Below are 225688 nucleotides of genomic sequence, written 5' to 3' on the forward strand. Positions count from 1 at the left end.
AGGAACTCTCCCATGACGGAGATCTGCTCGGACACGGGCTCCAGCGCGCGTGCCCAACCCGCTTCGACGACTTCGTTCAACGGACGACCGGCCATGGCCGTTGAGCTTAGTCAGGTCTGGTACGGCTTGCGGCCCAAACCCAGGGACAAGCCGTACCAGAATGATCACAACGACGGCTTGCCGGGCTTGAAGAGCCACGCGTCGAACAGGGCCCCGAGGTCCTGGCCCGACACCCGCTCCGACAGCGCGACGAAGGCGGCGGTGTCGGCGTTGCCGTACCTGTGCTCGCCCGCCCAGGCCCGCAGGATCGCGAAGAACGCGGCGTCGCCGACCGCGCCCCGCAGCACGTGCAGCGTCATCGCGCCGCGGTCGTAGACGGGGGCGTGGAAGAGGTTCTCCGGGCCGCCGGGGTCGGCGGTCGGGACCTGCCAGAAGTCGTCCTCGGCCGGCCGCGCGTACGCCTCGTCGAAGGCTGCCTGCACGCTCTGCGTCCCGAGCTTGTCGGCCCACAGCCACTCGCCGTACGTGGCGAAGCCCTCGTTCAGCCAGATGTCGCGCCACAGCGTGGGCGTCACCGAGTTGCCGAACCACTGGTGCGCCAGCTCGTGCGCGAGCAGCGACTGGCTGGGCACGCGCGGGTAGATCGGCCTGGTCTGCGTCTCCAGCGCGTAGCCGACCTCGGGCGCGTGGTCCACGATCCCGCCCGTCGAGGAGTACGGGTACGGCCCGAACAGCCCGCTGAAGAAGTCCAGCACCGGCGGATGCCGCTCGGCGAAGCCCGTGGCGTCACCGGCCGCCTGGGGATCAACGGACGTGGTCACCCGGTAGCCGCCGATCCGGCGGTCGGTGAGCTGGGCGATCCCGATCGACACCGTGGCCAGATAGCCGGCCATCGGCTCGCGGGAGTTCCACACGTACGTGGTGCGCCCGCCCTTCGACGCCTTGCGCACCAGGTCGCCGTTGGCCACCGCCACCCGGGAGCTGGGCACGGTGACGGTGAAGCGGTAGGTCGCCTTGTCCGTCATGTGGTGGTTGCCGGGGTACCAGGTGATCGCGCCCTGGGGTTCGTTGGCGTTGTAGACGCCGTCGCCGGTCTTGATCCAGCCGTCCATGGCGCCGTCGGGGTCGATGACGTGGGTGGGCTGGCCGTCGTACCGGACCACGACCGAGAAGCCGCGCCGGTCGCGCACCGGCCTGGCCGGCGTGACCACCAGCTCGGAGCCGCTCTGCGCGTGCGAGGCGGGCCTGCCGTCCACGGTCACGGACCGTACGGACAGCGTGTCGACGAGGTCGAGGTTGAAGCGGCTCAGCGCCTGCGTGGCACGCGCCGCGATGACGGCGCGGCCGGACAGGCGGCCGGAGTCGGGGTCGTAGCCGAGGGTGAGGTCGTAGTGCAGGGCGTCGTAGCCGCCGTTGCCCTGGCCGGGGAAGTACGGGTCGCCCGCGCCCGGTGCGCCGGGCGTGCCCGCCGGGTCGGCGGCGGCGGGGGTGAGGGGAAGCGTGAGGAAGGCTGCCGCGGTGAGGGCGAGAAGACGCTTCATGAAAAAGCATCGAAAATGCCCGAATGGGCGTTACTTGGGATTCCCCACAGACATGCGAGGGCGCCCGCCCCCGAGAGCGGGCGCCCGTTCAGGCCGCCGTCACTTGACGGAGCCGGCCATCATGCCCTGCACGAAGTACCGCTGGAACGCGAAGAACAGGACCAGCGGAATGATCAGCGACATGAACGCACCGGACGAGAGAATGTCGGTGTTCGACCCGAACTGCCGCATCTGAGACTGCAGGTACTTGGTCATCGGCTGGTTCCCGGTGTCGGCGAAGACCAGCGCGATGAGCATGTCGTTCCACACCCACAGGAACTGGAAGATGCCCAGCGAGGCGATGGCGGGCTTGCCCAGCGGGAAGACCACCGAGACGAAGATCTTCCACTCCGACGCCCCGTCCATGCGCGCGGCCTCCAGGAGCGAGCCCGGGATGCCGACGAAGAAGTTGCGCAGCAGGAAGATCGCGAACGGCAGGCCGAACGCCACGTGGAACAGCACCACGCCGGGGATGCTGCCGAAGATCCCGGTGCTGCCGTAGAACGAGGCGATGGGGATCAGCGCGATCTGGATGGGCACGATCAGCAGCCCGACGACCACGAGGAACGCCGCGTCCCTGCCGGGGAAGTCCATCCACGCGAACGCGTACCCGGCCATGGCCGCGATGCCGATCACCAGCACCGTGGTCGGCACCGTGATCGCGACCGTGTTCCAGAAGGACGCGGAGAAGCCGCTGCCCAGCAGGTTGGCGTAGTTCTGGATGGTCAGCTCGGCCGGCTTGGTGAAGATCGTCCACCAGCCCTCCGCGCTGTTGACCTGGTTGGTGCGCAGCGAGACGACCAGCAGGCCGAGCGTCGGCACCAGCCAGAACAGGCCGAGCAGGATCATCACGACCTGGACGGCACCGCTGCCCAGCTTGTCGACGATCTTGCTGGCGATGCCCCTGCGCGGCGCTCCCGACTCCAGCCCGGACGAGCCCGCGGGTGGCGCTGTGGCTGTCGCGGTCGTCATGACTCTCCCCTCCTGAACCGCCGGATGTTCATGACCATGAAGGGAAGGACCAGAATGAGCAGGAAGATCGCCAGCGCGCTGCCCAGCCCCTGGTTGTTCCCGCCGCCGAACGACACGCGCCACATCTCCAGCGCGACCACGTTCGCCTGCGGCTGCACCGAGGCCGGCGCGATGATGAACACCAGGTCGAACACCTTCAGCGTATTGATGATCATCGTCACGAAGACGACGAGCAGGACCGGCGACAGCAGCGGCACGGTGATCTTGCGGAACACCTGCCACTCCGTCGCGCCGTCGATGCGGGCCGCCTCCAGGGCGTCGCGCGGGATCGCCGCGAGCCCGGCCGCGAGCAGCACCATGGCGAAGCCGGCCCACACCCAGACGAACGCGCCGATGATCGCGGGGGTGATGAGTGTCGGGCCCAGCCACTGCAGGCCGCCGTACGAGGCCTGGAAGTTCGACTGCGGCAGCCGTACGGTGTAGGCGCCTGGCGCCAGGCCCTCGAAGCGGAACGTGCCGTCCTCGGCCGTCGTGGCGGTGCCCGCGACCTGGCCGTTCTGCACCGCCTCGACGGTCATGCCGGGCAGGCCCCTCTCGGTGCCGTCCACGACGCCGCTCTGGCCGCCGCCGCCCTGCGTGAAGTCGAACCAGACGGTCCCCGACAGGGCGTCGCCCGCGGGGGCGGGCTTGGCGGGCTGCGCGTTGGACGGCATGATCTCCGGCTTGACGCCGACGATCGGGATCAGCACCGGCGTGCCCGCCTGGGCGGGCTGCTTGGTGACGACCGCGCCGTCCTGCGCGGCGACCTGCGACTGGTCGCCCTCGCGCGGCCGGGCGTCCGGATAGCCCTGCGAGGAGGAGAACGTGTCGGCCACGGTGGTGAGGATGGCGTTGGCCAGGCCCTTGTCCGGGCTCTGCTCGTAGACGAGGCGGAAGATGACCCCCGCCGCCATGAGCGAGACGGCCATCGGCATGAACACGATCAGCTTGAACGCCGTGGACCACTTGATGCGCTCGGTCAGCACGGCGAAGATCAGGCCCAGCACGGTGACGATGATCGGGGCGACGATCACCCAGATCAGGTTGTTGCGGATCGTCGTCAGCGTGCCCGCATCGGTGAAGATCGAGATGTAGTTGCCAAGCCCGACGAACTCGGTGAACCCGTTGGCGCCGTAGAGGCTGCGGATGATCGAGTAGACGATCGGATAGACCACCCAGATCCCCAGCAGCACCGCTGCCGGGAGGAGGAAGGCGATGGCGACCGCCGGCGAGGGGCCGAGGCGTTTTCTGGTACGGGGGGTTTCAGCCGGTCCGGTGGAGGTGCCGCCCGCGGTCTGCGCCGCGGGCGGGTCCTGCCGGCCGTCCAACCGTTCGGTCACGGCCTTACCTCTTTACTTCCAGGCCTTCTTGGCCTCTGCTTCGAGCGCCTCCTGGGTGCCCTTGACGTCGCTCGGGTCGCGCAGGAAGTCCTGCAGGACCTTCCACTCGCCCTTGCCGTCGGTGCCGCCGAACGCGCTGGGCGCCAGGTCGGACATGTCGTAGCGGACGGCGTCGCCGGCGGAGACGATCGTCTGGCCGAGCTGCTTGGTCAGCTCGTCCGGGTAGTTGTCGGGCGAGACGTTCTTGTTGGGCGACAGGTAGCCGGGCAGCTTGGCCCAGACCTCGCCACCCTCCTTGGAGGCCAGGAACTGCACCAGCGCCATCGCGCCGGGGGTGTCCTTCATGGCCACGGCCACGTCGCCGCCGAGCACGACCGGGGTGGTGTCACCGGCCTTCGGGAACGGGAAGTACTTGGCCTCCTCGCCGACCTTGGCGCCCGCGTTCACGGCCTCGACGGCCACGAAGTCGGCCTCGATGACCATGGCGGCCTTGTCGGTGCCGTACACCTTGGTCACGCAGGTCGGGAAGTCGGTCTGCATGGTGCCGGAGGTGCCGTCGACCAGGTAGTCGTTCTTGGAGGCGATCTGCGCGATCTTCTCCAGCGCCACGCCCACGGTCGGGTCGGTCCACGGGATCTCGTGGTCGGAGAGCTTGTCGTAGTTCTCCGGGCCCGCGGTGGACAGGTAGACGTTCTCGAAGAGGTCGGTCAGCGTCCAGCCGGAGGCGCCGCACAGCGAGAACGGCGGGGTGCCGGAGTCGGCCACGGTCTGTGCGGCCTTGACCAGCTCGTCCCAGTTGGTCGGCGGCTGCACGCCCGCGTCCTCGAACGCCTGCGACCGGTACCACACCAGCGACTTGTGCGCCGCCTTGACGAGCACGCCGTACACCTTGCCGTCGACGGAGCCGAGCTCCTTCCAGTACGGCGTGTAGTTGGCGTCGATCTCCTTGGTGACCTCGGGGGTCAGCGGCTTGAGCGCGTTCTGCTCGACGTACTGCTCCACCAGGCCGGGCTGCGGCAGGATCGCGACGTCCGGCGGGTTGTTGCCCTGGATGCGCGGGCCGAGGTAGGCGCCGGTGTCCTCACCGGTGGAGGCGTAGGTGACCTCGGCGCCGGTCTTGGCGGTGAAGGCCGCCAGCACCTGCTCGAAGTTCTTCTGCTCGGCGCCGGTCCACTTGGCGGCCACTTCGATCTTGACGCCCTGGAGCGGCTTGGCGCCGCCGCTGGTCGCCGACGCCGATCCGGCGGCCGTGGGCTCGGTCGTCGTCGGTGCGTTGCCGCAGGCGGCGACGGCTACCGCGAGCCCGGCCAGGATCGCTGCTGCACTGCCTTTTCGCATGGCTGCCTCACTGGGTTCTGATGATCTCTTCGAGTTCGGACTTCATGGAGGCCGCGACATCGTCGGCGGACTCGGGGGAGGGGTTGCCGAGCGCCTTGGCGACCGAGCTTGCGATCACCAGGCTCAGCTGGTTGTAGTTCGCGCTCACCGGCCGTGGCCGGGCGGCGAGGATGCTCTCCTTGAGCACGGGCAGGTAGGGGAAGCGCTCGATGAGCTCGGCGTCGTCGTAGAGCTCGGTCCACACGGGCGGGAACGAGCCGTCGGTCAGGACCCGGCGCTCGTTCTCCAGGCTCGTGAAGTAGCGGATGAACTCCTGCGCGGTGTGCTGGTGCTTGGAGTAGGCGCTGATGGCCAGGTTGGCGCCGCCCAGCGTGCTGGAGCCGGGCCCGTCGAGGCCGGGCAGCCGGGTCACGCCCAGCTTGTCGCCCAGCTCGGCCCTGGCCGGTCCGTACGCGTGCGGCCAGTTACGGGCGAAGGCCAGCCGGCCCTCCTGGAAGGCCAGGCGTGACTCCTCCTCCTTGTAACTCAGCGACTCCTTGGGGATCCAGCCCTCGCGCAGACCCTGGAGCAGGAACTCGAGTGCGATCCCGCCCTTGGCCGGATCGAGGGTCACCTCGGTGCCGTCACGGCTGACCAGCTCCCCGCCGGCCGACTGGACGGCCTCGGAGAAGTTGACCGTGAGCCCCTCGTAGGCCAGGAACTGTCCCGCGTACCCCCCAATGTTGTGCTTTTTCGTGATTGCGCGTGCTTGGTCGCGAAGCTCGGCCCACGTCCGGGGCGGCTTCTTGACCAGGTCCTTCCGGTAGTAGAGCAGCCCAGCGTTGCTCGTGTACGGAACGGCCCAGAGCTTGTCCTTGTAGACGGCCGTCTCCACGACGGGCGGCAGGAACCTGTCGAGCGGGAACAACCCGCGCTCCAGGGGGATGATCCAGCCGTTCTCCGCGAATTCGGCAGTCCACACCACGTCGAGCCCCAGCACGTCGTACCGGCTGCTCTGGGCCTGCAGGTTGGCCGCGATCTGAGCGCGTTGCTCGTCGGCGGCCTCGGGCAGCTCCAGCAGCGTCACCTTCTCGGCCGGGTGGGCCTGGTTCCAGCGATCCAGCAGGGGTTGCAGGTACGCCGTGGTGTCGCGTCCGGTGGCGAAGGTGATCGGGCCTGTTCCGCCCGTCCCCGTCTCGCCGCCGCCCTCGTCGCCCGCCGCAGCACAGCCGGCCGCCAGGGACACGGCCAGCAACGCCACCAGCGAGCGAAACACCCTGTTTCCTCCGCATTCAGGTCGAATTACATACGTGTTAGGTAGATGCATTCATGTTATGCACAGCGGTAATCTGTAGGTCAACGGATTGCTCTGTAACGCGTACGTAACAGAGCGAGGAGGGGAGAGCGGTGCGGCCTCACCTGCTGGCGCTCCTGGCGAAAGAGCCTGCCCATGGCTACGAGCTCAAACAAGCGCTTGAGCAGACCTTCGGCAGCGCCTATCCGTCCCCGAACATCGGGCAGATCTACGTCACCCTCGGCAGGCTGGAGAAGGACGGCCTCATCAGGGCCGTGGACGTGGAGCAGTCCAACCGGCCCAACAAGAAGGTCTACTATCTGACGGCGAAGGGCCGTGAGTCGCTCGAAGCCTGGGTGGACGAGCCGACCGAGGGCCCCAGGGTGCGTGACGAGTTCTTCATGAAGCTCGTGCTCGCCCCGCTCACCGGCATCGCCGACAGGATGGCGCTGATCAGCCGTCAGCGCCGGCACTACCTGTCGCTGATGAGCGACCTGAACGACCTGCTGTCCCGCACCGCGCCGACCGATCGGGTGGCGATGCTGCTCATCGAAGGGGCCATGTTGCATCTACAGGCAGATCTTGACTGGCTCGAACGCTGCCAGGAGGATCTGGCATGAGCCCGGTTGTGAAAACGGTCAATCTGGTCAAAATCTACCAGGATGGCGCAGTGCCCGTCCCCGCCGTGCGCGGCGTGGATCTGCAGGTCGAGCCGGGGGAGTTCGTCGCGATCATGGGTCCGTCGGGCTCGGGGAAGTCCACGCTCGTGCACATGCTGGGCGGCCTCGACGCGCGCACCAGCGGCGAGATCTGGCTCGACGGCAAGCGCGTGGACACGCTCTCCGAGAGCGCCTGGGCGCTGCTGCGGCGCAAGAAGATCGGCTTCGTCTTCCAGTTCTTCAACCTGGTCGCCAACATGACGGTCGGCGACAACGTGGAGCTGCCCGCGCTGCTGGCCGGCGCCTCGCCCAAGGTGGCCCGCGAGCGCCGCGAGAGCCTGCTGGCCGCGCTCAACCTGACCGACAGGGCCGACGCCGCGCCCGCCCAGCTCTCCGGCGGCGAGCAGCAGCGGGTCGCGCTGGCCAGGGCGCTGGCCAACGAGCCCAGCCTGCTGCTGGCCGACGAGCCGACGGGCAACCTCGACAGCCGCAACACCCGTGACGTGCTGCGCCTGCTGGGCGAGGTGCACAAGCAGGGGCAGAGCATCGTCATGGTCACCCACGACGCCCGGGTGGCCAGCCTGGCCGACCGGCTGGTGTCGCTGTTCGACGGGGAGATCGTCGACGACGGCCGCATCGCGCGCCGCCGTACACGGACGGCCGGCGAGGTGATCGACCTCCGATGAGCACGCTGCGGGCCGGTAGCCGGTGGATCAGGGCCGACCTGCGGGCCCGGACAGGGCAGGCGGTGCTCACCGTGCTGGCCGTGGCCGGCATCGTGGCCGCGCTCATCACCGCCGCGACCCTGCTGGAGGACAGCACGAACCCCTGGCGCAGCCTGTCGGCCCAGACCGACGGCGCGCACGTGTGGATCTACACCAAGGACAGCCCCCAGGTCGCGCTGGGCGGCATCGACGGCGTGGCGCAGACCGCGGGCCCGTACCGCTCCGCGCCCGTCACGGTGGCGCAGAACGGCAAGAAGGAGCCGGCCTCGCTGCGCGCGATGCCGGCCACCCCGGCCGCGGCGGCGCACCCTCTGGTGGCGGAGGGCCGCTGGCTGGACCCGTCGCAGCCCGACGGGGTGGTGGTCGAGCGTTCGTTCGCCCGCTCGCTGGGGCTGCGGCTCGGCGCGCCGTTCACGATCATCACGATCAACGGCGAGCGCCACACCCTGTACGTGCGCGGCATCGCCGACTCCGCCGACCAGGGCTTCTACCCTGAGTGGACGCCCGGCCTGGCCTACGTGCTGCCCGTGATGCTCGACCGCGTCGAGCCCATGCTGGGCCGCAGCGAGTGGGTCACCGGCCTGCGCCTGACCGACCCCGAGGCCGCACAGGTCGTCTCGCAGCGCGTGGTCGTGCTGCTGGAGGACCGGCTCCAGCGCGTCTACACCTGGCGCGAGGTCAGGTCCGCGATGGAGCTGGACAACCGGCTGCTGGGCACGCTGCTCGCGCTGTTCGGCGTGGTCGGGCTGGTGGCCGCCGCGCTCGCGCTGGCCAACGCCGCCGGCGGCCGGGTGCTGGGCCAGCTCCGCGACCTGGCCACGCTCAAGTCCATGGGCTTCACCAGGGGCCAGGTCGCGCTGCTGCTCCTGGTCGAGCACGGCGCGCTCGGCCTGTCCGGCGTCGCGATCGGCGCCGTGGCGGGCTGGGGCGTGATGGCGGCGATGCTCGGCGCGGGCTCCGTCGCGCCCATCCCCGTGCTGGCCATCGTGGCCGGCACGGCCCTGGTGGTGCTGGCCGCCGTCGGCGTGCCCGCCTGGCGGGGCGGCCGCACGCCGCCGATCCCCGACGTGCCCGCCGCGCCGCCCCGGGGCCACCTGTCCCGGCTGGCGCGCCTGGCCCTGCTCGTACGCCTGCCGCCCGCCCTCGTCCTGGGCACCAGAGACGCGTTCACCCGGCGGGTCCCGGCGTTCCTGACGGCGTTCGGCCTGGCCGTGCCGATGATGATGACCACGATCGGGCTCGGCGTGTGGGCCACCCTCGACAACTTCTCCGCCCATCCCGAGCAGGTGGGCCAGCACGCCGCCCTGTACGTCAAGCCGGGCAAGGAGGAGCCGGCCGTCGCCGAGCGCCTGGCCGGCCAGGACAAGGACGTGACCGAGGTCTACCCGGGCACCGACGTGAACGCGCTGGCCCCGGGCGAGGCCCGGTCCGTGCGGGTGCGGGCCATCGGCAGCTCGACGGCCCCGTACCCGTTCCCGGTGGTGGAGGGCCGCATGTACGCCCGCCAGGGCGAGGCGGTCGCCGGGCAGGGCCTGCTGGACCTGCTCGGCCTCAAGATCGGCGACCGGGTGCGGCTCACGGTGGGCGGCACGCCGCTGATCGTCAGGATCGTCGGCAGGACCGTCGAGCCCGAGCAGGACGGCGAGGTGCTGTCGGTGGGGCTCGACAGCCTGGCGGCCAAGGACGCGGTGCCGCCCGAGTACTACGCGCTGGCGCTCAAGCCGGGCGCCGACCCGCTGGAGGTGCGCGGCCGGCTGCTGGCCAGCTCGCGGGAGGGCCTGGACGTGCAGGCCGCGGTCAACCCGGCCGACCGGCTGTCGATCATCAGGGTGGTGATCGTGGCGCTGATCGCGGTGCTGACCCTGATCGGCCTGGCCAACCTGCTCACCGCCAGCGCGCTGGGGCTGCGTGACCACGCCTTCGACCTGGCCGTGCTCAAGGCCATGGGGCTGACCCCGCGCCAGGTCATGGCCACGCTGGTGACCGGCACGGGGCTGCTCGTGGTGCTGGGCGTGGGCGTGGGCGCGGCGGCGGGGGTCTCCGTCGTCACCGGGCTGATCGACTGGCAGGGCCACACCAGCGGCGTCGGCGCGGGCATCGGCCGCGCGCCGTCGCCCCTGACGCTGGGTGTGGCGGTGCTGGTCGCCGTGGGCACGGCCCTCGCGGTGGCGCTCATCCCGGCGCGCCGCGCGGCCCGTGCCCAGGTGCCGGTCACCTCTCGATGAGGCTGTCCTCGGGCTTCTTCAGCGCGAACCAGTAGAAGCCGTGCCCCGGCAGGGTGAGCAGGTAGGGCAGCTCTCCGATCGCGGGGAACGGCACCCCGCCCCTGGCCTCGACGGGCGTCATGCCCTCGAAGCGCCGCAGGTCCAGCTCGACGGGCTGCGGGAACTTGGACAGGTTGTTGACGCAGAGCATGACGTCGTCGCCGTCCTCGCGCACGTACGTGAGCACGCACGGGTTCGACGACCACATCTCGGTGTAGGCCCCCACGCCGAACACGGGGTGCCTGCGGCGGATCTCCAGCATCTTGCGGGTGAAGTGCAGCAGCGACCCCTCGTGCCGCTGCTGGGCCTCCACGTTGACCGCCTGGTAGCCGTAGATCGGGTCCATGACGGCGGGCAGGTAGAGCCGGCCCGGGTCGGCCGAGGAGAACCCGGCGTTGCGGTCGGGGCTCCACTGCATCGGGGTGCGGACCGAGTCGCGGTCCTCCAGCCAGATGTTGTCGCCCATGCCGATCTCGTCGCCGTAGTAGATGACCGGCGAGCCGGGCAGCGACAGCAGCAGCGCGGTGAACAGCTCGATCCGGTCCCGGTCGTTGTCGAGCAGCGGGGCCAGGCGGCGGCGGATGCCCAGGTAGGCCCGCATGCGCGGGTCCTTGGCGTACTCCTTGTGCATGTAGTCGCGCTCTTCCTCGGTCACCGTCTCGAGCGTGAGCTCGTCGTGGTTGCGCAGGAAGATGCCCCATTGCGCCTTCTCCGGCAGCTTGGGCGTGCGGGACATGATCTCGGAGATCGGCTCGCGGGTCTCCTTCTTGACCGCCATGTAGATGCGCGGCATGAGCGGGAAGTGGAAGGCCATGTGGCACTCGTCACCGCCCGTGGTGGGGTCGCCGAAGTACTCCACCACGTCCTCGGGCCAGCCGTTGGCCTCGGCCAGCAGCACCCGGTCCGGGTAGAGGCGGTCGACCTCCGCGCGGATCTTCTTCAGGTACGCGTGCGTCTCCGGCAGCCCGGAGCACGCCGTGCCCTCGCGCTCGAACAGGTACGGCACCGCGTCCAGCCGGAAGCCGTCGATGCCGAGGTCCAGCCAGAAGCGCAGCACCTCCAGCATGGCCTCCTGCACCGCCGGGTTGTCATAGTTCAGGTCCGGCTGGTGGTGGAAGAAGCGGTGCCAGTAGTACTGCTTGCGCACCGGGTCGTAGGTCCAGTTGGACTCCTCGGCGCCGATGAAGATGATCGGCGCGTCGGGGTAGCCGCCGGGGTTGTCGGACCAGACGTAGAAGTCGCCGTACGGCCCCTCAGGGTCGTGCCGGGACGCCTGGAACCACGGGTGCCGATCACTGGTGTGGTTCATCACGAGATCGGTGATGATCCGCAGGCCCTTCTCATGGGCCTTCTCGATCAGCGCCACGAAGTCCCCCAGGTCCCCGAAGTCAGGGAGGATCTTCATGTAGTCCGAGATGTCGTATCCGCCGTCACGCAGCGGCGACTCGTACAGGGGCAGCAGCCACAGGCAGTCCACGCCGAGCCACTCGAGATAGCCCAGCTTCTCGATGAGGCCGCGCAGGTCGCCGGTGCCGTCGCCGTTGGAGTCCTTGAACCCCCGGACGAGAACCTCGTAGAACACCGCCCGCTTGTACCAGGCTGGGTCCTCCGAGACGAAGGCCTCGGAGATCGGCTCCGGCGTTGGGGATGCGTTGATCATGATGTCGCTCACAGGAAGAGATGTGGGCAGGACGAAGTCACCGGTTGCCCCGGCGTTGTTATCTGGTGACCGCGCCGCGTGGAGTCGTCATCCCTGCGAACTCCACTGCCCTAAACCGGGACCTGATTTGTGATCTGGTGCCCGTTTGTGCGGCGCTTACGGGCCGAACACTACCAGCCCGTTGGCTTTCCGGAACCCGCTTCTGCTGTGCGACGTGTAATACCCGCGAGATCAGGATGTAATCGCCCTGTTACCGAGAGTTCACTAAAAAGGAGTGGCCAGGTCGGAGAGGTCGGTTTCGAAGTCGTTCAGCCAGAGGCCGAACAGCACCAGACCGCGCACCCAGAATCGATCGTTCCAGCCGTTGAACCTGGTCAGCGCGTCGGGCCCGCCGGCGACCACCTCGTGCAGCTCATCCGACAGCAGGCTCGGTACCCGGGTGGCCAGAACCTCCAGCATGCGGTGCGAATAGGCGCGGGCCGGAGCCGCCGTGGAGCGCAACGGCACCCGCTGCAGCGGCTGCTTGATCACGTTCGTCGAGGGCAGAGCGGCGACCCGCGGGTTGGCCGCGTACAGCACCTCGCGGTAGAAGCGGCCCTTGTCCTTGCGCGCCACGCCCACCGACAGCGCGGCGTCGAAGAACTCCGGGTGGATGAACGGCGCGGCGAACGACGCCTCCGGGCCCACCAGGTTCACCGCCGAGCGCGCGATGCCCCGCACGGTCCTGGTGTGCAGCACCGACAGCGGCAGCTCGGCCCGGTGCCCGTGCAGCATCGAGGTGGTGGCCAGGAACTGCTCGCGCACCGTCTCGTCCATCCACTGCAGCGCGGCCTTCGACAGGAACGGCTGTGTCGGCTGGCCCAGCGAGAGCGAGGCCAGCACGGCCGCCGACCGGTCGGCCTGGGTCCTGGCCTCCAGCGCGGCCCCGCTGACCATGAAGTTCTTCAGCAGCGGGCCGCCGGCCAGCCCGTCCACGAGGATCCGGCCCGCGCCGTGCACCTCCTTGGCGAAGGGCGCGTACCAGGCGTGGTGCGGCGTCAGATACTCCAGCCTGCGCGCCACCTCCATCGCGTCGGCCGGGTAGTCGGCGGGGTCCTGCGTGACCACCCGGTGCGGGATGCCCAGCTCCCTGGTGATCGACCTGGCGAACGCGATGTCGGTGTCGGTGCCGTCGTCGGGGCTGGTCGTCCACGACTCCACGTCGAACCCGCGCGCCGAGGCCACGCTCGCCAGCAGCCGCGAGTCGTAGCCGCCGCTGACCGGGACCAGCAGCCTGCGCCCCGCGTAGTCCTCGTAGACGCCGTGCAGCAGCTCGACGATCTCCCGCGGGCTGATCCACTTCTCGTACGGCTCCGTCCGCAGCCACCGCGGCAACCGCCGCTCGGTGGCCGGCCGGCCGTGCTCGAACACCAGCGCGCTGGCCCCCGGCAGCCGCTTGACCTCGGTGTACGGCGTCGCCTCGCCCAGCGGGAACGTCACCTGGAGGATCGAGGCCCACGCCGACCAGTCGATCCGGACGGGCACCAGGCTGAGCAGCGGCTGGATCAGGGACGAGAAGTAGACCGCCTCGCCCAGCCGCACGTAGTAGACGTCCACCAGGCCCAGCGCACCCGTGTGCAGCGTCACCTTCCGCCCGTCACCGATCAGCCCGGGCGTCTCGTACGTCTCCGCGACCGTGATCCACTCGTCCTCGGCGGTCTTCGGCCTGCGCTCGCCCCAGGCGAAGGCGTACGCGTCGCCGGCCCGGTGGTAGGGCGGCAACGGCGAGGAGCTGAACAGCGCGGCATCGGCCGACTGCAGCGCGGGCCAGACCTTGGGCCCCGCCGCCATCAGCTTGCCGAGCACGGCGGTGTCGATCCGGCCTAGAGCGCCGCAGACGTAGGGCCGCACGTTGAACTGCACCGGATCTCAATCCCTTCGAGACGCTTCTCGGCAAAGAGTATCCTTTGGCGGGCTACGAGAGCGGAGGTCCGGTTCGCGAACGTAGTGAGTGAACGATGAGACGCAGTGTCTTGACACCGGACCGACGGAGGAGGGCTGGTGTCCACAGAGCTGGAGAGCACGCGACGGGCGTTGCGCGATGCGATCGCGCAGGCCGAGCGGGCGGCTGAGCTGGCCAGGCTGCTGGACGCCGCCCAGGCCGAGCTGGCCGCGGCGCAGGAGAGCGCCGAGGCGGCCAAGGTGCTGGCCGAGCAGCTCGGCGAGGCCGAGGAGCGGCTGTCGGCCGAGCAGGCCACCTCCGACAAGCTGCGCAGGGAGCTGGCGGAGCAGCGCTTCCAGGCCGAGGTGGCGCAGTGGAAGCTCTCCTCGATGAAGGTCGCCCGCTGGAGCAGGCTCGGCGACGCCATCAAGAGCGGCAAGAGCAATCCGGTCCGCCTGGCCAGGGGCCTCAAGGGCGCCGCCAAGCCCGTCAAGCGCCCCAGCGCGCCCAAGCGCAAGCCGGTCGCCGGCACCGCCAAGCCCAAGGACGAGCGCCCCGGAGCCGCCTTCCAGGCCACCACCACGACCAGGACGCTCGGCGGCGCCTCCTTCAAGCTCAAGCCCTTCCGCGTGCCGACCGGTCCGAACACGCGCCCGCACCTGACGGCCGCGGTGATCGCCGACCCGCACGCCGAGGCGCTGCTGCGTTACGAGTGGCGCCAGACGACCGGCTTCACGCCCCGCGACTTCGCCAGGGTGCTGCCCCTGGAGGTGCCGCACCTGCTCGTCGTCGAGTCCGTCACCCAGGGCCCGTGGGCCGAGGAGATCACCGGCGAGCCCGGCGAGGGGCTCAAGGCGCTGCTGGCCTGGTGCGCCGAGCGCGGCATCCGCACGGTGTTCTGGCACACCAAGGGCGACGTGTCGGCGTACGCGGCGGCGGCCGACCTGTTCGAGCACCGCTTCACCGCCGACCTGACCGTGGCCTGGCCGCGGCTGCAGTACGGCGTGCAGCCCCGGGTGCACAACCCGCTGCCGCTGTCCGGGGGCCGCATCGACCGCGTGCTCACGCTGGACCAGCTGCTGCCCGAGCACCTGGCCTACCCCGACGTGCTGACCTCCTACCGCTGGCCCGCCGCCGCCGACTGCCCGCCGGGCACCCCGCAGTGGCGGCTGGCCGAGATCGCCGCCTGCGGCACGCCGATCGGCACCGAGGCCGACTCCCGGCGCGCGCACGTGGCGCTGCGCAGGGCGTACGCGATGGGCACGATGAGCGAGCGCGTCGACGAGCTGCTCGACGCCATCGGCCTGCCCAGTGCCCGCGCCACGCTCAACACCTCCGTCCTGCTGCCCGTGCTCGACCCGTACCTGCTGGAGCACGCCCTGGCCCAGGTCGCCAAGCAGTCCGGCGTCGACCAGGTCGTCATCATCGGCCCGCCCGAGGCCGAGCTGCGGGCCCGCGACGTGCTGCCGGACGTGGAGGTCATCCACCGCCGCCCGCAGGCGGCGATGACCGAGGGCGCGATGCTGAACGCCGGCATCGACCTGTGCGAGGCCGACCTCGTGGCGGTCATGGACCCGCGGGACGTCTACGGCCCGCACTATCTGTCGGACCTGCGGCGCGCCTTCCTGTTCAGCACCGCCGACATCGTCGGCAAGGCCGCCTTCTACGCCCACCTGCGCAAGCCGCAGGCCACGCTGCTCAAGCAGCCGGAGGCCGAGTACGCCTACCTGCCCGAGATCACCGGCGGCACCCTGCTGGCCCGCCGCAACACGCTGCGCGAGCTGGGCTTCGCCGACCTCACCGAGGGCTGGGACGAGGTCCTCATGCGGCAGTGCCGTACGGACGGGATCAAGGTCTTCTCGGCCGACCGGTTCGGCTACGTGCGGGTGCGTGACGAGGACCGCTGGCTCCTCGGGGCCGCGCACCTGGTCGAGTACGGGTCGGCCGAGCCGCACGCGCTCATCTGAGTGCTCGCCCGGGGCGCGTAGGGTCGCTCCCATGACGCTGCCCGACGAGCTGGCCGAGGTGCTGGGGGAGCCGCCCGTGCCCGAGGGCACGTGGGAGCGGGCGGCCGGGTACGTCTCGGCCGCCGCCCTGCGCCGCCGCGTGCCCGCCGAGGAGCTGGCCGCCCGGGTGCGGGGGCTCGACGGGGTGGCCGGCGTGGCGGTCGAGGGGCGGGGCTTCCTGCGGATCGTCCTGACGGAACCTCCGCTGGACGCCGAGCCTGCGGCCATCCCCTTTCAGCCGGTCTGGCCGGACTTCCCGCGTACCTGGGACAACCCCGGCTTCGTGGTGCGGTACGGGCACGCGCGGGCCTGCGCCGTGCTCAGGTGGGCCGGGCAACTGGGGGTGCCGGGTGGCTTCGAGGCGCGGGAGCTGTCCGATCGTCACCACCGGGCGGTGCTGCGGGTGCTGGCCGAGCTGCCCGGACGGCTGGTCAGCAGGGAGCCGGGGTGGGAGGGTTATCTCCTGCGGCTCGCGCTCGCCTACCACGACGCGCACGAGCGGGCGCCCGCCGTTCCGAAGGGTGACGAGGAGCCGGGGGCCGTGCACGCGGCTCGCGTGCGGGTCGCGGACGTGGTGCGCAAGGTGCTTCCGGGACCGGATCGCATCTAACGCGTCACAAAATATCCGGCTAAACGGCGAAAAATCGTAAAAATATCCCTTCTCGGGCTTGATCGCGTCTCGATACGTGGGCAGAGGGTCATGGCGTACTTGCGCTTCCGATAGCCTCGATCGGGTGAGTCGATTCGCCCATCCCGCCGGGGACCGGCACGCCGAGATGCTGCCCCAGGAGCGCCCCCCGCTGGCGCCCGCCGACCTCAACCGGATCAACCCCGCGATCTGGCCCCGAACGTCGACCCGGACCGATGGCGCGCTCACGGTCGGCGGCGTGGACGTCCGCGACCTGGCCCGCGAGTACGGCACGCCGCTCTACGTCCTCGACGAGGACGACGTGCGCTCGCGCATGCGTGACTACGCCACCGCGTTCGCCGGCTCCGAGGTCCACTACGCCGGCAAGGCATTCCTGTGCAAGGAGATCGTGCGCTGGCTGGAGGCGGAGGGCCTCGGGCTCGACGTGGCCAGCAACGGCGAGCTGGCGGTCGCGCTGAGCGTCGGCTTCCCCGCCGAGCGCATCACCATGCACGGCAACAACAAGTCCGTGGCCGAGCTGACCAGGGCCCTGGAGGCCGGGGTCGGGCACATCGTGGTCGACTCCTACGACGAGATCGCCCGCCTCGGCTACCTCGCCGAGCAGCACGGCAAGCGTCCCAAGGTGATGATCAGGGTCACCACCGGGGTCGAGGCGCACACGCACGAGTTCATCGCGACCGCGCACGACGACCAGAAGTTCGGCCTCTCGCTGAACACCGGGGCGGCGGCCGAGGCCGTCCGCCGGATCCTGGCCCTGCCCCAGCTGGAGCTGGTCGGGCTGCACTCGCACATCGGCTCCCAGATCGTCGACACAGCCGGGTTCGAGGTGGCCGCGCGCCGCCTGACCGCGCTGCTCGTGCAGATCAAGGACGAGCACGGCGTGGTGCTGCCCGAGCTGGATCTCGGCGGCGGCTACGGCATCGCCTACGTCGAAGGCGACGAGGCGCCCGACATCAAGCAGCTGGCCGACAGTCTGCGTGAGATCGTCGCCAAGGTGTGCGTGGACGCGGGCCTGCCCGTGCCCCGCCTGACCGTCGAGCCGGGCCGCACCGTCGTCGGCCCAGGCGGCATCACCCTCTACGAGGTCGGCACCATCAAGGACGTCGAGGGGCTGCGCACGTACGTGAGCATCGACGGCGGCATGAGCGACAACGTGCGCACGGCCCTGTACGGCGCCGAGTACACCGCCGCGCTGGTCAGCCGGGCCAGCGACGCCGAGCCCATGCTCAGCCGCCTGGTCGGCAAGCACTGCGAGAGCGGCGACATCATCGTGCGCGACTTCCACCTGCCGGCGGACCTCGCCCCCGGCGACCTGATCGCCGTGGCCGCGACCGGCGCCTACTGCCGCTCGCTGGCCAGCAACTACAACTACCTGCCCAGACCCGCCGTGGTCGCCGTCTCCAACGGCGCCTCCCGGGTGATCATGCAGGGCGAGACCGAGGACGACCTGTTGAGGGGGCAGCTGTGAAACCGCTGAAAGTGGCTCTGCTGGGCTGCGGAGTCGTCGGCTCGCAGGTCATCAGGCTCATGCACGAGCAGGCCGACGACCTGGCCGCCCGCGTCGGCGCGCCGCTGGAGCTGGCCGGGGTCGCCGTGCGCCGCCTGGGCCGCAAGCGCGACATCGACGTCGATCCCGCGCTGCTGACCACCGACGCCGAGTCGCTGGTCACCCGCGACGACGTGGACATCGTGATCGAGGTCATCGGCGGCATCGAGCCGGCCCGCTCGCTCATCGTCGCCGCCCTGTCCAGGGGCAAGTCGGTGGTCACCGCCAACAAGGCGCTGCTGGCCGAGGACGGCTCGACCCTGCACGAGGCCGCCAGGGCGGGCAAGGGCGACCTGTACTTCGAGGCCAGCGTGGCCGGCGCCATCCCGCTGCTGCGGCCCCTGCGCGAGTCACTGGCGGGCGACCACGTCAAGCGGGTGCTCGGCATCGTCAACGGCACCACCAACTACATCCTCGACAAGATGGACTCCACGGGCGCCTCCTTCACCGACGCCCTGGAGGAGGCCCAGACGCTCGGCTACGCCGAGGCCGACCCGACGGCCGACGTCGAGGGCTTCGACGCCGCCGCCAAGGCCGCCATCCTGGCGGGGCTCGCCTTCCACAGCCGCGTGCGTGCCGACGAGGTGCACCGCGAGGGCATCACCGAGATCACCGCCACCGACGTGGCCTCCGCCAAGGCCATGGGCTACGTCATCAAGCTGCTGGCCATCTGCGCCCGCTCCGACGACGGCCGCTCCTTCGGCGTGCGGGTGCACCCGGCCATGATCCCGCGCTCCCACCCGCTGGCGGGGGTGCGCGAGGCGTACAACGCGGTCTTCGTCGAGGCGGAGTCGGCGGGCCAGCTCATGTTCTACGGCAAGGGCGCGGGCGGCGCCCCCACCGCCTCCGCCGTCCTCGGCGACCTGGTCGCCGTCGGCCGCAACCGCCTGGCGGGCACCCGCGGCCCCGAGGAGTCCACCTACGCCGACCTGGCCGTCCATCCCATGGGCGAGACCGTCACCCGCTGCCACGTGGCCCTGGACGTCGCCGACAAGCCGGGCGTGCTGGCGCAGGTGGCGGAGCTGTTCGCCAAGCACGACGTGTCGATTCAGACCGTCCGGCAGGAGGGGCACGGTGACGACGCCCAGCTCGTCATCGTCACCCACCGGGCCACGGATGCCGCGTTGTCGGCGACGATGGCGGGGTTGCGGGAGCTGGACATCGTTCGGGCTGTGGCGAGTGTGATGCGGGTGGAGGGCGACGAGTAGCGCAATTGACTTCGGAATAAGTTCCGAAGTACTGTCGTCGCATGGATACGCCGACGGTTCCTTTCAGCGATCTCTCCAAACATTCCAAGGAAGTCGCCGAGACCGTCAGCCGTGCGCATCGCGTGCACATCAGGCGGCGTGACGGTGAGGACCTCTACCTCACGACCGCCCGGCACGACCGGGAGCGGGAGGAGACCGCGAGTGTCGTGGCTCACCTGCTCTCGGCGCTCGTCCTGAGTGAGGTAGGCGTCCGGGCGGTCGAGCACGCGCTCCCCGCCGTCTTCTCGTGGGCCCGGCATCTGTCGGCCGACGAGCAGCGAGAGTTCGTGCGGGACCTGGTCGACGCCACCAAGGACGCCGTTGAGCTGGATGTCCACGCCACTCTGCACCGGGTGATCGCCGAGTGGCGGGCGACCGCTCGCATCCTGGCCGACCCGGCTCTGACCGCCAGCCTCACCCGCCCTTTGCCGGACGAGGACCATGGTGAGGTGCTCGCGCCGTGAGCCCGAAGCGCGGGGACGACGTGGCGCCGCCTCCGATCGGCGACGAATGGCGCGTACGGTTCGCCACGAACGAAGCGGCCAAAGGATGGGCGGCGTTGTGCGCGCAAGCTCCGTCGAATGCCCGTCGCTGTTACGAGAGGCTGAGAAACGACCCGCTCTTCACGGAGAACCCTGATCGGCAGCACCGGCTGCGCGGCCGTCTGGCCACCGCGAGCTTCGGTGGCCGGGACCTGCCCCAATGGGAGTTCGAGGTGACTGCTGCTGGACGCGTGAGATACCTCATCGACGCGGACCGGCGCACCGTCCACTTGGTGTACGCCTCTGACCGGCACCCGAAGGACACCGACGCGTAGGGCTCAGTCGCCAGGGAACGCCAGGTCGCGGACGCGGCGGACCGCGCGTCTGATGACGGTCCTGTTGCGCTCCCCGGCGAGCCGCACCGCCTCCCGCCGCCACGCCTCGGCCTTCTCACGCCACCGTGCCGCGTCCCGCCCGTGCTTGCCCGCCTCCCTGCGCGCCTGGGCGAGCTCGGCCCGCAGCGCCGCCACGCGCTTGCGGTAGCGGGCGACCTCCTTCTCGTGCTCGGCCTTGAGGACGGCCACCTCGGACGGCGGGCGCCGGCGCGGCGGGTAGACGGCGGGCCGGCGCCTGAAGCCCCAGGTCTCCCCGTCCACCCACTCCAGCCCGAACAGCTCGTCCACGAGGTCGTCGAGGCGATCGCCCGGCGCGCGCACCAGATCGGCGCGCGCCAGGGCGGCCGTGCGGTCCAGGCGGGCGATCGTGACGCCCTGCGCGGTCTCCTCCAGGGCGACGCAGAGCGAGCCGGAGTCGTGCTCCTCCAGGTGCGCCACCAGGCGTTCCACGGTGTCCTCGGCCACCACCCACCCGGGCGGGACCGACAGGCGGAACGGGGCCCTGCCGGGACCGGCGTGCGGGTCGTGGGCGGGCGGGGCGAGGTGGACGCGGGGGTCGTGGTCGAAGGAGGCGTGAATGAGGCGCAGGTCCAGGTGGGGGTCCGCGAGCGGGGCGCGCCGGTCGGGGGTGAGCAGCTCCCAGGGGCCGGTGACGGTGACCCGGACGTCGGGGAGCGAGCCGGCCAGCAGGGAGTCCACCGTGGCGCGCACGTCCTCGTAGGAGCTCGCCGGCACCGTCGCGTCCTCGCAGGAGGTCGCCGGCACCGTCGCCTCCACGTACGGCACCAGCCACTGCCGCCCCGCGTCCATCCGCAGGTAGCGCCGGTACGGCACCCGATCGGCCACGTACGGATCGTTGTACCGCTTCAACGCCCGATGATCACGCATCGCCGTCGGCAGCCCGACATGCCACGCCCTGGACTCGGGGTCGGGCACGAACACCGCGCCCCCCTGCGTGAGCCGATACCCCAGCTCGGTGTCCTCGGCCAGCACCAGCGAGGTGTCCATCCCGCCCACCGACCGCAGCAGCGCCGCCGGGTACGACACGGTGGCCCCCACATGGATCCTGGTGGCCAGGGAGGAGGGCGCGGCACGCAGGCCGTCGTGGTCACCGATGATCTGCTCGGCCCAGTCATGGCGGTGCGCCGCCAACGGGAAGAGCCGCTCCTCAGAGCCCGCCGCCAGTGCGCCCACGACCTCCTCGGGCGAGGGGAGCGGGCCGGGCCCGGTGAAGTCGATCCAGCCCAGCGCCACCACGTACGGGGCCAGGTGGTGCCAGCGGAGCTGGGCCTCGACGTGCCGGCGGTGCGGCACCATGTCGGCGTCCAGCACGAACACGACCTCGCCCGTCGCCACGTCGATCCCCGCCTGCACAGCCCAGGCGCGTCCCCAGCCGCCCGGCGGGCTGGAGACGAGCTTCGTCCTGGCCGGGACGATCTCCGGCAGGCTCAGCGGCGTGGCGCTGCCGTCGTCCACCACGACCACGTCCATGAGGTGCCCGGGATAGCTCTGCGCCGACAGGGCCGCGAGCGTGAGGTCCAGCGTCTCCTGGCGGTCGTGCGCCGGGATGACGACGGTGACGGTGAGGGCAGGCTCCCAGTCGCCCAGCGTCGGCGGGGTCAGCACGCCGAAGTCGTTGTGGGGGATGCGCGGGATCACGGGAGCGGGCTCCCGTCGAGCGCCATCAGCGCGTTCGGGCGGAAGCCGCGCCACTGCCGCCGGTTGCGCTGCAGGAACGTGCCGATCGGCTCCTGCCAGGTGTGGTTGGCCGCGGGGCCCCTGCGCAGGATGTAGCCGAGCCCGTGCGTACGGTAGATCTGCCCGCCCGCGGCCTGCAGCGCCTCCTGGAACTGCGTGTCCACCGAGCGCGGCAGCGGCCTGAACCCGCCCACCGCCTGGAACGCCGACCGCTCCACCAGGATGGTCCCGCCCGCCACGAAGCTGGTGATCTGCTCGGTGATCTGATGGCGGTGCACGGTCACGTCGATGGACGACAGGTAGACGAACTCCGGCACCGTGCCGACCACCTGCGCCCCCGAGTACGAGTGCGCCAGCAGCAGGTCGGCCAGGAAGTCGGGCCCGTACCAGTCGTCGTCGTCCATCTTCAGCAGGAACGAGCCGGCGGCCCTGGCGGCGGCCAGGTTCAGCACCTCGCCGAAGACGGCCCGGCGGTCGGCCTCGTACACGGTCAGCGGCCCCTCGAACGCGGCGATCGCCGCCGCCACGTCCGGATGGCCCTTCGGCACGCCGTGCAGGGCGAGGATGACCTCCAGCTCCGCGCCGCGCTGGCGGGCGATCTGGCCGAGCGCGAAGGACACCATGTCGGTGCGGCGGGTGGCCAGCAGCACGGACGTGAGCGGGGGAGCGGGCGCGGGCGCGCCGAGCTGCTCCCACCGCGCGGCCACCCCGTGGGTGCGCAGCGCGGCGCGGCGCAGCAGGATGCTGTGCTCCTCCCGCCGCAGGTCGTCGGCGAGGTCAGGGGTACGGGTGAGCAGCTCGACGAGCTCGCCGCCGAGCGCGCCCGCCCAGCGCGGCACCGGGCCGGACACCAGCGGCACCCCGGCGGCGCTCAGCCCGGCGAGCACCCGCACGGCCGCCAGCGGGCCGCTGTGCGCGTGCCGCCAGTCCACCTCCACGCCCCTGATCTGGCGCAGCCTGGCCACGTCTGCGTCGGTCACGCCGCCCGACTCGGCGAACGACGTCACGACCTTCCCGTCCAGCACCACCGACCAGCGCCCGTCACGCTCGGCCAGGGACGCCAGGCCACGGGACGGGGTGGTGACGAAGCCCTGGGGGTTGACCAGGCGCTCGTCCACGGGCGGGATCATGGACGGCTCGGCCAGCACGTCGGGGTCGGCCAGCGGCGAGGCGGCCATGCCGGGGCGGCCGAGCTGTTCCCAGCTCACGGCCTCCAGAGCGGGCCGCTCGATCGGCGTCCCGGCCCCCGCCCACGCGGTCTCGGGCGCGGTGAGAGCCCATCCGGCCTCGGAGGGCTTGGGTGCCCGTCCGGGCTCGGAGGCCGTGAGGGACGCGCCGGCGGCCGAGGGCGCGTCCTGGCCGGGCGCCGGATCCAGCGCGTCCGCCGTCAGCGTGCGCAGCACCACGTCACCGCCCGGCGCGCCCACCCGCTCGGGCACGGGCCCGCCGACCTCGGCGGGCGTCGCGTTCGGGTCGCCCGGCCGCCAGTCGGCCGCGCCGACGCCGGCGATCGCCGCCGCCGGTGCCGCGATCACGTCGAGGCGGTGCCCGGCGAACGCGCGGGCCGTGGCCGTCACCGTACGGCCGGCGGGCGTGGCGGCGGAGAACCGGGCGTCCACCACCCAGACCCGGTTCTTCGGCTGGTGGACCCGCAGGTCGGTGAGCGCCCGCCACCGGTGCGCCGGGGTGGGCGTGGGGACGGGCGCCGGGTGCGAGGCGGGCGTGTCGAGCACGGCGACGACCACCCGCTCGGCGTGCGGCAGCAGCTTGTGCAGGGTGGCGATCCTGCGCAGGTCGGCGGGGGTCATGGCGAGCACGAGCACGTCGCGGCAGCGCTCCGGCTCGGTGTGCGGCTCCAGCAGGTCGCGGTCGAGGTCCACCGCGCCGTCCCTGGCGTGCAGGTGGGGCACGTCGTCCATCCCGGCGAAGAACACCCGCGCCTCGCGCAGCTCCGCCAGCAGCCGCTCGATCATCCGGCGCTCCGGAGGTGGCGCATGAGCGAGTTCAGCGGCCCGCGCGGCTCCTGCTCGGCGGGTGGCTCGCTGAGCCGCTCGACCTCGGCGGACAGCCGTTCGACCGTGGCCTTCAGCTCCTTGATCTCGGCCAGCCGCTGCCCGGCCAGCGCCCGCCACTTGGCGGGCTCCCCGGTCAGGGGCTCCGCCTCGTCGGCGGGGGCGAAGCCGTACTCGGAGCCGCTGACCCACTGCGACCCGAACATCTCGTCCACCAGGTCGTCGGCGGCGCCGGTGAACAGCGCGGCGCGGGCGAAGGCGGCGGTGCGCTCCAGGCGCGCGGCCACGACCCCGTCCGGGCACTCGGCGAGCGCCACGCAGATCAGCCCGAGCAGGTCGCGGTCGGCGTGCCGGACGAGCCCGGCGAGCGTGTCGGCGCCCAGCACCCACCCGGCGGGCAGCGTGACCAGGAACGGGGCGGGCGCGGCCGACTCCGGTACGCTCTGCGCGAACTCGACCCGCGGCTCGTGCGCGTAGAGGTTGTGCAGGAGGCGCAGCTCCAGCAGGGGGTCGTCGAGGTTCGAGCGCCGCTCGCCGGTCAGCTTGCTCCAGGGCCCGACGAGGGTGACCGCCGCGTCGGTGAGCGTGCCGGCCAGCGCCGAGTCCACGGTGGCGCGCGTCTCCTCGTACGTCGTGGCGGTCACCGCGACCCGCACGTACGGCACCAGCCAGTGGCGGCGCGGATGCTTGCGCAGCCAGCGCAGATCGGGGATCAGGTCACCGAGGTAGGACCAGTTGTGCCGGTGCACCTCCCGCTCCCGCGACATCACGGTGGAGGGCCCGACGTGCCAGGCCCTGGCCTCGGCGTCGGGGATGAACACCGCGCCCGCCTGGGCCAGCCGGTAGCCCAGCTCGGTGTCCTCGGCCATGTTCAGCGTGGCGTCCACGCCGCCCGCCGCGCGCAGCAGGTCCGCGCGGACGGAGGTGGAGGCGCCGGTGTGCAGCAGGTACGGGTTCGCCCCCGCGTCCTTGAGCCGCCTGGTCGATTCGAGGATCTTCTTCGTGTACGCGCTCTGCGTGCCCTCCTCGCCCGGCGCGTCCACGAACCTCGTCTCACCGATCACCACCGCGTAGTCGATCAGGTGGTGCCAGCGCAGGTGCGCCTCCAGGTGGTCGTCGGCCAGGAGCATGTCGGAGTCCAGCCAGTGGATCACGTCGCCGGTGGCCGCGAGCTGCCCGGCCTGCCTGGCGGCGCCGCGTCCCCACCCGTCGCGCACCTGTACGACCCGCGCCCCCGGCACCCGCAGCGGCGGCTCGCTGCCGTCGTCGGCCACGATGATCTCGACCAGCTCGGCCGGGTACGTCTGCCGCGCCAGCGCGGGCACCGTGCGCTCCAGCGCCTCCTGGCAGTCGTAGGCCGGGATGACCACCGACACCCGCAGCGACGGCCGCCACGTGCCCGGCTCCGGCGGGCGCAGCACGCCGTAGTCGTTGTGCCTGATCCGCGTCATACGGCGTCCTTGGCCAGGCCCCTGATCTCCTCGCGCAGCTCCGCCACCTCGCGGGCCCGCGCCATGGCGTTGACCCGGTCCTCACCGAGGGAGGCGAGGATGGCGCCGATGTCGTCGGCCCGCCGCGCGGCGGAGTCCTCGACGGCCTGCACCAGCACGTCCAGCCTGGTCTCGATGGTCTTCAGCGCGGCGGTGGTCCTGGCCAGCTCCGCCTCGTGCTTCTTGACGCGCAGGTCGATGCGGTGCGCCTTGCCGTCGAGGCGGCGCACGGTGAGCAGGAGCAGGGCGAGCGCTGCCAGGCAGACCAGGAACGCCACGGTGGCCGCGGCGGCGCCGAGCGTGATCAGGTCGGCCAGGACGAGGAGGGCGAGCACGCCGAGGGCCAGTGCTGCGAGGGGTGCGGCGGTCGCCGCCAGCCGGCGGGGCGAGAGCATCCGCGCATACCTTTCGTAGTTCACGACTGGGAGGACATCGGAGGCTTCACGGACATCAGGGGAGTATTGACACCTTATTCAACATTGGCAACCACCGTGCCATATCTTCCAGCAGGTTCCCAGCGAATCATCAGGCTCACGGCCTGCGCCGAACGTCTCCTGCCGAATCTGGCATGCGCGTCTACTCGCCAGTAAAACGGGCGTAAGGTAGGCGCCGATCACATCCCGTACGGCCGAGGAGCACACCACCCATGTCCGTCACCCCCTGCGGCTTCACGCGTACGCCGGAGAAGGGGCTGGCCCGCCTGCACTGGGGCGACACCGGCTGGGCGGCGGAGGGCGAGCCGCTCGACGTGCCCGCGCTGCGCCCGCTGCGCGGCCTGGAGGTCGAGTGGCCGGACAGGCGGGTGCCGCTCGACGGCTTGCTCGAACTGGCCGCCGCCGGGGTGCCGCTGACGGCCGGGCACGCGCCGCCGTGGGTGCCGGACGACCTGGCGGCGCTGCTCACCGACCGCGACTGGCTCGGCCACGCCGCCGACGGCACCGCGCGGTCGCTGGCCGACCTGCGCCGCGAGGAGCACAGCGTACGCCTGCGCCGCCTGGCCCACCCCGTCGCCGTCCCGCAGGTCAGCATCCTGATGGCGACCAGGCGACCGGCCCTCGTCGGTCAGGCTCTGGCCCAGATGGAGAGCCAGCGCGACGTCCGCGCCGAGGTGCTGCTGGGGCTGCACGGGGTGCGCCACGACCAGGTACGCGACGCGGTCGCGGCCTGCTCGCTGCCCGTGCGGTGGGTGGAGGCCGACGCGTCGGTGCCGTTCGGCGAGGTGCTCAACCGGGCCGCGGCGCTCGCGAGCGGCGACCACCTGGCCAAGTGGGACGACGACGACTGGTACGGCCCCCGCCACCTGGCCGACCTGTTCATGGCGGCGTCGTACGCCGGGGCCGACGTGGTGGGCACCACGGCCGAGTTCTTCTACCTGGAGCCGTTGAAGGCGACGGTGCGGCGCACGACGTTCGCGAGCGGGGCGAGCTATCCGAGCGAGGTCTGGGCCGATCACGTGGCCGGTGGCACGATCATGGTGTCTCGCACGAAATTCCATGAAATAGGCGGATTTCCGGGATTGCCGCGTGCCGTCGATCTCGAATTCCTGAAAGCGGCGCAGAAGGCGGGCGCCCGCGTCTATCGCACGCACGGGCTCGGTTACGTGCTGCGCCGCGGCCTCAGCGCCGACCACACCTGGCAGCTCCCGCTGTCCCACTTCCTCAAGGTGGCCGTCAACCAGTGGCGCGGCTTCCGCCCCAGCCTGCTGATGGAAGCCGCATGACCGGACGCGGCAGAGTGCGCGGCAACGACTACCGGGTGCTCGCCCCCGAGGAACACTTCACGCCGCGGCTCACGGTCAGCGTCGTCATCCCGGCCTACGGCGGGCAGGACAAGCTCGACCTGGTGCTCGCCGCGCTGGCCAGACAGACCTACCCGGCCGGGCTCACCGAGATCATCGTCGTCGACAACGGCAGCTCGCCGCCGCTGCGGCTGCCCGCCGGCACGGCCGCCCGGCTGGTGGTGTGCGAGCGTCCCGGCCGGGCCAGCGCGCGCAACGCCGGGCTGGCGCTGGCCACGGGCGACGTCGTCCACTGGCTCGACTCCGACGTGGTGCTCACCCCCGGGGCCGTCGAGGCGCACATGCGCTGGCACCACGCCGCCCCTTACCTGGTCGTCACCGGCTACCTCCGCTTCACCGGCGCGCCGCTGCCCGCCGTCCTGCCGGACGACCTGGAGGCGGCGTTCGAGCCGGCCGAGCCGCACGCCTGGATCGTCGACCTGGTGGAGCGCACGGACGGGCTCACCGACAACCCGCAGCGCCCCTTCAGCCTGCACGTCGGCGGCGCCACCTCGGTCAGCGCCCGGCTCATCGAGGCGGCGGGGCCGATGGACGAGGACCTGATCCTCGGCCAGGACACGGAGCTGGGCTACCGGCTGGCGCAGGCGGGCGCCGTCTTCGTGCCCGAGCCCGCCGCCCGCGCCTACCATCTCGGCCCGACGATGCGCATGCGCGACAAGCAGCCCATCGACCGGGTCAGCCACGCCTTCGTCGCCGACCGCATCCCGGCCTACCGCTGGCTCAGGGGGCACCCGGGGCGGCAGTGGAAGGTGCCGTACGTGACGGTGGTCGTGGACGGCACGCGCGGCTACGACGACGTGCGCGCCAGCGTGGACGCGGTGCTCGCCGGCACCGTGCCCGACGTGTCGGTGCTGCTCACCGGCCCCTGGTCGGCGCTCGACCGCGACCGCCGCGCCCCGCTCCAGGACCCCGACCTGGAGCCGGTGCTCGTCCACGGGCACTACCTGCACGAGGGCCGCGTCCGCCTGGCCGAGAAGGCGGAGGTGGACCCGGCGGTGCCCTTCGTCCTGCACCTGCCGGCCGGCTGGGCCCCCGCCGAGGACACCCTCGCCCGCCTGCTCGACCTGGCCCGCGACGACGGCCTCGGGCTGGTCAACGTCCTGCTGCACGAGTCCGCCGACGGCGTCGTCGCGGCCCGTCTGGAGCGTACGTCCGCCTTCGCCCGGGCCCGCATCGTCGCCGCTCCCGGCGAGGACCTGGACGACGTGGTGGACGAGGTGTCGGGCGTGGCCTGGGTCGAGGGCGAGACGTACGGCTTCACCACCGAGCCCGCCGCCCCGCAGGGCCGCCGAGGGGCGTACCGGGCGCGCGAGGAGGCGCAGGCCGAGGCCGCCCGGCTGGCCAAGGAGGTCGAGCGGCTGCGCGGGCAGGTCACCAAGTGGCGGGAGGAGGCGGGGCGGTGGCGCAAGTCCACCGTGGAGCTGCGGCGCGAGGTGGGCACCCTGCGCCGCCAGCTCACCGCCGTCACCCGGGCGCAGCAGGGGCTGCGCACGCTGGTCTCCACCACCATGCGACGCGCCCTGCGCAAGCGGCTGCGCGGCTGACGGCGCCCCGCCGGGACCCCCGTCAGTTGCGCCAGACCCTCGTCAGTTGGGGCGCAGGGCGGACTTCAGCCGCCGCAGCAGCGAGTTCTCCGCCGGATCCCCCGGCAGCGCCACGGGTGCGGACGCCGCAGGCGGCGCCGGGATGGTGACCGGCTCGGGCTGCGCGGGCGCGGGCCAGAACCGGTCCGGCGGCTCGTGCCGCACCCCGTGCGTGACCGAGATCACCTCGTCCACGTCGTCGCCCGGCGAGGTGAGCAGGCAGGCCCGCCCCAGCGCGGAGGTCCGTTCGAGCCGCGCCGTGCGCCCGTCGGGCAGGTCCACGACCAGCACGCCGGTGAGGTCCTTCTGCACCGACTCGACCATGCGCTCCAGCGTCGCCCGATGCAGCGGCACGTCCACCGGCCCCCGGTAGCGGAACGGGATCGGCGCCGGGGTGGGCGCGGCCTCGTCGATGAGCCTGATGCGCTGGTCGTCGGCGAACAGGTCACGCATGAGCCGCAGCTCGAAGCACGGGTCCGACAGGCCGAAGCGCTCCCCGGACGACAGCCGCGACCACGGCCCCACCAGCGTCACCACGACGTCCTGCAGCTTGCCGTCCAGCGCCGCCGCGACCGCCTGCCGCACCACCGACTCGCTGGTGCCGGTGACGTCGAGCACCACCTCCACGTACGGCACCAGCCACCGCCGCCCCCGGTCCTTGCGCAGGTCACGGCGCAGGGGGATCCGGTGCGCCAGGTACGGCTCCACGGCCCGCACGGCGCGCTCCCTGTCACGGTGCTGCGAGGGCAGCCCCAGGTGCACGGCCTGCGCGTCCATGTCGGGCACGAAGACGACGCCGTGCATGGCCAGCCGGTAGGAGAACTCGGTGTCCTCGCCCCGGATGACGGTCGGGTCCAGACCGCCCACGGCGTGGAAGACCTCCCTGGGAAGGGCGAAGGTCGGGCCCGTGCACACGTGGTAGGGGTTGCGGCTCTTGCGCAGCCCGTCGGTCTTGGCGATCGTCGCCTCGGTCGAGCTGGCCACGGCGCTTCCGAGGTCGAACAGCTCTCCCAGACGTCCCGCCCGGAAGACCTGGCGCGGCGTGACGGGTGGCGCCTCGACGAACTTCTTCATGCCGATCGTGACCAGGTAGTCGGTCACGTGGTGCCATCGGGCCAGGGCCTCGATGTGCTCGCGGCAGGCGACCATGTCGGAGTCGAGCCGCTGGATGATCTCCCCGTCGGCGGCTTTCGCGCCGGTGTTGACGGCGTTGGAGATGCCCCAGCCGTCCTCCACGCGTACCAGCCGGGTGCCGACCGGGCGGATCTCCGGCAGGCGGATGGGCGGCCGGCTGCCGTCGTCGACGACCAGGACCTCCATGAGGTGCGCCGGGTACGTCTGCGCGGCGAGCGCCGCCAGCGTCAGGTCGAGCTTGTCCTGCCCGCCGTGCGCGGGTATCACCACGCTCACGGATAGGGCGGGTGACCAGGCGCCGAGCTGCGGTGCCGCCAGTGGTGAATAGTCGTTCTGCCTCAGAGCAGGACGCGCGTTCATGGTCGTGACCCCCTGCCGAGACCTTATCGGGAGATGCTGAGAATTTCCTGAATAGTGCTCCTGTCCAACGCGGATCCCGCGGCGGAGTCCGACCCGTGGACGCGGCTCCGCGCCACGCGCATACACCCCGTACACTCGGTGCCCAACACCGCAGGTAGGGAGTCATCATGAGCAGGTCGTGGCGTGGCCTCATCGAGGAGTACCGCGAGCGTCTTCCGGTCACCGCGAAGACGCCGGTCATCACGCTGCTCGAGGGCGGTACGCCGCTGGTGCCCGCGCACCGCGTCTCGGCTCTCACGGGGTGTGACGTCTACCTGAAGGTGGAGGGGGCCAACCCGACGGGCAGCTTCAAGGACCGCGGGATGACGATGGCCATCAGCAAGGCGGTCGAGGAGGGAGCCAAGGCGGTCATCTGCGCCTCCACCGGCAACACCTCGGCCTCCGCCGCCGCCTACGCGGTGCGCGCGGGGCTGACCTGCGCCGTGCTGGTGCCACGGGGGAAGATCGCCATGGGCAAGCTGGCCCAGGCACTCGTTCACGGGGCCACGCTGCTGCAGGTCGAGGGGTCGTTCGACGACTGCCTGGAGATGACCCGCAAGCTGTCGTCCAGCTATCCGATCGCGCTGGTCAACTCCGTCAACCCGTTCAGGCTGCAGGGGCAGAAGACGGCGGCGTTCGAGATCGTCGACGCGCTCGGCGACGCGCCCGACATCCACTGCATCCCGGTGGGCAACGCCGGCAACATCTCCGCGTACTGGATGGGCTACCAGGAGTACGCGGACGACGGCGTCTCGACCAGGCGGCCGCGCATGTTCGGCTTCCAGGCCAGCGGCGCGGCGCCCATCGTCGACGGCGCGCCGGTCGCCCACCCGCACACCATCGCCACCGCCATCCGCATCGGCAACCCCGCCTCCTGGTCCCTGGCCACCGCGGCGCGCGACGAGTCGGGCGGCACCATCCAGGCGGTGACCGACCGGCAGATCGCGGCCGCGTACAAGCTGCTGGCGCAGGAAGAGGGCGTGTTCGTGGAGCTGGCGTCGGCCGCCAGCGTCGCGGGGTTGCTGCAGGCGCACGCGCAGGGCATGGTGGAGTCGGGGCAGCGGATCGTGTGCACGGTCACGGGCAACGGGCTGAAGGACCCTGACTGGGCCATTTCGGGGGCTCCCGCGCCGGTGGTCATCCCCATCGACGTCCACGCCGCCGCGGCGGCGCTCAACCTCGCCTGACGGGGAGTGACGAGGATAAGTGAACGAATGAGGACCGTTGACATTCGCGTGCCCGCGACGTCGGCGAACCTGGGGCCGGGTTTCGACGCGCTCGGGCTCGCGCTGAGCCTGCACGACGACGTGCGCGCCACGCTCACCGGGGAGCGCGGCGTCCACGTCACCGTGGAGGGCGAGGGTGCGGGGGAGGTGGATTCCGGCGAGGGGCATCTGGTCGTCAAGGCCATGCGCAAGGCGTTCGACCGCATGGGCGTGCCTCAGCCGGAGGGCATACGCCTGCACTGCCGCAACCGGATCCCGCACGCACGGGGGCTGGGATCGTCGTCCGCGGCCGTGTGCGCGGGCATTCTCGCCGCGCGCGCTTTGGCTGATAGCGAACTTTCCGACGACGACGTCTACGCCCTGGCCACGGAGATGGAAGGGCATCCCGACAACGTCGCCCCCTGCCTGGCGGGCGGGCTGACCGTCTCATGGTCCGACCACGACGGGCTGCCGCATATGGTGAGACTGGCTCCCGACCAGCGCATCCGTCCCGTCGCCGTCATTCCTTCGACGCGGCTGTCCACGGAGGCCGCACGGGGGCTGCTGCCGAAGGACGTGCCCCACAAGGACGCCTCCTTCAACGCCGGCCGGGCCGCGTTGCTGATCGCCGCGCTGACCCAACGGCCCGAGCGAGAGCTGCTGCTCGCCGCCACGGAGGATCGGCTCCACCAGCATTACCGCGCGCCTGCGATGAGGGCGAGCGCGGATCTGGTAGAACGTCTCCGTGCAGTGGGCGTGCCCGCGGTCGTTTCGGGAGCGGGTCCCACGGTTCTTGCGTTTTCGACATCGGATACGCAGGATTTGATCGCGCCAGAAGTGGGTAATGACTGGCACATCCAGCTAATGGACGTCGACCCGGTTGGTGCGGACGTTCAGTTCCCCGAGACACGCTGATGCCTCTTTAGACCTTCAGGGAATAGCCGTGTGCGCTGGTGATGTTAGGCTGATAGCCGCACCAGATGCCCCCTTGGTGGGTGCGTGCTTGTCAGCCACACATCGCTGCATCATGCTTCACGTCGCGAGGCGGAAGCAGCGCGGCTGTCTCCCCGGAATCCGTTGCCTCCGGTTGGCCCACACCCGGTTGGCTCAACGTGAGGTGGCGACGACGGGGATCTGCGCGTTCGAATCACATCGACATCTGGTTGGCGACAGCAATCTGGGGGGTGTCAGCCACGCGCCAAGGGCCATCGGCGGCGTGGAAGAACCCCTCCCCAAGAGTGGCGGCCGTCTGCATCGACAGCCGAAGATCGCAAAGTGCACCCCGACCCGGTCTGTCCCGCCGGATCGCAAGCACCTCCGGGACGCCCGGAAGAACAAATCCGGCGCCCGACCCCTGGGAAGGACCTTTTAGTTGAGCGACACCACCGAACTCCTCTCCGACGCGTCAGGCGCTGAGCCGGCGTCCGGCGACACCCCCACCCGCGCCGCGGCCAAGCCGCGTGCGCGTCGCTCCGGCACCGGCCTGTCCGCCAAGGTGCTGCCCGAGCTGCAGAAGATGGCAGCGGAGCTGGGCATCAGCGGGACCGGGCGCATGCGGAAGAGCCAGCTCATCGCGGCCATCCAGGAGAAGCAGGGTGGCGGATCCGGAGACGGCGCACCGACGGCCGCGGCTGTGGCCGAGTCGCCCGCCCCGAGCACGGAGGCGGCGCCCGCGGCCGAGCGGCCCACCCGTACGCGCAGGGAACGTTCCCGTACCAAGCCCGCCGACAAGCCCGCCGAGGAGACCGCCGCGCAGCCCGCCGTGGCGCAGGCCGCCGAGGCGGCTGCCGCGCCCGCGGTCAGCGCGCCGGAGCCGGTCGCGGCAGCCCCGGCGGAGCCCGTCGTGGAGCAGCAGTCCCAGCCCGTGGAGACGCAGCAGGGCGAGTCGCGCTCCGAGCGCGGCGAGAGCCGGCGCGAGCGCCGCAGCCGTGGCGAGCGCCGCGAGCGCGGCGACCGCGGCAGCGACCGCGGTGAGGGCGGCCGCGCCGAGAGCAGCCGTGACGGCCGTGACCGTGACGGCGCCCGTGACGGTGCCCGTGATGGCGCCCGCGACGGCGGTCGTGACGGTCGTGACCGTGACGGTCGCGACGGCGGCCGTGGCGAGCAGCGTGACCGCGTCGCCGCCGACTCCGGCAGCCGGGGCGACCAGCGCGGCGCCCGCGACGGTGGCCGTGACGGCGCCCGTGACGGTGGCCGCGACGGTGGCCGCGACAGCGCGCGTGACGGCGACGACGACGAGCGCGGCGGGCGCGGCCGCAGGGGCCGCTTCAGGGAGCGCAACCGCGGCCGTGGCCGCGAGCGTTTCGAGACGGGCGAGCCCGTCATCGGTGACGACGACGTGCTCATCCCGATCGCCGGCATCCTCGACATCCTCGACAACTACGCCTTCGTCAGGACCAGCGGTTACCTGCCCGGCAGCAACGACGTCTACGTCTCGCTGGCCCAGATCCGCCGCAACGGCCTGCGCAAGGGCGACGTCATCACCGGCGCCGTCAGGCAGCCGCGCGAGGGCGAGCGCCGCGAGAAGTTCAACGCCCTGGTCCGCCTCGACACCGTCAACGGCATGGACCCGGAGCAGGCCCGCAACCGGCCCGACTTCAACAAGCTGACGCCGCTCTACCCGCAGGAGCGCCTGCGCCTCGAGACCGAGCCGAACATCCTCACCACGCGGATCATCGACCTCGTCTCGCCGATCGGCAAGGGCCAGCGCGGCCTCATCGTCTCCCCGCCCAAGGCCGGCAAGACGATGGTGCTGCAGTCCATCGCCAACGCGCTCACCCGCAACAACCCCGAGTGCCACCTCATGGTCGTGCTTGTGGACGAGCGGCCCGAAGAGGTCACCGACATGCAGCGGTCGGTCAAGGGCGAGGTCATCCACTCGACCTTCGACCGTCCCGCCGAGGACCACACCACGGTCGCCGAGCTGGCCATCGAGCGCGCCAAGCGCCTGGTGGAGCTGGGCCACGACGTGGTCGTGCTGCTCGACTCGATCACCCGTCTCGGCCGCGCCTACAACCTGGCCGCGCCGGCGTCCGGGCGCATCCTGTCGGGTGGTGTCGACTCCACGGCGCTCTACCCGCCGAAGCGGTTCTTCGGCGCCGCCCGCAACATCGAGAACGGCGGCTCGCTGACGATCCTCGCCACGGCCCTGGTCGAGACCGGGTCCAAGATGGACGAGGTCATCTTCGAGGAGTTCAAGGGCACCGGCAACATGGAGCTCAAGCTCAACCGCTCCCTGGCCGACAAGCGCATCTTCCCCGCGGTGGACGTCGACGCGTCCAGCACCCGTAAGGAAGAGATCCTCATGGCCAAGGAGGAGCTGCAGATCGTCTGGAAGCTGCGGCGCGTCCTGCACGCGCTCGACATGCAGCAGGCGCTGGAGCTGCTTCTGGAGAAGATGAAGGAGACGAAGTCCAACGCGGAGTTCCTCCTCCAGGTCCAGAAGACCACGGTGAGCAACGACCGCGACTAGCGAGTCCGTGGCTGAGGGGGCGGCAGGCTGGTTCTGCCGCCCCCTTCGCTTGCGCCCGGGGGGTGGGGCTAGCCCCACCCCCCGACGGTTGCCTGCCGTATTCCCGCCGCGGCGCCGCCGGTGCAGGCTTGCAGCATGCGGACGGTGGCGTTGAAGAACCGCGTGCCGTTGGGGCCGATGGGGCCGCTCGGCGTGCTGGTGGATCCGATGACGTGGCGCGCGGCGCCGTACCTGCTGGTCAGCGGGGCGCTCGGGCTGATGTGGTATTTCGTGCTGGCCATCACGATCTCCGTCTCCCTCGCTCTGGCGGTGGTCTGGGTCGGGGTGCCGCTCGCGATCGCCACCGTGCTGCTGTGGCGCGGCAGGGCCCGGCTGGAGCGGCGGCTGCTGCGGCTGGCGTTCGGGATCGACATCGCCGACCCGTACCGGCCGCGTCCGGCGCGCGGGCTCGGCGCGCACGTGCAGTGGCTGCTGAAGGACCCGGCGACCTGGCGGGATCTGGGCTACCTGCTCATGCTGCTGCCGCTGGGGGCGATCGAGGGCGTGGTGTCGTTCGCCATGTGGATGGCGACGGGCGGGCTGCTGCTGGCGCCCCTCGTGTATCCGCTGGAGGAGGGGGCGGGCGGCAGCGGCTACTTCGTCGAGGACTGGACGGGGGCCTGGGGCGCCGGCTTCTTCGGCGCGCTGCTGCTGGTGCTCAGCGCGTACCTGGCCAAAGGGATGGCCTGGCTGCACGGGACGCTGGCGACGGTGCTGCTCGGCGGCGGCGAGGAGGAGCGGCTGCGGGCCAGCAGGGCCCGCGGCATCGACGCTGCCGAGGCCGAGCGGCGCAGGATCGAGCGCGACCTGCACGACGGCGCCCAGCAGCGGCTGCTGTCGGTGGCGGTGGACCTCGGGCGGGCGCAGTCGAAGTTCGACAGCGACCCCGAGACGGTCAGGGAGCTCATCGCGCAGGCCCACGCCGGCACCAAGGCGGCCATCGCCGAGCTGCGGAACCTGGCCAGAGGCATCCACCCGGCCATCCTGAGCGACCGGGGTCTCGACGCGGCCCTGTCGGGGCTGGCCGCGCGGGCGCCGATCAGGGTGGACGTGTCGGCCGACCTGGACGAGCGGCCGCCGCCCGCCGTGGAGAGCATCGCCTACTTCACCGTGGCCGAGGCGCTGGCGAACATGGCCAAGCACGCCGGTGCCACCGAGGCGTCGGTCACCGTGTTCAGGGACCGGCGCGGCGTGATCGTGGACGTGTGGGACAACGGCATCGGGGGCGCCGTCGCCATCCCCGGCGGCGGCCTGTCGGGGCTGGCCGACCGGGCGGCCACCATCGACGGTGTGCTGGTCGTGCACAGCCCCGTGGGCGGGCCCACGATCATCCGCGCGGAGCTGCCCTGCGAGTGGTAAGCCTGGGTCATGCGCGTGGTCATCGCCGAGGACTCCGTACTGCTGCGGGAGGGGCTGGCGCGGCTGCTGGCCGACGGCGGCATCGACACGGTCGCGGCCGTCTCCGACGGGCCCGCGCTGGTGGCCGCCGTCGCCGAGCACGCACCCGACCTGGCGATCGTGGACGTGCGGATGCCGCCCACGCACACCGACGAGGGCCTGCGGGCCGCGCTGCAGGTGCGCGCGGCCCGGCCCGACTTCCCGATCCTGGTGCTGTCGCAGTACGTCGAGGAGCGCTACGCCGGCGACCTCATCGGCCGGGCCGTCGGATACCTGCTCAAGGAGCGGGTGGCGGACGTGGCGGAGTTCCTGGCGGCGGTGCGGCAGGTGGCGGGCGGCGGCACGGTCATCGACCCCGAGGTGGTGGTGCAGTTGCTGAGCCGCCAGCGCCGCGGCGCGCCGCTGGACTCGCTGTCGCCCCGCGAGCGCGAGGTGCTCGCGCTGATGGCCGAGGGCCGCTCCAACACCGCCATCGCCGCCCGCCTGGTCGTCACCGAGGGCGCCGTGGAGAAGCACATCTCCGGGATCTTCGCCAAGCTCATGCTGGGCCCCGCGCCGGAGGACCACCGGCGGGTGCTGGCCGTCCTGACGTACCTGGGGCGCTGATCCCGAAGGGGAATGTCCGATGGCCTGGGATGGTTACACGATCTGGCACACTGGTAGCTGACCATTTTGCGGTTCCGGTTCACGCCATGCGTGAAGGCGACCCGGCGGCCGCACCCCGAAAGGACAGCGATGAAGCGCGACATCCACCCCGAGTACCACGTGACGCAGGTCTCCTGCTCCTGCGGCAACACGTTCACCACCCGCAGCACCGCCAAGAACGGCGTCATCCACGCCGACGTGTGCTCGGCCTGCCACCCGTTCTACACGGGCAAGCAGAAGATCCTCGACACCGGCGGCCGGGTGGCCCGCTTCGAGAAGCGCTTCGGCAAGAAGGCCACGGGCAAGTAGCTCCACCCACGCCGGCCCGGACGCACCCCGGTGCGCCCTGGGTCGGCGTTGTTGGTGAACGGCCATACTTTTACGAAAAAAGGACCCACGGTGAACCTCGACGAGTTGCTCAAGGAGTATTCCGAGCTGGAGCTGCAGCTCGCCGACCCCGCCGTGCACGCAGACCAGAACAAGGCCCGCACGCTCGGTCGCCGCTACTCCCAGCTCACGCCGATCGTCGGCACCTACCGCGAGCTCGACTCCGTCCGCGAGGACCTGGTGGCCGCCAAGGAGCTGGCCGGCGAGGACGAGACGTTCGCCGCCGAGGCCGCCGAGCTGGAGGAGCGCATCCCGCAGCTGGAGGAGAAGCTCAGGCACCTGCTCATCCCGCGCGATCCCAACGATGACAAGGACATCATCATGGAGATCAAGGCGGGCGAGGGCGGCGAGGAGTCCGCGCTGTTCGCGGGCGACCTGCTGCGGATGTACCTCCGCTACGCCGAGCGGCTCGGCTGGAAGACCGAGATCATCGACAGCCAGCCCTCCGACCTGGGCGGATACAAGGACGTCACGGTCGGCATCCGGGCCAAGGGCGACGAGGGCGTCTGGTCGCGGCTGAAGTACGAGGGCGGGGTGCACCGCGTGCAGCGGGTGCCCGTCACCGAGTCGCAGGGCCGCATCCACACCAGCGCCGCGGGCGTGCTCGTCTACCCGGAGGCGGAGGAGGTCGACGTCCAGATCGACCCCAACGACCTGCGCATCGACGTCTACCGCTCCAGCGGCCCCGGCGGCCAGAGCGTCAACACCACCGACTCCGCGGTCCGCATCACCCACCTGCCCACCGGCGTCGTCGTCTCGTGCCAGAACGAGAAGAGCCAGCTGCAGAACAAGGAGTCGGCCCTGCGCATCCTGCGCGCCCGGCTGCTGGCCATCGCGCAGGAGGAGGCCGAGGCCGCGGCCCAGGCCGAGCGCAAGTCGCAGGTGCGCACCGTCGACCGCTCCGAGCGGGTCCGCACCTACAACTTCCCGGAAAACCGGATCTCCGACCACCGCGTCGGCTTCAAGGCGTATAACCTCGACCAGGTTCTCGACGGCGAGCTGACCGCCGTCACCCAGGCCCTCATCGACGCCGAAATGGCGGAGAAGCTCGCACAACACTCATGACATTTCTGCTGGACGAGATCGCGCTCGCCACCGCCCGGCTCGCCGAGGCAGGCGTTCCTTCGCCGCGCACCGACGCGGAGGAGATCGCGGCGTTCGTCCACGGTGTGCGCAGGAGCGAGCTCCACACGGTCAAGGACTCCGAGTTCGACGCGCTCTTCTGGGAGGGTGTCGCCCGGCGTGAGGCCCGCGAGCCGCTGCAGCACATCACCGGACACGCCTACTTCCGCTACCTGGAGCTGGCGGTCGGGCCCGGCGTGTTCGTGCCGCGCCCCGAGACCGAGGTGATGGCCGGCTGGGCCATCGAGACGCTGCGCGAGATGGACGTCAACGCGCCCCTCGTGGTCGACCTCGGCACCGGCTCAGGTGCGATCGCCCTGTCCATCGCCCAGGAGGTGGCGCTGGCCGAGGTGCACGCCGTGGAGGTCGATCCGGCGGCGTACACGTGGGCCAAGCGCAACATCTCCGAGCTCGGCCAGGGCCGCACCCACCTGCACCCGGAAGACCTCGCCGAGGCGCTGCCGGAGCTCAACGGCAAGGTCGACCTGGTCATCTCCAACCCGCCGTACATCCCGCCCGGCGCCATCCCGCGCGACCCCGAGGTGCGCGACTACGACCCGTCCCGGGCGTTGTTCGGCTCGGGCGACGACGGGCTCGGCGAGGTGCGCGCGGTGGAGCGCACGGCCCGCCGCCTGCTGCGCCCCGGCGGCTGGGTGGCCGTCGAACACGCCGACGAACAGGGCAGGGCCGTCTACCTGACCTTCCCCGAGGACAACGGCTGGCGCGACGTGCGCCTGCGCCAGGACCTCACCAGAAGAGACCGCTTCGTCACGGCCCGGCTGGGCCAGGACTAGGATGCACGCCGTGGGACGACGTTTTGACTGCTCCGACCCCGACCAGCGGACCATCGCGCTGATGGAGGCCGCCGCGGCCGTCCGCCGCGGGGACCTCGTGGTGCTGCCGACCGACACCGTTTACGGCATCGGCGCCGACGCCTTCACCCCGGCGGCCGTCCAGTCGCTGCTCGACGCCAAGGGCCGGGGCCGCGACATGCCGCCGCCCGTGCTCGTGGGCACCGTCAGAGCCGCCACAGCGCTCGTGGACGACCTCGGAGCGTACGGGCAGGACTTGATAGACGCCTTCTGGCCCGGGCCGCTCACGCTCGTCTGCAAGGCCAACAGGGCCCTTTCCTGGGACCTGGGCGACACCAAGGGCACGGTGGCGGTCCGCATGCCGCTGCACCCGGTCGCGCTCGACCTGCTCAAGGAGACCGGCCCCATGGCCGTCTCCAGCGCCAACCGCTCCGGCGCGCCCGCCGCCACCACCGCGGAGGAGGCCGAGGAGCAGCTCGGCGACTCCGTCGAGGTCTACCTCGACGGCGGCAAGACCACCGACCACACCCCCTCCACCATCCTCGACCTCACCACGGCCGTGCCCCGGCTGCTGCGGCGCGGGGCCATCCCGGTGGAGAAGCTGCGCGGCATCATCGGGTACGTCGCCACCGACGACTGACGTATACCGGCTGCTTATTCCGGCTGCTATCGCGCTCGGGCCGTGATTACGGTGAGGCCCGGAGCGGCGATACGTCCGGGAGTGGCCCATGGGCAAGTACGACGGCATGGATCCCCAGCTGGTCCGTGACCTGCTGGCCGAGGTGAAACACGCGGCCACGGAGATGCGCACGGTCGAGGACCGGGTCAGGGCCACCATGCAGCGTGCGGGGGTGCCCATCGAGGCCGGGCATCGGCCTGCTCAGGTGGCTGATGCCGTGGGGGAGATGGTCAAGGACGTCGGTGGGCGGCTGGCCGTGCTGGAGAAGCGGGTCGATGAGTCCAAGGAGGTGCGGGGGGATCGGGAGCAGTACGGGAATCCGCGGGCGGGGGATGGGGACGGGGAGAAGACGACTGGGGGCGACAAGGGCACGGAGTCCGAGGGGAAGACGGGCTCTGATGGGGTGACCGGCTCGGATGGGAAGACGGGCTCCGACGAGAAGACGGGCTCCGACGGGAAAACGGGCTCCGACGGGGTGACCGGCTCCGATGGGAAGACGGGCTCCGACGCAGCGACGGGCTCGGACGGCAAGACCGGCTCTGACGGTAAGGCGTGCGATGACGCCGAGGACGCGGGGACCGGCGGCGAGAGCAAGACCGGGGACCAGCCCGCTGAGACGCCCAAGGACGACGATCGGGGCAGCAGGCGCGATCAGGGGACGGAACCGGATCGGGGCGTGACCGAACCGCCCGCCAAGGACACCGACACCCCGGCCCAGGACACCAATCCGCCGGCCCAGGAGGCCACTCCTCCGGCCCAGGGCTCGGACACCCCGGATCAGGGCACGGAAGCTCCTGCCGCCGACGCACAGGGCGCCGGCCAGCCCCGGGTGGTGGTGGTCGATGGCGTCAAGGTCCTGCAGGTGCCGCTCGACGCGCCCCAGGCGGCGGTGATCGAGGACATGCTGGAGAACCCGGACAAGGTGCAACCGGCCGAGATGCCGAAGCTCCCCGCCGCCGACGGCGACGTCATCTCCGCCGAGGCCAACCCGCCCGACCTGGACGCCCTCAAGACGGTCATCGAGGACCATCGCCAGATCGCGCCCCAGGACATGCCGGGCGTGCAAGTCCCGGCGGGCGAGTACGGCAAGGGCGAATGGGTCGAACGCGACATCCGCCCGGACGGCCCCGCGGGCTCGGTCGACGCCGGCAACCCGAGCACGGGCGGAGGCACGCCGACCACGCCGCCACCGGCCGACACGACGAGCGTCGGCGGCACGGCCTCGGACGGTGGCACGGCCTCGGACGGTGGCACGGTCTCGGACGGTGGCACAGTCTCGGACGACGGTGCGGGTGCGTACGGTGGCTCGACAGTCGGCGTGGTGCCGGACGGCGGCTCGGCGGCGGAGGCGTCGGGCGGCGGCGCCGCCACCACGGGCGATGACGCCTGCGACCAGGGCAAGGACGCGGACACCCCGCCGAACGGCGACGGCACAGGCGGGCAAACCACCGTCCCACCGACGGACCAGGACACGAAACCGGACCAACCGGCTGGCGACGGACGTACAGGCGACCAACCGGCTGGCGACGGACGTACAGAGGACCAGCCGGACGGCGATGCGCGCACGGACGACCAGCCGGAGCAGGGCGGCGGCGGCCCGGGAGAACCCGTCGCCATCCCGCCGACCGACCCCGCCGAGACGTCCACCGGCACCGCCGACACATCAGGCCGGTCCTCGGAGGCTCAGGGAGCGGCGGGCGCAGGGACGACGGCAGGCGGCACCGGTGCGGACGCCTACGGCCCGCCGCAGCAGGCGCAGCCCGGAAACAGGACGCAACCGGAGTACGAGATCCTGATCGCCTACGACGTGGAGCCCGGCTACGACACGACCACGGATGCGACCGTAACCGTGACAGCGGACGCCGCAATCGACGCGGCGGCGGGCGGGGCAGCGAATGTGACGCTGGACGCAGCGGCGGGCGGGTCGGGGGATGTGACGCTGGACGTGGCGACGGGCGTGAGCGCCGACGTACCCGCCGGCGCGGAAGCAGCCGCCTGGGCGACCGACGGCGGCGACGTCGTCAGCCACCACACCACCCCACCCACCCTCGACGCCCTCAAAACGGTCATCGACCACCACCGCGACATCCAGCCCCAAGACCTACCCTCCGTCCAAATCCCCCCAGGCGAGTACGGCAAGGGCGAATGGACCCCCGAGGACGTCGGCCCGGACGGCCCCCCGGGCTCGATCGCCCCCGGCCACCCGGAGAGGAGCGAGTAGATGTACGCCGACCCGCCGCCCCCCAGGGCCAAGGGCAGGAACGAGTCCCCGCCCCCCTCCCCGGACGGACTGGACGGCGTCCAGCATCCCTGGAAGTTCAACCCGGACTACCAGAAGCTGGTCGAGGCCTGGGACGAGGTGCTGCCGCGCCTGGAGACGCTCAGGACCACCCTCGACAAGGCGTACTCGCTGGCCAGGAGCCCGCAGACGTGGGACGCGCCGGTGGGGGAGCGGTACGTGGAGGACATCAGGGAGTGGCGGCGCAGGCTGGCGCTCTACCGGCACTCGGTGCTGACGTCGATCAGCGACGCGGCGGAGGACACGCCGCGGTGGGTGCGGACCACGGATGTGCCACAACCGTTCTGGTGAAATTTCGGGGAATATCCGGCATATGGGCAAAACGGACATTGCGCCGTACAGTGGAGAAATGGGTGCGGAGCCCTACTACGGGCCGGATTTCGGGATGTTGCGCAGCCGGGATCCCGAGATCGCGCAGATCCTGCTCGACGAGCTCGACCGGGTGCGCGGCGGGATCCAGCTCATCGCGAGCGAGAACTTCACCTCGCCCGCCGTCCTGGCCGCCCTGGGTTCCACCCTCACCAACAAGTACGCCGAGGGCTACCCGGGCAGGCGCTACTACGGCGGCTGCGAGGTCGTGGACCGGGCCGAGCGGCTGGCGGTGGAGCGGGCGTGCGGCCTGTTCGGGGCCGAGCACGCCAACGTCCAGCCGCACTCCGGCGCCTCGGCGAACCTGGCCGCCTACGCCGCCCTGCTGCAGCCCGGCGACACCATGCTGGCCATGGCGCTGCCGCACGGCGGCCATCTCACCCATGGCTCCAAGGTGAACTTCTCGGGAAGATGGTTCGACGTCGTGCCGTACGGAGTGCGTCGCGACACCGAGCTGATCGACTACGACGAGGTGCGGGACCTGGCGTTGCGGCACCAGCCGAAGCTGATCGTGTGCGGCGCGACGGCGTACCCGAGGCTGATCGACTACGCGGTGTTCCGCGGCATCGCGGACGAGGTGGGGGCGTGGCTGCTGGCCGACGCGGCGCATCCGATCGGGCTGATGGCGGGTGGTGCGATCCCGTCGGCGGTGCCGTACGCGGACGTCGTGACGTTCACCACGCACAAGGCGCTGCGCGGGCCGCGCGGCGGCGCGATCCTGTGCACGCGGGAGCTGGCCGGGAAGATCGACCGGGCGGTGTTCCCGTTCGTGCAGGGCGGGCCGCTGATGCACGTGGTGGCGGCCAAGGCGGTGGCGTTCGCGGAGGCGGCGCGGCCGGAGTTCGCCGACTACGCCAGGCGGGTGGTCGCCAACGCGCGGGCGCTGGCCGAGGCGCTGGGGGTGGAGGGGATGCGGGCCGTCTCCGGCGGCACGGACACCCATCTGGCGCTGATCGACCTGCGCGGGGCGGGCGTGTCAGGGGCGGAGGCGGAGCGCAGGTGCGCGGACGCGGGGATCACGCTGAACCGCAACGCGGTGCCGTACGATCCCGAGCCGCCCGCGATCACCTCGGGCATCCGCGTGGGCACGCCGTGCGTGACCACTCAGGGGATGGGGCCCCAGGAACTCAAGGAGATCGGCACGCTCGTGACCCGAGCGGTGCTGCATCCTGGCAGCTCGGCGGAGGTCAGGGAAAGAGTTGCGGCGCTGCTCGCCATCCATCGTCCATATCTCAGCGAATATTAAGCGGTTCTGTGTCGATTTCCGGTCACAGCTGGCCGGAGCATCCGGGAAACTAGGTTCGTGCGCGAATACCTGTTCATGGCGCTCATCTCGGCGGCGGTCACATATCTGCTGGTGCCGCTGGTGCGCCGCTTCGCCATCCGTATCGGCGCCATGCCCGAGGTTCGCGAGCGCGACGTGCACACCACGCCGACGCCCAGGCTGGGCGGCCTGGCGATGTACGGCGGTCTCGTCATCGGCCTGCTGACCGCCAGCCGGCTCCCGCACACCGGCGAGACCCTGGCCAGCCACAACGCCGACGTCGTCACGGCGCTGATCGTGGCGGGCGGGCTGATCACGGTGACCGGGTTCCTCGACGACTGGTGGGGCATGGACGCCTTCATCAAGCTCGGCGGGCAGATCGCGGCCGCCGGCGTGCTGGTCGCCTTCAACATGCGGCTGCTCTACATCCCGCTGCCGAAGGACTGGGGCGGCTCCACCAGCCTCGACTACACCCTCAGCACGATCATCACCATCCTGGTCGTGGTCGTGACGATCAACGCGGTCAACTTCGTCGACGGTCTCGACGGGCTCGCGGCGGGCATCGTCTGCATCGCCGCCATGGCCACCTGGGCCTACTCGATCTTCCTGGCGCAGAGCATGAGCGCCGGCAACATCACCACGACCGCCGCCATCGCGGCCGTGCTCATCGGCACCTGCCTGGGGTTCCTGCCGCACAACTTCCACCCGGCCAAGATCTTCATGGGCGACACCGGGGCGATGCTGATCGGCCTCGTGCTCGCCTCCTCCATCGTGACGGTGACGCCGCTCGACCCCGCCGCCATCGAGAGCGTGAACAAGGTCGGTGTGCTGCTGCCGCTGATGCTGCCCGCCGCGGTGCTGGTCCTGCCGCTCATCGACCTCATCACCGCCGTGGTGCGCCGCACCTCGCAGGGCCTGTCCCCGTTCGCGCCCGACCGCGGCCACCTGCACCACCGGCTGCTCGACATCGGCCACTCGATGCGCCGGTCCGTGCTGATCATGTACGCGTGGGCGTTCCTGTTCGCCTTCGGCGTGGTGCTGCTGGCACGCGTGGGTGTGCCGGTGCTGTGGTTCCTCGTGGTGATCGTCCTGGCGCTGGCCGTGCTGGTGCTGATGGCCGCTCCGCGCTGGCGGGGCAGGGGCGGGGCGCACTCCGCTCCGCGCAACAAGCAGCCCGATGACGACGACGGCCCGCCGACCGGTCCGATGCCGCCGATCCTGCCGGACACGCAGGTCAGAAGACCGCAGATGCCGCCGGCCGACGGCTCTTCCCGCGAGCGCGCGACGGCCGAGGGAAATCCGGTCATTCCCGCCTTTCCGAGCCGTCCTTGATCGGGAACTAGAAACGGCAGGTAAAAGCGGTCTTCCGTGAGCTTGTGATATCTTTCACGAGCAGGGACTCCAGACTGACCGGTTCTGGAGGTAGCAAACGCTCGCTTGATAACTCGCTGATGGAGCACCGATGCAGGCCAACGACGTGCGCGTACTCAAGAGCGCCGCGATTCCGACCGCACTGGTTGGGGTGGTCGCCGTCGTCGTGGCTTTCCTGACGGCAGGAGGCAAGGGCGCGCTGGGCGCGGCCCTGGGCACCTTGCTCGTCGGAGTTTTCTTCTCCATCAGCGTGGTAGCGGTGTCGTATGCGGCCCGAGTCTCCCCGCAGCTGATGGCGATCGCGGCCATGGTGAGTTACCTGGTGAAGGTGGTCGTCATCATGATCGTGCTGTCCGCCTTCCGCGATACGACGCTCTGGAACACGCTGGCTTTCGCGTGGGCCGTGGTGGTCTGCACGCTGGTCTGGACGGGTTTCGAAGTCCGCGCCTTCATGAAGGCCAAGATGTTTTACGTCGACCCCGACGCCAAGGTCCCCGGTAAGGGCGACTCATGAGGCTGTCACGCGGACGGGGTCCGATATGACTAGTCCTCTACTCGCCTGCTATCGTCGGGGCCGCGATGAGCGCACAGGAACGCCGACCGGAAGAAGACGGTCGCGACTTCGCCGATGCCATGTGGTCGATCCCCAGCCTTCTGCTTGCAGGGATGGCCATCTACGGCGGCATCGGGTGGTTGCTGGACCGGTGGCTGGACATGTCCGCGTTCTTCCCCATAGGCATCGTCCTTGGGCTGGTGCTCGCTGGCTACCTGGCCTACCGGAAGTTCTCTCGCTGACTCGCGGAGACTCCGCCGAGGGAAACCCTTGTGATCCACACTACGACGTTGATGAAGGGAACGCCGCGTGAGTGCGCTGACGGCCCCAGCTCCCGCCCCACAGTTCCAGGCACCTACGCCTGAAGAACTGTTCAACCTGCCACCGATCATCCCCGGGGTCGAATGGTTCACCAAGCCGGTTCTGCTGGCGCTGCTGAGCGCGCTCCTGGTGATCGGTGTCACCTGGGCGGCGTTCGGTAATCCGAAGGTCGTGCCGCGGGGTATGCAGAACGTGGTCGAGTACGGCTACATGTTCGTCCGCGACCAGGTCGCCCGCCCCTTCCTGGGCAAGGACGCCGACCGGTGGATGGGCCTGCTGGTCTCGCTGTTCTTCCTGGTGCTGGTCTGGAACATCATGGGCGTCATCCCGCTCGCGCAGTTCCCCGTCGCCTCGCACATCGCCTTCCCGGCGGTGCTGGCGATCTCGATCTACGTGCTCAAGGTCTACCTCGGCGTCAAGCACCAGGGCGGGGTCGGCTACTTCAAGAACATGATGTTCCCCCCGGGGCTGCCGAAGGGCATCTACGTTCTGCTGGCGCCGATCGAGTTCCTCTCCAACATGATCATCGCCCCGTTCACGCACGCGGTCCGACTGTTCGCGAACATGTTCGCCGGCCACATGCTGCTGGCCTTCTTCAGCATGGTGGGCTTCTGGTTCCTGTTCGAGCAGCTGACCCCGCTGGGGGCCCCAGTCGGCATCATCGGCGTGGTGATGACCATCATCTTCACCGCGTTCGAGATGTTCATCCAGTTCCTGCAGGCGTTCCTGTTCGCGATGCTGGCATCGATGTACATCGGCGGCGCGCTGCACCCGGATCACTGAGAACCACCTACCGGAATATCCATGACCGGTGGACAACCCGCTTCACCGGCCGTCCAGTAAAGGAAATACAGCAATGAGCGTTCTCGCTGAGGTCTCCGGCAACGTCACCGCCATCGGTTACGGTCTCGCCGCCATCGGCCCCGGCATCGGCGTCGGCATCATCTTCGGTCAGGGCGTGCAGGCCATCGCGCGCCAGCCCGAGGCTTACGGCCTGATCCGCCAGAACATGCTCCTGGGCTTCGTGCTCACCGAGGCCCTCGCCCTGCTCGGTCTGGTCGCGCCCTTCATCTTCGCGGGCATCTAAGACCAGAAGAATTCTGACGAAAGGCTGCATCCATGATTAAGGCAGCTACGCTCCTCGCGGCGGAGGAGGGTGCCAACCCGCTCATTCCGCACACCTACGAGCTCGTCGTCGGTATCTTCTCGTTCGCCGTCGTCGTCTTCGTCGTCGGCCGGATGCTCGTACCGCGCATCCAGAAGACGCTGGCCGAGCGGACCGACGCGATCGAGGGCGGCATCAGGAGGGCGGAGGAGGCGCAGGCAGAGGCTCAGGCCCTGCAGAAGCGCTACTCCGAGCAGCTCGAAGAGGCTCGTCGCGACGCCGCCAGGCTGCGCGAGGAGGCCCGCGAGCAGGCCGCGCAGATCAAGGCCGAGCTTCGTGAGGAGGCGCAGGCCGAGGCCCGCCGCCTCGTCGAGGCCGCACACGCCCAGATCGAGGCAGACCGCCAGGCGGCCTTCGCCCAGCTCCGCACGGAGATCGGTCGCCTGTCGACCGACCTGGCCGGCCGCATCGTCGGCGAGTCGCTGGAGGACGAGGTCCGCCAGAGCCGCATCGTCGACAGGTTCCTTGACGAGCTCGAGAGCTCGAACGTGCAGGCGGTGCGCTGATGCGCGGTTTGAGCAGGACCTCGCTGGCCGACGTCGAAGAGCGCTTCAACGCGGTCGCCGGTAGTGCCGACCTCGGTGCGCTCTCCGACGAGCTGTTCGCGGTCGCGGATCTGCTCGACCGCGAGCACGGCCTGCGCCGCGCCCTGTCCGACCCGGCCAGGCCGGCCGAGCAGAAGGCGGGCGTCCTGCGCTCGCTGCTCGACGGCAAGGTGGGTGCCGCTGCCCTGGCCACCGCCGAGGCCGCGGTCTCGGCCAGGTGGTCGCGGGCCGGTGACCTGGCCGACGTGCTCGAACGGCTCGGCGTCGTCGCCGCGGCGGCGGAGGCGGAGAGCCAGCGCAGGCTCGACGACGTGGAGGACGAGCTCTTCCGCTTCGGCCGCATCATCGCCGCCAACCCCGGCCTGCGCCGTGCGCTCGCCGACGCGGCCGCTCCCGAGGAGGGCAAGCGCGAGCTGCTGCGCACCCTGCTCGAGGGCAAGGTCGCCCCCTCCAGCCTGCGGCTCATCACGCAGCTGGTGGTGCACCCGCGGGGGCGTAGCCTGGAGGTGGGCCTGGATGAGGTCGGTCACCTCGTGGCCCAGCAGCGCCAGCGCCTCGTGGCGGTGGTGCGCAGCGCGGTCGAGCTGACCGAGGCGCAGAAGGAGCGCCTGGCGGCGTATCTGCGCACCTCCTATGGCCGTGACGTGCACCTGAATGTCGAGGTGGACAAGCGAGTGCTCGGTGGGTTCTCGGTCCGCGTCGGCGACGAGATCATCGACACCACAATCGTGGGACGAATCGAAGAAGTCCGCCGCCGGTTGGCCGGCTAGGCGAAGAGGGAGACAGAGTAGAGATGGCGGAGCTTACGATCCGGCCGGACGAGATCCGGGACGCGCTTGAGCGCTTCGTCCAGGCGTACGAACCGGAAGGCGCCGCGCGCGAGGAGATCGGGACCGTCGTCGACGCCGGCGACGGTATCGCCCATGTCTCCGGCCTTCCCTCGGCGATGGCGAACGAGCTGCTCGAGTTCGAGAACGGTACGCGCGGCCTGGCACTGAACCTCGACACCCGCGAGATCGGTGTCGTCATCCTGGGCGAGTTCAGCGGCATCGAGGAGGGCCAGACGGTCCGCCGGACGGGCGAGGTCCTGTCCGTGCCCGTCGGCGACAACTTCCTCGGCCGCGTGGTCGACCCCCTGGGCAACCCGCTCGACGGCAAGGGCGCCATCGAGGCCGAGGGCGTGCGCGCCCTCGAGCTGCAGGCCCCCACGGTCGTCCAGCGCCAGCCCGTGAAGGAGTCGCTGGCCACGGGCATCAAGGCGATCGACGCCATGACGGCGATCGGCCGCGGCCAGCGCCAGCTGATCATCGGTGACCGCGGTACCGGCAAGACCGCGATCGCCGTCGACACCATCCTCAACCAGCGCGAGAACTGGGCCTCCGGCGACCCCACCAAGCAGGTGCGCTGCGTCTACGTCGCGGTCGGCCAGAAGGGCTCGACCGTCGCGCAGGTGCGCGCCCGCCTGGAGGAGGCCGGTGCGATGGAGTACACCACCATCGTCGCCGCCCCTGCCTCCGAGGCCGCCGGCTTCAAGTACATCGCGCCCTACGCCGGCTCGGCGATCGGTCAGCACTGGATGTACCAGGGCAAGCACGTCCTGATCGTCTTCGACGACCTGACCAAGCAGGCGGACGCCTACCGCGCCGTCTCGCTGCTGCTGCGCCGCCCGCCGGGTCGTGAGGCGTTCCCCGGTGACGTCTTCTACCTCCACTCCCGGCTGCTGGAGCGCTGTGCCAAGCTCTCCGACGACCTGGGCGGCGGCTCGATGACGGGTCTGCCGGTCATCGAGACCAAGGGCAACGACGTCTCGGCGTTCATCCCGACCAACGTCATCTCCATCACCGACGGGCAGGTCTTCCTCGAGACCGACCTGTTCAACGCCGGTGTGCGCCCGGCCATCAACGTCGGTGTGTCGGTGTCCCGAGTCGGCGGCTCCGCTCAGGCCAAGGCCATGCGGAAGGTCGCGGGCACGCTGCGGCTGTCGCTGTCGCAGTACCGTGACCTCGAAGCGTTCGCGGCCTTCGCCTCCGACCTCGACGCCGCCTCCAAGGCCCAGCTCGAGCGCGGTCAGCGACTGGTCGAGCTGCTCAAGCAGGCCCAGTACAGCCCCTTCTCGCTGGAGCGCGAGGTGGCCTCCATCTGGGCGGGCACGACGGGCGAGCTCGACGAGGTGCCGATCGAGGACGTGCGCCGCTTCGAGGGCGAGTTCCTCGACTACATCCAGTCGTCGCACAAGGGCATCTTCGACACCATCCGCGAGACCCGCGAGCTGTCCGACGACACGGTGACCGCTCTGAAGGACGCCATCACGGAGTTCAAGAAGGGCTTCACCACCTCCTCGGGTGAGCTGCTGGTCAAGGACGAGCCGGTGGCGCCGCTCGGGGCCGACGAGGTCGGCCAGGAGAAGATCAAGAAGGTCGTGCGTCCGGCGGCGGAGAAGTAGGACATGGGTGCCCAGCTAAGGCTGCTGCGGCGGCGGATCAGCTCGGTCAAGTCGACCGCGAAGATCACGCGCGCCCAGGAGCTCATCGCCTCTTCACGGATCGTGAAGGCGCAGCAGCGGATGCAGGAGGCGCTGCCGTACGAGCGCGAGATCACTCGCGCCGTCACGGGCGTCGTCAGCAACGCTGCCAGCGTCGACCATCCGCTGACCGTGGCGAAGGAGAACCCCGCCAAGGCGGGCGTCCTCGTCGTCACCAGCGACAGCGGCTTCTGCGGTGGCTTCAACGCCAACGTGCTGCGCGAGGCCGAGGCCCTGCGCGGGCTGCTGGAGGGCCGCGGGATGACCGTGGTGCCGTTCGTCACCGGGCGCAAGGGTGTCACCTGGCACACCTTCCGCAACAGGGAGATGGGCGGCAGCTGGGTCGGGTTCTCGCGGAAGCCGGCCTACGCCGACGCCAAGGAGATCGCGAACACGCTGATCGACTCGTTCAAGGACGAGAACGGGATCGACGAGATCCACATCGTCTCGACCGAGTTCGTCTCGATGCTCACGCAGAACGTCGTGGTCAAGCGGGTCCTGCCGCTGGAGGTCGAGGAGACCGAGGCGACGGACTCGACGGTGATCCCGCCGTACTTCGAGTTCGAGCCGACCGCCGGCGACGTGCTGGAGTCGCTGCTGCCGCGGTACGTGGAGTCGCGCATCTTCACCGCGCTGCTCCAGTCGGCGGCCTCCGAGGAGGCCGCGCGGCGGCGCGCGATGAAGTCCGCGACCGACAACGCCAACGAGCTGATGCGGGTGCTCACCCAGCAGATGAACCAGGCTCGCCAGGCCGAGATCACCCAGGAAATCAGCGAGATCGTCGGTGGCGCCAACGCGCTCGCTGACGCCGCAGCGGGGAAAGAGTGAAATGACTGCAGAGGCTGTTGAAACTGTAGAAGCCCCCGCGGCCGGCACTGGCCGCGTGGCACGTGTCACCGGCGCCGTCGTCGACGTGGAGTTCCCCGTCGAGGCGATGCCCGAGATCTACAACGCGCTCAAGGTCGAGGTGACCCTCGGCGGCGAGACCAAGACCCTGACGCTCGAGGTCGCCCAGCACCTGGGCGACAACCTCGTCCGCGCCATCTCCATGCAGCCCACCGACGGCCTGGTCCGCGGCCAGGCGGTCGCCGACACCGGCGCGCCGATCTCGGTGCCCGTCGGCGACGTCGTCAAGGGTCACGTGTGGAACGCGCTCGGCGAGACGCTCGACGTCCCGACCTCCTCGCTGAAGATCGAGGAGCGGTGGGGCATCCACCGTCCGTCGCCGGCCTTCGACCAGCTCGAGTCCCGCACCGAGCTGCTCGTCACCGGTATCAAGGTCATCGACCTGCTCACCCCGTACGTTCAGGGTGGGAAGATCGGCCTGTTCGGCGGCGCCGGCGTGGGCAAGACGGTGCTCATCCAGGAGATGATCCGCCGAGTCGCCCGTAACTTCGGTGGCACCTCCTGCTTCGCCGGTGTGGGCGAGCGCACCCGTGAGGGCAACGACCTCTGGCTGGAGATGGAGGAGGCGGACGTCCTCAAGGACACCGCGCTCGTCTTCGGCCAGATGGACGAGCCGCCGGGCACCCGTCTGCGGGTCGCCCTGTCGGCGCTGACGATGGCGGAGTACTTCCGCGATGTGCAGAAGCAGGACGTGCTGCTGTTCATCGACAACATCTTCCGCTTCACGCAGGCCGGTTCCGAGGTCTCCACGCTGCTCGGCCGCATGCCGTCCGCCGTGGGTTACCAGCCCACGCTGGCCGACGAGATGGGCGTGCTCCAGGAGCGCATCACCTCGACGCGCGGTCACTCGATCACCTCCATGCAGGCGATCTACGTGCCCGCCGACGACATCACCGACCCGGCCCCGCACAACGCGTTCGCGCACCTCGACGCGCAGACCGTGCTCTCGCGGCCGATCTCGGAGAAGGGCATCTACCCGGCGGTGGACCCGCTCGACTCCTCCTCCCGGATCCTCGACCCGCAGATCGTGGGCGAGGAGCACTACCGGGTGGCCCAGGAGACCAAGCGGATCCTGCAGAAGTACCGCGAGCTCCAGGACATCATCGCGATCCTCGGTATCGACGAGCTGTCCGAAGAGGACAAGGTCACCGTCCAGCGGGCCCGCCGCATCGAGCGCTTCCTGTCGCACCCGATGTACGCGGCCGAGGCCTTCACCGGCCAGCCGGGCGAGACCGTGCCGCTCGACGAGACCATCGCCTCCTTCAAGGGCCTCTGCGCGGGTGAGTACGACCACCTGCCCGAGCAGGCGTTCTTCATGGTCGGTGGCATCGACCAGGCCATCGCGAAGGCCAAGGAACTCGAGCGTCGCTAATCGCCCCACGGTGGTGGTACGGCATGATCGTCGTACCACCACCTGATCGGAAAGGAACCTACACAAGTGGCGAAGCTACGCGTAGGGGTTGTCTCACCCGAGCGTGAGATCTGGTCGGGCGAGGCCGACATGGTGATTGCCAAGACCGTGGACGGCGAGATCGGTATTATGCCGCAACACGCACCTGTGCTCGGCGTCCTCGTCGAGGGCGGGGTGCTGCGCGTGAAGCGGGAAGGTGAGCCGGAGCTGGTGGCGGCGGTGCACGGGGGTTTCATCTCCGTGGCCGACGACGAGGTCTCCGTGCTCGCCGAGGTCGCCGAGCTCGGCTCCGAGGTCGACGTCGCGGCTGCTCGTGACGCTCTCGACCGGGCGCAGGCCTCGATCGAGGCCAACCAGGAGGACGCCGACGCGGCCATCGAGGCCAAGCGTGCCAGGGCCCGGCTGCGTGCGGCGGGCGAAGAGGTTTAATACATAGCAAGCGGCGATCAGGGGGCGGCATGGTGGCGACGATGGTGATTCTCGTAGTGCTGCTGGCCGCCCTCATCGTGTTGCGCGGGGTGACGCTCGCCCGTTCGCGCGGCAGTGTGCCCTGTCGCCTGCGGGTGGGAGAGGGCGGATGGCAGAGCGGGGTAGCCCGCTATGCCGACGGGGAGCTCCATTGGATTCCGCTGCTCGGCGTCCGACTCCGGCCGCGTCACGCAATCGCGAGGCGCGGCCTTGTTGTTTCCGCGAGGCGGGAGATCGACGGGGGCCTGTACGCGGTCGACTGTTCGGGCAGCACCCGGGGGATCTCGCTGGCGATGAGCGCCGACGCCATGACCGGGTTCCTGGCCTGGCTGGAGTCCGCGCCCCCCAGCGCCTATCTGGACGTCGCCTAGCCCGCGATCAGCGGGTGCCGCCGGGCTTCCAGAGCAGCTCATTGCCGGCGTGAGCCACGCGGCAGGCGACGAACAGCAGGTCCGACAGCCGGTTGAGGTACTTGGCCGTCAGCGGGTTCATGTCGTCGTGGGTCTCCAGGGCCGCCCAGGCGGTGCGTTCGGCCCTGCGTACCGTGACCCGGGCGACGTGCAGGGCCGCCGTGGCGGGGTCGCCGCCCGGCAGGATGAAGCTGCGCAGCGGCTGGAGCCCGGCGTTGAAGCGGTCGATCTGCTCCTCCAGCCGGTCGATGTACGACTGCTCCACCCGCAGCGGCGGGAACTCAGGAGCGGGGACGACCGGCGTGGCCAGGTCGGCCCCCACGTCGAAGAGCTCGTTCTGCACCCGGACCAGGCACTGGGCCAGGTCGTCGGGGAACGTGCCGTGCGACAGCGCCAGGCCCAGGTGGGCGTTGGCCTCCTCCACGTCGGCGTAGGCCGCCAGCCGGGTGTCGGTCTTCGGGGTGCGGCTCATGTCGACCAGCGCCGTCGTGCCGTCGTCTCCGCCCCGGGTGTAGATATGTGAGAGAACGACAGGCTTGTCCTTGTCAGCGCGCGTCATGGTTTCAGCGTAGTGACAAATGTCATCCGAATCCTCCGCGAGATCCATATCGGGCCGGTGATTTCCACGACTACCTGGGCGAACCCGACTGAAGCCACTATTGACCCATGATGAAGGAGATGACCTGATGCTCGAGATCAGCGAGCTGCGCAAGCGTTTCGCGGGCGGCCCCGACACCCCCGGCGGCAAGGTCGCCCTCGACGGGATCAGCTTCACGGTGCGGCCGGGCGAGATGTTCGGGTTCGTCGGTGCGAACGGCGCGGGCAAGACCACGACGATGCGCATCGTGATGGGCGTGCTCCAGGCCGACTCCGGCTCGGTGAGCTGGCAGGGCAGGCCGCTCGGCTACGACGACCGGCAGCGGTTCGGGTACATGCCCGAGGAGCGCGGCCTGTACCAGAAGATGCGCGTCGCCGAGCAGATCGAGTACTTCGGCCGCCTGCACGGGCTGAGCACGCAGGCGGCGAAGCAGGCCACCGACGACCTGCTTGAGCGGCTCGGGCTGACCGAGCGCAGGGGCGACATGGTGCAGGCGCTCTCGCTGGGCAACCAGCAGCGCGTGCAGCTCGCCGTGGCGCTGGTGCACGACCCCGAGGTGCTGATCCTGGACGAGCCGTTCTCGGGCCTCGACCCGATCGCGGTGGACGCGCTGGCCACGGCGCTGCAGGAGCGGTGCAGGGGCGGCGTGCCGGTGATCTTCTCCAGCCATCAGCTGGAGCTGGTGGAGCGGTTGTGCGACTCCGTCGGCATCGTCTCCGCGGGCCGGATGGTGGCCTCCGGCACGGTGGCCGACCTGCGGGCCGCCGAGAGCGACACGCTGCGCGTGGTCGTCCGCGAGCCCGCCCCCGGCTGGGCCGACGGCCTGCCCGGCACGGTCACCGTACGCGGTGACAGGCAGATCCTGCTCACCAGCGAGGGCGACGACCAGGAGATCCTGCGCCGCGCCATGAAGGCCGGCCACGTCGAGCACTTCGGCGTCGAGCAGCCGACCCTCACCGAGATCTTCAAGGAGGCCGTGGCGTGAACGGACTGATGCTGGTCGCCCGGCGCGAGATCAGCACCCAGGTCAGGACCAGGGCGTTCGTGATCGGCCTGCTCGTCACGGCCGTGCTGGTGGCCGCGGTGTCGTTCCTGCCCAGGATCATGGGCGGCGGCGACACCTACACCCTCGGCCTGGTCAACTCCCAGCAGCTCCCGCTGCACACCGCCGCCCCCGACATCGAGTTCGAGTGGCGCAAGTTCGCCGACGAGGCGGCGGCCAAGCAGGCCGTGCTCGACGGCGACGTGGACGCGGCCCTGGTCGACGACAGCCGGGTGCTCACCGACGGTCAGCTCGGCACCGAGCTGGAGGTGCTGCTGCAGAGCGTCAACCGCGAGTTCAAGCTGGGCGCCGCGGGCGTGGCCATCCCGCCGCTGGAGATGCAGTCGGTGGGCGCCGACACCCGGTACGAGGACGCCCGCCAGGGCATCGCCACCGTGCTCGTGCTGCTGCTGTTCATGCTGCTCATGGGGCAGATCGTGATGGTGGCCATGGGGGTGGTCGAGGAGAAGGGCAGCCGGATCGTGGAGATCCTGCTGGCCGCGGTCCGGCCGTGGCAGCTGCTCGGCGGCAAGATCCTCGGGCTGGGCGTGCTCGGCCTGATCAACCTGGTCACGATCCTGGTGATCGGCCTGGCCGCCTCCACGGTCTCGGGGCTGGCCGCCGACTTCCCGCCGGGCATGGTGGGGCTGGTGGTCGCGGTGCTGCTGTGGTTCGTGCTCGGGTACGCCTTCTTCGCCACGCTGTCGGCGGCCTTCGCCTCGCTGGTCTCTCGGCAGGAGGAGGTGAACAGCGTCCTGACCCCGCTCACCATGATGATCATGGCGACCTACTTCGTGTCGTTCTACGTCACCAACGAGCCGTCGAGCACGCTGGCCGTGGTGCTGTCGTACGTGCCGCCGTTCTCCTCCATGGTCATGCCGGTGCGCATGGCCGCGACCGAGGTCCCGATGTGGCAGACCGGGGTGTCCATGGTGGCCATGGTGCTGGCCGTGCTCGTGGTGCTGAAGCTCGGCTCCACGGTGTACGAGCGCGCCGTGCTGCGGACGGGGGCCCGGCTGAAGTTCGGCGAAGTGCTGCGTTCCCGCTAGATGAACGAGATCGACCGGGCGCGACGGTACACGTGGCACGTCCTGATCTCGGGCATCGCCGCCACGTGGGTGGTCATCGCCATCAGCATCGCCGTCAGGCTCGACGCGGGGCGGCTCGACTGGGGGCGCACCGCGCTCGCGCTGATCGCCGCGATCGGTTTCACCTCTCTGTGCCCGCGCGTCATCCGCGCGGTCCTGGACCGCCGTTACCCCACCGGGCTGGTGGTGGTGGCGGCGGTCCTCGCGTTGGCCGCCGCCGTCCTGGGCGGGCCGGACCCGACGGCGTGGGGCTTCGTGGTCGTGGCCTGGCTGTCCATCGCCACCCTGCACATCTCCCGCCGGGCCTCGTTGCTGGTCGCGCTGGGCACGTGGCTGGTCAGCGTGGGAGTGTCGGCCCTGACCTGGCAGGACAACCTGTTCGCCGTCGGGCTGGAGCTGACGTTCGAGGAGATGCTGTTCCTCAACACGCTGGTCTACGGGGTCTTCTGCGCCGTGGTGCCGCCGTCCAACCGGCTGTGGGTGTGGATCTGGATGCTGGCGGAGGAGGCGCACAAGGGCCGCGAGGCGCACACGAAGCTGGCGCTGGCCGAGGAGCGGCTGCGGTTCGCCAGGGACCTGCACGACCTCGTGGGGCACCAGCTCTCCGCCATCGCGGTCAAGACCGAGCTGGCCGTACGCCTGTCGGACGTGGACGGCGACGCCGCCAGGGCGGAGATGGCCGAGGTGAACACGCTGACCAGGAAGGCGCTCAAGGAGCTGCGGCAGGCCGTGCGCGGCTACCGCGAGCTTGACTTGGCCGCTGAGCTGAATAGCGTGAAAGGAGTGCTCGAAGCGGCAGGGGTCCGCTGCACGGTCCGCCTGCCGTACCGCGAGCTGCCGAGCGGGGTGGCGCCGGTGTTCGCCTACGCCGTGCGCGAGGCGGTGACGAACGTGCTCAAGCACAGCACGGCGACGTTCTGCGAGATCACCATCCGCTTCACCGAGCAGGAGGCGGAGCTGAGCGTCCGCAACGACGGCGTGGCCCGCCGGCAGGCGGTGGACCTGGGGAGCGGTCTGGCGGGCATGAGCGAGCGGCTGGGCGCCGTGGGCGGCGCGGTGACGGCCGCGCCGACGGGCCAAGGACAGTTCCTGCTCACCGCGGTCGTGTCATTGCCGCTGAATGGGTAGGGGAGTAGTACGCGTACGTGCGTGACTGAGGAGGTGGCATGCGCGTCCGGGGCAATCCGGGTGCCCAGGTGGTGCGGATCGGTGCCCGGCTCGACGCCGGGACGTCGGCCGGGGTACGCGAGCGCCTGCACAAGGCCCTCGACTCCGGTGAAGGCGACCTGATCCTGGATCTCTCCAAGCTGGAGATGATCGACGCCACCGGGCTCGGGGTGCTCGTGGGCGCGCACAGGCGCGCGCTGAGCGTCGAGCGCCGACTCGTTCTTCGGGGGGTGCCACCGAGGATCATGCGGATACTCGCGGTGACCCGGCTGAATCGGGTGCTGCACGTGGAGGCTCCGGCGGCCGCGGTGGCCTGAGGTCGCATATCGGAGCGGGTGACGATCAGCCGTTACCCGCTCTTTCCATACTTAGACAGAATGTAGATTTCGGTTGACCGAGTCCGCTAAACGCCCGATGAATGACCGGTGGATTACGCGTTCACCCCGGTGCCGAGGCTGCGGTTGAAGATGTGCACGGCGACCGCGACGAGTTCGTCGATGTCCGGCTGGTCTTCGGAGAGCAGCCATTCGATGAGCAACTCTTGTAACGCCCCAATTACTCCCAGTGCCACCAGGCGCCGATTCAGCTCCGAGCCGAGCGGGAAATCGGCGGAGGCCTCCTCCACGAGCTGGGCGAAGGCGGCCACCGCACGCTGACGGGAGAGTGTCAGGACGTCCCCGGACCTGCGTACCTCGACGTGCATGATCCGGGCCCGCCGCCAGTCGGCCGTTGTGAATTCGATATAGGCGCGAATCCCGGCCTTGACTCTTCCGTCAAGCGTGTTCGGCGCCTCCTCTAACGCCTTGGCGACGACCGACAGGCTTTCCTCCACGCAGCGCTCGTGCAACGCCTGCAGGAGCTCCTCGCGCCCGCCGAAACATTCGTAGAAGGCCCGGTTGGAGATCCTGGCCTCCGAGCACAGCCTTTCGATGGTCGTCGCCGTGAAACCCGGCTTCGCGTATAGCGTGTACGCGGCCGTCATCAGCCGCTCGCGTCTGTCTGCCAGCCTTTGCTCAGCCGACATTCCCCGGTAAGACCGGTTCACATTCCACCCGTCCAACATGATCGTGGCCCCCAGAGCACACAATTATGGACGGATGATCCGTTTAGGGAAAGGGTAAGAAGATTATCTTTTACGTCGGCCGTGCAAGAACGTGACGAGTCTGACCAGTCGCTCAAGCTCCGCGGGGCCCCGATTGAACGATGTCAGGTTCATCCCGGGCATCGCGAAGCGCTGCCGGGCGATGGCCTTCGGCCGGGCGAACTCGCGCAGGCCGTCGGCTCCGTGGATCCTGCCGAACCCGGAGTCGCCGGTGCCGCCGAAGGGCAGCGCGGGCACCCCGGCGAAGGAGATGACGGAGTTGATCGCGGTCATCCCGCTGCGCATGAGCCGTGCCAGCTCCGTCGCGCGGCGCGCGTTCCGGCTGAAAATCGTCCCGCCCAGCCCGTACGTCGAGGCGTTGGCCAGCGACAACGCCTCCTGCGCGTCGCGGGTGCGGCGCACCGTGATCGTCGGGCCGAACGTCTCCTCGCGCACGGCGGGCGAGTCCTCGGGCACGTCCTCGACGATCACCGGGTCCACGTACGGCGCCCGCACCGCGTCGGGCCCGCCCGTGACCACCTTGCCCGCCTTCGTGGCGTCGTCGATGTGCCGCTTGATGATCTCCACCTGACCGGGCATGGTGATCGGCCCGTAGTGCTCGCCGGCCTTCACCTTCGTCACCCGCTCGGACAGCTCGCGCATGAAACTTTCATAGACGGCGTCCACGACGTAGACGCGCTCGACGCCGACGCAGGTCTGGCCGGCGTTGGCCATCGCGCCCCACAGGCAGGCGTCGGCGGCGGCACCGAGGTCGGCGTCGGCGTCCACGATGAAGGCGTCCTTGCCGCCGCACTCGGCCACGATCGGCGTGAGGTTCTCGGCGCAGGCCGCCATGACCCGCTTGGCCGTGGCGGTGGAGCCGGTGAAGGCGACCTTCTTCACCCGGGGGTCGGCGGCCAGCGCGGCGCCGGTCTCGCCCAGCCCCGTCACGGTCTGGAACACGGGGTGCTCGGGCACCGACTCGGCGAACAGCTCGGCCAGCCGCACGCCGACGCCGGGGGTCAGCTCGCTGGGCTTGAACACGATCGCGTTGCCGGCCGCGAGCGCGTACGCGATCGAGCCCATGGGGGTGAAGACCGGATAGTTCCACGGGCCGATCACGGCGACGACGCCGAGGGGCAGGTACTCCAGGGTGGCGGCCAGGTTGAGGCCGATCATGCCGGTGGCCACCCGGCGGCGGCCGAGCACCTTCTGGGCGTTGCGCGCGGCCCAGTCGAGGTGCGTCAGGGTGAGCACGAGCTCCAGCGTGGCGTCACCCGCCGGCTTGCCGGTCTCCTGGTGGATCAGCTCGGCCAGCTCCTTGAGATGCTGGGCGAGGACCGCCTTGTAGTCGAGCAGCCGCCGCCTGCGCTCGGCCGGGCCGAGCGCGGCCCACCAGACGGCGGCCTCCTCGGCCAGGCCGACCGCCGCGTGCACGGCGTCGGGCGTCTGCTTGGGGTGACTGCCGACGATCTCGCCGGTCGCCGGGTTGAGTGAGTCGAACGTCAGCGTCGTCATGGCGTCACGATAAACCGGTAAGGCGTCACTTACCACAATCAGGGGGCAGGTCGCCACATCCCCCACACCGGCGGGCCGTCGGGCAGCGTGAACCGCTCGGTCACCGCGAAGCCGTGCCGCTCGTAGAACGGGATGTTCGACTCCTTGCTGCTCTCCAGGTAGACGGGCCCGTCGCAGCGGGCCAGCCCCGCCCGCATGAGCGCGCTGCCCACGCCCGTGCCCTGCAGCTCCGGCACCGTGCCGAGCTGGGCCAGGTACCAGTGCGGCTCCTCCGGCCGGTACCGGGCCATCGTCTCGTCGAGCGTGATCCCGTACGACACCCGATCGCCCATCGCGGCGATCAGGCCGGGGACGGCGCTCTCCTCGTCGGGCCGGTGCCCGGGCGGGTCCCAGATGGCGACGCCGGCCATCTCCCCCGCAACGTCGGTGATGGCGTGCACGTGCCGGGCGAGCGCGACGAACATGGCGGCGACGCCCTTCCCGTCGGGCAGCAGCCAGCAGATGACCGGATCGTCATGGAAGGCCCTGGCGAGCGCGTCGCCGATCGCCTCCGCCTCGTGCTCCCAGCGTGCTGCTCTGATCGGCATGTCGCTCACTTCTCCTCCAGCCATGATCCGTGGAAACCGGCGGGCACGCGGCGCGGCAGCCGCACCGAGGCCACGTCGGACAGGTCGCGCGCGTCCAGGACCAGCAGATGTGCCGAGTCGTCCCCGGTGACCACGGACAACAGCCAGCCCTCGTCCTCCTCGGCCGCTCCCTCGGCCGGCACGAACACCGCCTCGCCCGTGTCGCCCCCGGTCTTCCTGACCTGCGAGCCGCCGTCGCGCTGGTCGTACTTGACCACGCCGTCGTCGCCGACCGTGTAGAGGTAGCGGCTCGGCCGCCCGAGCAGGTCCTCGTTGTAGGTGGGGAACTCCACGCTGCGATCGTCCAGCGGCTCCTCCTTCACCGCGCCCGTCGCCGGATCCAGCGTCCACCGGTGCAGCACGGCCGCGCCGGACGCGGCGGCCGCCACAGCAGGGTCCTGCTCGCCGCCGATCTGGCCCCAGAGCGCCGTGAAGCGGTCGCGGGTGTACCGGGCCGCGTGAAGGACGATGCGCCCGTGAGCGTCCTCCCAGGCGTTGCCCACGTGGAAGACGTAGCAGGGGTCCACCTCGAACCAGCGCGTCGGCCCGCCCGCCCTGGGCGTCACGCCGATCCTGGCGCCGTAGCCGTCCTCCCAGGCGTACGGCATGCCGCCGCGCTCCAGGTCGAAGACCAGGGGCAGGTCGAGCCAGAGGAGGTGGTGCTCGGTGACGGCGAAGTCGTGCATCATCGTCGGCCCCGGCACCTCGATCTCCCTGCTCTCCACCAGCTCGCCGGCCGCCGAGAGCCGGTGGTAGGTGAGGTAGGGCGGGAAGAAGCCGTAGCCGAAGAAGTGCAGCTCGCCGGTGAGCGGGTCCTGCTTGGGGTGCGCGGTCATCGCCGTGGTCAGCCGGCCGCCGAAGTCCACCGGGCCGACGGTGTCGAGCTCGGGCGTCACCTCGTACGGCAGGCCGCTCTCCACCAGGGCCAGGATGCGCCCCGAGTGCCGGATGACGTGCGTGTTGGCGGTGACGGCCGCCAGGTCGACCCCGGTCTCGCCGACGAACGGCGCGCCCTCGGTGAACGCCTTCGTGCGCACCCACCGGTTGCGGTACCACTCGGCGCGGCCGTCGCGCAGCCGCACGCCGTGCAGCATGCCGTGGCCGGCGAACCAGTGGCCGGGGTCCTCGCCGGGGCGGGGGTTGGGGCCGTTGCGGAAGTAGCGGCCGGTCAGCTCCTCCGGCAGCGCGCCGGTGACGGGCAGGTCATGGGCGTCGATCTCGTCGGGGACGGGAGCCAGACTGCCGCTGAGATACGGGGGCGTCATCAATCCTCCAATGTTGATATGTCGAAGGTAAAACGTCCACCAGCGACATGTCAACAGTGGAATGTGAGGGCGTGGGAAAGCCGCCCACCCCTGACGGGAGGACGGCTAGAAGAGGGTCGGGTTCTCCGGCTCGATGCCGCGCAGCGTGTCGTAGTCGAGCGTCACGCAGTCGATGCCCCGGTCGGTCGCCAGCACCCGGGCCTGGGGCTTGATCTCCTGGGCGGCGAAGACGCCGCGCACCGGCGACAGCAGCGGGTCGCGGTTGAGCAGCTCCAGGTAGCGCGTGAGCTGCTCGACGCCGTCGATCTCACCGCGCCGCTTGATCTCCACCGCCACCGTCGCGCCCAGGGCATCCCTGCACAGGATGTCCACGGGGCCGATCGCCGTCATGTACTCGCGCCGGATCAGCGAATACCCCTCGCCCAGCGTCGTGATGTGCTCGGCGAGCAGCTCCTGGAGGTGGGCCTCCACGCCGTCCTTGATCAGCCCGGGGTCGACGCCCAGCTCGTGGCTGGAGTCGTGGAGGATCTCCGCCATGGTCAGGACCAGCTTCTCGCCGGTCTTGCCGTGGGTGACCGTCCAGGTCTCGCCGTCCTCCTTGAGCTTGCACGGCGGATTCATCCAGTTGAGCGGCTTGAAGGCGCGGTCGTCGGCGTGAATGCTCACGCTGCCGTCCGCCTTGATGAGGACGAGCCTCGGCGCCATCGGCAGGTGAGCCGTGAGCCGTCCGATGTAATCCACGCTGCATCGCGCGATGACCAGCCGCATGACCGTCCACCTTAGTGCCTCTGGAAAACTGGACGCATGGCGTTCGAACGGGTGGGTGTGGTCGGTCTCGGCACGATGGGTGCCGGGATCGCCGAGGTGTTCGCGCGGGCGGGGCTGCGCGTGATCGGGGTCGAGGCCGACGCCGAGGCGCTGGCCAGGGGGCGCGGGCACCTGGAGAGGTCCACCGCGCGCGCCGTCGACAAGGGCAGGCTCACCGCCGAGGGGCGCGCGGAGATCCTCGGCCGGGTGACGCTGACCACCGCCCGCGAGGACCTGCGCGACGCCGACCTGGTGGTCGAGGCCATCCCCGAGATCCTTGACCACAAGGTCGCGCTGTTCCGTGAGCTCGACGGCATCTGCAAGCCGCAGACCGTGCTGGCCACCAACACCTCCTCCCTGTCCGTGACCGCCCTCGCCGCCGCCACCGGGCGGCCCGGCCGGGTCGTCGGCATGCACTTCTTCAACCCCGCGCCGGTGATGAGGCTGGTCGAGGTCGTGCGGACGGTGGTGAGCGAGCCGGAGGTGGTGCATCAGGTCGGTGAGCTGGCAGGCCGCCTGGGCAAGACCGTCGTGAGCGTGGGCGACCGCGCCGGGTTCGTGGTCAACCGCCTGCTGCTGCCCTATCTCAACCACGCCGTCGTGCTGATGGAGCAGGGCGTGGCCGGGCGCGACGGCATCGACCTGGCCGTCAAGCACGGGGTGGGGCTGCCGATGGGCCCGTTCACGCTGCTCGACCTGATCGGGCTCGACACCGCGTACGAGGTGATGGGGGTGCTCTTCGAGGAGACCCGCGACCGCAGGCACGCGCCGGCGCCGCTGCTGCGCGAGCTGGTCACGGCCGGGCTGCTGGGGCGCAAGTCGGGGCGCGGATTCTACGCCGAGGAGCAGGCGCGGGCCTGCGCTCCCGGGCGGTCGGGGGTGATCTCGTTCGACGTGGCGGGGCCGGGCGGCGACGAGCTGGCGCGGCGCCTGGCGACCGCCGGGTTCAAGCGGACGGGCGAGGGTGCCGACGTCGTGCTGCGGCTGACCGAGCGGCCGGTGGTCGAGCACGCCGTGGGCCTGGCCGACCCCGCCAGGCTGGTCGGCGTGCACCTCGTCGGCGACCAGGTGGCCGAGCTGGCCGCCACCGCCCTGACCGCCGACGACGCCGTGGGAGCGGCCACGGACCTGATGAAGGTGGCCGGGCTGACGCCGGTGCCGTGCAAGGACCGGGCCGGGTTCGTGGTGGACGCGCTGCTGTTCCCCTACCTCAACGACGCCGTGCGCATGTACGACGCGGGTTACGCCTCGATCGGCGACATCGACGCGGCCATGCGGCTGGGCTGCGGCTATCCGGCCGGTCCCTTCGAGATGCTGGAGTCGCTGGGCCTGGCCAGGGTCCGCGACGGCCTGCGGGCGCTGTACGCCGAGTACCGCGAGCCCGCCTTCGCCCCCGCGCCCCTGCTCGATCAGCTCGTCACCGCCGGCGCGAGCGAGTTCCCCCGCCGATGAGCCCCCGCCGTGCCCGCCGGAGGGAGTCCTCCCGTCCCTTCGGCTTCCCGACCGGCCTGGACAAGGTGGAGGAGTGGCCCGACGGCGAGTGGAAGGTGCGCATGCTCACCGGCGCCTCCTCGACCAAGAACTACCGGTGCCCCGGCTGCGACCAGGAGATCCGCAGCGGCCAGCCGCACCTCGTGGCCTGGCCCAACTGGCCGGGCGGCGACGAGGAGCGCCGCCACTGGCACCAGACCTGCTGGCGTAAGAGACTCGACCGCGGCCCAGGCCGCACCCGTTACTGAAGGGACCATCCGGTGGAGATTCGCGCGGCGACGGTGCTGCCCGCCCGGCGGGAGCCGATCGAGCTGCACACGGCCGACGGCCTGACCCTGGTCGGCGAGCTGGCCCAGCCCCTCGACCGGCCGCCGGTGGCGACGCTGGTCACCCTGCACCCGCTGCCCACCCACGGCGGGTTCATGGACAGCCACGTCTACAAGAAGGCCGCCAACCGGCTGCCGGCGCTGGCCGACCTGGCCGTGCTGCGTTTCAACACCCGCGGCACCTCCTCCGAGCGCGGCACCTCCCAGGGCACGTTCGACGGGGGCGAGGGCGAGCGGTTCGACGTGGCGGCGGCGCTGGAGTACGCCGAGTACCACGACCTGCCGCACGTGTGGGTGGTCGGCTGGTCGTTCGGCACCGAGCTGGCCCTGAAGTGGGCGCACGACCCGTTGGTGGAGGGCGCGATCCTGCTCTCGCCGCCGCTGCACAGGGCCACCGACGCCGACCTCGACGCGTGGGCCGGGTTCGGCCGGCCGCTGACGGCGCTGGTGCCGGAGTTCGACGACTACCTGCGGCCGGAGGAGGCCCGCGCGCGGTTCGCCAGGGTGCCGCAGGCCGAGGTGATCGGGGTCGACGGGGCCAAGCACCTGTGGGTGGGGGAGCCGTACGTGCGCATCGTGCTGGACGAGATCGTCAAGCGGGTCAATCCGGCCGCCTGGCCGCTGCCGACGGAGGCTTGACGGTAATCTCCGCGCATAGTGCGGTCATGAAGAAATCTTTGAGCAGAATGACCAGAACTATGGACCGCGTGTACGGACCGGAGTGAGAATCCGATCGTCAACTGAAGATCGTGGAGACGCCGGGCGGCCTCCGTCCCGGACGTAATCCCTGCTCGGCATGGGCGAGGCACGTATGCGGGTAGTGCATGGACTGGTCGCGGCGGCGTTATCTATCACGGCATTGACGGCACCTCAACCGGTGGCCGCACAGGACGAACCGGAGCGGCCCGCAGCCGCTCCACCAGCGCAGGAACGGGTCGCGGTGGCGGCGGCGCGCTCCGCGGGCAAGCCGGTCGAGATCGAGTCGATGCGCAGCGAGACGCGCACGGTCTTCGCCCAGCCCGACGGCACGTTGTCCATGGAGCTGAACGTCCGGCCCATCAGGGTGCGCAAGGAGGGCCGCTGGGTCCCCGTGGACACCACGCTGCGCGTGCGCCCCGACGGCGCGGTGGAGCCGGTGGCCGCCGCGGTCGGGCTGACGTTCTCCGGCGGCGGTGACGCCTCGCTCGCCCGATTGTCGCGCGGCGGCAAGTCGATGGCGCTGGGCTGGACAGGCACGCTGCCCAAGCCCACGCTGAGCGGCGACACCGCCACCTACGCCGAGGTCATGCCGGGCGTGGACCTCCAGGTCACCGCCGACGTGGACGGCTTCTCGCACCTGCTGGTGGTCAAGTCACGGGCCGCCGCGGCGGGGCTGACCGAGCTGACCTACCCGCTGTCGGCCGACGGGCTGAAGCTGAAGGCCGACAAGGCGGGCAACCTGGAGGCCACCGACGGGAGCGAGGGCACGCTCTTCATCGCGCCCACTCCGAAGATGTGGGACTCCGAGGGCATCACCAGCCCGAAGGCGCTCAAGGAGGGCCGCTCGCCCGAGGCCCGCGAGGCCACCATGGGCGTGGAGCTGTCGGGCAGGAGCCTGCGGCTCAAGCCCGACAGGAAGATGCTGACGGACGCCGGCACCGAGTTCCCCGTCTACCTGGACCCGTACTTCTCGGCCGCCCGCAACGCCTGGACCGCCGTCTGGAGCAACTGGCCCAACTCCAACTACCTCAACTCCAGCGACGTCGCCCGGGTGGGCCACGTCGAGTCGCAGAAGAACCGCTCGTTCTTCCAGATGAACACCGGCTCCACCATCCACGGCAAGCAGATCATCAAGGCGACGCTGCGCACGTACGAGACGTGGTCGTACTCGTGCAGCGCCCGCAAGGTCGAGGCGTGGGCCACCAACGCCATCAGCACGGCCACCACCTGGAACAAGCAGCCCACCTGGGTGACGCTGCTGGACACCAAGAACGTGGCCAAGGGCTGGGGCGCGAGCTGCCTGCCCGGCGGCGTCGAGTTCGACGTCACGCCGCAGGTGGTCAACGCCGCAGCGAAGAGCTGGCCGAACGTCACGATCGGCCTGCGGGCCACCAGCGAGACCGACGTCTACGCGTGGAAGAAGTTCAAGAACAACCCGAGCCTGGTCATCGAGTACAACTCGATCCCGGCCAACCCGGTGGCCGCCGACGTGTGGTCGGACCCGGGCGGCCCGTGCGTCTCCGGTGACGGGCGCCCGGTCATCAGCACCGTCGCGCCCAAGCTGTGGGCCAAGCTCAAGGACACCGACAACTCGGTCAGGGGCCGCTTCGAGTGGTACAACGCCGCCGGCGTGAAGACCGGTGAGTACCTCAGCCCGGTCGGCTCCACCGGCACCGCCTTCTCCGCCACCATCCCGCAGACCCTGTACGCCGACGGCGCGCTGATCCGCTGGCGGGTGCGGGCCGAGGACGGCAAGGCCACCAGCGCGTGGAGCCCCTGGTGCGAGGCCACCGTGGACGCCACCGCCCCCGGCAGGGAGCCGGCGGTCTCCTCGCCGCAGTACACCGAGGACTCCTGGAGTGACGGGGTCGGCCTGCCCGGCACGTTCTCCTTCGGCCCGAACGGCGTCGCCGACGTGGCCACCTACGTCTGGGGCCTGGACAGCACGCCCAGCACGGAGGTCGCCGCGGCGGCCGACGGCACGGCCACGATCGCGCTGACCCCGCGCCACGACGGCCCGAACGTGCTGGCCGTGCGCAGCAAGGACCGCGCGGGCCAGCTCGGCCCCATCCGCACCTACGTCTTCAACGTCAACGCGGGCACCGGCCCCAGCGGCCACTGGACGCTGGACGACGGCCAGGGCGGCACGGCCGCCGACGCCACGGGAGCGCACCCGGCCACGCTCAACGGGGCCACCTGGACCACCGGCAAGACCGGCACCGCGCTCAAGCTGGCCAACTCCTACGCCCAGACCGCCGCTCCGGTCATCGACACCAGCCGCAACTTCACCGTCACCGCCTGGGCCCGCCTGACCGGCAACGCCGCCTCCGCCACCGCCGTCACGCAGGAAGGCGGCAGGACGGGCGCGTTCGCCCTGCAGTACGCCAAGGCCAACGACCGCTGGGCGCTGACCATGGCGGGCTCGGACACCGACACCGCGCCCACCGTGCGCGCCCTGTCGGCCGCCGCGCCGCGCCTGAACGAATGGACCCACCTGACAGGCGTCTACGACTCGGCCGCCCGCCAGATCTCCCTCTACGTCAACGGCCGGCTGGAGGGCACGGCCGCCGTCACGACACCATGGAACGCCACGGGCCCCCTGACGATCGGCCGAGGGAAGGTCGCCGGGGCGGCTTCGGACCACTGGTCCGGGGACGTCGACGAGGTGCGCGCCTACGGCCGCGCGATGTTCGCCGACGAGATCGCCGATCTGGTCAACAGCGCTGCCACGCTGGTGGGCCACTGGAGCCTGGACGAGGAGTCCGGCTCGTCGGCGGCCGACTCCTCGGGCCGGGCGACCGCCGCGACGCTGTCCGGAGCCGCCTCGTGGACGTCGGGCTGGCTGGACGGGGCGCTCGCGCTCGACGGCGTGAACGGACACGCCCAGGCGAGCGCCCCGGCCGTCAACACCAGGACCGGCTTCACCGTCACCGCCTGGACGCAGCTCGACTACCTGCCCACCAAGGACACCTCGGCCGTGGCGCAGCCGGGGAGCCGGGCCGCCGGGTTCCAGCTCGGCTTCGACAAGGAACAGGGCCGGTGGACGCTCGGCATGGCCGCCGCCGACACCGACACCGCCGCACTCGTACGGACCCGCTCCGACGCCATCCCCAACCCCCTGGAATGGACCCACATCGCCGGCGTGTACGACCCGCTCGCCGGTCAGCTCCGCATCTATGTCAACGGCCGCCTGTCCACCACCACCGTCACCGATCACCTGAGTACGTGGAACGCCACCGGCCCGCTGCAACTGGGCCGGACCAAGGCGGCGGGCGTCTTCACCGGCTACTGGCCGGGGATCGTCGATGACGTCCGCACGTACGACGGCGTCCTGAGCGCCGAGCAGATCGCCCAGCTAGCCGCCCAGTAAGTCCCGTTTCCGCACCCCTCACTGGGAGAGGTACATGGACCCGCAGGATGAGTTAGACCTGCCCGAATCCCGCTGGAATCGTTTTCCGGAAACCGACGAACCCCACCTTCCCGACACGTCCTGGAACAACTACCGGGACGAGGCCAAGCCCGTGTCCCCCTGGCCGCGCAGGCTCGCGGCCAGCCTCGCGATCGCCGTCACCGTCCCCATGGTCTACGCGCTGCCCGCGCAGGCCGAGCCCAGGTCGGCCCCGTCCGTGCAGAAGGAGGAGCCGGTCACGGGCACCAGCGTGCCGGTGCAGCCGCCGCTGGCCGACCCCGTACAGAAACAGGCGTGGAAGGCGCCACCGGGCATCACCTGGCCCAAGCCGCAGAAGGCGGAGCTGAGCAAGAGCGCCAAGTCGGTGGCGGGGTTCCCCGTGCAGGTGGCCGCAGAGAAGGGCGCGGACCTGAGCGCCGACCCGGTGAGCGTGGAGCTGCTCGACACCGACCGGCTCGGCCTGGCGATGCGGGTGTCGCCAGGGCAGGGTGTCGTGGCGGCCAGGGCCGCGAACAGGAAGACGCCCCTCAAGATCGACTACTCCGGCTTCCGTTACGCCTACGGCGGCGACTACGGCGCCCGCCTCGGCATGGTCAAGCTGCAGGAGTGCGCGCTCAAGTCGGCCACCGCGACCGCGAGCTGCCCGCAGCCGGAGCCCGTGAAGAGCACCAACGACCCCAAGACGGGCACGCTGAGCGCCGAGGTCGAGTCCGGCGCGGTGTACGCGCTGGCCGCAGCCCCGTCCGGCCAGTCCGGCGACCACTCCGCGACCTCGCTGTCGCCCTCGGCGGACTGGAGCGTCGGCACCCAGTCCGGCGACTTCTCCTGGAGCTACGACCTGCGCATGCCGCCGGCGCTGGGCGGCGACGAACCCGAGCTGTCGCTGGCCTACTCCGCGCAGAGCGTGGACGGCCGCACCGCCTCCACCAACAACCAGGCGTCCTGGGCCGGTGAGGGCTTCGAGTTCAGCCCCGGCGGCTTCATCGAGCGCCGCTACAAGTCCTGCATGATCGACGGCAAGAAGACCGGCGACCTGTGCTGGGACCAGGAGAACGCCGTCGTGTCGCTGGGCGGCACGTCCGTCGAGCTGATCAAGGACGCCACGACCAAGCAGTGGCGGCCCAAGCGCGACGACGGCACCCGCGTCGAGGTCCTGACGGGCGCGACCAACGGGGACAACAACGGCGAGTACTGGCGGGTCACCACGCCCGACGGCACCCAGTACACCTTCGGCCTGAACCGCCTGCCCGGCTGGGCGACCGGCAAGGCCGAGACCAAGTCGGTCCAGACGGTGCCGGTGTTCGGCAACAACAGCGGCGAGCCCTGCTACAACAGCACCCCGGCCAACGCCTGGTGCCAGCAGGCCTACCGGTGGAACCTCGACTACGTGGTGGACACCCACGGCAACGCCACCACGTACTGGTACACCCAGGAGAAGAACTACTACGGCCGTAACGGCAAGCCCGAGCTGGGCACCGTCTACGACCGCGGCGCGTACCTGACCAGGATCGACTACGGCTACCTCAAGGGCGAGCTGTTCACCAAGGTGCCGGCGACCCGCGTGCTGTTCGAGGTGGCCGAGCGCTGCCTGCCCAGCGGCACCATCACCTGCGCCCCCGCCGAGCTGAAGAAGGAGACCGCCAGCCACTGGCCGGACGTCCCGTTCGACCAGATCTGCGACTCCGGGGTGAAGTGCGTCGACCGCACGACCCCGACGTTCTTCAGCCGCAAGCGGCTGACCAAGGTCACCACCCAGGTGCTCAACGCGTCGGGCCAGTACTACCCGGTGGACTCCTGGACGCTGAAGCACCAGTTCCCCGCCTCGGGCGACGGCCTCAGCCCCGCGCTGTGGCTGGCCTCCATCCAGCAGACCGGGCACGTGGGCGGCACGCTGTCGCTCCCGCCGATCACCTTCATCGGGGTCCAGCTGCCCAACAGGGTGGACACCACCGAGGGCCGGGCGCCCCTGGTCAAGTGGCGCGTCCAGGCCATCAACAACGAGTCGGGCGGTGAGCTGCGGATCAACTACGCGCCCGCCGAGTGTCAGCCCGGTGCGCTGCCGGCCGCCGACAAGAACACCAAGCGGTGCTTCCCGCAGCGCTGGGCGCCGCCGAACGAGGGCGAGGTCACCGACTGGTTCCACAAGTACGTGGTCGCGCAGACCGTCGAGGTGGACCGGGTCGCGGGCTCGCCGAGCGTCGTCACCAGCTACGAGTACCTGGACGGCGCCGCCTGGCGCTACGCCGACAACATCCTGGTCAAGCCCGAGCACCGCACGTGGTCGGACTTCCGCGGGTTCGGCCGGGTCAAGGTGCGCGAGGGCGACGGGCAGGACACCAAGCGCACGCTCACCGAGTTCCGCTACTTCCGCGGCATGCACGGCGACAAGCAGGCCGACGGCTCCAAGCGCAGCGTCCAGGTGGAGGACACCGAGGGCGTCAAGCTGGACGACCTCGACCAGTACGCCGGGCTGGAGCGGGAGGAGGTGCTCTACGACGGTGACGGCGGCGCGATCGAGACGGCCACGGTCGAGGAGCCGTGGTCGGCCAAGACGGCCGAGTCCACGCAGGGCGGCGTGACCAAGACCGCCTACGTCGTGCAGCCCAAGGCCATGGTCACCCGGACCGCGATGCCCGGGGACACGTGGCGGCGTACGGGCGAGGAGCGCGCGTACGACACCAAGGGCGTGCTGCTCCAGGTGGATGAGAAGGGCGACCTGGCCAGCGCGGACGACGACGCGTGCACCCGCTACAGCTACGCCCGCAACGACACCTCCTGGATGATCGAGTACCCCAGCAGGGTCCAGAAGGTCGCCGCCGGCTGCGGCACCGGGGTCTCCACGCTGGCCGCCGGTGAGGTGCTGTCCGACGAGAAGATCCACTACGACGGCCAGGCGAACGGCCAGGCCCCGACCAAGGGCGACGTGACCGCGGTGCAGGAGCTCGTCTCGGCCGAGGGCCAGACGATCACCGGCAGCAGCCACACCTACGACGTCTACGGCCGGGAGACCAGCGAGACCGACCCGGTCGGCACCAAGTCCGTCACCGCCTACAGCCCGGCAACGGGCGGCCCGGTGCGCGAGACCATCGAGACGAACCAGCTCGGGCACGTCGAGCGCACGCAGGTCGAGCCGGCCTGGGGCGAGCCCGTCTCCGAGGTGGACGCCAACAACCGCCGCGTCGACATGGAGTACGACGCGCTCGGCCGCCTGACCAAGGTCTGGCAGGCCGACCGCAGCAAGGCCGCGGGGCAGTCGCCCAGCACCGAATACAGCTACACGGTGCGCAACGACGGCCCGAGCATCGTCACCACCAAGACGCTGCGCGCGGACGGCGGCTACACCGTCAGCCACGAGCTGTACGACGGCCTGATGCGCGAGCGCCAGACCCAGGAGCCCGCGCCCACCGACGACCAGACGTCGGACCCGGCGCTGCGTGACGGGCGCACGATAACCGACAAGTTCTACAACTCGCAGGGCGAGGAGTACAAGACCAACACCGGCTACTTCGCCACCGGCACCCCCTCCACCGAGCTGCTGGCGGTGTCCGACACCGCGGTGCCCAACCAGGTCGTGTCGCTGTTCGACGGCACGGGCGAGGTCAACGCCGAGGTGCTCAAGGTGAAGGGCGCGGAGAAGTACCGCGTGACCGCCAAGGAGGAGGGTGACCGGCTGCACGTCACCCCGCCACCGGGCGGCACGGCGACGACCCGGATCGGTGACGCCGAGGACCGGCTGATCGAGCTGCGCCAGTACAAGGGCGCGACCCCGACGGGCGAGTACGAGTCCACCAAGTACACCTACGACCAGGCCGGCCGTCTGGCCTCGGTGACCGACCCGGCGGGCAACGTCTGGCGGCACTTCTACGACCTGCGCGGTCGCGAGATCAGGACGGAGGACCCCGACAAGGGCGTCACGACCACCACCTACAACGACGCCGACGAGGTCGTCACCACGACCGACTCGCGGGGCAAGACCCTCTGGTACGGCTACGACGACCTGGGCCGCAAGACCCAGCTGCGCGAGGGCTCGGCGAGTGGCACGCTGCTGGCCGAGTGGAAGTACGACGCGCTGGCCAAGGGCGAGCTGCACGCCAGCATCCGTTACGTGGGCGGGCAGGCGTACACGGCCGAGATCAACGCCATCGACGCCGACTACCGCACCCTGCGCCAGACCATCACCATCCCGCAGCGGGAGGGCAAGCTGGCAGGCTCCTACCAGCTCAACACCCGCTACACGCTCGACGACCAGGTCCAGTCGATCAGCTTCCCGGCGGGCGGCGGATTGGCGGAGGAGTCGGTCGTCTACAGCTACGACGGGCTCAGCCAGCCGACCAAGGTCACCGGCCTGTCGGCGTACGTCAGCGCCACCCGCTACTCCAAGATGGGCGAGACGCTGCAGCACGAGCTGGGCGAGGGCACCAAGAAGACCTGGCTCACCTACACCCACGACGAGGGCACCCGCAGGCTGACCGGCATGCGGCTGGACCGGTCGGGTGCCGCGGCCAGCGACCTGGACCTGCACTACAGCTACGACACGGCGGGCAACATCACCAAGATCGCCGATGCCGTCAACCAGGACACGCAGTGCTTCAAGTACGACCATCTGCGCCGGCTGACCTCGGCGTGGACGGCCACCGACGGCTGCGCCAGTGGCAACCCCACCGCCGCGACCATCGGCGGCGTGGCCCCGTACGCGTTCAGCTACGCCTACGACGCCACCGGCAACCGCACCAAGGAGACCAAGCACGGCTGGGGCGGCCTGGCCGACAGCGAGCGCACGTTCAGCTACCCGGCGGCGGGCGGCAAGCAGCCGCACGCGCTGAAGAGCGTGGGTGCCGACCTGTTCGAGTACGACGCGGCGGGCAACACCACCCGGCGCAAGGTCGGCACCTCCGACCAGAGCCTGGTGTGGGACGCGGAAGGCAACCTGGAGTCGGTGACCGAGGCCGGCAAGACGACCTCGTTCGTCTACGACGCCGACGGTGACCGCCTGCTCCGCAAGACCGCCACGGACGCCACCCTCTACATCGACGACATGGAGCTGCGCCTCGACTACGCCAAGGACGTCGTCGAGCAGACCCGGTACTACACCATCGGCGGCGAGGCCATCGCGGTGCGCATGCCGGACAACCAGGTCTACTTCATGGCCAACGACCACCAGGGCACCGCGCAGGCCATGGTGAACGCCGGCACCGGGGACATCGCCGTCCGCAGGCAGACCCCGTTCGGCGAGGATCGCGGGACGGCGCCACCGTGGTGGCCGGGACAGCGCGGGTTCGTCGGCGGCACCAAGGACGCGACCACCGGCCTCGTCCACCTCGGCGCCCGCGAGTACGACCCGAAGAACGGCCGCTTCCTCTCGGTGGACCCGATCATCGACGAGAGCGACCCGCAGCAGCTCAACGCCTACGCCTACGCCAACAACAGCCCGATCACGATGACCGACCCCGACGGCCAGTGGGTGTGGTTCGCAGTGGCCATCGGCGTCAGGATCGCGGCGCGGATCGCGGCCAGGCGGGCGGCGCAGGCCGCTGCCAGGCGGGCGGCGCTCGCCGCGGCCAGGAGAAGGGCCGCCGAGGCGGCCAGGAAGCGTGCCCTTGAGGCGGCCAGGAAGCGGGCCGCGGAGGCGGCCAGGAGAAGGGCCGCGGAGGCGGCCAGGAAGAGAGCGGCGGAAGCAGCGAGGAAGAGAGCCGCGGAGGCGGCCAGGAAGCGGGCCGCGATGCAGGCCAGGAAGAAGGCGGCACTGGCCAGGCAGCGGGCGGCAGCCGCGGCTGCCAGGCGCAGGGCGGCGGCGGCACAGCGCAGGGCCGCGGCGGCCAGGCGCCGGGCCGAGGCCGCGCGCAGGGCCGTGACCAGGCGTGCGAGCAGGCCCAAGACCACGGTCAGGCATCGGCCGGCCGTCCGTCCGAGCAGCCGCAGGGCGACCCAGCGGCAGGCTCCGCCCAAGGCGCAGCGGACGTCACCGAACACCACGCAGTCGCAGTCGCGCGGACTGACCGAGGCACAGAGGCGCTCGATCGACGAGCAGCTCGGCAGGGTGCAGCCGACCGGGGCCCACACGAGAAGCAGCAGGACCCAGACGGAAGGCATCGCTGACCAGGGCACCGGCTGGGGCCCGGCGTCCAAGCCGTGGACGTCGGACTACCCGGCCTCGGGGTCGAAGGGTAAGACGATCATCTGGCGCATCTGGCAGCTCTTCAGGCCGATCGACAAGGCGACCTGACCCGTTTGATCTCCGGTGGCCGGTCCGACGACCGGCCGCCGGAGCCCTTCTCACGCGCGGGGCACGTTCTCCTGGAACGTGCCCTCGACGTTGCCCGGGGGCTCGAAGACGAAGACGATGTACGTCTCGTGCTGCGACGGGCCCTGGCCGGCCACGCGGGCGGCGCCCATCGCCTTACTGGCCTTCCAGATGAGCTGGCTGAAGCCGCAGGGGCGCGGGTCGTCGTGGTCGTAGGCCGCGGACTGGGCGTACCAGGAGGCGACGGCCTCGGCGGCCTGGCTCATGTCGTCGCCCTCGCTGCGGTAGGCGATCTCGCCGGTGCCCGCTCGCACCGCGCCTGACCCCGTCCGGCTGGAGAGCTCCGCCGCCCTGGTCTTCGCGTACTCGACCAGCAGGGGGTCCATGGCGAGGGGCGGGACGCCGTGGCGGTCGCGGCGGGCGTTCGCCTCGCGCAGCGCCTCCAGGAGGAAGGCGGCGTTGGTGGCGTCGGGGAGCGCGGGTCGGGTGCCTGCCATGCCTGTCGGACCTGTCATGCCTGTCACCTCGGGATGCACGTCGCTGTGCCTGGATTGTGCGCGTGAATTATTCGTCGGGCAATGTCAGTTTTATGGCGGACATTGGCGAAGTGCGGCTTTTGTCAGTACACAAAGGACCGATCGGCATGGGCCATTGAGTGATTGTCGCCGTGAACCGGGCTACCGTGTGATCCGTGCAGCTCTACACGAGATCTGCCGGGACCGGGATCCCGGTTGTGCTGCTTCACGCGTTCCCGCTGTCGTCGGCCATGTGGCTGGCGCAGCGGGAGGGGCTGGCCAAGGTCTGCCGGGTCATCACCCCGGACCTGCGCGGCTTCGGCGGGTCGCGGCTGGGCGAGGACGAGCCCTCGCTCGACCTGATGGCCGACGACGTCGCCAGGCTGCTCGACGAGGAGGGCATCGACAGGGCGGTCGTCGGCGGGCTGTCGATGGGCGGCTACGTGACCATGGCGTTCTGCCGCCGGCACCCCGACCGGGTGCTCGGGGTGATCCTGGCCGACACCAAGGCCACCGCGGACCCGCCCGAGGCCAGGGCCAACAGGGAGCGCATCGCGCAGGCCGCGCTGTCCGGCGGCAGCGAGGTGCTGGTCACCGAGGTGCTGCCCGCGCTCATCGGGCGGACCACCAGAGAACGGCGGGCCATGGTGTTCGGCCGCGTCAAGGGGCTCGTGCAGTCGGCGCCGCCCGGCGCCGTGGCCTGGGCGCAACGCGCCATGGCCGCCAGGCCCGACTCCTTCGACACGCTGAGCGCGCTCAAGGTGCCGCTGCTGATCATCGTGGGGGAGGAGGACGAGCTGTCGCCGCCCGCCGACGCCGACGCCATGGCGCAGTGCGTGCCGGAAGGCAAGGTGGAGATCATCCCCAGGGCCGGGCACCTCAGCGCGGTCGAGCAGCCGGAGGCGTTCAACACCGCCGTGATCGGGTTCCTCAAGGCGGAGCTGGGCGGGACACGGAGGTAGGTCAGGCCCGGTCCTGGCGCGGCAGCACCAGCTCGCGGATGATCAGTGAGATCGCGGCGGCCACCGGGATGGCCAGCAGGGCGCCGACGATGCCCAGCAGCGCGCCGCCGAACAACGCGGCGATCACGGTCACCGCCGGCGTCACGTTCACCGAGTGCTTCATCACCCTGGGGTAGATGAAGTAGTTCTCCACCTGCTGGTAGGCCACGAAGAAGATGGCGCACGCGATTCCGGCGGGCCAGGAGTCGAGCAGCGCCACCGCGGTCACCAGCACCGCGCCGATCGTCGCGCCCACCAGCGGGATCAGGTCCGTCAGCGCCACCACCAGGGAGAGCGCGAGCGCGTACTGCACGCCCGCGATGGACAGGAAGATCCAGGTCACCACGCCCGCGATGACCGAGATCAGCACGTTGCCCGCGACGTATCCGCCGATGCCGGACAGGATCTCCTCCGAGATCGAGCGCGTCCGCGTCCTGCGCGAGGCCGGGACGAGCTTGAGCAGGTAGTCCTTGATCGTGTGCAGCGAGCCGAGGAAGTACAGCATCAGCACCAGCAGCGTGACCGTGGTGAACACGCCGTTCAGCACCACCAGGCCCGCGCCCATGATGCCGGTCGCCAGCGACGGCCCCAGCGTGCCCGTCACGAACGTCCGCAGCTGCGGCAGGATCTGGTAGTCCTGGTCGAGCTGGCGCAGCGTCGGATGGTTGCTCAGCTCCGTGATGTAGCCCGGCACCGCGTCGATGAACTCGGTGAGCTGCTTGCTCACCGGCGGCACGATCGCCAGGCCGAACAGCACGAACGCCACGATCACCCCGGCGAACACGATCGAGATCGCGCCCCGCCTGGCCAGGCCGCGGCGCTGGAGCGCCTCGACGGCCGGGTTCAGGCCGACGGCCAGGAACATCGCCACCACGATGAGGATGATCGTGCTGAGCGAGGCCACGATCATCTGGGCCAGCGCGATCGCCGTCAGCACACCCAGGCCGCCGACCAGGCCGAACAGGAAGGGGCCGCGGGCCAGCGGCTTGCCGGGCAGCCCGTACGAGCCGGACCCCGCCTCGTCCTCGGCCGTCGCCTCCTTCGCCTTCGGCTCCTGCTCTTTCTGCTCGGTCACCGGCTCGACGTCTGCGGACAAAGGGCACTCCAGGGGGATCGGCAACACAGCATGACGGACTCGTACCACTTCGTACACGTCCGACGGCAAAGAGAGAGCCTAGCGACCATCCGGCCGCCAGGCTCTCCCCAGCCGTCATTCAGCCCCGTGTGTCAGATCGCCCGGCGTTACTCCTGCCACCACTCGGCGTCGTCGTCGGCCTTCTTGACCTCCACCTTGGGAGCGGGGGTCGTGGCCGGAGCCACCGGCTCGGCGGCCGGCGCGGCGAGCGCGGGCTTGGGCGGGGCCGCGGTGACCGCGGGCTCCGGCTCCATGCCGGGCAGGGCGGCGCCGCCGAGGAGCTGGCGGAGCTGGGCCAGGTGGCTGGTGATGCTGTCACGCTGGCGGGTGAGCTCGTCGACCTGGCGCTGCATCGCCGAGCGGGTGCGCTCGGCCTCGTTCTTGGCCTCGGTGACGATCGTCTCCGCGCTGCTCTTGGCCTCGGCCACGATGCTCTCGGAGCTCTTGCGCGCGTTGGCGACGAGCTGCTTGGCGTGCAGGTCGGCCTCGCGGCGGGTCTGCTCGGCCTGCTGCGTGGCCTTCGTGGCCCGCGACTCGGCGGTGGCGGCGCGCTGCTCGGCCTCGGCGACCAGCTTCTGCGTCGCGGCCTGCGCGGTGGCATGGCGCTCGGCCTCCTGGCGCTCGGCCTCCTCGCGGCGGGAGGCGAGCTGGATCTCGAACTCCGCCTCGTCCTGCGCCCGCTTGGCCTCCGACTCCTCCAGCACCCGCTGCGCCTGCGCGCGCATCTCATCGGCCTGCCGCTTGGCGGTGGTCAGCACCTCGTCACGCTCGCGCTTGGTCGAGGCGCGCAGCTGCGCCACCTCGCGCTCGGTGGTGGTGCGCAGCTTGGCGATCTCCCGCTCGGCGTCGGCCCGCTTCTCCGCCACCTCGTGGTCGGCGGTGGCGCGCAGCTTGGCGGCCTCCCGCTCGGTGGTGTTGGTCAGCTCGTCGGCCTCGCGGCGCGCGGTCGAGCGGATGTCCTCGGCCTCCCGCTCGGCGGTCGTCCGCATCTCGTCGCTCTCGCGAGCCGCCTGGGCGCGCTTCTCGGCGGCCTCGGCCTCGGCGGCGGCTCGTACATCGGCGGCCTCGACCTTGGCGGCGGCCTTGATCTCGTTGGCCTCGGACCGGGCGGCCTGGACGAGCTCGGTCGCCTGCTCCTCGGCCAGGCGGAGCAGCTGCTCGATGCGGGCGCCGAGACCGGAGTAGGTCGGGCGCTCCTGCTCCTGCAGCTGGCGCTGGGAGTCGGACAGGTCGCGCTGGAGGCTGGCGACCTGCTCGCGGGCCTGGCGTAGCTCCCCGTCGAGCTGCTTGAGGTGATCGTGGACCTGGTGCCGGTCGTAGCCCCGGAGCACGACGTCGAACTCGCGTGCTGGGGCGTCCTCGAAGAAGTTGTTGAGCTGGGCGTCGATGTCGGACTGCATGGAGGCTCGATCCTGGGTTGTCGAGACGGCTACACGGGCCGGACGGGGGGTTCGGGGCATCCGTACCAGGAGCCTGTGCCTCTCGGCAGGCCCCATGTCCGGTGGAAGGTCAAGCGTACTCCGCTGGTGCCACCTGCGAAGCCCCGTCCAACTTTCTGCGTGACTAGTTACATATGAACGTTTTTTACGTTTTGTGGGGGTTTACTCCTGCTTGGCCGCTTGGACCAGCTCGGTCAGCATCCCGCCCACGTCCTTGGGGTGCAGGAACGCGATCTGCGAGCCCATCGACCCGTGACGGGGACGCTCGTCCAGCAGTCGCACGCCCTTCTCGCCGATCTTGCTCATGGCCTCCTCGACGTCCGGAACGCCGAACGCCACGTGATGGACGCCTTCGCCCCGCTTCGCCAGGAATTTTCCCACAGGAGAGTCGTCGGAGAGGGGTTCCAGGAGCTGAATGTAGGAGCCCCCACCTTCGCCGTCGGCGATGTGCAGCATCGCCTCCTTGACACCCTGCTCCTCGTTGATCTCCCTGGCCACGACCGTGAGCTCGAACGTGCGGGAGAAGAGCTCGATCTTCTCCTCCAGGTCACGACAGGCGATCCCGATGTGGTCGATCCGCATGAACATGTGTGGCCTACCTCCATGGCGAGCGACGTCGTACTCGTGGGTATCGTGTCAAAGACCGGACGCGCGAGCACAGGAGGCCGTTGTCATGTCCAGTTCCGTCATCGTCGCCGGAGCTCGTACCCCCATCGGCAAGCTCCTCGGCTCCCTGTCCGGCCTCCAGGCCGTCGACCTCGGCGGCATCGCGATCAAGGCCGCGCTGGAGCGGGCCGGGGTCGCCCCCGAGGCCGTCGAGTACGTCATCATGGGCCAGGTCCTCCAGGCCGGCGCCGGGCAGATCCCCTCCCGCCAGGCCGCCGTCAAGGCCGGCATCCCGATGACCGTCCCCTCGATCACCATCAACAAGGTCTGCCTGTCGGGCCTCGACGCCATCGCCCTGGCCGACCAGCTCATCAGGGCGGGCGAGTTCGACATCGTGGTGGCCGGCGGCATGGAGTCCATGACCAACGCCCCCCACCTGCTGCCCGGCCTGCGCAAGGGCGTCAAGTACGGCGGCTCGCAGGTCGTCGACTCGATGGCGCACGACGGTCTGTTCTGCGCCTTCGACCAGTGCGCGATGGGCGAGTCCACCGAGCGGTACAACGCCCGGCTCGGCATCGGCCGCGAGGAGCAGGACGCGCTGTCCGCCCGCTCGCACCAGCTCGCCGCCGCCGCCATCAAGAACGGCGTCTTCGAGGACGAGATCGTCCCGGTCGAGATCCCGCAGCGCCGTGGCGAGCCGCTGGTCGTCAAGGAGGACGAGGGCGTGCGCGGCGACACCACGGCCGAGACCCTCGCCAAGCTGCGCCCCGCCTTCGCCCCCGACGGCACCATCACCGCCGGCTCGGCCTCCCAGATCTCCGACGGCGCCTGCGCCGTGGTCGTCATGTCCAGGGCGAAGGCCGAGGAGCTCGGCCTGCCCTGGCTGGCCGAGATCGGCCGCCACGGCAACGTCGCCGGCCCCGACGCCTCCCTGCAGTCGCAGCCCGCCAACGCCATCGAGCACGCGCTGTCCAAGCAGGGGGCGACCGTCGCCGACCTGGACCTCGTGGAGATCAACGAGGCGTTCGCGAGCGTGGTGCTGCAGTCGGCCAAGGAGCTGGGCGTGCCGCTCGACAAGGTCAACGTCAACGGCGGCGGCATCGCCCTGGGGCATCCGATCGGGGCCTCCGGGGCCAGGATCGTGCTGACGCTGGCGTACGAGCTGCGGCGGCGCGGCGGCGGCCTGGGCGCGGCGGGGCTGTGCGGTGGCGGCGGCCAGGGCGACGCCCTGCTGATCAGCGTCCCCAAGGTCTGATCCGCCGCCCGGTCAGCCCGCGGCCAGGTCCATCCGCAGAAACTCGGTGATGCGTAGCACCTTCGGCGGGCGCGTCACGTCCTTCGGCATGGCCTCGAACGCCTCCTGCCTGCCGACCAGCCGCGGGGCCGTCAGCTCCACCTCCTTCCCGTCCACCCTGAGCCGGGCGCTCCCGGCGGCCAGGACGTTGCGCACCCAGTCCGAGCGCGACCCGTACACCAGCACGAACAGGTAGCCCCCGGCCACCGGGTGCGCGTCCATCGGCGTCCGGTAGGTCGTGCCTGACGTGCGCCCGACGTGGATCAGCACCGGGTACTTCCCGCTCGCGATCGCACGCGGGTTGAACACCCGCTTGTTCACGTGCCCCCACCACAACGGCATCGGCATCGCGATCTCCTTCGTGTCGGCCGGCTTACACCCGTAAGGCTGGCTTACGCTTGTAAGGTTGTCAACCGTCGATCCCGCCGGAGCCGTCGTGCCGCCACCGTCCCAGCCGCTCAGCAAGGCCCTCGTGCTCGAAGCCGCGATCAGGGTCGCGGACCGCGGCGGCGTGGAGTCCATCACCATGCGCCGGGTGGCACAGGAGCTGGGCGTGGAGGCGATGTCGCTCTACCACCACGTGCCGAACAAGGACGCGATCCTCGACGGCGTGGTCGACCTGGTGTTCACCGCGATCCGGCTGCCGGAGGCCGACGGTGACGACTGGCGCGCGGCGATCCGGGCGCGGGCCTGCTCCGCCCGGGAGGTCCTGGCGCGGCACAGCTGGGCCCTGGGCCTGATGGACTCCCGCCGCAACCCGGGGCCCGCGACGCTGCGCCACCACGACGCCGTGCTCGGCGTGCTCAGGCGGGCGGGGTTCACGCTGCGGATGGCCGCGCACGCCGTCTCCCTCATCGACAGCTACGTCTACGGCTTCGTCGTCCAGGAGTCGAACCTGCCGGTGATGACGCCGCACGAGGCCGAGGAGGTGGCCGGCGGCATCCTGGAGCAGCTGCCGGCGGGCGAGCTGCCGTACCTGACCGAGATCATCGTCGAGCACGCCATGCGGCCGGGCTACGACTACGCCGGCGAGTTCGGCTACGGCCTCGACCTGATCCTGGACGGCCTCGAAGCGCGCCGGGGGCAGGGCTCGGGCGCCGTCACTTCTCGTTGATCGTCTGGTCTCCGCCGGCCTGGTAGACGCGCCCCTCCCCGGACGCCTCGGCCCGCATGTCGATGGTGGTCGCCCCGTCGCCCGTGGAGATGACGCCCGTGTTGTCGCCGCCGACGGCGACCGACCTCGGCCCGGACGCGGTCACGCCGGGCTCGGGGCTCTGCTGTCCGGACGCTGACCCGCCGGGCTCGGGGCCCTGCTGCCCGGACGCCGGCGCGCCGGGCTCGGAGCTCTGCCGCTCGGGCCGGGCGCGCAGGCCGTAGATCGCGACCCCCAGCCCCGCCACCGCGCAGAACAGGCCGATCACGCTGGCCAGCTTGTCGGCGTCGTCGAGCCCGACCCGCACGAAGTACCAGATCAGCGCCCCCGCGGCCACCACGGCGACCACGACCCCGCCCCACACCAGCCCGCGCCTGCCCATACAGGCATCATCGCCCGGCTTCCGCGCGGGTGTCCACGCCCGCACCCGGCGACCTGGCCCACGCCCCGGACGGCATGTACGGCACGTGACGCCGAGATGTCGGCTCGCCGCGCCCCATTGCCGCCGGGAACCCCGGAGAAGAAGATCGGGGAGTGCCTCGCCTCGCAGCCGTCCCCGCCGCCCTGACCCTCCTCGCCGCCACCCTGCTGACCAGCGGATCCGCTGAGGCGGCGGCCGACGTGCCGTTACCCTCGGCCGTCTTCCGCGCCACGCACAACAGCTACTCGGGCAACCTCGCCGGCGCCCGGAACTCGATCATCTACCAGCTCGACCACGGCATCCGCTTCATCGAGCTCGACCTCCACGACAACGGCTACGCCACCTCCCGCGACTACGCCATCGGCCACGACGCGCCGGGCGACGAGGTCGACCACGCGGGCAACCCCGCCTCGAACCTGCTGCGCGACTGGCTGGAGGCCATCGGCGCCTGGTCGCAACAGCACCCCGCCGCCGCCCCGATCGTCGTCGCGCTCGACGTCAAGGACGACCTCACCGACAACCCCTCCTACGCCGCGGGCAACCTGGCCGCGCTGAACCAGCAGCTCACCTCCGTCTTCGGGACGCGGCTGCTCAGGGCCGAGGACTACCCGGCGACCGCGCCGACGGTGGACGCGCTCCGGGGCCGCGTCCTGGCGGTGATCTCCGGTGACGGGGGGACGCGCAGCGCGTACCGGCGCGACGTCGGTCAGAACCCGGCCGTCGCGATCAACGGCCGCGGCCAGGTCGTGGAGGTGCACGACTCGGGCTCGGGCGACCTGTGGTACTGGACCGGCGTGTACGGCGCCGACGGCCGCGTCACCTGGCTGCGCCACGGCAGGTACGACAGCGGCGTCACCCCGGCCGTCGCGCTGAACGACCGGGGCGACCTGGTGGAGGTCCACCAGTCACAGAGCGCGACCACGCTGTGGTACCGCGTCGGCCGGCTGGGCGCGGACGGCGAGATCACCTGGTCCGCCAGCCGCCGCTACGACAACGGCGTCCTGCCGACGATCAGGTTCACCGACCCGGCCGGCACGCGGCTGCGCGAGATCCACCGCAGCCAGAGCTCCAGCCAGAACTGGCAGTGGGACGGCGTGCTCGACGCCGGCGCCATGGCGGCCACGTGGAGCGGCAACGCCAGGACCTCCGACGCCCGACCCGACAAGGCCACCTCCACCAGCGGCACGTCCCGCGTGCGCGTGTGGACCGGCGCCGACGGCCCCACCCCGGCGCGCACGCTGCGGATCGACACCGACAGGCACGCGGGCGACCGCGTCCGCTACCCGCAGGTCGCCTTCGTCGAGTTCCAGCAGGGCGACGCGGCCGAGCTCCAGCAGGGCGCGCTGTTCCACGCGGCGCCGGCGTCCGCGTCCGCGTTCATCGTCGCGGCGCGGCGGGCGGGCAAGCTGGCCCGGGGCTGGGACTTCGACTCGGCGGGCGACGCCACCGATCCGCCGGCCAGCTATCCGGCGACGAACCGGCCGTACGACGGCTGGTACCTGAGCCTGCTCGCCGGGGCCGGCGCGGTGGAGTGACAACGGAATGGTCACAGAGAGTTGCCAATCAAATACGACTCGTGTGCATAATGGAGTCACACCCACCAGAAAAAGCGCAACCGCCCCAACAAGAGCGTCAACTCCTCGAGCCTCCGCAGAGGTCATCCGTTCTGGTCGAAGAAACTGTTCGAGCGGAGGATCCCGTTCATGCCCCCTGATCCCGGCGGCTCCCCGTCCGCCCCGTTCGTCCTGCCCGCCCTCTACCAGCCCACCCCCGCACTCCTGAGCCCGCACGCCGACGCCGCGCACCGCCACTCCACGGCCTGGGCCAGGGCGATGGGCCTGCTCGACCACGCCGGCCTCTGGGACGAGGCCCGGTTCGGGTCCATGGCGATCCCGATGCTGGCGGCCTACGGCCATCCGGACGCCGGCGAGAGGGAGCTGGAGCTGGCCGCCGACTGGTACGTCTGGGCGTGCTGGTTCGACGACCACTTCACCCAGGCGTTCACCCGGCAGGGGGCGCACCGCCAGGCCAAGGCGTACCTGCACCGGCTGCGCCGTTTCACCCCGCCCGACTCCCCGCGCACGCCGCGCCCGTCGAACCCGGCCGAGCGCGGGCTGGCCGACCTGTGGCCGCGCACGTTCGCCGGGTCCTCGCGGGGCTGGCGGCGCCGGTTCGCGGCCAGTACGCAAGGGCTGATGCGGGGGTTCCTGCGCGCGCTGGAGAACGTCAGGGACGGGCGCGCCCCCACGCCCACCGAGCTGGCCGGCCTGCGCCGCGCGACCGGCGGCGCCTCGTGGGCGGCGGATCTCGTGGAGCGCGTCATCGGCGCCGAGGTGCCCGTGCGGGTGGTCGGCACGCAGCCGGTCACGGTGCTGCGCGACACGTTCTCCGACGGGGTGCACCTGCTCAACGACCTGTACTCCTACCGGCGGGAGGCCGCAGAGGAGTGCGCGCACGCCAACGAGGTACTGGGGCTGCGGCGGTTCCTGGGCTGCGGGGCGCAGGAGGCCGTCGACCGGGTGAACGAGCTGCGGACCTCCCGGCTGCGGCTGTTCGAGGCCGTGGCGCTGACGGAGCTGCCGGCGCTGGTGGCGCAGAGCGGGCTGGATCCGGCGGAGCGGGCCAGGATCGCCCGCTACGTCCAGGGGCTGCGTGACTGGCAGGCCGGGGCGTGCGCGTGGCATCGGAGCTCCGGCCGCTACCTCGACCCGGCGCCCGAGCCCAGGGTGGCCTGGCGGCTGGACGTGCCTGCGGGGCAGGCCAGCGCGGCGCCCGCGCCCAGTGATCAGGGCATGCAGCGGCAGCCGCTCTGAGTGTGCTCCGGGCAGCGCGAAGCCCCGGTCCGACCAGGAGCGGACCGGGGCCTCGTGGCGTACAGCCACCGGCTCGACCAGGAATTCGGGCCGGAGGCACCTCAGCCCCCCTAAGGGGGCGTTTCAGCCCGGCCGCGAGGGAGGATGCGGCCGGGCTGCTTGTGGACGGTCATGAGGTGAGGAACCGGGCGAACACCGAGCGGTGACGGCGCTCGGACCGGCGGCTCCTGCTCGCCTCGTGGACGCGCCGCTGCTCGGCGGCGGCCTGGCGCAGCTCGGCGGCGTGGTGCTGCATCACGGAGTATTCGAGTTCGGCGTTCATCCGACGTGCTCCCTTGTCTCGTTCCCTGCACTTTCAAGGTTCGTCCTAAGGCCCCCACCGGCACATCGGGTGTATGCCTTATCTCTCGGCATGAGCACAGATAGGGAGGTACTTAGGTAGGCGCACGGGACGCCTAAGGCACAGGTGAGGCATGCCTAGGGCACGTCGGATGCGGGCGCTCAGGGCTCGTCGGTGTACTTGACGGTGACCTTCGTGAAGCCGAGCGACTTCAGCATGCCCGTCAGCATGGTCTTGGTGTTGGCGTCGGCCCTGGCGCGCAGGTCGCTGGCCACCGCCGCCTCGCTGATCTTCTTCTCGGCCAGGAGGTAGAGCTCCCGCTGGTCGGTGGGGGAGCCCGAGAGGAAGTCGCTGACCCGGTCGAACAGGCCGCGCTGCTGGGCGAAGACGTAGGAGCGGCTGTTGTCGAGGTTGGGCTTCTCCAGCTGAGCGCGCGGCAGGCGTACGGTCACCTCGGTGCGGTCCTGCGAGACGGTCACGCCGTTCGTCGCCATGGCGGAGAAGTCCACGTAGGCGTCCACCCCGCCCGCCCCGACGAACAACGTGCGCGTGCCCTTGATCGCGTCGGGCAGGAAGTTGGCGTCCTTCTCCAGGTCCACGACCACCTGGAAGGTGCCCGTCGCGGCCTCGAACCGGCTCAGGTCCTTGATCGACTGCAGCAGCACCGGCTGGCTGCGGTCGATGCTCTGCTCGCCCATCGGGTTGAGCCAGGTCCAGGCCAGCCGGCCGCCCACGACCAGCAGGACGGCCAGCACGAGGAGCCCGGCCAGATATCGCCACCGGCGGCGCCGCCCGGAGGTCACCTCGGGCGGCGCCGTTCGAGAAGTCGTCATGCGAGCATGACTACCCGTCAGGCGATCATCAGTGCCAGCCCTTTGGTGACATCTTCGCTCCCCAACCGTGGGCGTTCCCTGGCGAAGCGTGCGCCGGGCGGCCGTGCGAGGCGGGGACCTGCTCATCTGCCTCAGCGGCGTCCTGCTTGCCTTCCCGCGCCGACGCCTCAGCCGGGGCCGGGGCCGGGTCTGGGTCCGCCGCTGGTTGCGCGGGCGCGGCCTCCCCGGCCTGCACGGTCGCGGGCTCCTGCTGCGGCTCCGTTTCGAACACCGGCCAGCTCACCCCCGAGGTGTCGGGGGTCCACCGGGCGGCGGGCGCCTCCCGTGTCGAGCCACTACGCGGGGTGCCGGGCGCGGAGCCCACCCCCGGTGTGCCCGGAGCGGTGCCGGTCGGCGTGGTGTCGCCGGGGCCCGGATAGACCGGGTAGACGTGGCTCGACTCGGGGGTCGGCCGTACCGACGGCGCCATCTGCGCGTGCGTGGGGCCGCCGCCGAAGTGCGTGCCCGACAGCCGGCAGCCCTGGAAGTCGCTGTAGAACATGCGCAGCCACTCCCTGCGCTGGTGCTCGCTCCACGAGGAGAACGACGTCGTCGCGTAGTGGTGCTCGGGCAGCGGCGTGCCCGGGAGCGGCTCGCCGCGCAGCCACGCCACCACGATCTGCCGGTACCCCTCCGAGACCGGGCTCTGGCACCTGGGGGCCAGCGCCTCGATGTACTCGTGCGCCGCCTCCTCGGCGAACCCGGACGACAGGTCGGGCACGTGCACGGGAGCCAGCCCGTTCGACGGCTTCAGCGGGTCGTCCAGCGGGCGCTGCTCCACCCGGGTGAACGCGGCGGGCGTCCCCGCGAGCCGCGAGGCGATCTGCGTGAACGCCGCCCCCAGCTCGGTCAGCCCCGCCCGCATCCCCGGATGCATGCAGACCGTGATCGGCCACTCCTGGCAGGCGTAGGCGATGTCCACGGCCGCGGCCGGCTTCGGCTGCGCCAGCACCCGTGACACGCCCATCCCGGCGGCCAGCACCGCCAGCAGCGCGCACGCCAGCACCAGGGCCTGCCTGGTGACCAGCGCCGCCCAGCCGAGCAGCAGCGCCGCCGTGATGCCCAGCAGCCAGATCGTCTGGTCGAAGAACGGCGCCCCGTTCAGACCCTGGAACAGGTCGTACGGCTCCCCGGTCCCCGGCGCGAGCTTGTCGGCCCACCCGCGGTCGTCGGCCAGCCAGGAGAACAGCCCGTAGCAGGCCAGCCCGGCCAGCGGCGGCGTGAACGGCCGCGGCAGCAGCCAGCCGGCCACCCACCCGATCACCGAGTACAGCGCCAGCCCCGCCATGCCCATCGCCAGCCCGGTCAGGCTCAGCTTGCCGGCCTGGTCGGTCAGCACCGTCTTGACCGCCAGCACCAGCACCGTGGCGCCGAACGAGCCCACCACCACCATCACGATCGCCAGCGGCGCCTTCAGCGCCCGCCACGTCGTGAGCGAGCGTCCGCGCAGCGCCCGGCGCTTGCGCAGCGCCACCCAGGCGGCGAAGGCCGCCGCCACCGGCCCGGTCAGCCGGAGCGATCCGATGACCGCGGCCACGATGTTCTCCCACGCGTCCACGCCCGGAATCAGGACGTTCCACGCCGCGAACAGGCCGACAGCCAGCAGCACGGCAACAGTGACGGCCGCGCTGTGCTTCAGCTCCTCTCGTGAAACGCCCGCGTGCTCACGCACCCTTTTCCCCGTTGAAGTTCATCAAGCGCACCCCCCGTGCCCCTCGGTGCCGCGGAACACATGCGGTCCCGGCCGTCCCCACGGCCGCTGGACTTGGCATCCGCGTCACCATACGTAGGAGAACCATAACTGAGCGTGATGATTGATGTCCGGATTCTTGGTCAAGCGAAGAAGCCTGTCGCAGAGAGTGACCAGACGAACCGGGACGAGAGGCGCGCTACCGTAGCGCTGTGTCGCAGCCGAAGCCGCTCAACCTGCCGTTCGACCCCATCGACCGCGCCGCGGAGAGCTGGCGCGCTCACTTCGGGCCTTCCGCCGCCATGGCAGCCGTTACCTCGATCATGAGAGCGCATCAGATCCTGCTGTCGCAACTTGACTCGCTCCTGAAGCCATACGACTTGACCTTCGCCAGGTACGAGGGATTGGTCCTGTTGACCTTCAGCAAGACGGGGGCGCTGCCGCTGTCCAAGATCGGTGAGCGTCTCATGGTTCACCCCACCAGCGTCACGAACACGGTGGACAGGCTGGAGAAGTCCGGGTTCGTCCGCCGCCTGCCCAACCCGCGCGACGGCCGGGGCGTGCTGGCCGAGATCACCGAGGCGGGCCGCGCCGTCGTGGGGCGGGCCACGGCCGACCTGATGGCCGCCGAGTTCGGCCTGACGATGTACGCCGAGGACGAACTCCACCGGATGTTCGACCAGTTGCGCACCCTCAGGGTGGCGGCGGGTGACTTCCCGGCTTCTTCCATGCGGCAAGATGAAGGGCATGGCGGACTTCTCTAGGCCTGGGTCCCTCTACGGAGCGGTGGACCTGGGCGCGCGCAAGCAGGCTCTGGAGTCGCAGGCCCGGCGGGAGGCGGCAGGTCCCCAGGCGGCCTCGTCGGCCTCGATCGTCGACGTGACCGAGGAGACGTTCACGACCGACGTCATCGACCGGTCCATGACCGTGCCGGTGGTTCTCGACCTCTGGTCGCCCAGGGCGCCCGGCAGTGCCCAGCTCAGCCCGGTGCTGGAGAAAGTCGTCGGTGACCTGGGCGGCAAGGCAGTCCTGGCGAAGGTCAACGTCGACGCCAGCCCGCAGATCGCGCAGGCGCTGCGCGTGCAGGCGGTGCCGACCGTGCTGGCGATCTTCCAGGGGCAGGCCGTCACCGGCTTCCAGCAGGTGCTGCCCGAGCAGGAGGTGCGCCGCTGGCTCGACGAGCTGATGGCCGCGGTCGAGCAGTTCTACCAGGCCAACCCCGGCGCCAGGCCGCCAGGAGAGGCGGAGGAGGGGCAGGAGGCGCCCGCGGGCCCGCCGGCCGACCCCGACCTGGTCGCGGCCGAGCAGGCCATCGACGCGGGTGACTTCGACGCGGCGATCGCGGCCTACGAGCGGCTGCTGGCCCGCGCGCCCGGCAACGAGGACGCCAAGATGGGCCTCGCGGGGGTCAACCTGATCAAGCGCACGTCCGAGGTGGACCCCGCCGACGTGCAGCGGCGCGCACAGGATCCGGCCGACCTCGACGCCCAGTTGCTCGCCGCCGACCTGGAGATGTTGTCCGGCGCGGTGGACGAGGCGTTCGCGCGGGTCATCGCCGTGGTCAAGCGCACCTCGGGCGACGACCGCGACAAGGCCAGGCGCCACCTGCTCGGCCTGTTCGAAGCGTTGCCCGCCGAAGACCCATCCTTGGCCAAAGCGCGCAGGGCGTTGGCCAGCGCACTGTTCTAACCTGGAGATATGCGGGTCGTCACCATATCGGCGACATACGGCACGGCCGGCAGCCAGATCGGCCCGGCCGTCGCCGAGCGACTCGGCGTGCCGTTCGTCGACCGCGCCATCCCCAGCGCCGTGGCCGAGGAGCTGGGCTGCACGCTGGAGGAGGCGCTGGCCCACGACGACCGCGCCGAGCGCGGCCTGAGCCGGTTGTTCTCCGGCGCCGTGCGGCTGCCGACGGTCACGTTCGGCGGCGTGGACATGTACGTGCCGGGGGCGATGCCGCTCGCCCCCGAGGAGTTCGTCCGGCGCACGGAGCGCATGCTGACCGAGATGGCCCGCAACCAGGGCGGCGTCTTCCTGGGCAGGGCCGGCGCGATGGTGCTGGCCGATCACCCGGGCGCGCTGCACGTCAGGCTCGACGCCCCGCTGCGGCGCCGCGTCCGCCAGACGGCCACGCTGGGCGAGCTCAGCGAGCGGGAGGCGCGCCGGATCATCGAGGACAACGACCGGGCCCGCAGCGCCTACGTGCGGCACTTCTATCGTGCCGATCCCGCCGATCCCTGTAGATATCACTTGGTTCTCGACAGCACCACGATCCCGGTGGGGACGTGCGTCGAGCTGATCGTCACGGCGGCCGAGGCGCTCGATTGACCCGCCGTCGAGTCAGGCCACAGTCAACAGCCCCTAACATGGATGCATTCTTGGTCAGTCCCGAAGGAGCGATTGACGTGGCGACCGTCCCGAGTGTGTCGTACTCCATCACCGTGCGTCTCGAGGTGCCGGCCGGCGGCAAGGCCGTCAGCCAGCTCACCCACGCCGTAGAGTCGGCCGGGGGCGTCGTGACCGCCCTCGACGTCACCAACGCGGGTCACGAGAAGCTCCGCATCGACGTCACCTGCGCCGCTCGCGACACCGACCACGCCCAGGCCATCGTCGACCAGCTCGAGGCCGTCGAGGGCGTCGTCATCCACAAGGTGTCCGACCGCACGTTCCTCATGCACCTCGGTGGCAAGATCGAGATGAAGTCCAAGGTGCCGCTGCGCAACCGCGACGAGCTGTCCATGGCGTACACGCCGGGCGTGGCGCGCGTGTCGATGGCGATCGCCCGTAACAAGGAGGACGCGCGGCGCCTGACCATCAAGCGCAACACCGTGGCCGTGGTGACCGACGGCTCGGCCGTCCTGGGGCTGGGCAACATCGGGCCTGAGGCGGCGCTGCCGGTCATGGAGGGCAAGGCGGCCCTGTTCAAACGCTTCGCGGGCATCGACGCCTGGCCGATCTGCCTCGACACGCAGGACGTGGATGAGATCGTCCGCACCGTGCAGGTGATCGCCCCCGGCTTCGGCGGCATCAACCTGGAGGACATCGGCGCGCCGCGCTGCTTCGAGGTGGAGCGGCGGCTGCGCGAGCTGCTCGACATCCCGGTCTTCCACGACGACCAGCACGGCACCGCGATCTGCGTGCTGGCCGCGCTCACCAACGCGCTGCGGGTCGTCAACAAGAACATCGAGAACGTCAAGATCACCATGGCGGGCGCGGGCGCGGCGGGCAACGCCGTGCTGCGGCTGCTGCTGGCCGCCGGCGCCCGCAACGTCGTCGTCTGCGACTACCTGGGCGCCGTGCACAAGGGCCGCGACGACCTCGACGAGTCGCTGCAGTGGATCGCCGACCACACCAACGCCGAGGGCTACTCCGGCGACCTGCGCGGGGCCGTCAAGGGCGCCGACGTGTTCGTCGGGGTCTCCGCGCCCGGCATCCTGACCGGCGACGACATCGCCGCGATGGCGACGGACGCGGTCGTGTTCGCGCTGGCCAACCCCGAGCCGGAGGTCTCGCCGGACGAGGCCGCCCAGCACGCCGCCGTGGTGGCGACGGGCCGCTCCGACTTCCCCAACCAGATCAACAACGTGCTGGCCTTCCCCGGGGTGTTCCGCGGGCTGCTGGACGCGCAGGCCAACGGGGTGACGCAGGAGATGCTGCTGGCCGCCGCGGGCGCGCTGGCCGCCGTCGTCACGCCGGAGGAGCTGGGGCCGAACTACATCATCCCGAGCGTGTTCCACCCGGATGTGGCCACGGCGGTCGCGGCGGCGGTGCGCGAGTCCGCGGGCGGCCGGGCGCGCGGCTTCACCGAGGCGTGAGCCGCCCTTCCGGGCAGTAGCCGGACGGCGGGCCCTCGCCGGGTGACCCGGCGTGCCGGACCGCCGGTGATTCGAGGTCGTGCCTGTGCACGGCCTACGACGTGACGTTGTCGGATGCGGTGATCGCGGGCATCAGGCGGTAGCTCTCCTGGAAGACCAGGTTGTGCGCGTCACCGGCCGCGATCACCCGCAGTGTGTCGAGCTGCCCGGCCGCGTCCGCCTCGTCGAAGACGTTCAGCGGCCAGTCGCCGACCGTGTTGCCGCGCAGGTGCGGGTGGTGGAAGTCGCAGCCGAAGTGGGCCACCACCGCGATCGGCTGGACACCGCTCTCCCGCTGCTCCCGCCACGTCAGCGACCACATCGCGTTCAGGCCGCCCTCCCGTGACCGGGTGACCCCGCTGGACACCACCTGCCCGCTGCCGCGCAGCAGGTCGGCGTTGGCCTCGTCGAGGGCTCGGCGTGCCACGGGGTCGAGGAGCTCGACGGCCCTGATGAACACCCGTTCCTTGTCCTCCCGCGTGACGGCGTGGCCGTGGTCGCCGTCGCGCAGGTCCGTGAAGTGCCTGAGCAGGGCTTCGTTGATGGGAGTGCGCATGTCCACCCCCTGCCCCGACGGAGGGCCTGGCCACCTCCCCCTGGACCCGACTTGCCATGCAGGAACCGGAACCGAGATCGGAAGCTCGCGGTGCCGGGCAAGCCCGGCACGGCGGAGGCGTACTCTCCCAGGGCCACGGACACGCTCACCCGGCTCGGGCGAGGCAGTGGTGGGCGCATGCGTGGCGCCCTGCGGCGGCGGGGGAGGACCCGCAGACCTACCTCAGGAGGCAGCTCGCCAACGTGCTGCTGGGCACGACCGCCAACGGCGCCCAGTCGTGGCTGTCCCTCGGCGGCCTGGACCTGCAGCGGTCGGAGCCGGCCAAGGCCATGCCGGCGCCCCTGCTCGGCGACCGCGTCGTCCAGGGAACGCGGGGGACGGCCCTGGCGGCGGTGGAGTGCTGATGTCCGTACGCCGCCAGGCAGGTCCTATGAGGTGAGCAGCCCGGCGATCCTCGTGCGTACGTTCTCGGTGTCGAGGCCGCGCACGGTCAGCGTGGTGCGGCGGCGGACGACGTCGTCCACCGTGGCCGCCCACTCGTGGTCACGGGCGTAGACCGCCTGGGCCCAGATGTCCGGCCCGTCGGGGTGGATGCGCTCGCCGAGCGCGGGGTCCTCCCTGATGAGCCGGGCCAGCTCGAACGCGAGCGACCCGTAGTGCGTCGCCAGGTGCCTGGCCACCAGCGGGTCCATGCGCGTGCCCGGGTCGCGGTCGGTCCACAGCCGCATGGCGACCGCGTCGGGGCTGGCCAGGCCGGGCAGCGGCACGGCCGGCAGGATGTCGGCCAGGTCGTCGCCCAGGGGGTGGCCGGGCAGGTGCGCGAGGATGTCGAGCACGTGCTTGCCGATGTGCCGGTAGGTCGTCCACTTGCCGCCGGCCACCGACAGCATGCCGCCGGAGCCGCGGCTGAGCACCGTCTCGCGCTTGGCCGCCGTCACCTGTCCGGGGCCGCCGGGCAGCACGCGCAGGCCGGCGAAGGCGTAGGTGATGTCCTCGCGCCTGAGCTGCTCGTCGCGCACGGAGTGGCCGGCCTCGTCGAGGATCTGCGCGATGTCGGCCTCCGTCGGGCTCACCGCGCCGGGATCGCCCTCGTACGCCTCGTCCGTCGTGCCCAGCAGCAGGTGGTCCTCCCACGGGATGGCGAAGGAGACCCGGTACTTGTCGATCGGCGTGGTAAGCGCCGCCTTCCACGGCTCGTGCCGGCGCAGCACCAGGTGGGCGCCCTTGGACAGCCGGATGCTCGGGGCCGCGTCCGGGTCCTCCATGCGCCGCAGGTGGTCCACCCACGGGCCGGTGGCGTTCAGCACGAGCCGGGCCGACACGCCGAACTCCGTGCCGTCGAGCCGGTCGCGCAGCTCGGCGCCCGTCACGCTGCCGGCCGTCTTGCGCAGGCCGACGACCTCGGCGTGGTTCAGCACGGTCGCGCCGGCGTCCACGGCGGCCCGTACGGTCATGACGGCGACGCGGCTGTCGTTCATCTGGTGGTCACCGTAGACGGCGGCGGCCCGCAGGCCCTCCGTGCGCAGCGCCGGCACCTTGGCCAGCGCCTGCTGCGGCGTGATCACCTTGCCCATGCCGTCGCCGAACACCGACAGCGCCGAGTAAAGGAACACGCCCGCGCCCAGCTTGGCCGCCCCGTGCGGCCCGCCCTTGTAGATCGGGACCAGGAACGTCAGCGGCTTGACCAGGTGCGGCGCGATGTCGGCCGCCAGGGCGCGGCGCTCGCGGTGGTTCTCCGCCACCAGCCTGACGTTGCCGGTCTGCAGGTAGCGCAGGCCGCCGTGGACGAGCTTGGAGGAGGCGCTGGAGGTGGCCCCGGCGAAGTCGCCGGCGTCGACCATCGCCACCCGCAGCCCCGCCTGGGCGGCCATCCAGGTCACCGAGGTGCCGAGGATGCCGCCCCCGATCACCAGCAGGTCGTAGGTGGTGGTGGAGAGCTCCTGCCGGACCTCCGCCCGATCGGTGCCGATCGCGGTCGTCATCGCCGTCATCCCTCCTGCTCGACCCAGCCCAGGGTGCGGGCCACGGCCTTCTTCCAGTTGCGGTACTCGCGCTCGCGGGCCGCCTCGTCGATCGCGGGCCGCCATTCGGCGGCCTTGTGCCAGTTGGCGCGCAGGGTGTCGAGATCCGGCCAGTAGCCGGTGGCCAGCCCCGCCGCGTACGCGGCGCCCAGTGCGGTCGTCTCGGCCACCATCGGCCGGATCACCGGCACGGCCAGCACGTCGGCCAGGGTCTGCATGAGCAGGTTGTCGGCGGTCATGCCGCCGTCGGCCCGCAGCGTCGTCAGGTCGAGCCCCGAGTCGGCGTTCATGGCGTCCACGACCTCGCGCGTCTGCCAGGCCGTGGCCTCCAGCACGGCCCGCGCGAGGTGCCCCTTGTTCACGAACCCGGTCAGCCCCGCGATCACCCCGCGCGCGTCGGCGCGCCAGTGCGGCGCGAACAGCCCGGAGAAGGCCGGTACGAAGTAGCAGCCGCCGTTGTCGTCGACCGTCTTGGCCAGCGTCTCGATCTCGGCCGCGCTGGAGATGAGGCCGAGGTTGTCGCGCAGCCACTGCACCAGGGAGCCGGTGACCGCGATGGCGCCCTCCAGCGCGTACGTGGCGGGGCCTTCGCCGATCCGGTAGCCGACGGTGGTCAGCAGGCCGTGCTTGGAGACGACCGGCTCGCGGCCGGTGTTCATCAGCAGGAAGCTGCCCGAGCCGTAGGTGCTCTTGGTCTCGCCGGGCTCGAAGCAGGTCTGCCCGAACAGCGCCGCCTGCTGGTCGCCGAGCGCCGCCGCCACCGGGACGCCGTCCTCGGTGTGGCCGTAGACCTCGGCGGACGGGCGGATCTCCGGCAGCATCGCGCGTGGCACGCCCATCGCGTCGAGCAGCTCGTCGTCCCAGGCCAGGGTGTGGATGTTCATCAGCATCGTGCGGCTGGCGTTGGTCACGTCGGTGATGTGGCGGCCCGTGAGGTTCCACAGCAGCCAGCTGTCCATCGTGCCGAACAGCACCTCGCCGCGCTCCGCGCGCTCCCGCAGCCCGTACGCGTCGAGCAGCCAGCGGATCTTGGGCCCGGCGAAGTAGGTGGCCAGCGGCAGCCCGGCGCGCTCCTTGAACAGGGCCTCGTGCTCGGAAAGGGCGCGCGTGAGCGCGTCGGTGCGGGTGTCCTGCCAGACGACCGTGGGGCAGACCGGGCGGCCGGTCGCGCGGTCCCACAGGACGGTGGTCTCGCGCTGGTTGGTGATGCCCAGGGCGGCGATCTGGGAGTGCTCGATGCCGGCCCCGCCGACCGCCTCGGTGAGGACGGCCCGTACGTTCTGCCAGATCTCCTCCGCGTCGTGCTCGACCCAGCCCGGCTTGGGGAAGATCTGGCGATGCTCGCGCTGGGCGACGGAGATGATGTTGCCGGCCTCGTCGAACACGATGCACCGGCTGGACGTGGTGCCCTGGTCGATGGCTGCGACGTAGTGCGGTCGAGGCACTGGGTTCCTCGCAAGGCTCATGGTTCGACAATGCCGAACGAATGGTATGTGGTCCGCCGAAGCTTGTTCAAGTGTCATCGGGCGAGGTCGCGGGTGATGGCGCGGGCGGCGTCGCGGACGTAGGAGACGAACCGCATGTCCAGCCCGCCGTCCGGCACCAGCCGCTCGACCGCGCCGCGGATGCCGATGGCGCCCACCACGATGCCGCGCGCGTCCTTGATCGGGGCGGCGACGGCCACCTCGCCCTCCGTCAGCTCCTCCATCTCGGCCGCCCAGCCCCGCGCCCTGACCTGGTCGAGCTCCGCCTCCAAGGCCGCCGGGTCGACGATCGTGTGCTTGGTGGCCGGCTCCAGCGGCTGCGTGGCCTCGCCGTACGGGTCGTGCGCGAGCAGCACCTTGCCCAGCGCGCTCGCGTGCGTCGGCAGGTACGTGCCCACCTGCAGCGTCTGCATGCTGTCGTCGGGGCGGAAGACGTGGTGGATGACCAGCACGTGCCCCTCGTGCAGGGTGCCGATCCAGGCGCTCTCCCTGCTGCGGCCGGCCAGCGCGTCGGCCCAGTTGATGGAGCGGGTGCGCAGCTCGTTGACGTCGAGGTAGCTGCTGCCCAGATGGAGCAGCGTGGCGCCGAGGCGGTACTTGCCCGTGGCCGCGTCCTGCTCGACGAAACCCACGTGCACCAGCGTACGCAGGATGCCGTGCAGCGTGCCCTTCGGCAGGCCCAGGGCCCGCGCCAGCTCGGCCACCCCCAGTTGCCGTGGACCGGAGGCGAGCAGCCGTAGGATCGCGGCGGCGCGCTCCACCGATTGAATCGTCTCTCCCACAACGGGAACCCTAACGCAGTTCGGCATTGTCGAACACCGAGTTAACGGGAAAAGTGTGCCGGTAAGCTGTTTCTGGTACGAGAAGGAGACTTGATGGACCAACCTTCCCGCTCGGCGGGAACCGTGCGGCCGGGGGGCCGCACCGCCCGGGTCCGCGCGGCCGTCCTGGAGGCCACCCAGGACGAGCTGGTCGAGCGCGGCTTCCACGGCCTGACCATGGATCAGGTCGCGGCCAGGGCAGGCGTCGGCAAGACGACCGTCTACCGGCGCTGGGGCAGCACACCCGGACTGGTGGCCGACCTCATGAACGAGCTGGCCAACCAGTCCGCCGACCACGCCGACACGGGCAGCGTCGAGGAGGACCTGCGGGCCAACGCGCTGGCCGTGCTCGACGCGCTCAACGACGGGCGGCTCGGGGTGACGTTCCAGGCGGTGATCGCCGCCGCCACCTCCGACGAGCAGGCCGCGCAGGCGCTGCGCGGGTTCTATCTGCGCCGCATCGAGGAGTGGGCCAAAGTCGTGGACCTGGCCGTGCGGCGGGGGGAGCTGCCCGAGGGCACCGACGGCGGTGAGGTGATCAGGGCCGTCTCGGCCCCGCTCTACTACCGCCTGGTGGTCACGAGGGAGCCGGTGACGCGGGTGGTCGCCGAGCAGTCCGTGGCCCGCACGCTGGCCGCCGCCAGGGCGGGAGCCTTCGTCGTGGCGGCCCCGCCCGGCTGATCGCGGCCAGGGGAGGGCCCCGGCCGGGTGCGGTGCGGGTCACGGGCTCGATCGCGGCCAGATCGAGCCGTACCACCACAGGATGCCGCCCACCACCACGAGCCCGCCCGCCGTCGCCAGCTTGCCCATCAGGTCGGCGGGCGGGCCCGTGTAGGGCAGGTGGCCGTGGCGGCGATGCCCCCAGGGGCAGTCGTTCTCCACGTGGCTGGAGTCGATCAGCGTCTCCGGGGTGTCGTCGCCGACCGAGTACGCCTCGATCTCGGCGCCGCTGCCCTTGCCCACCGGCACGTGCCGGACGATGGTCTTGCGGGCCGGGATCGAGCCGCTCGCCACGCTGGTGCCGTCGGCCTTGAGGTCGAAGCGGGCGAGCTGGCGGGTCTGGTTGTGCAGCCGTACGGGCACCCGGCCCGAGCGGCACGCCACGTCGTCGACGGTCATCGTGAACGGGTCGCCGACGTCGTGCTGGGGCCAGGGCCAGTCCGTCGGACGGGCGTCGGAGGCGGAGGGGAGCAGCGCGATGGCGCCCACCGGCAGGGCGGCCAACAGGAGGCGGATTCTGGTACGCATATGTTCCCCCAAGCGCGATTTCCGCTACCTAAAGTTCCCAAGTGTGCACGAAAAGTAACATCGACACGCTGGGGGAGCGCGCACCCCCGCAGGTACTTCATGATGGAGGTATGGCGGAAGCGATCTACGTCGGAGGGTTGCTGGTGGCGACGCCACTCCTCGACGACCCCAACTTCCGGCGTAGCGTCGTGCTGATTCTCGAACACGACCACGACGGCGGCACCCTGGGCGTCGTGCTCAACCGGCCCAGCGACATCTCGGTGACACAGGTGCTGCCTGTGTGGGATCCCCTCGTGACCGGTCCTTCCGTGCTGTTCGAGGGCGGTCCCGTACAGACGGACAGCGCGCTGGCGCTGGCGGCGGTGCCCAGCGGGGAGGAGCCGCTGGGGTGGCGTCGGCTGCACGCGGGCACCGACGCGGTGGCCCGGCTGGGCACGGTCGATCTGGACGCGCCCCCGGAGATCCTGCAGGGTGAGATCGCGCAGATGCGCATCTTCGCGGGGTACGCGGGCTGGACCTCGGGGCAGCTGGAGAGCGAGATCGCCGAGGGGGCCTGGTACGTGGTGGACTCCGAGGTGGGTGACACCTTCCATGCCGATCCGGCCTCGTTGTGGCGGCGGGTGCTCCGGCGTCAGCGCGGCGAGCTGGCGTTCGTGGCGACCTGCCCAGACGACCCCACGATGAACTAGCCGCGACTCCCGATCGACTGGCCGCAGGCCCGCACTGACTGCACGCCGGGCTGGCTGCACGCCGGGCTGGCTGCACGCCGGGCTGGCTGCACCCCGGGCCGGCTACAGGTCCCAGTCCGGCCGCAGGGAACGCTCCGCCAGTGCGATGCTCTCCGCCATCCTGTGCTGAACGTCCCCGATCGTGCCGTCGCGGCGCGGGCACTCGAACCCGACGCGCATGGTCGACATCGCGAACGCCACGATCAGGTGCGTGAGCTGGTCCTCGTCGGCGTTCACGCCCCTGCGGGCGGCGATCGCCTCGGCGAGGTGCTGCTCCGTCTGGGCGCCCCTGGCCGCCGACAGGCCGACCAGGCGCGGATGGTCGTCGAGCAGCCGCCGCAGCTTCAGGAATCTCTGCGCGTCCTCCGGTGTCGCGCCCTCGAGGTCGGCCAGGACGGCGCGCATCGCCTGCATGAGGCAGGTGAAGGGCGGCTCGTCCGGCGGCCGCTGCGCCAGGGCCTCCAGCATGAGGTCCTCGGCGTGGTCGTGGAACAGTAGAACCAGGTGGTCCTTGCCGGTGAAGTAGCGGAAGAAGGTGCGGGGGGAGATCTCGACGGCCCCCGCTATCTGCTCGACGGTGGTCGACTCGTATCCTTGTTCGAGGAACAGGTCGAGCGCCGCGTCGAGGATCGCCAGGCGCGTCTTCTCCTTCTTGCGTTCCCGAAGACCCACTGTGGTCACTCCCTCGAAACCTTTCTGTCACAGTGTGCCATAAGTCATAGGACGACGAATAAAAGTCATTTGTCACACGTCACAGACTGACAGTAGATTACCTGAGACTTACGAGATCTATGCCCTGGTGTGGGGCGATACGGGTACTTGAGGGGGATTCATGGCTGATACGAAGGCGGTCACCGCGCCGTCCTCGTCCGGCCCTGGCAAGCCGGGGACGGGGACCAACCCGTGGCTTGTGCTGCTGGCGGTGAGCCTTGGTGTGATCATGGTGATGCTCGACGGCACGGTCGTCGGCATCGCCAACCCGGTCATCCAGGCCGACCTGAAGGCGACACTTTCCGACCTGCAGTGGGTGACCAGCGGTTACCTGCTCGCGCTCGCGGTCTTCCTGATCACCGCCGGTAAGCTCGGCGACCTGTTCGGGCACAAGCGGGTGTTTCTCATCGGGGTGGCGGGCTTCGCCCTGTCTTCCGTGGGCATCGGGCTCAGCGCCGAACTGGCCGAGATCATTCCCGGTGTCACCCCGATCGGCGCGCTGATCGGGCTGCGGGTGCTGCAGGGCCTGTTCGGCGCGTTGCTGCAGCCGGCCGCGCTGGCCCTGCTGCGTGGCGCGTTCCCGGGGGAGAAGCTGAACCAGGCGATGGGGGCCTGGGGTGCGATCATCGGCCTGTCCAGCGCCGCCGGGCCGATCGTGGGCGGCGTGCTGGTCGAGAAGGTCAACTGGGAGTCGGTCTTCTTCATCAACGCTCCCGTCGGCATCATCGCCCTGATCATGGGCATCCTGCTGATCAAGGAGAACCGCTCGAAGACGTTCGCGCGCATCGACTGGCTCGGCGTGGTGCTGCTGTCCGGCGCGATGTTCTCGCTGGTCTGGACGATCATCAAGGCTCCCGAGTGGGGCTGGGGCGACAGCACGACGCTCTCCTTCGTCGGGGCGTTCGTGGTGCTCATCGCCGCGTTCGTCTTCTGGCAGAGCAGGGCGGGGCAGCCGCTGGTGCCGCTGTCGCTGTTCGCGAACCCGTCCATCTCCATCGGCACCTTCCTGATGATGATGGTCGCGTTCGCCATGTTCGGCGCGATGTTCTTCCTCGGCTTCTTCTTCCAGGGCGTGCACGGGCTCTCGCCGCTGGAGGCCGGTCTGCGCATGTTGCCGATGAGCGCGGGCATGATCGTCGCCTCGCCGCTGGCGGGCATGGCGCTCGGCAGGCTGGGGCCGAAGATCACGATGGCGGCCGGTCTGCTGGTCACCGCGCTGGCGATGTTCCTCATGTCCCGGCTCAGCATCGACGCCTCCTTCATCGAGAGCGGCATCCCGTTCGTGCTGCTCGCCTTCGGGCTCTCGCCGGTCTTCGTGGGCGCCACGGAGATCATCGTGGGGAACGCGCCGGTGGAGCTGAGCGGGGTGGCCGGCGGGCTGCAGCAGTCGGCCATGCAGGTCGGCGGCGCGCTCGGCACCGCCATCCTGGGCGCCGTGATGGCCGCCGAGATCTCCGACACGCTGCCGGGCTACCTCGGGCCCGCGGCGGCGCAGATCCCGCCGGCACAGCTGGAGGGGCTGGAGAAGGCCGCCGCCTTCGGGCAGGCGCCTCCCGGGCTGCCGCAGCAGATCGGCGATGCCATCCACCTGTCGTTCATGGACGGCATGCACGTCGCCTTCCTGGTGAGCACCTGCATCGCGGTGCTGACCGCCGCGCTGACGCTCTTCGTCAGGGCGGGCAGGAAGACCGAGGGTGCGGCGGTCCACCTGGGCTGACAGCCGCCTCGTCATGCGGCCTCCGCCCGTTCGGGCGGGGGCCGTGTCGCGTTTCGGGGGAGGTGTGCCGCGCCCTCGCGCAGGGCGTGACGCGTCCGCTCGTGCCGGGTCGCGTCGCGTGCGCGAAGAGGACGTCGTGCGCTGCGAGGATGACGTCGTGCGCGCGGGGAGGGCGTGGTGCGCTGCGGGGAGGGCGGCGTGTACTGCGGGGAGGGCGTGGTGTGTTGCGGGGAGGGCGCCGTGTACTGGGGGGAGGGCGTGGTGTGTTGCGGGGGGCGGTCGTGGGCGGGCATAAACTCAATGGGGTGAGCACGAAGATCCTCCCAGAGCAGGAGACCACTCCGCGGACGTCGCACGGCGACGGCGATCACGAGCGGTTCGCCCACTACGCGGACAAGCACAAGATCACCGAGAGCATGGTGACCGGCACGCCCATCCGCGCCCTGTGCGGCAAGGTCTGGGTGCCCAGCCGCGACCCCAAGAAGTACCCGGTCTGCCCGGAGTGCAAGGAGATCTACGAGGGCCTGCCCCCGGGTGGCGGCGAAGGCGGCGACGACAAGCAGTGAGTGTTGCTGTGCGGTAATCCTCTCGCGTGGAGCTACGGTCTGTAGCCAGACCAGCTCTTTTCGTAGTGGGAGGACCGCATGGCCCGGCGCGCGACCGCCGTCTCGTTGGCATGCCTGCTCGCGGCCGGATTGCTCCCGCCGCTCGACCCCGGCTCCGCCCTGGCGGTCGCCTGCGCCGCCGCGCAACCGCACCCGGCCGTACGTACTTCCGCCTCTCACCCGCACGGCCCCGACGCCGCGTCACGCACGCGCGGATCCGCTGCCGCGTCACGTACGCATGGGCCGACTGTGGGATCGCCGCGGGTACACGGGCCTGTCATGGGGTCGCGGGTTCCGGGGCGGCCGGGGCCGCGCTCGCCCAAGCCGCGCGACGTGGCCATGGTGATGGCCGAGCTGGGCGAGCGCCTGGACGGGGTGACGCCACCCAGCGAGTTCACCGTGCCCACGCGGGTGCACATCATCTCCGCCGGCCCGGAGCGCCGGGTCTCCGACGCGGCGGTCCGCGCCCAGATCGACACGCTCAACTCCGCGTACGGCGGCAAGTTCGGCGGCGTGGACACCGGCGTGCGCTTCCGCCTCGACGGCATCTCGGTCAAGGAGCAGCCCGCCTGGCTCGCCGACCCGGTCGGCCACGAGCGCGACATGAAGAGCGCCCTGCACCTCGGTGGCGCCGACACCCTGAACCTCTACATCGCCCAGCTCAGCGAGCTCATGCTGGGCTTCGCCAGCTACCCCTACTGGTACGCGGGGGCGCCGGCGCTCGACGGCGTGGTGATCGACTGGCGCAGCCTGCCCGGCGGGGCGATGAGCGACTACAACAAGGGCTTCACCGGCGTGCACGAGATCGGCCACTGGCTCGGCCTGTTCCACACGTTCGAGAACGGCTGCAAGGCGCCGGGCGACGGCATCGACGACACCTCGCCCGAGGCCAGGCCCACCGAGGCGTGCCCGCAGGGCAAGGACACCTGCCCTGACCACCCGGGCCAGGACCCCGCGCACAACTACATGGACTACGCGCACGACCGGTGCATGTGGGAGTTCACGGTGGGACAGGCGGATCGCATGCATGAGATGTGGGCGGCGTACCGCACCAGGACGCCCGCTGTCTGACATGTCGGGCCCGTCTACGATGTGCAGGTGACAGCACCAAAAGCACTCGACGCTCCCCACAAGCCCGCGGGAATCCTCGGCCCCGAGTACCGCACCGCCACCTTAGGCATCCTGCTGGTCGTCACGCTGATCGCCTTCGAGGGCATGTCCGTCGGTGTCGTCATGCCCGCCATCGCCGAGGAGCTCGACGCCCTCGACCTGTACGGGCTCAGCTTCTCCGCCTTCCTCATCGCCAGCCTGTTCATGAACGTGGTCGCCGGGCTCTGGTCGGACCGGCGCGGCTACCCGGTGCCGTTCCTGGCCGGGGTGGTGCTGTTCGCCGTGGGCATGGCGCTGGCCGGCGCGGCGGGCTCGGCCGGGATGTTCCTGCTGGCGCGGGCCGTGCAAGGGCTGGGCGGCGGGGCCTCCATCGTGGCGCTGTACGTGATGATCGCCCGTGTGTACCCCATGGAGGTGCGGCCCAAGGCGTTCGCCGCCGTGTCGGCCGCCTGGGTGGTGCCCGCGATGGTGGGGCCGTCCGTGGCCGGGTTCGTCGGGGGCCAGTGGGGGTGGCGTTACGTCTTCTACGGGATCGTGCCGCTGGTCATACCCGCGCTGGTGATGCTCGTACCGGCGTTGCGGATGGGCACCGCCACCGAGGCACAGCCCGGCACCGGGCCGCGTTCCAGGCCGGTCGCGATGACGCTGGCCGCCACGGCGACGGCCGGCGGGGCGGGGCTGCTGCTGTACGGCGTGGACCGGCTGCACGTCGCCGCCGTGGGGGCGAGCGTGGAGACCGTGGCAGGGCTGGCCCTGCTGGTCTACGGCCTGTACCGGCTGCTGCCGCCGGGCGCGTTGCGCTTCCGGCGCGGGCTGTCCACCACCGTGCTCATGCGAGGGTTCTTCTCGGCTTCCTTCTTCGGGGTGAACGCGTTCATCCCGCTGGCGTTGCAGCACGTCAAGGGCTTCGACACGACGTCGGCCGGCATCGCGCTGACGACGGGGGCGCTCGGCTGGTCCGCGGGGTCGTTCCTGCAGAGCAGGCGCACCGGGGAGCCGCACAAGAGGATCAGGCTCGGCGCGGGCTGCGTCACCGCCGCGATCCTCGTCTGCATGCTGGCCGTCGTGCCGGGGGTGAGCGGGTGGATCTCCGTGCCCGCGTGGATCGTGGCGGGCTTCGGGATGGGGTTCGGCATCACCACCATCAGCGTCACGGCCATGCGGCAGTCGCCGGTGAACGAGCAGGGCGCCAACTCCGCCTCCCTCTCCGTCACCGACCAGCTCGGCTCGGCGCTGTCCATCGGCATCGGCGGGGCGCTGGTGAACGTCATCGGGCACGCCTCCTCCCAGATCGCCACCGGGTTCCTGGTCATCTCGGCGCTCATGGCGGTCATCGCGCTGGGCGCGACCCTGCTCGCGGGGCGCGTCCGGTGAATTCCGTCCCTCCTGTCACAGTGATCACTGTTCTGCTGAGCGGGGTGGCCGGGAGTGATAGGACAGCGGGCAAGGAGGTGTCATGGAGGGTGATCACCGGGTCTGGCCCCCTGAGCCGGGGCCTCGCCGTACTCCTCCTGCCTCGGCGGGGGATCGGGAACGTTCCGACACAGGGTCAGGGGCGGGAGGCGGGTGGGGGCGTCCGCCGGAACCGCCGCCGGCCTGGGGGCGTCGTGGGCGACCGTACGCGGACGAGCCCGTGCGGCCGGCCTCGCAGCGGCAGGACCCCGCGCTAGGGGACCGCGCGCCAGAAAACCCCGTGCGAGGGGACCGCGCGCGAGGGGATCCCGGTGGGGACTCCGGCTGGGGCCCGCTGCCTGACCCGCCTGGTCAGGGCTTGCCCCGCCGCGACCCGCCCCGGCACGGACTCCCTCGCCGAGACCTGCCCCGGCAAGACCGGTCCTCGCAAGACCTGCCCCGGGGCCCGTCCTGGCAAGACCCGCCCCACGACGACCCCCGGCGACCACACCCCCTCGACCTAGACCTGGACCCAGCGCTGGACCCAGGGACGGGCCCGGAGTTCGAGGAGCCGGCGTGGAGCCCGCGGATCCGCCACGACCTGGGCCCCGCCGGGGAAGACCGGTGGGACGACGCGCTCCCGCCGTCCGCCCACCTCCACGGCTCCCCGAAGGACCCGAGCGAGCGCGGGCGACGCCTGGGCGGGAAACGGCTGGGGCGGCGCGTGGGGATCGTGCTGGCGGCGCTGGCGGCGGGAGCGGGGCTGGTGGCGGCGGCGACGGCGGCGGCGTTGTGGCTGACCGCGCCTCCGGGGGATACGGGAAGGCTGAGCGACGCGCTGGCCGGGGTGGCGGCGACGTTGCCGCAGGGGTGGAGCCAGGGCGCGGTGCCGCCGGTGACGGGGTTCACGTCGGTCGTACGGGACGGCCACGGGGGCCTGGTGATGGCCAGGCCGATGCAGGGCCCGGTGAAGGACGCGGAGAAGGCCACGCAGGAGGCGGCGGACCTGTACTCCAGGCTCCTGCTCAGAGGGGACCGGGTGACGGTGGTCGAGGACCGGCGGCTGCCCGACGGCCACACCCGTGCGCTACGAGCGGAATACGGGGACGTGGTGAATCGCCCGGCGTACCTGAGAGTGATGCTGCTCACTCGCGAGTCGCGTCCCGTCCTGCTGGTGGGGCTGCTGCAACCTGAGGAAACCAGTCGCAGGCAGGCGCTCGACGCGGTGATGACGAGTCTCCGATAAGCCGCATAGCACGTGAGGAAGACCTTGGCCAGAATCCTCGGCTCACGGCACGTCTTGTCGGTGGGCCCGATTACTCTTGGGTCACTGTGAGAGAGCGAAGCACACGAACCCCAGAGGTGATGCGGTGAGCACCTTCGCCGCGTCCCACCTATCGCCTTCCTATCCCGACCGGGCCGCGTGGGGCACCGCGCCCAAGTTGCGTGCTTGGCAGCAGGAGGCGTTCGACCTCTACTTCAGGCGCGAGCCGCGTGACTTCCTCACCGTGGCGACGCCGGGCGCGGGCAAGACGACCTACGCCCTGCGCATCGCCAGCGAGCTGCTCGCCAACGGGGTGATCAGGGCGGTCACCATCGTGACCCCCACCGAGCACCTCAAGCGCCAGTGGGCCGACGCGGCCGGCCGCGTGGGCATCGCCATCGACCCCGAGTTCAAGAACAGCCAGGGCACGACCTCACGCGACTACACCGGGGTGGCGGTGACCTACGCGCAGGTCGCCATGCACCCCGCGCTGCACAGAGCCCGCACGGAGCACCGCAAGACGCTGGTCATCTTCGACGAGATCCACCACGCGGGCGACGCCAAGTCCTGGGGCGACGGTGTGCGCGAGGCGTTCGAGCCGGCCACGCGCCGCCTCCAGCTCACCGGCACGCCGTTCAGGTCCGACGACAACCCGATCCCGTTCGTCGCCTACGAGGAGGACGCGGAGGGCCTCAAGCGCAGCGTCGCCGACTACTCCTACGGCTACGGCCCGGCGCTCTCCGACAACGTCGTGCGGCCGGTCATCTTCCTGGCGTACTCCGGCGAGATGAAGTGGCGCACGCGGGCCGGCGACGAGATCGCCGCCACGCTCGGCACCCCGCTCACCAAGGACCAGCTCTCCCAGGCGTGGCGGGCCGCGCTCGACCCGAAGGGCGACTGGATCCGCCAGGTCATGCAGGCCGCCGACCGCCGGCTCACCGAGGTGCGCAGGGGCGTGCCCGACGCGGGCGGCCTGGTCATCGCCACCGACCACGAGACGGCCCGTGCCTACGCCCGCCACCTGCGCAACATCACCGGTGAGGGCGCCACGGTGGTCCTGTCCGACGACCCCGGTGCGTCCAAGAAGATCAAGGCGTTCGCGGCCTCCGAGGACCGGTGGCTGGTGGCCGTCCGCATGGTGTCGGAAGGCGTCGACATCCCGCGCCTGTGCGTCGGCGTCTACGCCACCTCCACCTCGACCCCGCTCTTCTTCGCCCAGGCCGTGGGCCGCTTCGTGCGTGCCCGCAAGCGCGGCGAGACCGCCTCGGTCTTCCTCCCCTCGGTGCCCACGCTCATGGGCCTGGCCAACGAGATGGAGGTCGAGCGCGACCACGTCCTCAACAAGCGGCCTCCGGAGGACGGCCTCGACGACTCGCTGCTGGAGCAGGCCAACCGCAAGCAGGACAATCCGGACGTCCTTGGTGATGAGCTCCCGTTCGAGACGATGGAGACGTCGGCGACGTTCGACCGGGTGCTGTTCGACGGGGGCGAGTTCGGCACGGGCGCGGAGATCGGCTCGGCCGAGGAGGAGGACTTCATCGGCCTGCCCGGGCTGCTGGAGCCCGACCAGGTGGCCCAGCTGTTGCGCAAGCGGCAGTCCGATCAGCAGGCGGCCAAGCGCAAGCAGCAGACGGAGGCGCCCAAGCAGGAGCTGGCGCCGCACGAGCAGGTCGCGGAGCTGCGGCGTGAGCTCAACGGGCTGGTCGGGGCGTGGAACCATCGCACGGGGCAGCCGCACGGGGTGATTCACTCGGAGCTGCGGCGGGCGTGCGGCGGGCCGCCGATCGCTCAGGCGACGGTGGAGCAGATCCAGGAGCGCATCGCCACGATCCGCCGCTGGGCCACGCAGCGCCGCTGACTCGCGACGGTGACGGGCGGGCCGCTCAGTCGGTGGTGGCGGGTTGCGACCACTCGTGGAGCCGGTAGGAGGCGCGGGTCCAGTCCAGGGTCAGGACGATGCGGCCCGCCGTCCGTACCCGGGTGAGGGCGCTGTACGCGGCGGCGCCACCGAAGCGCGACCGGAGGTAGGCGGCGTTCCGCGAGCGGAAGCGGTGGTCGGTCAGCGCCGCCACCGTGCGCAGGGTCACCCGGCTGCGCGGGTTCATCGCGCGGAGCCGGCCGTACAGCTCGAACAGCGAGTCCAGAGCGGCGAACCGGTAGAGGGCGGCGGCCTGGCCGGGTACGAGCGCGCTGATCCGCTCGGAAGTTCAGTGCATCCCGTCGGGCGAGGGCGCGCCCGTGGAGTTCGCGCGCAGTGAAAACAGCCTGCGTCCGGCGAAGAAGGGTAGGGCATGGCCATTCGGTTTCCCGGATGACATGAAGTGCGCCGATTTATACAACACCGGTTCGTGGGAGAAAGGACGAAAATGAAGACGCTGTCACTCGCATTCGCGGCGGCGATCTCCACGGTCATCGATTCAAGACATGTGTCACTGCTCATCCTGAGCGTCCTGATCGGGCTAACGGTGGCCGCGATGCGTAAGTTGTCCCGCCATTCGCATGTCGTCATGGTGATCGGCGGCACCACCGTCATGCTCGGCGTTCTCGCCGTCCTCACCCTGGCGTACGTGGTCACCTATCGCGCGGTATGAGGGCGGAGGCCCGGCGACACGTGTCTTCGCAGGTCGAACCGTACGAACCGGCCGCCGGGCCGATGGTCACGAAGCGTGACTCTGCGCATTTGGACACAGAGCAGTGGCCTTCTGTTAGAAGCTCGACGGGAACGGCAACAACCACTCTTGGCTGTCTCGCCGGATATGCAGAAGGACGTTGCCCATGTCGTCTGAGGCCACCGGAAAATCGACGCTGAGCGTCACCTCAGGCCTCTCTCGAAACGCCATCATCATCAGGCTCGAGGGCGAGCTGGACGTCAACGCGCTGCCGCTCCTGCGAGAGCACCTGCAGCGCATCTGGGATCTGCCCCCGAAGTCCTTCTTGATCCTGGATCTCGGCGAGGTCTCGTTCTGCGACTCCATGGGGATGAACGAGCTGGTCGACATCATGCAGCGGTGCGAGTCCAGAGGCACCCGGCTGCTGCTCGGCGGGGTTCAGGGGGTGATGGCCCGGGTTCTGTCGATCACCGGGCTGCGGCACGCTTTCGAAGTGTTCGCCGTGTTCGACGACGCGCTGCGGATGGCGGTCGCGCACCCCTGAACCCCCTGCCTCGCTAGGCGGCCTGCTGCGGGATCAGGCGGCCGCTGCGGCCGTCGGCCGGGGCGTGGCGCGCCTTGCCCGGTAACGGGACCCGGAGCGACGCCGTCCCGTCCTCGACGCGGACCGGCAGCGCCGGGGAGCCCGGCTGGGCCTCCCGGCGGGTGTGCAGCCAGATCAGCAGCTTCCTGTCTCTGGCCAGGAGCGTGACCTCGGCGCACGCACACTCGCGTGACGTGGCCGGCCAGCTCAGCAGCAGCCCGCCGTCCTCGATCCCGGCGGTGTGCGGGACCTGGGCGCGCTCGTCACAGGACGATGGCATCGGCACGGCGCGGGCGGCGGCCGAGCGGACGGGGACGGCGGGATGCGGGAGGGCGTCCATGCCGATCGTCCCCATCTCCAGCAGGGCTAACGTCACGAGCGCGCCCGCGCGCTCTTTGGTGCTGCCCCTGATGAGCAGCCATAGGCAGAGGGGGGCGAGCAGGAGCCAGGCCATGCCGAGGGAGAGGGGCAGCATGTGGGACCTCCCACGTGAGGGAAGAGTGATTACTCTCCGTGTTGCTCCGGTTTCGGAGTGGCTTCGCCCTCTTCGATATCACATGAGCTGAGCGTTGCCCAGGGCGTACGCTTCGTGATCGGCAGCGGCGCCCCCCGCAGGGCGACGCCCGCCTCGCGCAGCTCCGCGATCGCCGCCTCGGTCGTCGTCGGGGAGACGCCGGCCGTCAGGTCCAGCAGGACGCGCACCGCCAGGCCGTGCTTGACCGCGTCGAGGGCGGTGGCGCGGACGCAGTGGTCGGTGGCGATGCCCACCACGTCCACCTCGCGCACCCCGCGCTCCATGAGCCAGTCGGCCAGCGGCACCCCGTCACTGGAAGTGCCCTCGAACCCGCTGTACGCCGCCGCGTACGTGCCCTTGCTGAAGATCTCCTCCACCGCGGACACGTCGAACGCGGGGTGGAAGTCGGCTCCCGGCGTGCCGGCGATGCAGTGGGCAGGCCATGTGGCGACGAAGTCGGGGTTGTCGGAGAAGTGCGTGCCGGGGGAGATGTGATAGTCGCGGGACGCCACGACGTGGTCGTAGCCGTGGTCGGCCACGTGCCGGGTGATCGCCGCGGCCACCTCCGAGCCCCCGGTCACAGCCAGGCTGCCCCCCTCGCAGAAGTCGTTCTGCACATCGACGATGATCAACGTGGTGCCCATAGGCAGCACGATACGTCAGGCGAATTCGGTGGGGATCGCCGCATACCCGCGGCCGAGGTGCAGCGCCTCCTGGGGGAGGGTCGCGACGGCGGCGGCATGGCGGTCGCGGGCGGCGGTCAGGGGCTCGCGGCCGACGACCTCGCCGTCGCGCACCAGCTCGTGCAGCAGGGGGATGCCGCCCTCGGGGACGAGGCCGCCGGTGGTGATCAGCTCGGTCTCGGCGTGGCCCTGCTCGTCGAGCAGCCGGTAGGCCTCCTTGCGGCCCCCGCGCGACGGCTTGCCCACCGACCGCTTGGCCACGGCCTCCAGCTTGCCCGTGGCCGTCTCCCGCGCCACCAGCTTGTACACCAGGGCCGCCGTCGGCACGCCCGAGCCGGTCACCAGGGAGGTGCCGACGCCGTAGCCGTCCACGGGGGCGGCGGCGAGCGCGGCGATGGCGTACTCGTCGAGGTCGGAGGTGACCAGGATGCGGGTGTCGCGGGCGCCGAGCGCGTCGAGCTGCTCGCGCACCTCCTGCGCCGCCGCGGCCAGGTCGCCGGAGTCGATGCGGACGGCGCCCAGCTTGTCGCCTGCCAGCTCGACGGCGGTCCGTACGGCGGCGGGCACGTCGTAGGTGTCGACCAGCAACGTGGTCTCCGGCCCCAGGGAGGCGATCTGGGCCTCGAACGCCGCCCGCTCCGAGTCGTGCAGCAGCGTGAACGCGTGCGCCGCCGTACCGGCCGTGGGCACCCCGTACAGGCGGCCGGCCATCAGGTTGGAGGTGGAGGCGAACCCGGCGATGTAGGCGGCCCTGGCGGCGGCCACCGCGGCGGCCTCGTGCGTGCGGCGCGAGCCCATCTCGATGAGCGGCCGCTTGCAGGCGGCATTCGTCATGCGGGAGGCGGCGGAGGCGATCGCGCAGTCGTGGTTCAAGATGGACAGCGTGACGGTCTCCAGCAGCACGGCCTCGGCGAACGTGCCCTCCACCACCATGATCGGGGAGGCGGGGAAGTAGAGGTCGCCCTCGCGGTAGCCGTAGATGTTCCCGGAGAAGCGGTAATCGGCCAGAAACGCCAGAGTGTGCTCGTCCACGACGCCGTGCTCACGCAGGTAGGTGAGTTCATCGTCACCGAAACGGAAGCGTTCGAGCTCGTCCAGGACACGTCCCGTGCCGGCGACAACCCCGTAGCGGCGCCCTCCTGGCAGGTGGCGGGCGAACACCTCGAAGACCGCGCGGCGGTGGGCCGCGCCGCTCCGCAGCGCGGCCTGCAGCATCGTCAGCTCATAGTGATCTGTGAGCAACGCAGTGCTCATGGTCATTGTCACGACTCGAAGACTACGGCCCAGATAGGGCAGACTCGGGGATGTGGGTAGCACCGCTCCAATCACCGTCGAGCGTCCGTCATCGGACGTCCGGCCCGATCTGCCATGGGTGACCATCGTCTGGAATGACCCGGTCAACCTCATGTCCTACGTGACCTATGTCTTCCAAACGGTCTTCGGCTATACGCGGGAGAAGGCCGAGAAACTGATGATGGACGTGCACCACAAGGGCAAGGCTGTCGTGTCCAGCGGCACGCGCGAGGAGATGGAACGCGATGTGCAGATTCTCCACTCCTACGGCCTGTGGGCGACGCTCCAGCCGGATTCGGTCAAGTGAATCGCACGAGATCAGTGAGGCGGCACCGGTGAGCTCGGGGTTCTCGCGGGGAAGAAACGGCAGCGTCGTGGCGGTGTTCGAGGCCGCGGAGATCTCGCTGCTGCGCTCGCTCGTCTCCATGATGCTCGGCATCGTCTCGCCGGGGCAGACCAGCGACGACCCGCTGGAGCGGGCGCTGGGCATCGGTGACGGCGCGGCGCCGTCCGATCCGGTGCTGGTCAGGCTGTTCCCCTCGGCGTACGAGGACGAGAAGGAGTCGGCGGAGTTCCGCCGCTACACCGAGGCCACGCTGCGCGACGGCAAGCGGGCCGACGCGCAGACCGTGCACGAGACCGCCCGGTCGGGGCGCTTCGAGCTGTCGCCGGAGGAGGCCCAGGCGTGGCTGCGCTCGCTGAACGACCTGCGCCTGACGCTCGGCACCAAGCTGGAGGTGACCGAAGAGGTGCACGACGAGATCGCGATGATGTCCGAGGACGACCCCCGTTACCCGGCCTACGTGACCTACGACTGGTTGACCTACCTCCAGGACAGCCTGGTCCGGGCGCTCTGGTAACTTCCGGGCATGCTGTCGATCTCGCAGGAACTGGTGGACAAGATCGTCGCCCATGCCCGGGCCGATCACCCGGACGAAGCGTGCGGCGTCATCGCGGGCAAGAACGGCGTGCCCGAGCGATTCATCCCCATGGCGAACGCCGAGCGTTCCCCGACGTTCTACCGCTTCGACTCGATGGAGCAGTTGCGCGTGTGGCGGGAGATGGACGACCTGGACGAGGAGCCGGTCGTGATCTACCACTCTCACACCGCCACCGAGGCGTACCCGTCGCGCACCGACATCTCCTACGCCTCCGAGCCCCACGCGCACTACGTGCTGGTCTCCACCCGGGACGAGCAGGAGGTGGAGTTCCGCTCCTACCGCATCCTCGACGGTGTCGTCACGGAGGAAGAGGTAAGGTTTCTCCCATGATGGTCAGGCCGGTGCAGAGCTTCCTCTTTGCGCACACTCCTGCTGTCGTCGTCTACGACTGTCGCTGACTCGGAATCCGCATCCAGCCATCGGCGTTGCATGCCGATGGGACGACGACCTGATCTGAGGAGACTGACCGCGATGGCCATCGAGGTTCGCATTCCGACCATCCTGCGTAACTACACCGACGGCGCCAAGGCCGTGAACGCCGAGGGCGCGACGCTCGAAGAGCTGATCAGCAACCTCGAGGCCGCGCACCCCGGCATCAAGGCGCGGCTCGTCGACGACGGCAGCCTGCGCCGCTTCGTCAACGTCTACCTGAACGACGAGGACGTGCGGTTCCTCGGCGGCCTGGGCACGCCGGTGTCCGACGGCGACACGGTGACCGTGCTCCCCGCAGTCGCCGGCGGGTGACATGCGTTTCGACTCACTGATCGACTCGGTCGGCCGCACCCCGCTGGTGGGGCTGCCCAGGCTGTCGCCCTCCGCCGACGTGCGCGTCTGGGCCAAGCTGGAGGACCGCAACCCGACCGGCTCGATCAAGGACCGGCCGGCCCTGTGGATGATCCAGGAGGCCGAGAAGGACGGGCTGCTCACGCCGGGCTGCACGATCCTCGAGCCGACCAGCGGCAACACCGGCATCTCGCTGGCCATGTCGGCCAAGCTCAAGGGCTACAGGCTGATCTGCGTGATGCCGGAGAACACCTCGGAGGAGCGCCGCCAGCTGCTGCGCATGTGGGGCGCCGAGATCATCTCCTCGCCCGCCGCCGGCGGCTCCAACGAGGCCGTGCGCGTGGCCAAGGGGCTGGCCGCCGAGCACCCCGACTGGGTCATGCTCTACCAGTACGGCAACCCGGCCAACTGGCGCTCTCACTACGAGACCACGGGCCCCGAGATCCTCGAGGATCTGCCCACGATCACCCACTTCGTCGCCGGCCTCGGCACGACCGGCACCTTGATGGGGGTCGGCCGGTTCCTGCGCGAGCAGGTGCCGGGCGTGCAGATCGTCGCGGCCGAGCCGCGCTACGGCGAGCTGGTGTACGGGCTGCGCAACGTGGACGAGGGGTTCATCCCCGAGCTCTACGACGAGTCGGTGCTGACCACCCGCTTCTCGGTGGGCTCGGCCGACGCGCTGCGCCGTACCCGCGAGCTGCTGGCCGCCGAGGGCATCTTCGCCGGTGTCTCGACCGGGGCCGCGCTGCACGCGGCGCTGGGCGTGGCCAGGAAGGCGGTCAAGGCCGGCGAGCGGGCCGACGTCGTGTTCGTGGTGGCCGACGGCGGCTGGAAGTACCTGTCCACGGGCGCCTACGAGGGCACCCTGGAGGAGGCCGAAGAGCGCCTGGAGGGCCAGCTCTGGGCCTGAGAGCCGAAGAAAGAGGGCGGCCGGTCGTCATCGACCGGCCGCCCCTTCGTTCTACCGCCCTCAGTTGAACAGCAGCCGCAGCGAGAACGTCGCCTCGGTGTCGGTCTGCGTGCCACTCATCCCGACGGCGCGCAGCACCTCGGCGTTGGCCTTGTCGTCGCCCTCCATGGAGGCCAGGTAGAGCTTCTCGACCTTGTCGAGGTCCACGAAGAACGCGTAGTTCGCGTCGGCCGCGTTGGGGATCGCGGTCTGGAACGTCTCCGAGTCGCCCAGCGTGCCCTCCCCGGCCAGCTGCTTGGCGTACGCGTCGGTGGTGGCCACCGTGAAGACGCCGTCACCGGAGACCTTGGCGATCTGCGGGGCGGCACCGCCGCTCTGCGTCAGCGCCGCCTGGACCTTGTCGAGGATGGCCTGCGCCTTGGCCGGGTCGGTCATCACCCGCACGCCGCCCTTGATCTGGTCGCTGTCCAGGCCCTCGCTGTCGACGGCGATCGTGAAGTTCTTGCCGAAGACCGTGGCCAGGTCGCCGGGCAGCTCCAGGCCGAACTGCGTCTTGGCCTGCTGCAGCATCTGGCTGATCTCGGTGCTGCCGGCCGCCGTGGCCTGCTTCTCGATCTCGGCCCACTGCTTGGTGACGACCTGGTCGAGCCCGGAGATCGACAGCGCGCCGGCCGTGGAGGCGGGCAGGGTGCCGAGGTCGGCCTTGGGCAGCTCGCCCTGCGGGGCCATGCCCTTGGCGCCGCGCACGAGGCCGGCCAGCTCGACGTAGGCGCTGTCGAAGCGCAGCGCGCCGGCGAACCTGGCGTCCTTGACCTGGTCGACGGCCGCCTGCTGGTCGGCGGGGATCTCCTTCTTGGCCAGCTCGACGAGGCCGCCCATGTCGGCCCAGAACGACAGCACGCCCTGCTCGCCGACCGCGCCCATGTCCTCGTCGAACTCGGGGTTGTCGGACAGGCTGCCCTCGCTCCTGGCGTACTTGTCGGCCAGCGCCTGGGTGGTGCTGAGCAGCGCGTAGTCCTCGCGGAAGGCCACGCCGTACTTCTCGCCCTCCATGAGCTTGGCGAGGCCGGCCTTGGCCAGCTCCTGGTCCTTGACCTGCACGGCCACCGCGAGATCGGGCTCCTCCTTGCCGGAGGGGACGGCGGCGACGCCGAGCCGGCTGCCCAGCCACGGGTCGACGTCCTTGGCGAAGTCCAGCTTGCTGTCGGAGTCCTGGTCGTTGATCAGGTCGAACAGCGCCTTGCGCGGGTCCTCGCCGGTGAAGGCGTCCTTGGTGACCGTGAACTTGCCGGCGAGCTGGAACAGCGCCAGCTTCTGGTTCGCGGCCGGGTCCAGGTCGAGGCGGGCGTAGGCGATCGAGTTCGCGGGGAGCACGTCGTTCGGCTGGGTGCCGCCACCGCCGAAGGCGCCCACGGCCCAGACCGCGCCGCCGCCGAGCAGGATCACGGCGAGTGCCGCCGCGACGGCGATGATCCAGCTCTTGCGGCCCTTCTTGGCCGGCTCCTGGCCGCCGAAACCGTCGGGGCCCTGCTGCTGCCAGCCGCCCTGGGCGTACTGGCCCTGCTGCTGCCAACCACCCTGGTCCTGCCAGCCGACCTGCTCCTGCTGCCAGCCCTGCTGGGGTTGCTGTTGCTGCTGCCAGCCCTGCTGCTGCTGCTGGCCTTGCTGGCCGCCGTACTGGGGTGCGCCGCCGTAGGAGGGCTGCTGCTGCCCGTACTGGGGGCCGTAGGAGGGCTGCTGGCCGTACGACGCCTGCTGACCGTAGGCACCCTGACCTTGAGCGTCGTACTGCGGCTGGCCGTACTGCTGCTGCTGGTACGGCTGCTGCGGCGGGTAGGGCGGGCCCGGATACTGAGCCGTCGGCTGCTGCTCCGGCTGCCCCTGGTTCCAGTTGTACGCCGTGGTCCGGTCAGGATCCTGGCCATAGGGGGGATTGTTCGCAGACATCACTCAACTCACAATGTGGACTTTTGACCACAGAGAAAGTATCTGATGTTGCTAGACGGGCGCTTGCAATGTGCTGAAGTTGGAATTAGACCCTGTTCAGCTCTTTTCGCAGGACATCGATGTGCACCTCGCCGTCGCCGTAGTCGATGACGTTCTCCCAGGGCACGAATGTGCAGCCGGCGTAGACCAGGCGCGCCAGCGCCTGCGAGAGCCAGGCCGATCGGCCCTGGCGATCACGGGTGAGGCCGAGCAGGAGCGGGGCGCGGCGCACGGAGACCACCAGCCCGTACACCGTGTGGCTCTGCTGGAGCTCGCCCCGGTGCTTGACGACCCGGATGTCCACCACGAAACCGACCCACACCCCGTTGGAGTCCCAAACGGACTGACCGATGAGTTCGGTGACACTTGCCATGATCAAACGTTGTCAGCCGAATCGTGTTTTCGCAGGTAGGCGCGCTGAGGGAAGAATGCTCTAGAGTGTCTAGAACATAGTTCCAGATATGAGGCAGGGCGGATGAGCAAGTTCGACGAGGCCACGCAGGCGATCAGGGTGGACGAGAACACCTACGACGTGTGTCTCGACCCCGGGTACGCGATCGGCGGCCCGCTCAACGGTGGCTACCTGATGGCCGTGATCCTGCGTGCGGCGGTGGACGCCTCGCCGTTCGAGCACCCCGTGAGCCAGACGGCCCAGTTCCTGAAGGCGCCGGTCCCCGGGCCCGCGCAGGTCAGGATCGAGCCGCTGAAGGCGGGCAGGACGGCCGCGTTCGCCAGGGCGACGCTGGTGCAGGACGGGGTGGCGCACATCGAGGGGCTGATCACGACGGCCACGCTCCAGGACGTCGAGCCCGTCTACAGCGGTGCGGCGGCGCCCGGCATGCCGCCGATCGAGGAGTGCGCCAAGCTGCCCGACCCCAAGCCGGAGTCGGGCATGACGTTGAACGCCCAGCTGGAGCTGCTCTTCGACCCGCCCACCATCGGCTGGCTGAAGGGCGAGCCCAGCGGCCGGCCGGAGTCGCGGGCCTACTTCAGGATGGCCGAGCCGCAGGACCCCGACCCGTACGTGCTGGCGCTGGCCGTGGACGTGCTGCCGCCCGTGGTGTTCTCCGCGGGGATGCGCGGCTGGGCGCCCACCGTGGACCTCACCTGGCACCTGCGCGCGCTGCCCGCGCCCGGCTGGCTGACGCTCGTCGGCAGCGGCCGGCTGATCTCCGACGGCTGGTTCGACGAGGAGGTCGAGGTACGCGACTCCACCGGCCGGCTCATCGCCCAGTCGCGCCAGCTCGCCCGCGTCGGAAGGGGCTGAAATATCGCGCTTTATGCGGGCTTACTGTGAGCAAGGCAACAGCCTTTTCCGCCACGCGTGTCGCAGTGTGAGCATTCTTACGCAGTGTTGATCGTGCAGGTCGCCTACCCTCTAGAGCGTGCCGGACGCGAGTATTGGGATCTTCGACAGCGGGGTCGGCGGCCTGACGGTCGCCCGTGCGATCATCGACCAGCTGCCCCACGAATCGATCACGTACGTGGCCGACACGGCCCATCAGCCCTATGGGCCCAAACGCCTCGCGGAGCTGCGCGCCTACGCCCTGGAGGTCATGGACCACCTGGTCGAGCAGGACGTCAAGATGCTCGTGATCGCGTGCAACAGCGCCAGCTCCGCCGTGCTGCGCGACGCCCGCGAGCGCTACGACGTCCCCGTAGTCGAGGTGATCATGCCGGCCACCAGGCGGGCGGTGCGCGCCACCCGTAACGGCAGGGTCGGCGTGATCGCCACCAGGGCCACCATCGACTCCCTGGCCTATCACGACGCCTTCACCGCGGCGCCCGACGTCCAGCTCACCGGCGTGGCCGCCCCACGCCTGGTGGACTACGTCGAGCGCGGAGAGACGATGAGCGACGAGCTCATCGAGGTCGTGCGCGAGTACCTGGAGCCCATCAGGGCCGCCGGGTGCGACACGCTCATCCTCGGCTGCACGCACTACCCGCTGCTCACCGGCGCCATCTCCTACGTCACCGGTGAAGGGGTCACGCTGATCTCCAGCGCGGACGAGACGGCCAAGGACGTCTACCGGATCCTGCACGACCGCGATCTGGCGGCGCGGGTCGGAGCCACCCCCCGGCACCGCTTCCGCGCCACCGGCGACTCCCTGCTCTTCGCCCGGCTCGGGCGACGATTCCTGGGCCCGGAGATCGACGTGGTCGAAGTCGCACCAGTGGGGGGTACTACCTATAACGGGAGGCCCACATGAAGGTGACCATCGTCGGTTGTTCCGGGAGCTACCCCGGCCCCGACAGCCCCGCATCCTGCTACCTTCTCGAAGCCGACGGGTTCAGGCTGCTGCTCGACCTCGGCAGCGGGTCACTGGGCGCGCTGCAACGCCACATCGGCCTGTACGACGTGGACGCCATCTGCCTATCGCACCTGCATGCCGACCATTGTCTCGACATCTGCGGCTACCACGTGGCCAGGACGTACGGGCCCGCGGCGCCGTACCCTCTCGTGCCGGTCTACGCGCCCGCCGGCGCGCCCGGCCGCCTGGCGGCCGCGTACGGCATGCCGGAGGAGCCCGGGCTGGAGACCGCGTTCGAGTTCGTGGCGCTGACGCCGGGCGCGTACGAGATCGGGCCGTTCACGCTCACCGCCGGGCTGGTCAACCACCCGGTCGAGGCGTACGGGTTCCGGGTCGCCAACGGCGGCAGGAGCGTGGCCTACTCCGGTGACACCGGCGAGTCGAACGAGCTGGTCAAGCTGGCCACCGGCGTCGATCTGCTGCTGTGCGAGGCGTCGTTCGTGGAGGGCCCCGACCTGCCTCCCGACCTGCACCTGACCGGCCGCCAGGCGGCCGAGCACGCGGCCAAGGCCGACGTGGGCAGGCTGGTGCTGACCCACCTCGTCCCGTGGAACGACCAGGCCACCGTGCTGGAGGAGGCCGCGGGCGGCGGGTTCGCCGGGCCGGTGGAGCTGGCCCGCAGCGGCGCCGTCTACGACCTCGCCTGATACCGGGCCTGACGCCGGCGTCAGGCCGTCGCCTGCAGGTCGGTGTAGTCGCGCACGTGCGGCAGCGGCGAGAACAGCAGCGGCACGAACGCCGCCATCCGGCCGATCATCAGCAGCCACAGCGCCTCCCGCACGCCGAGCTGCTGCGCGACCAGCCCGCCGAACAGCGCGCCCAGCGGCATCGCCCCCCAGGTCACGAAGCGCACCGACGCGTTGACCCGGCCGAGCAGGTGCGGGGGGGTGACGGTCTGCCGGTAGGTGGTCTGGCCGACGTTCGACATGGTCGCCGCCCAGGAGATCACCATCGAGGTGATGGCGAAGCACACCACCCGCCAGTCGGCCTGCGTCATGGGCAGCAGCAGGCCGGACGGGGCGCCGATCAGGATGGCCAGCCAGGTCGCCCTGGCGCTGCCGAGCCGCCTCGACAGCCAGCCGCCGGTCAGCCCGCCCAGCACGCCGCCGATGCCGCCGGACATCAGCAGCACGCCAACGGCGCCCGGTGACAACCTGACGGTCTCGGCCAGGAACAGCACCGACAGGCCCAGCACGCCGCTCACACACAGGTTGTTGATGCCCGACGAGGCGACGAACGCCCGTAACAGCCGGTTGCGCCACACGTACGACAAGCCCTCGCGGATCCCCCGCAGCAGCGGCCCGTGCTCGGTGTCGGCGGGCGGCTTGTCCGGCACCTTGATGGCCAGCAGCAGGAACACGGAGGCCAGCGCGCCGATCGCGGTGACGACGATCGTGCGTGGCGCGCCCAGCATCTGCACCAGCACGCCCCCCACCCCCGGCCCCGCCAGGAACGCTCCCGACCGGACGACCTCCAGCTTGGCGTTGCCGTCGCTGAGCTGCGGCGTGCTGACCAGATGCGGCAGGTACGTCTGGTCGGCCACGTCGTTGAAGACCTGCGACACCCCCGCCAGCAGCGCCACCACGAACATCAGCTCGATCGTCAGCACCCCGAACGTGGCCGCCACCGGTATGCTCCCCAGCAGCACGACCTTGACCAGGTCCGAGACCATCATCACCCGGCGCTTGCGCATCCGGTCCACCCACACCCCCGTGGGCAGGCCGATCAACAGAAAAGCCGCCGTCTGCAGAGACGACAGCAGCCCCACCTCCGCGGGCCCGGCATGCAGCACCAGCACGGCTACCAGCGGAAGGGCCACACGCGAGATATTCGCCCCAAGCTCGTTCGCCACATGCGAACTGAGGAACCGGAGGAAGTCAGGGTTTCGCAACACCCCCGTTGTCATTGCGTAAGGATCCATGTGGCGGACACATTTGGTCAAGAGCGTCGTGGCGCGGAGATAGGGTGATCTGCATGTCCAGACAGGATGGCCGCAACCCTGACCAGCTACGCACCATCACCATCACCAGGCAATGGCTGACGCATGCCGAGGGGTCGGTGCTGGTCGAATTCGGCGGCACCCGGGTGTTGTGCGCGGCATCGGTCCAGGACAGCGTGCCACGGTGGCGCCGGGGCAGCGGCCAGGGCTGGGTTACGGGCGAATACGCGATGTTGCCGCGGGCGACCAATACACGTAACGATCGTGAATCGGTCCGCGGCAAAATCGGCGGGCGCACCCATGAGATTTCCCGGTTGATCGGCCGTTCACTGCGCGCCTGCGTCGATTACAAGGCGCTGGGGGAAAACTCCATTCTGCTCGACTGCGACGTTCTGCAGGCCGACGGCGGCACCCGGACCGCCGCCATCACCGGCGCCTACGTCGCGCTGGCCGACGCGGTCGCCTGGATGCGCGAGCGCCGCATGTGCCCCGGCGACCCGCTGATCGGCTCGGTCGCCGCCGTCTCCGTCGGCGTGGTCGGCGCCGTGCCGATGCTCGACCTCTGCTACACCGAGGACGTCGCCGCCGAGACCGACATGAACGTGGTGATGACGGGCGACGGCAAGTTCGTCGAGGTCCAGGGCACCGCCGAGGGCGCGCCGTTCGACCGCGGCGTGCTCGACCAGCTCCTCGACCTGGCCGTGGCCGGCTGCGCGGAGCTGACCCTGATCCAGCAGGAGGCCCTGCGGTCATGAAGATCGTGCTCGCCACCCGCAACGCGGGCAAGATCGCGGAGCTGCGCCGCATCCTCGCCGGGTTCGACATCGTCGGGCTCGAAGCGTTCCCCTCGATCGGCGACGTCGCCGAGACCGGGGTCACCTTCGAGGAGAATGCCCTGCTCAAGGCGCACGCCGTCGCCCAGGGCTCGGGGCTGCCGGCCGTGGCCGACGACTCGGGGCTCTGCGTCGACGTGCTCAACGGCATGCCGGGCGTCTTCTCCGCCCGCTGGGCGGGCCGCCACGGCGACGACCGCGCCAACCTGGAGCTGCTCCTCGCCCAGGTCTCCGACGTGCCCGACGACAAGCTGACCGCCCACTTCGCCTGCGCCGCCGCGCTCGCGCTGCCGTCCGGGGAGTTCCGGGTGGTGGAGGGCACGCTGCCGGGCAGCCTCGTCCGTACGCCCCGGGGGTCCGGCGGCTTCGGCTACGACCCGATCTTCGTGCCGGAGGGGGAGACCCGCACCACCGCCGAGCTGGCCCCCGAGGAGAAAGACGCGATCAGCCACCGGGGCCGCGCCTTCCGCGCGCTGGCGCCCGTGGTGCGGGAGCTGCTCGCGTCGTAACCCGCGCGTAAGAATTGCTCTGCCCGAGGGGACGTAGCGTCGTGCTTGTGCAGAGAAACTCAACGGTCCCCGCGTGGGCGGGGGCCCTGGCGGGATTGGTCTCCGGGGGCGTGGCGCTCGGGGTCGCGCAGCTGGTGGCCGGGATCGTGGGGCCCACGACGTTTCCCGTGGTGGCGGTCGGTGATGCGACCGTCGATCTGACGCCTGCTCCGGTCAAGGACTTCGCCATCCGTACGTTCGGTGAGAACGACAAGGCCGTGCTGGTGGGCGGGGTGCTCGTGGTGCTCGCCTGCGTGGCCGCGCTCATCGGGGTGGTGGCGCGGGGGCGGGTGGTGGTCGGGTATCTGGGGTTCGCGGTGTTCGGGGTGGTCGGTGCTTCGGCGGTGGTCACCCGGCCGGACGCTGGGGGGCTCGATGTGGTGCCGACCGTGGTGGGGGTGGTGGTCGGGGCTTGGGCTTTGGGGTGGTTGTTGCGGCGGGCGGTGAGAGGCGACACCGGGACGGCGCCGGCCGGCACCGCGTCCGGCGGGGCTGCGTCCGGCGGGGCTGCGTCCGGCGGGGCTGCAAACGGCAGCGGCGTGAAGGCGGCGCCGCAGGACGGCGGCGGCCCGGAGGCGGTGCCAGGGAACGGCAGCGGTGCGGAGACGGCGCCGCAGGACGACAGCGGCCAGGAGGCGGCGCCACGGAGCGGCGGCGGCCTAGTGGCGGAGCGGCCGGCGGTCATGCGGGCCGGGGGCGAGGCGCCCACGTTCGACCGGAGGCGGTTGCTGACCGGCGTGGCCGGGGGTGTGGTGGTGGCCGGTGTGGGTGCGGTGCTGGGGCAGCAGCTGGGTGGCAGGCAGGCCGTGGACGCGGCGCGGACCGGGGTGCGGCTGCCCAGGCCGGCGACCCCCGCCAAGGCCCTACCGGCCGGGGCGGACCTGAGGATCGGCGGGCTGTCGCCGTTCGTGACGCCGAACAAGGACTTCTACCGCGTCGACACCGCCCTGGTCGTCCCCCAGGTGGACCCCTCCGACTGGACGCTGCGCATCCACGGCATGGTGGACCGCCCCGTCGAGCTCACCTTCGCCGACCTCCTGAAGCTGCCGCTCACCGAGGCGGACGTCACGCTGACCTGCGTCTCCAACGAGGTCGGCGGCCCGTACGTGGGCAACGCCCGCTGGCTGGGCGCCCGGATGGCCGACGTGCTGCGCCGCGCCGGGCTGAGGTCCGACGCCGACATGCTGCTGTCCACCTCGGCCGACGGCTTCACCTGCGGCACCCCGCTGGACGTGGTGATGGACGGCCGGGACGCGCTGTTCGCGGTGGCGATGAACGGCGAGGTGCTGCCCGTCGACCACGGGTTCCCCGTGCGGCAGGTGGTGCCCGGTCTGTACGGCTACGTGTCGGCCACCAAGTGGGTGGTGGACATCAAGGTGACGCGGTTCGACCGGGACGAGGCGTACTGGACGCCGCGAGGCTGGTCCGCCAGGGGCCCGATCAAGACGCAGTCGCGCATCGACGTGCCGAGGGCGGGCGGCTCGCTGAAGGCGGGCGCCACCACGATCGCCGGGGTGGCATGGGCGCAGCACACGGGGGTGGACGCGGTGGAGGTGCGCGTGGACCGCGGGCAGTGGCGGCAGGCCAGGCTGGCGGAGGTGCCCGGGCCGGACACGTGGCGGCAGTGGGCGATCGACTGGACGGCGACGCCCGGCGAGCACACGATCGAGGTGCGGGCGACCGACGCCGCCGGGCGTACCCAGACCGACCAGCTCGCCCCGCCCGCGCCCGACGGCGCTACCGGCTGGCATGCGGTCACCGTGCAGGTGGCCTGAGGTCGTGGTTTGAGGTGTTTTAGCAGGTAAAGGCAGTGGCGGGGGTGGAGAATCTCGGCGGAGTTCGCCCCCTTGACACGGCGTCGCCTCTACGATCGGTCGTCGAAGATGACAGGAGGCAGGCCGTGTCCCGCGAGCGCGAGCCGGGTGTCCGGTGGGCCCTTCAAGCAGAGCAGTACAACCCCGTGGTGGCCGACGGCGTGCGGTGGCTCGACTACGAGCTGGCCGCCTACCCGGCGCGGGCCGGCCACGCCCCGGTGGCAGGTCAGGAGTGGGCGGGTCACGGGCCGGCCGCCGGTCAGGAGCGGGATGGTGGCCGCTCGGAGCCGGACGTGGCCGCTCCCGAGGACCGCTGGGGCGAGGACTGGTTCGACGGCTCCCGCCGGCCGCCCAGGCTCGCCGACAGCCGCCCGTACGGCGTGCCGGGCGGGCTGGCTCAGCCGGACCCGCAGGTGGAGAGGGACCTCGCCGAGGCACTGCGCCCCGGGGCCCGGTTCCCCGACCCGCGCGGCACCTGGGTGCGCCTGGTCAACGGCGGCGGCCCCGCCGACGACCCGTTCCGGTCGTCCAACGCCGCCGACTGCGCGCTGGCGGTGCTGTCCACCTGGCACGGCGAGCCCGCGACGGCCGCGCCGAGACTGCCCGAGTACGACCGGATCGGCCGCCCCGTGCTGACCGGCGAGCAGGGGAGCGTGGCCAGGATCGAGCGCTGGATGGGGCATCGCCTCCAGTACGCGGGCCAGGGGCGGCACGCCTACCCCCTGATCGCGCGGCGGCTGTCCGACGCCGGGCACGGCGCGGCGGCCGTCATCGTGGTGCGCTGGCCGGGCGGTGGCTCCCACGCCTGGAACGCGGTCAACTTCGACGGCGAGGTGATCTGGATCGACGCCCAGCGGGGGCACATGGCGGTCGAGCCGCCGTACCGGACCGTGACCGGGGTGTTCTGCGTGATACTCGACCGGCGGGGGCGGCCGCGATGAACCTGGAGGATGCCAGGGCGGTGGCCGAGGAGTACTACAACGGGGTGCGCTCGGCGGCGGAGACGCTGCCGGTGGGGGTGTTCTCGTTCGACGGTGGGTACGTGGCGTGGGTGCGCGACCTGGAGCCCGACGACCCGGCGCGGCTGCCGGAGACGGCCGGCGGTGGCTGCGTGGTGATCGACCGGGCGACGGGCGAGGTGGTGGCCCGCCCGCTGCTGGATCCGGAGACCGTGGCCGAGCTGTGGCCCGGCCGCACGCCCCGCTGAGCCGCGGGGACAGCGCCTGAGAAGGGCCCGGCCGCACGCCCCGCTGACCGCGTGAGCGAGGGCCGGGCCGGAGGCCCTGCTGGCGCAGGAGCGGAGTCTGGCCGAACGCCCCGCTGGTCGCCGCAGAGCCAGGCCGGGCGCCGCCCCCATAAGACGCCCGACCCGCAGATACCCTCTATCCGGGTTTTTCGTATTTATTCGACTTCGGCACGTTCGTCCGGTGTCACCCCGTAGCGAGGGAGTCCACGATCGAGGCCCGCGCGGCCCGGCGAGCAGGCAGCACCGCCGCCAGCACCCCCGCGACCCCCGACAGCACCACGAACAGCGCGACCTGCGCCACGGGCACCGAGTACAGCGCCCCCGCCACCATCGCCCGCATCGCCGCCCACCCGAAGACCAGCCCCAGCACCACGCCCACCAGCGCCCCGATCAGCCCGAGGATCAGCGCCTCGACCGACAGCATGTGGCGTAGTTGCGGCCGGCTGAGGCCGAGCGCCCGCAGCAGGGCGGACTCTCTGGTCCGTTCGTGGACGGAGAGGGAGAGCGTGTTCGCGATGCCCAGCAGCGAGATGAGGACGGCCAGTCCGAGCAGCCCGGTAATGATCATGAGCAGCATGTCGAGGGTCTCGTCGAACTGCCCGCGCACCTCCGTCGAGCTGGTCACCTGCACGGCCGGGTAGGGCGCGGCGGCGGCGTCCACCACGGCGCGGGCCGTGTCAGGGGACACGCCGTCCGCGATGGCCACCATCACCCGGGAGTCGGGCACCGCGCCGAAGTACGACTCGAACGCCTGCTCCGCCACCGTGACAGGCGGCAGCGTGGACTCCGAGCTGTCGAGCATCGCGACCACCTTCAGCGACACGGTGCCCGCGTGCTTCGTCCGCATCGCGACCGTGTCGCCGACCCGCACGCCGAGCCTGTCCACTGTGACGTCGTCGAGTGCCACCTGTCCCGGGCCGAAGCCCCGCATGGAGCCCTCGGACGCCTGCGGCTCCATGCCGCCGCTGAACGTCCCCGCGTCCACGCGCTCGCCGTTCACCGTGGTGCTGACCTCGCGGATCGTCGCCACCGAGGCCAGCTCAGGCCGGCCGCGCAGCTCCCCGGCCACGGACCTCGGGATCACGGACTCGCGCTCCTGGGTGGCCAGCAGGTAGTCGACGGGGAACTGCTCGTCCAGCTTCACCGTCATGGTCAGCCTGGTGGACGCGGTGACCACCGTGATCAGGGTCATCAGCGTCACGCCGATCGTCAGCGCGACCGTGGTGGTGGCGGCCCGCCTCGGGTTGCGTCCCGAGTTGTCCACCGCCAGGCGGCCCGGCACGCCGAACAGCCGCCTCGGGGCCCAGCCCACCAACGCGCTCAGCGGCCGGACCAGCGCCGGGCCCAGGATGAGCACCGCCAGGAAGGTCAGCGTGCCCCCGCCCATGACGACGAAGAGCGCGGCCTCGCCGGGTTCGAGCCCGAACACGCCGAAGCCCGTCGCGCCCAGACCCGCCACCAGGAACAGCCCCGCGAAGCCGGCGCGCGCCAGGCCCGCGCGGAACGTCTGCTCCTCCGCCTGGCTGCGCAGCGCCGCGATCGGCGGCACGCGGGTGGCGGAGCGGGCGGGCAGCAGCGCCGCGCACACCGTGACGACCAGCCCCACGGCCAGCCCGGTGGCGATGGTGACCGGGGTGAGCGAGACGGCCGCATCCGTGGGCAGCGGGGCGTCGAGCGCGCCGAGCACGGTCAGCGTGACCGTCGCCAGGCCGTACCCGATGAGCAGGCCCAGCGCGGAGGCCAGCAGGCCGACGAGGGCGGACTCCAGCAGGATCGAGCCGAACACCTGCCCGCGCGTGGCCCCGATGCAGCGCAGCAGCGCCATCTCGCGCGTGCGCTGGGCGACGAGGATGTTGAAGGTGTTGTAGATGACCAGCGCGGCCACCATCATCGCCACCACGCCGAACAGCAGCAGGCCCAGCGTGAGCATCTGCGTCTGGACGCCGGCCGCGGCGCCCAGGTCGTCGGCCAGCTCGGCGCCCGTCTTGACGGTGTACGAGCCGCCGACGGCCGCCGCGACGGCCTGCTTCGACACCGTGCCCGCCACGTCGATCTCGGCGTACCCCTGCGCGCCCGTCATGCGCTGGGCGACGGCCGGGGTGAAGCCGACCGCGCCGGTGTAGGCCAGCAGCTGGTCCACACCGGTGTCGATCAGGCCGACCAGCCTGAACTGGTGCCGCCGCTGCTCGTGGTCGAGCACGGTGATCGTGTCGCCGAGCCGGAAGCCCTGGGCCTTGGCGGTGTTCTCGTCCAGGACGGCGGCGCCGTCGTCGGTGCCGGGGCCGGTGCCGGAGACGACGTCGGAGCGGTCGAGCGGGCCGCGCACGATCGACAGGCCGGTGGTGGGCAGGTTGCCCACGACCTTGCCGTGCTTGCCGAGCACGGGCGCGCTCGCCCTGATCAGCCCCTGGGCCTCGGTCACGCCGGGCAGCGCGCGCACGCGCTCCAGCACCTCCTCGGGCACCGTCCCGTCGGACTTCGCGGGCAGCACGGCCACGTCCACCTTGCCCGCGTCGGCCGTGACGCGCTGGGCGAAGCCGGCCTCGACCGTGTCGTTCAGCACGAACGTGCCCGCGATGAAGCCCACCCCCAGCATGATGGCCAGCGAGGTGAGCAGCAGCCTGAGCCGGTGCGCGCGCAGCCCGGCCAGCGCGGTCCTGATCACCTCACGCCTCCAGCCGGACGAGGGTGTCCAGCACGCTCTGCGGCGTGGGCGCGGCCAGCTCGGTGACCAGCTCGCCGTCGCGCAGGAACACCACGCGGTCGGCGTACGAGGCCGCCACCGGGTCGTGCGTCACCATGACGATGGTCTGGCCCAGCTCGCGCACCGAGGCCCGCAGGAAGGAGAGCACCTCGGCGCCGCTGCGCGAGTCCAGGTTGCCCGTGGGCTCGTCGGCGAAGATGACCTGGGGCTTGCTGATGAGCGCCCTGGCCACGGCCACCCGCTGCTGCTGGCCGCCGGACAGCTCGGTCGGCCGGTGCGAGAGCCGGTCGCGCAGCCCGACGGTCTCGATCACCTTGTCGAACAGCACCTGGTCGGCCTGGCGGGCGGCGATGTCGAGGGGCAGGCGGATGTTCTGCTCGGCGGTGAGCGTGGGCAGCAGGTTGAAGGCCTGGAAGATGAAGCCGATCCGCTCCCGGCGCAGCAGCGTGAGCCGCTTGTCGCTGAGCCCGGTCAGCTCCACGTCCCCGATGTGCACCGTGCCGGAGGTGGCGGCGTCGAGGCCGGCCAGGCAGTGCATGAGCGTGGACTTGCCGGAGCCCGACGGGCCCATGATCGCGGTGAACGCCCCGGTGGCGAAGGCCACGTTCACCCCGCGCAGCGCGTGCACCTGGGCGTCGCCCTGGCCGTACACCTTGGTCAGATCGGTGGCCACCACGGCTGGCGGGGCCTGGCGCCGGGTCTCAGTGAGCGTCACTTTCACTCCTTGTCGTGATTTGCAGCCGCGACTCACGCTAGGAGTGGAAATTTCAGATCTTGTGGGCCTTGAGGAGGGACTTCATGTGCGCCGGTGGATGACCCGGGTCAGACTTTCGGCCGATGCGTGGGCACCACCAGCCCGGCCTCGTACGCGAAGACCACCACCTGAGCCCGGTCGCGCAGCCCCAGCTTGGCCAGCACCCGCCCCAGATGTGTCTTGACCGTCGCCTCGGCCACCTCCAGCCGCGCCGCGATCTCCAGGTTGGACAGGCCGCGCGCCACCATGAGCAGCACCTCCCGCTCGCGCGGCGTCAGCTCGCCCACCCCCGACGTCAGGGGCGCGTCGGTCGGGAGCTGCGCGGCGAAGCGGTCGAGCATCCGGCGCAGCGTGGTCGGCGACACCACGGAGTCGCCCGCGTGCACCACCCGGATGGCGTTGACCAGGTCGGCCGGCGGCACGTCCTTCAGCAGGAACCCGGCCGCGCCCGCCTTGACCGCCGCGAAGGCGTACTCGTCGAGGTCGAACGTGGTCAGGATGAGCACCTTCGGCCCGTCGATGTGCCGGGTGGCCTCCACGCCGTCCATGGCGGGCATGCGCACGTCCATCAGCACCACGTCGACCTCGGTGGTCTTCAGGATCTCCAGCGCGGTGGCGCCGTCACCCGCCTCCGCCACCACCTCGATGTCCGGCTGCGCCCCGAGCACCATCCTGAACCCGGCCCGCAACAGCTCCTGGTCGTCGACCAGCATCACTCTGATCATTCACGCCGCCTTCGCCATGGGCAACCTGGCCAGCACCTCGAAGCCGCCGCCCTGCCGGGGGCCCGCCGAGACGGCGCCGCCGTACATGCCGACCCTCTCACGCATGCCGATCAGGCCGTGCCCGTCGGAGCTCACCGGGGCCGCCGCGCCCCGGCCGTTGTCGGTCACGCGGACGAGCAGCTCGGAGCCGAGGTAGTCGATCTCCACGGCGGCCTCGACACCGGGGCCGCCGTGCTTGAGCGCGTTCGTCAGCGCCTCCTGGACGATGCGGTAGACCGTGAGCTGCTGGCCCTCCGGCAGCTCGGCCGGCGCGCCGCCGACCCGCAGGCTGGCCGGCACGGCCGAGTCGTGGACGAGCTCCGCCAGCTGGCCCAGGCCCGGCTGGGGGGTGTAGTCGGTGCCCACCGCCTCGTTCTCGCGCAGGACGCCCACCAGCCTGCGCATCTCGGCGAGCGCGGCGCGGCCGGTCTTGGAGATGTTCCTGACGGCCAGGCGGGCCTGCTCCAGGTCGCTGTCCATGGCGTAGCCCGCGCCGTCGGCCTGGACCACCATGACGCTGACGTTGTGCGCCACCACGTCGTGCAGCTCCCTGGCGATCCTGGCGCGCTCGGCCGCCGCCGCCATCCTGGCCTGCTGGTCGCGCTCGCGTTCCGCCCGCTCGGCGCGCTCCTCCAGGCCCTCCAGGTAGCGGCGGCGGGTGTTGGCGTACAGGCCGGTCAGCCAGACCGTGACCACGAAGATCGAGCCGCTGAAGAACATCCCGAACGTGGCCATCTCCCAGTTGAGCAGCACCAGGAACACCCCGAGCTCCGCCACCAGGCACGCGGCCAGCGCCCACCGGAACGTGCACTGGTAGGCCACCCCCCACAGCGCCACCAGCACCGCGAGGTTGGCGGGCTGCGGAGCGGTCTCCGCCAGCCATTGCCCGAAGCTGACCAGCGCCACGACGGCGAACGAGGTCAGCGGCCTGTCACGCCACCACAGCGGCACGATCAGCGCCGCCGCGAGCCCCAGGTAGCCGGCCACGTGGAGGAGGACGTCGCCCCCCGGCGGGGTCGTCGCCGCGAACGGCACCGCGAGGAGGGCGCACAGCACCCCCAGGGGGGCCACCCTGAGGACACCGGCCATTTTCGCGTGGCGCGTGGACCACGCCCGTACCCTGCCGAACACATCATCACGATATGTAGCGCCGGTGGGACATTGGTCCGCCTGGAGGCGGAAGTAGGACTACGACCCAGGTCTTACATGGATTTGCTCTTACATGGGGCTTACGGTGGCTTTGGCATCCTCTATTACTGGGAGCGCCCCTTGCGGGGCGAGTAAAGGGAGATCGTGATGGCGGATCATGATCGCGACGCCGGGTCGCGCGGCGAAGAGGAAGCGCCGCGCGACCCGACCCCGTCGGAGCCGACTACTGGGCCCGATACTGGGCCGACCAGTGGGCCGACCAGTGGGCCGACCAGAGAGCTGCCCGAGCCGGGCCCGCTCAAGTACGGCGAACAGGCTGATCACGCCTATACCTACATCCCGCCCGCCCAGCCGGAACCCGCCCCATGGGAGCGCGGTTCCTCCCTGTTCGGCGGCTTCCTGCGCCGCAGACGCACCCAGGTCATGAGCGCCGCCCTGGCCGGGCTCTTCGTCGGCGGCCTGCTCGGCGGTGTCACCGTGGCGGCCTTCAACGACCTGGCCGACGACGGCGACAGGTACGACGTGTGGATGGAGGCGCCGGGCTGGGGCCGGCACCACGACTGGGGCCCCGGACGGATGGGGCCGGAATGTTACGCGGGTGAGGACCACGGCTACTGCGTGCTGCCGCCGCCGGCCGAGGTGGAGCCCGTCCCGGAGGACGATCTGCTTCCGGAGCCCACGTACACGGGCTGACAGGTGTGCGGGCGGGGGGACTCGAACCCCCACAGTGTCTCCACCAACAGGACCTAAACCTGCCGCGTATGCCATTTCGCCACGCCCGCGCATCCCCCGCCGCAGCGGGCTGGACACAGTTTAGCGCTCCGCATGGGAGCCGGAGGCGATTGTGACGACGCGGAGACCTTCGCCGGGGCCCTCCTGGACGGAGGGCCCACAGGCGGTCAGGAGAGGCCGAGCTTCTTCGTGAGCGAGGCCACGTGGCCCGTCGCCTTCACGTTGTAGAGCGCCTGCTCCACCTTCCCGTCGCCGTCGATGACGAACGTCGACCGGATCACCCCCACGACCTCCTTGCCGTAGAGCTTCTTGGTGCCGTACGCGCCGTACGCCTGGTGCACGGCCAGGTCGGGGTCGGACAGCAGGGGGAAGGTGAGCGCGTCGCGCTCGGCGAACTTGGCCAGCTTCTCCGGCTTGTCCTTCGACACGCCGAGGACGACGAAACCTTCGGCCGTGAGCCGCGCCAGGTTGTCGCGGAAGTCACAGGCCTGCTTGGTGCAACCGGGAGTCATCGCGGCAGGATAGAAATAGAGGATCACCCGCTTGCCGCGGTAGGTGTCGAGTGACACGGTGCCGCCGTCGGCGGTGGGTAGCGTGAACTCCGGCGCGGCGTCGCCGGGCGTGAGTCTGGTCTCGGTCAATGGGCCCTCCTGGGTTCTTCCCGCCAACCTACCGGCCCGGCCGTTGTGCCGGACGGCACGCCGACCTGACAGACTGATCACGACCAGAACGGACGGAGCCCGCTCGGCATGCGGTGCGGGGCACGCGTACGGTCGGAAGGAGAGCCATGGCTGACACCGATCCCGACGAGCTGGAGCGGCGCATCGCACGGACGCGCGCGGAGTTGGCGCACACGGTCGACGCCATCGCCGACCGGGTGAGCCCCAAGCGGGTCGCCGAGCGCACGGTGGCCGACGTCAAGACCAGGGCGGGCCACTTCGTGGCCTCCGTGGGCGACGCGCTCGGGGTGACGCCGCGGCCGGTCGAGTTCGGCGACAACCCCGACCAGGTGTGGGAGGAGGAGCGGCCGGAGGTGGGGCCGCTGCTCATCGGGGTCGGCGCGGTGCTGGTCGTGGGGGCGGCCATCGTGCTGTGGCGCCGCAGCCGCCGCCGGCGCCGCTAGAGGAAGGTCTTCCCCTCGCCCCGATACGTCGGCACCGACTCCACCACGGCGTCGCCGTCGATGAGGTGCAGCGCGTCGAAGTGCTCGCACAGCTCGCCCGCCTTGGCGTGCCTGAACCACACCCGGTCGCCGATCCGCAGGTCCTGCGCCGCCTGGCCGAGCAGCGGCGTCTGCACCTCGCCCGCGCCCTCCTCGGGCGCGTACCGCAGGCCCGCGGGCAGGTACGGCTGGGGCGCCCTGGTCGGGCCCACCGGCCCTGAGGCCAGGTAGCCGCCGCCCAGCACGGTCACCGCGTCCGGAGCCGGGCGGCGCACCACCGGCAGGGCGAACAGCGCGGCCGGGTGTCCGGTGAAGCGGCGGAAGAAGTCGAACAGCCGCGGGTGGAAGAGGCCGGAGCCCGCCGCCAGCTCCGTCACGGCCTTCTCGCGGGTGGTGAGCTCCAGGGAGCCGGTGCCGCCGCCGTTGACGAACTCCAGGTCGGCGAACTGGCGTACGGCGTTCACGATCCGGCCGCGGCGCAGGATGAGCTCCCTGGCCGACAGCGACTGCATGAGCCGGATGAGGCGGGCGCGGGCGGCGTTGGCGGGCGGGGCGTCGCCGACCCCGGCGATCTGCCCCTCGTACGCCAGCAGCCCCACCAGCCGCAGGCCCGGCCGCTTGGCGATGTCGGCGGCCAGGTCGGCGGCCTCGTGCGGCTCCCTGACAGGGGAGCGCAGGGCGCCCACCCGCCGGCCGAAGGCGACGTAGGCGGTGTCGAGGTCGAGGCAGAGCCGGATCTCGGCCCGCGGGCGCACCCCGGCCACGGCCGTCTCGATGTGGCCGAGGTGGGCGGTGGAGTCGATGGTCACGGTGATCCGCGCGGCGGCGCGCGGATCACCTGCCAGCGCGGCCAGCGCCTGCCGGTCGGCCGTGGGGTAGGCGACGAGGACGTCGGTGAAGCCGTTCGCGGCCAGCCAGAGCGCCTCGGGCAGCGTGTACGCCATGATGCCGCGGAAGCCGTCCATGGCCAGGACCCGCTCCAGCAGGGGGCGGCTGCGGACGGACTTGCTGGCCACCCTGATCGGCTTGCCCGCGGCGCGGCGCACGAGGTCGGCGGCGTTGGCCCGCATCGCGGCGAGATCGACGACGGCGAACGGGGGTTCGAGGGCCGCTGTGGCGCGGTCGTAGCGCTGGCGGTCATCCATACCGGCAGCGTAACCGCATAAGGGGCAAAAGAACATGAGCCTTGTTCGCGTTAGTCGCCGTCCCCGTAATGTTCGGGCAAATCGGCGGCGAGGGCGCGGTTCAGGCCATGCGGGGCCCATGTACGTCTGTCGTTGTGATGACCACGCTTCAGCAGATACTGCCCGGCGCCGTCGTCGCCCCGCGGGACACCGGCCTGCGCAGGGCGCGCAGAGTGCTCAGGCCGGCGCGTACCGTCCCGGGAGCCCTGGTCGCGCTCACGCTGACCGCCGGACTCGGGGCGACCGCGGCGGAAGTGGTGTCGGCACTGCTCGGCGCCCCCCTCGGCTGGGTGCCGGTGGACGAGGTGGTCGCGCTCGCGGGCCGCACCACCTGGCCGGAGACGGCCACCGCCGCCCTGGTCTCGGCCGGGGCGGGCACCCTGATGGTGCTGCTGGCGCTCGTGCCGGGCCGCTCGGGGCTGGTGCCGGTGGAGACGTCCGACCCGCTGATCGTCATCGGCATCACCCGCTCGGGCCTGCGGCGCACGCTGTGCGCGGCGGCTCGGCAGGTGGCGGGCGTGGACAAGGCCCGCGTACGCCTGCGCCGGCGCACCATCGAGGTCACGGTCAGGACGGGCACGGAGAGCTCGGGCCAGATGCTCAGGCAGGTCGGCACGGCCGTGGGCGACCGCCTCGCGGGCGTGGGCACGCTCGGCACCGGCGAGGTCGTGGTACGGCTGCGCAGGAGGGCCGGTTGATGCGTCAGTACCCTGGTCACCGCGTCGGCCTGGCGGTCGTCGGAGCGACGCTGCTGGGCGCGGGCGGATACGCCTGGCTCCGCGGCCACGACCGCTTCTTCGACCTCCCGCCCACCGCCAAGGTCCTGCCCGCCCACGCACACAGGGCACTGGCCGAGGACCCGTGGCCGCTGTGGTTCCTCGCCCTCGGCCTGCTGCTCCTGGCCCTGGTCACGCTGCGCTGGCTGCTGGTCGGCCTCGGCTGGGGCCGCCGCGGCACCCACAACGGCACCGGCACGGCCATGCTGTTCGTCGGACTCAAGGGTGTGGACGGGCTGAGCAGGACGGGCGTGCGGGTCGCGGAGGACCGCCTGAGCATCGGCCTGACCTGCCCGTCGGCGGCGGACGTGGGCGCGGTGGTGAGCAAGCTGGACCAGGACATCGTGGGGCGCATCCGGCGCGAGGTACGCGACGACGAGACGCCCACACTGGTCCGGCTGCACGTGCGCCGCTAGCGGCTCAGCACTCGATCACATTGACCGCGAGCCCGCCCCGCGACGTCTCCTTGTACTTGTCGAGCATGTCCCGCCCCGTGTCCCGCATCGTCTTGATCGCCTTGTCCAGCGCCACGTAGTGCTTCCCATCACCCCGCAACGCGATGCGCGCCGCCGTGATCGCCTTGTTGGAGGCCACGGCGTTGCGCTCGATGCACGGGATCTGCACCAGGCCGCCGATCGGGTCGCAGGTCAGCCCCAGGTTGTGCTCGATGCCGATCTCCGCCGCGTTCTCCACCTGCTCCGGCGTCCCCCCGAGCACCTCCGTGAGCGCGGCGGAGGCCATCGAGCAGGCCGAGCCCACCTCGCCCTGGCAGCCCACCTCGGCGCCGGAGATGGAGGCGTTCTCCTTGAACAGCACGCCGATCGCCCCCGCCGTCAGCAGGAAGCGGACCACGCCGTCGTCGTCGGCGTGCGGGACGAAGCGGGTGTAGTAGGTCAGGACGGCCGGGATGATGCCGGCGGCGCCGTTGGTGGGGGCGGTGACGATGCGGCCGCCGGCGGCGTTCTCCTCGTTGACCGCCAGCGCGAACAGCGTGACCCAGTCCATGGCCTGCAGCGGGTCCTTCTCCGGCGGCTCGGACTGCAGGCGGCGGTGGAGCTGGTTGGCGCGGCGCTTGACCTTCAGGCCGCCCGGGAGCACGCCCTCCTTGGAGATGCCGCGGCGCACGCACTCGGACATGACCTGCCACAGGTGCAGCAGCCCCCGGCGGATCTCCTCCTCGGTGCGGCCGAACGCCTGCTCGTTCTCCAGCATCAGGGCGGAGATCGACAGGCCGGTGTTCGAGCAGTGCTTGAGCAACTCCTCGCCGGTGGTGAAGGGGAAGGGCAGCACGGTGTCGTCGGGCTTGATGCGGCCGGCGCCGGTGGCCTGCTCGTCCACCACGAAGCCGCCGCCGACCGAGAAGTAGACCTTCTCGCGCAGCCGCTCGCCGGAGGCGTCGCAGGCGGTGAAGCGCATGCCGTTCGGGTGCTCGGGCAGGGAGATCTTGCGTTCGAAGACGAGGTGCTCACCGACGACGAAGGGGATCTCGTGGCTGCCGTAGAGCTTGACGGTTCCCGACTCGCGCATCTGCGCGATGCGGGCGTCGACGGTGTCGACGTCCACCAGCTCGGGCTTCTCGCCGGACAGGCCGAGCAGGACCGCCTTGTCGCTGCCGTGGCCCTTGCCGGTCAGGCCGAGCGAGCCGTACAGGATGGCCTCCACCCGCGCCACCCGCTCCAGCAGGCCGTCCTCGTGCAGGCCGCGGACGAACTTGTGCGCCGCCGCCATCGGGCCGCCCGTGTGGGAGCTCGACGGGCCGATGCCGATCTTGAAGAGGTCGAAGACGCTGATCGCCATTGATGTGCGCCCTTCATGAGAGGCCGGGGCCCGCGCGGGCCCCGGCGGTTAGGTCAGGACTCGCCCGAGGTGAGAGCGGTGTACTCCTCAGGAGAGAGCAGGTCCTCGGGGTCGCCTTCCACGCGCACCTTGAACATCCAGCCCTCGCCGTACGGGTCGCTGTTGACCAGGCCCGGGTCGTCCACGACGGACTGGTTCACCTCGGTGACCTCGCCGCCGACCGGGGAGTAGATCTCGTTGACGGACTTGGTCGACTCCACCTCGCCGACGGAGTCACCCGGCTCGACGGTCGAGCCGACCTCGGGGAGCTGCACGAAGACGACGTCACCAAGGGACTCGGCGGCGAAGGCCGTGATGCCGATCGTCACGGTGGTGCTGTCGTCCAGCCCGGCCACCCACTCGTGCTCCTTGGTGTAGCTCAGGTCGTCAGGGATGTTGCTCACTTGTTCCTCCTGTAAAAGGGCAGCTCAACCAGGTCCATAGGTTCATGGCTGCCCCGGATGTCCACAGCCAGGCCTGAATCGGCGCCGGTGTCCACGTAGGCCATCGCGATGGGCTTTCCCAGGGTCTGGGAGGGCGCACCGCTGGTGACCTCGCCGACGACGACGCCGTCCTTGGTGACCGGGTAACCGTGGCGCGGCACCCGGCGGCTCCGCGCGACCAGGCCGACGAGCCTGCGCCGGGGCGAGTCGTCCTTGACCGCCTCCAGCGCCGACCTGCCGACGAAGTCGCCCGGCTTGTCGAATTTCACCACTCTGCCCAGCCCCGCGTCGAACGGGGTCAGCTCCGCGCTCAGCTCGTTGCCGTACAGCGGCATGCCGGCCTCCAGCCTGAGCGTGTCGCGGCTGGACAGGCCCGCGGGCTTGAGCCCGTACGGCTCGCCGGCCGCGGTGATCGCGTGCCAGAGCGGCACGGCGTCCTGATTGGCCACGAACAGCTCGAACCCGTCCTCGCCGGTGTACCCCGTACGGGCGATCAGCGCCTGCCGGCCGTCCACCTGGCCCGGCAGCCCCGCGTAGTACTTGAGCCCGTCGAGGTCGGCGTCGGTGAGCGTGGCGAGGATCTCCTGGGCGCGCGGCCCCTGGACGGCGATCAGCGCGTACCGGTCCGAACGGTCCTCCACCACCGCGTCGTACGGCCCGGCGCGCTCGCGCAGCTCGCCGGCGACCTTCTCGTAGTTCGAGGCGTTGGCCACGACCATGAACTCCTCGTCACCGAGCCGGTAGACGATGAGGTCGTCCAGCACCCCGCCGCGCTCGTTCACGATCATGGTGTACCTGGCCCGGCCAGGCGCCAGCGCCGACAGGTGCCCGACCAGCGCGTAGTCCAGCGCCTGGCCCGCCTGCGGCCCGGTCAGGAAGATCTCGCCCATGTGCGAGAGGTCGAACAGCCCCGCCGCCTCGCGCACGGCCCGGTGCTCCGCGGACTCGCTGCCGTACCGCAGCGGCATCAGCCACCCGGCGAAGTCGGTGAGGGTGGCGCCGAGGCTCTGGTGAACGTCTCGTAGCGGTGTCGGTCGGGACATGTGTCGCACCTCAGGACAGGAGTGGATGCCAGCATCCTCCCCCTCTGTCATCGGTGCCTGAGAGCTTCGCCCGACTTTTGCCGGACTTTCACCTTCGGCGAGGCCCGGAGGCCTGCTTTCCAGAGGACACCTCGTCCGTGCGGTCCTTTGCCTTGAGAGGTTCGCGGGGAGGGCTTGCTCCTTCAGGGACCCTGACCGGCTGTCAGGGTGCTCTCCCGCACGGTTTCGTCGGTGATGTCCGTCAGCCTAGTGCCGCGACGGGGCTGTTGTCGCGTCGCGGGCCGCACGTGAATCCCGGGGGAGCGCGGATTCAGCAGGCTTGCACGAGCGCCTCGAACAACGCGTGGTCCTCGCCTGCCTCGGGATGCCACTGCACGGCCATGGTGAACGCCCCCGGAGCCTCCACGGCCTCGATCGTGCCGTCGTCGGTGGTGGCGGTGACCGTCAGGCCGGGGGCGAGCCGGTCCACGGCCTGGTGGTGGTAGTGCGGGACCGGCACCGGCTCCTCGCCCAGCACCTTGGCCAGGCCGGTGCCCGGGACGGGGGTGACGGGCAGGTGGCCGAAGACGCCGGGCCCCGGGCAGTGCTCGGTGTGGCCGACCAGATCGGGCAGGTGCTGGTGCAGGCTGCCGCCCAGGGCCACGTTGAGCACCTGGAGGCCGCGGCAGACGCCCAGGAAGGGCAGCTCGCCGTCGAGGGCGGCCGCGAGCAGGGCGAACTCCGCCTCGTCACGAAATCTCCGGACGTAGCCGCTGCGCTCGTGCGGCTCCGCGCCGTACCTGGCCGGGTCGATGTCGCCGCCCCCGGCCAGGATCAGCCCGTCCAGGCGGCGCACCAGCCCGGCGGGCTCGCCCGCCGGAGGCAGCAGGACGGGCTGGCCGCCCGCGCGCACGACCTGCTCCACGTACATGTACGGCAGCAGCGCCGCCCGGGTGTCCTGCCACACCGTGAACGAGGCGCTCTCGGCGTAGCAGGTGATGCCGATGACGGGACCCATGGGACGTCCTCCTACAGCGGCGTGACGTAGGCACCGGAGATGCCGCCGTCCACCAGGAACTCGCTGGCCGTGATGAACGAGGCGTCGTCGCTGGCCAGGAAGGCCACCGCCGCCGCGATCTCCGACGCCTCGGCGAAGCGGCCCACCGGCACGTGCACCAGCCGCCGCTGCGCCCGCTCCGGGTCCTTGGCGAACAGCTCACGCAGCAGCGGCGTGTTCACCGGCCCCGGGCACAGCGCGTTGACCCGGATGCCCTCCCTGGCGAACTGCACGCCCAGCTCCCGCGACATCGCCAGCACCCCGCCCTTGGAGGCGGTGTAGGAGATCTGCGAGGTCGCCGACCCCATGACGGCCACGAAGGACGCGGTGTTGATGATCGAGCCCTTGCCCTGGCGGCGCATGTACGGGATGGCGTGCTTGCAGCACAGGTAGACGCTGGTCAGGTTCACCTCCTGGACGCGGCGCCAGGCGTCGAGGCCGGTCTCCAGGATCGAGTCGTCGTCGGGCGGCGAGATGCCGGCGTTGTTGAAGGCGATGTCCACGCTGCCGTAGGTGTCGTGGGCCGCGGCGAACATCCTGACGACGTCGTCCTCGCTGGTCACGTCGGCCTTGACGAACAGGCCGCCCACCTCGGCCGCGGCCTTGACGCCCGCCTCCTCGTCGATGTCCGCGCAGACCACCCTGGCGCCCTCGTCGGCGAAGCGGCGGGCCGTGGCCAGCCCGATCCCGCTGCCCGCGCCGGTGATGACCGCCACCCGATCCTGCAACCGCTGCATGTGCGCACTCACTCCGTTGAGATGAAGACGTTCTTGGTCTCGGTGAAGGCCGCCAGCGCGTCAGGGCCGAGCTCCCTGCCGAGGCCGGACTGCTTGAAGCCGCCGAACGGGGTCCAGTAGCGGACCGAGGAGTGGGAGTTCACCGACAGGGCGCCCGACTCGACGGCCCTGGCCACGCGCAGCGCCCGCCCGACGTCGCGGGTCCAGATGGAGCCGCTCAGTCCGTACGGGGTGTCGTTGGCGATCCGTACGGCCTGCGCCTCGTCCTCGAACCTGACCACCGACACCACGGGCCCGAAGATCTCCTCGGTGAACGCCCGGTCGGTGACCTCGGGGGTCAGGACGGTCGGCGGGAACCAGTAGCCCTTGCCCTGCGGGCAGGAGCCTTGCAGGTAGGGGGTCGGCGGGACGAAGCCGCGCACGCGTTCGAGGTGCTCGGCGCTGATCAGGGGGCCCATCTCGGTGGCCTCGTCGAGGGGGTCGCCGACCACGACGCCGCGGACGGCCGCTTCCAGGCGCTCCATGAAGGCGTCGTACACGCTCGCCTGGACCAGGATCCTGGAGCGGGCGCAGCAGTCCTGTCCGGCGTTGTCGAAGACGGCGTAGGGCGCGGTGCGCGCCGCCTTGTCGAGGTCGGCGTCGGCGAAGACGATGTTGGCGGACTTGCCGCCCAGCTCCAGCGTGACCCGCTTGACCTGCCGCGCCGCCGTGGCCCCGATCTCCTTGCCCACCTCGGTCGAGCCGGTGAACACGATCTTGGCCACGCCGGGATGCGCCACCAGGCGGGCCCCCGCGACCTCCCCTGCCCCAGGCAGAACCTGGAGCACCCCCTCGGGGAGGCCCGCTGCCAGGGCCAGCTCTGCCAGCCTCAGCGCGGTCAGCGGAGTCCACTCGGCGGGCTTGACGATCACCGTGTTGCCCGCCGCCAGTGCCGGGGCCACGCCCCACATCATGATCACCATGGGGAAGTTCCACGGCACGATGATCCCGACGACGCCCAGCGGCTCCTGGAAGGTGAGGTCCACGCCGCCCGGCACCGGGATCTGCTTGCCGTGGTCGCGCTCGGGGGCGCCGGCGTAGAAGTGCAGCACGTCGCGGACGTTGCCGGCCTCCCACCGGGCGTTGCCGATGGTGTGCCCGGCGTTGGCCAGCTCCAGCCGCGCCAGCTCCTCGCCGTGCTCGTCCACCAGGTCGGCGAACCCGCGCAGCAGCCGCGCCCGGTCGCCGGGCGCCACCTCGCGCCAGGCGGCCTGCGCCTTCCTGGCACGCTCCACGGCCCGGTCGACCTCCGCCTCGTCGGCGAGTTCGACGTCGGCGATGACGTCCTCCGTCGCCGGGTTGACGATCTTCATGCGCTCCCGTCACATCCGTTCGAAACCACGGAACAGCTCCCAATCCGTCACCGCCGCGTCGAAGGCGGCCAGCTCCACCCGCGCGTTGTTCGCGTAGTGCTCGACCACGTCCTCACCGAACCTCTCACGGGCCAGCTTCGAGCCCTCGAACAGCGCCAGCGCGTCCCGCAGCGTGTGCGGCACGGTCTCGGCGCCGGAGGCGTAGGCGTTGCCCTCGCAGGGGTCCTCCAGCGGCAGCTCGGCGTCGATGCCGTGCAGCCCGGCCGCGACCAGCGCCGCCACCGCCAGGTACGGGTTCACGTCGCCGCCCGGCACCCGGTTCTCCACGCGCAGGGACTGGCCGTGGCCGACCAGCCGCAGCGAGCAGGTGCGGTTGTCCACGCCCCACTTGACGGCCGTGGGGGCGAAGCTGCCCGGCACGTACCGCTTGTAGGAGTTGATGTTGGGGGCGTACAGCAGGGTCAGCTCCCGCATGCAGGCGAGCTGGCCGGCGACGAAGCTCGCGCCGAGCGGCGAGAGGCCGTACGGCCCCTGGCCCGCCATCACCGGGTCGCCGTCCAGGCTGCGCAGCGAGATGTGGATGTGGCAGGAGTTGCCCTCGCGCTGGTTCGGCTTGGCCATGAACGTGATCGACCGGCCCTCCTGGGCGGCGATCTCCTTGGCGCCGGTCTTGTAGATGACGTGGTGGTCGCAGGTCCGCAGCGCCTCGTCGTAGCGGAAGGCGATCTCGTGCTGGCCCAGGTTGCACTCGCCCTTGGCCGACTCCACGTACAGGCCCGCGCCCTCCATCTCGCGCCTGATGCGCCGCAGCAGCGGCTCCACGCGGGCCGTGCCGAGCAGGGAGTAGTCGACGTTGTAGAGGTTCGCGGGGGTCAGGTCGCGGTACGCGCGCCGCCAGGCGTCCTCGTAGCTGTCGTCGTAGACGACGAACTCCAGCTCGGTGCCGACGTAGGCGGCCAGCCCCCGGTCGGCGAGGCGGGCCAGCTGCCTGCGCAGGATCTGCCGCGGGGAGGCGGTCACGTCACCGCCGTCCTCCCAGGCCAGATCGGCCATCAGCATCGCCGTCCCCTCGTGCCACGGCACCCGGCGCAGCGTGCCGAGGTCCGGCTTCATCACGAAGTCGCCGTACCCGCGCTCCCAGGACGACATGGCGTAACCAGGGACGGTGTTCATGTCGACGTCCACCGCCAGCAGGTAGTTGCAGCCCTCGGAGCCGTGGTGCAGCACCTCTTCGAGAAAGTAGCGCGCCGACAGCCTCTTGCCCTGCAACCTGCCCTGCATGTCGGCGATCGCGAGCAGCACGGTGTCGATCCGGCCCGACGCCACCTCGTCGCGCAGCTCGGCGACGGAAAGGAACCCGGTGCTCGCTCGATCGTCCACGCTGTGCAGCTCCGATCCGGCAGAGGCGCTTTCCCGTTGATTGGGCTAGTCTCAGACCATTGATGTGCATGGCGGGATCGCTTGTCAAGGCCTGAGGACACGTTGGACGAGTCGGCGCGTTTGATGACGGTGTTGCGCCCGGTCAGGGCGGGCAACGCCTTCGAGGAGACCGTGGAACGGCTGCTTCAGGCGATCAAGCTGGGCGTCGTCCCGCCCGGTCACAAGCTGCCCCCCGAGCGGGAGCTGGCCGTCCAGCTCGGCATCAGCCGGGTGACGCTGCGCGAGGCCATCCGTGCGCTGTCCGACGCGGGCTATCTCGACGTGCGGCGCGGCCGGTACGGGGGCGCGTTCGTCACCTACGTGCCGCCCACGCCCGACGCCGGCGACCTGCGCCAGGCCGTCAACGAGATGGGCATGGCGGAGCTGTCCGACGCGCTGACCTTCCGGCTGGCCGTGGAGTGCGGCGCCGCCGAGGTGCTGGCCGCCGCCGGGCTCGCCGGGGACAAGCGGGCGGTCCTGACCCGCAGGCTCGCCGAGCTGAACGAGGCGGGGCTGGAGGACTACCGCCGCCTCGACACCGCCTTCCACCTGTCCATCGCGGAGCTGACCGGCTCCACCCTGCTCGCCACCACCTGCGCCGACGCCCGCTCGCGGGTCAGCGACCTGCTCAACGCCATCCCGATGCTCCAGGTCAACCTGGACCACGCCGCCGTGCAGCACCGGGCCATCGTGGACGCCATCCTCGCCGGCGACCCCGACGCGGCCCGCCGGGCGGTGGTCGAGCACCTGGAGGGGACGGCCGCGCTGCTGAGGGCCTTCCTGTCCTGAGTCACCGGGGACATCCGCGGGGCTCGTACCATCGAAACCAGGGTCATATGGGCAACTGGTTTCAGCAAAGCATTGTCGCCACGGGACGGCTGCCGCTGTTCTGCTACTTCGTCATGCTCATCGCCGCCTTCATCGCCACCCGCATCAACGTCCGCCTGATCAGGGCGAAGGTCGGCTGGTTCCGCAACGTCAACGTGGGCGAGATGCACATCCACCACGTGGTGTTCGGCGTGGTGCTGATGTTAGTCGGCGGGGTCACGCTCATCGTCTCGCCAGACTCGCAGGTCGGCACCGCCGTCGCGGCCTCCGTCTTCGGCGTCGGCTCCGCGCTGGTGCTGGACGAGTTCGCGCTCATCCTGCACCTGCACGACGTGTACTGGGAGGAGGAGGGGCGCACGTCGGTGGACGCCGTCTTCATCGCGGTCGCCGTGACCGGGCTGCTCCTCATCGGGCTAAGGCCCCTCACCTGGGACTACGGCACCCCCGTCAACCCCGCCGCGCTGATCGTGGCCAACCTGGCGCTGGCCGTCGTCACCCTGCTCAAGGGGAAGATCTGGACGGGGATGGCGGGGTTGTTCGTGCCGCCGATGTTGCTGGTGGGGGCGATCCGGCTGGCGCGGCCCGGGTCGCCGTGGGCGCACTGGTTCTTCGCCAAGCGGTCGCCGCGGAAGATGGCCCGGGCGATCCATCGGGAGGAGCGGTGGCGGAGGCCGGTGATCAGGGCGAAGATCGCCTTTCAGGAGTTCCTGTCCGGGCGGCATGATCTGCCTTCCACGCGGCGGGGTCGCAGGCATACTTGAGGCATGGCACTTCCGTCGCTCCACGAAGGGCTGGACGAGAAGGCCCCCGTGTCCGACTGGCCGACGTTGTGCCGAGGGCTGGGGCCGGGCTACCGGCACGCCTGGGAGAAGAAGCTTCCTCTGCGGAAGAGCGTCGGCTGATGCGGTTCCCACCCTTTCAGGAGCGGTTGCTGCGTGCCGTGCGCCCCGTCTGTGATCGCTACGGCCTGGTGCTCGCGGGCGGTTACGCGCTCAAGGCGCATGGCTTCACCGACCGGCCGAGCAAGGGCCTCGACTTCGCCACCGCCATCGACATGCCGCTGCCCGACGTCGCGCAAGGTGTCATCGGAGCGTTCCGAGAGGCGGCGTTGGACGCGTCGGTCATCGAGGTCACGCCCCGAATGGGCAGGCTGATGGTGCGCGACCTCGCGACCGGCGAGACCTGCGAGTTCGATCTTCTGCGCGAGGCGTTGCAGCAGCGGCCTGTCACCTGCGGCACGCTGAAGGTGCTCGGCCTGGATGACGCCGTCGGGCTCAAGATGCGGGCCCTGCACGAGCGCAGTCTCGCCCGCGACATCATCGATATCGCGGCCGTCTCCCAGCACTTCTCCTACCGGGCGCTCGAACGACTCGCCGCCATGCACCACGACTTCTTCTCCGTGCACGAGCTGCTCTCGCGGCTGGAGTTCGTCGACCTCATGCCGGATGAGAACTTCGAGGTCCATGGCGTGCCCGAGGAGCAGATCAAGGAGATCCGGCGGTTCACGCAGGGCTGGATCGACGACATCAAGCTGCGGCGGGCCGAAGACGGTGACGTCGACTACGACTCCGACGACGTCCCGGAGATCGACTAGAGAGCCGCCACCGACCGCAGCGCCAGCCCCGCCCCCAGCAGGATCACCATGGCGGCCGTGCCCAGCGGGGCCAGCCCCGAGATCCCGGCCGCCAGCCGCCGCCCGGCCGAGGCGCGCCGCTCCAGCCGGTCCACGAGCTTGACCAGCAGCAGCCCCGTGACGGTGAGGGTGGCGGCCATCCCGACGCCGTAGGCGGTCACCAGCGCCACCCCGAACCAGGTCCGGCCCAGCGCGATCGCGCCGAGCAGCACGATGAGCGCCGAAGGGCTGGGCACGAGCCCGCCCGCCACCCCGAGCCCGATGAGCCCCGCCCGCTTGCCCGGCCCCTCGTGCCCGTGCCCATGCCCATGCCCGTGCCCGTGCCCGTGCCCGTGCCCATGCCCATGCCCGTGCCCGTGCCCGTGCCCGTGCAGGGCGGGGCGGCGCGAGTTGAGCAGGAGGCGCAGGCCGATGACGGCGATCAGCACGCCGCTGGCCACCCCCAGCCAGGCCAGCACCGACTCCCCGGCCAGCGCCGTGAACACCGTCAGCAGCAGCCCCACCACCAGCACCCCGGCCGTGTGCGTGGCCGTCACCGTCGCGCCCACCACGAGCGCGTCGCGCGGCCGGCCGCGCCGGCCCGCCAGGTACGCCGCCATGATGGTCTTGCCGTGCCCGGGGATCAGCGCGTGCCCCGCCCCGAGCACCACGGCCAGCCCCACCGCCAGCAGCCCCAGCGGCAGCGTCAGCGAGTCCGAGCCGATCAGGTCCGTGAACGTGCGGTCCAGGGCCGCCAGCGCCTCGCCGATCGGGCCGCCGAGCTCGACGCCGAGCGTGCGGCCGCCGGACGGCCCGCCGTCACCGGCGGGGGAGCCCGCGGCCAGGCCGGGGCCCGCCGCCGTGAACGTGGCCACCCGCTGGTCGAGCGGGTTCGACAGCAGGTCGTCGGGGTAGGCCCGCAGCTCCCGGCTGACGCTGGTCGCGGGCACCGAGGAGCCCGTCAGGCGCACGCCGTCGCCGGTCGCGGTGATCTCGCGCCAGCCGATCCTGTCCTGCTCGAACCCGTCGCTGAACCTCACGGCCCCCGAGGCGCGAACTTCCGCCACGAGCTGACAGGACAGGCGGCTGGTCTCCAGCCCTCCTTCTCCGGGGGCGTAGGCGAACGCCGTGCGGGTCACCCGCCACGGCACCACCCGGCCGGCCACCTCCAGCCGCTGGGCGGCGGCCAGCGCGGCGCAGCGGCGGGTGGCGTAGCCGGCGTCGACCTCCGGCCTGGCCTGCCGCGTCGGCAGCTCGGCCAGGTCCACCACGGCGTGGTTGTGGATCTGGGCGGGCGAGACCCGCAGGCCGTTGTAGTGGTTGACGGTGAACCAGCCGAGCGGGTGCAGGTTGCTCCGCGCCTGGGCCGGCGCGGTCGCGAACAGCGTGAGGAGCAGGCCAGCCAGGGCGGCGAGCAGGCCGAGCCTGGCCGCTCTCATGAGAACCTCGCCAGCGCCGACAGGGCCGGGTCGAAGCCCGGGTCCACCCGCGCGGAACGGCCGAGTGCCTGCTCGATCCTGGCGCGGTGGTAGGCGAGCAGCGGGTTCTGCCAGCCGGTGGCGGTGGCCTGCTCGGCGTAGCGCAGCGCCATCTTCGGCTTGCCGGCCTTGAACAGCGCCCACCCGAGGGCGTCGGCGGCGACGAGGTTCGGGTTGCGGGCGTACTCGGCCCTGGCCAGCTCGACGGCCTGCTCAGGGTCGCCGTGGTCGGCGAGGAACTCGGCCCACGTCAGGTCGTCGCGCACGCCCACGGCCTCGAAGAGCTCGCGCTGGGCGTCGAGCAGCGTCCAGTCGGCAGGCTGCCCGGCCTTGATGCGGGTCTCGCCCTGCTCGATGAGGTACTGGGGCAGGGGGAGCCGCTGGACCACGGTGTCGTAGAGGTCGAGCGCCTCGGTGAGCCGGCCGCCGAGCGCCGCGGCCCTGGCCTGACCGGCGAGGGCGGGCGTGTAGGCGGGGTAGGCCTGCAATGCCTTGGTGTACCAGTCGGCGGCGGTCTTCAGGTCGCCGGCGTGCAGCGCCAGCTCGCCCAGGTAGTAGCGGCTGTAGGCCAGGTCGGCGGGCGACCAGGCGTCGGCGTGGGCGTACTCCAGGTACCTGCGTGCCGCGTCCCTGTCGCCGCGCAGCTCCGCCGCGTACGAGGCGCGGGCGAAGGCGGCCACGCCGGGGCGCAGGTTCAGCATCTTGTCCACGGCCTGCTGCGCGCCCTTCAGGTCGCCGAGCTGCGTCCTGGCGTCGGCCAGCACGCCGTAGGCCGGGGCCCCGTACGGGTTGGCGCCGATGGCGCGCTCGGCGAGCCGTACGGCCTCGGCGAACTCGTGGCGTCCTGCGGCCAGCGCCGCCTGGCCGGTCAGCACCGTGTCGTCGCGGTCGTTGAGCTTGGCGGCCGTGACGAGCGCGCCTTCCGCCTTGGTGTAGAAGGCCGGGTCGCCGGTGACCCGGGCCTGGTCGACGTACTGGAGGCCGAGCTCGGCCCAGCCGCGGTAGTCGCCGGGCAGGCGCTTGAGCCGCTCCTGGAGCGTCTCGCGCCCCGGCCGGTCGGCCGAGGGCGGGGTCGCGGGCGAGGAGGAGAAGGAGACGATCGTGAAGAGCAGGGCCCCGATGAGGGCGAGGCCGGCGAAGATCGCGAACGCGCGCATGTGCTGGGACTCCGAAGCTGGAAGTGGGGCCGGCCGGCCGTGACGGGGAACACGGCCGGCCGGCCCTTTTCTGTGGCGGCAGACGATGGGAGACGGGAGGTCTGCCGCCTGGGGAGGACCGGCCGGCTTGGAGAGGGAACCGGCCGGTCAAGCGGTCATCGCTGGTTCACTGCCACGTTGCTCGGCAGCGGGATGTACGGGAACGTCTTGTCGAAGGGCTTGTCGTTGGCGTCCACCTTGTCCGTCAGGCCGGGGATGAGCTTGCCGCTCTGCGCGGCGCCGGCCACGGCCTGCAGCTCGATGTCCACGACGTCGTCGGCGAGCCGGCGGCCGTTCGGGAAGCCCTGCAGGTCGCCGCCGAGGACGCCGAGCCTGTTCGGGTCCTTGGTGACGGGGATCGACATGTTCAGCCGCAGCTGCTCGGAGCCGCGCTGCTTGCCGGCGTCCTTGTTCAGCGACTGGGCGTTGAGGTCGGCCTTGATGGGGCCGTTGTTCTTGGCGATGCCGGTCAGGAAGATCTGGACCAGGTCGTTGCGCGGCGTCGCGGGCGCCTTGATGCCGTAGATGGACTCCAGCAGCCTGGCGACCTCGGGGTTGGTCACCCGGTCGACCAGCGCCTTGACGTCCGCGTCCTTGGACGGGTCGAGCGCGTTGTAGGCGTCCTTCATGCCGGCGGCGGCCACCAGCTCGTTCACCAGCGGGTTGCACAGGCGGGAGACCTGCACGAACGAGCTGCCGTTGAACTTGTCGGTGGTGGAGCAGACGCCGATCACCGGGTTGCGCTTGGGGTCGCCCTTGAGCGCCAGGTCGGCCTGGGGCACCTGGATGGCCACGGTGTTGACGTTGTAGCCCTTGAGGGTGTCCTGGCCGACGAGGGACAGGTCACCGCCGTAGAGCAGGTCGAACACGCGCAGGTCCAGGAAGAAGGCCTCGTCGGCCTGCCCGGAGTAGGTCTTGCCCCCGCCGGGAAGGCTCTTGATCGCCTGGTTGCGCAGGTTCGCGTAGTTGGGCATGGAGGCGGCGCCGACGTTGCTGGGGGCGACGATGCCGTCGCTGACCAGGGTCTTGGAGCCGCCCGGAGTGATCCGCTTGAGCGTGTAGCGCTGGCGGAAGAGCAGGTTCTCGTCGTCCAGCGAGGTGACCGGGCCGTTGTTGTAGAGGAAGGTGGTGTTGCCACGCTTGTCCTCGTTGCGGAACGTCCACTCGTAGACGATGTCGGACTTGCCGTCACCGTTGTTGTCGATCTTTATGTTGTGCCGCGACTTGGTGGCGAACGGGTAGAAGTTCGGGCCGCCGTTGGGCTCCTCGAACGGGATCCAGTTCGAGATCAAGGTCACGGTGTCGGGCTTGTCAGGACTGACGAACGCGTACACGTCAGTGTTGTCGTGCTGCGGGTCGTTCGAGATCGCTGGGGCCTCGCGGTGTGAGGAAGCGGTGCCGGAGTCAGTGCGGAGCACGGCCATCGACGACGCGGCGACCGCTACGGCGAGACCAAGTCCGACTAGAGCACGCCGGTTGATCCGGAGCTCCATGTTCGGTCCTTTCGGAAGGGCTGATCGTGACGTTCGAGGTTCCGGCCGGATTCCTCGACGCCCTATTCGTCCGTGGGCCGCCGCCGGATGTCGGTCTCCTCCTTGAGAATGAGGGTCAACCAAGGTTGACATACTTAGGTCGTCAATTTAAGTTGACGCTGTATCGGGGGTGCCGATCGCGGCACACCGTTCGTTGTCGGGGAGTTGAGCGATGAAAGGAGACGCGGTGGTCAAGGAGTTGCTCGCCTACGTCCGCCCGCACCGGAAGGTCCTGCTGCTGGGCGGGTTACTGAGCCTGATCGGCTCCGCGGCGGGCCTGTCGATGCCGTTGCTGGCCAAGTACGTGGTGGACGCCTTCGGCCAGGGCGGGTCGATGGCCGGGCCGCTGCTCTGGCTGACCGTGGCGGTGCTCGTCGGCGCGGTCGTCTCGGCCGGGGGAAGCTATCTGATGGAGCGCACGGGCGAGGGCATCGTGCTCGGCGCCAGGCGCAGGCTCGTGGACCGGATGTTGCGGCTCAAGGTGGCCGACGTGGACCGGCTCAAGCCCGGCGACCTGCTGTCGCGGGTGACCGGTGACACGACGTTGCTGCGCGCCGTGCTCACCAACGGCATCGTGGAGTCGGTCAGCGCGGCGTTCATGCTGGTCGGCGCGATCGTCATGATGGCCGCGATGGACGGTGTGCTGCTGCTGGTGACGCTGCTGATCGTGGTGGTGATCGGCGGGATGGTCGCGCTCATCATGCCGAGGATCCAGCGGGCGCAGTCGCACGCCCAGGAGGCCGTGGGCGAGATGGGGGCCGTGCTGGACCGGGCGCTGCAGGCGTACCGGACGGTCAAGGCCAGCGGCGCGGAGGAGCGGGAGATCGGCGAGGTCGGCCAGGCCGCCACGCGCGCCCGCGACCGCGGGCTGCAGGTCGCCGGCTGGACGTCGCTCGCGGGGGTGGCGACGTGGATGGCGGTGCAGATCTCGTTCCTGGCCGTGCTGGCGGTGGGCGGCGCGCGGGTCGCCTCGGGCACGCTGGACGTGTCGTCGCTGATCGCGTTCCTGCTCTACCTGTTCTACCTGGTGCCGCCGATCGGGCAGCTCGTCCAGGGCGGGGTGCAGCTCCAGCAGGGGCTGGCGGCGATGGCGCGGATCAAGGAGATCGAGGACCTGCCCGCCGAGCCGGTGAGCGTCGCCGCGCCGGAGGACGGCCGGCCGGTCGGGGTGCGCTTCGAGGACGTGGTCTTCCGCTACGGCGACGACCGCCCCGTCGTGCACGACGGCGTGAGCTTCGAGGTGCCGCCGGGCGGCCTGACCGCGCTGGTCGGGCCCTCGGGAGCGGGCAAGTCCACGGTGTTCGCGCTGCTGGAGCGCTTCTACGACCACCAGGCGGGCACGATCCTCGTCGGCGGCAGGGACATCCGCGACTGGCCGCTGGGCGAGCTGCGGGGCGCGCTCGGCTACGTCGAGCAGGACGCCCCCGTGCTGGCGGGCACGCTGCGGGAGAACCTGCTCTTCGCCGCCAGGCACGCCACGGAGGACGAGCTGCGCCGCGCGATCGTCCGCACGAGGCTCGACGACCTGGTGGACAGGCTCCCCGAGGGGCTGGAGACACCGGTCGGGCACCGCGGCGTGCTGCTGTCGGGCGGCGAGCGGCAGCGCGTGGCGATCGCCAGGGCGCTGCTGCGCAAGCCCAGGCTGCTGCTGCTCGACGAGGCCACCTCGCAGCTCGACGCGGTCAACGAGCTGCGCCTGCGCGAGGTGATCGCCGAGGTCGCCCGGGAGACCACGGTGCTGGTGATCGCGCACCGGCTGTCCACGGTGACGGGCGCCGACCGGATCGTGGTCATGGAGGCGGGCGGCGTGCGGGCCGTGGGCACGCACGACGAGCTGGTGGGCGCGGACGAGCTCTACAGGGAGCTGGCGGCCACCCAGTTCCTGGTGGGTTAACGATCTTGTCGGTTTACGGACATCCATAATTAGGAGTTGAGGGCTACGGTCGGGCGAATGATCTCTGTGAAGCTCGCCAAGATCGGTCTGGCCGCCCTCGCGCTGGTGGGGGGCGGCGTCGCTCCCCTCGCCGTCGGCGCCACCCCGGCCGAGGCCGCGTCCTGCGGCGGCAGGCTGGTCGACAGCATCGCCGTGAAGAAGGGCGGCAAGACCTACGGCACGCTCAAGCTCTACTACAGCTCCGCCACGGGCAAGAACTGCGCCCGCCTCGACCGCGTGGTCAACTACGGGACGAAGAAGGGGATGATCCTCTCCCTGTACGCCTGCGGCAAGGGCTGGTCGGTGAGCAGGTGCCACCGCGACTTCTACAAGGTCGGCCAGGACAGCGGCCAGTTCGGCCAGTACGCGGGCCCGGTCACCGTCCCCGGCAGGGGCCGCTGCGTCCAGGTCCAGGCGGGCGTCCAGGCCAAGGACAACTCGTGGGCCAACTACAACAGCCCGGTCTTCCACTGCGGCTGACGGCGGCATTCCGGGTTAGTCTCTTCGTGAATGGGTTCATTCACGAAGGGACCACCACCCATGAGCAGGACAGTCCGCGCCCCGCGAGGCACCACGATCACCGCGAAGGGCTGGCCGCAGGAGGCCGCGCTGCGCATGCTCCAGAACAACCTGGACCCCGAGGTGGCCGAGCATCCCGAGCAGCTCGTCGTCTACGGCGGCTCGGGCCGGGCGGCGCGTGACTGGGCGTCGTTCGACGCGCTGGTCAGGACGCTGACCACGCTGGAGGGCGACGAGACGCTGCTGGTGCAGTCGGGGCGCCCCGTGGGCGTGTTCCGCACCCATGAGTGGGCGCCCCGGGTGCTCATCGCCAACTCCAACCTGGTGCCCGACTGGGCGAACTGGGAGGAGTTCCGGCGGCTGGAGGCGGCCGGGTTGACCATGTACGGGCAGATGACCGCCGGCTCGTGGATCTACATCGGCACCCAGGGCATCCTCCAGGGCACCTACGAGACGTTCGCCGCCGTCGCCGCCAAGCGCTTCGGCGGCACGCTGGCCGGCACGATCACGCTCACCGCCGGGCTCGGCGGCATGGGCGGCGCCCAGCCCCTGGCCATCACCATGAACGGCGGCGTGGCCATCTGCGTCGACTGCGACCCGCGCTCGGTGACCCGCCGCATCGAGCACCGCTACCTCGACGTCGAGGCGGCCTCCCTGGACGAGGCGCTGCGGCTGGCGTACGAGGCCCGCGACGCCCGCAGGCCGCTGTCGATCGGCGTCGTCGGCAACGCCGCCGAGGCCCTGCCCGACCTGCTGGCCCGCGGCGCCGAGATCGACATCGTCACCGACCAGACCTCGGCCCACGACCCGCTGATGTACCTGCCGCTCGGCGTGGCCTTCGAGGACATGGCCACCGAGCGCGACAAGGACCCGGCCGGCTTCACCGAGCGGGCCCGCGCCTCGATGGCCACGCACGTCGAGGCCATGGTGGGCTTCAAGGACGCCGGGGCCGAGGTGTTCGACTACGGCAACTCCATCAGGGGCGAGGCCAAGCTGGCCGGCTACGCGCGGGCCTTCGACTTCCCCGGCTTCGTGCCCGCCTACATCAGGCCGCTGTTCTGCGCGGGCAAGGGCCCGTTCCGCTGGGCCGCGCTGAGCGGCGACCCGGCCGACATCGCCGCCACCGACCGGGCCATCCTGGAGCTGTTCCCCGAGAACGAGGCGCTGGCCAGGTGGATCACCAAGGCCGGCGAGAAGGTGCACTTCCAGGGACTGCCGGCACGCATCTGCTGGCTCGGCTACGGCGAGCGCGACGTCGCAGGCGAGCGGTTCAACGACATGGTGGCCTCCGGCGAGCTGCGGGCGCCGATCGTGATCGGCCGCGACCACCTCGACAGCGGCTCCGTCGCCTCCCCCTACCGCGAGACGGAGTCGATGGCCGACGGCTCCGACGCGATCGCCGACTGGCCGCTGCTCAACGCCATGCTCAACACCGCCTCCGGCGCCGCCTGGGTGTCCATCCACCACGGCGGCGGGGTCGGCATCGGCCGCTCCATCCACGCCGGTCAGGTGACGGTGGCCGACGGCACCGCGCTGGCGCGCGAGAAGCTCAACCGCGTGCTCACCAACGACCCGGGCACCGGCGTGATGCGGCACGTGGACGCGGGCTACGAGGAGGCCGCACAGGTCGCCGCCGACCGAGGAGTACGTATTCCCATGCGGACGTCGTGACTCTTATACGGGATGAGAATGCCGGGTCTGCGGCGTTGGAGGTGGCGTGGCGGACGGATATCACGGTGGGCTTGACGTGCTCCTGGATGGCCGGAGGCTGTCGCCCGTACAACGGAGGATCGCGCACTATCTCAGCGAGCACCTGGACGAGGCCATCTTCCTGTCCAGCGTGGAGCTGGCCGAGCGGGCGGGGGTCAGCCAGCCCTCCGTGACCAGGTTCGCCATGGTGCTGGGTTTCGCCGGCTACCCCGAGCTGCGGCAGGCGTTGCGGCCGCTGGTGCTCGGGGGCGGCGTGGAGGCGCCGCAGGAGAGCCTGCTGCGCGGCGCCATCGACTGCGAGATCCGCAACCTGGCGCTGGTCAGGGAGCGGCTGGCGGCGTTCCCGCTCAAGGAGCTGGGCGAGCAGCTCGCCGCCACCGAGCCGCTGCCCGTGCTCGGGCTGCGCGTCTCGTGCGGGCTGGCCACCACGTTCGCCTACTACGCCCGCCGCATCCACCCCGACGTGCGGCTGCTCACCCACGGCGGCTCCGAGCTGATCGACGGGCTGCACGCGGCCCGCCGGGCCGGCGCGGAGTGGGTGGTGGCCGTGGTGCTGCCGCGCTATCCGGCGGAGGTGCTGCAGGGGCTGGAGTACGCGGAGAAGCTCGGGCTCAGGGTGGCCGCCATCACCGACAAGGCGGACTTCCCCGCCGAGATCGTGCTGGACGCGCCCGTGGGGGACCGGCTCGTGTTCGACTCGCACGCGGCGCCGCTGGCGCTGGCCATGGCCCTGGTGGAGGCCATGGCCGACGCGGCGCCGCTGCGCACCCAGGCCAGGCTCGACGAGTACGAGCGGATGACCGAGGAGACCGGCACGTTCCTGCCCGGGTGATCCCCGCGATCACGGCCCCTAAGCTTCGTCCTATGACTGATCGACCGAAGGCGCTGGTCACCGGCGCCTCCAAGGGTGTCGGCGCGGCCGTCGCCAGAGCCCTGGCCCCGACCCACGACGTGCTCCTCGGCGGCAGGGACGAAACCTCGCTGGCGGCGCTGGCCGCCGAGCTGCCCGGCTCCCGGCCCTGGCCGGTGGAGCTGACCCGGGTCACGGCGGCCGACGTCGAGGGCATCGAGCGGCTCGACGTCCTCGTGCACAGCGCCGGGGTGAGCGTGCTGGGCCGCATCGCCGACCAGCCCGCCGAGGTGTGGCGGCGGACCATGGAGGTCAACGTCGTCGCGGTCGCCGAGCTGACCCGGCTGCTGCTGCCCGCGCTGCGTGCCGCCGCCGGCCACGTGGTGTGCGTCAACTCGGGCTCGGGGCAGCGGGCCAACCCCGACTGGGCGTCGTACGCGGCCAGCAAGTTCGCCCTCAAGGCGTTCGCCGACGCGCTGCGGCTGGAGGAGCCCGCGCTGCGGGTCACCACCGTCTACCCGGGCCGCACGGCCACCGACATGCAGCGCCAGGTGCGCGCCTTCGAAGGAGGCGAGTTCGAGCCGGAGAAGTACCTCCGGCCGGAGACCGTCGCCAGGGCGGTGCTGGCCGTCGTCACGGCCGGGCCCGACGCGCACCTCACCGAGCTGACCCTGCGGCCCAGAGGAGGGCCGGTGAACTGAGGTGAATGGATCCATTCACTAGAGTTGGCTCCATGCTTGAGCCACTCGCGCACCTGGGACGAGATCCGAAGACCGGCGGTTACCTCCGCGACGCGTGGTCGAAAGCCGATCTGGAGCTGCGGGAGTGGTTCCGGGGCGAGGCCGCGCGGCGCGGCCTCGCCCTGCGCGAGGACCGCAACGGCAACCTCTGGGCCTGGTGGGGCGACCCGTCGCCGGAGCGGCCCGGCGTCGTCACCGGCAGCCACCTCGACTCCGTACGGCAGGGCGGCGCGTACGACGGCCCGCTCGGCGTGGTGTCGGCCTTCGCCGCCCTCGACCTGCTCCGCCGGCGGGGCGTGACGCCGTCCGTGCCCGTGGGCGTTGCCTGCTTCAGCGACGAGGAGGGCGCCAGGTTCGGCGTGCCGTGCGTGGGCTCGCGGCTGCTCACCGGGGTGCTGCCGCCGGAGCGGGCGCTCGCGCTCACCGACGACGACGGCGACACCCTGGCCGACGTGCTGAAGCGGGCCGGGCGCGAGCCGCACCTGCTCGGCCGCGACGACGAGACGCTGGCCGCCGTCGGCACGTTCGTCGAGCTGCACGTCGAGCAGGGCCGCGGGCTCGTCACCGAGGGCCGTCCCGTGGGCGTGGCCGAGGCGATCTGGCCGCACGGGCGGTGGCGCTTCGACTTCCGCGGGCGGGCCGACCACGCGGGCACCACCAGGCTGGCCGACCGTGACGACCCGATGCTGCCGCTGGCCCGCATGGTGCTGGCCGCCCGCGAGTCCGCCGGGCGGCGCGGGGTGGTGGCCACGGTGGGCAAGCTGCGCGTCTCGCCCGGCAACGCCAACGCCATCCCCGGCCTGGTCTCGGCCTGGCTCGACGCGCGCGGCGCGGACGAGCGCGAGGTGCGGGCCCTGGTGGCCGAGCTGTCCCAGGACGCGGAGGTGCGCGAGGAGTCGTGGACCCCGGTCGTCACCTTCGACCCGGCGCTGCGGGACCGGATCGCGCGGGCCGCCGGGGGCGACACGCCCGCGCCGATCCTGCCCACGGGCGCCGGGCACGACGCCGGAATCCTCGCCGCGGCGGGCGTCCCGAGCGCGATGTTGTTCGTCAGAAACCCCACGGGCGTGTCCCATTCCCCCGGCGAGCACGCCGAGCGGGCAGACTGCGAGGCGGGAGTCGTGGCACTCGCGGACGTGCTGGAGGAGCTGTGTCGCTGACCTACTGGTGCGAGCGGGCCTGGCTGCCCGACGGGGTCGCCGACGACGTGCTCGTCGAGATCGACGGCGCCAGGATCACCCGCATCGACCAGGGCCCGCCTGGATCGGCCGAACGCCTGCCGGGGCTGACGATCCCCGGCCTGGCCAACGCCCACTCCCACGCCTTCCACCGGGCGTTGCGCGGCGCCACCCAGCGCGGCGCGGGCGACTTCTGGACCTGGCGCGAGCACATGTACGAGGTGGCCGCCCGCCTCGACCCGCACTCCTACCAGCGCCTGGCCACGGCGGTCTACGCCGAGATGGCGCTGGCGGGCATCACGTGCGTGGGCGAGTTCCACTACCTGCACCACGACCAGGGCGGGCGGCCGTACCGCGACGACCCGAACGCGATGGGCCACGCCCTCATCCGCGCGGCCCGCGCCGCCGGCCTGCGCATCGCGCTGCTCGACACCTGCTACCTCTCGGGCGGCATCGGCGTGCCCCTGTCCGAGGTGCAGCTCCGCTTCAGCGACGGCGACTCCGAGCGCTGGGCGGCCAGGGCCGGGCTGCTGGCGGCGGCCTACGAGGGGCAGCCCGACGTGGAGATCGGCGCGGCCATCCACTCCGTACGCGCGGTGCCTCCCGACCAGATGCCGGTCGTGGCCGACTTCTCCCACCGGCACGCGGCGCCGCTGCACATGCACGTCTCCGAGCAGCGGGCGGAGAACACGGCCTGCGTGGAGAGGTACGCGGCCACCCCCGTGCAGGTGCTGCACGAACGCGGGGCGCTCGGCCCGCGCTCGACCGCCGTGCACGCCACCCACCTGACCGACGTGGACATCGAGCTGCTCGGCCAGTCGGGCACCTACATCTGCATGTGCCCCACCACCGAACGCGACCTCGCCGACGGCATCGGCCCCGCCAGGGCGGCGGCCGACCGGGGCGCGCAGCTCACGCTGGGCTCCGACAGCCACGCCATGATCGACCTGTTCGAGGAGGCCAGGGCCATGGAGCTGAACGAGCGGCTGGCCAGCAGGAGGCGCGGCCACTGGCCCGCCGCCGACCTGCTCGCCGCCGCCGCGGGCACGGGCCACACCTCGCTCGGCTTCCCCGACGCCGGCCTGCTCGTGCCCGGCGCGTGGGCCGACCTGGTGTCGGTGCGGCTGGATTCCGTACGTACGGCGGGCACGTCGGGGCTGGAGGCCGTGGTGTTCGCGGCGACGGCGGCCGACGTGCACTCCGTGGTGTCCGGCGGGCGGCGGGTGGTCGCGCAGGGCAGGCACGTGCTGGGCGACGTCGCCGCCCTGCTGACCGAAGCGATCGAGGAGCTGCGATGACCACGACCACCACCACGCTGATCGACCGGATCGGGCTGCTCTACACCGGCGACCCGGAGCGCGAGGAGCTCGCCGACGCCGCGCTCGTCATCGAGGACGGCCTGATCGCCTGGGCAGGCCCGGCCGCCGAGGCGCCCGCCGCCGACGAGCGCGTGGACGCGGCGGGCCGGGCGGTGATCCCCGGCTTCGTGGACAGCCACGCCCACCTGATCTTCGCCGGTGACCGGACGGCCGAGTTCCAGGCCCGCATGTCCGGAGAGCCGTACACCGGGGGCGGCATCAGGACCACGGTCGCCGCCACCCGCGAGGCCGGCGAGGCCGAGCTGGCCACGCACGCCTTCTCCCTGGTACGCGAGATGCGCGCGCAGGGCACCACCACCGTCGAGATCAAGAGCGGCTACGGCCTGTCGATCGAGCACGAGCGGCGCTCGCTGGAGATCGCCACCACGCTCACCGACGAGACCACCTTCCTGGGCGCGCACGTGGTGCCGGCGGACATGGACACCGACGCCTACGTCCGGCTCGTGGCGGGGGAGATGCTGGAGGCGTGCGCCCCGTACGCCAAGTGGGTGGACGTGTTCTGCGAGCGGGGCGCGTTCGACGGCGACCAGACGCGGGAGATCCTGTCCGCCGGGCAGAAGGCGGGGCTCGGGGTGCGCGTGCACGCCAACCAGCTCTCCGAGGGCCCCGGCGTGCGCATCGCGTGCGAGCTGGGCGCCGCCTCCGCCGACCACTGCACCCACCTGAGCGCCGCCGACGTGGACGCGCTCGCCTCGTCGGGGACGGTGGCCACGCTGCTGCCCGGAGCCGAGTTCTCCACGCGGTCGCCGTATCCCGACGCGCGGCGGCTGCTCGACGCAGGGGTGACCGTGGCGCTGGCCACCGACTGCAACCCCGGCTCGTCGTTCACCTCGTCGATGGCGTTCTGCGTGGCGCTGGCCGTGCGCGAGATGCGGATGACGCCGCTGGAGGCGATCAGGGCGGCCACGTACGGCGGGGCGCGCGCGCTGCGCCGTACGGACGTAGGCTGGTTGCGGCGCGGCACTCGCGCGGACCTCGTCATCCTCGATGCCCCCTCCTATGTCCATCTGGCTTACCGGCCCGGCGTTCCCCTCGTTCACCAGGTATTTCACGGCGGTCTCCTCCTTTAGGAGGACATCCAGAACCATCCCGCAGGCGTAGTTGTTGAGGGAATCTTTGCTTCTGGCCGGACGTTGGCCGGGTATAGAACGCAGCTGCGGAACGAGGTGCCTGGGGATGGCAAGGCCTACGGGGAGTCGCACGCAGGAGCAGCACGTCGCTGATCGCGATCTGCTGGGGACATACCTGGCCGAGATCGGCCGGGTCCCGCTGCTCACGGCGGAGGAGGAGGTGGAGCTCGCCAAGCGGATCGAGGCGGGTCTCTTCGCGGAGCAGCTGCTCGACAGCGGAGGCTCGGAGCCGCGGATCGGGGACGCGGCCGACGAGGAGCTGGAGCGCCTGGCCATCTCGGGCCAGCGGGCGAAGGAGGAGTTCATCCAGGCCAACCTGCGCCTCGTGGTGGCGGTGGCCAGGAAGTACTCAGGGCGCGGGATGCCGCTGATCGACCTGGTCCAGGAAGGGAACCTGGGCCTGGTGCGCGCGGTGGAGAAGTTCGACTACCGCCGGGGATACAAGTTCTCCACCTACGCGACGTGGTGGATCAGGCAGTCGGTGGGGCGGGCCATCCACGAGCAGGCCCGGCCGGTGCGCCTGCCGACGCACGCCGGGGAGCAGATGACCCGGCTGATGCGGGTGCGGCGCGACCTGCTGGCGGAGTTCGACGCCGAGCCCACCGACGACGATCTCGCCGAGATCCTCGACCTGCCGATCGAGCGGGTGCGGGAGCTGCGGCGCTGGGCGTCCGACCCGGTCTCGCTCCAGCTCGGGGTGGGCGACGAGGACGAGACGGAGCTCGGCGACATGATCGCCGATGAGACGTGGGCCGATCCCGAGCAGCAGGCGATCGACATCCTGGAGCGGGAGCGGCTCGACCAGTGGCTCACCGGGCTCGAAGGCGTCACCAGCGAGATGCTGCGGTGGCGGTACGGTTTGGTGGACGGGCGCGAGCACACGCTGACGGAGGTGGGCGAGCGCTACGGCATCGGCCGTGACCGGGCCCGCCGGATCGAGCGTGACGCGCTGGCGCGGCTGCGCAAGATGGCCACCGCGGCTGCCTGAGCTTTTCCGACGGGCTGTCGCCGACGCACCTGGGGAGGTGGCGCGTCGGCGGCGGCCCGTCGTTCGTTCCAGCGCATGGTGCTCGCGTCAGTCGGTGCGTAGGAGGCGGCGCAGGAACTCCTCGACGGCCGCCTCCGCCGTGGCGTGATCGCCGCCCCTGGCCACCAGCAGCGCGCTCTCGTTGATCGCCGCCAGCAGCATGTGCGCGTGCAGGTCGAGGAACTCCTCCCGCACCGCCTTCGTGGCCGCCAGCGCCGACTTCAGCATGCCGAACGAGTAGCGCTCCTCCAGCGCCCGCCACCGCTCCCAGCCCAGCACCGCCGGCGCGTCGATGAGCACGATGCGCTGCACGACCGGGTCGCCGGCGAGCCGGATCCAGGTGCGGATGCCGATGCGCAGGGCCGCCTCCGGGCTGCCCGCGCCGCGGACCGCCTCCACGATCTTGGCGCCCACGGCGGCCTCCGTGCCTTCCAGCACGGCCTCGAACAGGGCGTCCTTGCCGGCGTAGTGGTGGTAGAGCGCCCCCCTGCTCAGCCCCGACTCCTGCAGCACCGTCTCGATCGAGGTGTCGTCGTATCCGCGTTCGGCGAACAGCCGCGTGGCGATGGTCAGGACCCTGTCGCGGGTGGCCGCGCCGCGTTCCGCCTTGAGGTTCATGGACTCCACTGTAGACAAACCGACTATCGGTCGGTAATTTCATAGACCGACAGTCGGTCTGTGAAAAGGCGGATCAACCATGGACGGCATCACCTACGTGGACGAGGGGCAGGGGCGGGTGGCCCTGTTCGTGCACGGCGTCGGCACCGGCTCCCACCTGTGGCGCGACGTCATCGGCGAGCTGCGCGGCGAGCGCCGCTGCGTGGCCATCGATCTCCCGCTGCACGGCGGCAGCGAGCCGCGCGCCGACCTGTCGATCCCGGCGCTGGCCGAGGCCGTGGAGGAGCTGTGCGAGCACCTCGGCCTCACCGGGATCGACCTCGTCGGCAACGACACCGGTGGCGCGGTGTGCCAGATCTTCGCCGTGCGGCACCGCGAGCGCCTGCGTACGCTCACCCTCACCAACTGCGACGTGCACACCAACACCCCGCCGGAGGCGTTCAGGCCCACCGTCGAGCTGGCCGCCAAGGGCGAGCTGGCCGGGCTGGCCGCGCTGCTGCTCGACCAGCCCGAGCTGCTGGTGCAGACGGCCTTCGGCGAGGGGTACGAGCGCATCGACGACCCGAAGGCGGTGGTGGAGGCCTACCTCAGGCCGATCCTGAGCAAGCCGGGCGGCGGGCGGGCGTTCGAGCGGCTGCTGGCCGCCATCGACGCCGAGGACCTGGTCGCCATCGAGCCGCGGCTCACCGTGCTGACCGTGCCGACGCTGCTGGTGTGGGGCACGGCCGACCCGTTCTTCGACCTGAGCTGGGCGCGCTGGCTGCGCGAAACGATCCCGGGCGTCAGGGAGATCGTGGAGATCGAGGGCGGGCGGCTGTTCTTCCCCGAGGAGCGGGCCGCCGAGCTGGTGCCTCACCTGCGGCGGTTCTGGGCGCAGACGTGAGATCGTTTCCCGGCTCCGGCATAGGATCGGCGGCATGCTGGTCGAGACGTTGCGTCGTTATCCGGTCAAATCCATGCTGGGGGAAGAGGTCGCCGAGAGCCGCGTCACTGAGCGCGGGCTCGACGGGGATCGGGTGCGGGCCGTGCTCGACGTCGCCACCGGCAAGATCGCCAGCGCCAAGAACCCCCGGCTCTGGCGCGGGCTGCTGACCGTCGAGGGCTCGCGGGTGCCGGGCGACGCGGAGCTGTCGGAGCTGCTCGGGCGCGAGGTCCGGCTGATCGACGTGCCGCCGGAGGGCGCCGAGCTGGAGCGGTCGGTGCCGGAGCAGGTGCTGGCCGAGGGCATCGAGGCCGAGGTGCCGCACACCATCACCACGATCGGCAGGGGCTCGCCCGCGGGCACGTTCTTCGACTTCGCGCCGATCCATCTGATCACGACGTCCACCGTCGAGCGGATCGGCGAGCTGAGCCCGCGCGGGCACGTCGAGGCGGTGCGTTACCGGCCGAACGTGGTGATCGCGACCGAGGCGGCCGGCTTCGTGGAGAACGACTGGGTGGGGCGGGAGCTGCACCTCGGCGAGGACGTGGTGCTGCACGTCATCGTGGCCAGCCCGCGCTGCGCGATCCCGACGCTGGCGCACGGGGCGCTGGAGCGCGACACCGAGGCGTTGCGGACGGTGTCCCGGCACAACCGGGTCCCGGTCTTCGACCTGGAGCCGCAGGCCTGCGCGGGGGTGTACGCGCGGGTCCTGCGGCCCGGGGTCGTCAGGAAGGGCGACCTGGTGCGGCTCGCCTGAGCAGCCTCAGGCGAGCGGCGTCAGGTGCTTGTCCAGGTCGTCGAGGATCTTGCCTGCCGCCGTGACGCCGATCCCGGTCATCCAGATCTCGTCGTCCACGTTGAAGGCGTGCTCCGCCTTGACCGCCTTGAGGTTCTTCCACAGCGGCCCCGCCGTCACCTCGGCCTGCGACTTGGCCGCCGCCTCGCCGTAGGCCGTGTAGAAGATCGCGTCGGCGTCGCCCTTCGCGATGTTCTCCTGGCTGATCTTGCCGAAGCGCTTGTCCTCCTGATCGGCGAGCTGCTGCGCCTCCGGCCGCGGGATGCCCGCGTCGCCCAGGACGATGCCGCTGAACGACTCGGGGCCGTACAGGCGGATTTCGGTCGGCATGAAACGCACGATGCCCACCTGCAGCTTCGAGAACTTGGCGCCCACCTCCTCGGCCCGCGTCTCGTACGCCGACAGGAGCTGCTGGGCCTGGTCCTTCTTGCCCAGCGCCTCGGCGTCGAGCAGGAAGTTCTCCTTCCAGGTGATGCCCACCTTCTCGGTGAACACGGTCGGGGCGATCTTGGCGAGCTTGTCGTAGAACGCCGCCTGCCGGAACTTGGAGCCCAGGATCAGGTCGGGCTTGAGGGCCATGATGGCCTCGAGGTTGAGCTGCTGGAGCGTGCCGACCGGCTTGGTGTCCGCCAGGGCCGAGCCCAGGTACTCCGGCCAGGTCTGGTTCTCCTGCGCCTGCGCGGCGCCCACGGGGGAGAGGCCGAGGGAGACCATGGTGTCGAGCTTGTCCGTGTCGAGCACGACGACGCGCTTGGGGGTCATGGGCACCTTGGTCTCGCCCATGGCGTGCTTGACGGTCCTCGTGGGACCGGCTTCCTGGGCGGTGGTCGAGGTGCCGCACGCGGTAAGCGCTAACACCGGGAGCATGGCGGCGATGGCCAGGCGGAGACGCATGAGCATTCCTTGATCGCTTAAGTAAGGCAACCCTAAGTATCGCATGTCCGGTTTGGCGAAGCCGAAAACGGCCCTGTGAGAAGCCCGAAACGAACGTGAAACACCAGTGCGGCGAGATTCACGAATGTGAAACACGCCTGGTCGAGCCACGAAACCCCAGGCGAACACGCTGTGGCCACACGTCACATGTAAGAAGGAGGGTCGCTTCGATGATCGACAGCGGCACTACCGCCTGGATGCTGGTATGCACCGCCCTGGTGCTGCTGATGACTCCAGGCCTCGCGTTCTTCTACGGGGGCATGACCCGGGCCAAGAGCGTTCTCAACATGATGATGATGTCGTTCGTCGCCATCATCGTCGTGACGGTCGCCTGGGTCCTGTACGGGTACTCCCTCGCCTTCGACACGGCCGGTGAAGGCGGCGGTGTCAACCAGATCATCGGAGGACTCGACTACGTCGGTCTGAGCGGGGTCTTCAACGCCGTCTACGAAGGCTTGATCGTCGAAGGCGGAAACGTGACGGCCGAGGCCGCCGCCGCCGACAACTTCCCGCTGATGGTGTTCTCCGCCTTCCAGCTCACCTTCGCCATCATCACCGTCGCGCTGATCAGCGGCGCCATCGCCGACCGGGCCAAGTTCGGCGCGTGGGTGCTGTTCTCCCTCGTCTGGGCCACGGTGGTCTACTTCCCCGTCGCCCACTGGGTCTGGGGCGGCGGCTGGCTGACGCAGCTCGGCATCGAGGACTTCGCCGGCGGTACGGTCGTGCACATCAACGCCGGTGCCGCGGCCCTCGCGCTCGCGCTCGTCCTGGGCAAGCGCACGGGCTGGCGCAAGGAGCCCATGCGGCCGCACAACCTGACCCTGGTGCTGCTCGGCACCGGTCTGCTGTGGTTCGGCTGGTTCGGCTTCAACGCCGGCTCCGAGCTGGCCCCCGACCAGACCGCGGGTCTGGCGTTCATGAACACCCAGGTCGCCACGGCCGTCGCCGCCGGTGCCTGGCTCGTGGTGGAGAAGCTGCGCGACGGTCACGCGACCACGCTCGGCGTCGCCTCCGGCGCGGTGGCCGGTCTGGTCGCCATCACGCCGGCCTGTGGTTTCGTGGACCCGTGGGCGGCCGTGGTCATCGGCCTGCTCGCCGGTGTGGGCTGCGCCTACGCCGTGGGCCTGAAGTACAAGCTGGGCTTCGACGACTCCCTCGACGTGGTCGGCGTGCACCTGGTCGGCGGTGTCATCGGCGCGGTCGCGCTGGGCTTCGTCGCGGCCTACCCGTTCCTGCCCGGCCAGAACAAGGGCATCCTGATCGAGGGCGGGCAGATCAGCCAGCTCGGCCTCCAGGTGCTCGGCCCGGTCGCCGTCGGCGGCTACTCCTTCGTGATGTCCTGGATCATCGGTAAGATCATCGACAAGACCATGGGCTTCCGCATCCCGCAGGAGGCCGAGGTCACCGGCGTCGACGTCTCGACGCACGCCGAGACCGGCTACGACCTCGGCACGGTCTACGCCTCCGGTCACACCGCCAACGGTCCCACCGCACCCGCTCCCAAGAAGGTGGACGCATGAGGCTCATCACGGCGATCATCAAGCCCTTCAAGCTCGATGACGTGAAGGCCGCACTCGAGCAGTTCGGCATCAAGGGCATGACGGTCAGCGAGGCGAGCGGCTACGGCCGCCAGCGCGGCCACACCGAGGTCTACCGCGGCGCCGAGTACCAGGTGGACCTGGTGCCGAAGGTCCGGCTGGAGGTCCTCGCCGACGAGGATGACGCCGAGGACGTGATCGACGTCATCGTCAAGGCGGCGCACACCGGCAAGATCGGTGACGGCAAGGTCTGGTCGGTGCCGGTCGACACCGTCATCCGGGTGCGTACGGGAGAACGGGGTCCGGAAGCCCTGTGATGCGGCGAAGCTCGGACAACGGCGTCCCGGCAGAGCACGACAGGGCTCTTCACACGGATCCGTGGCGAAGCCAGGACAACGGGGTCCTGGCGGAGCTCGGCAAGGGGGCACGACAGTGAGGGGAGAGGCCCGTTCGTACGCCGCGGCCCGCAAGGAGCGGACCACGGACACCGATCGCTGGCTCAAGGATCTCTTCCGCACGGCGAGCGACGGCGACCACGTCTCACTGGTCGCCGTCGGGAGCCTCGGCAGGGGGGAGCTGGCGCCCGGCAGCGACCTCGACCTGGTGCTGCTGCACAACGGCCGGGCGGACGTGGCCAGGATCGCCGACCGGATCTGGTATCCGATCTGGGACTCGGCGGCCAACCTCGACCATTCCGTACGCACGGTGGAAGAGGCGGTCTCCGTCGCCCGGCAGGACCTCAAGGCCGTGCTCGGCCTCATCCAGGCCAGGCACGTGGCCGGCGACCCCGACCTGACCAGGAAGGCCAGGGAGGCGGTGCTGGCCGAATGGCGCGCCGACTCCCGGCGCAGGCTCGGCGAGCTGCGTGAGGCGGCCGACAAGCGGGCCCAGAACAGCGGTGAGCTGGCGTTCCTGCTGGAGCCCGATCTCAAGGACGGCCGCGGCGGGCTCCGCGACGTTCAGGCCATGCAGGCGGTGGCTGCCGCCTGGGTCGCCTCGGCGCCGGGCCCGCGGGCGCGGGAGGCGTACGAGTTCATCCTCGACGTGCGGCACGCGCTGCACATCGTCACCGCCCGCGGCACCGACCGGCTGGTCCTGCAGGAGCAGGACGCGGTGGCCGGGCTGCTCGGCCTCCTGGACGCCGAGGCGCTGATGCGCAGGCTGGCCGAGGCCGGCCGGACCATCTCCCACGCCTTCGACGCCACCTGGCGCACCGTTGACAGGCTCCTGTCAGGGCCCGCCCCGCGGGGCCGCCGCCCGCTGGCCGACGGCGTGGTCGAGCACGGCGGCGAGGTGGTGCTGGCCCGGGGCGTCAACCCGCGCAAGGACCCCGTCCTGGTGCTGCGCGCCGCCGCCGCGGCGGCCGACTCCGGGCTGCCGCTCGCGCCCGCGACGGTCTCCGTCCTCGCAGCTCAGTCGCCGCCGATGCCGGTGCCGTGGCCGGAGGAGGCGCGCGACGCGCTGGTGTCGATCCTCGGCGCGGGGCGCGCCGCCGTGCCCGTGTGGGAGGAGCTCGACCAGGCGGGCATCCTTGTCAAACTGCTCCCTGACTGGGAGCGCGTACGGCACCGCCCGCAACGCAACCCCATCCACCGGTTCACGGTCGACCGTCACCTGATCGAGGCCGCCGCGAACGCCGCCAGCCACACCCGCGAGGTCTCCCGTCCCGACCTCCTGCTCATCGGAGCTCTGCTGCACGACGTGGGCAAGGGCTGGCCCGGCGACCACTCGGCGACAGGCGAGGTCGTCGTACGCGACATCGCCACGCGCATCGGCCTGCCGCCGCAGGACGTCGAGACGCTGGCCACCGTCGTACGCCACCATCTGCTGCTCCCCGAGACCGCCACGCGCAGGGACCTCGACGACCCCGTCACGATCGAGAAGGTCGCCGCGACCGTCGGCTCGCGGGAGGTGCTCGACCTGCTGGCCGCGCTGGCGGTCGCCGACGGCAACGCGACCGGTCCGGCGGCCTGGAACAGCTGGAAGGCCGGCCTGGTCGCCGACCTGGTGCGCCGGGTCAGGTCCGTGCTGGCGGGCTCGCCGCCGCCCAAGCCGCCCACGCTCTCGGCCGAGCAGGCCGCGCTGGCCCGCCACGGCGGCGGGGCCGTGCGCGTCAACGGGGGAGCGGTCACGGTCGTCGCCCCCGACCGGGTGGGCCTGCTGTGGAGCGCGGCCGGCGTGCTGTCCGCGCACCGGCTCGTGGTGCGCTCCGCCTCCTCCGCCTCCGCGGGCTCCACGGCGGTGATCGAGTTCTCGGTCATCCCCGAGTACGGGTCCCCGCCGGACCCCGCGACGCTGGAGTCCGATCTGCGTCTGGTCCTTGCTGGACGTCTTGACATCGAACAACGTCTGGCCCGCCGTACCCGCTCCATCAGGCCACCTCGTGTACCCGTGGCTCCACCCAGGGTGACCTTGGTGGACGACGCCTCCGCGACCGCCACCGTGGTGGAAGTCAGGGCCCATGACAGGCCGGGACTTCTGTGGCGCATCGGACGGGCGTTCGGTGAGTGTGGTCTTGACGTGAGAGCCGCCCGAGTGGAGACTCTCGGCGCGGAGGCGGTGGACGTCTTCTATGTTGTGGACCGCGCGGGTCGCCCCCTCAGCGACGACGCGCAGAGGGCGCAAGTCCGCGATCACGTCCTTGCCGCACTGCGATAACCAACAACACACAACTACCGGTCACGTTTGTAACGATTGTGTCCGATATGCCTGATAAGTCAGATGCTGCGGATACCTTGTGGACGGCTTATGACCCGTTGCGGGCGGGACGATTGAGGGGTAGCGGGAGCGGTGACTACGGGGAATTCGGGCGGTGGCCCACTAGGCGGCCCAGCCGTGCGGCAGGACCGCGGCAAGCGGTCGCTGTCGCGGCTCGGCCTGCGGAACTGGCGCGTGAGATGGCGGCTGACCGCCCTCATCCTGGTGCCCACCATCGCCGCCGTCGTGCTCGGGGGAACACGAGTGGTGGAGTCGGTGCAGAGCATCGACGTCTACGACCGCACCGCCACCGCGGCGGAGCAGGCCGGTCACATCCGCGACCTCGTGCAGGCCATCGGCCTGGAGCGTGACACCGGAGGCTGGATCGGCGCCAACCGCGCGATGCGCAAGGAGCTCGCCGCGGACTACACGCAGCGCAAGGCCGCCGTCGACTCCCTGGTCAAGACCGTGCGGGCCGACCTCGCCACCATGGACGACTCCTACGGCCCGCGCGTGGTCAGGGCCGCCGGCCAGGCGAAGTACGACCTGAGCCGCCTGTCGAAGATCAGGACCGAGGGTCAGACCGAGACCATCCGGTACGACTTCCTCACCGACACCCTGCTCGACCTGCACGACGAGCTGGCCCTGATGTCGGACGACTCCCAGATCGTCGGCCAGTTCCGCGCCCTCAGCGCGCTGGCCTCGGCCAAGGAGGAGATGTCCCGCCAGCGCGTCCAGCTCATCCAGAACTCCTACAACCCGAACAGGACGGACGCCAAGGACGTCGAGCAGTTCATCGCGTCCAACGCCGTCCAGCAGAGCGAGATCGCCTCCGTGGGCGCCGAGGCCGGCGTCGAGGTGGGCCTGCGGCTGTCCAAGGCGCTGACCTCCAAGCAGGAGTACGTCAACGTCCAGCTCACCAAGGCCCGCGCGATCGCGCTGGTCAGCAGCCGTGAGCCGGGCGCGCGCATCACCGAGAACCTCATCTCCGCCAGGGCCGAGCGCCTGGACTGGTTCAACCAGAACACAGCCGCCATCGACGTGCTGCACAACATCGAGAAGGACCTGGCCTCCCGCGTCAGCCTGCGCAGCCAGGAGCTGCGCTCCACCGAGACGCGCAGCGCGATCATCGCCGGCTCGCTCATCGTGGCGCTGCTGATCATCGTCCTGCTGCTCACCGTGGCCATCGCCCGCTCCATGGTCGGCCCGCTGCGCCGGCTGCGTACCGAGGCGCTGGAGGTCGCCGGCTTCCGGCTGCCCGACGTGGTGCGCCAGCTGCGCGTCAGCGGCGACACGACCGTGCGCGACGTGGCGCCGATCGAGGTCGAGGGCAACGACGAGATCGGTGAGGTGGCCAGGGCCTTCGACCAGGTGCACCGGCAGGCCGTCCGCCTGGCGGGCGAGGAGGCCGAGCTGCGCAGCAACATCAGCTCGATGTTCGTCAACCTCTCGCGCCGCACGCAGACGCTGGTCGAGCGGCAGATCTCGCTGATCGACGGCCTGGAGAAGGGCGAGCAGGACGGCGGCCGGCTGGCCGACCTGTTCAAGCTCGACCACCTGGCCACCCGCATGCGCCGCAACTCCGAGAACCTCCTGGTCCTGGCCGGCCACGAGGCCACCCGCCGGCGCAGCCAGCCGGCCAAGCTGGTGGACGTCGTGCGCGCCGCCCTGTCGGAGGTCGAGGGCTACGAGCGCGTCCAGGTCAAGGTGCACCGGGCCACGTCCGTGCTCGGCAGCTGCGCCAACGACCTGGTCCACCTGGTCGCCGAGCTGGTCGAGAACGCCATCCAGTTCTCCCCGAACAACTCGCAGGTCACGGTCACCAGCAGCCTCATCGAGGGCGGCGGCGCGCTGCTGTCGGTGAGCGACACCGGCATCAGCATGACCGAGGAGGAGCTGGCCGAGGCCAACCGCCGGCTGGCCGAGCCGCCCGTGGTCGACGTGTCGGTCTCCCGGCGCATGGGCCTGTTCGTGGTCGGCCGCCTGGCGCTGCGCCACGGCATCCGGGTGCAGCTGCGCAAGGGCGAGGGCGCGGGCCTGATCGCCATGGTGCTGCTGCCGCCCGCGCTGATCGCCGACGGGACGCAGCAGCCGCTGCCGCAGCGCCCGGCGTTCGGTGGCGGGACCGTGCCCAGCCAGCCCGCGCCGCCGCTCACGCCGCCCGCGCAGAACGGCTCCTTCCGGTCGTTCGCCAGCTTCGACTCCTTCGAGGCGGGGCCGGGCACGCAGGCGCCGCCGTACCAGAACGGCAGGCCGCGGCATGCGGGACCGCCTTCCGGTCCCTTCGACAGCGGGACGCCCGCCCAGGGCACCGGCCCGTTCAACAGCGGGGCGCCCGGCCGGCGTCCCGGCGCGTTCGACACCGGGACGCCCGCCCAGGGCACCGGCGCGTTCGACAGCGGGGCCTACAACAGCCTGCCCGGCAGGCAGGGGCCGAGGACGTACGACAGCACGCCGGGCCTGCCCAGGCCGGGCGCGGGGTCGTTCAACTCAGACCCCGGCAGGGCGGGCATCAGCGGCTTCACCGCCGACACCGACGGCGGCTCCTACCGCAGGCAGCCGCCCTCGCACGACACCGGGTCCTACCCCTCGTTCCCCAGCGCGCCTGCTCATCCGTCTGGTAATGGCGCGTTCCAGACGCCGCCCCCGTCGTTCCAGACGCCGCCCCCGTCGTTCCCGACGAACGACGTGCGGCAGCCGGATCCGGCGCCGTCCGTGGAGGTCTCGCCGCTGGAGCAGGAGCAGGAGGAGTTCCTGCCGATCTTCGCCTCGGTGGAGTCGGCCTGGTTCCGCAGGCCACAGGGCGAGGCCGCGCCCCAGCCGGCGGGAGCGGGCGAGCCCGGTGGCGAGCCCAGCTCCGCGCAAGCCGTACCCTCTGGGGAGGAAGCGTGGCGAACGGCCGCGGATGCCGGATGGCAGGCGGCGGCCAGAGCCAGCGAGCCCAGCCTCGGCGGCATCACTGCCGCCGGGCTCCCCAAGCGGACCCCGAAGGCCAACCTGGTGCCCGGCACGGCGAGCAAGCCCGCGCCGGCCCAGCAGCCGCAGCGGCAGGCGCCGATGCCCCCGGTCTCAGCGGACCGGATGCGCAGCAGGATGGCCAGCTACCAGCAGGGTGTCCGCCGGGGCCGCCAGGAAGTACGTGGACAGGAGGAACGAAGTGAGTAAGCGTCCCGCCGGGGAGGATGCGTGACAACCCTTAGCCATGAGGCGCACAGGTTCGACTGGCTGATCACCGACTTCGTGCGGAACACGCCCGGGGTCGCGCACGCCGTCGTGGTGTCGGCGGACGGGCTCTGCCTGGCCGCTTCGGAGGGCTTCCCTCCGGACCGGGCCGACCAGCTCGCCGCGGTCTCCGCCGGCCTGCTGAGCCTGACCGTGGGTGCGTCCAGGGTGTTCGAGGGCGGTGCGGTGACGCAGACCGTCGTCGAGATGCAGCGCGGCCTGCTGCTCGTCATGGCGATCAGCGACGGCTCGGTGCTGACGGTCTTGGCGGGTCCTGATTGTGACATGGGGCTGGTGGCGTATCAGATGACGTTGCTGGTAGACAGAGCTGGGCAGGCGCTCACGCCGGCTCTGCGCGCGGAGCTGCAGGCCGCCAGGACCCGGTGATGTGATGGAACTGATGGGAGAGGGCCGTGTACGGCGCTGACGGGGCCGGGGACGAAGAGCCCCTGTTCCGTCCTTACGCGGTGACAGGCGGCAGGTCGGAGCCGCGCTATCACCTCGCGATGGAGACGTTGATCTCGTCGATGTCGATCCCGGACGACGAGATGGCCATGCTCACCCCCGAGCAGGAGGCCATCATGCAGCTGTGCAGGTCGTTCCGGTCGGTCGCCGAGATCTCGGCCCTGCTCCGCGTCCCGCTGGGCGTGGCGAGGGTGCTCGTGGCGGACATGTCCGATGAGGGGCTCGTCCGCCTGCACCAGCCACGCCTCAGCCAGGGACAGCCAGACCTCAACATGCTCGAAAGGGTGCTCAGTGGACTACGCAGGCTCTAGCGCCGGGCTGACGTCGACGAAGATCGTCGTCGCCGGAGGCTTCGGCGTCGGGAAGACGACGTTCGTGGGGGCGGTGTCCGAGATCCTCCCGCTCACCACGGAAGCGGTCATGACCGACGCGTCCGCGGGCATCGACGACCTCGGTCTGACGCCGAACAAGCAGACCACGACCGTGGCGATGGACTTCGGCAGGCTGTCGCTCGACCGCGACCTGATCCTGTACCTGTTCGGCACGCCCGGTCAGCACCGCTTCTGGTTCATGTGGGACGACCTGGTGCGGGGCGCGATCGGCGCGGTGGTGCTGCTCGACACGCGCCGCCTGGCCGACAGCTTCCCGGCCATCGACTACTTCGAAGAGGCCAAGCTGCCGTTCGTCATCGGGGTGAACGGCTGGGACGGGCAGTTCCCGCACTCCGACGACGAGGTCAGGGAGGCGCTCGCGCTGTCGCCGGGGGTGCCGATCGTGCGCACGGACGCCCGTAACCGCGAGTCGGTCAAGTCGACGCTGATCTCGCTGGTCGAGCACGTCGTACGCCTGCGCGCCACCGCCGTCCACTAGCTCGCCCAGGGCACCTCCTCCAAGGAGTCGAGCACCGGCACGAGCTGCTCCTCCTCGTAGGCGAAGTGGGCCTCCAGCTCCGCGGCGATCCGCTCCAGCGTCGCCGCGTCGGGGGCCGCGCGTACCTCCTCGACCAGCCGGGCGATCACGGCGTGCTCCTTGCGCAGCCGGTCCAGCGGCTCTTTCAGCTCGGGGAACAGCCGCTCCAGGTGCGGGAACGCCACGCGGTCCTCGCCCGTGTGGTGGAAGGTGAGCGCCTCGCAGAAGGCCGCGCAGTGCGCCCACAAGTCCTCGCCGCCGGTGGTAGCGCCGGCATCGGAGGCGCCGACGGCGGAGGCGCCGGCTCGCAGTCTGGCCAGCTCGCCCCTGAGGTAGGTGTGGATCCTGACCAGCTCCTGCCCGACCGCCCGCAGCCGCTCGCGTTCCGGGTAGAGCGCGACGACGGGGATGACGCGGGAGGTGCCGGCCTGGTAGGCGGCGAAGGCCGGGTCGAGGGCGGCCTGGCGGGCGGTGCGGCAGCTGTCGCTGGCGCCCCGGCACCTGTCGCTGCTGGCGTACCTGCTGTTCGACGGCTCGATGACGGTCAACGAGCTGGCCGCCCGGCTGGAGGTGGCGCCGGCGACGGTCAGCCTCATGGTGGGGGAGCTGAGCAGGAAGGGCGTGCTGGACCGGCGCGAGGACGACGCCGACCGGCGCCGCACCATCGTCAGCATCGCCGACCGGCACCAGGGCGCGATCAACGAGTGGCTCGGCCACGGCGCCCAGGCGTGGCGGCAGGCCCTGGAGCCGCTCACGCCCGAGCAGCGCCGCCTGTTCGTCGACACGCTGCTCGCCTACGAGAAGGCTCTGTCGGGTTAGCGGTCCAGGTGCGGATGGTCTCTCACGCCACCGTCAAGTGGAGATCGTCGATGTCGATGGACACGTCCAGGGTGCCGCCCAGGGCTTCGGCGTAGGCCGCCAGTCTGGAGACTTTGATGTGGGGGAGCATGGCCGACTCGATGGCGGACACCCGCTTCTGGCTCACACCCATGCGCTCGGCGACGACCTGTTGCGTCAGGCCCATCCTTCTGCGAATCTCAGCCAGGCGCAGCCCGGCCATCCTGCGGGAGGCCCGCCGGCGGATCTCCTCCATCTCGCCGGGCTCGTCGAAGATCTCGGCCAGCGCGCTGTCGTCGTACTTCACTTACCCTCCTCCTTGCGGTCGAGCCAGCCCTGGTCGCGTCGCAGGGCGACGTCGATCAGCTCGCCGTAGAACTCCTTGCTGTCCAAGTTGCGCTTGTCTCCATGAGACAGCGGCCGCCGGAAGCCTGGTGCCAGCTGGAGGAGTACCGTGACGGCCTCCGCGATCTCATGTGCAAGCCTTGATGCTGGAGCTGTTTCGTCATGCTGGAACGGGCGACCCGTCAGCGATCCAGGCGCTGGTAGAGCCGTACGGACAAGACGAAGAACACCGCCGTGATCACCACCGGCCAGACCACGGCCATCAGGATCGCGTGCTGGGCCACCCACGAGTCCCCGCCCCAGCCCGGGTTCCCGAACAGCTCCCGGGCGGCCGCCACCGTCGAGGACAGCGGGTTCCACTCCGACAGTGTGCCCAGCCAGCCCGGCATCGTGTCAGGGGCGACGAAGGCGTTCGACAGGAAGCCGATCGGGAACTCCAGGGTCTGCACCGCCACCACGGCGCCCGGGTCCCGGTTGAGCAGGCCGAGGTACATGCCGGCCCACAGCAGGGAGAAGCGCAGGAGCAGCAGCAGGCCCACCGCGCCGAGCGCGCCCTCCAAGGTGGCCGGGCGCCAGCCGACCGCCAGGCCGCAGGCCAGCAGGCCGGCCAGAACGAGCACCGAGTTGAGCAGGTCGGCGATCGCGCGGCCGATCAGGACGGCCGACGGGGCCATGGGCATGGAGCGGAAGCGGTCGGTGACGCCCTTGGAGGCGTCGGTGGTGACGGCGATCATGGTGGCGCTCAGGCCGAAGAGCATCGTCATGCCGTACATGCCGGGCATGAGGAAGGCGAAGTAGTCCGCCCCCTCGGGCACCCGCACGGCGCCGCCGAACAGGTAGCCGAAGGCCAGGGTGATGACGATGGGGAAGGCGATGCCGAACACCACCGTCATGGGCTGGTTGGCCCAGTGGATCAGGTCGCGGCGGGCGACCGTCCAGCCGTCGGCCAGGGCCCAGCGCAGCCGCGTCAGCGGGCCTTCCGCGAGGGTCGTCGTGGTCATCGGGTGCCACCTCCGGAGGCGCTGGTGAGGTTGAGGAAGACTTCGTCGAGGGTGGGGCGGCGCACCGCCACGTCCTCGGCCTCGATCCCGGCCGCCGCGAGGGCGGCCAGGACCTCCGTGAGCGTCTGGACGCGCTCGCTCACCGGCGCGCTGACGTGCCGGGTGTCGCGATCGACCTCGGCGGGCCCCGTCGCGACCCGGCCGATGATCTCGGCGGCCCGCGCCAGCAGCCCGGGGTCGTGCACGACCACGTCGAGCCGGTCGCCGCCGAGCTTGGACTTGAGCTCGTCCGGGGTGCCCTCGGCCACCACCCGGCCCGCGTCGATCACCGAGATGCGGTCCGCGAGCTGGTCGGCCTCCTCCAGGTACTGGGTGGTCAGCAGCACCGTGGTGCCGCCCGACACCAGCTCGCGCACCGCCCGCCAGATCTCCGCCCGGCTGCGCGGGTCGAGCCCCGTGGTCGGCTCGTCGAGGAAGAGCACCGGCGGCGCCAGGATCAGCCCGGCCGCCAGGTCGAGCCGGCGGCGCATGCCGCCCGAGTACTCCTTGGCGGGCCCCTGGTGCTCCAGGCCGAACTGCTCCAGCAGCTCGGTCGCCCGCGAGCGGGCCTCGGCCGTGCTCAGGTGGTAGAGGCGGCCGAACAGCTCCAGGTTCTGCCGGCCGGTCAGCAGCTCGTCGACCGCGGCGTGCTGGCCGACCAGCCCGATGGTGCGGCGTACCTGGCGCGGCTGGGTGGCCACGTCGAACCCGGCGACCTCCGCGCGCCCGCCCGAGGGCCGCAGGAGCGTGGTGAGGATGCGGACGGCCGTGGTCTTGCCCGCTCCGTTGGGGCCGAGCAGGCCGTAGACCGTGCCGCGGCGCACGTCCAGGTCGATGCCGTCCAGCGCCGCCTGCTCGCCGTACGTCTTGCGCAGTCCCTGCGCGAGTACCGCTGTCATGCTGTCACCCTTCCGAATCGTACGTCGTACCGTACACAATACGGACTGCATCGGCAACCGTACGGTGTACCGTACGAAGGTGACAGTTGAGTTCTCGGGGAAGGGCGACCCCGCCCGCAGCCTCGCGCTGCTCTGGCGCACCAGCGAGCGCACCAGCCGCAAGGGCAAGCCGGAGCTGAGCGTCGACCGCATCGTGCGCGCCGCCATCGAGGTGGCCGACGCCGAGGGGCTGCAGGCGCTGTCCATGCGCCGCGTGGCCGAGCGGCTCGGGGTGGGGACGATGTCGCTCTACACGTACGTACCGGGCAAGCCGGAGCTGTTCGACGTCATGCTCGACACGGTCTACGGCGAGACCGCCAGGCCCGACGACGTGCCGGGCGGCTGGCGGGGCAGGCTGGAGCAGATCGCCAGGGAGAACTGGGCGCTCTACCTGCGCCATCCGTGGCTGCTGCAGGTGGCGGCCAACCGGCCGGTGCTCGGGCCCAACGTCACCGCCAAGTACGACTACGAGCTGCGCGCGGTCGACGGCATCGGCCTGACCGACCTGGAGATGGACTCGGTGATCACCCTGATCACCGGCTTCGTGCACGGGACGGCCAGGGGTGCGGTGGAGGCGGCGCAGGCGGAGAGCATGACGGGGATCACCGACGAGCAGTGGTGGGCCGCGCACGCGCCCTTCCTCAGCCGGATCGCCGACACCGCCCGCTACCCGACGGCCGCCCGGGTGGGGCAGGCCGCCGGTGAGGCGCTCAACGCCGCCTACAGCCCGGAGCACGCCTTCGAGTTCGGCCTGCAGCGGGTGCTCGACGGCGTCGAGGTGCTGGTGAACCGGCGTAACCCGGCCGGCTGACCCTCACCGGTGCCGGTAGAAGTCCACCGGCTCCGGCGGCAGTGGCGTGTTGCCGAGGATCAGGTCGGCGGCCTTCTCGGCGAGCATCATGACCGGCGCGTAGATGTTGCCGTTCGTCACGTACGGCATGGCCGAGGCGTCCACCACCCGCAGCCCGTCGAGCCCGTGCACCCGCATCGTGTCGGGATCGGTCACCGACCGCTCGTCGGTGCCCATCCGGCAGGTGCACGACGGGTGCAGCGCGGTCTCGCCGTCCTTGGCGACCCAGGCGAGGATCTCCTCGTCCGTCTGCACCGACGGGCCGGGTGAGATCTCGCCGCCGTCCAGGCCCGCCCACGCCGGTTGCGACAGGATCCGCCTGGCGTGCCTGATCGCCTCCACCCACTCCCTGCGGTCCTGCTCGGTGGACAGGTAGTTGAAGCGCAGCGCGGGCTTGCTGCGCGGGTCGGCGGAGGTGATGCGGACCGAGCCGCGGGCGTCGGAGTACATCGGCCCGATGTGCACCTGGTAGCCGTGCCCGCCCGCCGGGGCGGAGCCGTCGTAGCGGACGGCGATCGGCAGGAAGTGGAACATCAGGTTCGGGTAGGCCACCTCGTCGTTGGAGCGGATGAACCCTCCGGCCTCGAAGTGGTTGGTGGCACCGGGGCCGCGGCGCAGGAAGAGCCAGTTCGCGCCGATGAAGGGGCGGCGCCACAGCGCCAGCGAGGGCTGCTGCGAGACGGGCTGCCGGCAGGCGTGCTGGACGTAGACCTCCAGGTGGTCCTGGAGGTTCTCGCCGACGCCCGGCAGATCGTGCACGACGTCGATGCCCAGCGGCTCCAGCAGCGCCCGCGGGCCCACGCCCGAGAGCTGGAGCAGCTGCGGGGTGTTGATGGCGCCGCCGCAGAGGACGACCTCGGCGGCGTCGACGCGCTCGCCGTCGCAGAGCACCCCGACCGCGCGGGTGCCCTCGAAGAGCACCTTCTCCACGAACGCGCGGGTCCTGACCGTGAGGTTGGGCCGGTGGCGCACGGGGTGGAGGTAGGCGCGGGCGGCGCTGAGCCGGCGGCCGCGGTGGATGTTCCTGTCGAAGGCGGCGAAGCCCTCCTGCCGGTAGCCGTTGACGTCGTCGGTCAGCGGATGGCCTGCCTGCTGGACCGCCTCGAAGAACGCCTCGAACAGCGGGCCGCGCGCCGGGCCGCGCTCCAGCTTGAGCGGGCCGTCGCCGCCGCGGAAGGAGGTGCCGGGGTCGGCCAGGCAGCTCTCCATCCGCTTGAAGTACGGCAGGCAGTGCGCGTAGTCCCAGTGCTTCATGCCCGGGTCGGCGGCCCAGCGCTCGTAGTCGAGGGGGTTGCCACGCTGGAAGATCATGCCGTTGATGCTGCTGGAGCCGCCCAGGACCTTGCCCCGGGCGTGGTAGATCCGCCTGCCGTTCATGTGCGGCTCGGGCTCCGACTCGTACTTCCAGTCGTAGAACCGGCTGCCGATCGGGAACATCAGCGCCGCCGGCATGTGGATGAAGACGTCCCACAGGTAGTCGGGCCGCCCCGCCTCCAGCACCAGCACCGACGTCGAGGGATCGGCGCTCAGCCGGTTGGCCAGGGCACAGCCGGCCGAGCCGCCGCCCACGATGACGTAGTCGAACCTCAACGGGGGATCCAGTCCTTCCACACGATCTTGTTCTCGTCCACCCACCGCCGCGCGGCGTCCTCGGCGCTCAGCTTGTCGTTGACCATGAAGCCGGCCACGGTGTTCTGGTCGTCGTTGGTCCAGTTGAAGTTGCGCACCAGCTCGTACGCCTGCCCGCCCCGCTCCGCGAACCGCCGGCTGACGATCTTGTCCAGCAGGTACGGCGGATAGTCGCAGGCCACCGCGGACGGCACGTCGTCACAGCCCACGGCGTAGGCCGGGAGCGCGACCTTGACGAGTTTGACCTTGGTGAACAGCCATTGCGGCTCGTAGAAATACATGAGCAGCGGTGTCCGATTCTTCGTCGCCGCCTGGGCCGCCTTGATCAGCGCGGCCTCGCTGCCCGAGTAGACGACCTGGTAATTGAGCTTGAGGTTCTTGACGAGAGCCTCGTCATTTGTGACGAATGTCGGATCTCCGTCCAGGACCTGTCCGGCATTTCCGGTTTTTTCGGTCCGGAAGAGAGGGGCGTACTTATTGAGGTTTCGGTAGTCCGTAATGTCGGGATACTTTTTGGCCATCCACTCCGGCACGTACCAGCCGATCACTCCCTTGTTGCCGGTGAGACCGGCCGACAACGCCACCTTCTTCTCTTCGATGTACTCCTTCTTCCAGTCGTTGTGACCCCAGCTCTCCACGATCACATCGACCTTGCCGGTCTCGAAATCGCGCCAGGACTGGTCCTCTTTCACGGCCCGCTTGTTGACCCGGTAACCCAGCTCGTGCTCCAGCAGGTACGCCAGCACGGCGGCCTGGGCCTCGTACCCGACCCAGGCGTGGATGTCGATGTTGACCGTGCCCTTGGCCTGGGCCGTGGACTCCGGCTCGCCGCTGGAGCAGGCCGCCAGGAGCAGGGCCACGACGAGCATGCCGGAAAGCGTCTTGGCGCGCGGGGCGGTGATCACTTGGGTATCCAGGCCTGCCACTTGGCCGTGTTGGCCTCGACCCACTTCTTGGCGGCCTCCTCGCCGGTCATGCCGTTGTTGGTCATGTCGTCGGCGACGGCGTTCTGGTCCTCGTTGGTCCAGTTGAAGTTCTTGACCAGCTCGTACGCCTTCCCGCCGGTCTGCGCGAACTTCGTGCTCACGATCTTGTCCAGGTCCATCTCCGGGTAGTCGCAGGCCACCTTCTTGGGGTCGGCGTCGCAGCCCTCGGTGTAGGCGGGCAGGTTGACCCGGACCAGGTCGGTCTTGCTGAACAGCCAGTGCGGGTCCCAGAAGTAGAACAGCAGCGGCTTCTTCTGCTCCTGCGCCTGCTGGGCGCCCTTGATCAGGGCCGCCTCGCTGCCGCCGACGACGACCTTGTAGTTCAGCTTGAGGTTCTTGATCAGGGCTTCCTCGTTGCTGACGTACGACGGGTCGCCGAACAGGAGCTGGCCCTTGTCACCCGACTCGGAGGTCTTGAACAGCTCCGCGTACTTGTTGAGGTTCTTGTAGTCGGTGATGTCGGGGTGCTCGTCGGCCATCCACTTGGGGATGTACCAGCCGATGACGCCCTTGTTGCCGGTGGAGCCCGCGACCTGGGCGACCTTCTTCTCGTCGATGAACTGCTTCTTCAGGTCGGGGTGACCCCAGTTCTCGATGATGACGTCCACGTCGCCGGTCTCGAAGCCCTCCCAGGCGAGCTGCTCCTTGATCTCGGGCAGCTCGACGGTGTAGCCGAGCTCGTTCTTCAGCAGGTACGCCACGACGTTCGCGCTGGCCTCGTACCCCACCCAGGGGTTGATCGCGATCTTTACGGTGCCGCCCGCCGCCGAGGCGGGGGCGCTGGATCCGGGCGCGGGGGCGGAGGTGCCGGAGGTGCTGGTGTCGACGGTGGCCCCGCCGCAGCCCGCGGCGGCCAGTCCCAGCACGACGAGGCCTGCGAGCAGGCGAATCTTCATGTGAGCTTCCTCTTTCGGGGGGAAGGACGCCTGTCGGCGCCCTGCGTGATGCGGTCGAGCATGACTCCGAGCAGGACGGTCGCGACGCCCGCGACGAAGCCCATGCCGAAGTCGGTGCGCTGGGAGAACCCGGTGACCACGTCGTAGCCGAGGGCCCCCGCCCCGACCAGGCCACCGACGACCACCATGGCCAGGGTCATCACGATGCCCTGGTTGGCCGCGAGCAGGATGGCCCGCCTGGCCATCGGGAGCTGCACCTTCCACAGGAGCTGGCCGGGGGTGGAGCCGGCCGAGAGCGCCGCCTCGACGACCGGGGCGGGCACGGCCTTGATGCCGTCCTCGACCAGGCGCACCACCGGCGGCACCGCGTAGATGACGGAGGCGAAGATGGCGGTGAACCTGGTCGTCTCGAACAACGCCAGCGCGGGCAGCAGGTACACGAAAGCGGGCATCGTCTGCGCGGCGTCCAGCAGCGGCCGCTGGACGGCCGAGTAACGCGGCGAGCGGGCCGCGGCGACGCCGAGCAGCAGGCCGATGACGAGCGTGGCCAGCACCGCGACGGCGACCGTGGTCATCGTCTGCATGGTGTGCTCCCACACGCCGAGCAGCGCGATCGCCAGCAGGCAGCCCAGCGCGGTGAGCGCGGGACGCACGCCGCTGACCCGCCAGGCGACGGTCAGCACGGCCAGCGCGACCAGCCACCACGGCGCCGAGGTGAGCAGCGACTCCAGCGGGTTGAGCAGGAGGTGGGAGGTGGTGTCCTTGATCCACGTGGTCACCGCGAACCAGTTGTCCTCGGCCCAGCGCACGGCGTCGTTGACCTCGGCGACCAGGTTGAGCGTGAGGCTCTCCGGCCAGAGCTTCGGCAGGACCGGGATGAGCGCCAGCCCGGCGGCCGCCAGCACGCCGGCGCCGACGAGGCGGGCGCGGCCGATCCTGGCGTGCGGGTCGCGGCGCGCGACCGCCATCATCATCCGGTCGAGCACCACCGCCATGACGACGACGGCGATGCCGGCCGGCAGCATGATGCCGACCTGCGCCCTGGACAGGCCGCGGATGATGTCGCCGCCCAGCCCGGGGGCCGAGATGAGGTTGGCGATGACGACCATGGACAGCGCCATCATGATCGTCTGGTTGATCGCCAGCGCCATCGTGGGCCTGGCCAGCGGCAGGTAGACCTTGAACAGCGTCTGCCGCCGCGTGGCGCCCAGCGAGGCGGACGCCTCGACCGCCGTGGGGGAGACCCCCGAGACGGCCAGGGCCGTGATGCGGATGGCGGGCGGGATCGAGTAGATCATCGTCGCGATGGCCCCGGCCGGCGCCCCGATGTGGAAGAACAGCGCGAGCGGCGCCAGGTAGGCGAACGTCGGCATGATCTGTATGACGTCCAGCACCGGCGTGACCGCCTTGCGCACGCGGGCGTTGAGCCCGGCCCACACGCCGATCGGGATCCCGATCGCCAGCGACAGCAGCACCGCCACCGCGACCAGGGCCAGGGTGTCCACGCTCGACTCCCACAGCCCCAGCACGCCGAACGCGCTGACCCCCGCCACCGCCAGCAGCGCGACCCGCCAGCCGCCCGCCAGCCAGGCCAGCGCGCCCATCACGCCGGTGATGCCGGGCCAGCCGAGCGCGTACAGGACGGTCTCGAACAGCGTGTAGAGCGAGCCCACGAAGAGCCGGATGTAGTTGAGGAAGTACAGGAAGAGGGGGTTGTCGTTGCGGTGGTCGTCGATCCACTCGCGCAGCTCCGTGACGGCCAGGAACTGCGGCGCCTCCTTGTCGTGCGGCAACGTCCCCGTGCCACGGAAGACCAGGTACGCCGCCACGAACAGCACCGCGACCCCCGCCGGCGCGGCCCAGCGCGGCAGCCCCGCGAGCCGGGTGGGCGACGGGACGGCCGTGCTGCTCATGCCGCGGCCTGGCCCGACAGGAAGGCGAGCAGGTCCACCCGGTCCACCACGCCCACCAGCTCGCCGCCGTCCTCCACCCTGATCGGCCGGGACGAGGAGGAGGCGACGCCGACGGCGTCCTTGATCAGGGTGGTGGCCGGTAACGCGGGCCCGTCGAGCGGCTCGCCCGGCTCGGGGTCGCGGCTGATCCAGCGCAGGGTCAGCACGTGGCTCCTGGGCACGTCGCGCACGAAGTCGGCCACGTAGTCGTCGGCCGGCGCGCCCACCAGCTCCTCGGCCGTGCCGAGCTGCACGATCGAGCCGGCCCGCATGATGGCGATGCGCTCGCCCAGCTTGAGCGCCTCGGACAGGTCGTGCGTGATGAACACCATCGTCTTGCCGACTTCCCGGTGCAGCCTGATGACCTCTGCCTGCATGTCGCGCCTGATCAGCGGGTCGAGCGCGCTGAACGGCTCGTCGAACAGCATCACCTCGGGCTCCACGGCCAGCGCCCTGGCCAGGCCCACCCGCTGCTGCATGCCGCCGGAGAGCTGGTCGGGGTAGGCGTCGGCGTAGCCGTCGAGGCCGACGAGCGAGAGGATCTCGCCGGCGCGCGCGTGCCTGGCCTGCTTGGCGGTGCCCTGGATCTCCAGCCCGTACGCCACGTTGTCGATCACCTTGCGGTGCGGCAGCAGGCCGAAGTGCTGGAAGACCATGCTGACCCGGTGGCGGCGGATCTCACGCAGGCGGGCGGGGGAGGCGGCGCGGATGTCCTCGCCGGCGATCCTGATCTCACCGGCGCTGGGCTCGATGAGCCTGGTCAGGCAGCGGACGAGGGTGGACTTGCCGCTGCCGGACAGGCCCATGACGACGAAGACCTCGCCGGGGCGTACCTCGAAGCTCACGTCACGGACGGCGGCGGTGCAGCCGGTCTTCTCCCTCAGCGCGGCGGGTTCGAGGTGTCTGTCCTCGCTGTCCAGCACTTTCTGTGCCTTGGAGCCGAAGATCTTCCACAGGCCCGCAACGGTGATTGCCGCGTTGTCGGGAGAAACTCCCACACTCGCCTCCTCGTTTGACGTGGCTCAACATATGTCGCCAATGGCGAGATTCTCAACGCCGCGGCTGTCAAGAGATGGCGGAGGGTCAACCGTGTTACTCGATTGGAACGCGCTAATCGCCCATAAGTGGACATTTATTCTGTTAAAGGTTTATTTCGTGTCGATGGTGCTTCCGGCATGGAGCGCCAGGTTCTATCCTCATGAGTCACGCGAACCATCTTTTGTCGCGTTATGTTCGCTTGGCCACGAGCCATCTGGTGTGTTCAAATAACCGGCACTTGCTGATTTCCCCCAGGACACAGACTCCTCAAATACGCCGATTCGGGCGAGGTGCGTGCGGTGAGTAGAGAGCTGGGCGTCAAGCAGGCCAGCGAGAGCCGCTGGCGGCTGCGCAATTGGCGTGTCCGGGCACGACTCGTCGCCCTCATCATGGTGCCGACGGCGGCGGCCGTCCTGCTGGGCGGCATCCAGGTGCTCGCCTCGACGTCCGCGGCCTCCGACTACGCGCGGACGAACCAGTTCGCCCGGCTCTCCGCCGAGCTGGCCGGGCTCACCCACCTCGTCTCCGGCGAGCGCGCCAGGACCGCCTGGTACATCGCCCGCAACCGGCCCGCCGACGGGCTGTCCGAGGTGCAGGCGCAGATGGACCAGGTGGACCTGGCGGCCAGGACGGTACGCGGCATCGCCGGGCAGCTCATGACCGAGTCCACCGGCCGTACCGCCGACCAGCTCGAGAACCTGCTCAACCGGCTCGACGACCTCTCCTCCCTGCGCAAGCAGGCGCTGGAGGCCAACCTGCTGCCCGGACCGGCCGTGGAGCTCTACACCACGGTCGTCGACGACCTGCTCTCGGTGCACAACGAGCTGGTCAAGGGCAGCGTGGACGACGAGCTGTTCCGCCAGACGAGCATGCTCGACGGGCTGGCCCGCGCCAAGGAGAGCGTCTCCTACCAGCAGGCGCTGGTCACCGTCGTGCTCGTCGAAGGCGCCTTCGACCAGGACCAGCTCAAGCGCTTCCTCGGCGAGCAGTCCGTGGAGGCCACCGAGCGCAGAGGCTTCGCCGCCGAGGCCACCGCGGAAGAGCGGCGCCTGTTCGACGAGACCGTCAACGGCAGATCCGCCGACCGCATGTTGTTCCTGCGCGAGCTGGTGCTGATCAGAGCCACCAAGGGGCTGCCGCTACGCGGCCTCGACCAGGCCAGGAAGGACGACGCCACCGAGTGGTTCAACGCGGCCGGCGTGGTCGTCGACTCCATGCGCAAGGTCGAGGAGCGCCAGGCGCAGGGCATCGTCACCCGCAGCGAGGCGCTCAGCGCCGACGAGCGGAGCCGGGCGTTCCTGACCGCCGGCGCCGTGCTCGCGCTGCTCGTCGCCATCCTGCTGATCACCACCGGAGTCGCCCGGTCACTCGTCCGGCCGCTGCGCCGCCTGCGCGGCGAGGCCCTGGAGATCGCCGGGCGGCGGCTGCCCGAGTTCGTCCAGCACCTGCGGGAGACGCGCGACGGCGAGGTCACCGCCGAGGTGCCGCCCATCGGGATCTTCTCCAAGGACGAGGTGGGCGAGGTCGCCCGCGCCTTCGACAAGGTGCACCGCGAGGCCGTGCGGCTGGCGGGCGACGAGGCCAAGCTGCGCTCCAACGTCAACGCCATGTTCGTCAACCTCTCCAGGCGCAGCCAGACGCTGGTCGAGCGGCAGCTCACCCTGATCGAGCGGCTGGAGCAGGGCGAGCGTGACGACGCCCGGCTCGGCGACCTGTTCAAGCTCGACCACCTGGCCACCCGCATGCGCCGCAACAGCGAGAACCTCCTCGTCCTGGCTGGCCAGGAGGCGGCCCGCAAGTGGAGCGAGCCCGTCGAGCTGATGGACATCGTGCGCGCCGCCCTCGGCGAGGTCGAGAGCTACGACCGGGTCAGCATCCAGGTGCAGTCCGACGTCGCCATCGCCGGGCAGGCCGTCACCGACGTGGTGCACCTGCTGGCCGAGCTGGTCGAGAACGCCGTCTCCTTCTCCTCCCGAGACACCAAGGTGATCATCTCCAGCAGCCGGATCGACGGCGGCAGCCTGATGATGTCGGTCACCGACAACGGCATCGGCATGGCCCAGGACGAGCTGGCCGAGGCCAACTGGCGGCTGGCCAACCCGCCCGTCGTGGACGTGTCGGTGTCGCGGCGGATGGGGCTGTTCGTGGTCGGGCGGCTGGCGCTGCGGCACAACATCCGCGTGCAGCTCAGGCGGCAGGACATCGGCGGGCTGACCGCCATGGTGCTGATCCCGCCGATGTTGCTGACCGCGGTGCCGGGGGCGGATCCGCGGGTGCAGGTGCCGCGGCAGGGCGGTGGGGCAGGGCCGATGGACAGGCCGATGGACAGGCCGATGGACAGGCCGATGGACAGGCCGATGGAGCCGCCGCTGGAGCCGCCGCTGGACGTGCCGCGTCCCGGCTCGGTGCTCCGGCCGCTGCCCTCCTACCCCTCCGCGCCGCCGGTCGAGCCCAGCGGGTACCCGTCGTTCGCCACCGGAGGGCATCCGTCGTTCGACACCGTGCCACCCGCGCCCGAGCCGTCGTCCTGGTTCAGCTCGGCCCGCCCGCACTCCTCCAACGGGCAGTCACCCGCGGACCTGCCCCCCGTCGCGGCCCCGCCCACGGGCGAGGAGTACCTGCCGATCTTCGCCTCCGTCGAGGAGGAGAGCGGCTGGTTCAGCAAGCCCGCGCCCACCGCCGACCACCGCGACACCGCCTGGACCACCCCATCGGACCAGGCCTGGCAGGCCGCCGACGCGACGGCGGAGCCCGCCAACGGCGGTACCACGAGCTCGGGCTTGCCCAAGCGCACGCCGCGAGCGAACCTGGTACCGGGGACCGCGAGCCCGCAGCCGCCGCCACCCGTTCCCGGGCCACCGGTGTCCCCCGACCGTCTCCGCAGCAGGCTGGCCAGCTACCAGCAGGGCATGCGCAAGGGACGCGCCGAGCTCGACGAGGAGGACTCATGAAGGAGCTGAGCCAGGCCGCCAGGGACATCAACTGGCTGGTCAGCGGCTTCGTCGAGGAGGTCCCCGGCGTCGCGCACGCCGTCGTCGTCTCCGCCGACGGCCTGCCCATGGCCTACTCCAGAGGCTTCCCCAAGGACCGCGCCGACCAGCTCGCCGCCATCGCGGCCGGCCTGGTCAGCCTGACCGGGGGAGCCTCACGGGTCTTCGAGGGCGGCGGTGTCACCCAGACCCTCATCGAGATGGCACGCGGCCTGATGCTGGTGATGTCGATCAGCGACGGCTCCTGCCTCGCGGTGCTGGCCGCACCCGACTGCGACATGGGCCTGGTCGCGTACCAGATGACGATCCTGGTGGAGCGCGCGGGGCAGGTGCTCACACCTGCCGTACGGGCGGAGCTCTCCGCCACGCGCCCGTGGTGAATGGGGAGTGAACCATGGCATCGTGGCACAACGGCGAGCAGGAACCCGAACGAAGTTCGCTCGTGCGCATGTACGCCGTCACCGGAGGGCGCACCAGCCCGCGTACGGACCTGGCCATGGAGGCCCTGGTCTCGTCGGCGACCTCGGCGCAGCTCGGCACCACGTACGCGCGCGAATACCGGGCGATCAGCGAGCTGTGCCGGCAGGTGCGCTCGGTCGCGGAGATCTCCGCGCTGCTCAGCGTGCCCATCGGCGTGGCGCGGGTGCTGGTCGCCGACATGGAGGCCGACGGGCTGGTCAAGGTGTACCAGCCGCAGCTTGAGGCGGGCCTGCCTGACAGGGGCCTGCTCGAAAGGGTGTTGAGTGGACTTCGCAGGCTCTAGCCGGCTCACCTCCACGAAGATCGTCGTGGCGGGCGGATTCGGCGTGGGGAAGACCACGTTCGTGGGCTCCGTCTCCGAGATCATGCCCCTGACCACCGAGGCGGTGATGACCGACGCCTCGCACGGCATCGACGACCTCGGCCACACCCCCGGCAAGACCACCACGACCGTGGCCATGGACTTCGGCCGGGTCTCGCTCGACCAGGACCTGATCCTCTACCTGTTCGGCACGCCGGGGCAGCGGCGGTTCTGGTTCATGTGGGACGACATCGTGCGCGGCGCCATCGGGGCCGTGGTGCTGGTGGACTCCCGGCGGCTGGCCGACAGCTTCCCCGCCGTCGACTACTTCGAGGACTCCGCGCTGCCGTTCGTGATCGGGCTGAACGGCTGGGACGGCGAGTTCCCGCACATCGAGAGCGAGGTGCGGGAGGCGCTCACACTCTCCCCGCACGTGCCGATCGTGCGGACGGACGCGCGTGCGCGGCAGGCCGTCAAGAACACCCTGATCACGCTGGTCGAGCACGCGCTGACCGTGCGGTCGTACTGATGCGCCACCCGGCCTGACGCGCTACCGGTCCTGATGCGTTACTGGGCTGACCACCAGTAGGCGGCGACCAGCTCCGCCACCAGCGTCTCCGTGAGCAGGGCGACGTCCGGGTCCTCGTCGTCGGCGTACCTGATCGCGGCCGTCGCGTCCGGCACCTCGGGGCCCACGGTGATCACCGTGGAGCCGCGCCGCCGCACCCAGTCCATGGCCTGATCGTCGTAGCGGGAGCCGGGGAACAGCAGCGCGCGGTAGTCGAGCGTCTTGGTCAGGTACACGTCCACGTGCGACCAGTCGCCGCTCTCGCACGCGTCCGCCGGGCGGCGCGGGCCCTCACGGAACATCAGCGCCGACTGCTCCGCCGACGACAGCCGCTCGGCGGGGGCGATCGTGTAGACGCCGTTCGGGCCGTCGAGCAGCTCCATCGTCAGTGGCAGCCACTCGTCCCTGCGGTCCAGCAGGTCGGCGGAGGCCTTGGCGGCCCGGTCCAGCAGGGCGGGCAGGTCGTTCGCGCGGCCGGTCAGCTTCGACTCCAGCGCCAGGAGGAGGGCCAGCGTGTGCTGGAACGTGCGGCACGCGACGCCGCCGCGCTCCTCGCCCGCCCGCAGGTCCACCACCAGGTCGGCGGCCTCGGCCAGCGGGGAGCCCGGCTGGTTGGTGACCGCCGCCACGAAGGCGGGGCCGCCCGCGTACCTGGCTGTGGCGTCCATGGTCTCCCTGCTGGAGCCGGTGGCCGAGATCGGGATGACCAGGGTGCCTTCGGCGTTCGGCAGGCTCGCGGCGGCCGAGGCGTACTCGGCGTGCGCGTTCACGCCCAGCGTGCGCAGCCGCAGGGCCGCCACGCCTGCGGCGTAGCGGGAGCTGCCCATGCCGAGGAACAGCACGCGGTCGATGCGTTCCGGCAGGTGGAGGAAGGGGTCCCCGGTACGCAGAGCGTCGGCCAGGGCCGCCAGATGGGCCGGCTTGGACTCCAGGTCGGAGAGGTAGAGCTCAGAATTCACGCGATGTTCTCCTTGCGAAGGTCTGCTCCGTACCAGGTGCGCAGGACGCCCATGGGGGCGTAGCGCCAGCGGGGGAGGTGGCGGGCGGCGTAGATGAGCTCGCGGCACTCCTGCTCCACCTCGAACGGGCGGATCAGGGTCTCGTCCAGCAGGTCCGGGCGGTGCTTGGCGGCCAGGCGTTCTCTGTACGCGGTGAGCAGGGCTGCTCTGGCCCTGTTCGCCCAGGCTGCGGCGTCGGCCGGTGGGGTGGATCGTCTTCTGATCGCCACCTGGGCGACGTGTTCGAGGCTGGTGGTGAGCTGGGCCACGTCCCTGGCCGCCGGTTGGTGGAGGTCGGCGTCGGTGACCGTGGGGTTGCCGTCGAAGTCGATGACGGCGTAGCCGTCGCGCCACCGGAGGATCTGGCCCACGTGGAGGTCGCCGTGGATCCTGATCCGGGGGGTGGTGGTGGGGGTTTCCAGGGCTGCCAGCTCCTGGCGCATGGCCGGTGCCGCGGCGGCCAGCCACTCGCCGTCGTCGCCGCCCGTCAGCTCCAGCGCTTCGGCCAGTGCCTCGTACGCCCTGGTCGCCGTACGCGTCGCGCCGGGCTCCGCCGTACGCCCTCTCGCCGCACCGGCGCCAGAGCGGTCGCCGCGAAGGGCATCGTTACGCTCGCCCTCGCCCTCGCCCCCGGCCACGGTTACGGCAGCCGGGCCGGCCGGGGCGGTGGGCGGCAGGGTGGACAGGGCGAGGTGCAGGTCGGCGGCCAGGCGGCCGAGCTCCGTGGCGAAGGAGACCGAGCCCGCCACCGCCTCGTCCACGCACCACTCCCACCCGTCCCGAGCCTCGGGCAGATACCCGGTGACCAGAGCCAGAAGGTGCTCGCGCCCGTCCAACACCCCGGTCAGAGCCGCGTAAGGCGGCGCAGTGTCGTTGAATCCTGAATCAACGAGGTGCGCGAAGATGTCGGGGGTGGGATGCGGGAGCGGCACGGGTGGCGTGAGCCACTTGACCACGACGCGCTCGCCGACCACCACCGAGTAGTTGGTCTGGTCGACGTGTGATCCGAAATCCCGTTCACCTGGGGCCCCAGTGTGGAGATCTCCAGGACCGTGCGAGAAGGTGGGCAGCGGGAGGAAGCGTCGTACGGCGAAGGGCGGTGGCACCTCGTCCGCCAACTGCGCCAGGAGCGCGGCTGTGAGCCCTCGATCTCGCGCGGTGAGGGGCCTCTCACCGAGAGAGATCAAGCGACGACTTATTGAATCCCAATTCAACAGGTGGACCAAACTTCCAGGTAGCAATGTCATCAAAAGTCTTGCTCATGTTGATTTCTGCTGCAACACTCCTGGTCTGGTCCGCTGTGTCCGGTAAGGTCGCGCGACCCCTCAAACAGCCAAATTTCAGAAGGAGTAGCGGCCGTGTCCCGTACCCGGTTCACCCGTCGTCTCCCGGCCGCCGCCGCGGCGGCCGGACTCGCGCTTGCCGTCGCGGCGTGCGGCGGTGAGTCGTCGTCAAGCTCAGATGGCACGACGGTAGCGGCGGCCGACCAGCTCAAGCCCAACGCGGACCTCTCCAAGCAGTCTGTGCAGATCACGGTCTGGGACGGTTACACGCCCAAGGAGCTGCCCCAGAAGGCGATGGAGCAGCTCAAGATCAAGAACGTGCAGATCCAGTTGCACGAGACCAACGAGGTCGCGATGACCAAGCTCACCGCCCCCGGTGACAGCGGCATCGACGTGGCGTTCGTCTCCGGCCAGTACGCCCAGGCGCTCAACGAGCAGGGCCTGCTCGAGCCGATGCACCACGAGTTGATCCCCAACCTGGCCAACCTCTACCCCGAGGCCACCCAGCTCTCCTACGACAAGGGCAACAAGTACTCCGTCCCCTACACCTGGGGCACGACCGGCATCTGCTATCGCAGCGACCTGGTGAAGTCCGAGCCGACGAGTTGGAACGATCTGCTGAAGCCCCCGGCCTGGGCCGACAAGAAGGTCACCATGCTCGCCACCGAGCGCTGGCTGGCCCTGCCCGCCCTCAAGTCCCTCGGCTACTCGATCAACACCGACAAGGACGAGGAGCTGGAGAAGGCCAAGGAGCTGCTCGTCGCGCAGAAGCCGCACCTGCTGCGCTACGACGACACCACCTTCGGCGACCGGCTCGTGTCCGGCGAGGCCGTGATGGCCGAGGCGTGGGACGGCTGGTGCCCGACGACGGACCCGAAGGGCAACATCAAGTTCGCGGTGCCGAAGGAGGGCAGCGACCTCTGGGTGGACACCATGGTGATCATGAAGTCCTCCAAGAACAAGGAGGCCGCGCACGCCCTGATCAACTACATCCTCAGCCCCGAGATCCACTCCTGGGCCGCCGAGAACATCAACTACAAGGTGCCCAACAAGGCCGCCATGGAGCAGGTGAAGATCGCCAAGGGCTCGCTGCTCGGCACCACGCCGGCCGAGCTGCTCGCCGGTGAGGCCGCCATCGACCTCGGTCAGGCGTCGACCAAGTACACCCGGCTCCAGCAGGACGTCACGGCCAGTTAAGCCCTTGTCACTGTGAAGTCGAAAGTCAAGACCCAGCCAGTGTCCCGCTCGCGCGGGCGCTGGCTGGGCGCGTTCGTTTTCCTGTCGCCAGGGCTGGCGTACCTGGTCGTGCTCATGCTGGTGCCGCTGGCGCTGGTGTTCAGCTACACCGTCTTCCAGCGTGGCCGCTTCGGCGGGGTCGTCTACGAGTTCACCACCGAGAACTTCGAGCGGCTGTTCGACCCGCTCTACCTCAGCGTGCTGGGCGACTCGCTGAAGATCGCGGCGATCACGACGGTGGCCGCGCTGCTCATCGGCTATCCGACGGCGTACCTCATCGCGCAGCTCCCCCGCAGGTGGAAGACGCTGGCGCTGGTGGCGATCGTGCTGCCGTTCTGGACGAACTTCATCATCCGGGTCTACGCCTGGACGATCCTGCTGAGCGGGCCGGGGCTGGTGAACTCGGCGCTGGCCAAGCTGGGGCTGGGGCCGTTCGAGCTGCTCTACAACCAGGGCACGATCGTGGCCGGATTGCTGTACTCGTACCTGCCGCTGATGGTGCTGCCGCTGTACGCCGCGATCGAGAAGCTCGACCCGCAGCTCCGCGAGGCCTCGGCCAACCTGGGCGCGTCGGGGTTCACCACGTTCCGCAAGGTGACGCTGCCGTTGACGGTGCCGGGCGTGCTGACCGGCAGCCTGTTCGTGTTCGTGCCGAGCTTCGGCAACTTCGTCATCCCCGAGATGCTGGGCGGCAACAAGTCGATCATGGTGGGCAACCTGGTCAGGAACCAGTTCCTGTCGGCGCGCGACTGGCCCTTCGGCGCCACGCTGTCGCTGGCGCTCATCGCGGTGCTGGTCGTGCTGCTCATCGTGCAAGCCTGGGCGGCCCGCCGTGCGTAGACCGAAACTGCTGTACGTGCCGTTCTGGCTCTCGTACGTCTTCCTGTATCTGCCGATCGCCGTGCTCGTCATCATGTCGTTCAACTCGGGCGAGTCGGCGTACACCTTCGACGGCTTCAGCCTCAAGTGGTACGGCGTGCTCGCCGAGGACGAGCGGATCCTGGACGGCCTGGTCAACACGCTGATCGTGGCCACCGGCTCCACCGTGATCGCCACCGTGCTCGGCACGATGATGGCCGTCGGCCTGGCCAGGTTCACCAAGTCGAAGATCATGGACGCGCTCGCGCTGATGCCCGCCGTGCTGCCCGACCTGGTGCTGGCCATCGGGCTGCTGGTCTTCTACGGGACGATCCAGCTCACGCTCGGCCTGTACTCCGTGGTGCTGGCGCACGCCCTGTTCTCGATGGCGTTCGTCGCGGCGGTGGTGCGCACCCGGCTGACCGGCGCCGACACCTCGCTGGAGGAGGCGTCGCGCGATCTGGGGGCGGGGCCGGTGGTGACGTTCATGAAGGTCACGCTGCCGCAGCTGACGCCGGGCATCGTGGCGGGGGCGCTGCTGGCGTTCACGTTGTCGCTGGACGAGTTCGTGATCGCGTACTTCACGATCGGCAACAACGAGCAGACGCTGCCGATCGTCATCTACTCAATGATCCGTTTCGGGGTCACCCCGAAGATCAACGCGCTGGCGGCGATCCTGCTCCTCGTGAGCTTCACGGCGGTGATCGCCGGGCAGCGCCTGACCAAGATCGGGGAGTCGCGTGCTCAAGATTGACGGGATCTCCCGCAGGTTCGGGAGCGTCACCGCGCTCGACCAGGTATCGCTGGAGATCGAGCAGGGTGAGTTCTTCGCCCTGCTCGGCCCCTCCGGCTGCGGCAAGACCACGCTGCTGCGCATCATCGCCGGCTTCGAGACGCCGGACGAGGGCAGGGTCACGCTCGACGGCGAGGACCTGCTGTCCCGGCCGCCGAACCGGCGGCCGATCAGCCTCATGTTCCAGTCGTACGCGCTGTTCCCGCACCTGACGGTGGCCAAGAACGTGGCCTACGGCCTGGAGCGGGAGAAGCTGCCCCGGCAGGAGATCAAGCAGCGGGTCGGCGAGGTGCTGGAGACCGTGGGGCTGTCCGCGCACGCCTCCCGCAGGCCCGCCCAGCTCTCGGGCGGCCAGCGGCAGCGGGTGGCGCTGGCGCGTTCCATCGTCAAGCGGCCCCGGCTGCTGCTGCTCGACGAGCCGCTGTCGGCCCTGGACAAGAAGGTCCGCGCCGACATGCAGCTGGAGCTGAAGCGGCTGCAGCACGAGGTGGGCATCACCTTCGTGGTCGTCACGCACGACCAGGAGGAGGCCATGTCGCTGGCCGACCGCATCGCGGTCTTCGACAGCGGCACCGTGCGCCAGGTGGACGAGCCCATCCCGCTGTACGAGCGGCCCCGCTCGCCCTTCGTGGCCGACTTCGTCGGCGCCAACAACCTCTTCCGGGGCGAGGCCAGCGGCCTCGACGGCATCAAGAGCGAGCAGTTCGGCATGCTGGCCGGCACTCCGCTGGCGGAGCTGGAGGCCGGCGCGGCGGCGCTGCTGGCCATCCGGCCGGAGAAGATCGAGCTGGCGGACGGCACCGCGGCCAGGGGCCTGGCAGGCGACGTGCTGGACGTGAGCTTCTACGGCGGCGTCTCACACATCTCCGTGGAGGTGCCCGACCACCCCAAGCCGGTGCTCGTGGCCGTGCAGGGGGCCGCCTCCGTGCGTCCCGGCGCCAAGGTGAAGGTGCGCTGGAACGCCGAGGACGCCGTCATCATGGCGGCCGATCAGTGATTCAGGTCGTTGCCCGTGGCGGCGCGGGCGTAGGACAGGATGAGCTCGGCCGCCTCGTCAGGGCCGATCAGGGGGTGCCTGGCCGTGATGCGGTAGCCGTAGGCGTCCTCCAGGGCCACCAGGTTGCGCGCGATCGTCAGCGAGCCGGCGCTCAGCCTGAACACCCCCAGCGCCGCCCCGGTGTCCAGGATCGCCTGGTACATCGACACCTGCCGGTCGTAGAGGGAGGTGAGCAGCACGCCGTAGACGCGGATGCGGCCCGCGGCCCCGCCCAGCTCGTTGAGCAGGCGCACGTCCGGGTCGAGCGGCCCGGTGGGCAGCCCCGACCTGATCGTGACGACCAGCTTCTCGACGGGGTCGGTGAGCGTGGCGAGCTGGCGCAGCCGTTGCTCGTAGAAACGCTCCATGCCCGCGTGCTGCGCCTCGACGAGCAGCTCGCTCAGATCGGGGTAGTGGTAGAGCACGGCGCCCGAGGTCAGGCCCGCCTCCTCGGCGACGTGCGACAGCTGTACACCGTCGATGCCATGGCGGATGATGGCCCTGCGTGCGGCCTCGATCAGATCGAGCCGCCGGTCGCTGCGGCTTTTGCGCTGAGCCACCCTCACCACCTTCACTCGTTTGGCTGCTGTTCAGTTAGCCGTGACCATAGTGCCCTTAAGTTGACCTTCACGCTAGATCCGTTTTTGAATTCCTCTTCAAATTGACGAGTTCCCCCGGAGTCGCGATGTCTCTCACGTTCCTGTTCATGCCGGAAAGCGCCTACGGCCCCACCAACAACTCGATCGGCATCGGCGACATTCTGCGCCGCCGCGGCCACCGCGTCGTCTTCGCCGCGGAGGCGTCCTGGAAGGGCAAGCTCGAAGCGCTCGGTTTCGAGGAGGACCTGGTCGACCTGGCCCCGCCCGCCGAGGAGGAGCAGGAGCAGGACCCCGGCCAGTTCTGGAAGGACTTCATCCGCGAGACCGCGCCGGAGTACCGCAAGTCCACGCTGGAGCAGCAGGAGACCGTCACCAAGCCGATCTGGGAGAGCCTGATCGACGGCGTGAAGTACTGCGAGCCGCAGCTCAAGGCCATCATCGAGCGGGTGAACCCGGACGTCATCGTCGAGGACAACGTGATCACGTTCCCGGCGCTGCTCACCGCGGGCAAGAAGTTCGTCCGCATCGTCTCCTGCCAGCCGCTCGAGATGCGCGGCGAGAACATCCCGCCGGTCTTCTCCGGTCTGCCCGCCGGCGACCGCTCCGAGTGGGACGCCTTCCGCGCCGAGTACGAGCGCACCCACCGCGAGCTGTGGACCGCCTTCAACGAGTGGTGCGTCGAGCAGGGCACCGCCCCGCTGCCCGACCTCGACTTCATCCACGAGGGCGACCTGAACCTCTACGTCTACCCCGAGATCCTCGACTACACCGACGAGCGCCCGCTGGGCCCGGCGTGGCACCGCCTCGACTCCTCGGTGCGCGAGACGGAGGAGGACTTCACGCTGCCCTTCCAGCGGGGTGAGGGCTCGCTGGTGTACTTCTCGCTCGGCTCGCTGGGCTCCTCCGACGTGGAGCTGATGCAGCGGGTGATCGACGTGCTGGCCACCACCCCGCACCAGTACATCGTCTCCAAGGGCCCGCTGCACGAGGAGATCAAGCTGGCCGACAACATGTGGGGCGCGGAGTTCGTTCCGCAGACTAAGATCATCCCACTGTGTGACTTGGTCATCACCCATGGCGGCAACAACACGACCACCGAGGCGCTGCACTTCGGCAAGCCGATGATCCTGCTGCCGCTGTTCTGGGACCAGTACGACAACGCCCAGAGGGTCGATGAACTCGGCTATGGTGTCAGGCTCTCGACCTACACCTTCACCGACGAGGAACTCACGGGGGCGGTCGCCAAGCTGCTCGGCGACACCGAGCTGCGGGCGCGGCTCGCCGCCGCGGGCGAGGAGATCCGGCGTCGTGACGGCCTGCGCAAGGCCGCCGACCTGATCGAGCAGCTCGGCCAGTAGCACTCAGCACAACCCTGAGAGATGAAGTCTTCCTGATGCGTGAACTGATCAACCCCGCCACTGGCCTCGCATGTGCCGAAATTCCGGATACGCCGGTCGAGAAGGTGGCGTCGGCCGTACGCGCCGCACGCGCGGCGTTCGAGGAGTGGTCGCAGACCACCCCCGCCGAGCGCCAGCGGCTGCTGCTGCGCGTGGCCGACCTCGTGGAGGCCGACGCCGAGGAGCTGACCAGGCTGGAGGTGGAGGAGACCGGCAAGCCGGCCGCGGTGTTCAGGGACGGCGAGCTGCCGTTCGCCGTCGACAACCTGCGCTTCTTCGCCGGAGCCGCCCGCTCGCTGGACGGCACCGGCGCCGGGGTGTTCAGCCCCGGCTACACCTCGGTCCTGCAGCGCCGTCCCGTCGGGGTGGTGGGGTCGATCGCGCCGTGGAACTTCCCGTTCGTGATGGCCGTCTGGAAGGTCGGCCCGGCGGTGGCGGCGGGCAACGCCGTGGTGATCAAGCCGGCGCCGCAGACGCCGCGCACGACGCTGCGGCTGGCCGAGCTGTTCGCCAAGGCGGGCGCGCCCCACCACCTCGTGCAGGCGGTCACCGGCGCCGCCGCGGTGGGCCAGGCGCTGGTCACCGACCCCGGCGTGGACATGGTCAGCGTCACCGGCTCCACCGAGACCGGCCGGGCCGTGATGAGCGGCGCGGCGGCCACGCTCAAGCGGGTGCACCTGGAGCTGGGCGGCAAGGCGCCGGCGCTGGTGTTCGAGGACGCCGACCTGGCGGAGATGGCCCACGGCGTGGCCATGGGGGCGACGTACAACACCGGGCAGGACTGCACGGCGGCCACCCGCGTCTACATCGCCCGCGAGGTCTACGGCGAGGCCGTGGAGGCGCTTCGGGCAACTCTTGCCGAAATCTCCGTCGGCGACCCCTGGGACCCGGCCACGGACATCGGCCCGCTGATCTCCGCCGCGCACCGCGACCGGGTGCACGGGTTCGTCGAGCGGGCCGGTGGACGGGTGCTGCACGGCGGCTCCCCAATCGGGGGCCCCGGGTTTTTCTACCCGCCTACCTTGGTGACCGATGTCGCACAGACCAGCGAGATCGTGCAGGGAGAGCTGTTCGGACCGGTCCTGGTAGCGCTCCCATTCGATGGCGAGGACGAAGCGGTGCGGCTGGCCAACGACACTAGATATGGCCTCGCCTCGTCGGTGTGGTCACGTGACGTGGGGCGCGCGATGCGGGTCTCGCATCGGCTCGATGTCGGGGTGACCTGGGTCAACGATCACCTGCCCATCGCCAGCGAGGCGCCGCACGGCGGGGTGAAGGGCAGCGGGTTCGGCAAGGACATGAGCCAGGAAGCGGTGCAGGAGTATTCAGTGACGCGGCACCTGATGATCAAGCACGCGGCGCCGGCCGAGCGGGATTCTTTCCGGCCGGCCTAAAACACGTAAGGCGATATGCACCCAAAGTGCCCCTTTGGGTGCGCGTGATGGGATATGTTCGGTTGGCCGATCTGGTACGGGTTGTGTTCCAATTACCCAGCCGGACAGAATCCCATGCGCCCCACGCGTGTCTGATTTTCTTCGAGCACGTACCGGCGAGAGGTTGCGAGACTCAGTGAGGACGAAAGACCCCAGGCACACGAGGTCAGGGGAGTACACAGGCGGACGGTTCCGGCTGGCGAACTGGCGTGTGCGCTCCCGGCTGGTCGCCCTGATCCTCATCCCCACGGTCGTGGGTGTGCTGCTCGCCGGCATCCAGCTGGCCGACGCCATCGGCACCAGCGCCCAGTACCGCCGGCTCACCCAGGTGGCCGAGCTGGTGCAGCGCATCGGCGCGCTCAACCACGAGCTCGCCAAGGAGCGCACGCTCACCGCGTGGTACGTCGCCGACCGCCGCAGGGGCGGCCGCTTCGTCCAGCTGAAGACCCAGCGGCAGGCCACCGACAAGACCAAGCAGGACGTGCTCAGCGCGGCCAACGCCATCGACGCCGCGCACTCCGCCCGTGTCCGCGATGGCGTCGACAACACCCGCCGCTGGCTCGATGGCCTCGACAGCCTGCGTGACTCCATGGTCGACAACGTGCCGGCGCGAGCCTCGATCAGCACCTACAGCACGATGATCGAGATCTTCTCCGGCATCCAGGCCGACCTGGGCGACGGCGTCAGCGACGACGCCCTGCAGGGTGACATCGCCGCGCTGGGCTCGCTGCAGCGGATGAAGGAGGAGGTCTCGCGCCAGCAGATCATCCTCATCGTCACGCTCCTCCAGCCCAACCGGCGCGTCGACAGCGCCGACTGGGCCGACTTCCTCGGCTCCTGGGACAAGCAGCAGGCCGAGCTGGCCTCCTTCGAGGCCGAGGCCAAGCCGGCCGACCTCAAGGCGTACCAGCAGGGCGTCAAGGGCCTGCAGGTGGACCTCGCCGACGCCATGCGCCAGCGCGCGCTGGCGCAGGTGCGCCAGAGCAACCGGATCAGCGACCTCGACGTCACCACGAACCGCGACCTCAACGACTGGTTCGAGAGCACGACGGTCACCGTCAACGCCATGCGCAAGGTCGAGGGCAACCTGGCCGGCAAAATCGTGAACTCCACCACCGACCTGAGCAACAACGAGCAGCGCAGCGCCATCATCTCCGGCGCGCTGATCCTCGTCCTGCTGCTCCTGGTCCTGATCATCACCACCCGCGTGGCCGGCTCGCTGGTGCGGCCGCTGCGCCGGCTGCGGGCCGAGGCGCTCCAGGTCGCCACGAGCCGGCTGCCCGACACCGTCCGCGTGCTGCGCGAGTCCGGCGACGGCGCCCAGGTGCCCGAGGTGCCGTCGATCGGCATCAACACCCGTGACGAGATCGGTGAAGTGGCGCGGGCCTTCGACGAGGTCCACCGCGAGGCGATCCGGCTGGCCGGCGACGAGGCCAAGCTGCGGGCCAACGTCAACTCGATGTTCGTCAACCTCTCCCGCCGCAGCCAGACGCTGGTCGAGCGGCAGCTCCAGCTCATCGAAGGTCTGGAGCAGGGTGAAGAGGACGAGCAGCGGCTCGCGAACCTGTTCCGCCTCGACCACCTGGCCACCCGCATGCGCCGCAACAGCGAGAACCTCCTGGTCCTCGCCGGCCAGGAGGCCGCGCGCAAGTGGAGCGAGCCGGTGCCGCTGGTCGACATCGCCCGCGCCTCGCTGTCGGAGGTCGAGAACTACGAGCGGGTCCAGATCCAGATCCCGTCCGGCACCCTCATCGTCGGCCCGGCCGTCACCGACGCCGTCCACCTGCTCGCCGAGCTGATCGAGAACGCCATCTCCTTCTCCCCGCGCGAGAGCAAGGTCACCGTGACCAGCACGCCCGCCGAGGGCGGCGTGATGGTGACGATCAACGACCTGGGCATCGGCATGAGCCAGGAGGAGCTGGCCGAGGCCAACTGGCGGCTGGCCAACCCGCCCGTCGTGGACGTGTCCGTCTCGCGACGCATGGGCCTGTTCGTGGTCGGCCGCCTGGCCCTGCGCCACGGCATCCGCGTCCAGCTCAGCATGCGGGAGACCGGCGGGCTGAGCGCCCTGGTGTTCATGCCCGACATGCTCATCAGCAACGGGCAGGGCCTGCCGCAGCAGGGCGGCCAGTACGAAGCGTTCACCACGTTCGACCCGAGCATGTTCCAGCAGCAGCCGCCGTCGCGCAACGGCTCGCACCCGTCCTTCGACGACGTGCCCGGCCAGGTCGTCGACACCCAGTGGCCCGGCTCGCTGCCGGCGCCCGGCACGGGCAACTGGCCCTCGTTCGGTGAGCAGCCCGCGACCCCCGACCCGCAGCCGTCCGCCTTCGGCGACCAGCCGTCGGTGTTCGGCGACCAGCCGGCGCCCGGCTTCGGTGACGGGTTCGGCGACGCCTTCGGCGAGCCGCAGCAGCCGCCGAGGGCCGACGAGCCGCGCTGGCCGTCGTTCGCCGAGGAGCCGCCCGCCGCCGCTCCGCAGCAGCCCGCCGCCTTCGGCGAGCCGCGCTGGCCGTCGTTCACGGAGGAGCCGCCCGCCGCGCCCGCCGCGGAGCCGTCGCCGTTCGCCGACAACAGGTGGCCGTCGTTCGCCGAGCAGCCGCCGCCCCTGCAGCCGGGCGACGAGCCGCGCTGGCCGTCCTTCGCGACCGAGCCGCCGCCCGCGCAGCCGCAGCAGGAGGAGCCGCGCTGGTCCTCGTTCGCCGACCCGCTGCCCCGCAGGTCGCTGTTCGAGGCCGAGGAGCGGCCGCGGCCGCAGTTCGGCGACACCTACCGCTCGCCGTTCGACGAGGAGCCCAAGCCCGCCGACCAGTTCGAGCAGAACGGTCAGCCCGGCTACAACCCGTTCGGTCCCGGCGAGTACTCCTCCCAGGACATGACGGGGCCGCTCCCGGTGGTGCGGAACTCGCCGCTGGAGGAGCAGAGCGAGGAGTTCCTGCCGATCTTCTCGTCGGTCGGGTCCGACTGGTTCCGCCGGCCGGACCCCGAGATCCTGCAGCCGCGCCCCGAGCTCGAGGGCGAGCCGGAGGTCACCGCCGTCCACCCGGCCGTGCCCGCCGACCCGCCGCCCGCCGCGATGCCTCCCGCCGCGACGCCGGGCCGCTCTTCCGGGCTCCCGCAGCGCACGCCCGGCCAGTCCGGGGCCGGCGCGTCCTGGTCCTCGCCCGCCGACTCGGGCTTCCAGGCCGCGCAGGCCGCCGCCCAGCCGCAGCAGGCCGGCACGACGCCGTCGGGCCTGCCCCGCCGCGTCCCCAAGGCCAACCTGGTGCCCGGTACGGCGAGCCTCGCCGAGCCCCAGCCCACGTCTCCGGCACCGCAGATCTCACCCGAGCGGTTGCGCAGCCGGCTCTCCAGCTTCCAGCAGGGTGTCCGGCAAGGCCGGGCGTTCACCCGCGGAGAAGAGAATGAGGAGGACAAATGAGAGAAATGAGCCAGGGAGCGCGCGGCATAAGCTGGTTGATCACGGACTTCGTGAACAACGTGCCGGGCGTCGCCCACACGGTCGTGGTGTCGTCCGACGGGTTGCCGCTGGCCTACTCTGAAGGCTTCCCCAAGGACCGGGCCGACCAGCTCGCTGCGGTCGCCTCGGGCGTGATCAGCTTGACCCAGGGCGCCGCGCGGGTCTTCGAGGGCGGTATGGTGACGCAGACCGTCATCGAGATGCAGCGTGGGCTCTTGATGATCATGTCGATCAGTGATGGATCCTGCTTGGCGGTCCTGGCTGCTCCCGACTGTGACATGGGTCTGGTCGCGTACCAGATGACCTTGCTGGTCGAGCGGGCGGGTCAGGTACTGACTCCGGCCGTACGCGCTGAGCTGCAAGCGGCCCGCCCCCGCTAGCGGGGCGGTGAAGGAGAAGAATGGTGTCAGGTCAGCAGGGTTGGGCTGGTGATAGCACTCCGCCGCATCCGGCGGCTCCCCGTCCGCAGAAGCCGAGCTCCCTGGTGCGGCCGTATGCCGTGACCGGGGGGCGCACCGCGCCGCGGATGAAGTTCGCCATGGAGGCACTCGTGTCCTCTGTGACGTCGGAATACCAAGACATTTCCCTACTAAGTCCGGAGTATCAGGCGATCATTAACCTGACCCGGAACGTCCGGTCGGTTGCCGAGATCTCCGCCCTCTTACGCCAGCCTCTGGGTGTGGTCCGGGTGCTCATTGCCGACATGGCGTCGGAGGGCCTGATCCGCGTGCACCAGCCTGCGCTGGACGCGGGAAAGCCGGACCTCAACTTGCTCGAAAGGGTTCTCAGTGGACTTCGCAGGCTCTAGCCCCGGCCTAACCTCGACGAAGATCGTCGTGGCCGGGGGCTTCGGCGTGGGCAAGACGACGTTCGTGGGAGCGGTCTCGGAGATCCTGCCGCTCACCACGGAAGCGGTCATGACGGACGCCTCGGCGCACGTCGACGACGTCTCTCTCACGCCGAACAAGACGACCACGACCGTGGCCATGGACTTCGGCCGGGTCTCGCTCGACCGTGACCTGATCCTGTACCTGTTCGGCACGCCCGGGCAGCACCGCTTCTGGTTCATGTGGGACGACCTGGTACGCGGCGCCATCGGCGCGGTCGTCCTCGTCGACACCCGCCGCCTGGCCGACAGCTTCCCCGCCATCGACTACTTCGAAGAGGCGAAACTGCCGTTCGTCATCGGCATCAACGGCTGGGACGGCCAGTTCGCGCACGCGGAGGACGAGATCAGGGAGGCGCTGTCGATCGGCGACCACATCCCGATCGTCCGCCTGGACGCGCGGCAACGCGAGTCGGTCAAAGCCACCCTGATCACCTTGGTGGAACACGCCCTGACCCGCCACATGCACACCCCGGTCTAAAGACCGCATCGTACGGGTGCCGCCCTCGTCCGAGGCTTCGCCGGCCGGGGCGGCACCCATCCGTTGCCCACGCGGGTGACGGGACACCCCTCTGCTTCGTGCGACCCGGCAGCAGCGTGCCGCCGCTCCGATGGGCCTGGAAGTGCAACTCGTCGTGACGTTCCTGACGCTCATCGCCGTGCCGCTCGGCGCGCTCGCGCTGATCGTGATGATGATCCGGGTGCTGACCGGCAAGCTCTTCCCGGCTCCGGTGGGCCGGTGGGTGCAGGCTGCCGCGTACACCGCGCTGGCCGGCGGCGCCATGTACGTCTGGGGCGCGTTCCACCTGTTCACCCTGGACGTGAGGGAGACGTGCCTGCTCCAGCACGGGCAGGGCTGGGAGCCCGGGCACGGGGAGCGCTTCTTCCCGCTGAGCAAGAGGTGCAACGCCGACTACGACCTCGTGCCGGGCTACGTGAACCCGGTGGTCATGCTGTGCCTGGCAGGGGTGGTGCTGTTCGCGGCGCTCGCCGTCCGGCAGGCCGTCAAGACGCGAGCCGCCGCGAAGTGACCGCACGCGGGCTTGCCTTCAAGCCGCCTTGAAGGTGTTGACTGCGGAGCCATGCAACCGCGAACAGCGATGGCGCCACTGAAGCGATCGATCATCAAGACCCTCGTCGGCCAGTTCGGCCACCCCCGGGGCCTGGCAGGGCGGGCCGTCGGCTGGGTGATGGCGCACCGCTCCTCCAACCGCCGCCGCAACCTGTGGATCGCCGCACTGCTCGACGTGCGCCCCACCGACCGGATCCTCGAAGTCGGCTTCGGCCCCGGGATCGCGATCGCCGAGCTGAGCCGCCGGATCGGCAGCGCAGGACATCTCTACGGCGTCGACCACTCCGAGGTGATGCTGCGGCAGGCGAGCCGCCGCAACGCCGCCGCCATCATGGCCGGCCGGGTCACGCTGACCTGCGCCTCCGTCGCCGACCTGCCCGCCACCCTGAACGGCCCCTTCGACGTGATCTACGCCGTCAACTCCCTCGGCCACTGGCCCGATCCTGCCGAGCGGCTGAGGGAGCTGGGCGGCCGGCTCGTCCCCGGCGGCCGCATGGCCCTGGTCTCCCAGCCCCGCACTCCCGGAGCCACGGCGCAGACCTCGCTCAAGGTGGCTCGCGAGATTCAGGACCTCCTGGAGAGTGTGGGCCTGCGCCACGAGAAGACCGATACGCTCGGCCTCGATCCGCCCGTCGTGTGCGTCCTGGCCGCACGACCTGCCGCGGAGCCGGCATGACGTGGACGGGGTGAGCCGTCACTCGATCGGGGGCTTGCGAGCCGTGTCGCCCTCGTGGAAGTGGTGCAGCTCCTTGCCGAGGCCGGCCTGGGCGGTGGCCTTCGGCAGGCGTGCAGGCAGGTGACCGCCTTCCCGCAGGCGTTCACGCAGGTGCGCGCACCTTCCGGCAGGCGGCCTCGGCCACCCCGAACAGCTCCACCACCATCGGCTCCACCGAGGCCTGCACCTCTCCGGCAGGCTCACCGGCGAGCAGCCGGCGGCGCACCTCCGCGTCGAGCACGCGATCGACCCCCGAGGCGAAGGCCGCCATGAGGCCGGGGCGCAGCCCCTCGCTCAGCGGCGGCGCGTCCTCGGCCAGCGCGGCGGCGAGCAGGCTCTCGCGTTCCTGACGCAACTCCAGCTCCCTGCCGCGCAGCGCGGGGCTGGCGTCGAGGGTGCGCTGGTAGTCGATGGAGTGCACGAGCAGCCCGGCGACGTGATAGTCGCCGAGCAGCCGCAGATAGCCACGGGCCAGGGCCTGCGCGACCGTCTCGTCCTGACCCCGGCTCCGGACGGCGGCGCTCGGCAACGACACGTAGCCGTCGCGTTCCTGGAAGAAGAGGTCCTCCTTGGTGGGGAAGTGGTTGAAGACCGTCTGCACGGCCACGTCGGCCTCCCGGGCGACGTCGGCGACCGTGACGGCGTCGAAGCCGCGTTCGAGGAAGAGCCGCATCGCCGCCTCGCCGATGGCCTGCCGCGTCTGCTGCTTCTTGCGGTCTCGTCGCGTCGTGGTCGTCGCCTCGCTCATGAAGGCAAGCGTACGGCGTCGGCCGGGTCACTACATGCGTGTATTGACTACATTGATGTAGTGACTATAGTCATGTGCCGACCCCAACGATCCGGATCGAGGTACACATGACACGGCACTGGACCCTGCCCCGGGCGCTCGTCGCGCTGATGGCGGCCGAGACCGCCCTCGGGGCGCTCCTGTTCGACCTGGTGCTGCACGACACCGCGCACGAGCATCTGTACAACCCGGCCTGGTCACCGCACGCGAAGTTCCACGACGCGCAGTACATCGTGATGTCGCTGGCCTTCGGGCTGCTCGCGCTCGCCCTGCTCGCCGGGCGTCGCGGGGACCCGCACTCCCGGCTGCTGTGGGCGGCCGGGATCGTGGCCGTGCCGTGGGCGAGCATGTTCCCGGCGCTGCTGTTCCCCGGCACCGCCGGCTACGACCCGGAGTTCAGGGACGAGACGCAGTTCGTCCTCGGGCTGCACGGCCAGCTGTTCATGGCGCTGGTCACGCTGGTGATCCTCGCCGTCGCGGCGTTCCTGGCCCACCGGCGGCAGCGGGCGGTGGACGCGTGAGGCTGTTCGTCCTCGGTGGCAGCGGCGGTACGGGAGCCCAGGTGGTGGCTCAGGCGCTCGACGCCGGTCACCGGGTCTCCGTACTGGCCCGCCGGCCCGAGTCGATGCCGCGCCAGGCCCGGCTGACCATCGTGCGTGGCGACGTGCTGCGGCCCGAGGGGTGGCGGCACGAGCTGGCGGGGCACGACGCCGTGATCTCCTGCCTCGGCAGTGCGGATCGGCGGCCCACCGTCGTGTACTCGCAGGGCACGGCCGCGATCGTCGCCGCCATGCGGGGGTGCGGGGTGCGACGGTTGTCCTGCGTCACGTCGGCCAGTCTCGGGCTGTCCCCGGCCGCGCCGGTGCCCCAGCGGTTGCTGATCGTACGGGTGGTGCGGCCCCTGTATCGGCACGTGTACGCCGACATGGAGAAGCTGGAGCGGATCGTCGCCACCGCCGGTGACCTGGACTGGACGATCGTCCGGCCACCGCGGCTCACGAACGGCGCGCTGACCGGACAGTATGTGACGGCGGTCGATGGGCACCTGCCGCGCACGCGGTCGCTCTCGCGGGCCGACCTCGCGCACTACCTGCTCCACCACCTCGACGACCGGGCAACCAGGCGGGCCACCGTCGAGATCTCCGGAGGGTGACCTCGGCTCACATGCGCGACAACAACTCCGCCTTCTTGGCCTGGAACTCCTCCTCCGACAACACCCCCGCGTCCCGCAGTTCGCCCAGCTTGGCGATCAGCTCGGCCACCTGGAGCCCGCGTGCGGGGGACAGCCGGCGCCTGGAGGAGGGGACGGCGGCCAGCACGGCGGCGGCGAACGGCAGCGACTTGTGGGTGGCACCCCAGCCCAGGCTGAAGACGACGGACGCCGGATCCTTGGCCGGGTCGGAGGGCATGCGCCGGCCGCGCACCTTCAGCCGGAGCGAGCCGGCTAAGACATCCTCCACCACCACAGCGTACGCGGCGGATCCCCGGCCGGCAGGCCCTCGCGCGCGAATGGCGGTTTGCCGTAAGAAACGCTGATGAAGGACGCAATGGTGGCCGCGGCACCACCGTCGTTAGCGTCGGCGGGTGCTCAGAACGTTGCTCGCCGCCCTCACCATCACCCTCCTCCCCGCCGGCCCCGCGGTCGCGCGGGAACCCGTCACCGCACAGGCGGTGGACGAGTTCGTCACCCGCTACCGGGAGCAGACCGGGCTGCCCGGCGCCGCCGTCGCCGTCACCCACGGCGACCGGATCGTGCGCGCCGCCGGTTACGGCAGGACCGCGACCGGCGACCCGCTCACGGCGGACACCCCGATGGCGGTCGCGTCCGTGAGCAAGTCCTTCACGGCCACCGCCGTGCTGCGGCTCGTGGAGCAAGGAGAGATCGCCCTGGACCAGCCCGTACGCCGCTACCTGCCCGAGTTCACGATGGCCGATCCCCGGGCGGCCGGCATCACCGTGCGCCAGTTGCTCGACCAGACCTCGGGCATGGCCGACTCGACCTTCCGCGAGAAGAGCCTGCCCCAGCCGTCGACGCTCAAGGGAGCCGTCGCCCGGCTGCGGACGGCCAGGCTCGCGGCGGCTCCGGGCACCGCCTACAGCTACCACAACACCAACTTCCAGGTCGCCGCCCGGCTGGTCGAGGTGGTGAGCGGCCGGCCGTTCGCGGCGTTCCTGGACGCGGAGGTCTTCGAGCCGCTCGGCATGCGCCACAGCACCACCATCGACACCGACCGCGACCTGCCCGGCAGCGCCCGCGGGCACCTGTACGTGCTCGGCCACGCCATCCCGCTGCCCGAGCCGACGGGGTTCGGCAACGGCTCGGGCGGCGTGCTCAGCACCGCCCACGACCTGGCCCGCTGGCTGATCGCGCAGAGCACCGGCGACGGCGTGCTGTCGCCGAGCAGCGTCGAGGCACTGCGCACGCCGTCCCGGCAGAACCCCGGCTACGCCCTGGGCTGGTCCCTCGGCAGAACCCCGCGCGGGGCCGCCACGCTCGAACACGGCGGTGACCTGTTCACCTCCACGGCCCACCAGCTGCTGATCCCCGCCTCGGGATACGGGATCGCGGTCATGGCGAACACCGGCACGGCGTTCGAGGACGCGGGCCAGCTCATGGACGGCCTGGTCGCCCTGGTGGAGGGAGCCCCGCCGCCGCTGCCGGACGGCTCCCCGTTCCTGGTCACCGACCTGCTGTTCCTGCTGTCGGCCCTGGTGGCGATCGCCCTGGGGGTGCGGGGCGTGGTGCGCGCCCGGCGGTGGACCGCCCGGTGGCGGGCGCGGTGGTGGGTGTTGCCGCTCTATCTGGCGCCGCTCGCGCTGTGCGTGACGGTCGCTCCGGTCTTCCGGGTGCTCGCCCGGGGCCGCGACATCGCGTGGATCCAGGTGGTCTATCTCTATCCGACGTTCATGCTCGCGCTGGTGACCGCCGCGGCGGCCGGGACGGCGGTGGTGGCCGCGCGCGTCGGTGCCAGGCTCGCGGCGACCGGAACGCCGAAGTGAGGCCCGGGCGACGACCGGCAAGGTGATCGCCCGGTCACGGTCCTAGACGGTGGCGTGGCCGCGGACGAGCCGCCCCACCTCGGCGCGCAGGTGCACGAAGTCGGGGTGCTCGCGCGTGGAGATCTGGTCGCGCGGCTCGGGCAGGTCCACCTTCAGGTCGCCCACCACGTGCGCGGGCGCCTTGGACAGCACGACCACGCGGTCGCCGACGTAGACGCTCTCGTCGATGTCGTGGGTGATGAGCACGATGGTCATCTGGTGGTGGCCGCGGACCTTGAGCACCAGGTCCTCCAGGTCCTCCCTGGTCTGGGCGTCCACCGAGCCGAAGGGCTCGTCCATGAGCATCAGCGTCGGCCGGTAGGCCAGCGCCCGCGCGATCGCGACGCGCTGCTGCATGCCCCCGGAGAGCTGGAACGGGTACTTGCGGCCCGCGTTGGCCAGGCCCACCGACTCCAGTGCCTCGGCCGCGGCCTCGCGGCGCTGCTTCTTGTCCATGTTCTTGCGGCGCAGCGGCAGGGCCACGTTGTCGGCGACCGACATCCACGGGAACAACGAGCGGCTGTAGTCCTGGAAGACCACGGCGAGGTTGTCGGGCGTCTGGCGGACGAGCTCGCCCTCCACCCTGACCTGCCCGCCCGTCGGCTGGATCAGGCCGGCGATGGAGCGGAGCAGCGTCGACTTACCGCAGCCGGAGGGCCCCACGATGCAGAGGAGCTCGCCCTCGGCGACGCTCAGGTTGAGCCCTTCGATGGCGTGGTGTGCGTTGGGAGTACCGCCGCCGTACACATGGGAAAGGTTGTCTATCTCGAGCAATGGAATTCCTAGGGGGCGAGACCGCGGTCAGCACGGCGACTCTTTCAGAGTCGTGGAAATGACTCTAGCGGAGCGGTAAATGCTGGACATGTCAGTCAGGTAAACCTAATCTGGCGCGATCTTACTCTCGCACGAACCGGCCTGTCATGGGAGCCACAGGCTCAAACACTCCACGACTCCCTTTCGTTCAGTGACCGCACGTCGGCGTCGGAGATGGTGCGCTGGGCGGCCTCCATGGCGGCCACCTCTTCCGCGGTGAGCACCTCGCCGATGTGGCCGAACCCGCCGGGCGCGCGCTCGGCGACCAGCGCGATCGTCCGCTCCAGGGGCAGCGACCGGCTCGCGAGCACCAGCGCCGACGTGGGCGGGCGCCGCTCCGCCTCGTACGCCGCCAGCGCCGCCCCCGGATCGTCGTAGGTGGCCAGGCAGCGGGCCAGGAACCGGGCGTCGAGCACGGCCTGGGAGCCGCCGTTCGAGCCGATGGGGTACATGGGGTGCGCGGCGTCGCCGAGCAGCGTCACCCGGCCCTCACTCCAGCGGGGCAGGGGGTCGCGGTCGACCATCGGGTATTCGAGTATCCGCTTCGTGGCGCCGAGTAATGCCGGGATGTCCACGAGCGGGTACTTCCATGATGCGAAATGTCGGGACACATCGGCGTGGGTGCCCTCGCGGGACCAATCGGCCTCCGGGACGATCCCCGGCTCGGCCACCTTTACCTCGGCCACCCAATTGAGCAGCCGCGGATTGCGCGCCGAGAGGTGATAACTGATGAATTTCGCGCCGGAGTTCGAGCCGGCGGCCAGCACCGTGGCGCCGTCGAGCACCTGGTCGCTCTCCGCCACGCCGCGCCACATCCTGATCCCGCCCCACCGCAGCGGATCGCCGGACGGCCACAGCCGGGCCCGCACCGCCGACTGCACGCCGTCGGCGCCGACCAGCACGTCCACCCGCTCCCGGATGCCCCGCCCGCCCTGCCGTAAGGTGACCAGGACCCCGTCGCCGTCCTGCGTGAAGTCCTCGAAGGCGACCCCCGTGCGCACCGGCCCGACCCGCTCCTCGACCGCCGCCAGCAGCGCCATCTGCAGCTCGCCCCGGTGCACGCTGTACTGCGGCCAGCGGTAGCCGGCCGACCGGCCGCGCGGCAGGGCCATGATGATGTTGCCGTGCCGGTCGGCCACCGTCATGAAGCTCGTCTCCACGCCCAGCTCCGCCAGCACGGGGCCGAGCCCCAGCTCCGTCAGCTCGCGTACGGCGTGCGGCTGCATGTTGATGCCCACCCCGAGCGGCCGCAACGTCCGGGCCGACTCCACGATCACACAGTCGAGCCCGGCCGCGTGCAGGCTCAGCGCCGTGCTGAGCCCCCCGATGCCCCCGCCCACGATCATCGTCCTCATGGCGCCCCCAGACGCGACGACGTCCCCGCGGCAAGGACTCTAATCGACCAGTTGCTGGGCGGCGTGGTGCCAGCCCAGCACCCGGCGCTCAATGATCAGGAACAGCTCGTTGAGCAGGTAGCCCAGCACGCCGAGCAGCACGATCCCGGCCCACATGGCGGGCAGGTCGAAGGTCGCGTACGCGTCGGTGAGCTGGAAGCCGATGCCGTTCGTGGTGCCGGGCAGCAGCTCGGAGAAGACCATGACGATCAGGGAGAGCGACAGGGCCAGCCGCAGCCCGGCGAACATCTTGGGCAGCGCGGAGGGCAGGACCACGCGCAGCAGCCGCTCGGTGCGCGACAGCCGGAACGCCTGGCAGGTGTCCAGGTGCAGCGGCTCCACCGAGCGGGCCCCGTCGGCGGTGTTGAGCAGCACCGGCCACACGATGCTGAACATGATGAACGCGAGCTGCATCCGCAGCCCGAACCCGAACAGCACCAGGAAGACGGTCACCAGCGCCGGCGGCGGGATGGCGCGCAGGAACTGCAGCACGCCGTCGAGGTAGTCGTAGACCCGCGCCGACAGCCCCACCGCCAGCCCGAGCACCACCCCGGCCAGCGCGCCCCCGGCGAACCCGAGCGCCATCCGCCCGAGGCTCGGCAGGATGTTGCCGACGGCCAGGTCCGTGAGGAACAGCGCGCCGGGCGGCCCGGAGAACCACATCGCGTGCATCCTGGCCACGATCGTGCTGGGCGGCGGGAAGAAGGCGCTGGCCGCCATCCGCGTGCCGATCTCCCAGAGCAGGACGAGCACGAGCAGCACCAGCGTCCTGAACAAGGCGGTCCGCATTCCCCGCCTCCTCATGAGCGCTCCCCGAGCCGGGCGTGGTGCCACCGGAAGGCCCGCCGTTCGACGGCCACCAGCAGCGCGTTCACCGCGACGCCGAACAACCCCACCCAGAACACCCCGGCCAGGATGTCCGTCATGCGCGCGGGCACGGCAATGCCGGCGAAGAAGATGAACACGCCGATGCCCTCGCCCCGGCCGGCCACGATCTCCGTGCTGACGGTCAGGATGAGCGCGACGCCGGCGGCCAGCCGGAAGCCGGTGGTGATGAACGGGGCCGACGACGGCAGCGAGACCCGCAGCAGCACCGACAGGGGGCCGAAGCCGTAGGAGCGCAGGGACTCCTTGGCCAGCGGGTCCACGCCGCGCAGGCCGTACATCGTGTTGTAGAGGATGGGCCACAGTGAGGCGTAGACGACCAGCGCGACGCGGTGCTGCAGCCCCGTGCCGATCACCAGCGCCACCAGCGGGATGAGCGCCACGGAGGGGATCGGCCGCAGGAACTCCACGACCGAGCGCATGGCCGCGTCGATGATCGGCACGCTGCCGAGCAGCAGGCCGAGCGGCACGGCGATGAGGGCCGCGACGCACAGCCCGATCGCCCAGGCGAGCAGGCTGGTCAGGGCGTGCACACCGAAGGCCGGGTCGAGCAGCAGCGTGGCGGCGCGGCCGACGATCTCGGAGGCGGGCGGCAGGAACTCGGGGTCGGCCAGCCCGGTCCTGCTGGCCAGCTCGATCAGGGCGGCGAAGGCGAGAGCCCCGGCCGCCCGGCGGTACCAGCGGGACGCGGAGGACGCCGGGCGGACGCGGGGCAGGGTCTGAGTGCTCACCCGGACGTGGTGGGCGACATGAGTGACTTGACGTCGATCTCCTTCGTCAGCCACTTGGCTTCCCACATCCAGTCGGCCACCCGCTGGAGGCGGACCGGGTTGTCGTTGCTGGAGAAGTACGGGAAGGTCACGGTAGCCGCCGTGGCGGCGTCGATCTGGGTGAAGTTCGGCAGCACCTTGGCCACCACCTCGCGGTTGTTCTCCATGAGCTTGGCCGCGTTGTGGATGGCGCGCTGGAAGGCCGCCGCCGTCTTCGGGTTCTTGTCGTACCACTCCTGCGTGCTGACGTAGCCGGAGATGGGGAACTCGGCGGCGGGGCCGGAGGCCGGGTCGAGGATCTTGCGGGCGCCCATGGCGGACGTGGCGGCGGTGACCATGGGCTCGCCCAGGTAGGCGGCGTCGATCTGGCCGCCCTTCCACGAGGGCATGATGTTCTGGAACGTCACCTGGACGTACTTGATGGTGGCCGGATCGACGTTGTTGGCCTTGAGCACCTGGGTGAGCGCCAGCTCCTGGAAGTTGTGCAGGACGTTGACGTTGATCGTCTTGCCCTCCAGGTCCTTCGGCGTCTTGATGGGGGAGTCGGGCAGGGCCATGATGCTCAGCGAGTCGGGGGCCGCGCGAGAGCCCTCGGCCAGGATGCGCAGCTTCAGCGCCTGCTTGTCATGGGCGGCGAACATCGAGACGTAGTTGCCGAACATGGCGTCGATCTCGCCCTTGACCATCATGGGGATGGCCTCGGGCGCGGCCTGGACGACCTCGGGGGTGACGTCCAGCCCCTCCCGCTCGAACAGGCCCTGGTCGATGGCGACGTAGATGGCCGCGCTGTCGATGGCGGGCAGGGTCGCGATCTTGAGCTTCGTCTTCTCCAGGCCGCTGCCGCCGGCGGAGGCGGAGGGCGGCGCGCTGGCGGTCGTTTCGGAGCCCGTGCTGCACGCCACGGCGCCGAGGGTCAAAGCGAACCCGATGATGGCGGCTCTGGCAGAACGGCCAAGCCTCATGTCAGGGACTCCCTTCAGATGGAGCCAGGGGGGGACCGGGTGGCTTCTGCTCCCGGGGGCTGTGTGCCTGACGCACAACAGGGATTGACCGTAGCACCAAATGGGTGGTCATTATCGTGAAGATAACACTTGTGGTTGCAATGTCCGATTGCCGCTCTATCGTGAAAATTCGACGGCCCGCAAGGGGCTAGGTGTTTGTCCGGTTTGGTAAAGGAGGTGGCTGGCGGGACCTCGGTTGCTGATGAGGTGATTCTGTCGATTCTTTCCGCGTGTCAGGACGAGGCTCGCGGAGCGGTCGATCGTTGCCGCATATCGCCTGGTGGGAGGCACTTTACCGATTCTGTCGCATTTTCTGGACATCTAGGGATAAACACCTCATCGGGGCACTAGTAGTGGTTGGCCCTGGTCGACCCGTGTGCTCAAATAGCGCTTATCTCGCTGGACACAATTGCCCGACGTGAAAAACCGCATGTCACCGAGAATTCCCTCAAGGGCGAGAGGTTGCGAAGGCAAGTGAGAACGCAGAGCGCTGAAGCTTCCGCTGACCGCGAGCCGCACGGCCATCAGAAGCGACGGCTGCCCCATCCGCCATCCAGGAGATTCGGATTGGGCAACTGGCACGTGCGATCGCGCCTCATCGCGCTGATCGTCGTTCCGACGGCCGTCGCCGTGGGCCTGGGCGGGCTGAACGTCGTCACCTCACTCAGTGACGCCAACACGTACCAGACCCTCCGAGAGGTCGCCGAGCTCAGCGAGCAGCTCGGAGCCGTCACGCACGAGCTGTCCTTCGAACGTGACCAGACCGCGCTCTTCATCGCCCAGGGGCGGCCGCAGGACCTGGAGGGGCAGCTCGGCACCACCCACAGCCAGGTGGACAATCTCATCGAGGACGCCAAGCAGCGCGCGTCAGCGCTCACCGGGACCCACGCCGAGGCGGTGCGGCCGGTGCTGCGCCGGCTGGAGGAGGTCCCCACGCTGCGAGAGACGGCCGTCAACGGCAAGATCCAGCCGCTGCCGATGATCCAGAAATACTCCCAGATCATCGCGCGGCTGCTGCAGTTCCACGACCAGGTCGGCCAGGTGGCGGTGGACGACCAGGTGGCCGACAGCGCCAGCGCCATGGCCGCCATCTCGCGCGCCAAGGAGCAGGCGTCCAAGCAGCGCGGCATCCTGGCCAGCGCGCTGCACAACAAGAGCTTCGACAGCGGCGAGCTGGACGCGCTCACCGACGCCAAGTCGCGCGAGGAGAGCGAGGAGACGCTCTTCGGCGTCCTGGCCGACCTCGACCAGCTGGAGCTTTACCGCAACACCGTCGTGGGGCAGGACGTCGACCAGACCGACCTGTTCAGGCTGCGGGCCATGGCGCAGTCGGCCGAGGGCAAGGAGCTGAGCATCGGCCTGCGGCCCGACCGGGACGTGGCCACCTGGGTCGAGGTCAGCACCGGCAAGATCGACGCGCTGCGGGTCGTGGAGAAGGAGCTGTCCTCCTCCGTCATCCTGCGCGCCCGCGGCCTGGAGGAGGCGGCCAACCGCTCGGCGCTGATCTCCGGCGGTCTCATCCTGCTCCTGCTGATCGTGGTGGTCGCGATCATCTCGCTCATCGCCAGCTCGCTCATCAGGCCGCTGCGCCGGCTGCGCCGCGAGGCGCTCGACATCGCCGGGCAGCGCCTGCCGGAGACCGTGCGGCAACTGCGTGAGAGCGGTGAGGGCACCGCCGGCCCCGTCGAGCCGATAGGCGTGGACACTCACGACGAGATCGGCGAGGTGGCGCGGGCCTTCGACGAGGTGCACCGCGAGGCCGTCCGGCTGGCGGGCGAGGAGTCCAGGCTGCGCAGCAACGTCAACGCGATGTTCGTGAACCTGTCGCGGCGCAGCCAGACGCTGGTGGAGCGGCAGATCACCCTGATCGACGGGCTGGAGCAGGGCGAGCAGGACGAGCAGCGGCTCGGCAACCTGTTCAAGCTGGACCATCTGGCCACCCGCATGCGCCGCAACAGCGAGAACCTGCTGGTCCTGGCCGGCCAGGACCCGCCGCGCCGCTGGAGCCAGCCGGTCAAGCTGGTGGACGTCGCCCGCGCCTCCCTGTCGGAGGTCGAGAGCTACGAGCGCGTGGTGCTCCAGGTGCCCGACGGGGTGTCGGTGGCAGGGCAGGCCGTCAACGACGTCATCCACCTGCTCGCCGAGCTGGTCGAGAACGCGCTGTCGTTCTCGCCGCGCGAGACCAGGGTGACGGTGTCGGGCAGCCGGATCGACGGCGGCGGCGTGATGTTGTCCATCACCGACTCCGGCATCGGCATGACCCAGGAGGAGCTGGTCCAGGCCAACGAGCGGCTGACCGAGGCGCCCAGCGTGGACGTGTCGGTGTCGCGGCGGATGGGCCTGTTCGTGGTCGCCAGGCTGGCGCACCGGCACGGCATCCGCGTCCAGCTGCGCCCGCACAGCTCGGGCGGGCTGACCGCGATGGTGCTGATCCCGGAGAACATGCTGGGCTCCCAGGCGCCGAACTTCGCCGGGATGCCGTCCTTCTCGGGCAACCAGCCGCCGTCGTTCACCAGCGAGCAACCGCCCGCCTTCTCGGGCAACCAGCCACCGGCCTTCTCCAGCGACCAGCCCCCGGCGTTCGCCGGCTCGGCGGCAGGCGGGCCCGGCGGGCCGGGCGGTGAGCCGTACTCGGGGCCGCATCCCGCCCCGCCGGCCACCGACTGGCCGCAGCAGACGTTCCAGCTCGGCCCTGGGCACCCGTCGTTCCCGTCCAACCCGGAGGCCGGGGGCAACTGGGGCAACCCGGATCCGCCGTGGCAGCCGGACCCGTCCGCCTGGCCGCCGGAGCCGCGCAGCGGCTTCCACGGCGGCGACGTCTGGGCCCCGCCCCGCGGCCCGGCCTGGAACGGCGAGCGCGGCCTGCCCAAACGACCCGTCCCCGCGCCGCCCCCAGGCGGCTGGAGCCAGGACACCAACCCGCCGCAGCGGCCGGGGTTCGACTTCCAGGACTCCGAGCCCGGGGCCGGCCCCGACCCCATGCCGGCGGCACCGCCCGCGTCCGCCGGCGACGACTACCTGCCGATCTTCGCCGCGGTGGAGTCCGCCTGGTTCGGCCGTGATGCGAACGGCGCGAGCTGGGGCTCCTCGAAGGCGGACGCGGCCTGGAGCGCAGCGGAGGCAGTGGTGGAACCGGTACGTGACGGCGCGACGGCGGCGGGCCTGCCGAAACGGGTGCCCAAGGCCAACCTGGTGCCCGGCTCCGCCGACACCTCCGCCTCTCCGCAGGGCGTGACACCGATGCCGTCGGTCTCGCCCGACCGGGTGCGCAACCGGCTCTCCAGCTTCCAGCAGGGTTTCCGGGCAGCACGTGACGACATCAGCGAGGGCAGGGCGCTCCCGCCTACCGGCCCGAAGCAGAGTGAGAGAGAGGAGGGAGCATGAACGACCTCAGCCACGCGGCACGCGGCGTCGACTGGCTGATCACGGACTTCGTCAGCACGGTCCCGGGCGTGGCGCACGCGGTGGTCGTCTCGTCCGACGGGTTGCCGCTGGCGGCGTCGGCGGGCTTTCCCGCAGACCGGGCCGATCAGCTGGCCGCCATCGCGTCGGGCCTGGTGAGCCTGACGCAGGGGGCGGCCAGGGTGTTCGAGGGGGGCGCGGTCAACCAGACGATCGTGGAGATGCAGCGCGGCCTGATGCTGATCATGTCGATCAGCGACGGCTCGTGCCTGGCGGTGCTCGCGGCCCCGGACTGCGACATGGGTCTGGTGGCCTATCAGATGACGCTGATGGTGGACCGCGCCGGCCAGGTGCTGACCCCGGCTGTGCGCGCCGAGCTGCGCGCCAGCCAGACCAGGTGATGTACGTGACAGACCCGAGATGGAACAGCGGCGGTTGGGCCCCTCCGCCTCAGCCCCAGTCCCAGTCGCAGCTGAATCCCGACCCCGCATCGCCCGTCCGCCCGTACGCGGTGACAGGTGGACGGACGGCGCCGCGGGTCAAGCTGGCGATGGAGGCCCTGGTGTCCTCGGCGACCGCCGAGCAGCGGGAGTTCTCCCACATCACGCCGGAGTACCAGGCGATCAGCCAACTGTGCCGGCAGGTCCGGTCCGTGGCAGAGGTGTCGGCCCTGCTGCGGATCCCGCTCGGCGTGGTCCGCGTGCTGATCGCTGACATGGCCGCCGAAGGTCTGGTCCGCGTGCATCAGCCACAGCTGGACGCCGGCAGGCCGGACGTCAATCTGCTCGAAAGGGTGCTCAGTGGACTTCGCAGGCTCTAGCCCCGGCCTCACCTCGACGAAAATCGTGGTGGCTGGCGGTTTCGGGGTGGGCAAGACGACGTTCGTGGGAGCGGTGTCGGAGATCATGCCGTTGACGACGGAGGCCGTCATGACCGACGCCTCCGCCGGGATCGACGACCTCGGCATGACACCGCTGAAGTCGACCACGACCGTCGCCATGGACTTCGGCCGGGTCTCGCTCGACCGCGACCTGATCCTGTACCTGTTCGGCACGCCCGGGCAGCACCGGTTCTGGTTCATGTGGGACGACCTGGTCCGCGGTGCCATCGGCGCGGTCGTGCTGGTCGACACGCGCCGTCTGGCCGACAGTTTCCCGGCGATCGACTACTTCGAGGAGGCGCAGCTGCCGTTCGTGGTGGGCATCAACGGCTGGGACGGCCAGTACCCGCACAGCGACTCCGAGGTGCGCGACGCGCTGACGCTGGCGCCGCACATCCCGATGGTGCGGCTGGACGCCCGTAAGAAGGACTCCGTCAAGAACGCGCTGATCCAGCTCGTCGAGCACGCCCTGACGGTCCGGATGGCCGTCCCCGGCTGGGGCGGCTGATCGCCGGGGCCCGTTGACGCGGGCCCGATCACATGATCACAATGGCTCCCGCCGAGCATCGCAGGAGCCCGCACCGCATGAACGTGAGGAACCCGATCACCGGGCAATCCGACAGACCGCTCGCTCCGATCCCGCCCGACCGGCTGGCCGCCGTCGCGGCCGGGCTGCGCGAGCGGGCCCCCGCCTGGCGCAGTGCCGATCGAGGGGCGGTGCTGTCCCGCTTCGGGGCCGCGCTGGCCGACGACGACGCCCTGCTCGCCGCCCTGGTCGCCGACACCGGCAGGGTGGGGGAGTCGCTGCTGGAGCGCCGGCTCGTGGCCGCGCTCGTCGAGCGATGGGTACGCCAGGCGCCCGCGCTGCTCGCCCCGCCCGCCGAACACGCCGCCTCGCTGCCGGGGGTCTTCGTGGCGGGCGACGCGGTGCCGTACGAGCTGGTCGGGATGATCACTCCGTGGAACCTCCCGCTGCTGCTCGGCCTGATCGACGCCGTGCCCGCGCTGGCGGCCGGCTGCACGGTGCTGGTCAAGCCGAGCGAGGTGACGCCCCGCTTCATCGAGCCGCTCATGCGGCTCGTCCCCGACGAGCTGCCGCTGCGGGTCGTCGAGGGCGACGGCGGCACCGGCGCCGCGCTCGTGGACCTGGTGGACGCCGTCGTGTTCACCGGCAGCGTCGAGACGGGGCGGCGGGTGGCGCTGGCCGCGGCCCGCGCCTTCGTGCCGGCGTTCCTGGAGCTGGGCGGCAAGGACCCGGCGATCGTGCTGGCCGGGGCCGACCTCGACCGGGCCGCGTCGGCCGTCCTGTGGGGCGGCACCGCGAACGCCGGGCAGTCCTGCCAGTCCATCGAGCGCGTCTACGTGGCCCGCGAGGCGCACGACGAGTTCCTCGACCGGCTCGTGACCAAGGCCGCCCAGGTCGGCCTGACCTGCGAGGGCGGCCCGATCGGCCCCCTCATCGAGCCGGGCCGGGCGGACGTGATCGCCGAGCACCTGGCCGACGCCGTGGCCAAGGGCGCGAGCGTGCACACCGGCGGGCGCATCGAGCGGCACGGCGGCGGCCACTGGTGCCGCCCGACCGTGCTGTCCGGCGTCGATCACGGCATGCTGGTCATGACGGAGGAGACGTTCGGCCCGGTGCTGCCGGTCATGGCGGTGTCCGGGCCCGACGAGGCGGTGGCGCTGGCCAACGACTCGGTCTACGGGCTGTCGGCCGCCGTGTTCGCTGCCGACGAGGAGCAGGCCCGCGCCGTCGCGGCCCGCCTCCAGGCCGGCGCGGTGAGCGTGAACGACGCCGGGCTGACCGCGCTGGTGCACGAGGGCGAGAAGAACTCCTTCCGCCTGTCGGGCCTGGGCGGCTCGCGCATGGGCGCGGCCTCCATCAGCCGCTTCCTGCGCCGCCGGGCCTTCCTGGTCAACCGATCCGACGCCGCCGACCCCTGGTGGCACAGCACGAAGGAGTGACCGGATGGGACTGCGTGAGCAGATGCCGCTGCTGGCCAGGCACGAGGGCGAGTGGGAGGGCGAGTACCGCCACGTCGGCCCCGACGGCGAGCTGCTCGACCGGCACCGGGTACGGATGACCTGCGAGATCCGCGGCGAGGTCTACCACCAGACCAACCGCTACACCTGGGACGACGGCCGCACGGAGGTGCACGAGTTCCCCGGCACCTATCTCGGCGGCGGGCGGTGCGGCTTCGACACCGAGCGGCTCAAGGGCGAGTTCTGGGAGCTGGACGACAGCACGATGTACCTGACCTGGCGGTTCAAGGGGCAGGACCTGCGTCTGTTCGAGCTGATCGTGCTGAGCGAGGACGGCCGCTCGCGCAGCCGGGTGTGGCAGTGGCTGCGCGACGGGGTGTGCGTGCGCCGGACGCTGATCGATGAGCGGCGGGCGGGATGACCGCGTACACCGCGCTGGCCCTGCAGGTGGAGACGCGCACCGGCGCCGGGATCGGGGCCGCGATCGAGCGGATCGGCGCCCAGGTGGCGGGGTCGAAGGCGTGGCTCGGGCCGGAGCTGCGCCTGGTGGTGCTGCCCGAGTACGTGCTGACCGGCTTCCCCATGGGGCAGAGCGTCGAGCAGTGGCGGGACCGGGCGGCGCTGGACCCCGGCGGCCCCGAGTACCGCGCGCTCGGCGAGGTCGCCGCGGCTCAGGACGTGTTCCTGTGCGTCAACGCCTACGAGCGGGACGAGCACTTCCCCGACCTGTTCTTCCAATCCACGGTGATCCTCGCGCCGTCGGGGCAGGCCGTGCTGCGCTACCGCAGGCTGCACTCGCTGTTCTCGCCCACGCCCTACGACGTGTGGGAGCGCTACCTGGAGGTCTACGGCATCGACGGCGTGCTCCCGGTGGCGCGGACGGAGATCGGCAACCTCGCCGTGGTCGCCTCCGAGGAGATCCTCATGCCGGAGCTGGCCCGGGCGCTGGCGCTGCGCGGCGCCGAGGTGCTCTGCAACCCCACCTCGGAGGCGTCGTCCCCGCAGCTCACCCCGAAGGCCGTGGCCCGCCGTGCCCGCGCCGTGGAGAACCTGGCCTGCGTGGTCTCGGCCAACAGCGGCGGCCTGACCGGCATCGCGATCCCCGGCGACTCCACCAACGGCGGCTCGGAGGTGATCGACCACCAGGGGCGGCTGCTCGCCCAGGCCGGGCCGGGCGAGACCCTGGTCGCGGCGGCCGAGCTGGACCTGGCCGCGCTGCGGCGCGCCCGGCTGCGGCCCGGCATGGCCAACCTGCTCAGCCGGGTCAAGACCGGGCTGTGGGCCGAGGAGTACGCCAGGCACGACGTCGAGCGGCCCGCGAAAGGCGTACCCGATCGGGCGGCGCTCCGGGCGAGGCAGGTGGCGGCCATCGCCCGGTTGTTCGGCTGACTCCGCTCAGGTGTCGCCGGTGCGCGCGCTCGTGTGCCAGCCCAGCACCGCCCGCTCCACCCCGAGGAAGGCCGCGTTGAGGCCGATGCCGAGCAGCCCCAGCAGCACGATCCCGGCCCACATGGCCGGGATGTCGAACTGGCTCTGCGCCTCCAGCATCCGGTGCCCGACCCCTTCGCTGCTGCCCACCAGCTCGGAGATGACCATCATGATCAGCGCCAGCGACACGCTCAGCCGCAGCCCGGCGAAGATCTTCGGGGCCGCTGCGGGGAGGATGATCTTGGTGAGGCGCTGCCAGGAGCTCAGCCGGTAGACCGCGCCCGTCTCGATGTACTGCCGGTCCACGTGGCGGGCGCCGTCCATGCTGTTGATCAGCACGGGCCAGACGACGCCGTACACGATGGAGGCCACCTGCATCGGCGTGCCCACCTTGAACAACACCAGGAACACCGGCAGCAGCGCGGCGGGCGGAACCGACCGGCCGAAGTGCACCAGCGGCTCCACCAGCCCCGACAGCCAGGACGAGCGCCCCAGCACGACCCCGACCAGCACCCCGGCCGCGCACGCGATCGACCACCCGGCGAACAGCCTGGACAGGCTCGGCACCAGGTCCGCCACCGCCTCGTCGGTGAGGAACACCCGCGAGGGCGGCCCGGAGAACCACAGCTCGTGCAGCCGCGCCACGATCTGCGACGGCGGTGGGAAGTAGGTCGCCTGCAGGCTCCGCGTGACCAGCTCCCAGGCCAGCACCGCCACCGGCAGCAGCCAGAACCACGCCACCCGCCGCACGACACTCACGTGTCCACCCCCGTCCGCGCGTGGTGCCACCGGAACAGCCGCCGCTCGCCGGCCGTGAACAGCAGGTTCGCCGCCAGCCCGAGCACCCCGGCCCACACCGTGGCCGCCAGCACCCGGTCCAGCCGGTTGGCGCTGCCCGCCAGCGACTGGAACGCGCCGATCCCGCCACCGCCCGGCGCGAGCAGCTCCACGCTCACGGCCACGATGAGGGTGACCGCCACCGCGATCCGCACCCCCGTCGCGATGAACGGCGCCGCGCTCGGCAGGCTCACCCGCAGCACCACCGCCAGCGGGCCGAAGCCGAAGCTGCGCAGCGTGTCCTTGGCGAGCGGGTCGACGTCGCTCAGGCCGTACATCGTGTTGATGAGCAGCGGCCACGAGCAGGTGTAGACGACCAGCGCCGTCTTGGCGTCGTGCCCCTCCGGGAAGAGGAAGACCGCCAGCGGGATCAGCGCCACCGACGGGATCGGCCGCAGGAACTCCACCAGCGGCCGGGCCGAGCGCTCCATGAACGGCACCGTCCCGAACACCAGCCCGGCGGGCACGGCCACCGCGATCGCGATCACCAGCCCCAGCAGGCACGGGCCGAGCGTGGCCAGCACGTCGGTCCTGAACTGCGCGTCCAGCGGCAGCGTGGCCGCCGTGGCGAGCACGTGCGAGACGTAGGGCAGGAAGTCCGGGATCAGCCCGGTCCGCCCGGCGACCTCGGCGGCGGCGAGGAACCCCACCACCCCGGCGAAGCCGAGCACCCCGTGCCCGGGCGCGGCGCCGACCGCGCCGCGCCCGGTCCGCCGACGGATCATCCGCCGACCGACGCGAAGAGGGTGGCCACGTCCACCTTGGCCTTCAGGTAGCCGTAGCCGTGCATGAGGTCGGCCAGCTTCTGCACGCTGGCCTTGTCGGGCTCCATGGTGAACGTGCCGAGCGTCATCGCCGCCGCCGTCTCCGCGGGGATCTGCGTGTACGTCGGCACCACCTCGTCGATGGCCCTGCGGTCGGCGCCGGCGACCTCCTGGGCCTTGGCCAGTGCCCGGTGGAAGGCCTCGGCCGTCTTCGGGTACTTGGCCAGCCACTGCTCGGTGACGCCCCACCCGTCGATCGGCACGCCCTCGGTGACGCCGCTCGTGGTGTCGACGATCTGGGTGGCGCCACCCTTCTTGGCCGCGCTCAGGAACGGCTCGACCAGCCAGGCCGCGTCGACCTTGCCCGTGGACAGCGCGCCGAGCTGGTCGGCGAACGACACCGGGACGAACTTGACCTCTTCCGGCTTGACCCCGGCCTCCTGCAGATGGGCGTTGGTGACGGTCTGGCCCAGGGCCTTGAGCACGTTGACCGCGACCGTCTTGCCCTTGAGGTCGGTGACCGACTTGATCGGCGAGCCCTTGGCCACGACCACCCCGGAGACGTTCGGGGCGCCGCCCATGGTGTGCTGGAACAGCTTCAGCTTGGCCGCGCCGGAGTCGTTGATGGTCATGAGCACCACATAGCTCGTCATGAACGCGTCCATGCTGCCGTTAACGATCTTCGGCATGACCGCCGTCGGCGCCTGGATGATCTCCGTCTTGACCGTCAGGCCCTCCTCCTTGAAGAACCCGCGTTTCTCCGCGATGAACAACGACGCGGAAGACGGCACCGGCACCACGCCCACCAGGAGCTCGGTCTTCTCGAGCCCGCTGGACGACGTCGTGCCGGTGGTGCCCGTCTCGCCTCCTCCTCCGCCTCCGCACGCGCTGATCGCCAGCGCCACTGCCATACCCGCGACTACGATCCTGGCCAGTTGCATCGCCACTGCCTTTCTGAGTCCGGTGGTCCGGCGGAGGCTGGGAAGAGGTCAGCGGCGCCTCGCCTCGATGAGATGGGCGCCGGAGCCGAGTTCGACGACGTCGCTGATGACCAGCCCCGCCTGGTCGAGCACGGCGGCGTACTCCTCGCGGCTGCGCTCGGTGCCGCCATTGAAGATCGCCAGCATCCGCATGTCAATGTCCTTGCCGAGGTGCGGCTCCTCACTGTCGGGGAGCACCACCTCCAGGATGAGGACGCGCCCGTCGTGGCTCATCGCCTCGCGGACGTTGCGCAGAATCTTGACCGCATCGTCATCGTCCCAGTTGTGCAGGACGCTCGCCAGCAGATAGACGTCACCGCCCGCGGGGACCTCGGCGAACATGTCGCCGGAGACCACCTGCGACCTGTCGGCCAGGCCCTCGGCCGCCAGCGTCTGCCTGGCGTGCTCCGTCACGTACTCAAGGTCGAACAGGATCCCGCGCATCTGCGGGTTGGCGTGCAGGACCGTGGCCAGGATGTGACCCTTGCCGCCCGCCACGTCCACCATCGTCGCCGTGGCGGGGAAGTCGTACCGCTTGGCCAGGCCCTCGGTGAAGGGGATGGCCCTGGCGGTCATGTAGTCGTCGAACATCCGGCTCACGTCCGGGTGCGCGGCGAGGTGGTCGTAGAGGGGGCCGTACCGCTTCATGAACGCCGAGCCGCCGTCGCGCACGGTGGCGGGCAGCATGCCCATGGCGTACCAGAAGCTCTCCTCGCCGAGCATGCGGATCGACGAGCGGACCGAGTCGGGCACGTCCGAGCGCAGGGCCGTGCCCTTCTCCGTGAGGTCGTAGGTGTCGGGCCCGGCCGCCGTGATGACGCCCATGCTGGCCAGCTCGCGCAGCACCCGGCGCAGCGAGGGGGCGTGTGCCCCGCAACGCTCGGCCAGGTCGGCGCTGCCCAGCGGCCCGTGCGCGAGGTGGTCGGCCAGGCCCAGCTCCGCCATGGTCAGCAGGGCCGCGAAACGGGAGATGTCTCCTACGGCTCCCCACAGGAGGTCATCGGAATGCGGCATATGTCCTTCCAGGAAGAATCACGGGTTGCGGGTGGCCTGCCGGTGCCAGACGAGCACGCGGCGCTCGGCCAGCACGAACAGGGAGTTCACGACGTAGCCGAGGATGCCGAGCAGCGCGATCGCCGCCCACACGCCGGCGCCGTCGAAGCTGCGCTGGAACTGCAGGAGCTGGTATCCGATGCCGTCGCCGCCGCCGAGCAGCTCGCTGATCACCATCATGATCAGCGCCAGCGACAGGCTCAGCCGCAGCCCAGCGAAGATCTTCGGCGAGGCGGCGGGCAGCAGCACCACACGCAGGTACTGCAGCTTGGTCAGGTTGAAGACCGTCGCCGTCTCCGTGTAGGTACGATCCACGGCCCTGACCCCGTCGATGGAGTTGAGCAGCACCGGCCACACCACGCCGAACACGATCGTCGAGAGCTGCGTGATCAGCACGCCGCTCACCGCCTCGGTGGACAGGCCCGCCATCAGCACGAGGAAGACGGGGATCAGCAGCGGCGGCGGCAGCGCCCGGCCGAACTCGATCAGCGGGTCCACGTAGTCGGTCGCCGCGCGGGAGCGCCCGAGCAGCATGCCCGCCAGGACCCCGATCAGCGCCGCCAGGATCCAGCCGCCGAACATGCGGCCGAGACTCGGCAGGATGTTGTCGATCGCGTCGTCGGTGAGGAACACCCGGCCGACGGGGCCGGAGAACCACAGCTCGTACATGCGCACGACGATCGTCGTGGGCGGCGGGAAATCGGTGTCGCCGATCGCCCGCGTCACCAGCTCCCAGACGACGAGCACGGCGGGGATCACCAGGAATCTGGGCAGGTTCTTCACGATCCCGCGGCCCCCGTCCGCATCCGGTGCCAGTGGAACAGGCGGCGCTCGCCGGCCATCAGCAGCACGTTGGCCAGCACGCCGATGACGCCGGCCCAGAACGTCGCCGCCATCATCAGGTCCGTCCTGTTGCCGCTGCCCGCGACCGTCACGTAGACGCCGATCCCGTTGAAGCCGCCCGCCAGCAGCTCGGCGCTGACGGCCAGGACCAGCGCGATGCCGGCGGCGATCCTGACGCCCGTCGCGACGAACGGGGCCGCGCTGGGCAGGCTCACCCTGGCCAGCACCGCCAGGCGGCCGAAGCCGAAGCTGCGCAGCGACTCCTTGGCCAGCGGGTCGACGTCGTGCATGCCGTAGAGGGTGTTGATGAGGATCGGCCAGACCGAGGCGTACACGATGACCGAGATCTTCATCAGCTCGTCCACCGGGATCAGCAGGATCGCCAGTGGGATGATCGCCACGGACGGGATCGGGCGCATGAACTCCAGCAGCGGCCGGATGGCGCGCTCCAGCGGGGTCAGCGCGCCGAGCAGCACGCCCAGCGGCACCGCGATGGCGGTGGCGACAAGCAGGCCGAGCACCCAGTTCGTCAGGGTGGTGCCGACGCCCGCGAGGAACTCGGTGTCGGCCAGCAGGCGCACGGCTTCGAGCAGGATGGTCGAGGGAGCGGGGAAGGCCAGCTCCGGGCTGATGCCGAAGCGGATGAGCAGCTCCCCTACAACGAGGAAGCCCGCGGCGCCGATGGCGCCGCGGAGCAGTCGTGCACCGGTCATCCGCTTGTCGGGGGTGCCACGATGACGGAGTTCACGTCGATGGCGCTCTTCAGGTAGCCGTACTCGAGCATGAGGTCGGCGACCTTCTGCAGGCGGTTGGCGTTCAGCTCACTGGGGTAGGCGCCCAGCGTGATCACCGAGGCCGTCTTGGCGTCGATCTTGGTGTACTTCGGCAGCATGGCCTCGATCTCCTTGCGGTCGCTGGAGGCGACCTGCTGGGCCTTGGAGATGGCCCGCTGGAAGGCGGCCAGCGTCTTGGGGTACTTCGAGGCCCACTCCTCGGTGGCCATCCAGCCGGCGATGGGCAGGTCGGCGGTCTGACCCGTCATCGTGTCGGCCAGCTTGCGGAAGCCGTGCGCGCTCTGGTTGGCCGTGATGAACGGCTCGGTGATCCAGCCCGCGTCGGCCTGGCCGCTCAGGATCGCGTTGCCCATGTCGGGGAACGGCTTCTCCTTGAACGTGACGTCGCTCTCCGTGAGACCGGCCACCTTGAGCTGCGAGGTGACCGCGAGCGTGGCGACGTTGCGCAGGTTGTTGACGAAGATGGTCTTGCCCTTGAGGTCGGCCACCGTCTTGATGGGCGAGTCCTTCGGCACCATGATGTTGAAGGTGTTCGGACCGGCCTGGTACATGTCGGCGACCAGCTTGATCTTCTTGCCGGTGCTGACCGCGAGGAACGTCGAGACGTAGTTCGTCTGCGAGATGTCGAGGGAGCCGTTCTCGATCGCCGGAATGGCCGCGGCACCACCGGTGATGATCTTCGGCGTGACGGTCAGGCCCTCTTCCTTGAAGAAGCCCTTGGCGTTGGCGATGTAGAGCGACACCGGGTCCGGAATGGGGAGCGCCCCGACCGTGATGTTGGTTTTCTCCAAGCCGTTGCTGTTGGCGGAGGTCTCCGGGGTGTCGGATCCGCCGCAGCCGGCAAGGGCGAGAGCGACTGTGACGCCGAGAACAATGGCGTGACAGCGCAGTTTGCGTGTCATGGGGGGGTTCTCCTACCAGGGGGAAGTCTTCTGGAGATCGGCACAGGTTGCCGGGCGTGAAGCGTACCGGAGGGGAGATCGGAACGGCAGCACTATGCCACATTTATGCCGTTTATCTACGAAATATGACTGTGCCCCGCTATAGATGTAAATAGTGCCATTAAGGATGCTTAGGTGCTGTATGTCCGGATTGGCGTGTTGGTTGCGCTCCGTGTCCAGGGGTTTGCCACGTGAACAATGTGTGAGTTGGAACGGTTGAAAACGGTCGAGACGTTGGCCTAAGTATGAGGTTTGTGCTCAAATTGGGCCTCGAACTTGCCTGCGATCACTCGTCCGCGCGACGAAGCCGCTGAAGACCCCCCTAGAGCAGGCCATGGCGAGAGGTTGCCACCAGTGAGGACAACAACGACCGGCTCCGGTCGTGGTAGCGCTCCGGATGCTCCGGAAGAGCCTGCCGGCGGTGCGGCGCCGCCGCAGCCCCAGCAAGCGCCCCGTTCGGGCAGCTCGTTCGCGCTGCGCAACTGGCGCGTGCGTACCCGCCTCATCGCTCTCATCGCCATCCCCACGATCGTGGCCGTGATCCTGGGCGCGCTGCGCGTCACCACCTCCATCAGCAGCGCGCAGCAGTACCAGTTCATCAGCGACTCGGGAAAGCTGGTCGCCCAGCTCGGCGAGCTCGCCCGCGATCTCGGCATGGAGCGTGACCTCGCTGCCCGCTACGTGGCCGAGGGCAGGCGAGAGGAGGACAAGCTCAGCAGCCAGCAGGGCATCGTGGACGCCAACGTCACCCGCACGCTGGCCCTGGCCAAGACCGTCGAGCCGTCGCTGTCGGACCTCGGGCGCAGGACCCTCGACCGGATCGAGGTCCGGCTCAGCCAGCTGCCCTCGCTGCGCGAGACGGTGACCGGCTCGCAGCTCCCGCCGCTGCCCACCGTGGAGAAGTACTCCGAGACCGTCGCCGACATGCTGCAGATCTACGACGAGCTCGGACAGGGCTCCACGGACGAGCAGCTCACCGCGACGGCCGCCGCGCTGCGCTCCATCGCGCGCGCCGAGGAGGAGGCCTCCAAGCAGCGCGCGCTGCTGACGATCGCGCTGGTACGCGGCTCCTTCGAGGAGCCGGAGTTCAACGCCTTCCTCGACGCCCGCTCCCGCCGCGAGAGCGAGCGGAACACCTTCAACACGGTCGCCTCGGCGCGGCAGCGCCAGGACTTCAACAACACGGTCGCCAGCCGGAAGATCGGCCTGGCCGAGCTCTACATCAGCCGCGCCGTGCTGCTGAACAACGAGGGCACGTCCCTGCGCAGGCTCGACAGCAAGACGGTCAACGACACCGAGAGCTGGTTCGACGCCATCTCCGAGACCGTGGACCGGCACCACCAGGTGCAGAAGTCGCTGTCGGAGCAGGTGGCCACCCGAAGCGCCGACGTCGCCAGCGGCGACAGGCAGCTCGCCGCCATCAACATCGGCATCGTGGTGGCGCTGCTGATCCTGGTCCTG

General features: G+C 70.8%; 218 protein-coding genes, 1 tRNA gene and 2 riboswitches (2 of these 221 running past the window's edge). Of the genes, 133 read left to right on the forward strand and 86 right to left on the reverse strand.

What is annotated here, in order from left to right:
* The 6 genes from LCN96_RS08760 to LCN96_RS08785 all read right to left on the reverse strand — a co-directional run.
* Positions 1-95, reverse strand: partial view of a uracil-DNA glycosylase gene (locus tag LCN96_RS08760; protein WP_225272083.1) — the start only. The gene continues 583 nt to the left of window position 1, outside the view; 95 of the gene's 678 nt are visible here — the first part of the coding sequence; the start codon lies at positions 93-95; the stop codon falls past the left edge of the window.
* 69 nt (positions 96-164) lie between these two features.
* Positions 165-1541 carry a M1 family metallopeptidase gene (locus LCN96_RS08765; RefSeq protein ID WP_225272084.1) on the reverse strand — a complete coding sequence of 459 codons (1377 nt, stop codon included), beginning with the start codon at positions 1539-1541 and terminating at the stop codon, positions 165-167.
* Positions 1542-1640: 99 nt separating this feature from the next.
* Positions 1641-2552 carry a carbohydrate ABC transporter permease gene (locus LCN96_RS08770; RefSeq protein ID WP_225272085.1) on the reverse strand — a complete coding sequence of 304 codons (912 nt, stop codon included), beginning with the start codon at positions 2550-2552 and terminating at the stop codon, positions 1641-1643.
* Positions 2549-3931: an ABC transporter permease gene (locus tag LCN96_RS08775; RefSeq protein WP_225272086.1), complete on the reverse strand. Its 1383-nt coding sequence runs from the start codon at positions 3929-3931 to the stop codon at positions 2549-2551. Before LCN96_RS08775 ends, LCN96_RS08770 begins: the two co-directional genes overlap by 4 nt.
* A gap of 12 nt (positions 3932-3943) precedes the next feature.
* Positions 3944-5269: an ABC transporter substrate-binding protein gene (locus tag LCN96_RS08780; RefSeq protein WP_225272087.1), complete on the reverse strand. Its 1326-nt coding sequence runs from the start codon at positions 5267-5269 to the stop codon at positions 3944-3946.
* A 7-nt stretch (positions 5270-5276) separates the two neighbouring features.
* On the reverse strand, positions 5277-6524 hold the full coding sequence (locus LCN96_RS08785; RefSeq protein ID WP_225272088.1) for an ABC transporter substrate-binding protein: 1248 nt from the start codon (positions 6522-6524) through the stop codon (positions 5277-5279).
* 131 nt (positions 6525-6655) lie between these two features.
* Between LCN96_RS08785 and LCN96_RS08790 the strand changes: the two genes are divergently transcribed.
* Genes LCN96_RS08790 through LCN96_RS08800 form a run of 3 tightly spaced genes read left to right on the forward strand, consistent with a single transcriptional unit; the run spans position 6656 to position 10151 of the window.
* On the forward strand, positions 6656-7162 hold the full coding sequence (locus tag LCN96_RS08790) for a PadR family transcriptional regulator (protein WP_185109639.1): 507 nt from the start codon (positions 6656-6658) through the stop codon (positions 7160-7162).
* Positions 7159-7887, forward strand: a complete 729-nt coding sequence (locus LCN96_RS08795; RefSeq protein WP_225272089.1) for an ABC transporter ATP-binding protein — start codon at positions 7159-7161, stop codon at positions 7885-7887. The genes LCN96_RS08790 and LCN96_RS08795 overlap by 4 nt, the downstream gene beginning before the upstream one ends.
* Positions 7884-10151, forward strand: coding sequence for an ABC transporter permease (locus LCN96_RS08800; protein WP_225272090.1), 2268 nt, complete (start codon positions 7884-7886; stop codon positions 10149-10151). The genes LCN96_RS08795 and LCN96_RS08800 overlap by 4 nt, the downstream gene beginning before the upstream one ends.
* Here LCN96_RS08800 and treS read toward each other — a convergent pair.
* Together treS and LCN96_RS08810 are read right to left on the reverse strand one after the other, a co-directional pair.
* Complete coding sequence (treS, locus tag LCN96_RS08805; RefSeq protein WP_225272091.1) at positions 10138-11850, reverse strand: maltose alpha-D-glucosyltransferase; 1713 nt, start codon at positions 11848-11850, stop codon at positions 10138-10140. The two genes, LCN96_RS08800 and treS, sit on opposite strands and share 14 nt — an antisense overlap.
* Positions 11851-12114: 264 nt before the next feature.
* Positions 12115-13752: an asparagine synthetase B family protein gene (locus tag LCN96_RS08810; RefSeq protein WP_225272092.1), complete on the reverse strand. Its 1638-nt coding sequence runs from the start codon at positions 13750-13752 to the stop codon at positions 12115-12117.
* A gap of 138 nt (positions 13753-13890) precedes the next feature.
* Here LCN96_RS08810 and LCN96_RS08815 point away from each other — a divergent pair, with 138 nt between their 5' ends.
* From LCN96_RS08815 to LCN96_RS08840, 6 genes are all read left to right on the forward strand, one after another.
* The gene (locus LCN96_RS08815) at positions 13891-15738 is read left to right on the forward strand and encodes a hypothetical protein (protein ID WP_225272093.1); all 1848 of its coding nucleotides are present in this window, start codon (positions 13891-13893) and stop codon (positions 15736-15738) included.
* 31 nt (positions 15739-15769) lie between these two features.
* A complete protein-coding gene (locus LCN96_RS08820; RefSeq protein ID WP_225272094.1) occupies positions 15770-16387 on the forward strand; it encodes a DALR anticodon-binding domain-containing protein in 618 nt (205 codons plus the stop codon).
* A 124-nt stretch (positions 16388-16511) separates the two neighbouring features.
* Positions 16512-17894: a diaminopimelate decarboxylase gene (lysA, locus tag LCN96_RS08825; protein ID WP_225272095.1), complete on the forward strand. Its 1383-nt coding sequence runs from the start codon at positions 16512-16514 to the stop codon at positions 17892-17894.
* Complete coding sequence (locus LCN96_RS08830) at positions 17891-19180, forward strand: homoserine dehydrogenase (RefSeq protein ID WP_263657458.1); 1290 nt, start codon at positions 17891-17893, stop codon at positions 19178-19180. The genes lysA and LCN96_RS08830 overlap by 4 nt, the downstream gene beginning before the upstream one ends.
* 41 nt (positions 19181-19221) lie before the next feature.
* Entirely contained in the window at positions 19222-19683 is a 462-nt protein-coding gene (locus LCN96_RS08835; RefSeq protein ID WP_225272096.1) for a hypothetical protein, read from the forward strand.
* Positions 19680-20036: a hypothetical protein gene (locus LCN96_RS08840; RefSeq protein ID WP_225272097.1), complete on the forward strand. Its 357-nt coding sequence runs from the start codon at positions 19680-19682 to the stop codon at positions 20034-20036. The genes LCN96_RS08835 and LCN96_RS08840 overlap by 4 nt, the downstream gene beginning before the upstream one ends.
* Positions 20037-20039: 3 nt before the next feature.
* On the opposite strand, the gene LCN96_RS08845 is transcribed toward LCN96_RS08840, so the two are convergent.
* Genes LCN96_RS08845 through LCN96_RS08860 form a run of 4 tightly spaced genes read right to left on the reverse strand, consistent with a single transcriptional unit; the run spans position 20040 to position 25691 of the window.
* Positions 20040-21755: a glycosyltransferase gene (locus LCN96_RS08845; protein WP_225272098.1), complete on the reverse strand. Its 1716-nt coding sequence runs from the start codon at positions 21753-21755 to the stop codon at positions 20040-20042.
* A complete protein-coding gene (locus tag LCN96_RS08850; protein ID WP_225272099.1) occupies positions 21752-23767 on the reverse strand; it encodes a glycosyltransferase in 2016 nt (671 codons plus the stop codon). Before LCN96_RS08850 ends, LCN96_RS08845 begins: the two co-directional genes overlap by 4 nt.
* Positions 23764-25257 carry a glycosyltransferase gene (locus LCN96_RS08855; protein ID WP_225272100.1) on the reverse strand — a complete coding sequence of 498 codons (1494 nt, stop codon included), beginning with the start codon at positions 25255-25257 and terminating at the stop codon, positions 23764-23766. Before LCN96_RS08855 ends, LCN96_RS08850 begins: the two co-directional genes overlap by 4 nt.
* Positions 25254-25691 (reverse strand): hypothetical protein, encoded by a 438-nt coding sequence (locus tag LCN96_RS08860; protein ID WP_225272101.1) that lies wholly within the window; start codon positions 25689-25691, stop codon positions 25254-25256. The genes LCN96_RS08855 and LCN96_RS08860 overlap by 4 nt, the downstream gene beginning before the upstream one ends.
* A 251-nt stretch (positions 25692-25942) precedes the next feature.
* On the opposite strand from LCN96_RS08860, the gene LCN96_RS08865 reads away from it, so the two are divergent.
* Together LCN96_RS08865 and LCN96_RS08870 are read left to right on the forward strand one after the other, a co-directional pair.
* Positions 25943-27016, forward strand: coding sequence for a glycosyltransferase family 2 protein (locus LCN96_RS08865; RefSeq protein ID WP_225272102.1), 1074 nt, complete (start codon positions 25943-25945; stop codon positions 27014-27016).
* The gene (locus tag LCN96_RS08870) at positions 27013-28638 is read left to right on the forward strand and encodes a glycosyltransferase family 2 protein (protein WP_225272103.1); all 1626 of its coding nucleotides are present in this window, start codon (positions 27013-27015) and stop codon (positions 28636-28638) included. Before LCN96_RS08865 ends, LCN96_RS08870 begins: the two co-directional genes overlap by 4 nt.
* Positions 28639-28680: 42 nt before the next feature.
* On the opposite strand, the gene LCN96_RS08875 is transcribed toward LCN96_RS08870, so the two are convergent.
* On the reverse strand, positions 28681-30087 hold the full coding sequence (locus tag LCN96_RS08875; protein ID WP_263657459.1) for a glycosyltransferase: 1407 nt from the start codon (positions 30085-30087) through the stop codon (positions 28681-28683).
* 251 nt (positions 30088-30338) lie between these two features.
* Here LCN96_RS08875 and thrC point away from each other — a divergent pair, with 251 nt between their 5' ends.
* The 24 genes from thrC to LCN96_RS08995 all read left to right on the forward strand — a co-directional run bounded on the left by thrC (position 30339) and on the right by LCN96_RS08995 (position 53533).
* Entirely contained in the window at positions 30339-31397 is a 1059-nt protein-coding gene (thrC, locus tag LCN96_RS08880; protein WP_225272105.1) for a threonine synthase, read from the forward strand.
* Positions 31398-31424: 27 nt separating this feature from the next.
* Positions 31425-32330 carry a homoserine kinase gene (gene thrB / locus LCN96_RS08885; RefSeq protein WP_225272106.1) on the forward strand — a complete coding sequence of 302 codons (906 nt, stop codon included), beginning with the start codon at positions 31425-31427 and terminating at the stop codon, positions 32328-32330.
* Positions 32331-32787: 457 nt separating this feature from the next.
* Positions 32788-34887: a transcription termination factor Rho gene (rho, locus tag LCN96_RS08890; RefSeq protein WP_225272107.1), complete on the forward strand. Its 2100-nt coding sequence runs from the start codon at positions 32788-32790 to the stop codon at positions 34885-34887.
* A 144-nt stretch (positions 34888-35031) separates the two neighbouring features.
* Positions 35032-36285: a sensor histidine kinase gene (locus LCN96_RS08895; protein WP_225272108.1), complete on the forward strand. Its 1254-nt coding sequence runs from the start codon at positions 35032-35034 to the stop codon at positions 36283-36285.
* 9 nt (positions 36286-36294) lie between these two features.
* The gene (locus LCN96_RS08900) at positions 36295-36930 is read left to right on the forward strand and encodes a response regulator (RefSeq protein WP_225272109.1); all 636 of its coding nucleotides are present in this window, start codon (positions 36295-36297) and stop codon (positions 36928-36930) included.
* Between the two features lie 129 nt (positions 36931-37059).
* Positions 37060-37278, forward strand: coding sequence for a 50S ribosomal protein L31 (gene rpmE / locus LCN96_RS08905; protein ID WP_225272110.1), 219 nt, complete (start codon positions 37060-37062; stop codon positions 37276-37278).
* 90 nt (positions 37279-37368) lie between these two features.
* Positions 37369-38421 (forward strand): peptide chain release factor 1, encoded by a 1053-nt coding sequence (gene prfA / locus LCN96_RS08910; protein ID WP_225272111.1) that lies wholly within the window; start codon positions 37369-37371, stop codon positions 38419-38421.
* Complete coding sequence (gene prmC, locus LCN96_RS08915) at positions 38418-39272, forward strand: peptide chain release factor N(5)-glutamine methyltransferase (RefSeq protein WP_225272112.1); 855 nt, start codon at positions 38418-38420, stop codon at positions 39270-39272. Before prfA ends, prmC begins: the two co-directional genes overlap by 4 nt.
* Positions 39273-39282: 10 nt before the next feature.
* A complete protein-coding gene (locus LCN96_RS08920; RefSeq protein ID WP_225272113.1) occupies positions 39283-39930 on the forward strand; it encodes an L-threonylcarbamoyladenylate synthase in 648 nt (215 codons plus the stop codon).
* Between the two features lie 88 nt (positions 39931-40018).
* Positions 40019-42190, forward strand: a complete 2172-nt coding sequence (locus LCN96_RS08925; protein WP_225272114.1) for a hypothetical protein — start codon at positions 40019-40021, stop codon at positions 42188-42190.
* Positions 42191-42559: a hypothetical protein gene (locus tag LCN96_RS08930; protein WP_225272115.1), complete on the forward strand. Its 369-nt coding sequence runs from the start codon at positions 42191-42193 to the stop codon at positions 42557-42559.
* Between the two features lie 58 nt (positions 42560-42617).
* Complete coding sequence (locus LCN96_RS08935; protein ID WP_225272116.1) at positions 42618-43883, forward strand: serine hydroxymethyltransferase; 1266 nt, start codon at positions 42618-42620, stop codon at positions 43881-43883.
* 57 nt (positions 43884-43940) lie between these two features.
* The gene (locus LCN96_RS08940; protein ID WP_225272117.1) at positions 43941-45233 is read left to right on the forward strand and encodes a glycosyltransferase family 4 protein; all 1293 of its coding nucleotides are present in this window, start codon (positions 43941-43943) and stop codon (positions 45231-45233) included.
* A gap of 130 nt (positions 45234-45363) precedes the next feature.
* Positions 45364-45786: a hypothetical protein gene (locus tag LCN96_RS08945; RefSeq protein ID WP_225272118.1), complete on the forward strand. Its 423-nt coding sequence runs from the start codon at positions 45364-45366 to the stop codon at positions 45784-45786.
* Between the two features lie 65 nt (positions 45787-45851).
* Positions 45852-46067 (forward strand): AtpZ/AtpI family protein, encoded by a 216-nt coding sequence (locus LCN96_RS08950; RefSeq protein ID WP_225272119.1) that lies wholly within the window; start codon positions 45852-45854, stop codon positions 46065-46067.
* Positions 46068-46134: 67 nt separating this feature from the next.
* Positions 46135-46929, forward strand: a complete 795-nt coding sequence (atpB, locus tag LCN96_RS08955; protein WP_225272120.1) for a F0F1 ATP synthase subunit A — start codon at positions 46135-46137, stop codon at positions 46927-46929.
* Positions 46930-47002: 73 nt separating this feature from the next.
* The gene (gene atpE / locus LCN96_RS08960; RefSeq protein ID WP_043616287.1) at positions 47003-47233 is read left to right on the forward strand and encodes an ATP synthase F0 subunit C; all 231 of its coding nucleotides are present in this window, start codon (positions 47003-47005) and stop codon (positions 47231-47233) included.
* Positions 47234-47265: 32 nt separating this feature from the next.
* A complete protein-coding gene (locus LCN96_RS08965; RefSeq protein ID WP_225272121.1) occupies positions 47266-47817 on the forward strand; it encodes a F0F1 ATP synthase subunit B in 552 nt (183 codons plus the stop codon).
* On the forward strand, positions 47817-48626 hold the full coding sequence (locus LCN96_RS08970) for a F0F1 ATP synthase subunit delta (protein WP_225272122.1): 810 nt from the start codon (positions 47817-47819) through the stop codon (positions 48624-48626). The genes LCN96_RS08965 and LCN96_RS08970 overlap by 1 nt, the downstream gene beginning before the upstream one ends.
* Positions 48627-48649: 23 nt before the next feature.
* Positions 48650-50299: a F0F1 ATP synthase subunit alpha gene (gene atpA, locus LCN96_RS08975; protein WP_225272123.1), complete on the forward strand. Its 1650-nt coding sequence runs from the start codon at positions 48650-48652 to the stop codon at positions 50297-50299.
* Positions 50300-50302: 3 nt separating this feature from the next.
* The gene (locus tag LCN96_RS08980; RefSeq protein ID WP_225272124.1) at positions 50303-51205 is read left to right on the forward strand and encodes a F0F1 ATP synthase subunit gamma; all 903 of its coding nucleotides are present in this window, start codon (positions 50303-50305) and stop codon (positions 51203-51205) included.
* Between the two features lies 1 nt (position 51206).
* On the forward strand, positions 51207-52655 hold the full coding sequence (gene atpD, locus LCN96_RS08985; protein ID WP_225272125.1) for a F0F1 ATP synthase subunit beta: 1449 nt from the start codon (positions 51207-51209) through the stop codon (positions 52653-52655).
* 66 nt (positions 52656-52721) lie between these two features.
* Positions 52722-53123: a F0F1 ATP synthase subunit epsilon gene (locus LCN96_RS08990; protein WP_080042501.1), complete on the forward strand. Its 402-nt coding sequence runs from the start codon at positions 52722-52724 to the stop codon at positions 53121-53123.
* 29 nt (positions 53124-53152) lie between these two features.
* On the forward strand, positions 53153-53533 hold the full coding sequence (locus LCN96_RS08995; RefSeq protein WP_225272126.1) for a DUF2550 domain-containing protein: 381 nt from the start codon (positions 53153-53155) through the stop codon (positions 53531-53533).
* Between the two features lie 7 nt (positions 53534-53540).
* Here LCN96_RS08995 and LCN96_RS09000 read toward each other — a convergent pair whose 3' ends face one another.
* Positions 53541-54131 carry a cob(I)yrinic acid a,c-diamide adenosyltransferase gene (locus LCN96_RS09000; protein WP_225272127.1) on the reverse strand — a complete coding sequence of 197 codons (591 nt, stop codon included), beginning with the start codon at positions 54129-54131 and terminating at the stop codon, positions 53541-53543.
* A 127-nt stretch (positions 54132-54258) separates the two neighbouring features.
* On the opposite strand from LCN96_RS09000, the gene LCN96_RS09005 reads away from it, so the two are divergent.
* From LCN96_RS09005 to LCN96_RS09020, 4 genes are read left to right on the forward strand one after another with little or no spacing between them, the layout of a single operon-like run.
* Positions 54259-55155, forward strand: coding sequence for an ABC transporter ATP-binding protein (locus LCN96_RS09005; RefSeq protein WP_225272128.1), 897 nt, complete (start codon positions 54259-54261; stop codon positions 55153-55155).
* Positions 55152-56261, forward strand: a complete 1110-nt coding sequence (locus LCN96_RS09010) for an ABC transporter permease (RefSeq protein WP_225272129.1) — start codon at positions 55152-55154, stop codon at positions 56259-56261. The genes LCN96_RS09005 and LCN96_RS09010 overlap by 4 nt, the downstream gene beginning before the upstream one ends.
* A complete protein-coding gene (locus tag LCN96_RS09015) occupies positions 56262-57428 on the forward strand; it encodes a sensor histidine kinase (RefSeq protein WP_225272130.1) in 1167 nt (388 codons plus the stop codon).
* A gap of 38 nt (positions 57429-57466) precedes the next feature.
* Positions 57467-57784, forward strand: a complete 318-nt coding sequence (locus LCN96_RS09020) for an STAS domain-containing protein (protein ID WP_225272131.1) — start codon at positions 57467-57469, stop codon at positions 57782-57784.
* A 113-nt stretch (positions 57785-57897) separates the two neighbouring features.
* On the opposite strand, the gene LCN96_RS09025 is transcribed toward LCN96_RS09020, so the two are convergent.
* The 5 genes from LCN96_RS09025 to nucS all read right to left on the reverse strand — a co-directional run bounded on the left by LCN96_RS09025 (position 57898) and on the right by nucS (position 62725).
* Entirely contained in the window at positions 57898-58449 is a 552-nt protein-coding gene (locus tag LCN96_RS09025) for a TetR/AcrR family transcriptional regulator (protein WP_225272132.1), read from the reverse strand.
* Positions 58450-58593: 144 nt separating this feature from the next.
* Positions 58594-60066: an aldehyde dehydrogenase family protein gene (locus LCN96_RS09030; protein ID WP_225272133.1), complete on the reverse strand. Its 1473-nt coding sequence runs from the start codon at positions 60064-60066 to the stop codon at positions 58594-58596.
* 38 nt (positions 60067-60104) lie between these two features.
* The gene (locus LCN96_RS09035; RefSeq protein WP_225272134.1) at positions 60105-60653 is read right to left on the reverse strand and encodes a GNAT family N-acetyltransferase; all 549 of its coding nucleotides are present in this window, start codon (positions 60651-60653) and stop codon (positions 60105-60107) included.
* A 5-nt stretch (positions 60654-60658) separates the two neighbouring features.
* On the reverse strand, positions 60659-61957 hold the full coding sequence (locus LCN96_RS09040; RefSeq protein WP_225272135.1) for a carotenoid oxygenase family protein: 1299 nt from the start codon (positions 61955-61957) through the stop codon (positions 60659-60661).
* Between the two features lie 105 nt (positions 61958-62062).
* Positions 62063-62725 carry an endonuclease NucS gene (gene nucS, locus LCN96_RS09045; RefSeq protein WP_225272136.1) on the reverse strand — a complete coding sequence of 221 codons (663 nt, stop codon included), beginning with the start codon at positions 62723-62725 and terminating at the stop codon, positions 62063-62065.
* Positions 62726-62761: 36 nt separating this feature from the next.
* Here nucS and LCN96_RS09050 point away from each other — a divergent pair, with 36 nt between their 5' ends.
* The 5 genes from LCN96_RS09050 to LCN96_RS09070 all read left to right on the forward strand — a co-directional run bounded on the left by LCN96_RS09050 (position 62762) and on the right by LCN96_RS09070 (position 74912).
* The gene (locus LCN96_RS09050) at positions 62762-64216 is read left to right on the forward strand and encodes a 3-hydroxyacyl-CoA dehydrogenase (protein ID WP_225272137.1); all 1455 of its coding nucleotides are present in this window, start codon (positions 62762-62764) and stop codon (positions 64214-64216) included.
* Positions 64213-64503 (forward strand): ATP/GTP-binding protein, encoded by a 291-nt coding sequence (locus tag LCN96_RS09055; protein WP_080042489.1) that lies wholly within the window; start codon positions 64213-64215, stop codon positions 64501-64503. Before LCN96_RS09050 ends, LCN96_RS09055 begins: the two co-directional genes overlap by 4 nt.
* Before the next feature lie 12 nt (positions 64504-64515).
* Positions 64516-65220, forward strand: a complete 705-nt coding sequence (locus LCN96_RS09060; RefSeq protein WP_225272138.1) for an alpha/beta hydrolase — start codon at positions 64516-64518, stop codon at positions 65218-65220.
* Positions 65221-65458: 238 nt separating this feature from the next.
* Complete coding sequence (locus LCN96_RS09065) at positions 65459-68650, forward strand: LamG-like jellyroll fold domain-containing protein (RefSeq protein WP_225272139.1); 3192 nt, start codon at positions 65459-65461, stop codon at positions 68648-68650.
* 34 nt (positions 68651-68684) lie between these two features.
* Complete coding sequence (locus LCN96_RS09070) at positions 68685-74912, forward strand: RHS repeat domain-containing protein (protein WP_225272140.1); 6228 nt, start codon at positions 68685-68687, stop codon at positions 74910-74912.
* A gap of 50 nt (positions 74913-74962) precedes the next feature.
* Here LCN96_RS09070 and LCN96_RS09075 read toward each other — a convergent pair whose 3' ends face one another.
* Positions 74963-75445 carry a CAP domain-containing protein gene (locus LCN96_RS09075; RefSeq protein ID WP_225272141.1) on the reverse strand — a complete coding sequence of 161 codons (483 nt, stop codon included), beginning with the start codon at positions 75443-75445 and terminating at the stop codon, positions 74963-74965.
* A 218-nt stretch (positions 75446-75663) separates the two neighbouring features.
* On the opposite strand from LCN96_RS09075, the gene LCN96_RS09080 reads away from it, so the two are divergent.
* Positions 75664-76407 carry an alpha/beta fold hydrolase gene (locus LCN96_RS09080; RefSeq protein ID WP_225272142.1) on the forward strand — a complete coding sequence of 248 codons (744 nt, stop codon included), beginning with the start codon at positions 75664-75666 and terminating at the stop codon, positions 76405-76407.
* 1 nt (position 76408) lies between these two features.
* On the opposite strand, the gene LCN96_RS09085 is transcribed toward LCN96_RS09080, so the two are convergent.
* The 3 genes from LCN96_RS09085 to mce form a co-directional block, all read right to left on the reverse strand.
* Positions 76409-77542, reverse strand: a complete 1134-nt coding sequence (locus LCN96_RS09085; RefSeq protein ID WP_225272143.1) for an AI-2E family transporter — start codon at positions 77540-77542, stop codon at positions 76409-76411.
* Positions 77543-77688: 146 nt separating this feature from the next.
* Complete coding sequence (locus LCN96_RS09090; RefSeq protein ID WP_225272144.1) at positions 77689-78981, reverse strand: DivIVA domain-containing protein; 1293 nt, start codon at positions 78979-78981, stop codon at positions 77689-77691.
* A 201-nt stretch (positions 78982-79182) separates the two neighbouring features.
* Positions 79183-79608, reverse strand: coding sequence for a methylmalonyl-CoA epimerase (gene mce, locus LCN96_RS09095; protein ID WP_225272145.1), 426 nt, complete (start codon positions 79606-79608; stop codon positions 79183-79185).
* A gap of 85 nt (positions 79609-79693) precedes the next feature.
* On the opposite strand from mce, the gene LCN96_RS09100 reads away from it, so the two are divergent.
* Entirely contained in the window at positions 79694-80881 is a 1188-nt protein-coding gene (locus LCN96_RS09100; protein ID WP_225272146.1) for an acetyl-CoA C-acetyltransferase, read from the forward strand.
* Positions 80882-80893: 12 nt separating this feature from the next.
* On the opposite strand, the gene LCN96_RS09105 is transcribed toward LCN96_RS09100, so the two are convergent.
* A complete protein-coding gene (locus tag LCN96_RS09105; RefSeq protein WP_225272147.1) occupies positions 80894-81268 on the reverse strand; it encodes a nitroreductase family deazaflavin-dependent oxidoreductase in 375 nt (124 codons plus the stop codon).
* 58 nt (positions 81269-81326) lie between these two features.
* On the opposite strand from LCN96_RS09105, the gene LCN96_RS09110 reads away from it, so the two are divergent.
* Complete coding sequence (locus LCN96_RS09110; RefSeq protein ID WP_225272148.1) at positions 81327-82034, forward strand: TetR/AcrR family transcriptional regulator; 708 nt, start codon at positions 81327-81329, stop codon at positions 82032-82034.
* Here LCN96_RS09110 and LCN96_RS09115 read toward each other — a convergent pair.
* The gene (locus tag LCN96_RS09115; RefSeq protein WP_225272149.1) at positions 82021-82455 is read right to left on the reverse strand and encodes a hypothetical protein; all 435 of its coding nucleotides are present in this window, start codon (positions 82453-82455) and stop codon (positions 82021-82023) included. The genes LCN96_RS09110 and LCN96_RS09115 overlap by 14 nt on opposite strands.
* Positions 82456-82607: 152 nt before the next feature.
* On the opposite strand from LCN96_RS09115, the gene LCN96_RS09120 reads away from it, so the two are divergent.
* The gene (locus LCN96_RS09120; RefSeq protein WP_225272150.1) at positions 82608-84029 is read left to right on the forward strand and encodes a PI-PLC domain-containing protein; all 1422 of its coding nucleotides are present in this window, start codon (positions 82608-82610) and stop codon (positions 84027-84029) included.
* 168 nt (positions 84030-84197) lie between these two features.
* The gene (locus tag LCN96_RS09125; RefSeq protein ID WP_225272151.1) at positions 84198-85307 is read left to right on the forward strand and encodes a terpene synthase family protein; all 1110 of its coding nucleotides are present in this window, start codon (positions 84198-84200) and stop codon (positions 85305-85307) included.
* A 169-nt stretch (positions 85308-85476) separates the two neighbouring features.
* Here LCN96_RS09125 and LCN96_RS09130 read toward each other — a convergent pair whose 3' ends face one another.
* The 3 genes from LCN96_RS09130 to LCN96_RS09140 form a co-directional block, all read right to left on the reverse strand.
* On the reverse strand, positions 85477-85629 hold the full coding sequence (locus tag LCN96_RS09130) for a hypothetical protein (RefSeq protein ID WP_225272152.1): 153 nt from the start codon (positions 85627-85629) through the stop codon (positions 85477-85479).
* A gap of 179 nt (positions 85630-85808) precedes the next feature.
* Positions 85809-86480: a DUF4230 domain-containing protein gene (locus tag LCN96_RS09135; RefSeq protein ID WP_225272153.1), complete on the reverse strand. Its 672-nt coding sequence runs from the start codon at positions 86478-86480 to the stop codon at positions 85809-85811.
* Positions 86481-86508: 28 nt separating this feature from the next.
* Positions 86509-88191, reverse strand: a complete 1683-nt coding sequence (locus tag LCN96_RS09140; protein WP_225272154.1) for a hypothetical protein — start codon at positions 88189-88191, stop codon at positions 86509-86511.
* Positions 88192-88421: 230 nt separating this feature from the next.
* On the opposite strand from LCN96_RS09140, the gene LCN96_RS09145 reads away from it, so the two are divergent.
* From LCN96_RS09145 to LCN96_RS09160, 4 genes are all read left to right on the forward strand, one after another.
* On the forward strand, positions 88422-88973 hold the full coding sequence (locus tag LCN96_RS09145; protein WP_225272155.1) for a MarR family winged helix-turn-helix transcriptional regulator: 552 nt from the start codon (positions 88422-88424) through the stop codon (positions 88971-88973).
* Positions 88957-89898, forward strand: coding sequence for a tetratricopeptide repeat protein (locus tag LCN96_RS09150; protein ID WP_225272156.1), 942 nt, complete (start codon positions 88957-88959; stop codon positions 89896-89898). The genes LCN96_RS09145 and LCN96_RS09150 overlap by 17 nt, the downstream gene beginning before the upstream one ends.
* 9 nt (positions 89899-89907) lie before the next feature.
* Positions 89908-90537: a cytidylate kinase-like family protein gene (locus LCN96_RS09155; RefSeq protein ID WP_225272157.1), complete on the forward strand. Its 630-nt coding sequence runs from the start codon at positions 89908-89910 to the stop codon at positions 90535-90537.
* 77 nt (positions 90538-90614) lie between these two features.
* A complete protein-coding gene (locus tag LCN96_RS09160) occupies positions 90615-92024 on the forward strand; it encodes an NAD-dependent malic enzyme (protein WP_225272158.1) in 1410 nt (469 codons plus the stop codon).
* A 94-nt stretch (positions 92025-92118) separates the two neighbouring features.
* On the opposite strand, the gene LCN96_RS09165 is transcribed toward LCN96_RS09160, so the two are convergent.
* On the reverse strand, positions 92119-92619 hold the full coding sequence (locus tag LCN96_RS09165) for a hypothetical protein (protein ID WP_225272159.1): 501 nt from the start codon (positions 92617-92619) through the stop codon (positions 92119-92121).
* Between the two features lie 242 nt (positions 92620-92861).
* Here LCN96_RS09165 and LCN96_RS09170 point away from each other — a divergent pair, with 242 nt between their 5' ends.
* Positions 92862-93023, forward strand: a complete 162-nt coding sequence (locus tag LCN96_RS09170) for an FtsW/RodA/SpoVE family cell cycle protein (protein ID WP_225272160.1) — start codon at positions 92862-92864, stop codon at positions 93021-93023.
* Between the two features lie 24 nt (positions 93024-93047).
* On the opposite strand, the gene LCN96_RS09175 is transcribed toward LCN96_RS09170, so the two are convergent.
* The 3 genes from LCN96_RS09175 to LCN96_RS09185 form a co-directional block, all read right to left on the reverse strand.
* Complete coding sequence (locus LCN96_RS09175; protein ID WP_225272161.1) at positions 93048-94601, reverse strand: glycerol-3-phosphate dehydrogenase/oxidase; 1554 nt, start codon at positions 94599-94601, stop codon at positions 93048-93050.
* Between the two features lie 5 nt (positions 94602-94606).
* A complete protein-coding gene (gene glpK / locus LCN96_RS09180) occupies positions 94607-96085 on the reverse strand; it encodes a glycerol kinase GlpK (protein ID WP_225272162.1) in 1479 nt (492 codons plus the stop codon).
* A gap of 74 nt (positions 96086-96159) precedes the next feature.
* Positions 96160-96933, reverse strand: a complete 774-nt coding sequence (locus LCN96_RS09185) for an IclR family transcriptional regulator (protein ID WP_397351864.1) — start codon at positions 96931-96933, stop codon at positions 96160-96162.
* A gap of 66 nt (positions 96934-96999) precedes the next feature.
* Here LCN96_RS09185 and LCN96_RS09190 point away from each other — a divergent pair, with 66 nt between their 5' ends.
* A complete protein-coding gene (locus LCN96_RS09190; protein WP_225272164.1) occupies positions 97000-97626 on the forward strand; it encodes a TetR/AcrR family transcriptional regulator in 627 nt (208 codons plus the stop codon).
* 39 nt (positions 97627-97665) lie between these two features.
* On the opposite strand, the gene LCN96_RS09195 is transcribed toward LCN96_RS09190, so the two are convergent.
* Positions 97666-98193, reverse strand: coding sequence for a hypothetical protein (locus LCN96_RS09195; RefSeq protein ID WP_225272165.1), 528 nt, complete (start codon positions 98191-98193; stop codon positions 97666-97668).
* Positions 98194-98303: 110 nt separating this feature from the next.
* Here LCN96_RS09195 and LCN96_RS09200 point away from each other — a divergent pair, with 110 nt between their 5' ends.
* Entirely contained in the window at positions 98304-98882 is a 579-nt protein-coding gene (locus LCN96_RS09200; RefSeq protein WP_148435015.1) for a YqgE/AlgH family protein, read from the forward strand.
* A 102-nt stretch (positions 98883-98984) separates the two neighbouring features.
* Here the strand turns inward: LCN96_RS09200 and LCN96_RS09205 are convergent, their stop codons facing one another.
* Positions 98985-99593, reverse strand: coding sequence for a TetR family transcriptional regulator (locus LCN96_RS09205; RefSeq protein WP_225272166.1), 609 nt, complete (start codon positions 99591-99593; stop codon positions 98985-98987).
* 160 nt (positions 99594-99753) lie between these two features.
* Here LCN96_RS09205 and LCN96_RS09210 point away from each other — a divergent pair, with 160 nt between their 5' ends.
* From LCN96_RS09210 to LCN96_RS09240, 7 genes are all read left to right on the forward strand, one after another.
* Positions 99754-101349, forward strand: a complete 1596-nt coding sequence (locus LCN96_RS09210) for an MFS transporter (RefSeq protein ID WP_225272167.1) — start codon at positions 99754-99756, stop codon at positions 101347-101349.
* A gap of 305 nt (positions 101350-101654) precedes the next feature.
* Complete coding sequence (locus LCN96_RS09215; RefSeq protein ID WP_225272168.1) at positions 101655-101915, forward strand: DUF3039 domain-containing protein; 261 nt, start codon at positions 101655-101657, stop codon at positions 101913-101915.
* 318 nt (positions 101916-102233) lie between these two features.
* Positions 102234-103025, forward strand: a complete 792-nt coding sequence (locus LCN96_RS09220; RefSeq protein WP_225272169.1) for a zinc metalloprotease — start codon at positions 102234-102236, stop codon at positions 103023-103025.
* Positions 103026-103052: 27 nt separating this feature from the next.
* Complete coding sequence (locus tag LCN96_RS09225) at positions 103053-104438, forward strand: MFS transporter (protein ID WP_225272170.1); 1386 nt, start codon at positions 103053-103055, stop codon at positions 104436-104438.
* A 350-nt stretch (positions 104439-104788) separates the two neighbouring features.
* Positions 104789-104980, forward strand: coding sequence for a hypothetical protein (locus tag LCN96_RS09230; RefSeq protein WP_225272171.1), 192 nt, complete (start codon positions 104789-104791; stop codon positions 104978-104980).
* Between the two features lie 200 nt (positions 104981-105180).
* Positions 105181-105702, forward strand: a complete 522-nt coding sequence (locus LCN96_RS09235; protein ID WP_225272172.1) for a hypothetical protein — start codon at positions 105181-105183, stop codon at positions 105700-105702.
* A gap of 124 nt (positions 105703-105826) precedes the next feature.
* Entirely contained in the window at positions 105827-107578 is a 1752-nt protein-coding gene (locus LCN96_RS09240; RefSeq protein ID WP_225272173.1) for a DEAD/DEAH box helicase, read from the forward strand.
* A 25-nt stretch (positions 107579-107603) separates the two neighbouring features.
* Here the strand turns inward: LCN96_RS09240 and LCN96_RS09245 are convergent, their stop codons facing one another.
* Positions 107604-107825, reverse strand: a complete 222-nt coding sequence (locus tag LCN96_RS09245; protein WP_225272174.1) for a hypothetical protein — start codon at positions 107823-107825, stop codon at positions 107604-107606.
* A gap of 261 nt (positions 107826-108086) precedes the next feature.
* Here LCN96_RS09245 and LCN96_RS09250 point away from each other — a divergent pair, with 261 nt between their 5' ends.
* Positions 108087-108311 (forward strand): hypothetical protein, encoded by a 225-nt coding sequence (locus tag LCN96_RS09250; RefSeq protein WP_225272175.1) that lies wholly within the window; start codon positions 108087-108089, stop codon positions 108309-108311.
* Between the two features lie 184 nt (positions 108312-108495).
* The gene (locus tag LCN96_RS09255) at positions 108496-108873 is read left to right on the forward strand and encodes an STAS domain-containing protein (protein ID WP_225272176.1); all 378 of its coding nucleotides are present in this window, start codon (positions 108496-108498) and stop codon (positions 108871-108873) included.
* Positions 108874-108886: 13 nt separating this feature from the next.
* Here the strand turns inward: LCN96_RS09255 and LCN96_RS09260 are convergent, their stop codons facing one another.
* Genes LCN96_RS09260 through LCN96_RS09270 form a run of 3 tightly spaced genes read right to left on the reverse strand, consistent with a single transcriptional unit; the run spans position 108887 to position 111369 of the window.
* Positions 108887-109387 carry a hypothetical protein gene (locus tag LCN96_RS09260; protein WP_225272177.1) on the reverse strand — a complete coding sequence of 167 codons (501 nt, stop codon included), beginning with the start codon at positions 109385-109387 and terminating at the stop codon, positions 108887-108889.
* Positions 109388-109416: 29 nt separating this feature from the next.
* Entirely contained in the window at positions 109417-110070 is a 654-nt protein-coding gene (locus LCN96_RS09265) for a nicotinamidase (protein ID WP_225272178.1), read from the reverse strand.
* A gap of 15 nt (positions 110071-110085) precedes the next feature.
* Positions 110086-111369, reverse strand: a complete 1284-nt coding sequence (locus tag LCN96_RS09270) for a nicotinate phosphoribosyltransferase (RefSeq protein ID WP_225272179.1) — start codon at positions 111367-111369, stop codon at positions 110086-110088.
* A 46-nt stretch (positions 111370-111415) separates the two neighbouring features.
* Between LCN96_RS09270 and clpS the strand changes: the two genes are divergently transcribed.
* The 5 genes from clpS to LCN96_RS09295 all read left to right on the forward strand — a co-directional run bounded on the left by clpS (position 111416) and on the right by LCN96_RS09295 (position 114036).
* Entirely contained in the window at positions 111416-111709 is a 294-nt protein-coding gene (clpS, locus tag LCN96_RS09275) for an ATP-dependent Clp protease adapter ClpS (protein WP_225272180.1), read from the forward strand.
* A 28-nt stretch (positions 111710-111737) separates the two neighbouring features.
* Positions 111738-112262: a DUF2017 domain-containing protein gene (locus LCN96_RS09280; RefSeq protein WP_263657460.1), complete on the forward strand. Its 525-nt coding sequence runs from the start codon at positions 111738-111740 to the stop codon at positions 112260-112262.
* 9 nt (positions 112263-112271) lie between these two features.
* Entirely contained in the window at positions 112272-112673 is a 402-nt protein-coding gene (locus LCN96_RS09285) for a Mov34/MPN/PAD-1 family protein (RefSeq protein WP_225272182.1), read from the forward strand.
* 141 nt (positions 112674-112814) lie between these two features.
* Complete coding sequence (locus LCN96_RS09290; protein ID WP_225272183.1) at positions 112815-113087, forward strand: MoaD/ThiS family protein; 273 nt, start codon at positions 112815-112817, stop codon at positions 113085-113087.
* A gap of 1 nt (position 113088) precedes the next feature.
* Positions 113089-114036 (forward strand): PLP-dependent cysteine synthase family protein, encoded by a 948-nt coding sequence (locus LCN96_RS09295; RefSeq protein WP_225272184.1) that lies wholly within the window; start codon positions 113089-113091, stop codon positions 114034-114036.
* A 60-nt stretch (positions 114037-114096) separates the two neighbouring features.
* Here the strand turns inward: LCN96_RS09295 and LCN96_RS09300 are convergent, their stop codons facing one another.
* Positions 114097-115983 carry a DUF3352 domain-containing protein gene (locus LCN96_RS09300; protein WP_225272185.1) on the reverse strand — a complete coding sequence of 629 codons (1887 nt, stop codon included), beginning with the start codon at positions 115981-115983 and terminating at the stop codon, positions 114097-114099.
* 85 nt (positions 115984-116068) lie between these two features.
* On the reverse strand, positions 116069-116395 hold the full coding sequence (locus LCN96_RS09305; RefSeq protein WP_225272186.1) for a hypothetical protein: 327 nt from the start codon (positions 116393-116395) through the stop codon (positions 116069-116071).
* 102 nt (positions 116396-116497) lie between these two features.
* Here LCN96_RS09305 and LCN96_RS09310 point away from each other — a divergent pair, with 102 nt between their 5' ends.
* The 3 genes from LCN96_RS09310 to LCN96_RS09320 all read left to right on the forward strand — a co-directional run bounded on the left by LCN96_RS09310 (position 116498) and on the right by LCN96_RS09320 (position 118981).
* Positions 116498-117289, forward strand: coding sequence for a thioesterase family protein (locus LCN96_RS09310; RefSeq protein WP_225272187.1), 792 nt, complete (start codon positions 116498-116500; stop codon positions 117287-117289).
* A gap of 118 nt (positions 117290-117407) precedes the next feature.
* Positions 117408-118232 carry a glutamate racemase gene (gene murI / locus LCN96_RS09315; protein ID WP_225272188.1) on the forward strand — a complete coding sequence of 275 codons (825 nt, stop codon included), beginning with the start codon at positions 117408-117410 and terminating at the stop codon, positions 118230-118232.
* Positions 118229-118981 carry an MBL fold metallo-hydrolase gene (locus tag LCN96_RS09320; protein WP_225272189.1) on the forward strand — a complete coding sequence of 251 codons (753 nt, stop codon included), beginning with the start codon at positions 118229-118231 and terminating at the stop codon, positions 118979-118981. The genes murI and LCN96_RS09320 overlap by 4 nt, the downstream gene beginning before the upstream one ends.
* A 20-nt stretch (positions 118982-119001) precedes the next feature.
* On the opposite strand, the gene LCN96_RS09325 is transcribed toward LCN96_RS09320, so the two are convergent.
* On the reverse strand, positions 119002-120255 hold the full coding sequence (locus LCN96_RS09325; protein WP_311132246.1) for an MFS transporter: 1254 nt from the start codon (positions 120253-120255) through the stop codon (positions 119002-119004).
* A gap of 53 nt (positions 120256-120308) precedes the next feature.
* On the opposite strand from LCN96_RS09325, the gene rph reads away from it, so the two are divergent.
* The 5 genes from rph to LCN96_RS09350 all read left to right on the forward strand — a co-directional run bounded on the left by rph (position 120309) and on the right by LCN96_RS09350 (position 124675).
* Positions 120309-121028, forward strand: coding sequence for a ribonuclease PH (gene rph / locus LCN96_RS09330; RefSeq protein WP_225272191.1), 720 nt, complete (start codon positions 120309-120311; stop codon positions 121026-121028).
* Entirely contained in the window at positions 121025-121615 is a 591-nt protein-coding gene (rdgB, locus tag LCN96_RS09335; RefSeq protein ID WP_225272192.1) for an RdgB/HAM1 family non-canonical purine NTP pyrophosphatase, read from the forward strand. The genes rph and rdgB overlap by 4 nt, the downstream gene beginning before the upstream one ends.
* A gap of 47 nt (positions 121616-121662) precedes the next feature.
* Positions 121663-123429: a molybdopterin-dependent oxidoreductase gene (locus LCN96_RS09340; protein ID WP_225272193.1), complete on the forward strand. Its 1767-nt coding sequence runs from the start codon at positions 121663-121665 to the stop codon at positions 123427-123429.
* A 125-nt stretch (positions 123430-123554) separates the two neighbouring features.
* Positions 123555-124409 (forward strand): toxin glutamine deamidase domain-containing protein, encoded by an 855-nt coding sequence (locus LCN96_RS09345; protein WP_225272194.1) that lies wholly within the window; start codon positions 123555-123557, stop codon positions 124407-124409.
* Entirely contained in the window at positions 124406-124675 is a 270-nt protein-coding gene (locus LCN96_RS09350) for a hypothetical protein (RefSeq protein WP_225272195.1), read from the forward strand. Before LCN96_RS09345 ends, LCN96_RS09350 begins: the two co-directional genes overlap by 4 nt.
* 223 nt (positions 124676-124898) lie before the next feature.
* Here the strand turns inward: LCN96_RS09350 and LCN96_RS09355 are convergent, their stop codons facing one another.
* The 4 genes from LCN96_RS09355 to LCN96_RS09370 form a co-directional block, all read right to left on the reverse strand.
* Entirely contained in the window at positions 124899-127379 is a 2481-nt protein-coding gene (locus LCN96_RS09355; protein WP_225272196.1) for an ABC transporter permease, read from the reverse strand.
* Position 127380: 1 nt separating this feature from the next.
* Positions 127381-128133, reverse strand: a complete 753-nt coding sequence (locus LCN96_RS09360; protein WP_225272197.1) for an ABC transporter ATP-binding protein — start codon at positions 128131-128133, stop codon at positions 127381-127383.
* Between the two features lie 107 nt (positions 128134-128240).
* Complete coding sequence (locus LCN96_RS09365) at positions 128241-128897, reverse strand: response regulator transcription factor (protein WP_225272198.1); 657 nt, start codon at positions 128895-128897, stop codon at positions 128241-128243.
* Positions 128898-130067, reverse strand: coding sequence for a sensor histidine kinase (locus LCN96_RS09370; RefSeq protein ID WP_449867089.1), 1170 nt, complete (start codon positions 130065-130067; stop codon positions 128898-128900).
* Between the two features lie 165 nt (positions 130068-130232).
* Between LCN96_RS09370 and LCN96_RS09375 the strand changes: the two genes are divergently transcribed.
* A complete protein-coding gene (locus LCN96_RS09375) occupies positions 130233-130778 on the forward strand; it encodes a hypothetical protein (protein ID WP_225272200.1) in 546 nt (181 codons plus the stop codon).
* Positions 130779-130784: 6 nt separating this feature from the next.
* Here the strand turns inward: LCN96_RS09375 and LCN96_RS09380 are convergent.
* Together LCN96_RS09380 and bcp are read right to left on the reverse strand one after the other, a co-directional pair.
* A tRNA-Leu gene (locus tag LCN96_RS09380) sits at positions 130785-130867 on the reverse strand.
* A 117-nt stretch (positions 130868-130984) separates the two neighbouring features.
* Entirely contained in the window at positions 130985-131458 is a 474-nt protein-coding gene (bcp, locus tag LCN96_RS09385) for a thioredoxin-dependent thiol peroxidase (RefSeq protein ID WP_225272201.1), read from the reverse strand.
* 146 nt (positions 131459-131604) lie between these two features.
* Between bcp and LCN96_RS09390 the strand changes: the two genes are divergently transcribed.
* Positions 131605-131940 carry a DUF3618 domain-containing protein gene (locus LCN96_RS09390; RefSeq protein WP_225272202.1) on the forward strand — a complete coding sequence of 112 codons (336 nt, stop codon included), beginning with the start codon at positions 131605-131607 and terminating at the stop codon, positions 131938-131940.
* Here the strand turns inward: LCN96_RS09390 and LCN96_RS09395 are convergent.
* Complete coding sequence (locus tag LCN96_RS09395; RefSeq protein ID WP_225272203.1) at positions 131937-133124, reverse strand: amino acid deaminase/aldolase; 1188 nt, start codon at positions 133122-133124, stop codon at positions 131937-131939. The two genes, LCN96_RS09390 and LCN96_RS09395, sit on opposite strands and share 4 nt — an antisense overlap.
* Before the next feature lie 137 nt (positions 133125-133261).
* Here LCN96_RS09395 and LCN96_RS09400 point away from each other — a divergent pair, with 137 nt between their 5' ends.
* Together LCN96_RS09400 and LCN96_RS09405 are read left to right on the forward strand one after the other, a co-directional pair.
* Positions 133262-133861: a DUF6286 domain-containing protein gene (locus tag LCN96_RS09400; RefSeq protein ID WP_225272204.1), complete on the forward strand. Its 600-nt coding sequence runs from the start codon at positions 133262-133264 to the stop codon at positions 133859-133861.
* Positions 133861-134355, forward strand: coding sequence for a hypothetical protein (locus LCN96_RS09405; RefSeq protein WP_225272205.1), 495 nt, complete (start codon positions 133861-133863; stop codon positions 134353-134355). Before LCN96_RS09400 ends, LCN96_RS09405 begins: the two co-directional genes overlap by 1 nt.
* A 4-nt stretch (positions 134356-134359) precedes the next feature.
* Here the strand turns inward: LCN96_RS09405 and LCN96_RS09410 are convergent, their stop codons facing one another.
* The 7 genes from LCN96_RS09410 to LCN96_RS09440 form a co-directional block, all read right to left on the reverse strand.
* On the reverse strand, positions 134360-135736 hold the full coding sequence (locus LCN96_RS09410) for an L-serine ammonia-lyase (protein WP_225272206.1): 1377 nt from the start codon (positions 135734-135736) through the stop codon (positions 134360-134362).
* Positions 135737-135789: 53 nt separating this feature from the next.
* Complete coding sequence (gene gcvH / locus LCN96_RS09415) at positions 135790-136179, reverse strand: glycine cleavage system protein GcvH (protein WP_225272207.1); 390 nt, start codon at positions 136177-136179, stop codon at positions 135790-135792.
* Complete coding sequence (gene gcvT, locus LCN96_RS09420; protein WP_225272208.1) at positions 136176-137261, reverse strand: glycine cleavage system aminomethyltransferase GcvT; 1086 nt, start codon at positions 137259-137261, stop codon at positions 136176-136178. Before gcvT ends, gcvH begins: the two co-directional genes overlap by 4 nt.
* 34 nt (positions 137262-137295) lie before the next feature.
* Positions 137296-137391, reverse strand: a riboswitch (glycine riboswitch).
* Positions 137392-137489, reverse strand: a riboswitch (glycine riboswitch). It abuts the riboswitch before it with no gap.
* An 82-nt stretch (positions 137490-137571) separates the two neighbouring features.
* Complete coding sequence (locus LCN96_RS09425) at positions 137572-138258, reverse strand: gamma-glutamyl-gamma-aminobutyrate hydrolase family protein (RefSeq protein WP_225272209.1); 687 nt, start codon at positions 138256-138258, stop codon at positions 137572-137574.
* 11 nt (positions 138259-138269) lie between these two features.
* Positions 138270-139034 (reverse strand): 3-oxoacyl-ACP reductase, encoded by a 765-nt coding sequence (locus tag LCN96_RS09430; protein WP_225272210.1) that lies wholly within the window; start codon positions 139032-139034, stop codon positions 138270-138272.
* 8 nt (positions 139035-139042) lie between these two features.
* The gene (locus tag LCN96_RS09435) at positions 139043-140386 is read right to left on the reverse strand and encodes an aldehyde dehydrogenase family protein (RefSeq protein ID WP_225272211.1); all 1344 of its coding nucleotides are present in this window, start codon (positions 140384-140386) and stop codon (positions 139043-139045) included.
* 9 nt (positions 140387-140395) lie between these two features.
* Entirely contained in the window at positions 140396-141766 is a 1371-nt protein-coding gene (locus LCN96_RS09440; protein WP_225272212.1) for a glutamine synthetase family protein, read from the reverse strand.
* Positions 141767-141889: 123 nt separating this feature from the next.
* Here LCN96_RS09440 and LCN96_RS09445 point away from each other — a divergent pair, with 123 nt between their 5' ends.
* From LCN96_RS09445 to LCN96_RS09460, 4 genes are read left to right on the forward strand one after another with little or no spacing between them, the layout of a single operon-like run.
* Positions 141890-142594 carry a FadR/GntR family transcriptional regulator gene (locus tag LCN96_RS09445; protein WP_225272213.1) on the forward strand — a complete coding sequence of 235 codons (705 nt, stop codon included), beginning with the start codon at positions 141890-141892 and terminating at the stop codon, positions 142592-142594.
* Positions 142595-142641: 47 nt separating this feature from the next.
* Positions 142642-143394 carry a hypothetical protein gene (locus LCN96_RS09450; protein WP_225272214.1) on the forward strand — a complete coding sequence of 251 codons (753 nt, stop codon included), beginning with the start codon at positions 142642-142644 and terminating at the stop codon, positions 143392-143394.
* A 3-nt stretch (positions 143395-143397) separates the two neighbouring features.
* Complete coding sequence (locus tag LCN96_RS09455; protein WP_225272215.1) at positions 143398-143535, forward strand: hypothetical protein; 138 nt, start codon at positions 143398-143400, stop codon at positions 143533-143535.
* Positions 143535-144227, forward strand: coding sequence for a nucleotidyl transferase AbiEii/AbiGii toxin family protein (locus LCN96_RS09460; protein ID WP_225272216.1), 693 nt, complete (start codon positions 143535-143537; stop codon positions 144225-144227). Before LCN96_RS09455 ends, LCN96_RS09460 begins: the two co-directional genes overlap by 1 nt.
* On the opposite strand, the gene LCN96_RS09465 is transcribed toward LCN96_RS09460, so the two are convergent.
* The 3 genes from LCN96_RS09465 to LCN96_RS09475 form a co-directional block, all read right to left on the reverse strand.
* Positions 144224-145684, reverse strand: coding sequence for a nickel/cobalt transporter (locus LCN96_RS09465; RefSeq protein ID WP_225272217.1), 1461 nt, complete (start codon positions 145682-145684; stop codon positions 144224-144226). The two genes, LCN96_RS09460 and LCN96_RS09465, sit on opposite strands and share 4 nt — an antisense overlap.
* Positions 145681-146880, reverse strand: a complete 1200-nt coding sequence (locus LCN96_RS09470; protein WP_225272218.1) for a tetratricopeptide repeat protein — start codon at positions 146878-146880, stop codon at positions 145681-145683. Before LCN96_RS09470 ends, LCN96_RS09465 begins: the two co-directional genes overlap by 4 nt.
* Positions 146881-147035: 155 nt before the next feature.
* Positions 147036-148412, reverse strand: a complete 1377-nt coding sequence (locus tag LCN96_RS09475; protein ID WP_397351865.1) for a DUF4331 domain-containing protein — start codon at positions 148410-148412, stop codon at positions 147036-147038.
* 211 nt (positions 148413-148623) lie between these two features.
* On the opposite strand from LCN96_RS09475, the gene LCN96_RS09480 reads away from it, so the two are divergent.
* From LCN96_RS09480 to LCN96_RS09520, 9 genes are all read left to right on the forward strand, one after another.
* Positions 148624-150345 (forward strand): ABC transporter ATP-binding protein, encoded by a 1722-nt coding sequence (locus LCN96_RS09480; protein WP_225272219.1) that lies wholly within the window; start codon positions 148624-148626, stop codon positions 150343-150345.
* A 57-nt stretch (positions 150346-150402) separates the two neighbouring features.
* Positions 150403-150864: a hypothetical protein gene (locus LCN96_RS09485; RefSeq protein WP_225272220.1), complete on the forward strand. Its 462-nt coding sequence runs from the start codon at positions 150403-150405 to the stop codon at positions 150862-150864.
* A gap of 60 nt (positions 150865-150924) precedes the next feature.
* Positions 150925-152574, forward strand: a complete 1650-nt coding sequence (gene hutU, locus LCN96_RS09490; protein ID WP_225272221.1) for a urocanate hydratase — start codon at positions 150925-150927, stop codon at positions 152572-152574.
* A gap of 76 nt (positions 152575-152650) precedes the next feature.
* Positions 152651-153445, forward strand: a complete 795-nt coding sequence (locus LCN96_RS09495) for a MurR/RpiR family transcriptional regulator (RefSeq protein WP_225272222.1) — start codon at positions 152651-152653, stop codon at positions 153443-153445.
* A 32-nt stretch (positions 153446-153477) separates the two neighbouring features.
* Positions 153478-154164, forward strand: a complete 687-nt coding sequence (locus LCN96_RS09500; protein WP_225272223.1) for an SDR family oxidoreductase — start codon at positions 153478-153480, stop codon at positions 154162-154164.
* A gap of 32 nt (positions 154165-154196) precedes the next feature.
* Positions 154197-155363 carry an allantoate amidohydrolase gene (locus LCN96_RS09505; RefSeq protein WP_225272224.1) on the forward strand — a complete coding sequence of 389 codons (1167 nt, stop codon included), beginning with the start codon at positions 154197-154199 and terminating at the stop codon, positions 155361-155363.
* Entirely contained in the window at positions 155354-156679 is a 1326-nt protein-coding gene (locus LCN96_RS09510; RefSeq protein WP_225272225.1) for a formimidoylglutamate deiminase, read from the forward strand. The genes LCN96_RS09505 and LCN96_RS09510 overlap by 10 nt, the downstream gene beginning before the upstream one ends.
* Positions 156676-157830 (forward strand): imidazolonepropionase, encoded by a 1155-nt coding sequence (gene hutI / locus LCN96_RS09515; RefSeq protein WP_225272226.1) that lies wholly within the window; start codon positions 156676-156678, stop codon positions 157828-157830. The genes LCN96_RS09510 and hutI overlap by 4 nt, the downstream gene beginning before the upstream one ends.
* Before the next feature lie 106 nt (positions 157831-157936).
* Entirely contained in the window at positions 157937-158878 is a 942-nt protein-coding gene (locus LCN96_RS09520; protein WP_225272227.1) for a sigma-70 family RNA polymerase sigma factor, read from the forward strand.
* Positions 158879-158965: 87 nt separating this feature from the next.
* Here the strand turns inward: LCN96_RS09520 and LCN96_RS09525 are convergent, their stop codons facing one another.
* On the reverse strand, positions 158966-159535 hold the full coding sequence (locus LCN96_RS09525; protein ID WP_225272228.1) for a TetR/AcrR family transcriptional regulator: 570 nt from the start codon (positions 159533-159535) through the stop codon (positions 158966-158968).
* A 79-nt stretch (positions 159536-159614) separates the two neighbouring features.
* Between LCN96_RS09525 and LCN96_RS09530 the strand changes: the two genes are divergently transcribed.
* Entirely contained in the window at positions 159615-160418 is an 804-nt protein-coding gene (locus LCN96_RS09530; protein WP_225272229.1) for an alpha/beta fold hydrolase, read from the forward strand.
* Positions 160419-160452: 34 nt separating this feature from the next.
* Complete coding sequence (locus LCN96_RS09535) at positions 160453-161214, forward strand: MOSC domain-containing protein (protein ID WP_225272230.1); 762 nt, start codon at positions 160453-160455, stop codon at positions 161212-161214.
* 6 nt (positions 161215-161220) lie between these two features.
* Here the strand turns inward: LCN96_RS09535 and LCN96_RS09540 are convergent, their stop codons facing one another.
* Positions 161221-162147 carry an ABC transporter substrate-binding protein gene (locus LCN96_RS09540; protein WP_225272231.1) on the reverse strand — a complete coding sequence of 309 codons (927 nt, stop codon included), beginning with the start codon at positions 162145-162147 and terminating at the stop codon, positions 161221-161223.
* Positions 162148-162356: 209 nt separating this feature from the next.
* Here LCN96_RS09540 and LCN96_RS09545 point away from each other — a divergent pair, with 209 nt between their 5' ends.
* From LCN96_RS09545 to LCN96_RS09575, 7 genes are all read left to right on the forward strand, one after another.
* Positions 162357-163706 carry an ammonium transporter gene (locus LCN96_RS09545; RefSeq protein WP_225272232.1) on the forward strand — a complete coding sequence of 450 codons (1350 nt, stop codon included), beginning with the start codon at positions 162357-162359 and terminating at the stop codon, positions 163704-163706.
* Positions 163703-164041 carry a P-II family nitrogen regulator gene (locus LCN96_RS09550; protein WP_080042393.1) on the forward strand — a complete coding sequence of 113 codons (339 nt, stop codon included), beginning with the start codon at positions 163703-163705 and terminating at the stop codon, positions 164039-164041. Before LCN96_RS09545 ends, LCN96_RS09550 begins: the two co-directional genes overlap by 4 nt.
* Positions 164042-164156: 115 nt before the next feature.
* On the forward strand, positions 164157-166382 hold the full coding sequence (locus tag LCN96_RS09555; protein WP_225272233.1) for a [protein-PII] uridylyltransferase: 2226 nt from the start codon (positions 164157-164159) through the stop codon (positions 166380-166382).
* Between the two features lie 177 nt (positions 166383-166559).
* The gene (locus LCN96_RS09560; protein ID WP_225272234.1) at positions 166560-169586 is read left to right on the forward strand and encodes a sensor histidine kinase; all 3027 of its coding nucleotides are present in this window, start codon (positions 166560-166562) and stop codon (positions 169584-169586) included.
* Between the two features lie 21 nt (positions 169587-169607).
* Positions 169608-170030 (forward strand): roadblock/LC7 domain-containing protein, encoded by a 423-nt coding sequence (locus LCN96_RS09565; protein WP_043616017.1) that lies wholly within the window; start codon positions 169608-169610, stop codon positions 170028-170030.
* 26 nt (positions 170031-170056) lie between these two features.
* Positions 170057-170419, forward strand: coding sequence for a DUF742 domain-containing protein (locus LCN96_RS09570; RefSeq protein WP_225272235.1), 363 nt, complete (start codon positions 170057-170059; stop codon positions 170417-170419).
* A 7-nt stretch (positions 170420-170426) separates the two neighbouring features.
* A complete protein-coding gene (locus tag LCN96_RS09575; protein WP_225275947.1) occupies positions 170427-170978 on the forward strand; it encodes a GTP-binding protein in 552 nt (183 codons plus the stop codon).
* Here LCN96_RS09575 and LCN96_RS09580 read toward each other — a convergent pair.
* Positions 170975-171565, reverse strand: a complete 591-nt coding sequence (locus LCN96_RS09580; RefSeq protein WP_263657461.1) for a hemerythrin domain-containing protein — start codon at positions 171563-171565, stop codon at positions 170975-170977. The two genes, LCN96_RS09575 and LCN96_RS09580, sit on opposite strands and share 4 nt — an antisense overlap.
* Between LCN96_RS09580 and LCN96_RS09590 the strand changes: the two genes are divergently transcribed.
* Positions 171555-171836, forward strand: a complete 282-nt coding sequence (locus LCN96_RS09590) for a MarR family winged helix-turn-helix transcriptional regulator (RefSeq protein ID WP_263657462.1) — start codon at positions 171555-171557, stop codon at positions 171834-171836. The genes LCN96_RS09580 and LCN96_RS09590 overlap by 11 nt on opposite strands.
* Before the next feature lie 22 nt (positions 171837-171858).
* Here LCN96_RS09590 and LCN96_RS09595 read toward each other — a convergent pair whose 3' ends face one another.
* From LCN96_RS09595 to LCN96_RS09605, 3 genes are all read right to left on the reverse strand, one after another.
* Positions 171859-172161 (reverse strand): helix-turn-helix domain-containing protein, encoded by a 303-nt coding sequence (locus LCN96_RS09595; RefSeq protein ID WP_225272237.1) that lies wholly within the window; start codon positions 172159-172161, stop codon positions 171859-171861.
* Between the two features lie 220 nt (positions 172162-172381).
* On the reverse strand, positions 172382-173200 hold the full coding sequence (locus tag LCN96_RS09600; protein WP_225272238.1) for an ABC transporter permease: 819 nt from the start codon (positions 173198-173200) through the stop codon (positions 172382-172384).
* Complete coding sequence (locus LCN96_RS09605; protein ID WP_225272239.1) at positions 173197-174138, reverse strand: ATP-binding cassette domain-containing protein; 942 nt, start codon at positions 174136-174138, stop codon at positions 173197-173199. The genes LCN96_RS09600 and LCN96_RS09605 overlap by 4 nt, the downstream gene beginning before the upstream one ends.
* 79 nt (positions 174139-174217) lie before the next feature.
* Here LCN96_RS09605 and LCN96_RS09610 point away from each other — a divergent pair, with 79 nt between their 5' ends.
* Complete coding sequence (locus tag LCN96_RS09610; RefSeq protein ID WP_225272240.1) at positions 174218-174988, forward strand: TetR/AcrR family transcriptional regulator; 771 nt, start codon at positions 174218-174220, stop codon at positions 174986-174988.
* A 3-nt stretch (positions 174989-174991) separates the two neighbouring features.
* Here the strand turns inward: LCN96_RS09610 and betA are convergent, their stop codons facing one another.
* Genes betA through LCN96_RS09635 form a run of 5 tightly spaced genes read right to left on the reverse strand, consistent with a single transcriptional unit; the run spans position 174992 to position 181488 of the window.
* The gene (gene betA, locus LCN96_RS09615; protein WP_225272241.1) at positions 174992-176617 is read right to left on the reverse strand and encodes a choline dehydrogenase; all 1626 of its coding nucleotides are present in this window, start codon (positions 176615-176617) and stop codon (positions 174992-174994) included.
* The gene (locus LCN96_RS09620) at positions 176614-177561 is read right to left on the reverse strand and encodes an ABC transporter substrate-binding protein (protein WP_225272242.1); all 948 of its coding nucleotides are present in this window, start codon (positions 177559-177561) and stop codon (positions 176614-176616) included. Before LCN96_RS09620 ends, betA begins: the two co-directional genes overlap by 4 nt.
* Positions 177558-178538 carry an ABC transporter substrate-binding protein gene (locus LCN96_RS09625; protein ID WP_225272243.1) on the reverse strand — a complete coding sequence of 327 codons (981 nt, stop codon included), beginning with the start codon at positions 178536-178538 and terminating at the stop codon, positions 177558-177560. The genes LCN96_RS09620 and LCN96_RS09625 overlap by 4 nt, the downstream gene beginning before the upstream one ends.
* The gene (locus LCN96_RS09630) at positions 178535-180451 is read right to left on the reverse strand and encodes an ABC transporter permease (RefSeq protein WP_225272244.1); all 1917 of its coding nucleotides are present in this window, start codon (positions 180449-180451) and stop codon (positions 178535-178537) included. The genes LCN96_RS09625 and LCN96_RS09630 overlap by 4 nt, the downstream gene beginning before the upstream one ends.
* Positions 180448-181488 carry a quaternary amine ABC transporter ATP-binding protein gene (locus LCN96_RS09635; RefSeq protein WP_225272245.1) on the reverse strand — a complete coding sequence of 347 codons (1041 nt, stop codon included), beginning with the start codon at positions 181486-181488 and terminating at the stop codon, positions 180448-180450. The genes LCN96_RS09630 and LCN96_RS09635 overlap by 4 nt, the downstream gene beginning before the upstream one ends.
* A 339-nt stretch (positions 181489-181827) precedes the next feature.
* On the opposite strand from LCN96_RS09635, the gene LCN96_RS09640 reads away from it, so the two are divergent.
* Genes LCN96_RS09640 through LCN96_RS09655 form a run of 4 tightly spaced genes read left to right on the forward strand, consistent with a single transcriptional unit; the run spans position 181828 to position 185828 of the window.
* Positions 181828-184479 (forward strand): nitrate- and nitrite sensing domain-containing protein, encoded by a 2652-nt coding sequence (locus LCN96_RS09640; RefSeq protein ID WP_225272246.1) that lies wholly within the window; start codon positions 181828-181830, stop codon positions 184477-184479.
* Positions 184476-184898, forward strand: a complete 423-nt coding sequence (locus LCN96_RS09645) for a roadblock/LC7 domain-containing protein (RefSeq protein ID WP_225272247.1) — start codon at positions 184476-184478, stop codon at positions 184896-184898. The genes LCN96_RS09640 and LCN96_RS09645 overlap by 4 nt, the downstream gene beginning before the upstream one ends.
* A gap of 14 nt (positions 184899-184912) precedes the next feature.
* Positions 184913-185281: a DUF742 domain-containing protein gene (locus LCN96_RS09650; protein WP_225272248.1), complete on the forward strand. Its 369-nt coding sequence runs from the start codon at positions 184913-184915 to the stop codon at positions 185279-185281.
* Positions 185262-185828 carry a GTP-binding protein gene (locus tag LCN96_RS09655; protein WP_225272249.1) on the forward strand — a complete coding sequence of 189 codons (567 nt, stop codon included), beginning with the start codon at positions 185262-185264 and terminating at the stop codon, positions 185826-185828. Before LCN96_RS09650 ends, LCN96_RS09655 begins: the two co-directional genes overlap by 20 nt.
* A 38-nt stretch (positions 185829-185866) precedes the next feature.
* Here LCN96_RS09655 and LCN96_RS09660 read toward each other — a convergent pair whose 3' ends face one another.
* Both LCN96_RS09660 and LCN96_RS09665 read right to left on the reverse strand, forming a co-directional pair.
* The gene (locus LCN96_RS09660; protein WP_225272250.1) at positions 185867-186826 is read right to left on the reverse strand and encodes an SIS domain-containing protein; all 960 of its coding nucleotides are present in this window, start codon (positions 186824-186826) and stop codon (positions 185867-185869) included.
* Positions 186823-187842: a hypothetical protein gene (locus LCN96_RS09665; RefSeq protein ID WP_225272251.1), complete on the reverse strand. Its 1020-nt coding sequence runs from the start codon at positions 187840-187842 to the stop codon at positions 186823-186825. Before LCN96_RS09665 ends, LCN96_RS09660 begins: the two co-directional genes overlap by 4 nt.
* 381 nt (positions 187843-188223) lie before the next feature.
* On the opposite strand from LCN96_RS09665, the gene LCN96_RS09670 reads away from it, so the two are divergent.
* Genes LCN96_RS09670 through LCN96_RS09685 form a run of 4 tightly spaced genes read left to right on the forward strand, consistent with a single transcriptional unit; the run spans position 188224 to position 192032 of the window.
* Positions 188224-189345 carry a polyamine ABC transporter substrate-binding protein gene (locus LCN96_RS09670; protein WP_225272252.1) on the forward strand — a complete coding sequence of 374 codons (1122 nt, stop codon included), beginning with the start codon at positions 188224-188226 and terminating at the stop codon, positions 189343-189345.
* A 39-nt stretch (positions 189346-189384) separates the two neighbouring features.
* Entirely contained in the window at positions 189385-190224 is an 840-nt protein-coding gene (locus LCN96_RS09675; protein ID WP_225272253.1) for an ABC transporter permease, read from the forward strand.
* Positions 190217-190996, forward strand: a complete 780-nt coding sequence (locus LCN96_RS09680) for an ABC transporter permease (protein ID WP_225272254.1) — start codon at positions 190217-190219, stop codon at positions 190994-190996. Before LCN96_RS09675 ends, LCN96_RS09680 begins: the two co-directional genes overlap by 8 nt.
* Positions 190983-192032, forward strand: coding sequence for an ABC transporter ATP-binding protein (locus tag LCN96_RS09685; RefSeq protein WP_225272255.1), 1050 nt, complete (start codon positions 190983-190985; stop codon positions 192030-192032). The genes LCN96_RS09680 and LCN96_RS09685 overlap by 14 nt, the downstream gene beginning before the upstream one ends.
* Here the strand turns inward: LCN96_RS09685 and LCN96_RS09690 are convergent.
* Entirely contained in the window at positions 192026-192631 is a 606-nt protein-coding gene (locus LCN96_RS09690) for a TetR/AcrR family transcriptional regulator (RefSeq protein ID WP_225272256.1), read from the reverse strand. The genes LCN96_RS09685 and LCN96_RS09690 overlap by 7 nt on opposite strands.
* A gap of 125 nt (positions 192632-192756) precedes the next feature.
* Here LCN96_RS09690 and LCN96_RS09695 point away from each other — a divergent pair, with 125 nt between their 5' ends.
* From LCN96_RS09695 to LCN96_RS09730, 8 genes are all read left to right on the forward strand, one after another.
* Positions 192757-194028, forward strand: coding sequence for a glycosyltransferase (locus LCN96_RS09695; RefSeq protein ID WP_225272257.1), 1272 nt, complete (start codon positions 192757-192759; stop codon positions 194026-194028).
* Between the two features lie 35 nt (positions 194029-194063).
* Positions 194064-195461, forward strand: coding sequence for an aminobutyraldehyde dehydrogenase (locus LCN96_RS09700; RefSeq protein ID WP_225272258.1), 1398 nt, complete (start codon positions 194064-194066; stop codon positions 195459-195461).
* A gap of 250 nt (positions 195462-195711) precedes the next feature.
* A complete protein-coding gene (locus LCN96_RS09705; protein ID WP_225272259.1) occupies positions 195712-198921 on the forward strand; it encodes a nitrate- and nitrite sensing domain-containing protein in 3210 nt (1069 codons plus the stop codon).
* Positions 198918-199340, forward strand: a complete 423-nt coding sequence (locus LCN96_RS09710) for a roadblock/LC7 domain-containing protein (RefSeq protein ID WP_020546551.1) — start codon at positions 198918-198920, stop codon at positions 199338-199340. The genes LCN96_RS09705 and LCN96_RS09710 overlap by 4 nt, the downstream gene beginning before the upstream one ends.
* Positions 199341-199360: 20 nt before the next feature.
* Positions 199361-199768, forward strand: coding sequence for a DUF742 domain-containing protein (locus tag LCN96_RS09715; RefSeq protein ID WP_225272260.1), 408 nt, complete (start codon positions 199361-199363; stop codon positions 199766-199768).
* A 28-nt stretch (positions 199769-199796) separates the two neighbouring features.
* The gene (locus LCN96_RS09720; protein ID WP_225272261.1) at positions 199797-200327 is read left to right on the forward strand and encodes a GTP-binding protein; all 531 of its coding nucleotides are present in this window, start codon (positions 199797-199799) and stop codon (positions 200325-200327) included.
* Between the two features lie 130 nt (positions 200328-200457).
* A complete protein-coding gene (locus LCN96_RS09725) occupies positions 200458-200877 on the forward strand; it encodes a hypothetical protein (RefSeq protein WP_225272262.1) in 420 nt (139 codons plus the stop codon).
* A 51-nt stretch (positions 200878-200928) separates the two neighbouring features.
* Positions 200929-201594 (forward strand): class I SAM-dependent methyltransferase, encoded by a 666-nt coding sequence (locus LCN96_RS09730; RefSeq protein ID WP_225272263.1) that lies wholly within the window; start codon positions 200929-200931, stop codon positions 201592-201594.
* 142 nt (positions 201595-201736) lie between these two features.
* Here LCN96_RS09730 and LCN96_RS09735 read toward each other — a convergent pair whose 3' ends face one another.
* On the reverse strand, positions 201737-202381 hold the full coding sequence (locus tag LCN96_RS09735; RefSeq protein ID WP_225272264.1) for a TetR/AcrR family transcriptional regulator: 645 nt from the start codon (positions 202379-202381) through the stop codon (positions 201737-201739).
* A 107-nt stretch (positions 202382-202488) separates the two neighbouring features.
* Between LCN96_RS09735 and LCN96_RS09740 the strand changes: the two genes are divergently transcribed.
* Both LCN96_RS09740 and LCN96_RS09745 read left to right on the forward strand, forming a co-directional pair.
* Positions 202489-202941, forward strand: coding sequence for a DUF6640 family protein (locus LCN96_RS09740; RefSeq protein WP_225272265.1), 453 nt, complete (start codon positions 202489-202491; stop codon positions 202939-202941).
* The gene (locus LCN96_RS09745) at positions 202938-203573 is read left to right on the forward strand and encodes an NAD(P)-dependent oxidoreductase (RefSeq protein WP_225272266.1); all 636 of its coding nucleotides are present in this window, start codon (positions 202938-202940) and stop codon (positions 203571-203573) included. Before LCN96_RS09740 ends, LCN96_RS09745 begins: the two co-directional genes overlap by 4 nt.
* Before the next feature lie 7 nt (positions 203574-203580).
* On the opposite strand, the gene LCN96_RS09750 is transcribed toward LCN96_RS09745, so the two are convergent.
* Positions 203581-203880 (reverse strand): SHOCT domain-containing protein, encoded by a 300-nt coding sequence (locus tag LCN96_RS09750; protein ID WP_225272267.1) that lies wholly within the window; start codon positions 203878-203880, stop codon positions 203581-203583.
* Between the two features lie 124 nt (positions 203881-204004).
* On the opposite strand from LCN96_RS09750, the gene LCN96_RS09755 reads away from it, so the two are divergent.
* Positions 204005-205420, forward strand: a complete 1416-nt coding sequence (locus LCN96_RS09755) for a serine hydrolase domain-containing protein (protein WP_225272268.1) — start codon at positions 204005-204007, stop codon at positions 205418-205420.
* 42 nt (positions 205421-205462) lie between these two features.
* Here LCN96_RS09755 and LCN96_RS09760 read toward each other — a convergent pair whose 3' ends face one another.
* From LCN96_RS09760 to LCN96_RS09780, 5 genes are all read right to left on the reverse strand, one after another.
* Positions 205463-206206: an ABC transporter ATP-binding protein gene (locus tag LCN96_RS09760; protein WP_225272269.1), complete on the reverse strand. Its 744-nt coding sequence runs from the start codon at positions 206204-206206 to the stop codon at positions 205463-205465.
* 188 nt (positions 206207-206394) lie between these two features.
* Positions 206395-207627: a flavin-dependent oxidoreductase gene (locus LCN96_RS09765; RefSeq protein ID WP_225272270.1), complete on the reverse strand. Its 1233-nt coding sequence runs from the start codon at positions 207625-207627 to the stop codon at positions 206395-206397.
* Between the two features lie 39 nt (positions 207628-207666).
* Positions 207667-208455, reverse strand: a complete 789-nt coding sequence (locus LCN96_RS09770) for an ABC transporter permease (RefSeq protein ID WP_225272271.1) — start codon at positions 208453-208455, stop codon at positions 207667-207669.
* A gap of 11 nt (positions 208456-208466) precedes the next feature.
* Positions 208467-209282, reverse strand: coding sequence for an ABC transporter permease (locus LCN96_RS09775; protein WP_225272272.1), 816 nt, complete (start codon positions 209280-209282; stop codon positions 208467-208469).
* Positions 209279-210283: an ABC transporter substrate-binding protein gene (locus tag LCN96_RS09780; RefSeq protein WP_225272273.1), complete on the reverse strand. Its 1005-nt coding sequence runs from the start codon at positions 210281-210283 to the stop codon at positions 209279-209281. The genes LCN96_RS09775 and LCN96_RS09780 overlap by 4 nt, the downstream gene beginning before the upstream one ends.
* Before the next feature lie 606 nt (positions 210284-210889).
* On the opposite strand from LCN96_RS09780, the gene LCN96_RS09785 reads away from it, so the two are divergent.
* From LCN96_RS09785 to LCN96_RS09815, 7 genes are all read left to right on the forward strand, one after another.
* A complete protein-coding gene (locus tag LCN96_RS09785; RefSeq protein ID WP_225272274.1) occupies positions 210890-213706 on the forward strand; it encodes a sensor histidine kinase in 2817 nt (938 codons plus the stop codon).
* Complete coding sequence (locus tag LCN96_RS09790; RefSeq protein WP_080042345.1) at positions 213703-214125, forward strand: roadblock/LC7 domain-containing protein; 423 nt, start codon at positions 213703-213705, stop codon at positions 214123-214125. Before LCN96_RS09785 ends, LCN96_RS09790 begins: the two co-directional genes overlap by 4 nt.
* Positions 214125-214544, forward strand: coding sequence for a DUF742 domain-containing protein (locus LCN96_RS09795; RefSeq protein WP_372513467.1), 420 nt, complete (start codon positions 214125-214127; stop codon positions 214542-214544). The genes LCN96_RS09790 and LCN96_RS09795 overlap by 1 nt, the downstream gene beginning before the upstream one ends.
* A gap of 28 nt (positions 214545-214572) precedes the next feature.
* A complete protein-coding gene (locus LCN96_RS09800; protein WP_225272275.1) occupies positions 214573-215112 on the forward strand; it encodes a GTP-binding protein in 540 nt (179 codons plus the stop codon).
* A 77-nt stretch (positions 215113-215189) separates the two neighbouring features.
* Positions 215190-216569 carry an aldehyde dehydrogenase family protein gene (locus LCN96_RS09805; RefSeq protein WP_225272276.1) on the forward strand — a complete coding sequence of 460 codons (1380 nt, stop codon included), beginning with the start codon at positions 215190-215192 and terminating at the stop codon, positions 216567-216569.
* 4 nt (positions 216570-216573) lie between these two features.
* Positions 216574-217008, forward strand: a complete 435-nt coding sequence (locus LCN96_RS09810) for a DUF3598 family protein (protein WP_225272277.1) — start codon at positions 216574-216576, stop codon at positions 217006-217008.
* Complete coding sequence (locus LCN96_RS09815) at positions 217005-217976, forward strand: nitrilase-related carbon-nitrogen hydrolase (protein WP_225272278.1); 972 nt, start codon at positions 217005-217007, stop codon at positions 217974-217976. The genes LCN96_RS09810 and LCN96_RS09815 overlap by 4 nt, the downstream gene beginning before the upstream one ends.
* 6 nt (positions 217977-217982) lie before the next feature.
* Here LCN96_RS09815 and LCN96_RS09820 read toward each other — a convergent pair whose 3' ends face one another.
* The 7 genes from LCN96_RS09820 to LCN96_RS09850 form a co-directional block, all read right to left on the reverse strand.
* Positions 217983-218774 carry an ABC transporter permease gene (locus tag LCN96_RS09820; protein ID WP_225272279.1) on the reverse strand — a complete coding sequence of 264 codons (792 nt, stop codon included), beginning with the start codon at positions 218772-218774 and terminating at the stop codon, positions 217983-217985.
* Complete coding sequence (locus tag LCN96_RS09825; protein WP_225272280.1) at positions 218771-219577, reverse strand: ABC transporter permease; 807 nt, start codon at positions 219575-219577, stop codon at positions 218771-218773. The genes LCN96_RS09820 and LCN96_RS09825 overlap by 4 nt, the downstream gene beginning before the upstream one ends.
* Positions 219574-220527, reverse strand: a complete 954-nt coding sequence (locus tag LCN96_RS09830; protein WP_225272281.1) for an ABC transporter substrate-binding protein — start codon at positions 220525-220527, stop codon at positions 219574-219576. Before LCN96_RS09830 ends, LCN96_RS09825 begins: the two co-directional genes overlap by 4 nt.
* A 78-nt stretch (positions 220528-220605) precedes the next feature.
* Entirely contained in the window at positions 220606-221610 is a 1005-nt protein-coding gene (locus LCN96_RS09835) for an acetylserotonin O-methyltransferase (RefSeq protein WP_225272282.1), read from the reverse strand.
* 18 nt (positions 221611-221628) lie between these two features.
* Positions 221629-222432, reverse strand: coding sequence for an ABC transporter permease (locus LCN96_RS09840; RefSeq protein ID WP_225272283.1), 804 nt, complete (start codon positions 222430-222432; stop codon positions 221629-221631).
* On the reverse strand, positions 222429-223205 hold the full coding sequence (locus tag LCN96_RS09845) for an ABC transporter permease (RefSeq protein WP_225272284.1): 777 nt from the start codon (positions 223203-223205) through the stop codon (positions 222429-222431). Before LCN96_RS09845 ends, LCN96_RS09840 begins: the two co-directional genes overlap by 4 nt.
* Positions 223202-224077 (reverse strand): ABC transporter substrate-binding protein, encoded by an 876-nt coding sequence (locus LCN96_RS09850; protein ID WP_225272285.1) that lies wholly within the window; start codon positions 224075-224077, stop codon positions 223202-223204. The genes LCN96_RS09845 and LCN96_RS09850 overlap by 4 nt, the downstream gene beginning before the upstream one ends.
* A 639-nt stretch (positions 224078-224716) precedes the next feature.
* Between LCN96_RS09850 and LCN96_RS09855 the strand changes: the two genes are divergently transcribed.
* Positions 224717-225688: the beginning of a sensor histidine kinase gene (locus LCN96_RS09855; protein ID WP_225272286.1), read on the forward strand. The gene runs 1782 nt beyond the window's last position; only the first 972 of its 2754 coding nucleotides appear in the window; its start codon is at positions 224717-224719; its stop codon lies off the right edge, out of view.

This window comes from Nonomuraea gerenzanensis, from assembly GCF_020215645.1.
GTDB classification, from domain to species: Bacteria; Actinomycetota; Actinomycetes; order Streptosporangiales; family Streptosporangiaceae; genus Nonomuraea; species Nonomuraea gerenzanensis.

Coding starts and splice junctions, on each gene's coding strand:
- thrC (WP_225272105.1), top strand. CDS start 30,339: ATGAGCAGGTCGTGGCGTGGCCTCATCGAGGAGTACCGCGAGCGTCTT.
- rdgB (WP_225272192.1), top strand. CDS start 121,025: ATGAAGATCGTGCTCGCCACCCGCAACGCGGGCAAGATCGCGGAGCTG.
- LCN96_RS09185 (WP_397351864.1), bottom strand. CDS start 96,933: ATGCCGAACTGCGTTAGGGTTCCCGTTGTGGGAGAGACGATTCAATCG.
- treS (WP_225272091.1), bottom strand. CDS start 11,850: ATGATCAACGCATCCCCAACGCCGGAGCCGATCTCCGAGGCCTTCGTC.
- rph (WP_225272191.1), top strand. CDS start 120,309: ATGTCCAGACAGGATGGCCGCAACCCTGACCAGCTACGCACCATCACC.
- LCN96_RS09770 (WP_225272271.1), bottom strand. CDS start 208,455: ATGCGGACCGCCTTGTTCAGGACGCTGGTGCTGCTCGTGCTCGTCCTG.
- LCN96_RS09815 (WP_225272278.1), top strand. CDS start 217,005: ATGACCGCGTACACCGCGCTGGCCCTGCAGGTGGAGACGCGCACCGGC.
- atpD (WP_225272125.1), top strand. CDS start 51,207: ATGACTGCAGAGGCTGTTGAAACTGTAGAAGCCCCCGCGGCCGGCACT.
- atpE (WP_043616287.1), top strand. CDS start 47,003: ATGAGCGTTCTCGCTGAGGTCTCCGGCAACGTCACCGCCATCGGTTAC.
- thrB (WP_225272106.1), top strand. CDS start 31,425: ATGAGGACCGTTGACATTCGCGTGCCCGCGACGTCGGCGAACCTGGGG.
- LCN96_RS08770 (WP_225272085.1), bottom strand. CDS start 2,552: ATGACGACCGCGACAGCCACAGCGCCACCCGCGGGCTCGTCCGGGCTG.
- LCN96_RS08850 (WP_225272099.1), bottom strand. CDS start 23,767: ATGATCGAGCGGCTGCTGGCGGAGCTGCGCGAGGCGCGGGTGTTCTTC.
- LCN96_RS09530 (WP_225272229.1), top strand. CDS start 159,615: ATGGACGGCATCACCTACGTGGACGAGGGGCAGGGGCGGGTGGCCCTG.
- LCN96_RS09520 (WP_225272227.1), top strand. CDS start 157,937: ATGGCAAGGCCTACGGGGAGTCGCACGCAGGAGCAGCACGTCGCTGAT.
- LCN96_RS09715 (WP_225272260.1), top strand. CDS start 199,361: ATGGTGTCAGGTCAGCAGGGTTGGGCTGGTGATAGCACTCCGCCGCAT.
- hutU (WP_225272221.1), top strand. CDS start 150,925: ATGAGCAGGACAGTCCGCGCCCCGCGAGGCACCACGATCACCGCGAAG.
- LCN96_RS09500 (WP_225272223.1), top strand. CDS start 153,478: ATGACTGATCGACCGAAGGCGCTGGTCACCGGCGCCTCCAAGGGTGTC.
- LCN96_RS09830 (WP_225272281.1), bottom strand. CDS start 220,527: ATGGCAGTGGCGCTGGCGATCAGCGCGTGCGGAGGCGGAGGAGGAGGC.
- LCN96_RS09825 (WP_225272280.1), bottom strand. CDS start 219,577: ATGATCCGTCGGCGGACCGGGCGCGGCGCGGTCGGCGCCGCGCCCGGG.
- LCN96_RS08925 (WP_225272114.1), top strand. CDS start 40,019: ATGGGCAAGTACGACGGCATGGATCCCCAGCTGGTCCGTGACCTGCTG.
- LCN96_RS09780 (WP_225272273.1), bottom strand. CDS start 210,283: ATGAGGCTTGGCCGTTCTGCCAGAGCCGCCATCATCGGGTTCGCTTTG.
- LCN96_RS09050 (WP_225272137.1), top strand. CDS start 62,762: ATGGCGTTCGAACGGGTGGGTGTGGTCGGTCTCGGCACGATGGGTGCC.
- LCN96_RS09025 (WP_225272132.1), bottom strand. CDS start 58,449: ATGACGGCCGCGTACACGCTATACGCGAAGCCGGGTTTCACGGCGACG.
- LCN96_RS09150 (WP_225272156.1), top strand. CDS start 88,957: ATGGCGGACTTCTCTAGGCCTGGGTCCCTCTACGGAGCGGTGGACCTG.
- LCN96_RS09700 (WP_225272258.1), top strand. CDS start 194,064: ATGCGTGAACTGATCAACCCCGCCACTGGCCTCGCATGTGCCGAAATT.
- LCN96_RS09200 (WP_148435015.1), top strand. CDS start 98,304: ATGGCGGAAGCGATCTACGTCGGAGGGTTGCTGGTGGCGACGCCACTC.
- LCN96_RS08965 (WP_225272121.1), top strand. CDS start 47,266: ATGATTAAGGCAGCTACGCTCCTCGCGGCGGAGGAGGGTGCCAACCCG.
- LCN96_RS09165 (WP_225272159.1), bottom strand. CDS start 92,619: ATGCGCACTCCCATCAACGAAGCCCTGCTCAGGCACTTCACGGACCTG.
- LCN96_RS09650 (WP_225272248.1), top strand. CDS start 184,913: ATGGCATCGTGGCACAACGGCGAGCAGGAACCCGAACGAAGTTCGCTC.
- LCN96_RS09250 (WP_225272175.1), top strand. CDS start 108,087: ATGAAGACGCTGTCACTCGCATTCGCGGCGGCGATCTCCACGGTCATC.
- LCN96_RS09645 (WP_225272247.1), top strand. CDS start 184,476: ATGAAGGAGCTGAGCCAGGCCGCCAGGGACATCAACTGGCTGGTCAGC.
- LCN96_RS09210 (WP_225272167.1), top strand. CDS start 99,754: ATGGCTGATACGAAGGCGGTCACCGCGCCGTCCTCGTCCGGCCCTGGC.
- LCN96_RS08900 (WP_225272109.1), top strand. CDS start 36,295: ATGCGCGTGGTCATCGCCGAGGACTCCGTACTGCTGCGGGAGGGGCTG.
- LCN96_RS08820 (WP_225272094.1), top strand. CDS start 15,770: ATGACGCTGCCCGACGAGCTGGCCGAGGTGCTGGGGGAGCCGCCCGTG.
- LCN96_RS09460 (WP_225272216.1), top strand. CDS start 143,535: ATGCGGTTCCCACCCTTTCAGGAGCGGTTGCTGCGTGCCGTGCGCCCC.
- LCN96_RS09435 (WP_225272211.1), bottom strand. CDS start 140,386: ATGAAGATCGTCAACCCGGCGACGGAGGACGTCATCGCCGACGTCGAA.
- LCN96_RS09810 (WP_225272277.1), top strand. CDS start 216,574: ATGGGACTGCGTGAGCAGATGCCGCTGCTGGCCAGGCACGAGGGCGAG.
- LCN96_RS09535 (WP_225272230.1), top strand. CDS start 160,453: ATGCTGGTCGAGACGTTGCGTCGTTATCCGGTCAAATCCATGCTGGGG.
- prmC (WP_225272112.1), top strand. CDS start 38,418: ATGACATTTCTGCTGGACGAGATCGCGCTCGCCACCGCCCGGCTCGCC.
- LCN96_RS09175 (WP_225272161.1), bottom strand. CDS start 94,601: ATGACGACCGCGATCGGCACCGATCGGGCGGAGGTCCGGCAGGAGCTC.
- LCN96_RS09695 (WP_225272257.1), top strand. CDS start 192,757: ATGTCTCTCACGTTCCTGTTCATGCCGGAAAGCGCCTACGGCCCCACC.
- LCN96_RS09125 (WP_225272151.1), top strand. CDS start 84,198: ATGCCCCCTGATCCCGGCGGCTCCCCGTCCGCCCCGTTCGTCCTGCCC.
- LCN96_RS09005 (WP_225272128.1), top strand. CDS start 54,259: ATGCTCGAGATCAGCGAGCTGCGCAAGCGTTTCGCGGGCGGCCCCGAC.
- LCN96_RS08980 (WP_225272124.1), top strand. CDS start 50,303: ATGGGTGCCCAGCTAAGGCTGCTGCGGCGGCGGATCAGCTCGGTCAAG.
- LCN96_RS09075 (WP_225272141.1), bottom strand. CDS start 75,445: ATGACAGGTCCGACAGGCATGGCAGGCACCCGACCCGCGCTCCCCGAC.
- LCN96_RS09310 (WP_225272187.1), top strand. CDS start 116,498: ATGAGCAAGTTCGACGAGGCCACGCAGGCGATCAGGGTGGACGAGAAC.
- LCN96_RS08765 (WP_225272084.1), bottom strand. CDS start 1,541: ATGAAGCGTCTTCTCGCCCTCACCGCGGCAGCCTTCCTCACGCTTCCC.
- LCN96_RS09740 (WP_225272265.1), top strand. CDS start 202,489: ATGACACGGCACTGGACCCTGCCCCGGGCGCTCGTCGCGCTGATGGCG.
- LCN96_RS09290 (WP_225272183.1), top strand. CDS start 112,815: ATGGCCATCGAGGTTCGCATTCCGACCATCCTGCGTAACTACACCGAC.
- LCN96_RS08860 (WP_225272101.1), bottom strand. CDS start 25,691: ATGCTCTCGCCCCGCCGGCTGGCGGCGACCGCCGCACCCCTCGCAGCA.
- LCN96_RS08865 (WP_225272102.1), top strand. CDS start 25,943: ATGTCCGTCACCCCCTGCGGCTTCACGCGTACGCCGGAGAAGGGGCTG.
- LCN96_RS08780 (WP_225272087.1), bottom strand. CDS start 5,269: ATGCGAAAAGGCAGTGCAGCAGCGATCCTGGCCGGGCTCGCGGTAGCC.
- LCN96_RS09410 (WP_225272206.1), bottom strand. CDS start 135,736: ATGGCGATCAGCGTCTTCGACCTCTTCAAGATCGGCATCGGCCCGTCG.
- LCN96_RS09090 (WP_225272144.1), bottom strand. CDS start 78,981: ATGCAGTCCGACATCGACGCCCAGCTCAACAACTTCTTCGAGGACGCC.
- LCN96_RS09485 (WP_225272220.1), top strand. CDS start 150,403: ATGATCTCTGTGAAGCTCGCCAAGATCGGTCTGGCCGCCCTCGCGCTG.
- LCN96_RS09245 (WP_225272174.1), bottom strand. CDS start 107,825: ATGAACCCGCGCAGCCGGGTGACCCTGCGCACGGTGGCGGCGCTGACC.
- LCN96_RS09035 (WP_225272134.1), bottom strand. CDS start 60,653: ATGCCGATCAGAGCAGCACGCTGGGAGCACGAGGCGGAGGCGATCGGC.
- LCN96_RS08795 (WP_225272089.1), top strand. CDS start 7,159: ATGAGCCCGGTTGTGAAAACGGTCAATCTGGTCAAAATCTACCAGGAT.
- LCN96_RS08995 (WP_225272126.1), top strand. CDS start 53,153: ATGGTGGCGACGATGGTGATTCTCGTAGTGCTGCTGGCCGCCCTCATC.
- LCN96_RS08855 (WP_225272100.1), bottom strand. CDS start 25,257: ATGACGCGGATCAGGCACAACGACTACGGCGTGCTGCGCCCGCCGGAG.
- LCN96_RS09265 (WP_225272178.1), bottom strand. CDS start 110,070: ATGGGCACCACGTTGATCATCGTCGATGTGCAGAACGACTTCTGCGAG.
- LCN96_RS09260 (WP_225272177.1), bottom strand. CDS start 109,387: ATGCTGCCCCTCTCCCTCGGCATGGCCTGGCTCCTGCTCGCCCCCCTC.
- LCN96_RS09430 (WP_225272210.1), bottom strand. CDS start 139,034: ATGCAGCGGTTGCAGGATCGGGTGGCGGTCATCACCGGCGCGGGCAGC.
- LCN96_RS09270 (WP_225272179.1), bottom strand. CDS start 111,369: ATGACCATGAGCACTGCGTTGCTCACAGATCACTATGAGCTGACGATG.
- LCN96_RS09730 (WP_225272263.1), top strand. CDS start 200,929: ATGCAACCGCGAACAGCGATGGCGCCACTGAAGCGATCGATCATCAAG.
- LCN96_RS09115 (WP_225272149.1), bottom strand. CDS start 82,455: ATGGGCAGGCGCGGGCTGGTGTGGGGCGGGGTCGTGGTCGCCGTGGTG.
- LCN96_RS09365 (WP_225272198.1), bottom strand. CDS start 128,897: ATGATCAGAGTGATGCTGGTCGACGACCAGGAGCTGTTGCGGGCCGGG.
- LCN96_RS09350 (WP_225272195.1), top strand. CDS start 124,406: ATGAACCTGGAGGATGCCAGGGCGGTGGCCGAGGAGTACTACAACGGG.
- LCN96_RS08870 (WP_225272103.1), top strand. CDS start 27,013: ATGACCGGACGCGGCAGAGTGCGCGGCAACGACTACCGGGTGCTCGCC.
- LCN96_RS09320 (WP_225272189.1), top strand. CDS start 118,229: ATGAAGGTGACCATCGTCGGTTGTTCCGGGAGCTACCCCGGCCCCGAC.
- LCN96_RS09040 (WP_225272135.1), bottom strand. CDS start 61,957: ATGACGCCCCCGTATCTCAGCGGCAGTCTGGCTCCCGTCCCCGACGAG.
- mce (WP_225272145.1), bottom strand. CDS start 79,608: ATGTTCATGCGGATCGACCACATCGGGATCGCCTGTCGTGACCTGGAG.
- LCN96_RS09295 (WP_225272184.1), top strand. CDS start 113,089: ATGCGTTTCGACTCACTGATCGACTCGGTCGGCCGCACCCCGCTGGTG.
- rpmE (WP_225272110.1), top strand. CDS start 37,060: ATGAAGCGCGACATCCACCCCGAGTACCACGTGACGCAGGTCTCCTGC.
- LCN96_RS09735 (WP_225272264.1), bottom strand. CDS start 202,381: ATGAGCGAGGCGACGACCACGACGCGACGAGACCGCAAGAAGCAGCAG.
- LCN96_RS09630 (WP_225272244.1), bottom strand. CDS start 180,451: ATGAGCAGCACGGCCGTCCCGTCGCCCACCCGGCTCGCGGGGCTGCCG.
- LCN96_RS09285 (WP_225272182.1), top strand. CDS start 112,272: ATGCTGTCGATCTCGCAGGAACTGGTGGACAAGATCGTCGCCCATGCC.
- LCN96_RS09445 (WP_225272213.1), top strand. CDS start 141,890: ATGACGGTGTTGCGCCCGGTCAGGGCGGGCAACGCCTTCGAGGAGACC.
- LCN96_RS09190 (WP_225272164.1), top strand. CDS start 97,000: ATGGACCAACCTTCCCGCTCGGCGGGAACCGTGCGGCCGGGGGGCCGC.
- LCN96_RS09130 (WP_225272152.1), bottom strand. CDS start 85,629: ATGAACGCCGAACTCGAATACTCCGTGATGCAGCACCACGCCGCCGAG.
- LCN96_RS09070 (WP_225272140.1), top strand. CDS start 68,685: ATGGACCCGCAGGATGAGTTAGACCTGCCCGAATCCCGCTGGAATCGT.
- LCN96_RS09155 (WP_225272157.1), top strand. CDS start 89,908: ATGCGGGTCGTCACCATATCGGCGACATACGGCACGGCCGGCAGCCAG.
- LCN96_RS09605 (WP_225272239.1), bottom strand. CDS start 174,138: ATGACAGCGGTACTCGCGCAGGGACTGCGCAAGACGTACGGCGAGCAG.
- LCN96_RS09195 (WP_225272165.1), bottom strand. CDS start 98,193: ATGCGTACCAGAATCCGCCTCCTGTTGGCCGCCCTGCCGGTGGGCGCC.
- LCN96_RS09000 (WP_225272127.1), bottom strand. CDS start 54,131: ATGACGCGCGCTGACAAGGACAAGCCTGTCGTTCTCTCACATATCTAC.
- LCN96_RS08950 (WP_225272119.1), top strand. CDS start 45,852: ATGAGCGCACAGGAACGCCGACCGGAAGAAGACGGTCGCGACTTCGCC.
- LCN96_RS09015 (WP_225272130.1), top strand. CDS start 56,262: ATGAACGAGATCGACCGGGCGCGACGGTACACGTGGCACGTCCTGATC.
- LCN96_RS08970 (WP_225272122.1), top strand. CDS start 47,817: ATGCGCGGTTTGAGCAGGACCTCGCTGGCCGACGTCGAAGAGCGCTTC.
- LCN96_RS09465 (WP_225272217.1), bottom strand. CDS start 145,684: ATGAGAGCGGCCAGGCTCGGCCTGCTCGCCGCCCTGGCTGGCCTGCTC.
- LCN96_RS09710 (WP_020546551.1), top strand. CDS start 198,918: ATGAGAGAAATGAGCCAGGGAGCGCGCGGCATAAGCTGGTTGATCACG.
- LCN96_RS09055 (WP_080042489.1), top strand. CDS start 64,213: ATGAGCCCCCGCCGTGCCCGCCGGAGGGAGTCCTCCCGTCCCTTCGGC.
- LCN96_RS09625 (WP_225272243.1), bottom strand. CDS start 178,538: ATGAAGATTCGCCTGCTCGCAGGCCTCGTCGTGCTGGGACTGGCCGCC.
- LCN96_RS09505 (WP_225272224.1), top strand. CDS start 154,197: ATGCTTGAGCCACTCGCGCACCTGGGACGAGATCCGAAGACCGGCGGT.
- LCN96_RS08930 (WP_225272115.1), top strand. CDS start 42,191: ATGTACGCCGACCCGCCGCCCCCCAGGGCCAAGGGCAGGAACGAGTCC.
- LCN96_RS09100 (WP_225272146.1), top strand. CDS start 79,694: ATGTCCAGTTCCGTCATCGTCGCCGGAGCTCGTACCCCCATCGGCAAG.
- LCN96_RS09600 (WP_225272238.1), bottom strand. CDS start 173,200: ATGACCACGACGACCCTCGCGGAAGGCCCGCTGACGCGGCTGCGCTGG.
- LCN96_RS09450 (WP_225272214.1), top strand. CDS start 142,642: ATGGGCAACTGGTTTCAGCAAAGCATTGTCGCCACGGGACGGCTGCCG.
- LCN96_RS09455 (WP_225272215.1), top strand. CDS start 143,398: ATGGCACTTCCGTCGCTCCACGAAGGGCTGGACGAGAAGGCCCCCGTG.
- LCN96_RS09525 (WP_225272228.1), bottom strand. CDS start 159,535: ATGAACCTCAAGGCGGAACGCGGCGCGGCCACCCGCGACAGGGTCCTG.
- LCN96_RS09405 (WP_225272205.1), top strand. CDS start 133,861: ATGCGTCAGTACCCTGGTCACCGCGTCGGCCTGGCGGTCGTCGGAGCG.
- LCN96_RS09030 (WP_225272133.1), bottom strand. CDS start 60,066: ATGACGACGCTGACGTTCGACTCACTCAACCCGGCGACCGGCGAGATC.
- LCN96_RS09395 (WP_225272203.1), bottom strand. CDS start 133,124: ATGGATGACCGCCAGCGCTACGACCGCGCCACAGCGGCCCTCGAACCC.
- LCN96_RS09135 (WP_225272153.1), bottom strand. CDS start 86,480: ATGACGACTTCTCGAACGGCGCCGCCCGAGGTGACCTCCGGGCGGCGC.
- LCN96_RS09475 (WP_397351865.1), bottom strand. CDS start 148,412: ATGGAGCTCCGGATCAACCGGCGTGCTCTAGTCGGACTTGGTCTCGCC.
- LCN96_RS09725 (WP_225272262.1), top strand. CDS start 200,458: ATGGGCCTGGAAGTGCAACTCGTCGTGACGTTCCTGACGCTCATCGCC.
- LCN96_RS09590 (WP_263657462.1), top strand. CDS start 171,555: ATGACGGTCAACGAGCTGGCCGCCCGGCTGGAGGTGGCGCCGGCGACG.
- gcvT (WP_225272208.1), bottom strand. CDS start 137,261: ATGTCCCGACCGACACCGCTACGAGACGTTCACCAGAGCCTCGGCGCC.
- LCN96_RS09795 (WP_372513467.1), top strand. CDS start 214,125: ATGTACGTGACAGACCCGAGATGGAACAGCGGCGGTTGGGCCCCTCCG.
- LCN96_RS09470 (WP_225272218.1), bottom strand. CDS start 146,880: ATGCGCGCGTTCGCGATCTTCGCCGGCCTCGCCCTCATCGGGGCCCTG.
- LCN96_RS09805 (WP_225272276.1), top strand. CDS start 215,190: ATGAACGTGAGGAACCCGATCACCGGGCAATCCGACAGACCGCTCGCT.
- LCN96_RS09300 (WP_225272185.1), bottom strand. CDS start 115,983: ATGTCTGCGAACAATCCCCCCTATGGCCAGGATCCTGACCGGACCACG.
- atpA (WP_225272123.1), top strand. CDS start 48,650: ATGGCGGAGCTTACGATCCGGCCGGACGAGATCCGGGACGCGCTTGAG.
- LCN96_RS09540 (WP_225272231.1), bottom strand. CDS start 162,147: ATGCGTCTCCGCCTGGCCATCGCCGCCATGCTCCCGGTGTTAGCGCTT.
- LCN96_RS09375 (WP_225272200.1), top strand. CDS start 130,233: ATGGCGGATCATGATCGCGACGCCGGGTCGCGCGGCGAAGAGGAAGCG.
- LCN96_RS09425 (WP_225272209.1), bottom strand. CDS start 138,258: ATGGGTCCCGTCATCGGCATCACCTGCTACGCCGAGAGCGCCTCGTTC.
- LCN96_RS09790 (WP_080042345.1), top strand. CDS start 213,703: ATGAACGACCTCAGCCACGCGGCACGCGGCGTCGACTGGCTGATCACG.
- LCN96_RS08945 (WP_225272118.1), top strand. CDS start 45,364: ATGCAGGCCAACGACGTGCGCGTACTCAAGAGCGCCGCGATTCCGACC.
- LCN96_RS09220 (WP_225272169.1), top strand. CDS start 102,234: ATGGGGTCGCGGGTTCCGGGGCGGCCGGGGCCGCGCTCGCCCAAGCCG.
- LCN96_RS09020 (WP_225272131.1), top strand. CDS start 57,467: ATGCGCGTCCGGGGCAATCCGGGTGCCCAGGTGGTGCGGATCGGTGCC.
- LCN96_RS09765 (WP_225272270.1), bottom strand. CDS start 207,627: ATGAGGACGATGATCGTGGGCGGGGGCATCGGGGGGCTCAGCACGGCG.
- LCN96_RS09835 (WP_225272282.1), bottom strand. CDS start 221,610: ATGCCGCATTCCGATGACCTCCTGTGGGGAGCCGTAGGAGACATCTCC.
- LCN96_RS09480 (WP_225272219.1), top strand. CDS start 148,624: ATGAAAGGAGACGCGGTGGTCAAGGAGTTGCTCGCCTACGTCCGCCCG.
- nucS (WP_225272136.1), bottom strand. CDS start 62,725: ATGCGGCTGGTCATCGCGCGATGCAGCGTGGATTACATCGGACGGCTC.
- LCN96_RS08935 (WP_225272116.1), top strand. CDS start 42,618: ATGGGTGCGGAGCCCTACTACGGGCCGGATTTCGGGATGTTGCGCAGC.
- LCN96_RS09400 (WP_225272204.1), top strand. CDS start 133,262: ATGACCACGCTTCAGCAGATACTGCCCGGCGCCGTCGTCGCCCCGCGG.
- LCN96_RS09255 (WP_225272176.1), top strand. CDS start 108,496: ATGTCGTCTGAGGCCACCGGAAAATCGACGCTGAGCGTCACCTCAGGC.
- LCN96_RS08800 (WP_225272090.1), top strand. CDS start 7,884: ATGAGCACGCTGCGGGCCGGTAGCCGGTGGATCAGGGCCGACCTGCGG.
- hutI (WP_225272226.1), top strand. CDS start 156,676: ATGACCACGACCACCACCACGCTGATCGACCGGATCGGGCTGCTCTAC.
- LCN96_RS08835 (WP_225272096.1), top strand. CDS start 19,222: ATGGATACGCCGACGGTTCCTTTCAGCGATCTCTCCAAACATTCCAAG.
- LCN96_RS09845 (WP_225272284.1), bottom strand. CDS start 223,205: ATGACCGGTGCACGACTGCTCCGCGGCGCCATCGGCGCCGCGGGCTTC.
- LCN96_RS09105 (WP_225272147.1), bottom strand. CDS start 81,268: ATGCCGATGCCGTTGTGGTGGGGGCACGTGAACAAGCGGGTGTTCAAC.
- LCN96_RS09550 (WP_080042393.1), top strand. CDS start 163,703: ATGAGGCTCATCACGGCGATCATCAAGCCCTTCAAGCTCGATGACGTG.
- LCN96_RS09305 (WP_225272186.1), bottom strand. CDS start 116,395: ATGGCAAGTGTCACCGAACTCATCGGTCAGTCCGTTTGGGACTCCAAC.
- LCN96_RS09390 (WP_225272202.1), top strand. CDS start 131,605: ATGGCTGACACCGATCCCGACGAGCTGGAGCGGCGCATCGCACGGACG.
- LCN96_RS09545 (WP_225272232.1), top strand. CDS start 162,357: ATGATCGACAGCGGCACTACCGCCTGGATGCTGGTATGCACCGCCCTG.
- LCN96_RS09325 (WP_311132246.1), bottom strand. CDS start 120,255: ATGGATCCTTACGCAATGACAACGGGGGTGTTGCGAAACCCTGACTTC.